The sequence below is a fragment of the Hymenobacter sp. BRD67 genome (assembly GCF_013256425.1).
Classification (GTDB): Bacteria; Bacteroidota; Bacteroidia; order Cytophagales; family Hymenobacteraceae; genus Hymenobacter.
Genome location: NZ_CP053904.1, coordinates 688,988 through 917,526, shown reverse-complemented (window position 1 = coordinate 917,526; position 228,539 = coordinate 688,988). Strand labels below are relative to the sequence as shown.

General features: G+C 59.7%; 217 protein-coding genes, 1 tRNA gene, 5 pseudogenes and 1 riboswitch (2 of these 224 running past the window's edge). Of the genes and pseudogenes, 127 read left to right on the top strand and 96 right to left on the bottom strand.

What is annotated here, in order from left to right; all coding sequences use genetic code 11:
- The 8 genes from GKZ67_RS04155 to GKZ67_RS04130 form a co-directional block, all read left to right on the top strand.
- On the top strand, window positions 1–199 hold the 3' end of the coding sequence (locus GKZ67_RS04155) for a TonB-dependent receptor domain-containing protein (protein WP_410505041.1). The gene continues 2,114 nt to the left of window position 1, outside the view; only the last 199 of its 2,313 coding nucleotides appear in the window; the start codon falls outside the window, past its left edge; the stop codon is at window positions 197–199.
- 47 nt (window positions 200–246) lie between these two features.
- Window positions 247–714, top strand: a complete 468-nt coding sequence (locus tag GKZ67_RS24975; protein WP_410505040.1) for a hypothetical protein — start codon at window positions 247–249, stop codon at window positions 712–714.
- A gap of 27 nt (window positions 715–741) precedes the next feature.
- Window positions 742–1,734: a metallophosphoesterase gene (locus GKZ67_RS04150; protein WP_217278680.1), complete on the top strand. Its 993-nt coding sequence runs from the start codon at window positions 742–744 to the stop codon at window positions 1,732–1,734.
- Between the two features lie 33 nt (window positions 1,735–1,767).
- Window positions 1,768–3,192 (top strand): hypothetical protein, encoded by a 1,425-nt coding sequence (locus GKZ67_RS04145; RefSeq protein ID WP_173241273.1) that lies wholly within the window; start codon window positions 1,768–1,770, stop codon window positions 3,190–3,192.
- A gap of 120 nt (window positions 3,193–3,312) precedes the next feature.
- On the top strand, window positions 3,313–4,404 hold the full coding sequence (locus tag GKZ67_RS04140; RefSeq protein ID WP_173241272.1) for a metallophosphoesterase family protein: 1,092 nt from the start codon (window positions 3,313–3,315) through the stop codon (window positions 4,402–4,404).
- A 402-nt stretch (window positions 4,405–4,806) separates the two neighbouring features.
- Window positions 4,807–5,316, top strand: a complete 510-nt coding sequence (locus tag GKZ67_RS24360; RefSeq protein ID WP_317172234.1) for an aldo/keto reductase — start codon at window positions 4,807–4,809, stop codon at window positions 5,314–5,316.
- Window positions 5,252–5,800, top strand: a complete 549-nt coding sequence (locus GKZ67_RS24355; protein WP_317172233.1) for an aldo/keto reductase — start codon at window positions 5,252–5,254, stop codon at window positions 5,798–5,800. The genes GKZ67_RS24360 and GKZ67_RS24355 overlap by 65 nt, the downstream gene beginning before the upstream one ends.
- A gap of 353 nt (window positions 5,801–6,153) precedes the next feature.
- Entirely contained in the window at window positions 6,154–6,834 is a 681-nt protein-coding gene (locus GKZ67_RS04130; RefSeq protein WP_254245050.1) for a helix-turn-helix domain-containing protein, read from the top strand.
- A 325-nt stretch (window positions 6,835–7,159) separates the two neighbouring features.
- Here the strand turns inward: GKZ67_RS04130 and GKZ67_RS04125 are convergent, their stop codons facing one another.
- Window positions 7,160–8,488 carry a gluconate:H+ symporter gene (locus tag GKZ67_RS04125; protein ID WP_173241271.1) on the bottom strand — a complete coding sequence of 443 codons (1,329 nt, stop codon included), beginning with the start codon at window positions 8,486–8,488 and terminating at the stop codon, window positions 7,160–7,162.
- Window positions 8,489–8,803: 315 nt separating this feature from the next.
- Here GKZ67_RS04125 and GKZ67_RS04120 point away from each other — a divergent pair, with 315 nt between their 5' ends.
- From GKZ67_RS04120 to GKZ67_RS04070, 12 genes and pseudogenes are all read left to right on the top strand, one after another.
- Entirely contained in the window at window positions 8,804–9,688 is an 885-nt protein-coding gene (locus GKZ67_RS04120) for a sugar phosphate isomerase/epimerase family protein (protein ID WP_173241270.1), read from the top strand.
- A 51-nt stretch (window positions 9,689–9,739) separates the two neighbouring features.
- Window positions 9,740–11,416, top strand: a complete 1,677-nt coding sequence (locus GKZ67_RS04115) for a GMC oxidoreductase (protein ID WP_173241269.1) — start codon at window positions 9,740–9,742, stop codon at window positions 11,414–11,416.
- 192 nt (window positions 11,417–11,608) lie between these two features.
- Window positions 11,609–12,055 (top strand): gluconate 2-dehydrogenase subunit 3 family protein, encoded by a 447-nt coding sequence (locus GKZ67_RS04110; protein ID WP_254245049.1) that lies wholly within the window; start codon window positions 11,609–11,611, stop codon window positions 12,053–12,055.
- Window positions 12,056–12,154: 99 nt separating this feature from the next.
- The gene (locus tag GKZ67_RS04105) at window positions 12,155–13,306 is read left to right on the top strand and encodes a Gfo/Idh/MocA family protein (protein ID WP_217278679.1); all 1,152 of its coding nucleotides are present in this window, start codon (window positions 12,155–12,157) and stop codon (window positions 13,304–13,306) included.
- Between the two features lie 6 nt (window positions 13,307–13,312).
- On the top strand, window positions 13,313–14,365 hold the full coding sequence (locus GKZ67_RS04100) for a sugar phosphate isomerase/epimerase family protein (protein ID WP_173241268.1): 1,053 nt from the start codon (window positions 13,313–13,315) through the stop codon (window positions 14,363–14,365).
- A gap of 17 nt (window positions 14,366–14,382) precedes the next feature.
- Entirely contained in the window at window positions 14,383–14,865 is a 483-nt protein-coding gene (locus GKZ67_RS22415; protein WP_217278678.1) for a c-type cytochrome, read from the top strand.
- Between the two features lie 63 nt (window positions 14,866–14,928).
- Window positions 14,929–16,184, top strand: a pseudogene (locus tag GKZ67_RS24970) (nucleoside permease).
- 7 nt (window positions 16,185–16,191) lie between these two features.
- Window positions 16,192–16,701 (top strand): annotated as a pseudogene (locus GKZ67_RS24965) (hydroxypyruvate isomerase); the annotation flags it as partial.
- Window positions 16,702–16,784: 83 nt separating this feature from the next.
- Window positions 16,785–17,090, top strand: coding sequence for a TIM barrel protein (locus tag GKZ67_RS24340; RefSeq protein ID WP_317172230.1), 306 nt, complete (start codon window positions 16,785–16,787; stop codon window positions 17,088–17,090).
- A 60-nt stretch (window positions 17,091–17,150) separates the two neighbouring features.
- Window positions 17,151–17,927 carry a DUF1080 domain-containing protein gene (locus GKZ67_RS04080; RefSeq protein WP_173241267.1) on the top strand — a complete coding sequence of 259 codons (777 nt, stop codon included), beginning with the start codon at window positions 17,151–17,153 and terminating at the stop codon, window positions 17,925–17,927.
- A gap of 273 nt (window positions 17,928–18,200) precedes the next feature.
- Window positions 18,201–18,530: a hypothetical protein gene (locus tag GKZ67_RS04075; RefSeq protein WP_173241266.1), complete on the top strand. Its 330-nt coding sequence runs from the start codon at window positions 18,201–18,203 to the stop codon at window positions 18,528–18,530.
- Complete coding sequence (locus GKZ67_RS04070) at window positions 18,497–18,805, top strand: TIGR04282 family arsenosugar biosynthesis glycosyltransferase (protein ID WP_254245048.1); 309 nt, start codon at window positions 18,497–18,499, stop codon at window positions 18,803–18,805. The genes GKZ67_RS04075 and GKZ67_RS04070 overlap by 34 nt, the downstream gene beginning before the upstream one ends.
- 94 nt (window positions 18,806–18,899) lie before the next feature.
- Here the strand turns inward: GKZ67_RS04070 and GKZ67_RS04065 are convergent, their stop codons facing one another.
- From GKZ67_RS04065 to GKZ67_RS04055, 3 genes are all read right to left on the bottom strand, one after another.
- Window positions 18,900–20,069 (bottom strand): hypothetical protein, encoded by a 1,170-nt coding sequence (locus tag GKZ67_RS04065; RefSeq protein WP_173241264.1) that lies wholly within the window; start codon window positions 20,067–20,069, stop codon window positions 18,900–18,902.
- Window positions 20,027–20,275 (bottom strand): hypothetical protein, encoded by a 249-nt coding sequence (locus tag GKZ67_RS04060; protein ID WP_173241263.1) that lies wholly within the window; start codon window positions 20,273–20,275, stop codon window positions 20,027–20,029. Before GKZ67_RS04060 ends, GKZ67_RS04065 begins: the two co-directional genes overlap by 43 nt.
- A gap of 296 nt (window positions 20,276–20,571) precedes the next feature.
- Window positions 20,572–21,273: a glycosyltransferase family 2 protein gene (locus tag GKZ67_RS04055; RefSeq protein WP_173241262.1), complete on the bottom strand. Its 702-nt coding sequence runs from the start codon at window positions 21,271–21,273 to the stop codon at window positions 20,572–20,574.
- 131 nt (window positions 21,274–21,404) lie between these two features.
- Between GKZ67_RS04055 and GKZ67_RS04050 the strand changes: the two genes are divergently transcribed.
- The 4 genes from GKZ67_RS04050 to GKZ67_RS04035 are packed head-to-tail and all read left to right on the top strand — an operon-like array spanning window position 21,405 to window position 26,169.
- Complete coding sequence (locus GKZ67_RS04050) at window positions 21,405–22,730, top strand: NAD(P)/FAD-dependent oxidoreductase (RefSeq protein WP_173241261.1); 1,326 nt, start codon at window positions 21,405–21,407, stop codon at window positions 22,728–22,730.
- A 45-nt stretch (window positions 22,731–22,775) separates the two neighbouring features.
- On the top strand, window positions 22,776–24,113 hold the full coding sequence (locus tag GKZ67_RS04045) for a 4Fe-4S binding protein (protein ID WP_254245047.1): 1,338 nt from the start codon (window positions 22,776–22,778) through the stop codon (window positions 24,111–24,113).
- A gap of 53 nt (window positions 24,114–24,166) precedes the next feature.
- Entirely contained in the window at window positions 24,167–25,642 is a 1,476-nt protein-coding gene (locus GKZ67_RS04040) for a cellulose synthase family protein (protein WP_173241260.1), read from the top strand.
- Window positions 25,639–26,169 (top strand): rhodanese-like domain-containing protein, encoded by a 531-nt coding sequence (locus GKZ67_RS04035; protein ID WP_173241259.1) that lies wholly within the window; start codon window positions 25,639–25,641, stop codon window positions 26,167–26,169. The genes GKZ67_RS04040 and GKZ67_RS04035 overlap by 4 nt, the downstream gene beginning before the upstream one ends.
- Window positions 26,170–26,741: 572 nt before the next feature.
- Here GKZ67_RS04035 and GKZ67_RS04030 read toward each other — a convergent pair.
- The 3 genes from GKZ67_RS04030 to GKZ67_RS04020 are packed head-to-tail and all read right to left on the bottom strand — an operon-like array spanning window position 26,742 to window position 29,224.
- Entirely contained in the window at window positions 26,742–27,365 is a 624-nt protein-coding gene (locus tag GKZ67_RS04030) for a DUF6134 family protein (protein ID WP_173241258.1), read from the bottom strand.
- Between the two features lie 45 nt (window positions 27,366–27,410).
- The gene (gene arsM, locus GKZ67_RS04025; RefSeq protein WP_173241257.1) at window positions 27,411–28,379 is read right to left on the bottom strand and encodes an arsenosugar biosynthesis arsenite methyltransferase ArsM; all 969 of its coding nucleotides are present in this window, start codon (window positions 28,377–28,379) and stop codon (window positions 27,411–27,413) included.
- Between the two features lie 44 nt (window positions 28,380–28,423).
- Window positions 28,424–29,224 carry a DUF547 domain-containing protein gene (locus tag GKZ67_RS04020; RefSeq protein WP_173241256.1) on the bottom strand — a complete coding sequence of 267 codons (801 nt, stop codon included), beginning with the start codon at window positions 29,222–29,224 and terminating at the stop codon, window positions 28,424–28,426.
- 110 nt (window positions 29,225–29,334) lie between these two features.
- On the opposite strand from GKZ67_RS04020, the gene GKZ67_RS04015 reads away from it, so the two are divergent.
- The 12 genes from GKZ67_RS04015 to GKZ67_RS03970 all read left to right on the top strand — a co-directional run bounded on the left by GKZ67_RS04015 (window position 29,335) and on the right by GKZ67_RS03970 (window position 38,403).
- Window positions 29,335–30,429, top strand: a complete 1,095-nt coding sequence (locus GKZ67_RS04015) for a BamA/TamA family outer membrane protein (protein ID WP_173241255.1) — start codon at window positions 29,335–29,337, stop codon at window positions 30,427–30,429.
- Window positions 30,430–30,493: 64 nt separating this feature from the next.
- Window positions 30,494–30,694: a glycosyltransferase gene (locus GKZ67_RS24335; protein WP_317172229.1), complete on the top strand. Its 201-nt coding sequence runs from the start codon at window positions 30,494–30,496 to the stop codon at window positions 30,692–30,694.
- A complete protein-coding gene (locus GKZ67_RS04010) occupies window positions 30,691–31,182 on the top strand; it encodes a glycosyl transferase (RefSeq protein ID WP_317172292.1) in 492 nt (163 codons plus the stop codon). Before GKZ67_RS24335 ends, GKZ67_RS04010 begins: the two co-directional genes overlap by 4 nt.
- On the top strand, window positions 31,182–32,057 hold the full coding sequence (locus tag GKZ67_RS04005) for an NAD-dependent epimerase/dehydratase family protein (protein WP_317172228.1): 876 nt from the start codon (window positions 31,182–31,184) through the stop codon (window positions 32,055–32,057). The genes GKZ67_RS04010 and GKZ67_RS04005 overlap by 1 nt, the downstream gene beginning before the upstream one ends.
- 8 nt (window positions 32,058–32,065) lie before the next feature.
- The gene (locus GKZ67_RS24330) at window positions 32,066–32,203 is read left to right on the top strand and encodes a hypothetical protein (RefSeq protein WP_317172227.1); all 138 of its coding nucleotides are present in this window, start codon (window positions 32,066–32,068) and stop codon (window positions 32,201–32,203) included.
- Window positions 32,193–33,020 (top strand): SDR family oxidoreductase, encoded by an 828-nt coding sequence (locus GKZ67_RS04000; protein ID WP_173241254.1) that lies wholly within the window; start codon window positions 32,193–32,195, stop codon window positions 33,018–33,020. Before GKZ67_RS24330 ends, GKZ67_RS04000 begins: the two co-directional genes overlap by 11 nt.
- A 52-nt stretch (window positions 33,021–33,072) precedes the next feature.
- Entirely contained in the window at window positions 33,073–33,405 is a 333-nt protein-coding gene (locus GKZ67_RS03995; RefSeq protein ID WP_068229436.1) for an arsenosugar biosynthesis-associated peroxidase-like protein, read from the top strand.
- Window positions 33,406–33,480: 75 nt separating this feature from the next.
- The gene (gene arsS, locus GKZ67_RS03990) at window positions 33,481–34,527 is read left to right on the top strand and encodes an arsenosugar biosynthesis radical SAM (seleno)protein ArsS (protein WP_173246415.1); all 1,047 of its coding nucleotides are present in this window, start codon (window positions 33,481–33,483) and stop codon (window positions 34,525–34,527) included.
- Window positions 34,528–34,627: 100 nt separating this feature from the next.
- Complete coding sequence (locus tag GKZ67_RS03985; RefSeq protein WP_173241253.1) at window positions 34,628–35,308, top strand: MIP/aquaporin family protein; 681 nt, start codon at window positions 34,628–34,630, stop codon at window positions 35,306–35,308.
- A gap of 392 nt (window positions 35,309–35,700) precedes the next feature.
- Window positions 35,701–35,943, top strand: coding sequence for a hypothetical protein (locus GKZ67_RS03980; protein WP_173241252.1), 243 nt, complete (start codon window positions 35,701–35,703; stop codon window positions 35,941–35,943).
- A 57-nt stretch (window positions 35,944–36,000) separates the two neighbouring features.
- Window positions 36,001–37,923, top strand: a complete 1,923-nt coding sequence (locus tag GKZ67_RS03975) for a gliding motility-associated C-terminal domain-containing protein (RefSeq protein ID WP_173241251.1) — start codon at window positions 36,001–36,003, stop codon at window positions 37,921–37,923.
- Between the two features lie 72 nt (window positions 37,924–37,995).
- Entirely contained in the window at window positions 37,996–38,403 is a 408-nt protein-coding gene (locus tag GKZ67_RS03970; RefSeq protein ID WP_173241250.1) for a hypothetical protein, read from the top strand.
- A gap of 139 nt (window positions 38,404–38,542) precedes the next feature.
- On the opposite strand, the gene GKZ67_RS03965 is transcribed toward GKZ67_RS03970, so the two are convergent.
- From GKZ67_RS03965 to GKZ67_RS03935, 7 genes are all read right to left on the bottom strand, one after another.
- The gene (locus GKZ67_RS03965) at window positions 38,543–39,145 is read right to left on the bottom strand and encodes a hypothetical protein (protein ID WP_173241249.1); all 603 of its coding nucleotides are present in this window, start codon (window positions 39,143–39,145) and stop codon (window positions 38,543–38,545) included.
- Between the two features lie 14 nt (window positions 39,146–39,159).
- A complete protein-coding gene (locus tag GKZ67_RS03960; RefSeq protein WP_173241248.1) occupies window positions 39,160–40,095 on the bottom strand; it encodes a hypothetical protein in 936 nt (311 codons plus the stop codon).
- Window positions 40,092–41,237 (bottom strand): FecR family protein, encoded by a 1,146-nt coding sequence (locus GKZ67_RS03955; RefSeq protein WP_173241247.1) that lies wholly within the window; start codon window positions 41,235–41,237, stop codon window positions 40,092–40,094. Before GKZ67_RS03955 ends, GKZ67_RS03960 begins: the two co-directional genes overlap by 4 nt.
- Window positions 41,238–41,298: 61 nt before the next feature.
- Window positions 41,299–41,985 carry an RNA polymerase sigma-70 factor gene (locus GKZ67_RS03950; protein WP_173241246.1) on the bottom strand — a complete coding sequence of 229 codons (687 nt, stop codon included), beginning with the start codon at window positions 41,983–41,985 and terminating at the stop codon, window positions 41,299–41,301.
- A gap of 190 nt (window positions 41,986–42,175) precedes the next feature.
- The gene (locus GKZ67_RS03945; RefSeq protein ID WP_173241245.1) at window positions 42,176–43,342 is read right to left on the bottom strand and encodes a cytochrome-c peroxidase; all 1,167 of its coding nucleotides are present in this window, start codon (window positions 43,340–43,342) and stop codon (window positions 42,176–42,178) included.
- A gap of 294 nt (window positions 43,343–43,636) precedes the next feature.
- A complete protein-coding gene (locus GKZ67_RS03940; protein ID WP_173241244.1) occupies window positions 43,637–44,746 on the bottom strand; it encodes a zinc dependent phospholipase C family protein in 1,110 nt (369 codons plus the stop codon).
- A 494-nt stretch (window positions 44,747–45,240) separates the two neighbouring features.
- Window positions 45,241–45,540 carry an IPT/TIG domain-containing protein gene (locus GKZ67_RS03935; RefSeq protein ID WP_173241243.1) on the bottom strand — a complete coding sequence of 100 codons (300 nt, stop codon included), beginning with the start codon at window positions 45,538–45,540 and terminating at the stop codon, window positions 45,241–45,243.
- Window positions 45,541–45,814: 274 nt separating this feature from the next.
- On the opposite strand from GKZ67_RS03935, the gene GKZ67_RS03930 reads away from it, so the two are divergent.
- Window positions 45,815–46,273 carry a BLUF domain-containing protein gene (locus tag GKZ67_RS03930; RefSeq protein WP_173241242.1) on the top strand — a complete coding sequence of 153 codons (459 nt, stop codon included), beginning with the start codon at window positions 45,815–45,817 and terminating at the stop codon, window positions 46,271–46,273.
- Between the two features lie 81 nt (window positions 46,274–46,354).
- Here GKZ67_RS03930 and GKZ67_RS03925 read toward each other — a convergent pair whose 3' ends face one another.
- Together GKZ67_RS03925 and GKZ67_RS03920 are read right to left on the bottom strand one after the other, a co-directional pair.
- The gene (locus tag GKZ67_RS03925; protein WP_254245046.1) at window positions 46,355–47,104 is read right to left on the bottom strand and encodes a hypothetical protein; all 750 of its coding nucleotides are present in this window, start codon (window positions 47,102–47,104) and stop codon (window positions 46,355–46,357) included.
- Window positions 47,105–47,419: 315 nt separating this feature from the next.
- A complete protein-coding gene (locus tag GKZ67_RS03920) occupies window positions 47,420–48,076 on the bottom strand; it encodes an ABC transporter ATP-binding protein (protein ID WP_151087942.1) in 657 nt (218 codons plus the stop codon).
- Window positions 48,077–48,269: 193 nt separating this feature from the next.
- Here GKZ67_RS03920 and sucC point away from each other — a divergent pair, with 193 nt between their 5' ends.
- The 4 genes from sucC to GKZ67_RS03905 all read left to right on the top strand — a co-directional run bounded on the left by sucC (window position 48,270) and on the right by GKZ67_RS03905 (window position 50,818).
- Window positions 48,270–49,466 (top strand): ADP-forming succinate--CoA ligase subunit beta, encoded by a 1,197-nt coding sequence (gene sucC, locus GKZ67_RS03915; RefSeq protein ID WP_173241241.1) that lies wholly within the window; start codon window positions 48,270–48,272, stop codon window positions 49,464–49,466.
- Window positions 49,467–49,678: 212 nt separating this feature from the next.
- Window positions 49,679–50,161: an aldo/keto reductase gene (locus GKZ67_RS24325; RefSeq protein ID WP_317172226.1), complete on the top strand. Its 483-nt coding sequence runs from the start codon at window positions 49,679–49,681 to the stop codon at window positions 50,159–50,161.
- A complete protein-coding gene (locus GKZ67_RS24320; RefSeq protein ID WP_317172225.1) occupies window positions 50,095–50,598 on the top strand; it encodes an aldo/keto reductase in 504 nt (167 codons plus the stop codon). The genes GKZ67_RS24325 and GKZ67_RS24320 overlap by 67 nt, the downstream gene beginning before the upstream one ends.
- A gap of 145 nt (window positions 50,599–50,743) precedes the next feature.
- Window positions 50,744–50,818: transfer RNA gene (locus GKZ67_RS03905), tRNA-Arg, on the top strand.
- A gap of 166 nt (window positions 50,819–50,984) precedes the next feature.
- On the opposite strand, the gene GKZ67_RS03900 is transcribed toward GKZ67_RS03905, so the two are convergent.
- Both GKZ67_RS03900 and tnpA read right to left on the bottom strand, forming a co-directional pair.
- Window positions 50,985–51,284 (bottom strand): energy transducer TonB, encoded by a 300-nt coding sequence (locus tag GKZ67_RS03900; protein ID WP_173241240.1) that lies wholly within the window; start codon window positions 51,282–51,284, stop codon window positions 50,985–50,987.
- A gap of 266 nt (window positions 51,285–51,550) precedes the next feature.
- Window positions 51,551–51,979, bottom strand: a complete 429-nt coding sequence (gene tnpA, locus GKZ67_RS03895) for an IS200/IS605 family transposase (protein WP_173241239.1) — start codon at window positions 51,977–51,979, stop codon at window positions 51,551–51,553.
- Between the two features lie 466 nt (window positions 51,980–52,445).
- On the opposite strand from tnpA, the gene GKZ67_RS03890 reads away from it, so the two are divergent.
- From GKZ67_RS03890 to GKZ67_RS03880, 3 genes are all read left to right on the top strand, one after another.
- Window positions 52,446–52,676: a hypothetical protein gene (locus tag GKZ67_RS03890; protein WP_173241238.1), complete on the top strand. Its 231-nt coding sequence runs from the start codon at window positions 52,446–52,448 to the stop codon at window positions 52,674–52,676.
- Window positions 52,677–52,826: 150 nt separating this feature from the next.
- Window positions 52,827–53,912 (top strand): class II fructose-bisphosphate aldolase, encoded by a 1,086-nt coding sequence (gene fbaA / locus GKZ67_RS03885; RefSeq protein WP_173241237.1) that lies wholly within the window; start codon window positions 52,827–52,829, stop codon window positions 53,910–53,912.
- Window positions 53,913–53,984: 72 nt separating this feature from the next.
- Window positions 53,985–54,281 carry a hypothetical protein gene (locus GKZ67_RS03880; protein ID WP_173241236.1) on the top strand — a complete coding sequence of 99 codons (297 nt, stop codon included), beginning with the start codon at window positions 53,985–53,987 and terminating at the stop codon, window positions 54,279–54,281.
- Window positions 54,282–54,474: 193 nt separating this feature from the next.
- Here the strand turns inward: GKZ67_RS03880 and GKZ67_RS24960 are convergent, their stop codons facing one another.
- The 7 genes from GKZ67_RS24960 to GKZ67_RS03845 form a co-directional block, all read right to left on the bottom strand.
- Window positions 54,475–54,606, bottom strand: a complete 132-nt coding sequence (locus GKZ67_RS24960) for a hypothetical protein (RefSeq protein ID WP_173241235.1) — start codon at window positions 54,604–54,606, stop codon at window positions 54,475–54,477.
- Window positions 54,555–55,385 carry a hypothetical protein gene (locus GKZ67_RS03870; protein WP_173241234.1) on the bottom strand — a complete coding sequence of 277 codons (831 nt, stop codon included), beginning with the start codon at window positions 55,383–55,385 and terminating at the stop codon, window positions 54,555–54,557. Before GKZ67_RS03870 ends, GKZ67_RS24960 begins: the two co-directional genes overlap by 52 nt.
- The gene (locus GKZ67_RS03865; protein WP_173241233.1) at window positions 55,373–57,292 is read right to left on the bottom strand and encodes a S8 family serine peptidase; all 1,920 of its coding nucleotides are present in this window, start codon (window positions 57,290–57,292) and stop codon (window positions 55,373–55,375) included. The genes GKZ67_RS03870 and GKZ67_RS03865 overlap by 13 nt, the downstream gene beginning before the upstream one ends.
- Window positions 57,293–57,413: 121 nt before the next feature.
- On the bottom strand, window positions 57,414–57,647 hold the full coding sequence (locus GKZ67_RS03860; protein ID WP_173241232.1) for a hypothetical protein: 234 nt from the start codon (window positions 57,645–57,647) through the stop codon (window positions 57,414–57,416).
- Between the two features lie 140 nt (window positions 57,648–57,787).
- Window positions 57,788–58,339, bottom strand: a complete 552-nt coding sequence (locus GKZ67_RS03855) for a hypothetical protein (protein WP_173241231.1) — start codon at window positions 58,337–58,339, stop codon at window positions 57,788–57,790.
- An 82-nt stretch (window positions 58,340–58,421) separates the two neighbouring features.
- Complete coding sequence (locus tag GKZ67_RS03850; protein WP_173241230.1) at window positions 58,422–58,892, bottom strand: hypothetical protein; 471 nt, start codon at window positions 58,890–58,892, stop codon at window positions 58,422–58,424.
- Window positions 58,789–59,235: a hypothetical protein gene (locus GKZ67_RS03845; protein WP_173241229.1), complete on the bottom strand. Its 447-nt coding sequence runs from the start codon at window positions 59,233–59,235 to the stop codon at window positions 58,789–58,791. The genes GKZ67_RS03850 and GKZ67_RS03845 overlap by 104 nt, the downstream gene beginning before the upstream one ends.
- Before the next feature lie 146 nt (window positions 59,236–59,381).
- On the opposite strand from GKZ67_RS03845, the gene GKZ67_RS03840 reads away from it, so the two are divergent.
- Entirely contained in the window at window positions 59,382–59,681 is a 300-nt protein-coding gene (locus GKZ67_RS03840; RefSeq protein ID WP_254245045.1) for a GNAT family N-acetyltransferase, read from the top strand.
- A 120-nt stretch (window positions 59,682–59,801) separates the two neighbouring features.
- Here GKZ67_RS03840 and GKZ67_RS03835 read toward each other — a convergent pair whose 3' ends face one another.
- The 3 genes from GKZ67_RS03835 to GKZ67_RS03825 all read right to left on the bottom strand — a co-directional run bounded on the left by GKZ67_RS03835 (window position 59,802) and on the right by GKZ67_RS03825 (window position 63,428).
- A complete protein-coding gene (locus GKZ67_RS03835) occupies window positions 59,802–60,860 on the bottom strand; it encodes a PmoA family protein (RefSeq protein ID WP_173241228.1) in 1,059 nt (352 codons plus the stop codon).
- A gap of 13 nt (window positions 60,861–60,873) precedes the next feature.
- Window positions 60,874–62,241 carry a Gfo/Idh/MocA family protein gene (locus GKZ67_RS03830; protein WP_173241227.1) on the bottom strand — a complete coding sequence of 456 codons (1,368 nt, stop codon included), beginning with the start codon at window positions 62,239–62,241 and terminating at the stop codon, window positions 60,874–60,876.
- A 152-nt stretch (window positions 62,242–62,393) separates the two neighbouring features.
- Window positions 62,394–63,428, bottom strand: coding sequence for a Gfo/Idh/MocA family oxidoreductase (locus GKZ67_RS03825; RefSeq protein WP_173241226.1), 1,035 nt, complete (start codon window positions 63,426–63,428; stop codon window positions 62,394–62,396).
- Between the two features lie 246 nt (window positions 63,429–63,674).
- On the opposite strand from GKZ67_RS03825, the gene GKZ67_RS03820 reads away from it, so the two are divergent.
- Both GKZ67_RS03820 and GKZ67_RS03815 read left to right on the top strand, forming a co-directional pair.
- On the top strand, window positions 63,675–65,453 hold the full coding sequence (locus GKZ67_RS03820) for a T9SS type A sorting domain-containing protein (protein ID WP_173241225.1): 1,779 nt from the start codon (window positions 63,675–63,677) through the stop codon (window positions 65,451–65,453).
- A gap of 219 nt (window positions 65,454–65,672) precedes the next feature.
- Window positions 65,673–66,787 (top strand): annotated as a pseudogene (locus GKZ67_RS03815) (glycoside hydrolase family 105 protein).
- 102 nt (window positions 66,788–66,889) lie between these two features.
- Here GKZ67_RS03815 and GKZ67_RS03810 read toward each other — a convergent pair.
- Window positions 66,890–68,107, bottom strand: a complete 1,218-nt coding sequence (locus GKZ67_RS03810; protein ID WP_173241224.1) for a homoserine dehydrogenase — start codon at window positions 68,105–68,107, stop codon at window positions 66,890–66,892.
- A gap of 142 nt (window positions 68,108–68,249) precedes the next feature.
- A riboswitch (SAM riboswitch) is annotated at window positions 68,250–68,368 on the bottom strand.
- A gap of 291 nt (window positions 68,369–68,659) precedes the next feature.
- On the opposite strand from GKZ67_RS03810, the gene GKZ67_RS03805 reads away from it, so the two are divergent.
- Genes GKZ67_RS03805 through GKZ67_RS03795 form a run of 3 tightly spaced genes read left to right on the top strand, consistent with a single transcriptional unit; the run spans window position 68,660 to window position 72,550 of the window.
- Window positions 68,660–69,247, top strand: coding sequence for a (2Fe-2S)-binding protein (locus GKZ67_RS03805; protein WP_173241223.1), 588 nt, complete (start codon window positions 68,660–68,662; stop codon window positions 69,245–69,247).
- 13 nt (window positions 69,248–69,260) lie between these two features.
- Window positions 69,261–70,286, top strand: a complete 1,026-nt coding sequence (locus GKZ67_RS03800) for an FAD binding domain-containing protein (protein WP_173241222.1) — start codon at window positions 69,261–69,263, stop codon at window positions 70,284–70,286.
- Entirely contained in the window at window positions 70,283–72,550 is a 2,268-nt protein-coding gene (locus GKZ67_RS03795) for a xanthine dehydrogenase family protein molybdopterin-binding subunit (protein WP_173241221.1), read from the top strand. Before GKZ67_RS03800 ends, GKZ67_RS03795 begins: the two co-directional genes overlap by 4 nt.
- Before the next feature lie 63 nt (window positions 72,551–72,613).
- On the opposite strand, the gene GKZ67_RS03790 is transcribed toward GKZ67_RS03795, so the two are convergent.
- The 5 genes from GKZ67_RS03790 to GKZ67_RS03770 all read right to left on the bottom strand — a co-directional run bounded on the left by GKZ67_RS03790 (window position 72,614) and on the right by GKZ67_RS03770 (window position 77,444).
- Window positions 72,614–73,606 (bottom strand): phospholipase D-like domain-containing protein, encoded by a 993-nt coding sequence (locus tag GKZ67_RS03790; protein WP_173241220.1) that lies wholly within the window; start codon window positions 73,604–73,606, stop codon window positions 72,614–72,616.
- 51 nt (window positions 73,607–73,657) lie between these two features.
- Window positions 73,658–73,897, bottom strand: coding sequence for a DUF433 domain-containing protein (locus GKZ67_RS03785; protein ID WP_173241219.1), 240 nt, complete (start codon window positions 73,895–73,897; stop codon window positions 73,658–73,660).
- Between the two features lie 133 nt (window positions 73,898–74,030).
- Window positions 74,031–75,050, bottom strand: coding sequence for an Atu2307/SP_0267 family LLM class monooxygenase (locus GKZ67_RS03780; protein WP_173241218.1), 1,020 nt, complete (start codon window positions 75,048–75,050; stop codon window positions 74,031–74,033).
- A 461-nt stretch (window positions 75,051–75,511) separates the two neighbouring features.
- Window positions 75,512–76,399: an NAD(P)H-binding protein gene (locus GKZ67_RS03775; RefSeq protein WP_173241217.1), complete on the bottom strand. Its 888-nt coding sequence runs from the start codon at window positions 76,397–76,399 to the stop codon at window positions 75,512–75,514.
- Between the two features lie 142 nt (window positions 76,400–76,541).
- Complete coding sequence (locus GKZ67_RS03770; protein WP_173241216.1) at window positions 76,542–77,444, bottom strand: AraC family transcriptional regulator; 903 nt, start codon at window positions 77,442–77,444, stop codon at window positions 76,542–76,544.
- 126 nt (window positions 77,445–77,570) lie between these two features.
- On the opposite strand from GKZ67_RS03770, the gene GKZ67_RS03765 reads away from it, so the two are divergent.
- The 3 genes from GKZ67_RS03765 to GKZ67_RS03755 all read left to right on the top strand — a co-directional run bounded on the left by GKZ67_RS03765 (window position 77,571) and on the right by GKZ67_RS03755 (window position 83,046).
- Window positions 77,571–78,698, top strand: a complete 1,128-nt coding sequence (locus tag GKZ67_RS03765) for an XdhC family protein (protein ID WP_173241215.1) — start codon at window positions 77,571–77,573, stop codon at window positions 78,696–78,698.
- A 167-nt stretch (window positions 78,699–78,865) separates the two neighbouring features.
- Window positions 78,866–80,755 (top strand): chloride channel protein, encoded by a 1,890-nt coding sequence (locus GKZ67_RS03760; RefSeq protein ID WP_173241214.1) that lies wholly within the window; start codon window positions 78,866–78,868, stop codon window positions 80,753–80,755.
- 170 nt (window positions 80,756–80,925) lie between these two features.
- Window positions 80,926–83,046 (top strand): TonB-dependent receptor family protein, encoded by a 2,121-nt coding sequence (locus tag GKZ67_RS03755; RefSeq protein ID WP_173241213.1) that lies wholly within the window; start codon window positions 80,926–80,928, stop codon window positions 83,044–83,046.
- 3 nt (window positions 83,047–83,049) lie between these two features.
- On the opposite strand, the gene GKZ67_RS03750 is transcribed toward GKZ67_RS03755, so the two are convergent.
- Entirely contained in the window at window positions 83,050–85,206 is a 2,157-nt protein-coding gene (locus GKZ67_RS03750; protein ID WP_173241212.1) for a hypothetical protein, read from the bottom strand.
- A gap of 194 nt (window positions 85,207–85,400) precedes the next feature.
- On the opposite strand from GKZ67_RS03750, the gene GKZ67_RS03745 reads away from it, so the two are divergent.
- The gene (locus tag GKZ67_RS03745) at window positions 85,401–86,234 is read left to right on the top strand and encodes a hypothetical protein (RefSeq protein ID WP_173241211.1); all 834 of its coding nucleotides are present in this window, start codon (window positions 85,401–85,403) and stop codon (window positions 86,232–86,234) included.
- Here GKZ67_RS03745 and GKZ67_RS03740 read toward each other — a convergent pair.
- Window positions 86,220–86,783, bottom strand: coding sequence for a gluconokinase (locus GKZ67_RS03740; RefSeq protein ID WP_173241210.1), 564 nt, complete (start codon window positions 86,781–86,783; stop codon window positions 86,220–86,222). The genes GKZ67_RS03745 and GKZ67_RS03740 overlap by 15 nt on opposite strands.
- A 176-nt stretch (window positions 86,784–86,959) precedes the next feature.
- On the opposite strand from GKZ67_RS03740, the gene GKZ67_RS03735 reads away from it, so the two are divergent.
- The 3 genes from GKZ67_RS03735 to GKZ67_RS03725 all read left to right on the top strand — a co-directional run bounded on the left by GKZ67_RS03735 (window position 86,960) and on the right by GKZ67_RS03725 (window position 89,871).
- Complete coding sequence (locus GKZ67_RS03735) at window positions 86,960–87,874, top strand: alpha/beta fold hydrolase (RefSeq protein WP_173241209.1); 915 nt, start codon at window positions 86,960–86,962, stop codon at window positions 87,872–87,874.
- 175 nt (window positions 87,875–88,049) lie between these two features.
- Window positions 88,050–89,150, top strand: coding sequence for a sensor histidine kinase (locus tag GKZ67_RS03730; RefSeq protein ID WP_173241208.1), 1,101 nt, complete (start codon window positions 88,050–88,052; stop codon window positions 89,148–89,150).
- Entirely contained in the window at window positions 89,131–89,871 is a 741-nt protein-coding gene (locus GKZ67_RS03725; RefSeq protein WP_173241207.1) for a LytR/AlgR family response regulator transcription factor, read from the top strand. The genes GKZ67_RS03730 and GKZ67_RS03725 overlap by 20 nt, the downstream gene beginning before the upstream one ends.
- A 215-nt stretch (window positions 89,872–90,086) precedes the next feature.
- On the opposite strand, the gene GKZ67_RS24955 is transcribed toward GKZ67_RS03725, so the two are convergent.
- The 8 genes from GKZ67_RS24955 to GKZ67_RS03690 all read right to left on the bottom strand — a co-directional run bounded on the left by GKZ67_RS24955 (window position 90,087) and on the right by GKZ67_RS03690 (window position 98,157).
- Window positions 90,087–90,869 (bottom strand): M20/M25/M40 family metallo-hydrolase, encoded by a 783-nt coding sequence (locus GKZ67_RS24955; RefSeq protein ID WP_410505039.1) that lies wholly within the window; start codon window positions 90,867–90,869, stop codon window positions 90,087–90,089.
- Between the two features lie 20 nt (window positions 90,870–90,889).
- Window positions 90,890–91,597 carry a M20/M25/M40 family metallo-hydrolase gene (locus GKZ67_RS24950; RefSeq protein ID WP_410505038.1) on the bottom strand — a complete coding sequence of 236 codons (708 nt, stop codon included), beginning with the start codon at window positions 91,595–91,597 and terminating at the stop codon, window positions 90,890–90,892.
- A 213-nt stretch (window positions 91,598–91,810) separates the two neighbouring features.
- Entirely contained in the window at window positions 91,811–92,524 is a 714-nt protein-coding gene (locus GKZ67_RS03715) for an MgtC/SapB family protein (RefSeq protein WP_173241206.1), read from the bottom strand.
- Between the two features lie 30 nt (window positions 92,525–92,554).
- Window positions 92,555–92,839: a DUF2252 family protein gene (locus GKZ67_RS03710; protein ID WP_173241205.1), complete on the bottom strand. Its 285-nt coding sequence runs from the start codon at window positions 92,837–92,839 to the stop codon at window positions 92,555–92,557.
- On the bottom strand, window positions 92,797–93,792 hold the full coding sequence (locus GKZ67_RS03705; RefSeq protein ID WP_173241204.1) for a DUF2252 family protein: 996 nt from the start codon (window positions 93,790–93,792) through the stop codon (window positions 92,797–92,799). Before GKZ67_RS03705 ends, GKZ67_RS03710 begins: the two co-directional genes overlap by 43 nt.
- 143 nt (window positions 93,793–93,935) lie before the next feature.
- Window positions 93,936–94,562: a cyclase family protein gene (locus tag GKZ67_RS03700; protein ID WP_173241203.1), complete on the bottom strand. Its 627-nt coding sequence runs from the start codon at window positions 94,560–94,562 to the stop codon at window positions 93,936–93,938.
- 3 nt (window positions 94,563–94,565) lie between these two features.
- Window positions 94,566–97,217 (bottom strand): MGH1-like glycoside hydrolase domain-containing protein, encoded by a 2,652-nt coding sequence (locus GKZ67_RS03695; protein WP_173241202.1) that lies wholly within the window; start codon window positions 97,215–97,217, stop codon window positions 94,566–94,568.
- 124 nt (window positions 97,218–97,341) lie between these two features.
- A complete protein-coding gene (locus GKZ67_RS03690) occupies window positions 97,342–98,157 on the bottom strand; it encodes an SDR family oxidoreductase (RefSeq protein ID WP_173241201.1) in 816 nt (271 codons plus the stop codon).
- Window positions 98,158–98,433: 276 nt separating this feature from the next.
- On the opposite strand from GKZ67_RS03690, the gene GKZ67_RS03685 reads away from it, so the two are divergent.
- Entirely contained in the window at window positions 98,434–98,808 is a 375-nt protein-coding gene (locus GKZ67_RS03685; protein WP_173241200.1) for a hypothetical protein, read from the top strand.
- 23 nt (window positions 98,809–98,831) lie between these two features.
- Here GKZ67_RS03685 and GKZ67_RS03680 read toward each other — a convergent pair whose 3' ends face one another.
- Both GKZ67_RS03680 and GKZ67_RS03675 read right to left on the bottom strand, forming a co-directional pair.
- Complete coding sequence (locus tag GKZ67_RS03680) at window positions 98,832–99,572, bottom strand: LytR/AlgR family response regulator transcription factor (RefSeq protein ID WP_173241199.1); 741 nt, start codon at window positions 99,570–99,572, stop codon at window positions 98,832–98,834.
- 167 nt (window positions 99,573–99,739) lie between these two features.
- A complete protein-coding gene (locus tag GKZ67_RS03675; protein WP_173241198.1) occupies window positions 99,740–100,837 on the bottom strand; it encodes a sensor histidine kinase in 1,098 nt (365 codons plus the stop codon).
- A 330-nt stretch (window positions 100,838–101,167) separates the two neighbouring features.
- On the opposite strand from GKZ67_RS03675, the gene GKZ67_RS03670 reads away from it, so the two are divergent.
- The 13 genes from GKZ67_RS03670 (at window position 101,168) to GKZ67_RS03615 (ending at window position 120,194) form a co-directional block, all read left to right on the top strand.
- Entirely contained in the window at window positions 101,168–103,021 is a 1,854-nt protein-coding gene (locus tag GKZ67_RS03670) for a 7TM diverse intracellular signaling domain-containing protein (RefSeq protein WP_173241197.1), read from the top strand.
- A gap of 518 nt (window positions 103,022–103,539) precedes the next feature.
- The gene (locus tag GKZ67_RS03665) at window positions 103,540–103,716 is read left to right on the top strand and encodes a carboxypeptidase-like regulatory domain-containing protein (protein ID WP_173241196.1); all 177 of its coding nucleotides are present in this window, start codon (window positions 103,540–103,542) and stop codon (window positions 103,714–103,716) included.
- Window positions 103,713–106,577, top strand: a complete 2,865-nt coding sequence (locus GKZ67_RS03660) for a SusC/RagA family TonB-linked outer membrane protein (RefSeq protein ID WP_254245042.1) — start codon at window positions 103,713–103,715, stop codon at window positions 106,575–106,577. Before GKZ67_RS03665 ends, GKZ67_RS03660 begins: the two co-directional genes overlap by 4 nt.
- An 89-nt stretch (window positions 106,578–106,666) precedes the next feature.
- Window positions 106,667–108,142 carry a RagB/SusD family nutrient uptake outer membrane protein gene (locus tag GKZ67_RS03655; RefSeq protein WP_173241195.1) on the top strand — a complete coding sequence of 492 codons (1,476 nt, stop codon included), beginning with the start codon at window positions 106,667–106,669 and terminating at the stop codon, window positions 108,140–108,142.
- 44 nt (window positions 108,143–108,186) lie between these two features.
- A complete protein-coding gene (locus GKZ67_RS03650; protein ID WP_173241194.1) occupies window positions 108,187–109,440 on the top strand; it encodes a PKD domain-containing protein in 1,254 nt (417 codons plus the stop codon).
- A gap of 17 nt (window positions 109,441–109,457) precedes the next feature.
- Window positions 109,458–110,366 carry a family 16 glycosylhydrolase gene (locus GKZ67_RS03645; protein WP_173241193.1) on the top strand — a complete coding sequence of 303 codons (909 nt, stop codon included), beginning with the start codon at window positions 109,458–109,460 and terminating at the stop codon, window positions 110,364–110,366.
- A gap of 82 nt (window positions 110,367–110,448) precedes the next feature.
- Window positions 110,449–111,885 carry a T9SS type A sorting domain-containing protein gene (locus GKZ67_RS03640; RefSeq protein WP_173241192.1) on the top strand — a complete coding sequence of 479 codons (1,437 nt, stop codon included), beginning with the start codon at window positions 110,449–110,451 and terminating at the stop codon, window positions 111,883–111,885.
- 333 nt (window positions 111,886–112,218) lie between these two features.
- Window positions 112,219–114,822: a non-ribosomal peptide synthetase gene (locus tag GKZ67_RS03635; protein ID WP_173241191.1), complete on the top strand. Its 2,604-nt coding sequence runs from the start codon at window positions 112,219–112,221 to the stop codon at window positions 114,820–114,822.
- Complete coding sequence (locus tag GKZ67_RS22990; RefSeq protein WP_254245207.1) at window positions 114,720–116,723, top strand: Pls/PosA family non-ribosomal peptide synthetase; 2,004 nt, start codon at window positions 114,720–114,722, stop codon at window positions 116,721–116,723. The genes GKZ67_RS03635 and GKZ67_RS22990 overlap by 103 nt, the downstream gene beginning before the upstream one ends.
- Before the next feature lie 40 nt (window positions 116,724–116,763).
- Window positions 116,764–117,435, top strand: coding sequence for a 4'-phosphopantetheinyl transferase family protein (locus GKZ67_RS03630; protein ID WP_173241190.1), 672 nt, complete (start codon window positions 116,764–116,766; stop codon window positions 117,433–117,435).
- A gap of 212 nt (window positions 117,436–117,647) precedes the next feature.
- Window positions 117,648–118,364 (top strand): pirin family protein, encoded by a 717-nt coding sequence (locus GKZ67_RS03625; RefSeq protein WP_173241189.1) that lies wholly within the window; start codon window positions 117,648–117,650, stop codon window positions 118,362–118,364.
- 89 nt (window positions 118,365–118,453) lie between these two features.
- Window positions 118,454–119,164, top strand: a complete 711-nt coding sequence (locus GKZ67_RS03620; RefSeq protein ID WP_173241188.1) for a pirin family protein — start codon at window positions 118,454–118,456, stop codon at window positions 119,162–119,164.
- A 175-nt stretch (window positions 119,165–119,339) separates the two neighbouring features.
- Complete coding sequence (locus GKZ67_RS03615; protein WP_173241187.1) at window positions 119,340–120,194, top strand: hypothetical protein; 855 nt, start codon at window positions 119,340–119,342, stop codon at window positions 120,192–120,194.
- 5 nt (window positions 120,195–120,199) lie between these two features.
- Here the strand turns inward: GKZ67_RS03615 and GKZ67_RS03610 are convergent, their stop codons facing one another.
- From GKZ67_RS03610 to GKZ67_RS22410, 3 genes are read right to left on the bottom strand one after another with little or no spacing between them, the layout of a single operon-like run.
- Window positions 120,200–121,597 carry a hypothetical protein gene (locus tag GKZ67_RS03610; RefSeq protein ID WP_254245041.1) on the bottom strand — a complete coding sequence of 466 codons (1,398 nt, stop codon included), beginning with the start codon at window positions 121,595–121,597 and terminating at the stop codon, window positions 120,200–120,202.
- A complete protein-coding gene (locus GKZ67_RS22985; RefSeq protein ID WP_254245040.1) occupies window positions 121,597–122,127 on the bottom strand; it encodes a metallophosphoesterase in 531 nt (176 codons plus the stop codon). The genes GKZ67_RS03610 and GKZ67_RS22985 overlap by 1 nt, the downstream gene beginning before the upstream one ends.
- Window positions 122,085–122,984: an AAA family ATPase gene (locus GKZ67_RS22410; RefSeq protein ID WP_254245039.1), complete on the bottom strand. Its 900-nt coding sequence runs from the start codon at window positions 122,982–122,984 to the stop codon at window positions 122,085–122,087. The genes GKZ67_RS22985 and GKZ67_RS22410 overlap by 43 nt, the downstream gene beginning before the upstream one ends.
- A gap of 97 nt (window positions 122,985–123,081) precedes the next feature.
- Here GKZ67_RS22410 and GKZ67_RS03605 point away from each other — a divergent pair, with 97 nt between their 5' ends.
- Window positions 123,082–123,804 (top strand): DKNYY domain-containing protein, encoded by a 723-nt coding sequence (locus tag GKZ67_RS03605; protein ID WP_173241186.1) that lies wholly within the window; start codon window positions 123,082–123,084, stop codon window positions 123,802–123,804.
- On the opposite strand, the gene GKZ67_RS22405 is transcribed toward GKZ67_RS03605, so the two are convergent.
- Window positions 123,801–124,448 (bottom strand): methyltransferase, encoded by a 648-nt coding sequence (locus GKZ67_RS22405; protein WP_217278677.1) that lies wholly within the window; start codon window positions 124,446–124,448, stop codon window positions 123,801–123,803. The genes GKZ67_RS03605 and GKZ67_RS22405 overlap by 4 nt on opposite strands.
- Window positions 124,449–124,585: 137 nt before the next feature.
- Entirely contained in the window at window positions 124,586–125,290 is a 705-nt protein-coding gene (locus GKZ67_RS22400; protein WP_217278676.1) for a hypothetical protein, read from the bottom strand.
- A gap of 84 nt (window positions 125,291–125,374) precedes the next feature.
- Here GKZ67_RS22400 and GKZ67_RS03595 point away from each other — a divergent pair, with 84 nt between their 5' ends.
- The 5 genes from GKZ67_RS03595 to GKZ67_RS03575 all read left to right on the top strand — a co-directional run bounded on the left by GKZ67_RS03595 (window position 125,375) and on the right by GKZ67_RS03575 (window position 133,292).
- Window positions 125,375–126,052, top strand: a complete 678-nt coding sequence (locus GKZ67_RS03595) for a 3'-5' exonuclease (RefSeq protein WP_173241185.1) — start codon at window positions 125,375–125,377, stop codon at window positions 126,050–126,052.
- Between the two features lie 147 nt (window positions 126,053–126,199).
- The gene (locus GKZ67_RS03590) at window positions 126,200–128,107 is read left to right on the top strand and encodes a DUF294 nucleotidyltransferase-like domain-containing protein (protein ID WP_173241184.1); all 1,908 of its coding nucleotides are present in this window, start codon (window positions 126,200–126,202) and stop codon (window positions 128,105–128,107) included.
- A 120-nt stretch (window positions 128,108–128,227) separates the two neighbouring features.
- Window positions 128,228–128,578 (top strand): hypothetical protein, encoded by a 351-nt coding sequence (locus GKZ67_RS03585; protein WP_173241183.1) that lies wholly within the window; start codon window positions 128,228–128,230, stop codon window positions 128,576–128,578.
- On the top strand, window positions 128,572–131,322 hold the full coding sequence (locus GKZ67_RS03580; RefSeq protein WP_173241182.1) for an IPT/TIG domain-containing protein: 2,751 nt from the start codon (window positions 128,572–128,574) through the stop codon (window positions 131,320–131,322). The genes GKZ67_RS03585 and GKZ67_RS03580 overlap by 7 nt, the downstream gene beginning before the upstream one ends.
- A complete protein-coding gene (locus GKZ67_RS03575) occupies window positions 131,319–133,292 on the top strand; it encodes a T9SS type A sorting domain-containing protein (protein WP_173241181.1) in 1,974 nt (657 codons plus the stop codon). Before GKZ67_RS03580 ends, GKZ67_RS03575 begins: the two co-directional genes overlap by 4 nt.
- Window positions 133,293–133,357: 65 nt before the next feature.
- Here GKZ67_RS03575 and GKZ67_RS03570 read toward each other — a convergent pair whose 3' ends face one another.
- Complete coding sequence (locus GKZ67_RS03570) at window positions 133,358–134,392, bottom strand: LacI family DNA-binding transcriptional regulator (protein WP_173241180.1); 1,035 nt, start codon at window positions 134,390–134,392, stop codon at window positions 133,358–133,360.
- 225 nt (window positions 134,393–134,617) lie between these two features.
- Between GKZ67_RS03570 and GKZ67_RS03565 the strand changes: the two genes are divergently transcribed.
- Window positions 134,618–137,941: an AsmA-like C-terminal region-containing protein gene (locus GKZ67_RS03565; RefSeq protein WP_173241179.1), complete on the top strand. Its 3,324-nt coding sequence runs from the start codon at window positions 134,618–134,620 to the stop codon at window positions 137,939–137,941.
- Between the two features lie 81 nt (window positions 137,942–138,022).
- Here GKZ67_RS03565 and mgrA read toward each other — a convergent pair whose 3' ends face one another.
- Entirely contained in the window at window positions 138,023–139,018 is a 996-nt protein-coding gene (gene mgrA, locus GKZ67_RS03560) for an L-glyceraldehyde 3-phosphate reductase (RefSeq protein ID WP_173241178.1), read from the bottom strand.
- A 258-nt stretch (window positions 139,019–139,276) separates the two neighbouring features.
- Here mgrA and GKZ67_RS03555 point away from each other — a divergent pair, with 258 nt between their 5' ends.
- Complete coding sequence (locus GKZ67_RS03555; protein WP_173241177.1) at window positions 139,277–141,160, top strand: CocE/NonD family hydrolase; 1,884 nt, start codon at window positions 139,277–139,279, stop codon at window positions 141,158–141,160.
- A 61-nt stretch (window positions 141,161–141,221) separates the two neighbouring features.
- On the opposite strand, the gene GKZ67_RS03550 is transcribed toward GKZ67_RS03555, so the two are convergent.
- The 9 genes from GKZ67_RS03550 to GKZ67_RS22980 form a co-directional block, all read right to left on the bottom strand.
- Complete coding sequence (locus tag GKZ67_RS03550; protein ID WP_151087879.1) at window positions 141,222–141,608, bottom strand: nuclear transport factor 2 family protein; 387 nt, start codon at window positions 141,606–141,608, stop codon at window positions 141,222–141,224.
- A gap of 157 nt (window positions 141,609–141,765) precedes the next feature.
- Entirely contained in the window at window positions 141,766–142,803 is a 1,038-nt protein-coding gene (gene dinB, locus GKZ67_RS03545; protein ID WP_254245038.1) for a DNA polymerase IV, read from the bottom strand.
- Entirely contained in the window at window positions 142,740–144,584 is a 1,845-nt protein-coding gene (locus GKZ67_RS03540; RefSeq protein WP_173241175.1) for a PAS domain-containing protein, read from the bottom strand. The genes dinB and GKZ67_RS03540 overlap by 64 nt, the downstream gene beginning before the upstream one ends.
- Entirely contained in the window at window positions 144,581–144,904 is a 324-nt protein-coding gene (locus GKZ67_RS03535; RefSeq protein WP_173241174.1) for a circadian clock KaiB family protein, read from the bottom strand. The genes GKZ67_RS03540 and GKZ67_RS03535 overlap by 4 nt, the downstream gene beginning before the upstream one ends.
- Before the next feature lie 9 nt (window positions 144,905–144,913).
- Window positions 144,914–145,243, bottom strand: a complete 330-nt coding sequence (locus GKZ67_RS03530) for a circadian clock KaiB family protein (protein WP_173241173.1) — start codon at window positions 145,241–145,243, stop codon at window positions 144,914–144,916.
- A 20-nt stretch (window positions 145,244–145,263) separates the two neighbouring features.
- The gene (gene kaiC / locus GKZ67_RS03525) at window positions 145,264–147,000 is read right to left on the bottom strand and encodes a circadian clock protein KaiC (RefSeq protein ID WP_173241172.1); all 1,737 of its coding nucleotides are present in this window, start codon (window positions 146,998–147,000) and stop codon (window positions 145,264–145,266) included.
- 91 nt (window positions 147,001–147,091) lie between these two features.
- Window positions 147,092–147,706 (bottom strand): sce7726 family protein, encoded by a 615-nt coding sequence (locus GKZ67_RS03520; RefSeq protein ID WP_173241171.1) that lies wholly within the window; start codon window positions 147,704–147,706, stop codon window positions 147,092–147,094.
- 53 nt (window positions 147,707–147,759) lie between these two features.
- Window positions 147,760–147,978 (bottom strand): dihydrofolate reductase family protein, encoded by a 219-nt coding sequence (locus GKZ67_RS22395; protein WP_254245206.1) that lies wholly within the window; start codon window positions 147,976–147,978, stop codon window positions 147,760–147,762.
- Complete coding sequence (locus GKZ67_RS22980; protein WP_254245037.1) at window positions 147,951–148,334, bottom strand: hypothetical protein; 384 nt, start codon at window positions 148,332–148,334, stop codon at window positions 147,951–147,953. Before GKZ67_RS22980 ends, GKZ67_RS22395 begins: the two co-directional genes overlap by 28 nt.
- Before the next feature lie 111 nt (window positions 148,335–148,445).
- On the opposite strand from GKZ67_RS22980, the gene GKZ67_RS03510 reads away from it, so the two are divergent.
- From GKZ67_RS03510 to GKZ67_RS03495, 4 genes are all read left to right on the top strand, one after another.
- The gene (locus tag GKZ67_RS03510; RefSeq protein WP_317172224.1) at window positions 148,446–148,823 is read left to right on the top strand and encodes a group III truncated hemoglobin; all 378 of its coding nucleotides are present in this window, start codon (window positions 148,446–148,448) and stop codon (window positions 148,821–148,823) included.
- Window positions 148,824–148,883: 60 nt separating this feature from the next.
- The gene (locus GKZ67_RS03505) at window positions 148,884–149,372 is read left to right on the top strand and encodes a DinB family protein (RefSeq protein ID WP_173241170.1); all 489 of its coding nucleotides are present in this window, start codon (window positions 148,884–148,886) and stop codon (window positions 149,370–149,372) included.
- 195 nt (window positions 149,373–149,567) lie between these two features.
- Window positions 149,568–151,193 carry a hypothetical protein gene (locus GKZ67_RS03500; protein ID WP_173241169.1) on the top strand — a complete coding sequence of 542 codons (1,626 nt, stop codon included), beginning with the start codon at window positions 149,568–149,570 and terminating at the stop codon, window positions 151,191–151,193.
- Between the two features lie 55 nt (window positions 151,194–151,248).
- Window positions 151,249–152,253, top strand: coding sequence for a hypothetical protein (locus GKZ67_RS03495; RefSeq protein ID WP_173241168.1), 1,005 nt, complete (start codon window positions 151,249–151,251; stop codon window positions 152,251–152,253).
- An 896-nt stretch (window positions 152,254–153,149) separates the two neighbouring features.
- On the opposite strand, the gene GKZ67_RS03490 is transcribed toward GKZ67_RS03495, so the two are convergent.
- The gene (locus GKZ67_RS03490; protein WP_173241167.1) at window positions 153,150–154,040 is read right to left on the bottom strand and encodes a hypothetical protein; all 891 of its coding nucleotides are present in this window, start codon (window positions 154,038–154,040) and stop codon (window positions 153,150–153,152) included.
- Between the two features lie 1,122 nt (window positions 154,041–155,162).
- A complete protein-coding gene (locus GKZ67_RS03485; protein ID WP_254245205.1) occupies window positions 155,163–155,357 on the bottom strand; it encodes a helix-turn-helix domain-containing protein in 195 nt (64 codons plus the stop codon).
- A gap of 484 nt (window positions 155,358–155,841) precedes the next feature.
- On the opposite strand from GKZ67_RS03485, the gene GKZ67_RS03480 reads away from it, so the two are divergent.
- From GKZ67_RS03480 to GKZ67_RS03470, 3 genes are all read left to right on the top strand, one after another.
- On the top strand, window positions 155,842–156,261 hold the full coding sequence (locus GKZ67_RS03480) for a hypothetical protein (protein WP_173241165.1): 420 nt from the start codon (window positions 155,842–155,844) through the stop codon (window positions 156,259–156,261).
- A gap of 51 nt (window positions 156,262–156,312) precedes the next feature.
- A complete protein-coding gene (locus GKZ67_RS03475) occupies window positions 156,313–156,531 on the top strand; it encodes a hypothetical protein (RefSeq protein WP_173241164.1) in 219 nt (72 codons plus the stop codon).
- 66 nt (window positions 156,532–156,597) lie between these two features.
- A complete protein-coding gene (locus GKZ67_RS03470; protein WP_173241163.1) occupies window positions 156,598–156,843 on the top strand; it encodes a hypothetical protein in 246 nt (81 codons plus the stop codon).
- A 175-nt stretch (window positions 156,844–157,018) separates the two neighbouring features.
- Here GKZ67_RS03470 and GKZ67_RS03465 read toward each other — a convergent pair whose 3' ends face one another.
- The 3 genes from GKZ67_RS03465 to GKZ67_RS03455 are packed head-to-tail and all read right to left on the bottom strand — an operon-like array spanning window position 157,019 to window position 162,088.
- Window positions 157,019–157,702, bottom strand: coding sequence for a M48 family metallopeptidase (locus GKZ67_RS03465; protein WP_173241162.1), 684 nt, complete (start codon window positions 157,700–157,702; stop codon window positions 157,019–157,021).
- A 19-nt stretch (window positions 157,703–157,721) separates the two neighbouring features.
- Window positions 157,722–160,892 (bottom strand): type I restriction endonuclease subunit R, encoded by a 3,171-nt coding sequence (locus GKZ67_RS03460; protein WP_173241161.1) that lies wholly within the window; start codon window positions 160,890–160,892, stop codon window positions 157,722–157,724.
- 20 nt (window positions 160,893–160,912) lie between these two features.
- On the bottom strand, window positions 160,913–162,088 hold the full coding sequence (locus tag GKZ67_RS03455) for a restriction endonuclease subunit S (RefSeq protein ID WP_173241160.1): 1,176 nt from the start codon (window positions 162,086–162,088) through the stop codon (window positions 160,913–160,915).
- A 63-nt stretch (window positions 162,089–162,151) separates the two neighbouring features.
- Here GKZ67_RS03455 and GKZ67_RS03450 point away from each other — a divergent pair, with 63 nt between their 5' ends.
- Window positions 162,152–162,982: an IS5 family transposase gene (locus GKZ67_RS03450; protein WP_410505028.1), complete on the top strand. Its 831-nt coding sequence runs from the start codon at window positions 162,152–162,154 to the stop codon at window positions 162,980–162,982.
- Window positions 162,983–163,159: 177 nt separating this feature from the next.
- Here the strand turns inward: GKZ67_RS03450 and GKZ67_RS03445 are convergent, their stop codons facing one another.
- Complete coding sequence (locus tag GKZ67_RS03445) at window positions 163,160–165,955, bottom strand: class I SAM-dependent DNA methyltransferase (RefSeq protein ID WP_173241159.1); 2,796 nt, start codon at window positions 165,953–165,955, stop codon at window positions 163,160–163,162.
- Between the two features lie 245 nt (window positions 165,956–166,200).
- Here GKZ67_RS03445 and GKZ67_RS03440 point away from each other — a divergent pair, with 245 nt between their 5' ends.
- The 5 genes from GKZ67_RS03440 (at window position 166,201) to GKZ67_RS03420 (ending at window position 172,974) form a co-directional block, all read left to right on the top strand.
- Window positions 166,201–167,259 (top strand): GTPase-associated system all-helical protein GASH, encoded by a 1,059-nt coding sequence (locus tag GKZ67_RS03440; protein WP_173241158.1) that lies wholly within the window; start codon window positions 166,201–166,203, stop codon window positions 167,257–167,259.
- Between the two features lie 465 nt (window positions 167,260–167,724).
- Complete coding sequence (locus tag GKZ67_RS03435) at window positions 167,725–168,465, top strand: TRAFAC clade GTPase domain-containing protein (protein WP_173241157.1); 741 nt, start codon at window positions 167,725–167,727, stop codon at window positions 168,463–168,465.
- Window positions 168,466–168,542: 77 nt separating this feature from the next.
- Window positions 168,543–169,298 carry a hypothetical protein gene (locus GKZ67_RS03430; RefSeq protein ID WP_173241156.1) on the top strand — a complete coding sequence of 252 codons (756 nt, stop codon included), beginning with the start codon at window positions 168,543–168,545 and terminating at the stop codon, window positions 169,296–169,298.
- Window positions 169,299–169,315: 17 nt separating this feature from the next.
- The gene (locus tag GKZ67_RS03425; protein WP_173241155.1) at window positions 169,316–171,871 is read left to right on the top strand and encodes an effector-associated domain EAD1-containing protein; all 2,556 of its coding nucleotides are present in this window, start codon (window positions 169,316–169,318) and stop codon (window positions 171,869–171,871) included.
- On the top strand, window positions 171,871–172,974 hold the full coding sequence (locus tag GKZ67_RS03420; RefSeq protein WP_173241154.1) for a 5'-methylthioadenosine/S-adenosylhomocysteine nucleosidase: 1,104 nt from the start codon (window positions 171,871–171,873) through the stop codon (window positions 172,972–172,974). Before GKZ67_RS03425 ends, GKZ67_RS03420 begins: the two co-directional genes overlap by 1 nt.
- A 344-nt stretch (window positions 172,975–173,318) precedes the next feature.
- Here GKZ67_RS03420 and GKZ67_RS22975 read toward each other — a convergent pair whose 3' ends face one another.
- The 7 genes and pseudogenes from GKZ67_RS22975 to GKZ67_RS03390 form a co-directional block, all read right to left on the bottom strand.
- The gene (locus GKZ67_RS22975) at window positions 173,319–173,714 is read right to left on the bottom strand and encodes a hypothetical protein (RefSeq protein WP_254245036.1); all 396 of its coding nucleotides are present in this window, start codon (window positions 173,712–173,714) and stop codon (window positions 173,319–173,321) included.
- Between the two features lie 105 nt (window positions 173,715–173,819).
- Window positions 173,820–174,155 (bottom strand): annotated as a pseudogene (locus GKZ67_RS24945) (TniQ family protein); the annotation flags it as partial.
- A gap of 41 nt (window positions 174,156–174,196) precedes the next feature.
- Window positions 174,197–175,093, bottom strand: a complete 897-nt coding sequence (locus GKZ67_RS03410) for a TniB family NTP-binding protein (protein WP_173241152.1) — start codon at window positions 175,091–175,093, stop codon at window positions 174,197–174,199.
- 217 nt (window positions 175,094–175,310) lie between these two features.
- The gene (locus GKZ67_RS03405; protein WP_173241151.1) at window positions 175,311–175,949 is read right to left on the bottom strand and encodes a Mu transposase C-terminal domain-containing protein; all 639 of its coding nucleotides are present in this window, start codon (window positions 175,947–175,949) and stop codon (window positions 175,311–175,313) included.
- Window positions 175,946–176,452 (bottom strand): integrase catalytic domain-containing protein, encoded by a 507-nt coding sequence (locus GKZ67_RS03400; protein WP_173241150.1) that lies wholly within the window; start codon window positions 176,450–176,452, stop codon window positions 175,946–175,948. Before GKZ67_RS03400 ends, GKZ67_RS03405 begins: the two co-directional genes overlap by 4 nt.
- Before the next feature lie 140 nt (window positions 176,453–176,592).
- Window positions 176,593–177,009: a helix-turn-helix domain-containing protein gene (locus GKZ67_RS03395; RefSeq protein ID WP_173241149.1), complete on the bottom strand. Its 417-nt coding sequence runs from the start codon at window positions 177,007–177,009 to the stop codon at window positions 176,593–176,595.
- Between the two features lie 13 nt (window positions 177,010–177,022).
- Window positions 177,023–177,577 (bottom strand): TnsA endonuclease N-terminal domain-containing protein, encoded by a 555-nt coding sequence (locus GKZ67_RS03390; protein WP_173241148.1) that lies wholly within the window; start codon window positions 177,575–177,577, stop codon window positions 177,023–177,025.
- 473 nt (window positions 177,578–178,050) lie between these two features.
- Here GKZ67_RS03390 and GKZ67_RS03385 point away from each other — a divergent pair, with 473 nt between their 5' ends.
- From GKZ67_RS03385 to GKZ67_RS03335, 15 genes and pseudogenes are all read left to right on the top strand, one after another.
- A complete protein-coding gene (locus GKZ67_RS03385) occupies window positions 178,051–178,725 on the top strand; it encodes a hypothetical protein (protein WP_173241147.1) in 675 nt (224 codons plus the stop codon).
- A gap of 18 nt (window positions 178,726–178,743) precedes the next feature.
- Window positions 178,744–179,736 (top strand): hypothetical protein, encoded by a 993-nt coding sequence (locus tag GKZ67_RS03380; RefSeq protein WP_173241146.1) that lies wholly within the window; start codon window positions 178,744–178,746, stop codon window positions 179,734–179,736.
- A gap of 151 nt (window positions 179,737–179,887) precedes the next feature.
- A complete protein-coding gene (locus tag GKZ67_RS03375) occupies window positions 179,888–180,115 on the top strand; it encodes a hypothetical protein (RefSeq protein WP_173241145.1) in 228 nt (75 codons plus the stop codon).
- Window positions 180,116–180,126: 11 nt separating this feature from the next.
- Window positions 180,127–181,665 carry an OmpA family protein gene (locus GKZ67_RS03370; protein WP_173241144.1) on the top strand — a complete coding sequence of 513 codons (1,539 nt, stop codon included), beginning with the start codon at window positions 180,127–180,129 and terminating at the stop codon, window positions 181,663–181,665.
- Between the two features lie 191 nt (window positions 181,666–181,856).
- A complete protein-coding gene (locus GKZ67_RS03365) occupies window positions 181,857–182,573 on the top strand; it encodes an ABC transporter permease (protein WP_173241143.1) in 717 nt (238 codons plus the stop codon).
- Window positions 182,515–183,128 (top strand): annotated as a pseudogene (locus GKZ67_RS24940) (ATP-binding cassette domain-containing protein); the annotation flags it as partial. The gene GKZ67_RS03365 and the pseudogene GKZ67_RS24940, both read left to right, overlap by 59 nt.
- Window positions 183,129–183,146: 18 nt before the next feature.
- On the top strand, window positions 183,147–183,476 hold the full coding sequence (locus GKZ67_RS22965) for a hypothetical protein (protein ID WP_254245034.1): 330 nt from the start codon (window positions 183,147–183,149) through the stop codon (window positions 183,474–183,476).
- A gap of 116 nt (window positions 183,477–183,592) precedes the next feature.
- Window positions 183,593–184,141, top strand: a complete 549-nt coding sequence (locus GKZ67_RS03355) for a DUF4304 domain-containing protein (protein ID WP_173241141.1) — start codon at window positions 183,593–183,595, stop codon at window positions 184,139–184,141.
- Between the two features lie 46 nt (window positions 184,142–184,187).
- Entirely contained in the window at window positions 184,188–184,358 is a 171-nt protein-coding gene (locus GKZ67_RS24315) for a hypothetical protein (protein WP_317172223.1), read from the top strand.
- Complete coding sequence (locus tag GKZ67_RS24310) at window positions 184,340–184,465, top strand: hypothetical protein (RefSeq protein WP_317172222.1); 126 nt, start codon at window positions 184,340–184,342, stop codon at window positions 184,463–184,465. The genes GKZ67_RS24315 and GKZ67_RS24310 overlap by 19 nt, the downstream gene beginning before the upstream one ends.
- Window positions 184,466–184,470: 5 nt before the next feature.
- Complete coding sequence (locus GKZ67_RS24305) at window positions 184,471–185,283, top strand: sigma-54 dependent transcriptional regulator (protein WP_317172221.1); 813 nt, start codon at window positions 184,471–184,473, stop codon at window positions 185,281–185,283.
- Window positions 185,235–185,540 (top strand): helix-turn-helix domain-containing protein, encoded by a 306-nt coding sequence (locus GKZ67_RS24300; RefSeq protein ID WP_317172220.1) that lies wholly within the window; start codon window positions 185,235–185,237, stop codon window positions 185,538–185,540. Before GKZ67_RS24305 ends, GKZ67_RS24300 begins: the two co-directional genes overlap by 49 nt.
- 312 nt (window positions 185,541–185,852) lie before the next feature.
- Window positions 185,853–186,557, top strand: coding sequence for a PAS domain-containing protein (locus GKZ67_RS03345; protein ID WP_173241140.1), 705 nt, complete (start codon window positions 185,853–185,855; stop codon window positions 186,555–186,557).
- Window positions 186,515–187,114, top strand: coding sequence for a sensor histidine kinase (locus tag GKZ67_RS03340; protein WP_173241139.1), 600 nt, complete (start codon window positions 186,515–186,517; stop codon window positions 187,112–187,114). Before GKZ67_RS03345 ends, GKZ67_RS03340 begins: the two co-directional genes overlap by 43 nt.
- A complete protein-coding gene (locus GKZ67_RS03335) occupies window positions 187,102–187,332 on the top strand; it encodes a sensor histidine kinase (RefSeq protein ID WP_173241138.1) in 231 nt (76 codons plus the stop codon). The genes GKZ67_RS03340 and GKZ67_RS03335 overlap by 13 nt, the downstream gene beginning before the upstream one ends.
- On the opposite strand, the gene GKZ67_RS03330 is transcribed toward GKZ67_RS03335, so the two are convergent.
- Window positions 187,310–187,768, bottom strand: coding sequence for a hypothetical protein (locus tag GKZ67_RS03330; RefSeq protein WP_173241137.1), 459 nt, complete (start codon window positions 187,766–187,768; stop codon window positions 187,310–187,312). The genes GKZ67_RS03335 and GKZ67_RS03330 overlap by 23 nt on opposite strands.
- A gap of 261 nt (window positions 187,769–188,029) precedes the next feature.
- Here GKZ67_RS03330 and GKZ67_RS03325 point away from each other — a divergent pair, with 261 nt between their 5' ends.
- A complete protein-coding gene (locus GKZ67_RS03325; protein WP_173241136.1) occupies window positions 188,030–189,190 on the top strand; it encodes an alpha-amylase family glycosyl hydrolase in 1,161 nt (386 codons plus the stop codon).
- Window positions 189,191–189,216: 26 nt separating this feature from the next.
- Window positions 189,217–190,011 (top strand): alpha-1,6-glucosidase domain-containing protein, encoded by a 795-nt coding sequence (locus GKZ67_RS03320; RefSeq protein ID WP_173241135.1) that lies wholly within the window; start codon window positions 189,217–189,219, stop codon window positions 190,009–190,011.
- Here GKZ67_RS03320 and GKZ67_RS03315 read toward each other — a convergent pair whose 3' ends face one another.
- The 3 genes from GKZ67_RS03315 to GKZ67_RS03305 form a co-directional block, all read right to left on the bottom strand.
- Window positions 190,012–190,554, bottom strand: a complete 543-nt coding sequence (locus tag GKZ67_RS03315) for a c-type cytochrome (RefSeq protein ID WP_173241134.1) — start codon at window positions 190,552–190,554, stop codon at window positions 190,012–190,014.
- Between the two features lie 115 nt (window positions 190,555–190,669).
- Complete coding sequence (locus tag GKZ67_RS03310) at window positions 190,670–191,692, bottom strand: glycosyltransferase (RefSeq protein ID WP_173241133.1); 1,023 nt, start codon at window positions 191,690–191,692, stop codon at window positions 190,670–190,672.
- 159 nt (window positions 191,693–191,851) lie between these two features.
- Window positions 191,852–192,814, bottom strand: coding sequence for a lysylphosphatidylglycerol synthase transmembrane domain-containing protein (locus GKZ67_RS03305; RefSeq protein ID WP_173241132.1), 963 nt, complete (start codon window positions 192,812–192,814; stop codon window positions 191,852–191,854).
- A gap of 151 nt (window positions 192,815–192,965) precedes the next feature.
- On the opposite strand from GKZ67_RS03305, the gene ruvC reads away from it, so the two are divergent.
- The 3 genes from ruvC (at window position 192,966) to GKZ67_RS03290 (ending at window position 197,432) form a co-directional block, all read left to right on the top strand.
- Window positions 192,966–193,520, top strand: a complete 555-nt coding sequence (ruvC, locus tag GKZ67_RS03300) for a crossover junction endodeoxyribonuclease RuvC (RefSeq protein ID WP_254245204.1) — start codon at window positions 192,966–192,968, stop codon at window positions 193,518–193,520.
- Between the two features lie 330 nt (window positions 193,521–193,850).
- Window positions 193,851–194,204: a carboxypeptidase-like regulatory domain-containing protein gene (locus GKZ67_RS03295; RefSeq protein ID WP_173241131.1), complete on the top strand. Its 354-nt coding sequence runs from the start codon at window positions 193,851–193,853 to the stop codon at window positions 194,202–194,204.
- Between the two features lie 603 nt (window positions 194,205–194,807).
- On the top strand, window positions 194,808–197,432 hold the full coding sequence (locus tag GKZ67_RS03290; protein WP_173241130.1) for a PAS domain-containing hybrid sensor histidine kinase/response regulator: 2,625 nt from the start codon (window positions 194,808–194,810) through the stop codon (window positions 197,430–197,432).
- 167 nt (window positions 197,433–197,599) lie between these two features.
- Here GKZ67_RS03290 and GKZ67_RS03285 read toward each other — a convergent pair whose 3' ends face one another.
- From GKZ67_RS03285 to GKZ67_RS03260, 6 genes are all read right to left on the bottom strand, one after another.
- Window positions 197,600–198,331, bottom strand: coding sequence for a LytR/AlgR family response regulator transcription factor (locus tag GKZ67_RS03285; protein WP_173241129.1), 732 nt, complete (start codon window positions 198,329–198,331; stop codon window positions 197,600–197,602).
- Window positions 198,332–198,682: 351 nt separating this feature from the next.
- A complete protein-coding gene (locus tag GKZ67_RS03280) occupies window positions 198,683–199,495 on the bottom strand; it encodes a PhzF family phenazine biosynthesis protein (protein WP_173241128.1) in 813 nt (270 codons plus the stop codon).
- A gap of 104 nt (window positions 199,496–199,599) precedes the next feature.
- Window positions 199,600–200,220: a hypothetical protein gene (locus tag GKZ67_RS03275; RefSeq protein ID WP_173241127.1), complete on the bottom strand. Its 621-nt coding sequence runs from the start codon at window positions 200,218–200,220 to the stop codon at window positions 199,600–199,602.
- On the bottom strand, window positions 200,217–200,786 hold the full coding sequence (locus GKZ67_RS03270; RefSeq protein WP_173241126.1) for a DUF1624 domain-containing protein: 570 nt from the start codon (window positions 200,784–200,786) through the stop codon (window positions 200,217–200,219). The genes GKZ67_RS03275 and GKZ67_RS03270 overlap by 4 nt, the downstream gene beginning before the upstream one ends.
- Before the next feature lie 503 nt (window positions 200,787–201,289).
- On the bottom strand, window positions 201,290–201,481 hold the full coding sequence (locus tag GKZ67_RS03265) for a cold-shock protein (RefSeq protein WP_151087837.1): 192 nt from the start codon (window positions 201,479–201,481) through the stop codon (window positions 201,290–201,292).
- 684 nt (window positions 201,482–202,165) lie between these two features.
- Window positions 202,166–202,606: a BLUF domain-containing protein gene (locus tag GKZ67_RS03260; protein WP_173241125.1), complete on the bottom strand. Its 441-nt coding sequence runs from the start codon at window positions 202,604–202,606 to the stop codon at window positions 202,166–202,168.
- 125 nt (window positions 202,607–202,731) lie between these two features.
- Between GKZ67_RS03260 and GKZ67_RS03255 the strand changes: the two genes are divergently transcribed.
- The gene (locus GKZ67_RS03255) at window positions 202,732–204,234 is read left to right on the top strand and encodes a malate:quinone oxidoreductase (protein ID WP_173241124.1); all 1,503 of its coding nucleotides are present in this window, start codon (window positions 202,732–202,734) and stop codon (window positions 204,232–204,234) included.
- A gap of 19 nt (window positions 204,235–204,253) precedes the next feature.
- Window positions 204,254–204,865 carry a bifunctional nicotinamidase/pyrazinamidase gene (gene pncA, locus GKZ67_RS03250; protein ID WP_173241123.1) on the top strand — a complete coding sequence of 204 codons (612 nt, stop codon included), beginning with the start codon at window positions 204,254–204,256 and terminating at the stop codon, window positions 204,863–204,865.
- Window positions 204,866–204,933: 68 nt separating this feature from the next.
- On the opposite strand, the gene GKZ67_RS03245 is transcribed toward pncA, so the two are convergent.
- Window positions 204,934–206,049: a glycoside hydrolase family 43 protein gene (locus GKZ67_RS03245; RefSeq protein WP_173241122.1), complete on the bottom strand. Its 1,116-nt coding sequence runs from the start codon at window positions 206,047–206,049 to the stop codon at window positions 204,934–204,936.
- A gap of 136 nt (window positions 206,050–206,185) precedes the next feature.
- Entirely contained in the window at window positions 206,186–206,929 is a 744-nt protein-coding gene (locus GKZ67_RS03240; protein ID WP_173241121.1) for an SDR family oxidoreductase, read from the bottom strand.
- Between the two features lie 128 nt (window positions 206,930–207,057).
- On the opposite strand from GKZ67_RS03240, the gene GKZ67_RS03235 reads away from it, so the two are divergent.
- Window positions 207,058–207,570 (top strand): GNAT family N-acetyltransferase, encoded by a 513-nt coding sequence (locus tag GKZ67_RS03235; RefSeq protein ID WP_173241120.1) that lies wholly within the window; start codon window positions 207,058–207,060, stop codon window positions 207,568–207,570.
- A gap of 23 nt (window positions 207,571–207,593) precedes the next feature.
- Here the strand turns inward: GKZ67_RS03235 and GKZ67_RS03230 are convergent, their stop codons facing one another.
- Window positions 207,594–208,214 (bottom strand): thioredoxin family protein, encoded by a 621-nt coding sequence (locus GKZ67_RS03230; protein WP_173241119.1) that lies wholly within the window; start codon window positions 208,212–208,214, stop codon window positions 207,594–207,596.
- Between the two features lie 91 nt (window positions 208,215–208,305).
- Here GKZ67_RS03230 and GKZ67_RS03225 point away from each other — a divergent pair, with 91 nt between their 5' ends.
- The 3 genes from GKZ67_RS03225 to GKZ67_RS03215 all read left to right on the top strand — a co-directional run bounded on the left by GKZ67_RS03225 (window position 208,306) and on the right by GKZ67_RS03215 (window position 210,145).
- The gene (locus tag GKZ67_RS03225; protein WP_173241118.1) at window positions 208,306–208,587 is read left to right on the top strand and encodes a hypothetical protein; all 282 of its coding nucleotides are present in this window, start codon (window positions 208,306–208,308) and stop codon (window positions 208,585–208,587) included.
- A 110-nt stretch (window positions 208,588–208,697) separates the two neighbouring features.
- Entirely contained in the window at window positions 208,698–209,627 is a 930-nt protein-coding gene (locus tag GKZ67_RS03220) for an MBL fold metallo-hydrolase (RefSeq protein WP_173241117.1), read from the top strand.
- An 86-nt stretch (window positions 209,628–209,713) separates the two neighbouring features.
- On the top strand, window positions 209,714–210,145 hold the full coding sequence (locus tag GKZ67_RS03215; RefSeq protein WP_173241116.1) for a hypothetical protein: 432 nt from the start codon (window positions 209,714–209,716) through the stop codon (window positions 210,143–210,145).
- Window positions 210,146–210,197: 52 nt separating this feature from the next.
- On the opposite strand, the gene GKZ67_RS03210 is transcribed toward GKZ67_RS03215, so the two are convergent.
- From GKZ67_RS03210 to GKZ67_RS03185, 6 genes are all read right to left on the bottom strand, one after another.
- On the bottom strand, window positions 210,198–211,016 hold the full coding sequence (locus GKZ67_RS03210; protein ID WP_173241115.1) for a hypothetical protein: 819 nt from the start codon (window positions 211,014–211,016) through the stop codon (window positions 210,198–210,200).
- A gap of 566 nt (window positions 211,017–211,582) precedes the next feature.
- Window positions 211,583–212,227 carry a hypothetical protein gene (locus tag GKZ67_RS03205; RefSeq protein ID WP_173241114.1) on the bottom strand — a complete coding sequence of 215 codons (645 nt, stop codon included), beginning with the start codon at window positions 212,225–212,227 and terminating at the stop codon, window positions 211,583–211,585.
- A 14-nt stretch (window positions 212,228–212,241) separates the two neighbouring features.
- Window positions 212,242–213,216 carry a hypothetical protein gene (locus GKZ67_RS03200; protein ID WP_173240504.1) on the bottom strand — a complete coding sequence of 325 codons (975 nt, stop codon included), beginning with the start codon at window positions 213,214–213,216 and terminating at the stop codon, window positions 212,242–212,244.
- Window positions 213,217–213,282: 66 nt separating this feature from the next.
- A complete protein-coding gene (locus GKZ67_RS03195; protein ID WP_173241113.1) occupies window positions 213,283–214,026 on the bottom strand; it encodes a hypothetical protein in 744 nt (247 codons plus the stop codon).
- A gap of 81 nt (window positions 214,027–214,107) precedes the next feature.
- On the bottom strand, window positions 214,108–214,713 hold the full coding sequence (locus tag GKZ67_RS03190) for a hypothetical protein (protein ID WP_173241112.1): 606 nt from the start codon (window positions 214,711–214,713) through the stop codon (window positions 214,108–214,110).
- Window positions 214,714–214,993: 280 nt separating this feature from the next.
- Window positions 214,994–215,545, bottom strand: a complete 552-nt coding sequence (locus tag GKZ67_RS03185) for a hypothetical protein (RefSeq protein ID WP_173241111.1) — start codon at window positions 215,543–215,545, stop codon at window positions 214,994–214,996.
- Between the two features lie 273 nt (window positions 215,546–215,818).
- On the opposite strand from GKZ67_RS03185, the gene GKZ67_RS03180 reads away from it, so the two are divergent.
- Window positions 215,819–216,586 carry a LytR/AlgR family response regulator transcription factor gene (locus GKZ67_RS03180; RefSeq protein WP_173241110.1) on the top strand — a complete coding sequence of 256 codons (768 nt, stop codon included), beginning with the start codon at window positions 215,819–215,821 and terminating at the stop codon, window positions 216,584–216,586.
- Here GKZ67_RS03180 and GKZ67_RS03175 read toward each other — a convergent pair.
- On the bottom strand, window positions 216,583–218,814 hold the full coding sequence (locus GKZ67_RS03175; RefSeq protein ID WP_173241109.1) for a tetratricopeptide repeat protein: 2,232 nt from the start codon (window positions 218,812–218,814) through the stop codon (window positions 216,583–216,585). The genes GKZ67_RS03180 and GKZ67_RS03175 overlap by 4 nt on opposite strands.
- A gap of 184 nt (window positions 218,815–218,998) precedes the next feature.
- Here GKZ67_RS03175 and GKZ67_RS03170 point away from each other — a divergent pair, with 184 nt between their 5' ends.
- From GKZ67_RS03170 to GKZ67_RS03145, 6 genes are all read left to right on the top strand, one after another.
- Complete coding sequence (locus GKZ67_RS03170; RefSeq protein ID WP_173241108.1) at window positions 218,999–219,733, top strand: YebC/PmpR family DNA-binding transcriptional regulator; 735 nt, start codon at window positions 218,999–219,001, stop codon at window positions 219,731–219,733.
- Window positions 219,734–219,740: 7 nt separating this feature from the next.
- Window positions 219,741–220,106: a hypothetical protein gene (locus tag GKZ67_RS03165; RefSeq protein ID WP_173241107.1), complete on the top strand. Its 366-nt coding sequence runs from the start codon at window positions 219,741–219,743 to the stop codon at window positions 220,104–220,106.
- A 92-nt stretch (window positions 220,107–220,198) separates the two neighbouring features.
- On the top strand, window positions 220,199–221,581 hold the full coding sequence (locus GKZ67_RS03160; RefSeq protein ID WP_254245033.1) for a M20/M25/M40 family metallo-hydrolase: 1,383 nt from the start codon (window positions 220,199–220,201) through the stop codon (window positions 221,579–221,581).
- Window positions 221,582–221,788: 207 nt separating this feature from the next.
- A complete protein-coding gene (locus GKZ67_RS03155) occupies window positions 221,789–222,397 on the top strand; it encodes a hypothetical protein (protein ID WP_173241106.1) in 609 nt (202 codons plus the stop codon).
- 143 nt (window positions 222,398–222,540) lie between these two features.
- Entirely contained in the window at window positions 222,541–222,966 is a 426-nt protein-coding gene (locus GKZ67_RS03150; protein WP_173241105.1) for a DUF1810 domain-containing protein, read from the top strand.
- A gap of 75 nt (window positions 222,967–223,041) precedes the next feature.
- Window positions 223,042–223,815 (top strand): slipin family protein, encoded by a 774-nt coding sequence (locus GKZ67_RS03145; protein WP_173241104.1) that lies wholly within the window; start codon window positions 223,042–223,044, stop codon window positions 223,813–223,815.
- Between the two features lie 126 nt (window positions 223,816–223,941).
- Here GKZ67_RS03145 and GKZ67_RS03140 read toward each other — a convergent pair whose 3' ends face one another.
- Window positions 223,942–224,814, bottom strand: a complete 873-nt coding sequence (locus GKZ67_RS03140; RefSeq protein ID WP_173241103.1) for a DUF2911 domain-containing protein — start codon at window positions 224,812–224,814, stop codon at window positions 223,942–223,944.
- Window positions 224,815–224,922: 108 nt separating this feature from the next.
- On the opposite strand from GKZ67_RS03140, the gene GKZ67_RS03135 reads away from it, so the two are divergent.
- Window positions 224,923–226,389 (top strand): SDR family oxidoreductase, encoded by a 1,467-nt coding sequence (locus GKZ67_RS03135; RefSeq protein WP_173241102.1) that lies wholly within the window; start codon window positions 224,923–224,925, stop codon window positions 226,387–226,389.
- A 618-nt stretch (window positions 226,390–227,007) separates the two neighbouring features.
- Window positions 227,008–228,539, top strand: partial view of an outer membrane beta-barrel protein gene (locus tag GKZ67_RS03130; protein ID WP_173241101.1) — the 5' portion only. Its footprint extends 1,123 nt past the window's final position; only the first 1,532 of its 2,655 coding nucleotides appear in the window; it begins with the start codon at window positions 227,008–227,010; its stop codon lies off the right edge, out of view.

Genomic DNA, 228,539 nt, shown 5'->3' with positions numbered 1-228,539 from the left:
GCGCTTCGAGCACTACGGCCCGGCCAACTCGCAGCTGCTGGCGGGCGTGTTCTACAAGCAGATTCAGAATGCCATCGAGTTTGGCTTTTTGCAGGTCAGCAACAACACGTTTTACTACGCGCCCATTAACCCGGCAGGCACGGCCACCAACTTCGGTGCCGAGCTGCAATTCAACAAGTACATCCGCAACTGGGGCTGACCGGTAACTACACCTACACGCACTCGTCTATCACCACCACCAAACGCGTGTATTACCGCGCCGCCGATGGCTCGCTGACTACCGCCGACGTGGGCCAGCCCACCGCCGAGTACCCCACCCCGCCCACCCAGACCCGCCCGCTGCAAGGCCAGAGCGACCACATTGCCAACCTGGCGCTGCTCTACCGCAGCGAAACCCACGGCCTCAATGCCCAGGTGGCGGCCGTGTATACGGGCCGGCGCATCGCCGTCGTCTCGCCCTATCAGAACCTCGACCAGTGGCAGCGGGCTACCACGCAGCTCGACTTTTCGGCCGAAAAGCGCCTGTACCCGCACCTGACGGCCTTCGTCAAAGTCACCAACCTGCTCAATACGCCCACCGTGCTGGAGGTGCTGCAAGCGCCCTCGGGCAGCACGCTCAGCCTGCCCGAGCAGAGCGCCGGCCAGAATTTCCTGGTGCAGCGCGACGTGTATTACCGCACCTACCTGCTGGGCCTGCGCTACCGCCTCAACTAGCTTTTGCGCTTCGTAACCTCTGCCATTTTGAAACAAATTTCCGCTATATACTGGCTGCCGCTGGCGCTGCTGGGCAGCCTGGCTACGCCCCTGGCCCACGCCACCCAGGGCCACCCTACCCCACCGGCCGCCCGCACCTTCGACTTCGTGGCGCTAGGCGACATGCCCTATACATTGCCCGCCGACTATGGCCGCTTCGAGAAGCTGATTGGGGCTATTAACCAGCAGCGGCCAACGTTTTCGGTGCACGTGGGCGATATTAAATCGGGTTCGACGCTGTGCACTGAGGAAATGTACCGCAAGGTGCTGACCGAGTTTCAGACCTTCGAGCAGCCGCTGGTGTACACGCCCGGCGACAACGAATGGACCGACTGCGGCCGGCCCAAGGCCGGCAATTACGACCCCGAAGAGCGCCTGGCCGTGGTGCGGAAGATGTTCTTCCCCGACCATAACTCCTTCGGCAAAGCCAAGCTGGCGCTGACCTCGCAGGCTCTGACGCCGGCCTTCGCCGCCTACGTGGAGAACAACCGCTGGACCACCGGCAACGTGGCCTTCGCCACGGTGCACCTGGTGGGCTCGAACAACAACTTCGTGCCCAACGATGCCAAAGGCCAGAACCGTGAGTTTTATGAGCGCCAGAAGGCCAACCTGGCCTGGCTCGACGCTGTATTTGCCGAGGCGGCCGCGCAGCACCGGCTAGGGGTCGTACTCTTCACCCAGGCCGATATGTTCAACCCGGCCAAGGATGCCCGCGATGCCGATGGCTTCACCGAAATCGTGGCGGCGCTGTCCCGGCTCACAGTGGCCTTTGGCCGGCCGGTATTGCTGGTGAACGGCGACTCGCACCGCTTTATCCTCGACAAGCCGCTGCTCAACCCGGCTTCACGCAAGCAGGTGCTCCAAAACTTCACGCGCCTGCAAGTGCCCGGCGAGGCCGACGTGCAGGCCGTGCGCATCACCGTGGACCCCAGCCAGCCCGCCCTTTTCTCGGTGCAGGAGCTGGTGGTGCCCGGCAATTAACCCTGTTTTTTATTTCCCATTTTTTTCATTCCCATGAAATTTCTGACAACCGCGCAACGCGGCTCGGCTCTATTGGCGCTGGCTAGCCTGGGCCTGCTGGCCTCGTGCAACAAGTCGAACGAAAGCGTGCAGCTCTCAACCCCGCCGCTCACGGTAGGCAAGCCCGTGGACAACACCGCGCCCATTGGCGGGGCCATCAAGGGCACGATGAAGCAGGATTTGAGCTTCGACGTGAACGCCGACGTGATTGTGAATGCCGGCGACACGCTGGTAGTGCAGCCCGGCGTGAAGGTCAACTTCCTGGGCAACTACAACTTCGTGATTAAAGGCACGCTGCTCTCGCTGGGCACCGCTGCCAAGCCGATTTGGTTTGCGCCCAAAAACCTTACCCACACCGACCAGGTGGGTGCCGACCCCGCCACCGACCCTGCCTACCAGGGCAAGTGGGGCGGCATTCTGGGCGATGTGACCTGCCCGCTGATGGTGATAAAGTGGACCCACGTGGAAGGCGGCGGCGGCACCGTGGTGACCTCGCCCGTGTCGGCCGGCATTGCCAACAACAAGAATACCTACCCCATCTTCTTCCAGAACCCGCAGGGTGTGTTTGACCTCGAAGACTCGTGGGTATATGGCAGCACCGACGACCCGATTCGCATTCTGGGCGGTCGCATAAACGTGATGCGCAATACCTGGGAGAAGGGAGGCAAAACCGGCGGCGAGTACCTGAACATTAAGTCGGGCACCACCGGCAACATCGCCTACAACCTGTTTATCGGCTCGGCCACCAACGGCTCGAAGGCTTCGAACAACGGCGGCAAAAACCCGCAAACTAACATATACATGTATAATAATACATATATTCACAACGGCTACCGCCGCAACTCGGCCGGCCGGGGCGGCTCCATCAACTACGAGGAGGGCTCGCGCGGGGCGTACTACAACAATATCATGGTCAACTGCAAGTATGGCCCGCGCGTGGTGGGCTCGGGCAACTACTACGGCAACGTGCTCGTGATTGCTGATACGGCCAACCTCAAGTACGGCTACAACCTGAACTATGTAGACTCGCTGGCCCAGGCCAACGAAATCTATCCCACGGCCTTCCTCACCAAGCCCCAGACCACCGATATTCCGCTGCCCAGTTCCTTTCTGCCTACCGGCTACAAGCTGGGCATGGTGTATAACGGCAGCGCCGTGCTAGGCAAAAACAATCCGCAGTTCGTGGGCTTTCCGCTGCCGGCCCCGGTCAAGCGCCTGGCCGACGTAAACACGGTGGGCACCTACAACTTCCACCTCAACAGCACCTCGCCGGCCATCGGCAAGGGCTACACGGGCTTTGCGCCGCTGGCTACCTCGCCGGCCATTCCGGTAAATGCGAATTACGGCGCCACGGCCATCAACCCGCCCAACAAAGACCTGGGCGCATACCCCACGGACGGCAGCGGCAACCAGCACTAAGCCAGCCTTTTCCAGCCTGAACACCCAAAGAACGTCATGCTGGGCAAAGCAAAGCATCTCGCTCGCGCCGCCAGGGTTGCCAAACCTGCGATTCGAGCGAGATTCCTCGCTTTGCTCAGCATGACGTTCTTTTTTCATGCCTTTTCGATGAAAATCCTTACGCCCCTGGCCCTCGGCCTGCTCGCCGCACTGGCCCTCGCCGGCTGCCACACCAGCTCCGACGCCACGCCCCAGCCTGCGCCCGGCCCTATCCCGACGGCTGCCCGCGATACGCTGGCCTATTCCTTCGCCGTGCTGGGCTGCAACCGCGTGGATAATTCGGACCTGAACCTGGCCACCAACCCCAGCACCGCCAACGTTCCCCAGCTTACCCAAACCTACGCCGAGCTGGCAGCCCTGAAGCCGGTGCCCGATTACCTGTTTTTTATGGGCGATATGGTGCTGGGCTACTCGCCCGACTCGGCCGTACTGGGGCGCGAACTGCGGGCCTGGGGAAGGCTTTATCAGAATAATCCCTTGAGCCGCACCGGTATCCGGCTGGTGGCGATGCCCGGCAACCACGAGGTGATGAGCGGCAAAAACCAGCCGTCTTTCCTGGCGGCCGAGCAGGCCTGGCGCAGCGCCATGCGGCCCTACACGGTGGGTAGCAACGGCCCCGCTGCCGGCGGCCCCGACAAGCTGGCCACCGACCAAAGCCAGCTCACGTACTCGTTTGACTACAAAAAATCGCACTTTGTGGTGCTGAATACCGACCCGGTGGGCGCCGAGGCTACCGTACCACTAGCCTGGCTGCAAGCCGACCTGGCTGCCGCCCGCGCCAAGGGTGCCAAGCACCTGTTTGCCTTCGGCCATAAGCCGGCCCTACCCGCGCCCGGCGGCGATGGCCTCAGCAACGGCGGCAGCATGTGGGACGTGCTCGAAGCAAACCACGCCGAGGCTATGCTGGCGGCGCACAACCATTTGTATTTCCGCTCGCAGCAGCCCAGCTATCACCCCTGGCAGGTAATTGCCGGCAACGGCGGCTCGGTACTCGACGCCAGCGCCTCACCCAACCGGCTTTTCTACGGCTATACGCTGGTCAAAGTATTCACCAGCGGCAAGGTGAAAGCCTACAGCTACGGCCGCGACCTACCCACCAACGGCTACCTGGGGGCAATCACGGCCGCTACTCCCACTACTGTGCGAGACTCAGTGGACCTAACCTGGAAGTAGCGAAAGGCTGAAGCAGTTGAGGCAAATAGTCGACTACTGTTAACACAAGATACCTGCTGCTGGCTCGTGGGATGCAAATCAGGGCTTACGCATAGGTGTTTCGTAGCTGGGCCCGCAGACCTCCCAACTCCAGTTATTAGCAGATGTCAGCGCCCCGGAGCCGATGTTTCCCTACCCCATTTTTACGGCGGAGCTGAACCGGGCTGGGTTTTTGGCGGCGCCTCGGGCCAAGGCTGGCGCCAACCGGCACCAATCGGATAACCCACTGCAAGCGCGGCATAGCCAGCGGTTTGTATTTTAAAAGCAGCAGTTTGTATAGCTTAGTCGGCAGGTCCGGCCACGACTTTTGCAGTACAGAGGGGAGCGTTTCTCCACGCAGTTGCCTATTCTACTTACCAAATTATGAGCGCGTTAAAGAAAGTGCCTCTAGGCAGCCAGGGCTTGCAGGTATCGGCCGAAGGCCTGGGGCTGATGGGCATGACGGGAATGGCTTCCGGACAGCTGAGCGTTTATGGCGCGGCCGATGAAACGGAAAGCATTGCTACTATTCACCGCGCCCTGGAGCTGGGCGTAACCCTGCTCGACACGGCAGACATCTACGGGCCCCTGGTGAACGAGCAGCTGGTAGGCAAAGCCATTGCCGGCAAGCGGGAGCAATTTACCGTCGCTACCAAGTTTGGCTTTGAAATCGACGACGCAGGCCACATGACCAATGGCTTCAACGGCCGGCCCGACTACGTACGCAAGTCCATTGAGCGCTCCCTCAAAAACCTGCGTACCGACTACGTAGACCTCTACTACCTGCACCGGCTGGATACTGCTACGCCCTTGAGGAGACCGTGGGGCCATGAGCCGGCTGGTAGAAGAAGGCAAAGTCCGGTACCTGGGCCTGTCGGAAGTGACGGCCGATAGCCTGCGCCGGGGGCACGCCGTGCACCCGCTCACGGCGCTGCAAACTGAGTACTCGCTCTTCGACCGACGAGCGGAGGAAGAGGACATCCTGCAAACGGCCAAGGCATTGGGTATCGGGTTCGTGGCCTACTCACCCTTAGGCCGGGGCTTTTTAGCCGGCGAAATCCAGTCGCCGGACGATTTTGCCGAAGACGACTTCCGGCGCTTTTTTCCGCGCTACCAGGGCGAAAACTTTTACCGAAACCTGGAATTGGTAAAGAAGCTGCAAGCCCTGGCCGCCGCAAAGGGCGTTACGTCGTCGCAGCTGGCCCTGGCCTGGGTGCTGGCGCAGGGCGTAGTTCCCATCCCCGGCACCCGGCAGCGTAAAAATCTGGAAGCCAACGTGGCAGCTGCCGGCCTTACCTTAAGCGCCGCCGAGCTGACGGAGATAGAAGCAATCCTGCCGGTTGGCAGCGTTGCGGGCTCAGCTTACCCGGAAATGTAATCTTGGAGCTTACAACTTAGCCGCCGGCTTGTCGCCGCGCTGCGTCAGTGCTAACGCAGGGGCGCACGGGGTAATCAGCCGGCAGTAACCGTAAAATTTGCCCCTTGGGGCGCTCTGCTCTATGAAACAGTCGCCGAAAGAGTTTGTCGTCCTGCATACCGTGACGGACTACACGCGGCTTACCCGCACCCGCGCACCCGCTGCTCACCGTCATTGACCTGGCCCAAGCCCGGCACCTGCCGCCTCTTCCCCTATCGGTTACCGTCGTCCAGCAGCTTTACACTATCTGGCTCAAAAAAGACTTTAAGGGGCGTCTGTACTACGGGTACCAGTCCTACGACTTCCGCGAGGGGGTGCTGGGCTTCGTAGCTCCCGGCCAAACCTTTGCAGTGGATGCCGCAGTTGACACGTCAGCGCTAAACGGGTGGATGGTAGTTTTTCATCCCGACCTACTGCGGAAGTACCCCCTGGGCCAGAAAATTGGCAGCTACGGCTTTTTTGCCTACGCCGTGCACGAGGCCCTGCACGTTTCGGCCCAAGAGGAGCAGGTACTTGATGTCTTGCTGGCAACAATTCGCGGCGAGTACGAGCGGCCCATCGACGCATTCAGCCAGGATGTGCTGGTTTCGCAGCTCGAACTCCTGCTCAATTATGCTAATCGGTTCTACCACCGGCAGTTTCTGACCCGGCGCACGGCTGAGCACGACCAGCTGAGTCGCTTTGAAGCACTGCTGACCAGCTTCTTTGCCCAGGACGGCTCACAGCCGCTGCCAACGGTGCAATACTTCGCCGACGCGCTGCACGTATCGCCTGCCTACCTAAGCGATATGCTACGCTCCCTCACTGGCCAGAACACCCAACAGCACCTGCACCACGCCCTGATTGAGAAAGCTAAACGCCTGCTCCTGACTACCTCGTTGTCTATCAACGAGACGGCCTTTGCGCTGGGCTTTGAGTACCCGCAGTACTTCAACCGCCTCTTCAAGCGCAAGACGGGGCTCACGCCCGTAGCCTTCCGCTTTTCAGCGCAATAAGTTGTATATCTCTTACTATAAAATCTATGGCAGTTTGCAAGTAAGGGTACAGGTTGAGGGCGGCAGCCCGCCCTGTGTACTCACTTGGGTACCGCTTTAAGGAAAACAAGCAGCAGGAGCCGGTCGAGTAGTAAGCTGCGCGGACTGCTACAGCACGCCGCACAAAAACCACCTGGCAGGTCATGCTCCCGGCCAAACCTCAGGAGCTGTAAGCCTGGGGATAGTTTTAAGCCTCTGTTGCGAAACAACCCAATTTGGCGTTTGGGCCCAATTCCACCCCTGCTGGCCGAGGCTGGCCAGCGCCGGATTCACCATGAGCTCTTTTTCAGTAGCTTGCCAACGGCAGCACCTGGCTGAGCAGTAAAACACCTAGCAGCCCGACGACCGACACGATAGTTTCCATTACCGTCCAGGAGCGGAGCGTATCGCTGACGGAGAGGTTGAAATATTCTTTGAACAGCCAGAAGCCCGCGTCATTCAGGTGCGATAACGCTAAGCTGCCGGCACCGATGGCCAAGACCAGCAGGTTAGGGTTAACGGGCGTTTGCTTCAGCATAGGCAGTAAAACGCCGGCTGCCGTGAGGCCGGCAATGGTAGCTGAGCCCAGGCATACCCGAATAGTTGCGGCCAGCACCCACCCGAGCACAAGCGGCGGCAAACCAGTACTGCGCAGGCTGGCAGCAATTTCCTGACTAGCCCCGCTGGCGACGAGCACTTGCTTGAGTGCCCCTGCGCCACCAATAATAAGCAGAATGGCCGCTACATCCTTAATAGCCACGTTGTAAGCATCCATGAGCTGGCTTATGGAGCGCCCTCGGGCCAGGCCCAGGCTGATAGTTGCCACCAGCACGGCTAGCAGCATAGCCACTACCGGCTCGGCCAGCAGGTCTAGCAGCGGGCCGGCGCCCGTGCCTGCGGGTAAGGCTGCTCGCAGGCTCAATAACGACCCCAGCACCAGCACGGGCAGTAGCGATGAGAGGAAGCTGTTGGCGCGCCCCGGCAGCGCGCTGGCGGGCAGAACCTCACCCACAAAGCCCGGCAATGGCACCGCTACTATATGCCGCAGGGTGCGGGCATACAGCGGGCCCGCCAGAATAATGGCCGGAACAGCCAGCAGCAGGCCGTAGGCAAACGTCAGCCCCAGGCTGGCGTGCAGTTGGGCCACCAGCGCCGTTGGCCCAGGGTGTGGTGGCAGAAAGCCGTGCAGCACCGACAGCGAAGCCAGCACGGGCAGCCCCACATAAACGGCCGGTAAGCGGTACCTGTACGCCACAGAAAACACGATGGGAACCACCAGCACAAAGCCCACATTATAAAATAGCGGAATGCCAATAATGAGGCCCGCGGCCATCAGCGTCCACTGAATATTGCGGGCTCCGAGTGCGGCCGTCATCACGGTCGCAATCTGCTGGGCGGCCCCGCTATCGGCCACGAGTTTGCCCAGCATAGCCCCCAGCACAATGAGTATTGCTACCGAGCCCAGGGCTTCACCAAACCCCTGGGATATGGCCGCTACCAGGCCGGCGGGTGGCAGCCTTAGTGAAAAGCCGAGCCCCAGCGCCACCAGCAGGAAGGCCAAAAAAGGTGCTATTCTGGCCCAGCTGATAAGTCCAATAAGTGCGAGCACGGCCAGCAGTATCAAGAGGGAGGTCATAGGAGCAGCGAGAAACTGGTGCGGCAGGCACCTTGTGCAGATTGTTTTTTAACGGCGCACCACTGGCAAAGCTGTTTTGAATGCACGGCAAGGGCCGTTTTAAGCTTTCCCTGCCGTGTGCAGTAAGTGTATAAACACGCAAATAGGCGGCGTAGCGGCCATTTTTTTAAAGCCCATAGCGTGGGGATTCTTGCAAAATAGACCAATACATTAGCGGCGGCTAGCTACGTTGGCAGTACCTCCTGGCCAACTGCCGGGCTACCTCTGCTACTATTCTGCCAGGTTGCTTCACTCCCTTTTCCCACCCGACTACCTATGTCCTCTCGCCGCGATTTTGTAAAGTCTGCCACCTTGCTTTCAGCCGGCGTGCTGGTGAGCCCCCGCTTACTGGCAGCCCCGAAACAATACATAGGATTGCAGCTATATACTGTACGCGATGCCATGCAGCAGAACCCGGCCGGCACCCTGGCCAAGGTAGCGCAGCTGGGCTACAATTCGGTGGAAGGAGCCACCTATACGGGTAGCCTGAAGTTTTATGGCATGGAGCCGGCCGCGTTTGCCAAGGTACTGCGCGAAAACGGCCTCATCATGCCCAGCAGCCACTACATGCTGGGCGAGGCCCAGCAGAATGGGCAGCCAACGCAGGGTACCATTCTGCACGGCTGGGACAAGGCGGTCGACGACGCGGCCCAGGTTGGCGTAAAGTACATGGTGTGCGCTTACCTGCTTGACACTGAGCGCGGCAACCTTGACCATTACAAACTGATTGCCGAGCATCTCAACAAAGCCGGCGAGCGCTGCAAAAAGGCCGGCATCCAGCTTTGCTATCACAACCACGACTTCGAGTTTGCGGCCCAGGCCGGCAAGCTGCCCTACGATGTGCTGCTGAGCCTGACCGATAAAAGTCTGGTCAAGATGGAGCTGGACCTTTACTGGGCTACCAAGGCCGGGCACGACCCGGTAGCGCTGTTTAAGGCCAACCCCGGCCGCTTTCCGCTCTGGCATATCAAGGATATGGATAAAACGGCCGAGCGCAGCTTCACGGAAGTAGGCAATGGCAGCATCGACTTCAAGCGCATTTTTGCCGAGGCCAAACTCGCCGGGATGCAGTACTTCTTTGTGGAGCAGGACAAAACACCCGGCTCGCCCTTCGACAGCATTCGGCAAAGCATAGCTTACCTCAAGCGAACCCTGGTGTAAGTGGCCGCACACTATCGCTTCTTCGCATTCTCTATTCCCACCCCACGTTTTATGGAAAAATTTACCTATGATGCCATCGTTATCGGCTCTGGGATTTCGGGCGGCATGGCCGCGAAGGAACTGACTGAAAAGGGCCTGAAGACTATCATGCTGGAGCGCGGGCGCAACGTGGAGCACATCAAGGACTACGTGAACGCCAACAAGGCGCCCTGGGAGCTTCCGCACCGCGGGGGCAAAACCCAGCAGATGATTGCCGACCATCCGGTACTCAAGCGCGATTATACGCTCAACGAGGCCAACCTCGATTTTTGGGTGAACGAGAAGGATAGCCCCTACACGGAGGTGAAGCCATTTGACTGGTTTCGGGGCTACCAGGTGGGCGGGCGCTCCCTGATATGGGGGCGGCAGAGCTACCGCTGGAGCGACTACGACTTTGAAGCCAATGCCAAGGACGGCGTGGCCGTGGACTGGCCCATTCGCTACAAAGACCTGGCTCCGTGGTACAGCCATGCTGAGAAGTTTGCCGGCATCAGTGGCAACCGCGACGGGTTGCCCCAGCTGCCCGACGGCGACTTTATGCCCCCGATGGAGCTGAACGTGGTGGAAAAGGACGTGGCCGCCCGCATTAAAAAGCATTACAAGGACCGCCACCTGATTATTGGCCGCACCGCCAATATCACGCGGGCCCACAACAACCGCGTGAGCTGCCAATACCGCAACAAATGCTGGCTGGGCTGCCCGTTTGGAGCTTATTTCAGTACGCAGTCGGCCACGCTGCCGGCGGCGGTGGCCACGGGCAACCTCACTTTGCGGCCTTTCTCCATCGTAACTAAAATTCTCTACGACAAGGATACCAAGCGCGCTAAGGGCGTAGAAGTACTTGATGCCGAAACGAATAAGACGTATGAGTACTACGCCAAAGTAATCTTCCTCAATGCCTCGGCCCTGAACTCGGCCTGGGTGCTGATGAACTCGGCCACCGAGGTGTGGCCCGGCGGCCTGGGCAGTAGCAGCGGCGAGCTGGGCCACAATGTGATGGACCACCACTTCCGGGTAGGCGCCCACGGCGAAATGCCCGGCTACGAGGACAAGTATGTGTATGGCCGCCGGGCCAACGGTATTTACGTGCCTCGCTATCGCAACCTGTTTGGCGACAAGCGCGACTATATCCGGGGCTTTGGCTACCAGGGTGGCGCAGGCCGCGAGGGCTGGAGCCGCGAGATTCCGGAAATGAGTATCGGCGGCGGGTTCAAAGACGCCCTCAGCGAGCCCGGCAACTGGACAATGGGCATGACGGCCTTTGGCGAGACGCTGCCCTACCATGACAACCGCATTTTCCTCGACCAAACGAAGAAGGACAAATGGGGCCTGCCCGTGCTGGCGATGGATGCCACCATCCGCGATAATGAGCAGAAAATGCGGGTCGATATGATGGCCGACGCCCAGGAAATGCTGGAAAACGCGGGCCTGAAAAACGTAAAAACCTATAACAACGGGTACAACATGGGCGGCGGCATCCACGAGATGGGCACTGCCCGCATGGGCCGTGACCCCAGAACGTCGGTGCTCAACCAGCACAACCAGGTATGGGACGCGCCGAATGTTTACGTGACGGATGGCGCGGCTATGACCTCGGCTGCCTGCCAGAACCCCTCGCTTACCTACCTGGCTCTTACGGCCCGCGCCGTGGACCACGCCGTGGGCGAGCTGAAAAAGCAGAACCTGTAATCTCCTCATTTTCTTACCTATGCTTACTAGAAGAGATGCCCTGGCCAGGGTAGCCCTGCTGATGGGGGCGCCGTAATCGGAGCTGATTATTTCCTGACGGGGTGCAGCCCCGCCAGCTCCGACAAAGCCCAGCAGCAAACGCCTGCTACTCATGAGCTACTCGATGCCCGGCAGCAAGCCTACCTCGATGAGGTGGGCGAAACCATCCTGCCCGCTACCAAAACGCCCGGCGCCAAAGCTGCCCGCGTGGGAAGCTTTATGGCCGTGATGGTGCGCGACTGCTATGCGCCCGCCGACCAGGCAATCTTCACCAAGGGCCTGGCCCAGCTTGAAGCAGCCAGCCAGAAGCTGAATGGCAAAGGCTACCTGGAAAGTACGCCTGCTCAGCGCACGGCCCTGCTCACAGCCCTCGACACCGAGCAGAAAGACTATGCCAAAACCAAGACGCCCGAGCAGCCCAACCATTACTTCCGCATGATAAAGGAGCTGACGCTGCTGGGCTTTTTCACTTCCGAAGTGGGGGCTACCCAGGTACTGCGCTACCTGCCTGTACCGGGAGGTACGACGGAAATGTGCCCTATAAAAAAGGTGACCGCGCCTGGGCTACTTCGTAAAAATGTAGTAGATGTGGAAATTTAATAATGTGAAAATTTCGAATTAGTAATGAGCTATGTTCTAAAGCAACATAAAAAGATTTATTTATATTTTTTATAATATTATTATCATATTTTGAATAGTATGAAACTACGATTGGGTATGATAGGTGGCGGGCAGGGTGCCTTTATCGGCGGCGTGCACCGCCTGGCGGCCGCCCTCGATGGGCAGTATGAGCTGGTGGCCGGGGCCTTCAGCAGCAACCCGGCTACCTCACGGGCCAGCGGCCAGCAGCTGGGCCTGGACCCCGCGCGGGTGTATGGGTCTTACCAGGAATTAATAGCCCAGGAAAAAGCGCGGCCGGCGGCCGAGCGGGTACAGGTAATCAGTATTGTGACGCCCAATCACCTGCACTTTGCGCCGGCCAGGCTGGCCCTGGAAAGCGGCTTCGACGTGGTGCTGGACAAACCGATGACTTTTTCGCTGGCCGAGGCCAAGGAGCTGGCGACCGTGGTGGCTGCCACCGGCCGCCACCTGTGCCTCACGCACACCTACACCGGCTACCCGATGGTAAAAGAGGCGCGGCAGCTCGTGGGCTCTGGTGCGCTCGGCCGCATCCGCAAAGTGTACGTGGAGTACCCGCAGGGCTGGCTCAGCAGGTTTGAGGAAGGCGGCGCGAACAAGCAAGCCGCCTGGCGCACCGACCCGGCCCGCAGCGGCGTGGCCGGCGCAATGGGCGACATTGGTACGCACGCCTTCAACCTGCTCGAATACGTGAGCGGCCTGCAGGTTGAGAAGCTGTGCGCCGCCCTGCACACCGTAGTGGAGGGCCGCCGCCTCGACGACGATGGCGCGGTATTGCTACGCCTTAGCGGCGGGGCCAGCGGCGTGCTGATAGCCACGCAAGTAGCTGCCGGCGAAGAGAATAACGTCCGTATCCGAGTTTATGGCGAGCAGGGGGGCGTAGACTGGATGCAGGCCGAAGCCAACACGCTACTGGTAAAATGGCTCGACCGCCCCACCGAAATAATGCGCACGGGCGCGGCATACGTAGGCGCGTATGCCCGCCACAACACCCGCACCCCGGCCGGCCACCCCGAGGGCTACCTCGAAGCCTTTGCCAACCTCTACCGCAACTTTGCCCTGACCCTGCAAGCCGCGCAGGCTGGCCAGCAGGCTCCGCCCGAGGCGCTTGACTACCCAGGCATTGCCGATGGCGTGCGGGGCATGGCCTTTATCGAAAATGTCATTGCTTCGAGCCAATCCGAGCAGAAATGGACCGATTTCACCGTGTAGCTGCCCATGAAAACCATTAAAGGTCCGGCCATTTTCCTGGCTCAGTTTATCGGCGACCAGCCGCCTTTTACTACGCTGGCGGGCATTTGCCACTGGGCGGCAGGCCTGGGCTTTAAAGGCGTGCAGCTGCCCACCACCGACAGCCGGTTTATCGACCTGAAGCTAGCCGCCGAAAGTCAGACCTATGCCGACGAGCTGCGCGGCACTGTGCAGGCAGCTGGCTTGGAAATTACGGAGCTGTCGACGCACCTACAGGGCCAGCTCGTAGCCGTAAACCCAGCCTACGACCAGCTCTTTGATGGCTTTGCGCCCGAAGCCGTGCGCGGCAACCCACGCGCCCGGCAAGCCTGGGCCGTACAGCAGCTCATCTACGCCGCCAAGGCCTCGCGCCGGCTGGGGCTGGCCGCGCACGCCACCTTTAGCGGGGCGCTGCTGTGGCCCTACGTGTACCCCTGGCCCCAGCGCCCGGCCGGCCTCGTGGAGGAGGGCTTTGCGGAGCTGGGCCGTCGCTGGCTGCCCATCCTGGACGAATTTGACGCCCAGGGCATTGACCTGTGCTATGAGATTCACCCCGGCGAAGACCTGCACGATGGCATCAGCTACGAGCGGTTTCTGACGGAAGTGAACGACCACCCGCGCGCCTGCCTGCTCTACGACCCTTCGCACTTCATTCTGCAATGCCTTAATTATTTAGAATATATAAATATATATCACGAACGCATCCGCATGTTTCACGTCAAGGATGCCGAATTTAATCCTACCGGCCGGCAAGGAGTGTACGGAGGCTACCAGCCGTGGCTGGAGCGGGCCGGGCGCTTCCGCTCGCTGGGCGACGGGCAGGTTGACTTCAACGCTATTTTCAGTAAGCTGGCGCAGTACGACTTCGCTGGCTGGGCGGTGCTGGAGTGGGAGTGCGCGCTCAAGCACCCCGAAGACGGCGCGCGTGAAGGCGCTCAGTTCATCAAGGACCATATTATTCGTGTTACGGACCGCTCCTTCGACGATTTTGCTTCCTCGGGCATCAACCAGGGCCTCAACAAAACGCTGCTAGGACTCTGAATTTTTCCTTATCCTGCATGAAAAAAGTATTTCTTCTCTTGAGCGCCTGCGGTCTGCTCGCGGCCTGCTCCAGCGGCTATCAGCAAGATGGCCCCGACCAGGCTAATGCCGCCAAAGCTGGCACCAAGCCAGTGAACTCTCTGAAGCCCGACAGCACCGCTGCTACCAACGTGACGGCGGCAGCCAACCAGATGCAGGTCGACACCGCCAGCACCAAAATAGGCACCACGCCCACCGGCACCCCCGCAGCAAAAGGCGCCAAGCTGCTGGCTGCCGCCGACTGCGCCAGCTGCCACCGCGAGCGCGATAAGCTCCTGGGCCCCGCCTACACTGCCGTGGCACAGAAATATCCCGCAACGCCCGCCAACGTGAGTATGCTGGCCACCAAAATTATGAAGGGCGGCATGGGCCACTGGGGCGATGTTCCCATGACGCCCCACCCCGGCCTCTCGAAGAGCGATGCCCAGGAAATGGTGCGCTACATCCTGGCCCTCAAGTAGCTTGCCCCCGTAAGCCGTTGCGCCCACCCTGCCTTTCCGTTTCGTATTCCACCCGTATTGCCTATGTCTGCCCTCATTCGGATTAAGCTGTCCATCATGATGTTCCTAGAGTTTTTTATCTGGGGCGCGTGGTTTGTGACGCTGGGCACCTACCTGCTGCATAACCTGCACGCCACGGGCACGCAGGTGGGCGTGGCGTTTCTTACGCAGTCTATCGGGGCTATTGTGGCGCCGTTTATTATTGGGCTGATTGCCGACCGGTTTTTCTCGGCCCAGAAAATCCTGGGGGTGCTGCACCTGGCCGGGGCGCTGCTGCTGTGGCGCGCCGCCCGGGCGCCCGATTTCAACAGCTTTTACCCCAATATCCTCAGCTACATGGTGTTGTACATGCCTACACTGGCCCTGGTCAACTCCATCGCCTTCCGGCAGATGAAAGACCCGCAGAAGGAGTTTGCGCCTATCCGGGTGCTGGGCACCCTGGGGTGGATTGTGGCCGGCCTCACCATCGGCTGGCTGAGCTGGGAGCAGCATAATGCGCTGCAAACTACTTTTTTGATGGCGGCCGGGGCGGCCGCGCTGCTGGGGGTCTTCAGCTTCACGCTGCCGGCCACGCCGCCCGTGAAAAGTGGCCAGGCCAGCTCGCTGGGCGACCTGCTGGGCCTCGAAGCCATCGGCCTGCTTAAAAACCGCTCGTACCTGATTTTCTTTTTGGCCTCTATCGCCATTTGCATTCCACTGGCCTTCTACTATGGCTTCACCAACCCGTTTCTCAACGAAGTAGGCATGAAGGCTGCGGCCGGCGTGCAAAGCCTGGGGCAGGTATCGGAGCTATTGTTTATGCTGGCTATCCCGCTGTTTTTCAGCAAGCTGGGGTAAAGAAAATGCTGGCAATCGGTATGGCCGCTTGGGTACTGCGCTATCTGTTTTTCGCCTATGGCAACGGGACCAGCAACTACTGGATGCTTCTTGCCGGCATTGTGCTGCACGGTGTGTGCTACGACTTCTTTTTTGTAACCGGGCAGATTTACACCGACAACCTGGCCGGTGAGCGGTTCAAAAGCTCGGCGCAGGGCTTTATCACGCTCGCTACCTATGGCGTGGGCATGCTCATCGGTACGCTGCTCTCGGGCAACATCTTCGACAGGTACGCCCTGGCTGGCGGCACCCACGACTGGCGCATGATTTGGCTGATTCCGGCGGGTATTGCGGCGGTAGTGCTGGGGTTGTTCCTGCTGCTGTTTCAGGAGCGTGTGGGCGCGCCAACCCCTGCCGAAGCTACCGTGCCCTACAGCGAGGCCTCGGCAGTGGCTCCCGGATAGCTTATTAATGCTGAGCAGTATGCCTATCCTCAATCGCCGAGCTGCGCTCAAAGGGCTGCTCACGGCCACCGCTACCGTGGGTGCGGTGGGCGTAGGCAATGCCCGCCCGCTGGAAGTAAAGCAAGCCTATCCCCACGCTCCGATGCTCCACAACCTCCAGCAGTCGGTTTGCCGCTGGTGCTTCCAGGATATGCCGCTGGAACAGCTCTGCGTAGCAGCCAAAGACATCGGTATCAAAGGCATCGACCTGGTGGGGCCGGCCGACTGGCCTACGCTCAAAAAGCACGGCCTCCACTCACCCATGTGCAACGGGGCCGAAATCAACCTCACCGATGGCTTTAACGACCCGCGCTTTCACGCGCAATTGCAGCGGCAATACGCTGAGATGATTCCGCGCGTGGCCCAGGCCGGCTACACCAACCTGATTTGCTTTAGCGGCAGCCGCCGGGGCCTGACCGACGAGGTGGGCCTAGCCAACTCGGTGCGCGGCTTGCAGCCGTTGCTGGCGCTCGCTGAAAAGCACAACGTAGTGCTGGTGATGGAGCTGCTCAACAGTAAGGTCAACCACCCGACTACCAGTGCAACCACACCAGCTGGGGCGTGGCGCTGGCCCGGCAGCTGGGCTCTGAGCACTTCAAGCTGCTTTACGACATTTACCATATGCAGATTGAGGAGGGGAATGTCATTCAGACCATCACCGACAACCATGCCTACATTGCCCATTACCACACGGCGGGCGTGCCCGGCCGCCACGAGCTCGACGATAGCCAGGAGCTAAACTACCCGGCTATTATGCGCGCCATCAAGGCCACTGGTTTTCAGGGCTACGTGGCCCAGGAATTTATTCCAAAGCAGCCCGATAAGCTGGCCTCGCTGCGCCAGGCGGTGCGCCTGTGCGACGTATAGCCGGCCCCTGAGTACCTTACCACCAGCTCTTTCTTTTCCTTACTTCTGCTCCCTTGCCCTATGAAGGCCCTCCTGCTTTCCACTGCCTTGGTCTTAGGTGCTATATCCAGAACGTATGCGCAGCAAGCCGGCAAGCCAGAAGATACCGAAGTGTACGAACCGGTACCTAAAGCCGTGGTAGGCAGCCTTAACCAGGCCGCCCCGCCTTCTGATGCGCTCGTGCTTTTTGGTGGCAAAGACCTCAATCAGTGGGTGATGGCCGACGACCGCAACCTGCCCGCCAGGTGGAAAGTAGCCGATGGCATTTGCACCGTGGACAAAGCAACCGGCAACATCGAAACCAAAAAAGCTTTCACCAACTTCCAGCTGCACCTGGAGTGGCGCATTCCGGCTAACATCAGCGGTACGGGGCAAGCGCGCGGCAACAGCGGCGTGTTTCTGGCGTCGCTGGGTAAGGGCGACCTGGGCTATGAGCTGCAAATCGTAGATTCTTACAACAATAAAACTTACGTCAACGGCATGGCGGGCAGCATCTATAAGCAGCGCGTACCACTGGCTAACCCCGCCCGCAAGCCCGGCGAGTGGCAGTCGTACGATGTGGTGTGGACAGCTCCCACCTTCAGGGCCGACGGCACCGTGCAGAGCCCGGCCCGCGTCACCGTTTTCTTCAACGGCGTGCTGGTGCAAAACAATGTAGAGCTGGCGGGCCCCACCCGCTACATCGGGGCCGCCAGCTACGAAGGGCAAAAAGGTGGCCCCGCGCCTATCAAGCTCCAGGCCCACGGCGATAAAAGCGAGCCCGATAGCTTCCGGAACATCTGGGTCCGTGAGCTGTAACTGAGCTGTTTTTGAGTAGCATAGCTACCAGTTGCAAACGCCTGCTTGCCCTTGGCCTGCCTTTCACATAAAATATAGTAAATTTCCAATAGTTTGAATTGAACACCTTGCTGCTGACACTTTTTAAGCAGCGAAGTATAGCTAAGCACCACTTGTACAGAGCTACCGCGTATGCTGTGGCTTGGCAGGATGGCGGAGGCTAGCCGTAGCTTGCCCTATTTCCAAGCAAATAATACCGGCATGACCCCTCTTACCCTTTCCGCTCCTCACCTATTGATTTTTGCCCGCGAGCCCGTGCTGGGGCGTGTCAAAACCCGCCTGGCGGCGGGCATTGGGGCCGAGGCAGCGCTGGCCGTGTACCGCGAGCTGCTAGCCCTGACAGCGGCGGCCGTCGCGGCGGCGCAAGTGCCCGCCACGGTCTGGCTGGCAGAAGCCCCCGCCGGGGCCGACCCGGCCCGGCCCCGGCCCGAGTGGGCCGGCCTACCCTGGCGCGTGCAGCCGGCCGCCGACTCGCTCGGGAGCGTATGGCCCAGGCATTTGGCGAGGCCTTTGCGGCGGGCGCGGGCCGGGTGGTTATCATCGGCACCGATTGCCCCGGCCTGAGCGCCGGGCTGCTGCGGCAGGCTTTCGACCAGCTGCTGCACGCCGAGGTAGTGGTAGGGCCAGCCGACGACGGCGGGTATTACCTACTGGGTATGAATGCGCTACAGCCTGAGCTGTTTACCAATAAAGACTGGAGCACTGCTACCGTGCTGCCCGACACCCTGGCCGATGCCGCCCGCCTGGGCCTGCGCGTAGCTCAGCTCCCTACCCTGCACGACGTAGATTCGGCCCAGGACCTGGCTACCTGGCGCGGGGCGGCCAAGGCCTCAACCTAAGCCTGGGCAATGCCCTATCTCGGCGGGTAAGCGGTAGAGAATGACCGAAGTCGCGACTGGCCGAAGCACCGCTTGGCAAAGCTTTGATTTCCAGCTAAACGCCATGCACCAAACCTGCTGAAGCACGCCCTCGCTGCGCGTAACCCAGATAGTACTCACCAAGCGCCCAAGCCAGCACCAGGCCGTATTCGAGGGTCAGCAGCAGGCCGCTTTCGGTGTAGGCGGGGGTGCGGTAAGCTGAGTAGGAAAGCACGACCAGGCCCGCCCATACCCGCGCGTAGCGGAGCGGCGAAAAGCAACTCAGCGCCACCAGCGGCACCAGGTACCACGGATGCACCGTAGTAGCCAGTGCAAAGTAACCGCTTAGCGTGAGCAGCAGCCAGTGCGGCAGCGCCGCCAGGGCGGGCCGCCCCGGTTGCTGCGCCAGCCAAAAGGCCAGGCAGGCCGTCCCCAGTCCCAGCAGCGGCCCCAGCCCACCCACTAAGTCGTGGCCCGTAAGCCATTTACCCACGGCCAGCAGCACGTAGAATACGCTGGCATTAAATTCAAAACGCTGAAAATACAGGTCGAGGCTTAAGCCAATGTGCAGAAACAGACGCCCCGAAAACAAGGGCAGAAAAAGCACTAGCAGGCTACCCGCAAGCACGCCCACGAACTGCCCCAACCGGCGCGGGCAGAGGCAGCGAGCCAGCAAAGGCAGCGCCAGCAGCGGCAGCAGCTTGGTAGCCACGGCCAGCGCGAACGCCCCGGCGGCCAGGCGCAGTCGGCGGCGGGCCAGCAGCGCTCCCGCCAGGAGTAAAAAGCACACAACTACGCCCTCCATGTGCACGTTGCCCGCTATTTCTACCACTACCAGCGGATGCAGCAGGTAAACCAGGGCGCGGCGGGCGGGCCAGCCAGCCAGGGGGAGCAGCCACAGCAGCAGCGCCGCGGTGCCCGCATCGGCCACTAGCAGGGCCAGGCGTACTACCACCAGAAAACCGGTTTGGGAAGTGGGAAAAGCCTTCGCCGCCGCGCCGTACAGCGCCTGGCACACGGGCGGATACACCGAATAATATGCCGGCGAATTGAGCTGTGGCAGCAAGCGGCGCAGCTCAGGCAGCGGCAGGGCTGCCACCTCAGCAGGCGGGGAGCTCAGGAGCTGCCGGGGCGTTTCGGCAAACGGGCTGTGGGCGTGGCTTACGAGCAGCCCATCCCAGCGAAAACGGTAAAAATCGTCGCTCAGCGCGGGGGTTGCCGGCAGCCACAGCAGCCGAAACAGCAACGCAGCCCCCAGCCCCAGCGGAGCGGAAGCCGGGTGTGCAGCAGCCAGGCGTAGGCCGCGCCCGCCACCGCAAACAGCCCCAGCAACTGCCCAAAATGCGGGCGAGGCGTAGCGTAAGCCAGCCCCCAGTAGGCTGCCCCCGTTAGCAAAAGCGCCGCTAGCTGGCTGGCACACCGCCAGGTAGTGGGAGAAGTGGAAGTAGGCACCAGAAGAGCACTGCCGTAATCAATAGACGGCTAATTAACATAGTGAAAAAAATATATTTTAACTGCCTTAGCAACGGGAACATCCCTACGTAATCCCACTGAAGCTGAGTCTGGTAATTGAAATTCCTTCGTTGACTTTTGCTATCTCTTCGCTGAGTGAATAACTACAGGAATCCTAGTGACCAATAGTTTTTGGCTAGCAGCGTATTCCAGTTAAGAAGCGGTTCAGGAAGTCTCCAATAAAATTTCTACGGGATAATCACCTGTTGGACTTCCTAACCAGCTGCAGCCCCAAATCACCAGTATTTAAAGATGGTCCACAGGATTTTGTAGCCGGCGCCCAGCGTGCCCCGCACTGTGCCCGACACCTTGCTTACGCCAATGCGGCGGCGATAGCGCACGGGCACTTCGACTACGGGCAGGCCCAGGCGGGCGGCTTTTACCTGCATCTCCACCGTCCAGCCATAGTTGGTGTCGGCCATGCCGAGGCGGGCCAGCGCATCGGCCCGAATGGCCCGAAAGGGACCCAGGTCGGTGTGGGTGCCGCCGTAGCGCAGGCGCAACAAGCGCGATGCCAGCCAGTTGCCGAAGCGCTGCTGCGGCAGCAATGCCCCGGGCTCGCACTGACCCAGCGCCCGCGAGCCAATCACCAGCGCCGCCGCACCGCTTAAAATCGGGGCCAGCAGGTCCGGTATTTCGGCCGGAAAATCGGAGTGGTCGCCGTCGAGAAACACAATTATCTCGGGGATGCGCCCTGCCGGCTGGGCGGCATAATAAGCCAGCCCGGCCAGGCAGGCCTGGCCGTAGCCGGGGCGGGGAGCGGCAACCACCGTGGCCCCGGCGGCGCGGGCGGCACCGGCCGTATTATCGGTCGAGGCGTTATCGACTACCACGACTTCGTGCACAAGGCCAGCCGGGATTTCGCCCAGCACCAGCCCGATGGAGCGTTCCTCATTATGGGCCGGAATGAGCACGCCGATGCGTGGAAGAGAGGTCAAAGCAGAGGGCAAAGCAGGTAGAGGATGTAAAAGAACAACTGGAGCTCCGCAATCGCTTGGCCGGGGTAGCTACGTACGTGCTGAACCCACCAGGCGGACTCTTACCGTGTTTTGGCGTTCATTTGCGACTTATGCACCTCGTTATCATTGGCAACGGCATTACGGGCGTCACGGCCGCCATCACGGCGCGGCGCCTCTCGCCCGAGGCCCGCATCACGCTCTTGGGGGCTGAGAGTGCCCACCACTACTCGCGCCCGGCCCTGATGTACCTCTACCTAGGCCACTTACGCTATCCAGACGTTAAGCCCTACGAAGACTGGTTCTGGCCCGAAAACCGCCTGGAGCTGGTGCACGCCGAAGCCACCAGCGTAGATACGGCCGCCCGCAGCGTGCAGCTGGCCACCGGCCAGCTGCTGGCCTACGACTGCTTGCTGCTGGCCACGGGCTCAGTAGTGCGCACCGCTGGGTGGCCCGGCCAGCAGCTGCACGGCGTACAGGGCTTCTACGGTTTGCCCGACCTGGAAAGCATGAGCCGCGCCACCCACGGCATCCGCCACGCCGTGGTGGTTGGCGGGGGCCTGATTGGCGTAGAATTGGCCGAAATGCTGCACTCACGCGGCATTCGGGTAACGTGGCTGGTGCGCGAGCAGCGCTACTGGCAGTCGGTGCTGCCGCCCGAAGAATCGGCATTGCTGGCGGCCCACATTCTGCGCAACGGCATTGATTTTCGTCTAGCTACCGAGCTGAGTGAGGTGCTTGGCGATGCTCAGGGCCGCGTGCGGGCCGTGGTCACCAGCACTGGCCAGGAGCTGCCCGCCGAGTGGGTAGGCCTGGCCATAGGCGTGCAGCCCAACCTGGCGCTGGCCCGCGCCGCCGGCCTCGAAACCGACCGGGGCATTCTGGTGAATGAGGTGCTGGCCACCAGCGCGCCCGGCGTGTACGCGGCCGGCGACTGTGCCCAGCATCGCCAGCCGGCCCCCGGCGAGGCAGCCGTGGAGCAGCTCTGGTACACCGGCCGGATGCAGGGTGAAACCGTGGCCCACACGCTCTGCGGGCAGCCTACCCCCTACCGGCGCGGCCACTGGTTTAACTCGGCCAAGTTCTTTCAGCTCGAATACCAGACCTACGGCCGCGTGCCCGCCCAGCCCGAGGCCGATATTGCCAGCTTTTGCTGGCAGCATCCGTCGGGCAAGCTGCTGCGCATTAATTTCCGCCAGTCCGATAACGTCGTGACGGGCATGAACGTCCTGGGCCTGCGGCAGCGGCAGGATACGTGGGAGCGCTGGCTGCGCGAAAAAGCACCTGTCGGCACCGTGCTGGCCCAGCTCGCGGCAGCCAACTTCGACGCTGAGTTTTCGCGCCAGCATGAGCCGGCCATCCGGCGCGAGTTTAGCCGGCAGTTTCCGGCTATTATCCTGGCCAGCCCGCGCCGCAAGGGATTATTTGGCGCGCAGTAGACCGGCCTGTGCGAGTGCGGGCTACCCATTTTTTATAACCGATTTATGTCTGCCTTTTCAGTAATCCAACCGCCCGCCGCTACCATGCCCGCCGGTGAAAAGCTACCGTTAGCGGCGGTGGCCCTGGGCCTGCTGGCGCTGCTGGTTGCCGCCGCTGATGCCGACGTGGCCAGCGCCCGGCTCAGCCTGTATCTGGCGCTGGCGCTGCTGAGCGGCGGCGCGCTGGGCTGGGCGTGGCTGGCCTTTGGACGCACGGCCGCCGGCTGGCACCCGCACGACCTCTGGCGGCGGTCCAGCACCAGCCGGGGGGCCGTGGCCTGGGCTACGGGGGTGGCGCTCACGGGCTTCTATGTGGTGCTGTACTGGTTTCCGGGCCTGCTCGAAAACCTTATCCGGGCGCTCGACCCATTCAGTCAATGGCTGCGGCACCGGCCGGCCGACCAGTGGCTGCTCTACGGCACGTTTTACACGCTGGCGGTGCTGGTGCTGGGTGGCCGGGCCCTATGGAAATACCGGTTTTCGCGCTACCACCTGGCGCGCACCGTGTCGGTGATGTTCTTCCAGCTGGGCTTTGCCTTCCTGCTGCCGGGGCTGCTGCTGGCCTTGCAGCAGCCCGAGTATTACTTCTCCTATTTCTGGCCCCTGAAGTACGACTATCTTTTTCCGGGCACCGTCGGGCAGCTGTTGCACGGCGGCGGGCTGGGCGTGTTCATGGTTTTCTGGGGAGTAGCCATGTCGTTTTTGGCTACGCCGGTGCTCACTTATTTCTTTGGCAAGCGCTGGTACTGCGCCTGGGTATGCGGCTGCGGCGGCCTGGCCGAAACTGCCGGCGATGCTTACCGCCACCTTTCCGACAAAAGCCGCCAGGCCTGGCACTGGGAAGTGCGACTCATCTACCCTATTCTGGGGCTGATAACGCTGCTCACGGCGCTGCTTTGGCTGGGCGCATCGGGGGCAGTACCGGCGCTGGGTGTAGTTACGGGGCCGCTGGGGCAGTTCTATGGCTTCGCGATTGGCAGCGTGTTTTCGGGTATTATCGGGGTCGGGTTCTACCCCTTGCTGGGCTCGCGGGTATGGTGCCGCTTCGGCTGCCCGATGGCCGCCTACCTAGGTTTGCTGCAAAAGCATTTCTCGCGCTTCCGCATCAGTACCAACGGCGGGCAGTGCATTTCGTGCGGCAACTGCTCGAATGCCTGCGAGATGGGCATCGATGTAAAGCAGTACGCCCAGCGCGGCGAACCCATCATACGGGCCGCCTGCGTCGGCTGCGGCCTCTGCGCTACCGCCTGCCCGCGCGGCGTGCTCAACCTCGAAAACGGCCCGCGCGAAGGACGGCTCACGGGTTCGGCCTTCATTCATGCCGATTCCTTGCGAATTTTGTAGCGAGCAGGCCTATTGGCGCGTGGGGCATTCCTCTGTCCACTTTTTAACCTCAAATGCTTTTTGTTGAAACCGGGCTACTGGTCCTCTACGGGCTGTGCCTGGTATTTATGCTGGGCTTTAGTCTCACGCAGTGGCAACTCACGCGGCTGGCGCGTGGTGCCACTACTCCCGCCCAGCCGCCCGCGCCGCTCGCGTGGCCGCGGGTGACGGTGCAGCTGCCGGTGTACAATGAGCTGAACGTGGTGGAGCGGATTATAGACGCGGCGGCGGCCCTCAGCTACCCTGCTGGCCGCCTGCATATTCAGGTGCTCGACGACTCGACCGACGAAAGTGTGGGGCTGGCCGCCGCCCGCGTGGCGCACTACCAGGCCCAGGGGGTGCGTATCAGCCACGTGCGCCGGCCTGGCCGCCAGGGCTACAAGGCCGGGGCGCTCGCCCACGGCCTGCTCGAAACCGACGGCGAGCTTATCGCCATTTTTGACGCTGACTTTATTCCCGAGCCCGATTTTCTGCGGCGCGTGGTGCCGTATTTCACCAGCCCCGAAATCGGCATGGTACAAACCCGCTGGGGACATCTGAACGAAGCCAGCTCCCTGCTCACGCGCCTGCAAGCTTTTGGGCTGAACGCGCACTTTCTGATAGAGCAGGTAGGACGGCAGGCGGGCGGGCATTTCATTAATTTTAATGGAACGGCCGGCGTATGGCGGCGCGCCTGCATCGAAGACGCCGGCGGCTGGCACGCCGATACCCTCACCGAAGACCTCGACCTGAGCTACCGCGCCCAGCTGCGCGGCTGGCGCTTTTGTTACCTACCGCAGGTGGTAGCCCCTGCCGAGCTGCCCGCCGGCCTCGCCGGCCTGCGCTCGCAGCAGCACCGCTGGAACAAAGGTGCCGCCGAAACTGCCCGCAAGCACCTAGGCCGGGTGTGGCGGGCCTCCAGCCTCTCGCTGGCTACCAGGCTGCACGCTAGCTTTCACCTGCTCAACAGCTCGGTGTTTGCCGTCATTCTGCTCATGGCGCTGCTGAGCGTGCCGCTGGTGTTGGTGCGTGCGCGGCACCCCGTCTTTGAGCCGGCGTTTCGACTGGCCTCGGGCTTTGTGCTTACGCTGCTGCCGCTTACTTACTATTATTACGCTGCCTGGCGACGCAGCCCACACCCGGCGGGGCACTGGTTTGGGCCCACCTTCGTGCTGTTTATAGCGCTGTCGATGGGCCTGGCGCTGCACAATGCCCGCGCGGTGGTGCAGGGCTGGCTACGGCGGGCCTCGCCCTTCGTGCGCACTCCCAAAACAGGCACGGCGGGCCTCCTCCCTGTCCTTTCCGAGCAAAGTCCCCGGCCCCTGGCTGAGGGGCTGCTAACGCTGTACTTTGGGGCCGGACTGGCAGCCGGACTGCACTACGGCAACTATGGATTACTGCCGTTTCATGTGCTGCTGGTAGCGGGTTTTGGCACCCTCACGGGCTACGCCTGGCGGCAACGGTGGGGCAGGCATCCGGCCGGGCCCGCACCTGCGTATCTGCGGCCATGACAACCTCCGCTTTTGGGTTGCGGCTCGGCCGCACGCTGTTGCTGACGGGCCTGTTGGCCGCCTGCCAAAGCCGTCCTGCCGATGCCCCGCTTACCACCAACGGCCTCTACTCGACCATGCTTCATGGCTTGCTCAAAGAGTCGGTACCGTTTGTAAGCGTAGCGCAGCTTCGGCAGCAGCCTGCCTCAGTGCTGCTCGATACCCGTACCCCACAAGAGTTCAGCGTCAGTCACTTGCGCGGGGCTCGGTGGGTGGGCTACGATAGCTTCACCTTAGCTGAGGTGCGGGATTTACCCAAAAATACCTCCATCGTGGTCTACTGCTCGGTGGGAGCGCGCAGCGAAAAAATCGGTACCCGGCTACTGCAAGCCGGCTATACCAGCGTGCACAACCTCTACGGCGGCATTTTTGAATGGGTAAATGAGGGCAACCCGGTTTTCACCGCCAGCGGCCAGCCCACCGACCGTGTACACGCCTACTCGCCTACCTGGGGCATCTGGCTGCGGCGCGGCCGAAAGGTGTATTAACGCTATTTTCTGGTCGATTTGCCGCTTGAGGGTGGCACTGACTCGCTAAGTCCACGCTACGTGTACCTGACCTTTAAGCCTGCGTTAGCTTTACCGAGCCTGCGCCGCGCCAAGCGTGCCATTGGCCCCAATGCCTACTCACTTTTCGTCAGGCAAGGCAAACCAGCGCCGAAAGGAGCTTTGTAGGCTTTACGGCTGTCCGCAGCAGCTACGTTTGCGGGCTTCATCGGCTCGTATTTCTTCGCAAACGAGCTGATAAAGGCTTTTTCAGATAAAGGCCTGCTGACATAACTCATTCCGCAGCCTTTATACTGGCCGTGGAGCTAGCTGCGGGCCTCACCGTGCTGCTGGCCACCAAGCTGGGCTTACTGATGCCTGCTGGTCAGCGTGGCCAGTATTCTTTACAGTGGCATACATGGCTTGGGAAAATAACAATTAATATTATATTTTTACTATATAATAATTTCCTAAAAAAATAACCCGTGGAAGAGAGGCTTCGACAATGCGGATGCCTGCGGAGCCGGGCGTTCTGCAAGAGCTTTCGGTGACTTCCTAAGCGGCCTCAGTAGATACTATGGCAATAGGCGGATAATAAAATTTTTGAGCGGATTCTTTTTAATAATGGTAACCAGCTGCCCGTTGGTGTACTGATACTCGTCCTCGCGGCCATCGCGTACAGCCCGCCAATCACCTGGCTTTGAACGGCTTATAGTAAAATAGTCTCCAAAATATTCGGCAAAGGCCCGTGTCTGCCCGGCCGACGGCTCGCCAAAAAACATGTTGGTGACGGCGTAGCGAATGGGCTGCGTTTCGGTAGCCTTGTAGTGGTGCTTATACTGGTCGGCTAGGATATCGTAGTGGTCGCCTTTCCACTCGGCCCGCGAGGCAAAGTCGCCTTGGTTGGTATGCGCCTCCACAGTCGAGAGCAGCAGCTGACCATTGCGAAAGTGGTTGACTACCTGGTAGTAAATCTTGAGGTGGTAGAACAGGAAGCTCACCCGCACATCGCTCACCAGCGAGTACGTCACGTCGGCCCCAACCGGGGCCTGGCGCGTGGCCGTCATGGTGCCCACCCGCAGGCCCGCCACCTCAATGCCGTAGCGCCGCACCTCGGCCGCTACGGGCTTGGCGGCTTGCGCCCATACAGCAAGAGGCAGAGCGCTGATTACGGCGCTCAAAAAGCCGGGCTTTGTCATTGAGAGCACATTGAAGCAACGACAAAGCCCTTCTGGCATAAAAAATCAGCAGCAGCCACCGCCATCGTAGTGGTAGGTCGAGGGCGAGATGAAGATGTCTTCGCGGCTCAGCCCAGCCAGGTTGCCGGCGGTTTTATCACACACGGCCAGGGGCTGGTTCTGCATCAATACGTGGCCCTTGTGGTCGTCGAAGTACTCATCACCACCATAATAGATTGCGGTGCGACCAGTAAAAATGCAGGGGCCATCGGCCGGCATGGGGTCTTTAATGGCGCACACTTCCACGCTTTCGATAAAGATTACCTCGTCGGTGGCGTAGTGCTGGGGCGAGAGCACGCGGTAAGCGCGCTTGGCCCGCACCTCGATGGTGCCGAAGCCGACTTCGGCAATCATGTCGAGGTACTGCTGCAAGGGCAGCGAGCCGGTGAGGCAGAGGGCGCGCAGGCGCTCGTCGGCGCGCAGCTCGTCGCTCATGGGCTGCTCGCAGGTAGGGTCCGACATCACTAGGCGGCCGTGGGGCTTTAGCACGCGGTAGGTTTCCTGCAGGGCGCGCTTGAGGTCGTCGAGCTTAAAGATGTTGAACAGGCAGTTCTGGGCTGCTACGTCCACGCTTTCGTCGGCCACGGGCAGGTGCAGGGCATCGCCGGCGCGCAGGTCCACAAACTCGCTCCGAAACCAGTCGTTCTGCTCTTCTGCCGTTTTCATGTTGTCGCGCGAGGCGTCGAGCATCTCGCTCACCACATCTACGCCAATCACGGCGCCGGGCCGGCGGCTAAAGTAGGCAAACTGCAGCAACTCCATGCCGCCGCCTACGCCCACGTAAAGCACAGTGGGCGAGTTGGTAAGGTCGCGGGGATTGACGGTGCTGCCGCACCCGTAATTCATACTCAGCATACGCTGCGGAATGCTCAGGCCGGGCAGCTGCCACACGGGGTTGGTGGTGCAGCAGAGGCCCACCTGGGGCTCCTGGGCCGCCTGGCGGTACACGTCGGCGGTAGTTTCGAGATAACTCATGAAGGGGATAAAAAAGTATTCTGGTAGGCGAAGCTAAGGCCGGCTTACTGCTTGTTCAGGTTCCAATTATAGTCGAGGTAAGTAATCTTGGTATTATCGTCAATCTTGGTGGTGGAGTAGCGGTTGACCCACTTCACCACAGACTGGCCATTCTTTTGCCAGTCGCCTTTGTACCAGTCAAAATACTTGGATAGCTGGGCTTCCGATTTGCCGATTTTATTTTTGGCCGGGTTGTTCAGGAAGTCGCGCCCCTGGTCGTCGAGCTGCTTTTCGAGCTGGGCGGCGGTGTAGGCCTCGTTGCGCAGGCGCGGGCAGGAAAGCGACGCGCACACCAGCGTAAAGTGGATGCGCGGGTCGTCGAACTTCTTGCGCAAAATGCCGTGCTCGATGTTATCAAGGCTCATCTGCTGGCCCCCGATGCTGAAGAATTTGGCCGCCCAGGGCGTGGTCACAAACGGAATCTTGATTTTTGAGCCAATGTCCTTGATACTCTGCACCGGGTAGTGGTCGAGGATGAGGCGAATGGTGTAGGCGTTATACGCATTAATCCAGTACGCCATCTGGTCGGCTTTGCTCCAGTTGGCAGCCGGCGGGTTTTTGCTCAGCATGGCCAGGTACTGATTAAATACCGCCTCATCGGCTTTAAAGCCCTGGTAATCAACAAGCCCCTGGGCAGTAACGTGCTTTTTGAGCAGCTTGTCGTAGGCACTATGGTCGACCAGCGCACTGGTAGCGGCGACAGTATAAGTGGGTGTCGGCACGGGGTTGAGACCGGGCACGGCTACGGCCACTGCAGTAAGCGTACCAGCTGCCAGCACCAGGGTGGCCAGGGTCGAGGTTTTCATGAGCTTATTCATCGGAGCCTACATACGGGAAAGGGATGCTGTAAAGATTGCTTGTCGGCAATCTCCCGCCCGCCCTAGTTTCGTATACACTGCAAATTATATTCTGTACCGTGCTCCTTACTACCGTACTGCTGGCCCTGTCCGGGCTGGCTCCCGCCGATACGGTACACCCCAAACGCCTGGCGCTGATTCCGGTGCCGCTGGTTTACTACACACCCGAAACCCGGCTGGCGTATGGCGCGGCTGCCACGGCTACCGTTCATTTTCGGCGCGACGATAACTTTGCCGCTGCCCGGCCCTCGCAGCTCACGCTGGCCCTGGCTTATACCCAAAACCGGCAACTGCTGCTATATCTGCCCTTCCAGATTTTTTACGACCATAACCGCTACTATGCCTACGGCGAGGTCGGCTATTACCGCTACAACTACTACTTCTACGGCGTGGGCCAACAGGAAGTGCCACGCGAGCTGTACGGGGTAAATTTCCCCCGCGTGCGGGTCAATGTCTTTCGGCGTATTGGGGCCGGCCTGGGCGCGGGCAAGCTCTACGCGGGCCTGCGCTATCAGTATGAGGACTACCGCGTGAGCAGTGTCGCAGTGGGTGGACTACTAGCCAGCGGCACGGTACCCGGCGGGCTGGGCAGCCGCCTCACGGGCGGCGGGCTAGGCCTGTTTTACGACTCGCGCGATAACGTTTTCTTCCCCAAAAAAGGGGTAGTTGCCGACTTCAGCGCCTTTCTCCGCAACCGGGCAGTAGGCACAGGCTTGACTAGCGAAACGACGCGCTTTGACCGCTACGCGGCCGATGTGTCGGAGTACCATGCGCTGGGACAGCACACCATACTGGCCGTCAATTATTTCGGCAGCTTTACCGTGGGTACTGCCCCGTTCAATGCCCTGTCGCTGCTGGGCGGCTCACGGCGGCTGCGCGGCTACTATGAGGGCCGCTACCGGGACCAAAACGTTGCCCTGGTGCAGACGGAACTGCGCTTCGACGTGTATAAACGCCTGGGGGCCGTGGCATTTGGCGGCGTAGGAACTCTTGGCGATGAGCAGACGCTGCTGCGCCTCCGCGAGCCGAAAGGGGCTTACGGGGGCGGCTTGCGCTTCACGGCCAACCGCCGCGACCATCTCAATGTGCGGCTCGATTACGGCCTGGGGCAGCAATCGAGCGGCTTTTACCTTACCGTGGGAGAAGCTTTTTAACCCGATTAAACCTCGTCTTCACCAATTAATGCGGAAGTTGCGGCTCCGTAGAAGTTTTGCCAATATGCTCAGCGTAATTATTCCCACCTATAACGAAGCGGCCAACATCGGCCGGCTGGTGGCCGACCTGCGCCGCTATGCCCCGCCGGGCACCGTCGAAATCCTGGTGGTAGATGCCCACAGCCCCGATGGCACCGCTGAAGCGGCCCGCGCGGCCGGGGCCACCGTGCTGGACGCCCCAAGCCCGGCCGCGCGGCCCAGCTGAACTACGGGGCGCGGCAAGCCCGCGGCGACGTCTTTTACTTCGTGCACGCCGACGTAGGCATTCACCCCGGCTACGTGGCTACCATCGCGGCCGCCGTGGCCCAGGGCCACGCGGCGGGCTGCTACCGCTTCCGGTTCGACTCGCTACACCCGCTGCTGCGCATCAATAGCTATGGCACTCGCTTTAAAGGCATTATGAGCCGGGGCGGCGACCAAACGCTGTTTGTGACGCGGACGCTGTTTGAGCAGCTTGGGGGCTTCGATGAGCAGTTTGTCATCATGGAAGACTTCGAGATTATCCAGCGCATCCGGCGAGTGGCCAGCTTCTACATTGTGCCATTAGATGTGGTAGTGTCGGCCCGCAAGTATGAAACCAACAGCTGGCTGCGCGTGCAGCTGGCCAACCTGACGGCCTTTGCGATGTATTTTCTTAAGCTGCCGCCGCTCCGCATTGCCCGCACCTACAAATCCTTGCTCAACTACCGCTAATGCTTCCTCGCGTGCTCGTAACCGGGGCCAACGGTTTTTTGGGTCGTCACCTTGTAGCCGAACTGCTACGCCGCGGCTACCCCGTACGGGCCGTGGTGAGGCCGGGCGCGGGGCTATCGGCGGGCGCTTCGGCCCTGCCGCCCTTGCACTCTCTACCCATCGAAGTGTGCGAGCTAGACCTATCCCAAGCAGTGCGCAAAGGGGTCCTGGCCGATACCATCAACGGCTGCGGGGCCATCATTCACGCGGCCGCCGTGGCCCAGGTCAACCCGGCCCGCAGCCGGGCCGTTCGGGATACCAACATTCATGGCACGGAACAGGTCCTACGTCTGGCGCGCAAGGGCGGAGTTGAGCGCTTAGTGTACGTGGGCACGGCCAACGTTTTCGGTTTTGGCCCCAAAAACTGCCCCGGCGACGAAACCCAGCCCTACGCCGGCCGCCGCTACGGCCTCGACTATATGGACAGCAAGCGCGCCGCCACCGACTTAGTATTGCAGGCTGTGGCCCGCGAGCAGCTGCCCGCCGTGCTGGTGCACCCCACCTTTATGCTGGGCCCCGGCGATACCAGGCCCACCTCGGGCGCGCTGCTGTTGGAGCTGCATCGGGGCCGGCTGCCGGGCTACCCGCTAGGTGGCAAAAACTACGTGCATGTGCGCGATGTGGCCGGGGCCACCGTCAATGCCTTGACGCAGGGGCGCGTAGGCGAGTCGTATATTTTAGGCAACGAAAACTTGAGCTACAAAGAAGCCTTCTCTCTGATGGCCGGCGTGCTGGGCGTAGCCGCCCCCGTTGGCCCGTGCTGCCCCCGCTGGCCACTTTCTACGGGGCGCTCTGCGCGTGGCAGGCCTGGCTCACCGGCCGGCCGGCCCAGGTAAACCCGGCCATGGTGGCCGTGGCCAACGACGGCCACTACTTTACCTCACAGAAGGCGCGCACGGAGTTGTTATTACCCCAGACTCCCATTATCCAGGCCGTGGCCGAGGCCTTCGACTGGTTTAAATCCAACGGCTATGTCCAGTAAAACTGCCGGCCCGCTGGCGGGTCAGGTTGCTTTAATTACGGGGTCCGAATCGGGCATTGGCCGCGAAACAGCCCGCGCCTTTTGCCAGCAGGGCGCCGCCGTGGTGCTCAACGGGCGTCAGGCCGAGCGCCTGGAGCACACCCGCCACGCCCTGGCCGCCGAAGGCTACCAGGTAGCCGCCTGCGTGGCCGATGTCACCGACTATGCCGCCAGTGAGCGGCTGGTAGCAACGGCGATAACTATATTCGGCCGGCTCGATATTCTCATTACCAACGCCAGCATCTCTCAGCGGGCTTACTTTGCTGACATGCAGCCCGAGGTATTTCGGCAGGTGCTCGACAGCAACGTGTACGGCTCCGTTTATCCGCTCAAGGCGGCGCTGCCTCACCTCATCCAGGCCAAGGGCAGCGTGACGTTTATTTCCTCCATATCGGCTCTCAACGGCATGCCCAGCGGCTCGGCCTACTGCGCCGGCAAGGCGGCGCTGGCCAACCTGGCTCACACCCTGCGCCTGGAGCTGGCCGACACCGGCGTGCATTTTGGAGTGGTGCACATCGGCTTTACCCAGAACGACCCCGACAAGCGCGTGCTCGACGCGGCGGGCCAGCCCGTGCCTATCGCGCACCGCCCACCGCGCTGGCAAAAGTCGCAGGCCCAGGTAGCGGCCATTATTCTGGGCCACGTGCGGCGGCGGCAGCGGCGCACGGTTATCTCCGCCCTGGGCCGCCTTATTCTGGTGGTGCATTCGCTGCTGCCCCGGCTCGGCGACTGGGTAGTGCTAACTTCCCAGCGCCGAATGCGCAATTTCTACGAGTAGCCCGCCGCAATCTGCCTTCTGTCTTTTGTCGTAATTTAGTAAACCCCTGCACATGGAAACGTATTATAACCCTGCCGACCTCAAAAAATTCGGCAACATCGGTGAGTTTCAGAAAGAGTTTGCCGATAAGTTTTTCGCCTACTACGGCGCGGTTTTTGCCGAAGGAGCGCTCACTGCCCGCGAAAAATCGCTTATCGCCCTGGCCGTGGCCCACGCCGTGCAGTGCCCCTACTGCATCGACGCCTACTCGGCCGACACGCTCGAAAAAGGCTGCACTGAGCCCGAAATGATGGAAGCTGTGCACGTAGCCGCTGCCATTCGCGGCGGGGCTACTTTGGTCCACGGCGTGCAGATGATGAACAAGGTCAAGGAGTTATCGATGTAAGCAAATAGCGCGGACTTTGTAGTCCGCGTTTGAACATTCCTAACGCGGATTACAAAGTCTGCGCTACTTTCCATGATAAAATCTCTCAAAGCCACCGGCAACCAGTTTGCTGATTCGGCTTTCCAATTAACTGTGTTGCGCCAGGAAGTGGTTGATGTACTGCATCTGCCGCCCTTCCACGCCAAGATGAAAGAGACGGGCCTCTTTCCGCTGCGACCGGTAGCCCCAGCGGTGCTGCAAATCAACGTGGGCAAGATGTGCAACCAGGTGTGCAAGCACTGCCACGTTGATGCCGGACCCGACCGCAAGGAAATTATGACCCGCGAAACGATGCAGCTCTGCCTCGACGCGCTGGCTCAGACCAACATCCCAACGGTGGACCTCACCGGTGGCGCGCCCGAGATGAACCCCGATTTCCGCTGGTTTGTGGAGCAGATTTCGGCGCTGGGCCGCAAAGTGCTGGTGCGCTGTAACCTGACTATCATCGTGGCCAATAAAAAGTACCACGACCTGCCCGAGTTCTTCAAAAAGCACGGGGTAGAAGTGGTCAGCTCCCTACCTTTCTACTCGGCCGATAAAACCGACCGCCAGCGGGGCGACGGCGTTTTCGACGACTCCATCCGAGCCTTGAAAATGCTCAACGCCGTAGGCTACGGCCAGCCCGGCAGCGGCCTGGTGCTGAACCTGGTGTATAATCCGGCCGGTGCCTTTATGCCGGGTCCGCAAGCCGCCCTGGAGCGGCAGTTCAAGCAGGCACTGCTGAAAGACCACGGCATTGTGTTCAACAGTCTGTTTGCTATCACCAACCTGCCGGTGAGCCGCTTTCTCGATTACCTGGTAGAATCGGGCAATTACGCGGGCTACATGGAAAAGCTGGTGAACGCCTTTAACCCCACGGCGGCAGCCGGCGTGATGTGCCGCGACACCATCTCGGTAGGCTGGGACGGCGGGCTCTACGACTGCGACTTCAACCAGATGCTCGACCTGCATGTGGCCAGCACCAGCCAGCACATCCGCGATTTCGACGCGGCGGCCCTGGCCCAGCGGCCCATCGTGCTCAATCAGCACTGCTACGGCTGCACGGCCGGCGCAGGCTCCAGCTGCGGCGGCACGGTGGCATAAACAGGCGCTGCGGACGCGCCCCATAGCCTCTATCAACTTCTAAACCAGTGGCCTGCGCCGCACGCGGGCGCTTATACTGCGGCCCAAAGCTGGCCATTACATGACGCCTACCCTCCGACAATGCCTGCTGGCCGAAGCACTCGGCACAGCCTTTCTGCTGATTTTTGGTACTGGCGCAGTGGTAGTTGATGAGCAAACCCATGCCATCGGGCACGGGGGGGTATCTGCCGCCTTTGGCCTAATCGTGCTGATTATTATTCAGGGCTTGGGCCACATAAGCGGCGCGCACGTTAACCCAGCCGTGACCATTGGGTTTTGGGCGGCGGGTCGGTTCCCGGGCCGCCGGGTAGTTCCTTATGTGCTGGCGCAGCTAGCAGGAGGCCTGCTGGGCAGTGGAGCAGTGTGGCTATTCGCCGCGCCCGGCTCGTCGCTGGGCGCGACGCTGCCCGCCCACAGCGCCCTGCAGGCTTTTAGTGTAGAGGTGGGCCTCACTTTCTGGCTGATGCTTGTTATTCTGCGCGTTACGTCCAGCTACTACGAGCAGGGGCTGCTTGTGGGCCTTACTATCGGGGCAACCGTAGGCCTGGAAGCTTTGGTAGGCGGCCCCCTCAGCGGAGCTTCCATGAACCCGGTTCGCTCACTGGCCCCTGCGCTGCTGAGCGGCAACCTAACTGCGGCCTGGGTCTATGTAGCTGCTCCGCTAGCCGGCGTGCTACTGGCCGTGCTAGCCAACCGGCTGCTCGAACTTACGCTGCCCGTAGAGAATCGACCGCCGCTTTAGGTTGTAAGAAAGCAGAAGGCACGATATGATTGGGAAATAAAGTAAGCAACAGCACCTGCGCAAGCCATAAAGCAGCCCGGTAAATATTCAATAAATTGAATATTTACCGGGCTGCTTTGCATGACGTTCAAAATAACAGGAATTGCACAAAAGCCGGTTGGCCTTGCGAGTGCAGCAAAGACAACCGGCTTTCGCGCAAGTCTTCAATAAAACAGATGGATTTACGCAACATATTCATTATCAACACCTGGAAGTAAACCGGTAGTAAAGAGGTTAAAATAAGTTTCCAGAAGCGTGGGGGTTGGCGGCGGCTTGCGCCTCTACTTATTGAGCCTGGGGTTTACGTCTGGGCGCTTTTGCTACTTCCGCTTACGTCAAGCAATTCCCCAGCTATGCTTCCTTCCCTTCCTCCCGACTCTTTGCTGCTGAGCTACCCAGGCTACGGGTTCTTCGCTTGGCCTACTACCGACCAGACGCCAGCCAAGGGAGCACTGGCTGTGTCACAATTGGGCAGGTCTCCGCGGCCGCGGCTGGAAGCCCGGGCAGAAGAGCTCACCCGCGACCTGGCCGGTTGGAGCGTGCCGCCGGCAACAATGGCCGATGCGAATAAGCTGGGCGCGCACTGGCTTTGGTAAACCGCTCCTTATCAACCCCTGAGCATTTTTAGCGGCTCTTTTTTCTGCAAAAAGTTGATGACACCGCGCTATTTTACCTGGTGGAGCTGGCTACGGTGTAGCCTGGGCAGCATCCTGCTGCTGATTGCCGGGCCGGCCTGGGCAACGCACATTGTGGGCGGCGAAATGGATTTGCTGCACCAGTCGGGCAGTACCTACACCCTCACCCTGACGCTCTATTTCGATGCGGTTAACGGTAACGCGGCGGCGCTCGACCAGGCGCTCACGGCCGGCATTTTCGACAAAGCAACCAACCGGCAGCTCACCAGCGTGGTGCTGCCGCTCACCAGCAACACGTTTGTGAGCTATACCAACCCGGCCTGCGCGGTGGGCTCGCTCAGCACCCGCAAGCTGGTATATAGTAAAGATATTATTCTTGACGCGGCTACGTACACCAGCGCCAGCGGCTACTATGCCGCGGTAGAGCGCTGCTGCCGCAACCTGGCTATCAGCAACATTGTTAACCCCGGCGGGGCAGCGCAGACCTTCTACCTGGAGTTTCCGGCCGTGGTCCACAACGGGGCAGCGTTTATTGACTCTACCCCACACATTTTTCCGGCCTTAGGCGATTATGCCTGCCTGAACAACCTGTTCTACTACGACTTTGGTGGGCAGGACCCCGATGGCGACTCGCTGGCCTACGACATGGTGACGCCGCTTAACGGCCACTCCACCGCGCTCAACCCCTCCCCGCCGCCGGCCGCCGCGCCTTACACCACCGTGAACTGGACCACCGGTCTAGGTACCGCCAACCAGATTCCGGGCGCGCCGGCGTTGGGCATCGATGCGCACACCGGGCGCCTGACGGTACGGCCGAGCCGCCTGGGCTTGTTTGTGTTTGGGGTACGTTGTGCAGAGTACCGCAAGGGGGTGAAAATTGGCGAAACCCGTCGTGACTTTCAGCTCTACGTGCTCAACTGCCCCAGCAACAACCCGCCCGTGGTGACCGTGCAGGCCGCGGGCCGCCGCTACCAGGCGGGCCGCGATACGGTGCACCTCGTGCCCGGTGGCTCGCACTGCCTCACCATTCGCTACACCGACCCCGACCCTAACTCGACGCTTACCCTTACGGCGCAGCCCCTCAACTTCACCGACCCGGCTACGGCCCCCAGCTTTACTACCAGCACTGGCGGCACGGTGCGCGCCAGCGGCCAGCCCGATACGCTCACGGCAACGCTATGCTTTCCCACCTGTGCCGATACCAAAGGGAAAGTTTATCTGCTCAATGTCATAGTGGCCGACAATGGCTGCTCGCTGCCCAAGCACGACACGATTCGGGTGGCATTTACGGCTGCCCCGCCGGTGAGTACCACGCCGGTTCTTACGACCAGCTTTCCGCCCGAGCCGGTGCCCGAAGCTACGCCCGCCGTTGTGCGCGTGGCCCTGGGCCAGCCCTATACGGCTACCCTGCTCGGTACCGATGAGGCACCGAATGCGCTGACACTAACCGCCGCCGGTGAGGGCTTCGACCTGGCTGCCGTGGGCATGAGCTTTAGCGCCCAGAATGGCACCGGCCGCGCTTCTGCCACCTTTAGCTGGCAGCCGGCCTGCGGCCCGGCCACGGCCAGCCAAGCTGGCTTGCTGGTGCAGTTTACGCTGGCACAGGCCGGAAACATCTGTACGCCGCATACACGCACGCGCCTTATCCGCTTTGAGGTGGCGCGGCCCGGCGACTCGCTGGCTTTTCGTCCGCCCAACATCATCACGCCCAATGGCGACGGCCTCAACGATGTCTTCACCCTTGACCGGGCGCTGCCCCCCGATTTCTGCGATGCGCAGTTTGCGGGCGTCAGCATCTTCTCGCGCTGGGGCCGGCTGGTGTACCAATCGCCCACGCGCAGCTTTAGCTGGGCCGGCGCCGGGGCCGGCGGCATTTACTACTACCTCGTCACTTTCACCGATGGCCGCCGCTACAAGGGCTGGGTGGAAGTACTACCCTAACGCTACGCCACTCGTCCTGCCTTGCTTAGTTACCCTTTTTCTTTTTCAACCCCTTTTTTCAACTCCCTTTTTATGAACATGTTTTCTGCCCGCCGCGCGGCTTTCGCCACGCTCACCCTCTTTACCGTAGGTGCCAGCACCTTGCTCACCGGCTGCTTTGAGAAAGACGGCCAAAAAGGCAGCTGCAGCCCCAAGGGCGGCACCTGCGACACCGCCGCCGTGGTGGTAGACCTGAGCAAGACCACCGGCTGCGGCCTGGTGCTGCACCTTTCCGACAGCACCTACGTGATACCCACGGGCCCGAACTGGACCAACTTCCACGCCAAGGCCGGCGAGAAAGTACTGGTGGGCTACACCATCAAGCGCAATGATGGCGATGCCGACGATGTGAACACCTGCAGCGCCGGGCCGCTGGTCGAGCTGGGCTGCATCAGCGTGAACACCACCACAACTACAACTAGCACTACCGGCTCCAATTAAGGAGCTGGCACCGCCATCCGCTACTAGTCAGCGCATCCGGCAGCTTACCGGATGCGCTGACTTTATTTATAGTTAAAATAATATATTACCCCGAAAGCACTGAGCAACCGGTAGCAAACCCTTGCTCAAAACCGCAGCCCTACTTGCAGGCCGGGCCAAAGGCGCAGCAGGTCCGGCCGCGGTCGGAGTTGAGCCAGAGCCACTGGTCCTGGCCCAGCGGCCAGTGGAGGCGCGGGCCCTCCTGATGAGCCGTGGCCAGGTTCAGGGTTGGGCCTGCCAGCAGCTGCCAGCGGCTGCCCTGCCTGAGCTGCCAGGCCAGCTGCGGCCGCAGCTGCGTAAGCAGGCTCGGCGGCGCCTCCCGGTCGCCGCCCACAAACCACTGCATCAGGTCGAGGCTGAGGGTGAAGCGCCCCCGGCTGCGGCCAGCCGTGCCGATACCTACTCCCCAGCTTGGGCCCGATTGATGGTCAAATGGCCCGAGTGCCGCGCCCAGCACCAGGTAAATGCGCGGCACGCCCAGCTTAAGGGCCCCATTCAGCGGCAAGGTTTCACTGGTCCAGGCTTCCCCATGCAGGTAGCCGCGACGCAGCAGCCCAGCCTGCGCCGCCTCATGCGTGCTTTCAGCTACCGCGGCCAGACCAGCCAGTGCATTTTGCTTTGGGCTGAGCTTCAGGGCTAAGGGTAGCGGCGCCGCCTGGGGCAATTCAGCAGGCCCTGAGACGAGCACAGTCGAGGCAGCCAATGGCGCAAGCAAGGCTATGGCCCCCGAGGTGGGCCCGGCGGAGGTGAAGCAGCTGAAAGGGCTGGTTTTTGCGACGCCGGGCTGCGGCTCTGGCTTAGCATACGCACCGGTCTTCGGCGGCTGCCAGGCCGGGCAGCTGTCGCCGCCTGGCTTAACGCTTTTTCGTCTACTGACTTAGCGCGAGCTACAGAGTAAGCAGCAGGGCTGCCTAACTTTTGAGGCATACGCAGGGCCGTGCGGGGCCCTGCAAAAGGGGTAATGACCGGACGGCCGGGTAGCGCCTGCTTGTCTAAGGCTTGACGCGGGCTGGTCGCTGCCTTTTTATTTCTTGTCGTAACAGTAGGAAATGGCTTCCTCACGCGCTTTACCTGAGGGTGCTGGTCGGCCGCAGGGGCATTGCCCGGCACTGGCTTACCGGTTGTGAATGAACGCTCCGGGCGGTCACTTGCTGATGAGCCTCTGGGTGAGACAGCCGACTGTGCTGCTTCGCCGGCCCGGCCAGCCGCCACAGCGCTTGAGGAAGGCGAGGCGGCAGGTACGCTGGCGGAGGCAGCCTGGCCATTCACCGCCGCCACGCCTGGGGGTGCGGCCACGCGGTCGGGCCATAGCACCAGCTGCCCATTCAGCAGCCCGTAGGATAAGTGCTCGGCGGCCAGCACCTCCCGCAATACCACCTTCAGCGGCCGGGCGGGGCCAGGCCGCAAGGTACAAGAGTGCGCCACGGGCACCAGCGAGCTGCTGTAGCTGAGCGGCAGATGCCCCTGGCGCGACAGCTCGGCCAGTACCGTGCCCAGTGGGCGGGTGCCCGGCGCCGGCTGCACCAGCCGGGCTAGCGCTGGGGTAGCGGTCTGTGCGCACGCCGGGCGCAGGGCCAGCAAGGCCAACAGCGCCAGCGCCAGCATCTGCCAGGCCAGTCGGCTGCGGCAGTGGTGTGCCCGCTGGCAGGTCACGGCCGGGGCGTGCGGGTAGCCGACGCCGCCGGAGTTTGAAGCCCCGAAGCCGGGGTAGCGCAGCCCGGCCCCTGCAATTGGTAGCTGCCGCGCTCGTCGAGGGCGAGGCGGCTGGCCGTAGCCGCTGCCACTACCGCCAGCACGGCCGCCGGCTGCGGGTGCGGAAACGTGCCAGTAAAGCGGCACTGCCCCAGGCCGGCATCAAGCAGCTCGATGGTCGTGCCGAAGGTGGCCCGTAGCGTCTGGGTCACCTGCGTCAGCGGCGCATCTACAAATCGCAGCGTATCCGTCTGCCAGGCCCGGAAATTGGGGTCGGCGGCCGGACTGCTGCGCAGGCGGGCGGCTATCCGGCCGGGCGCATCGGAAGCGTGCAGGGCAGCCCGGGTGCCCGCCAGCAGCCGTACGCTGTCGGTGGCTGCTAGGTGCGAAAGCCATACCTGCCCCTGGGTTACGCTAACTTCTACAGAGTCTTCGGCGGCATAGGCGCGCACATTGAAAGCTGTACCTGTTACGCGTACGCGGGCCGTGGTCGTACTCACCACAAACGGCCGGGCCGGGTTGGGCACTACCTCAAAATACGCTTCACCGGTGAGCTGGACGGCCCGCACCCCACGGGCCGGCTCCGGCCCTACTCCTACATACCGCAGCCGCGAATGCGCATGAAGCCAGACGGTGCTGCCATCGGGCAGCCGCACCGCGCGGCGAGCAGCGGCACTAGCGTAGGTCAGCACCTGCTCCCGGGGTTTAAAAAGCCCCGTTTTTGCTAACGCATAGCCCGCACCCAACAGCAATGCCAGGCCAGCTGCCAGCTGCCAGCGGCGGGCAGCGGTCAGTTGTTGCCCGGGCCAAAGCGGGCGCACAACCGGCGCGGCGCTGGTGGCCGGTACGGTAGCGGTCATCAGCGGCCGGAAGCGCTGCCAGGCAGCTTCAACGTCGGCCGGTGAGAACAGTACCGGGCCGGGCGTAGCCTCGCTGGCCCGCTCCCAGGCTCGGGTAACGGTGGTCAGGATTTGCAGATGGGTAGGGTCGGCCTGTACCCAGGCGCGCAGCTCCGCCCGCTCGCTCGCCGAGGCTTCGGCGGCCAGGTGGCGGGCCAGCAGCACCCAAGGGGCATCGGCCGGGTCGGAGTAGCGCTGCGTCATAGGTAGAATAAGTTGGCCTGGAAAAATAGCCCGGATGAATAGTAGATACGCCCGTACTGCGCTACCCCCACGCGACCCCGCAAAAATAGCGCAGATGCCCGTGCGGCACCGCGTACTCAGCCTGGTGACGGGCAGGTAGCTGGCGCGCGCTCAGGCTGGCGGCGCTCACATAAAACAGTAGCCAGTACAGATTTTTCAACACGCCGGCCAGCTCGCGGCGCATAATGCGCAAGGCCTTGCCCATCTGGTTTTCCACGGTTTTGGGCGATATCTCCAGCGCATCGGCTATCTGCTGGTAGCTCATTTCCTCGTAGCGACTCAGCTCAAACACAATGCGGCACTGGGGCGGCAGCTGCGAAAGGGCGGCCGCAACGGCCTCGGCAGTTTCGGAGGCATGCAGCTCGGCCAGGGCGCTGGGGGCCACCGGCGCAGTGTCGGGCGGGGCATCTTCCCAGGCTACCTGACGCTGCGCCCGCTGCTGGTAGCGAATGGCGGCATTCAGACTCATACGGGTGAGGTAGGCCCGGTACGACGCTATCTCAGGCAAGGTATCTACGCCCTGCCATATCCTCATAAACATATCTTGTAATATGTCCTCCACCACATCCCGGTCGGGCACGACGCGGTACACTACAGTCCCGAGGGGGGCGTAAAAGGTTTTGAAAAGCAGTTCGATAAACGCTGAGGGGTCAGCATTGCGCAGCAGCGACAGGCGGGCATTCAGCGCATCATCATCTAGAACGGCCATTAAATGAAGAAGGAGTAGCAGCCCGCAGCTTGCTCAACCAGTAATTTTTAGTCAATTTTATACAATATAGATAAGAGGAGGTTGCCGCTACGTCTGGGGGCTGCTACGCTGGCTCAGCAGGCAGGCGAGCAGCGTGTCCCTTGCAACGCATTGCCGAAGCTAACAGGGAAAAAAAGCTTAAGCATGCACTTTACTGAATATTTCCACCCACTACTAGGCCGCTGGGTACCGTGGCAGGCACTGTCCGGTCGTAGTTAGTGTCAGTAAGCGAATTGAGAAAAGCAATGATAGCCTGCTTGTTTTGCACGCGGTTAGGGAATTGCAGGTCACGCTGACGGGCGCTCACGTGGGGGTTGGCCGTTGCGCCGTCCCGGCCGTTATCATAAAAATCTAGTACGGCGGCCAGGTTGGCTACGGCCCCGCTGTGCATGTAGGGCGCGGTCAGGGCCACGTTGCGCAGGCTGGGCGTGCGAAAGGCGTAGGTACCGTTCGCGCCCGTATCAGAAGTCACGTTCTTGGCGTTATCGGGCACGCCCATCACGTGCAGCTGGTAGTCACTGAGCATAGGGCCGCTGTGACAGTTGCCGCAGCCACTCTGCAAGAAGGATTGCATGCCTTGAACCTGCTGGGCAGTCAGCGCAGCCGTATTGCCACGCAGGTACTGGTCATACGGCGAGTTGGTGGCTACCAGCGTACGCTCGAAGCAAGCCAGCGCCTGGCCGATGGTCGTGGCCGTGATGGGCACCGGCTGGGGAAAAGCGGCCTGAAACAGCGCCTCATAAGCCGGAATACGGCGCAGGCGTGCCACTACCGAGTCGGGGGCAGCTCCTTCGGCGTATTGATGGCCGCGCATTTCTTCCAGCTTGGCCACGGGCAGCAGGGCCTGGGTTTCCAGGGAGTTGGCCCGGCTGTCCCAGAACATAGGGGCGAGCGCTGGGTCTACCGAGCCGTTAAGGGTCAGGCCATTGAAGGCGCTATTGAGTACCGTGGAGGTATTGCGCTGGCCGAAGGGAATGGTATTAGGGAGGCGAAAATGCCGCGCCGCGCCGAGTCCCTGCCCGTTTTCGCCAATGGCCAGGTCGAGCCCGTCGGCATAGCCAGTGGCCGGGTGGTGGCAGCTGGCGCAGCTCACGTCCCGCCCACCCGAGAGCACCGGGTCCCAGTACAGGGCGCGGCCCAGGTCAACCTTCGCCGGACTGGTGGGGTTGTCGGCCGGGCTTAAGGCAGTGAGGGGGAGAGCCGCCAGAGTGCCCGCTGGGATGAGGGGAGTAGTTTGCTTTTGACAAGCAGCTACTGCCACAAGCAAGGCCGCCGCAGCCAGCAGCGCAGTAAGCTGAGTAGTAGTAGAGGCAGGCATAGGCAGGGTGATAGCGAGTGATGGCTTAACGTACTTGATTCAGGCAGCTTTATCAGTCCGGCGGGCTTCGGTGCTGCGGAGGCAACCGAGCCGCTTGGCAGTAAGATGCGTGAGGCCGGCCCTACCCCTACGCCGGCCTGATACATGGCTGCTCAACGCACTTTTTTTCGACTAAACACCTGTCAGTAAGCCGATAAAATATCTTTTTGCTGTTCCGCCTACCCGCTTTACTGGCCGCAGAATCAGCCAGGTCAGCACCAAGCGGGTTCTCCCGGCCTAAAAAAGCCAGTTGTTTTACTGCCCGGCCGGTGCCAGATTCCCACGTCGGGCGTTCGCCAGCCGCCGAATCCACAGGGTGTTGGTGCGGTCGGCCAAGGAATAGTCGCCGAGCTGAGTCAGCCGTCCGGTATCCAGGTTCAGGTTAGGTAAAGGGGCGCTTAGGTCGGCCAGCAGCGCCTGGTAGCGCACAATCGCTTGGCCGAAGCTGGCCTGCATGGTAGCTTCGGCCGCGGGCGGTAGCGGGCGAAACGCCAGCTGGGGCGCTACTCCCAGCCGGGGCAGGGTGGGCCGCAGCCAGACGAGCAGGTGCATCCCCAGGCTCAAATGGTCGGGTCGCGGGCCCCTGCGCCGCCGAAAATGCCCGGTATTAATCCGTTCGTAATAGCGCAGCCGGTCGGTCGTCGGCAGGCGGCTCAGCTGACCAGGCGGCACATATTCGCTTGCACGCACGGCGGCGGGCAGCAGCTCGGCCGCCACGAAGTGAAACGCAGCTAGGCCCCGCTTTTCGTGCGGCAGCACCTGCGCCAGCTGCAAGCCATAGGTGCGCCAGAAAGCCCGCGCCAGCACCGGTTCGCTTATCCGAAGCCCGAGGGCCTCGTGAAATTCCTCCGACCGGTAGTACCCCGCCTGCACCTGGGTCACATCGAAGGCAAACTCAACCTGGGCGTGCTGGCGCGGTGCCTGGGCATACGTGATGGGACAGCCCAGCCGGGCAGTGAGCTCGGGGAATACGAGGTTCGTGACGGCATTGGTTCCGGCGGGGTGCCCAACGCCATCCGCTACGTAGTGCGCCAACGCGCCAAGGGCAAAAGCCAGTTCGTTGCGGGTGCGGGCCTCGTCGCGGAGCGCCCCCACAAAGTCGCCCGTATGCACGTAGTGCGTCAGGTTGGAGAAGAAAGCCACATTGCCGGGGAAGTAACCCAGGTCCTGGAGTAAAGACCCGCCGTAGGCGTAGCTGCGGGCTTCGCGCAGCTCGGCGGGCGTAGCGCCGGGGTAACGACTTTCCAGCACCGGCACCAGGTTATGTGCCCAGCAGGAATCCACCACCGCCTGGTGGGTAAGGGCCGAAAAAGCAGCGACCGAAGAGGCGCAGCATAGCAAAGCCAGCAGCAGAACCGCACGCATACGAAAGAACGCCGGTTTAGTGGGCAATACGCAAGATATGCCGCGCGCTAGTTTGGGGAAGCAGTTTGCCAGGGGGCCGGTCAATTAAGCTGCGACTGGCCTTCCTAGAAGCCACCTCCCAGGGCAGGCCACCAGAAATGAGCGGCTGTAGATTCCCTGTTTTCAGTAGTGGCCGGAAAGGCGCATCCTGTAAGCGCCGGCTAAAAAATTTATCGTGCATCAATTAAGAAGGCCAGTAAAAACCGGGTGCCGCACTCAAAGCAGCGGTTCTGACCAGCAACAGATGCACAGCGCTTCGCCTACCCCCACGCGGGCTTCTACTTTTTTGCGTTTTAAAATGCGCTTATGACTTTCGGCTACCAAGACATTCTTACTTATCGTTGCCGGCTTAGACTGATTTCCAGCTTTTTTGGTATTCTGTGAAAAGCTATATAAACAACACCCCGGACAGGCCATGCGCAGGCTCTCGGCAGACTTACTCAACTACTCCACCGTCAACACAGAGCCTCGCCGCTAGCCCGCGCTACACAAGTGCTCGTGCTGGCTGGTACTACGAGGCTCAGGCTGGCTCTGGTCACGCGGGTCGGCACTACGGCTTCATTATCCAGGCTCACGTAGGTGGTACCGTCGAGGTTGGCGCCGGTGAGCATAATGCTGCTGCCGCTTGCCGCACTTACGGGGCTAAAGTTGCTGATAGCAGGCAGGGCTTCGGCCAGACTGCCGCTGGTGAGGTACAACCGAAAGCTGGCACTCGTAGGTGCGATGACACCCAGCAGCACGCGAATGCCCGGCAATATGTAGGCACGCTCTTCCCAAACACTTCGGCTATGCTGCCATTAATTTGCAAAAAGGCCACGGCCGTGCCATCGGGCGCGTTGGTATTGCCTAAGGCGCTGCCGTTGGGGCAAAGTCGCTCTGGCTGACGAAGGTCCAGCCGGCTCCGGGTTTTGTTCAGTCCACAACCCTGTAAACGCGAATTTAACTAAGAATAACGCTGTACCGGGCCTGCTTTAGCTGAATCCAGCCTTTGCATTTATACCTTAGCAGGCCGATACTCTTTTTAGCGCTATGCCCCTGTTTTATCTCGTTTACGAAAGCCTGGCTACCCAGTCCTTCACCGAAGCCGACCTGCAAGACCTGCTGCTTCACGCCCGAAACTATAATACTAAGCAGGATGTAACCGGCCTGTTGCTCTATGTGCCTTCCGGAAAGTTTATTCAGGTGCTGGAAGGCGAACGTTCTCAGGTGATGGGGCTATACCAGCATATTGCTCGCGACCGACGCCACCAAAATTGCACTATTCTGGCCAGTGGCCCCCTGGCGGCGCGACGCTTTGGCGAGTGGCGCATGGGCTTCCACGTAGCCGCCCCCGACACTTGTCTGGCTTCCTTGCTGGGCTTTGTAGATACCTCTTCCGCCTCCTTTCTACTGCCTCTGATACCTGCTTTATCCAGTACGCTGCTCAACCGGCTGCTCGACTACGTGCGGCCCACACCGCCGCAAGCGTATACCAGTCAGCTGGCTTAACCGCCCCGGCATTTCTGGCGCACCTAACAAAAAAGCCCGGCACCTTACGGTACCGGGCTGATAATCAGGTTTTTTAAACTACTAGGCAGCTACGGCCGTCGTACCCTCACGGTCTTCGATGGCTTTGCGCAGCTTGGCGATAGCCTGCGTGGCACGCTCCTCATCGAGGCGGTTAATGTTGAGCAACATCTTCGTCTTCTCCTGACGCGTGATGAGCGGGTGGTTCAGCAGGCGGATAATTTCCTCTTTCTGCGAAGCCGTAGCATACTGCACCGGCAAAGCAGCGGGCGCTTCGGCGGCAGGGGTTTCTACTGGCACGGCCGGGGCAGTGGTTACGGCGCGCATCACGGGCGTGGGCTCCGCTACGGCCGTGGCCACGGCGGGGGCGGGCACATTGCCGGTGTACTCCATTTCCTCAGCCGGCGTAGGCTCGTAGCCGGCAGCCCGGATAATCCAGGCCAGGATGTTGCGGTAGGCTTTGCCGATGGCGCGGGTCTGGGCCATGCTGGCAATGGCAAACTCCTGGTAAAACTTCTTGCCGCTCTCCTTATTCGAGCAGATGGCGAAGCCGGCACCCACAGTATGCTGCGAGCGCATATCGAACAGCGTTACTTTGGCCTGATACTTAATTTCTTGCTCGGAGCTTACGTTGATGACGTGCTCCACGATGGGCACGATGCCCAGGCGCGAGCCAGCATACTGCCAGCCCTCCACGTTCACAAACTCCTTGCCCTGCACCTGGGTGCTGAGCTTATTTTCCTTGATAAACTTGGCCAGGTCCTTCGCCAGGTCGAGCGTCTCGTCCGACTTGGCGATGTCATAGCTCTCCACGCGGGAGCAGCCTTTTTGGCGGTAGCTTCTTTCGGGGCTTTGGTGACTTCGGTCATGGTTGGGGTGGCCAGCGGCCGGTTATCGTTCTGTAGTACGAATATCAAACCCGACCCGGCTAAGGAAGGTGCCCCAAAAGCCAATTTATTTAGTAAATCTTATCGCTGATTATCAGATGGTTTAACGGGCAATTAAAAATTATTTCGAGCAAGGCTATTTTCCAACCGGCTTAGCGCGGGCCGTCTTGCTAAAAAAGCCAAAAAAGAACGTCATGCTGAGCTTGTCGAAGCATGACGTTCTTTTTTGGCTTTCTACCCGCTACTCCTCCAGAATATGGCCGTCGCGCATCACAATGGTGCGGTCGGCCATCTGGGCCAGTGTATCGTTGTGGGTTACAATGACAAACGTTTGGCCAAACTCCTTGCGGAGCCAGAAAAACAGCTCGTGCAGCTCCTGGGCGTTTTTCGAGTCGAGGTTGCCGCTGGGCTCGTCGGCGAAAATAATTTCGGGCGAGTTGATAAGGGCGCGGGCCACCGACACGCGCTGCTGCTCGCCACCGCTCATCTCGCTGGGCTTGTGGTCGACCCGGTGGTCGAGGTTGAGCAGGCCGAGCAGCTCGCGGGCCCGCACGCGCACCTCTTTTTCGGAGCGGTCGGCCAGGTAAGCGGGCAGGCACACGTTTTCAATGGCCGTAAACTCAGGCAGCAGGTTGTGAAACTGAAACACGAAGCCGATATGGCGGTTGCGAAACCTGGCCAGCGAGGTGCGGCCCAGGCTGGTAACCGACTCGCCATCGAAGAGCACCTCACCCGAGTCGGGGTTGTCCAGGGTGCCCAGAATATGCAGCAACGTGCTTTTTCCGGCGCCCGACGACCCCACGATACTCACAATCTCGGCCCGCTGAATAGTAAGGTCGATGCCTTTGAGCACTTCCAGCGAGTTGTAGCTTTTACGGAGGTTAATAGCTTGCAGCAAAGCGAACGAAAGAAAATAATATAGTATCAGGGCAAAGCTACGCGGAAAGGGGGCCGGGCGTTGGCATAATGAGTAAGGAGGGTAATGTCATGGCTATTATTTGCACGGCTTTACTCCCCTTACTCAAATTACTCCCATTACTCCTTCCGGCCCTACCTTCGCGCCAGTAATTAGCATCACCCCTACCCCTCCGATGAACATTCACGAGTATCAAGGCAAGGAAATTCTGAAAAAGTACGGCGTGCGCGTGCAGGAAGGCATTACGGCCGACACCGCCGAAGAAGCCGTAGAAGCCGCCAAAAAGCTCACCGAGCAAACCGGCACCAGCTGGTACGTTATCAAGGCCCAGATTCATGCCGGCGGCCGGGGCAAGGGCGGCGGAGTGAAGCTCGCTAAAAATCTGGAGCAGGTAAAAGACATCGCCGGCCAGATTCTCGGCATGCAGCTCGTGACCAAGCAGACCGGCGCCGAAGGCCGCAAGGTGCACAAGGTGCTCATCGCCCAGGATGTATACTACCCCGGCGAAAGCCCTACCAAGGAGTACTACATGAGCGTACTGCTCGACCGCACCAGCGGCAAAAATGTCATTATCTACACCACCGAGGGCGGCATGGATATCGAGGAGGTTGCCGAGTCGCACCCCGAAAAAATCCATAAGGAGTTTGTAGACCCCGCCGTGGGCCTGCAAGGCTTTCAGGCGCGCAAAATTGCCTTTGGCCTTGGCCTCTCGGGCGATGCCTTCAAGGAAATGGTGAAGTTCGTGACGGCCTTGTACAAGGCCTACGATGAAACCGACTCGGCCATGTTCGAGATTAACCCGGTGCTGAAGACGTCGGACAATAAGATTCTGGCCGTTGACGCCAAGGTGACCCTGGACGACAACGCCCTCTACCGCCACAAGGACTTCGTAGCCCTGCGCGACCTCAACGAGGAAGACCCGCTGGAAGTGGAGGCCTCAGCTTCGAACCTGAACTACGTGAAACTCGACGGCAACGTGGGCTGCATGGTAAACGGCGCGGGCCTGGCCATGGCCACGATGGACATCATCAAGCTGAGCGGCGGCGAGCCCGCTAACTTCCTCGACGTCGGGGGTGGAGCCAACGCCCAGACGGTAGAGGCGGGCTTCCGCATCATCCTGAAAGACCCGAACGTGAAGGCCATCCTCATCAACATCTTCGGCGGCATTGTGCGCTGCGACCGCGTGGCCAACGGCGTAGTGGAAGCCTACAAGAAAATCGGTGACATCCGCGTGCCCATCATCGTGCGCCTGCAAGGCACCAACGCGGAGGAAGGCGCCCGCATCATCGATGAGAGCGGCCTGCAGGTGAAGTCGGCCGTGCTGCTGAAAGATGCCGCCGCCCGCGTGAAGGAAGTACTGGCCGCTGCGTAATATAGCGAAAAATAAATATTATAAAAAGCTCGTCCGGTAACCTGGGCGGGCTTTTTTATGTTATAACCCCCTAAAAAGCACGTCATGCTTCCCTGCATTTAGCATGACGTGCTTCAGCAATCGGCTAATCTACCTACCTATTTCCTTGTCCAATGGAATTTACCCGCTTAGGAAACACTGGCTTACAGGTTTCTAAAATCTGCCTGGGCACCATGACCTACGGCACGCCCACCGAGCGCTGGCCCTGGGCCCTGAATGAAGAAGCCAGCCGGCCTTTCATTCAAAAAGCGCTGGAATTAGGCATCAACTTCTTCGACACGGCCGATGTGTACTCCAACGGCGCAAGTGAGGAAGTAGTAGGGCGTGCCCTGCGCGACTTCGCCAAGCGCGACGAGCTGGTACTGGCTACCAAGGTCTTCAACCCGATGGGGCCAGGGCCGAACGATAAAGGCCTCTCGCGTAAGCACATTATGAGTGCCATCGACGCTAGCCTCCGGCGACTGGGCACCGACTACGTAGACCTTTACCAGATACATCGCTGGGATTATACTACGCCCATTGAGGAGACACTGGAGGCACTGCACGACGTGGTGAAGGCCGGCAAGGCCCGCTACATCGGGCATCATCGATGTTCAGCTGGCAGTTTGCCCAGGCGCTGTACCTGGCCGACCTGCACAACTGGACGCGCTTCGTGAGTATGCAGCCGCACTACAACCTCGTGTACCGCGAGGAGGAGCGCGAAATGCTGCCGCTGTGCCAGGACCAGAAAATTGGCGTTATTCCGTGGTCGCCGCTGGCGCGCGGGCTGCTCACGGGCGGGCGCTCGAAGGAGCGCAACGAAACCGAGCGAGCCAAGACGGACAACTTTGGCAAAAGCCTCTACGGCCGCGACGATGATTTTGCAGTGGCCGACCGCGTGACGGAAATTGCCCAGGAGCGTGGCCTGCCCAACGCCCAGATTGCTCTGGCCTGGATGCTGAGTAAGCCCGTTATCACTTCCCCTATCGTGGGTGCCAGCAAGCCCGGCCACCTCGAAGACGCCGTGGCCGCAGTAGATGTAAAGCTCTCAGCAGAGGAGATAAAACGCCTTGAAGAGCCCTATCAGCCGCATCCGGTATTAGGCTTTAGCTAGGTAGTGACGCACTGCGGCATCGCCAGTTAAGTAATTTAGCCCCCGAATTGCCGCCTGAATGCTTCGCTTGGGCCGCAAGCGGGATAAAAACCGTCCTACGTTTGGCTACCCCGGCTTTTGTGGCTACTTTTGCAGCCCCGCAACAGGTCGCGTAGTACAACGGATAGTATAGGAGCCTCCGAAGCTCTAGATTTAGGTTCGATTCCTAACGCGACCACCAAAAGGACCTCACATGCATGTGAGGTCCTTTTTTATAATATAATTAAATATGAATATTCTACCCCGAGGCTGGCGGTGCGCTACTCGCTTACTGCTCTGGTCGGCCCGCCTGGCAGTGTAGTGCCAGGCGGCCAGTTGCACTACTAAGGCGCAGGTAGAACATCCAGTCAGTTTCCCCGCTTAAAGGAAAAGAGAATAGGCAGGGTACAGCGCACCCGCACGGCTTTCCCTTCCTGCTGGCCGGGAGTCCACCAAGGCATGAGTCGCACTAAGCGAATAGCCTCTTCGGCAAAGTCTGCGTTGCTTGTCTTAAGCACGACTGGGTCGAGTATGCGCCCCTGCTCATCCACAATAAACTGCACAACTACCGAGCCGGACTGCCCGCGCCGGAAGGACTCGACAGGATAAACGAGTTTCGTGGCCAGGTAATGATGCAGGGCCTGCTCGCCTCCCACGAAAGTGGGCATTTGGTCGGCATATATCAGAACGGGAGCTGCTTCCTGGCCAGCTACTGAACCAGCACTGCTGACTGCATTGGAAACCAGACCAGACGCGGCCGGTATGGCTTGGGCGCAACTGACAAACGTTATCAATACGCTGAATAAAGCTGACAGTAAATAAGATACCATACCCGATACTAAACGACTATGGACTGTAAGTCCATAGGTTTGGTTTGCGAATGAAATTCGCTGGTTTCGGCTAAAGCCGACTGAAAGCCCCCACTACAAGTGGGCTATTCCAGAATAAAATTCTCGTCCCCATTGGGCTGGTCTTTGTGATGGTTCAAGTACGCTTCCAATAGCTCGTCCGTGATGTTCCCCACGCTCCAGGCACCATAGCCAATGCCCCAGAAATGACCGCCCCAGTACCGGCGCTTCAACTCGGGAAACTCTTGCAGCAACAACTTAGCACTGCGCCCTTTCAGCCGGCGCATCAACTCGCTCAGCGCTAGCGAAGGCGGATACGAGACATGCAAATGAATATGGTCCTTGCTTACTACCCCTTTCAAAATGCGTACATCCAACGCATTACACGTTTGACGCAACAGGTCTCGGCAGCGCAGTTGTACATCACCCGTCAGCACCTGATAGCGGTATTTGGTGCTCCACACCAGATGCACTTCCAGCTTGTGAACCGAATGGCTGCCTGTTCGCTGCTTCATCTTACAAAGCTACCAAGCGCCTAGAAGTGAGTAGCAACTAAAGTCTTGCCCTAAAGGGCATAGCTTTAACTAGCGTGCTTGAAAAGTAAATTAATTAATTTATTGCATATGGCGAACCTCAATTACCATGTAAAGGTACCAGCCCTAAAAACCGGGGTAATTACCAGTGAATTACTCTTGCGTTAAGGTTGACAGTTGAGCTATCGTTGCCTCGGGACTGGTGCTATGTCAGGCAGGCTGCCGGCACACTGCGCCGGTAACGGGTATGCCCTGGCACCTACCCGCCAGGTTCTGGTTTTTTCGCGCTTGACATGGCAAGTCGCAGTCTCATTTGGGGCCATGGCCTGAGGCAAAGCGCCTATCGGCGATGTACTTACCGGCTGAAGCGAAACCATGGCCGATAAAATTTAAAATAATTGCACAAAACCAGCACAGAAAACTCCAACGCGGGTGCTAACTTTAACTTATGAACTTTCCCACCCGCTCTATTCAACCCTTGCAAGTTTCTTCTTCTGCTACTGAGCAGAGCCGCCAACGACTTGTAGCAGCCATTATTTCTTATACCAACGGTATTCCATTTCTGGTAAAACCCTCTCAGCAACAGGCGCTGGATTTATACTCCAGGGGCCGGCTTACCATTGATGAGGTTGTATATTACCTGGAATCAGCTGCTAAGCATGAAGCTAATGCTGCTTGATTTTATTCGTACCCTACGCCTTAGCTGCAAGTACTGGCTTGCAGCCACGGCGCAGCAGACTTCGGCACCGGATTACAGGGCTTGATGCCAAAACAGCGGCTGGCTGTTTTCTTTGCAGCGCGGTACCCTTAGCGCCGCGCCTTTCCAAACATGGCAACATCCACCCTGACCGGCCTGCGGGCCGGCGTGCTGCACGGCGACGAAGTGCAGGCCCTTTTCCAACACGCGAAGGCCAACGGCTATGCCCTGCCCGCCGTGAACGTAACCGGCACCGATACCGTGAATGCCGTGCTTGAAACGGCCCGCGACCTCAACTCGCCGGTAATCATTCAGTTCTCCAACGGTGGCGCTCAGTTTTTCGCCGGTAAGGGCCTGGCCAACGACAAGCAGCAGGCCAGCATCGCGGGCGGCATCTCGGGCGCGCAGCACGTGCATCTGATGGCGCAAGCCTATGGCGTGCCCGTAATTCTGCATACCGACCACGCCGCTAAAAAGCTCCTTCCCTGGATTGATGGCTTGCTGGAGGCCGGCGAGAAGTTTTTTGCCGAGCATGGCCAGCCCTTGTACAGCTCGCACATGCTCGACCTGTCGGAAGAGCCGATTGAGGAGAACATCGAAATTTGCCAGAAATACCTGGCGCGCATGGCCAAAATCGGCATGACGCTGGAAATTGAGCTGGGCGTAACCGGCGGGGAGGAAGATGGCGTCGACAACTCGGATGTGGATAGCGCCAAGCTCTACACGCAGCCCGAGGAAGTAGCGTATGCCTATGAGAAGCTCAGCGAAATAAGCCCGCGCTTTACCATCGCGGCGGCTTTTGGCAACGTGCACGGCGTGTACAAGCCGGGCAACGTGAAGCTGCAACCCAGGATTCTGCACAATTCGCAAGAACATTTGCGTCAGAAGCACAATATAGTCGAGGCCTTGCCCATTGATTTTGTGTTTCACGGGGGCTCAGGCTCGAGCCAGGAGGAAATCCGGGAAGCTATCAGCTACGGTGCTATCAAGATGAATATTGATACTGATTTGCAGTGGGCTTTCTGGGAAGGTATTCAGAAGTACTACGTGAAAAACGAAGGCTTCCTACAAGGCCAGATTGGCAACCCCAATGGCCCGGACGCGCCCAACAAGAAGTACTACGACCCCCGCGTGTGGTTGCGCGAAGGCGAAAAAACGTTCGTAACGCGCCTCAAGCAAGCCTTTGAGGACCTGAACGCCGTGAACCGCCGGCCCTAGGCAGCGAGGGGCAGCCTAAACTTAGCTCGACGGATATGCGTATAGCCGCCACATCATTTTTTACCTCTGATTATGAAAAAGACTCTTTTTTCTGCACTGGCACTCTGCTTGTTTTTAGCTGCTTCGACCCAGGCGCAAACCACGCCCACTACGGTTACCAAAGACGGTGGCGATAAAACCATCTCCAAAGCTGATGGTATGACTGTTAAAACCAAAGTGGGTGACGACGGCAAAATGAAAATGAAAGGCAAAGACGCCGCCGGCAATACAATGAAGGCCACAACCCGCCCCCGCAAAGGCGACATGAAAATGCACCACAAAGGCATGAAGAAAGACAGCGCAGCCACGAAGTCGGGTGCCAGCTACTAGTAATTAAGTACAAGTACTTGGTCAAAAGCACGGGTGTTATTCGTTAGCAGGAACCTGCACCTGGCTAGGCTCATCCACCACCAGCCAACTGTTTTTCGCCCCTTCGTTTTGCGCTGATTTTCAGCAAAAAAGCCGAACTCTCCCGAGTTCGGCTTTTTATATTTAGACGAGTCGCTGCCGGCCCGAGCAGAAGCTACTCGCGTTCTACCCGCTGCCCCAGGCTGGTGCCGGCTATTCGCACTACGTACAGGCCGGGAGCCAGGCCTGCCAGCCTCAGCTCGCCGCCACCGGCCCGCAACGGGGCAGCCAGCACCTGCTGTCCCATATTGTCGAACACCTGAGCCGTAACAGCCCCAGCGTCATGGGCAGTTCGATATGCAGCCGGTCATTAGTTGGGTTAGGATAGAGCTTCCAGAAAGCGGTCGGGCCGGCCGCCGGCCTAGCTGCCAATACCTGCTGGTAGGTGGCAGTGGCGGCCTGGGCCGCCGCTTGTAGCTCGGCGAGCGTGGGGGCAGCCAGCACGGCAAACGCTACGGTGGCGGAGTCGCCGGGAGCCAGCCGGGTCAGCAGTGTGCTTACCACCTGCGACACGTCGGTGCCGGCAGCCAGCGTGCCGGCCTCGCGGTGAGCCCGCCCGAAGCCCCCGCTGAGCGCCAGGTATTTTTCGGCAGGGCTAAAACCATCGCCAAAATAGATGGGGCTGGATTTGGGCGCCTGGTTGTCAATAGAGTATACGCCGGCCGGGCCAGTACCCAGAACCTGAATGCCGGTGTACACGACTGAGGCTATAGGGTCGAAGCAATAGCCTACGCGGTTGACCGAATCCCAGCGAGCTACGTTGCGGGCAGGGGCGCCAGGCAGGTCCCAGTCGGTAAATAAGCCGGCATACAGGGGCTTAAGGGTGTCGGCAGTAAGGTTTTGTATAGAATAGCTGAGCAAAATAACGTTGCGACGGGCAGCAGGCGCACCCCAGCTTTGGCCATGCTGCCGGATACGTACCCCCACCGAGCGTGGCTGCTGCGCAGCGGGCAGCGAGTCGCGAAATACGCTGTAGGCCTCCTGGTCGGCGCGGGGGCCGGGGGCCAGGCGCCTCACCTGAGCCAACGTATAGAACGACTGGCGCGCCCCGCCGTTGGTGCTGCGCAGGCGGTCTGAGACGCGCGTAGGTGAAGTAGCGAGTAGCAGTCCCCCTCACTTAGCAACGGCATGCTGTTGCGGTAGCTGACGCCCTGGCCCACTGTACCGGCAAGGTCATCGTAGGCCAGGCTACCGCGGCTGGTCAGGGTCAGCGAGAGGTCACCAGCATTAAGCTGCACATAGTCCGGGTTCAGGGTAACATCTACATATTGGTCTGACTGGTAGCCGTTATCGGCCGTAAGATGGTAGTGTAAAGTGGCCGTTGTATTCACTGGTATGCCGGTAGCGGCTACCGTCAGCCAGTAGGGCAGCGCCTTGTTGTCGGCTTCGGCCAGCGTAGCCAGGCTGCCCGCCTCAAACAGGCCCTGGTGCACAGCCACGTAAGGTGAGAGCGAGGTTAAGGTTACTTTGAGGCCGCTGATGGGCAATAGCAGGTTGCGCACCGTGGCTACCAGCTGAAAGGTATCACCGGGCGCATACCCCGCGGCGCTGGGCGGCAGCATGCTACTGCGCACTACCCGGGCTTCCCGTTGGTTGAGGGCGGCAACTGCCCGCCCTACGTTCAGGCGGCCCGTACCCAGGTAGCCCTGGTAAGCTGCGTTGGCCGGCAATCTGTAGATACTGGCATCGGCAGTTTGACGCAGCTGCGCCATTACCTGCTCGGACGTGAGCTGCGGAAACCTGACCCGGACCAGCGCGGCTGCTCCTGACACCTGCGGGGCAGAAAAAGAAGTGCCCGACGAGCGCCAGTAATCGGTATCTACCGAATCGGCTGCCAGCTGCACATTCCAGCCATAGGTCGAGAAAATGTTGATACCCGGCGCCACCAGGTCTACGCGGTGGCTATAGGTAGAAAAGCTGGCTTTCGCGTCGGCACCATCGGTGGCCGACACCGACAGTACGTGGTCGTAGGAGGCAGGGTAAAATAAGAGGTCATTGGGCGTGTTACCGGCCGCCGCTACCAGCACTGCATCGCGGTTTACGGCTGCATACGTGCACACATCCTGCTCGAAGCTTGAATAGCCACCCGCCCCGCCCCACGACATATTAATAACCTTGCAGCCGTGGTCGGCTGCATACACGACGGCCTCATACCCTCCAAAAGCCGCCACCCCGACGTCAGAAAATATTTGCAGCGGCAAAAACTTGCACCGGAATCCTACGCCGGCAATCCCCTTGCCATTGTCGGCCTGCCCGGCCACTACCCCGGAGGTTAGCGAGCCGTGGGCCACCACGCCTTCGTAGAGCGGGTCGTTATTATTATTGGCAAAATCCCACCCCCGAAAATTGTCGATGTAGCCATCGCCATCGTCATCTTTCCCATTGATAGGGTCGGCATAATTATATTTCACCTGGTGGCGCAGGTCTTCGTGGCTGTAACGAATGCCGGTATCCGTCATGCCAATGACCATGCTGGTATCGCCCTTGGTAAAGTCCCAGGCCCGGTAGGCATTAATCAGCTTCAGGTAATACTGGGCCCCGGTAGTAGAGTCGGCAAGCGGGTCATTGGGTAGATATAGCGGCTGCCTAATATAAAGCGGCTCAACGTATTCCACTACGCCACTGGCCAGCAGAACGGCGCGCGCCTTAGCCAGGCTCAACGTAGGCGGCACGGTTATTTCAAATATGCGGCGCAGGTCAACGCCGTCCGGCTGCTCGGGGTTGGGAGGCAGGGTAAGAGGAAACTTTTGCGTAAGGCCGGTAGCCTGCAGCGACTGCAAAGCCGCCCGCACGGCATCAAGCTCGGCAGTCGGGGTAGCGCCGCCCGCCCGCAGCTTAAATACCAGCCGGCCCGGCAACGTGGGCGGAGCTGCCATTACTGCCCCGGCACCAGCCAGTAGAGCCAGCCATAACAAGGTAATAAGTAATCTCATATAATCAGATAATATTCACAAAAACAAATACTCGTAAAAGTACCACCCAGACCGGTTATTTATCTACGTAAAAAAAAGGCAGCCAGCCTCCGGGGCTGGCTGCCTTTTTTACAATCACTGCTTATTCAAACTTATAATTCTTATTCGCGCGTACCGTTCTGAATTTCCCGGCATTGTGCGCTTTTAAATCTATCATAGGCAGTGGATGAGGATTGTGCCTAAACCGCATGTGGGCACTGTGGTTTTTGGCGTCGTTGGTGTGGGCAAAGTCGCGGGCCTTGGGCCGGCGGCCAGCCGTAGCGGCTTGCGCTGAAAGCAGGCAAGCACCAAGCAGAACTAAAACGATGGTTTTCATGGGAGCAGTAGCAAAAGGGGCACCGGACAGTCGATAGCCAACGGGTTGTTTACGCGGGCAAGGGTCGGCTTGTTTCCCAGGCGTGCTGGTAGGGATTGGGGCTGACTTACGGGCTACACTTAGCTTGCCCGCCACCTGAGCTACCCCCACCGAGACGGCAGCCCAGCCTCGCGGGCCAGCGGCGCCGCACCCGAGCCAAACAAGCCGGCCAACACGGTATTGGTAGTAGCGGCCAGCTCCAGATGATAATCGGGATGCAGCTTTTCAGCCTGCTTCAGCGTTTCCTGCGCCCGGCGCACCAGGTGCTGAAGCAGTGGCTGGGTGGGGCCGTGCAGCTGCGCCACCAGCGCGGGCTGGTGCTCAAATACGTTGGCCAGCAGGCGCAGGCTCAGCTCTACTTCCCCAAAGGCATCTTGCGTAATCCGGGCGTGATAGGCCAGCCGCGCTTGCAGCTGCCGCAGTATAACGAGCAGGTCGTTAGGCGTTTGGTGGTAGCCGCGCACGGGGTCATCTACTTGCTTGCGCAGGGCAGCGCGACGGTCGGCCAGGGCATCAGGCCCTTCGAGCAGGCGGTAAGTCAGCTGCTCGGTCAGCAAGGCATCCTGGGCTACCAGGCGGGCCAGCAGCTGGTCTTTCTCTTTTTGCGGCAGCTCAAGCAGGGCGCGGCGAAGTACGGGTGGTAGTACGGGCATAGCTGAAGCAGGTTAGATGCAAAAGAGCCTGCGTCCCTAAGGTCACAGGCTCTTTCGAAGGCGCACTTGTTACGAAGCTGGTTTAGTCGGCGTCGCCTTCAGCGGTCAGGTTTTTACCCTGATGCTGCATTTCGGGCAGTGTAAAGTTGGCCTCGCTGGGGCGCGACAGCTCGCTGGGCACATTCTCGTCGGAGGCCGGCGCGGCACCCACCGGAGCCTGTATTTCCGAGCGCATCGAGTCATCCATCTGGTCGGCCATCTGCTGGCCGCTGTCGTTTTCGTCGAATACCTGACCGGCAGTTTCGCGGTCAAGGAAGCTATCCGATTCCTTCTCAGTGGCAGTAAGGGCGTTATTGGAAAGGTCGGCTTGCGCGTCGGTGGTGGCCGTAGCGGCAGCTTTACGGTTTTCGTTGTTGCCGGCGGCGGGTTGGGGGCAGTTGCCATAAAAGCTAGTTTTTATCGTGTTCCTTGTCGTCGTTGTCCTGGTAGGTAGCCTCGGGCTTGCCGCCAGCATAGCGCGGGTCATCGTCAGCCCAGGCGGCGCGTTGCACATCGGTATCGGCGTGGCGGGCGGCGTGTACGGCGGCGGGGTTTTGATTTTGAGTGGTGTGGCCGCGCTGGTCACCGGGGCTTGCTGGCGCTTTAGCAGCATCCTCGGGCTTACGCACCTCGCTGAACTCGTCGGGGTTGTCGTTGGAGCCGTTGCGCCCGGTGCCGGGCGCATTGCCCGCCGCGGTGTACTCGGGCTTGCCAAAGTCTCCATATTGCGGCGTGCCAGCCTGGGCCTGAGTAGCGGCCTCATCGGGGTTGAGCTGCGCCTGTGCGGCGCTCGCGCGTTGCCCCTCGGGCAATTGGTTGTCGTCGTCTGCCGAAGTCGAAGCTGAATTGGTAGTCATGGGAGGGAAAGAAAGATGTTCGCTAAACAGCCGGGCCGGGCCCGGAGTAGTGTTTACTCATCTTTTCGGGTTCGCGTTGCTGAATCGTAGTATTGCCCCCGCATTTTTTGGCCCGGCTACGTACACCAGGCTTCCTACTACCCGCTTTGTACCGCTCCCCTATTCACATGGCTATTCACCACGACCTTGTTAGTCAATCATTTACTACTGGCCAGGCCGATGACCCGGCCGAGCTGGCTTACACGCTGCCCGCTGCGGGCGTTATCGACTTCACCCACACCTTTGTGCCTGAAAGGCAGCGCGGCCAGGGTGTAGCCGACGAGCTGGCCCGCGCCGGCCTGGCCTACGCCCGGCAGCAGCACCTGCGCGTGCGCACCAGCTGCCCGTTTGTGGCCGGCTTTGTGCAGCGCAACCAAGCCGAATACGCGGCTATTTTAGACTCCTAGCCGTGTGAAGAGCTACAGAGTGAAGAGTTGAGAGTGAAGAGTTCATAATTTGTGTAAGCTTCAGGTTTTTAACTCCTTACTCTTACCAACCATTCCTTACTCTTCACTCTTAACTTCTATCTACTTACTGGCCGTATTTTTCTTGGCAAATGTCGCTGCTTCCTCGTCCAGCTGGTGGCTCGATAGCGTTTTGCTACCGTCGTCAATCAGAATGCGGTAGCGAAACGTGGCGGATTCGCCTTTTTCCAGCCGCAGGTTTTTGGCTGATTTTCCTTCGGTAAAAACCTTCTCGCCCAGTGGGTTGGCTGCAAACAGCCCGTAGCCGCGGGCGTGCCAGAAGGTTGGGTAGTTCGGGTTGCCGGGATGGTCGATAATGGCGATGCTGACCGAGTCGGCCCCCATCTTGCCAAACACCTTGCACCACACGCCGCGCGTGCTCCAGGCATCGTTGCCGCGCTTGCCGGCGCTGGTGAGGTAGCTGCCGTTGGGTACGTGGTCGGTGCCGGCCTTCACCACCGTTACAATGCCTTTGCTATCGGTAAATTTCTGGTCCTGGGTGCTGGGCATTTGCAGCTCGTGAGCCAGGCGCAGGCCCAGCAAGCCATCCTTGGCGTCGTTGAAAGTGACGGGTACTACGGCTTTCAGTGTCGTCACGCGGTCGATAGTGCGGGCCCGGCCGGTGCCGCTAAACTCGAAGCGGGTAGTTTCCTCGAGCAGCACCTCATTGGCCTGGTTGGTCCAGTTGGCATGGTAGGCCAGCACGCCGGTCTGGCCGCTGCTGGTAGTGAGAATACGGTCGGTTTTGATCCAGCCGTAAGCGCTTTTCTTTTCCTTCGGAATAGCGTATGAATTATTCCAGAAGTCGAGGCCGTTCACGTTCTCATAGTTGAACCACAGCCCAATGTGGTGCGGGTGGTCGGTCGGGTCACCTGCCTTGGGCTGAAGCGGAAAGCCCCGCGTTACCACCTTGCCATCGGCCGGCCGCAGCGGGTAAAGCACCGGCTTTTCGAGCGAATCGGGGTATAGAAAGCTGGTAAACAGCTGCTTGCCAACGTACACATCTATCTTTTTACCCGTACCGGCCTTCACCACGCGCACGGGCTCGGCCTTTTGAGCCTGGGCCGGCAAGCAAGCTACTACAGCAGCCAGTAAAGCACCGAATAATATTATTTTTTTCATATATATTATATAATTAATACATAAACACTTTACCGCCCACCATTACTTCCTGGGTTTTCTCGTCGAAGGTGGCTTTCTGGCCGGTATGCACGGCCGCGTTGGTCATGATGGTGGCAATGGAGTGGCTGTAGCCAGCCTCGACCGGCGCGTGGGGCGTCTGGCGGCTGCGCACGCACTCCATCCAGTTCCGCACGTGGTTGGAAGTCAGCTTATCGCCGCCGGTATTGGCCGAGGCAATGACGGCCTCGGCATTGCCCAGGTTGGTTTCGGGCAGCAAAAACGGCTGCATGTGCATAGCCTCGGCAAACTTTTGGGTGAGGCCGCCGCGGGGCGATATCGTATTGGTATTCAGGTTCAGCTCGCCGCCATTAGAGTAGTAGATTTCGGCCGGATGCTCGTCGCCATTGTCCATGCGCGAGCCAAACGTGACCTGGAAGCCGTGGGCCATATCCTGGGCCGGGCCGTAGTCGAACACCGCCGTGAGGGTATCCCAGTTGCGGCGACCATCCTGCCACATATAAATGCCGCCGTTGGCCACCACGCTGCGCGGGTGCTGCAAGCCCGTAAACCAGTGCACAGTATCAATCTGGTGGCTCATCCACTGGCCGGCCAGGCCGGAAGAATAGGGCCAGAAAAGTCGGAATTCCAGATATTTACGCGCATCAAACGCTTCGGCGGGCCGGTTCATCAGGTAGCGCTTCCAGTCGGTGTCGGCTTCCTTGAGCTGGGGCACCAGCTCGGGCCGGCGCCAGCGGCCGGGCTGGTTTACGTTCCAGGTCAGCTCCACCATCTTAATGTCGCCAAACTTACCCGACTTGATAAAGGCTTCGGCCGCGCGGTAGTTGTCGCCGCTGCGGCGCTGGGAGCCAATCTGCACAATCTGCTTCGACCCTTTGATGGCCTTGAGCGCCGCCCGGTTGTCGGCCATAGTCTCGGCAAAGGGCTTCTCGACGTAGGCATCGCAGCCGGCCTGCACGGCCTCGATGGCGTGCAGCGCATGCTGGAAATCGGCGGTGCTGATAAATACGGCGTCCACCGCCTTTTTGCCGTACATCTCCTCGTTATTGCGGTAGGCCACCACGTCGCGCTGCATCTTCTCCTTCCAGATGGCGGCCCCTTCCTCCCGGCGCTTTTTCCAGATATCCGACACGCCCACCACCTCAAAGTTCAGCTCCTTGCAGTGGTTCATAAAGCTGGGAATGTGCGAGCTGCGATGCCGGTCGGAGAAGCCGACCACGCCCACGCGCACCCGGTCGTTGGCCCCGATAATACGCTTATAGCTGCTGGCCGACCAGGCCGTGTGCGGCGCTACCAGCACCCCGGCACCGGCCAGGGCAGCTTGTTTGAGAAAAAGACGCCGCGGCGTATCGTTGGTAAGCATGGGTGGGAGAAGGTTAAAAGTTGTAATATTTCTATGAATACGAATTATTTACGAAAAGTATCTTACTGACTGAGTAGTGAACGAAGCGGGCTGCCCGCTACATTCCCGACTTTAGGACCGGCGCTTGCTGACTGGCACCAGCAAATGACTTCCTAAGCTTCGAGTATTTCGAGCTGCCAGGTCAGCTGCTCATCCGTAATTGGGTAGGGCTGCCCGTGGCGAATGGTCTGATACACTGCCTCAAAGAGCCCCAGGTAGGTACTGGGCGCGGCGGGGTCGGCCACGGGCGGCAGCACGTGGTTGTGACCGGCGGGGTCGGCCAGCACCATGCGGCCTTCCTGGCCGGGCTGCTCGCGCCCATACGCCTCGTCGCCGGGCTTGATGCCGGCCAGCAGCTGCGGCTCCTGGGGGTCGGTGCGCTCCTTGCGGTAGCTGCCCAGCGTACCATTGAGCACGAAGGCCGGGCCGGCGTCGGCTACGAGCAGGCTGGCCGTTACCCACACGTTCAGGCCCTGGGGATAGCGCAGCTGAATAGAAAAAAAGTCGGGCACCTGCGAGCCGCGCCGGTAGCTCCCGATGGTTTTCTCAAACGACAAAGGCTTGCCAAACAAGCTAATAACCTGGTCGAGCAGGTGCGGCCCCAGGTCAAACACGAGGCCCGAGCCGGGGCGACCATCTTCCTTGAAAACCTTGGTGTGCAGCACCGGCCGAAAGCGGTCGTAGCGAAAATGCACCTCGATAAGCTGGCCCAGCTGGCCGCTCTCCACCACGCGGCGCACGGCCCCAAAGTCGGTGTCCCAGCGGCGATTCTGGTAGGCCATCAGCTGTCGGCCCTGCTGCCGTGCCAGCGCCACCAGCTCGTGCCACTGCGCCACGGAAGTAGCCACCGGCTTTTCGACGAGCACATGCTTGCCGGCGAGCAGGGCCTGACGCGTCAGGTCGTGGTGAGAGTCGCTGGGCGTATTTACCACTACCAGCTCCAGGCTGGGGTCGGCGAGCAGGGCTTGCGTGCTCGGGTAGCTTTTGATGGCCGGGTAATCGGCAGCCATGCGCTGCTCGGTACGCTCCACTACCGAGCGCAGCTCGAAGCCGGGATGCAGACGTAGAAAAGGAGCGTGAAAAAGCTTGCCGGACATGCCATAGGCGAGCAGTCCGGCCGGAATGGGCGAAGAAACAGAAGGCGTCATGCCCAAATATACCCGGCCACCCGGCGCTTGCGATATCTCCGCCGGGTTACTATTTCGTCCTTACCACGCTCAGGGCTCGCCGGCCGGGGTGAACTACATGAAACTGGCCGGCTGACAACGTTACCGGCATCGTTTGCGCAAAAAAAGCTGCGATGCTTCATTTTTTCAGGAGATGGCCTGATTAATATTATACACGCTTAGTCCAATTTTCAGCGGACTACCGCCGGTTTTTATTTGTTTTTGCCCATGAATCACTTTTTCTCTTTCCGTCTTCTTTCTTCACTTCCCCGGCCCGCCGGGTTGGGCCTGCTCTGCCTGATGGCGGGGCCGGTAGCGGCTCAGCTGCCGGCATTTCCGGGAGCTGAGGGAGCTGGCAAGTATACCACCGGCGGGCGAGGCACCACCTCGACACCGACCACGGTAATGGAAGTCACCAACCTCAACGACTCGGGCGCGGGCAGCCTGCGCCAGGCCCTGACGGGCACCTATGCCAGCCGTACGGTGGTGTTCCGGGTGTGTGGCACCATTCACCTGGTTTCGCAGCTGAGCATCCCGGCCAATACGACGCTGGCGGGCCAAACGGCCCCTGGCGATGGCATTTGTGTGGCCGACAAGCAAAGCAACGTAAAGGGCAACAACGTAATTGTGCGCTTTATGCGCTTCCGCCTCGGCGACCAGTACCAAAACCTGGGCATGGTGAATGGCAGCGGTAACGAGGATGCGTTTGATGCCATTTCGGGTACTACCGGCCTTATAGTAGACCATTGCACCTTTAGCTGGGGCGATGATGAGTCGTTTACCTGCTACAAGGGCGACAATACTACCCTGCAATGGAACCTCATCAGCGAGGGCCTGAACTACTCGTATCACTTCGAAACCGGCGACACCGATTTTGAGCACCACGGCTATGGCGGCATCTGGGGCGGCCGGCACGCCTCCTTTCACCACAACCTGCTGGCGCACATGCAGGGCCGCAACCCCCGCTTCGACGGCTCGCGCAACCTCGCGCCTTACACGGCTGGCCAGGAAAACGCCGAGTTAGTGAATAACGTGATTTACGACTGGGGCAGCTACACCACCAACGGCGGTGAAGGTGGCAATTACAATATAATAAATAACTATTATAAGTACGGCCCCAATACCAACCCCGGCAGCAGCTCGGGCGTGGCGGTGCGCTCGATGATTATCAATCCTTATAAACAAACCAGCAGCCCGATACTGCCTTATGGCAAGTATTATCTGAGCGGCAACTACGTCGATAACTCGGCTTTCATTACCAGCCACAACTGGTATGGCGCAGCCATGAGCGGCGGCACCATGGCCGATACTGTGCAGTCGAAGGTGCTGGTGCCGTTTGTTATTGAGAGCTATGCACTGCCAACTCAAACGGCCGCGGCGGCCTACGCATCGGTGCTGGCGGGTGTGGGCTGCACACTGCCCACCCGTGACCCGGTAGATACGCGCATTATTCAGGAAGTGCAGGACCGCACCGGCAAGATTATCGATGTGCAGGGCGGCTTTCCAGCGCACGTTACGCCTTACAGCACTTCGCAGGTTGCCTGGAATATTCTTAACTGCAACACCCCGCCGCCGGTTGACACCGACCACGACGGAATGCCCGACACTTACGAAACCGCTAACGGCCTGAATCCCAACGACCCGGCCGACCGCGCATTCATCGCAGCCAACGGCTATACCAACCTCGAAAACTACCTCAATGGCCTGGTGGCCGCCACGGTGCTAAGCACGCACAAAGCCAGCACCAGCGACCTGCTCCAGGTGTATCCCAACCCTGCGCAGGCCGGGCAGTCTATTACGGTAACGCACCCGGCCCAGGCCGGCGCGGCGGGCAGCTTCACTATCTACAGCTTTGAAGGCCGGCTGGTTGGAACGGTGGTAGCCCAGCCCGGCACCAGCCAGACGCAACTCGACGTGCGCCAGCTGGCGACTGGCAACTACCTGCTCGTGTACCAGTCCGCACCGGGTGCCCAGCGCATGTCGGTGAAGTTTGTGAAGACCGAATAGCCCCAAGGCTCAACGCTTGCCAGAGGGTTCGCCGCTGCTTAGCCAGCCGGCGAACCCTCTTTTTTAGCCCTCTAGCAAGCCGGGCCGCTGCTTCCTAATGCGCAGCCGACACGCCATTTGGCAGCGGCTTTTCCTGCGTGCCGGCTCACTTAAGCTGGTTAGCGAGGCCGTAAGCCCGGTTTTCTGGATAGCTTTATTGCCCGATTTCTTTCTGCTTTCATGCTCAGCTCTTTTCAAACTATGTGGCTGCTTGGCACTTTGCTGCTCACGGCGGGTTTCAGTGCCCGCGCGCAGCCCGGCCCGGCCGGCCCGGCCTTGCTCAGGCCAACATATATTAAAAGTCAATTGCTTAAAGCCGCGCAGTGGCAGCTGGCCCACCCCCGGCACCCGGCCACCGACTGGACTAATGGCGCCTTTTACGCGGGCGTATTTGCGGCTTACCAGGCTACTCACTCGCGGGGACTGCTCGATTCGCTGCTGGCGATGGGTGAGCGCACGCACTGGCAGCCCGGCGGCCGCTACGACCACGCCGACGATATTGCCATCTGCCAGACCTACCTCAACCTGTACCGGCTCAAAAAAGACCGCCGGATGCTGGAGCCCACCTTGGCCGTGGTGGAGAAGCTTCGCACCACGCCCGGCCCCGAAGCGCAAGCCCACGGCATCAGCTGGTGGTGGTGCGATGCGCTGTTTATGGGGCCGCCCGTACTGGTAAAGCTGGCCCGGCTCACAAGTCAGCCGCAGTATTTTACCCTCAGCGATACCCTGTACCAGCAGACGTACCGGCGGCTGTTCAATCATCAGCAGCACTTATTTGCGCGCGATGCCGCTTACCTGTGGAATGCGGCCGGCGAGGGCAAAAAGGAAAGCAACGGCCAGCCGGTTTTCTGGAGCCGCGGCAATGGCTGGGTAATGGGCGGCCTCGTGCAGCTGCTGCAAGAACTGCCGGCCAACCACCCGACGCGGCCCTTCTACCTGAGTCTGTTTCGGGAAATGAGCGCCCGCCTGTGCCAGTTGCAACAGCCCGACGGCCTGTGGCGCACCAGCCTGCTCGACCCGGCTGCCTATCCTGGCGGCGAAACATCAGGCTCGGGCTTCGACTGCTACGCCCTGGCCTGGGGCTCAACCAGGGCTTGCTGGACCAGGCCACTTACCGGCCGGTGGCGCAAAAAGCCTGGGCAGCCCTCACACGGGTAGTTTCGCCCGAGGGCCGCGTGGGCTGGGTGCAGCCCATCGGGGCCGACCCGCGCCGCGACTTTTCGGCCGAGAGCTGGGAGGTGTACGGCACCGGCGCTTTCCTACTCGCCGGCTCAGAAATGGCTAAAATGAAATAGCCTTTCAAGAGCGATTTCCAAGTCAGGGTGCGGGGCGGGCTGCCCTCAACCTATATACTTATACTGACCTGAAAACCGCTCTAAACTGCTCTGAACCGGCTACTATGGGGCCATAGTAGCCCGCAGCGGCGCGGCCAGCCGCACCACGCACACGCCCGGCGCCCGCAGCCACGCGGCCCGCGCCAGCTGCGCCAGGCCGATAGTGCCAGTGAGGTAATTGCCGCGCTGCGCCGACCGAAACTGCTCGTGCACGGCCGAAAAGTCGGCCTCGGCGGGCACATTGGCCTCGTCGAAGGTTACCAGCACCTCTACTTCGGCCGCATCGGGCGTGAGGGCCAGGTGGGCATTCTGCTGAATTTTCTTGTAGCCGTAGCGGTAGCCATAGGTAAGGGCCGACAAGTCGCTGAGCACGGCCGAAGCGGTAGGAAAAGCCCCCGCTCCGCGCCCCAGAAAAAACTGCCGGTCGGCAAATGTGCTTTGGGTTATCAGGCCGTTGAACTCGTCGTGCACCTGCGCCAGCTCGTGGCCGGGGCGCACCAGCGTGGGCAGCACGCCCGCCGCCAGCCCACCGCCTGGCAGGCGCCGCGCCTCCGCTACCAGCTTGATTACCAGGCCTTGCTCGCGGGCATAAGCCGTGGCCAGCGCGCTAATACTGGTAATGCCCACGGCCAATAAATCGGCAGGGGCCACCACCAGCCCAAAGGCATGGGCCAGCAGCAGCACCAGCTTGTTGCGGGCATCGAGTCCTTCTACATCGAGGGCCGGGTTGCTTTCGGCAAAGCCCAGCGCCTGGGCCTGCGCCAAGGCCTCGGCGTAGGGCTGCCGGTCGCGGTGCATAGCCGTGAGAATGTAGTTGGTCGAGCCATTGATAATACCTTCCACCGACTCAAGCAGGTCGGTATCATAATATTCCTCCAGGTTGCGGATAACGGGCAGGCTGGCGCAGGCCGCCGCCTCGTAGAGCAAGGGCGTGCCGGTTTGCTGCTGAATGGCAATGAGCTCGGGCAGGTGCTCGGCCAGCATCTTCTTATTGGCCGTGACCACCGCTTTGCCCCGCAGCAGCGCCTCTTTTACAATCAGATAGGCTTCATCGGCATCGTCAATCAGCTCCACAATTACTGTAAGGGCCGGGTCGCCCAGCAGGTCGTTTTTGTCGAAGGTGAACAGCTCGGCGGGCAGCGGGCGCGGCTTGGTGCGGCTCTTGACGGCAATGCGGCCGATGCGGGCGCGCAGGCCGGGCGTGCGGGCCAGCACGGCGTGCAGGCCCTGGCCCACTACGCCAAAGCCGAAAAGACCAATGTGGAGGTCGGTACGGGTCATGTTTTATATAGTATTTTGTGAATATTATTCACGCCTACTCACCCGTCCCTACTCCAAGATATTCCTCACCGGAAGAGCCAAAAAAAGCCCTTCCGACAAGTCAGAAGAGCATACACCGCCACGGCGGCAAACGGCATCTTATAACTTATCTGCTTCCGAAACCGGCCGGGGCCGGGTTTCGGAACAGGAATTAGCACCTTCGTATCGCTACTGGTTGCTAAGGCATCGTCGGGCCTGTCCCTCCGCCTTTCTTGATAAGGGCTCCGGTGAAGGAGCGTGCCGCAAAGGTAAAGGCGAAGCGCTGACATGGGCAAGTAGGCGGCCCAGCTAAGTGGCCGTAAGCCTCAGTCTGCTAAACCAGCTTAAAAAACAGGTTTTTATAAAAAGCACCAGCTTCTTTTTTTCGGCTTTTCACCTGTAATAAGGCTACCTGCCAGGGCAGTAGCCTCGTAGCAGCCAGCCTATTTAGACTTTTTAAAAACATCGCAAACCCCTGCTAAGCCGTATTATTTAACTGCTTAAATCGCTAGTTTCATTTAGTCTCAGTAGTACATGAGTTTACCTTTCACCCAAAAGCCGCTGGACCGCACACCGCCGGCGGTGGTGCCCGCCGAGGACGTGACGCTGCACGTTAATGGCCAGGACCACACGATTAAAATTGCCCCCTGGACTACCCTGCTCGATGCCCTGCGCGAGTACTTGGACCTGACGGGCACCAAGAAAGGCTGCGACCACGGCCAGTGCGGCGCCTGCACCATTCTTGCTGATGGCAAGCGCATCAACTCGTGCCTGGCTTTGGCCACAGTGTATCAGGGCGCGGAAATTCAAACTATTGAAGGGCTGGGCACCGAGGAAAACCTGTCGCCCTTGCAGCAGGCGTTTATCGACCACGACGCTTTTCAGTGCGGCTACTGCACGCCGGGCCAGATTTGCTCGGCCCAGGGGCTTATCAACGAGGGCCGCGCCAAGACTGAAGACGAGGTGCGCGAGCTAATGAGTGGCAACCTCTGCCGCTGCGGTGCCTACCCCAACATTCTGTCGGCGGTGATGGAAGTACTGCACGACGGCCAGGTAACGGTAGACAACGGCCGCCTCGTCACGATTCCGACTCAGCCGACCACCTCCAGCTCAGTCAGCTAATACTCAACGTGCTATGAACAGTTTCACCCTTACCCAAGCCGCGGGCGTTGCTGAAGCCGTGCGCGACAAGGCCAGCCACGAAAGCTCGGCCTACCTGGGCGGCGGCACCAACCTCATCGACCTGATGAAGGAAAACGTGAGCCGCCCTACGCACCTCACCAGCCTGCACAAGCTGCCGCTGGGCAAAATAGAACAAACCCCCGAAGGCGGCCTGCGCCTGGGCGCCCTCGCCACCAACGCCGAAACGGCCTGGCACCCCGAGGTAGAAGCCCGCTACCCGCTGCTGAGCCAGGCTATTCTGGCCGGGGCCACGCCGCAGCTGCGCAACATGGCCACCGATGGCGGCAACCTGTTGCAGCGCACGCGGTGCTACTATTTCTACGACCTCGCCACGCCCTGCAACAAGCGTGAGCCCGGCACCGGCTGCTCGGCCATCGGCGGCTACAACCGGGTGTGCGGCATTCTGGGCACCAGCGAAAGCTGCATTGCTACCCATCCCAGCGACATGTGCGTGGCCCTGGCCGCCCTCGAAGCTGTGGTGCGGGTAGCCGGCCCAGACGGTGAGCGCACCATTCGGTTTGAGGACTTTCACCGGCTGCCGGGCGACACGCCCGAGCTGGATAACAACCTGAAGCCCGGCGAATTGATTACCGGCATCGACCTGCCGGCCAAGGGCTTTGCCAATAATTTCACCTACCTCAAGCTGCGCGACCGGGCCAGCTACGCCTTCGCGCTGGTGAGCGTGGCGGCGGCGCTGGAGCTGGATGGCAACACCATCAAGGACGCCCGGCTAGCTCTGGGTGGCGTGGCTCACAAGCCCTGGCGCGACAAAGAGGCCGAGGCGCTGCTGAAAGGCCAGCCCGCCACGGCCGACACCTTCCGCAAGGTGGCCGTCAAAGTGCTGGAAGGTGCCAGGGGCTACGGCGCCAACACCTTCAAAATCGAGCTGGCTAAGCGCGCCATCGTACGCGCCCTCAAGCAGGCCACCGAAATGAGTTATCCGCAGAATGACAACGCTTTCCAGAATTCAAACCCATGAGCCAGACTATTGCCACCCCGCCCACTGTGCGCCTGGGTACCGACTATATTGGCAAGCCCACCAGCCGCTTCGAGGGCAAGGCTAAAGTGACTGGCGCGGCCAAGTACGCCGCCGAGTACAATGTGCCCGACCAGTGGTATGGCTACGTGGTGAGCAGCCCCATTACGAAGGGTAAAATCACCAGAATTAACAGCGCGCCCGTGCTGGCCATCCCCGGCGTGAAGCATATTTTTTCGCACGAAAATGTGCCGTCGCTGGCGTTGTTCGACCGCAGCTATAAGGACGATGTGGCGCCCGGCGGCTCGCCCTTTCGGCCGCTGCACGAGCCCGAAATCCGGTTCAATATGCAGCCCGTGGCGCTGGTAGTCGCCGAAACGTTTGAGCTGGCCCGCTACGCGGCCTCTATTCTACACATCGAATACGAGCAAGAAGCGCACAACACCGACCTCGAAACCAAGCGCAGCGAGGGCTTTCCGGCACCCAAGGGCAAAGATGGGTTTGTGCCGCCGCCCAAGCCGAAAGGTGATGCCGAAGGTGCATTCAGCAAAGCACCGCATAAGCACGAGGGCGAGTACATTCACCTGACCCAGCACCACAACCCGATGGAGATGTACGCCACCACCGTGGAGTGGCTGGGCGAGGGTAAGCACCTGAAAATCTACGATAAGACGCAGGGCGCGATGAACGTGCAGCAGTACATCTGCAAGATTTTTGGGCTGAGCAAGGACGAGGCACGGGTGATTTCGAAGTACACGGGCGGTGCTTTCGGCTCGGGGCTGCGGCCGCAGTACCAGGCGTTTTTGGCGGTGCTGGCGGCGCTGGAGCTGAAGCACTCGGTGCGCGTGTCGCTCACGCGCCAGCAGATGTTCAGCTTCGGCCACCGGCCCCATACGCTGCAAACCGTGAAGCTGGCCACCGACGACCACGGCCACCTGCAATCGTTGCAGCACAAGGCGCTGGCCGAAACCTCGCAGTTTGAGAACTTTACCGAAACGGTGGTCAACTGGTCGGGCATTCTGTACGAGAGTCCCAACTGGAAATTCGACTACGAGCTGGCCCGGCTCGACGTGTTCTCGCCGCTCGACATGCGGGCGCCCGGTGCGGCCACCGGCTCGTTTGCCATTGAGTGCGCGATGGACGAAATGGCATATAAGGCCGGCGTTGACCCGCTGGAATTCCGCCTGCTCAACTACACCGAAACCGACCCTACTGAGAAAAAGCCCTTTAGCAGCAAGCGCCTGCGCGACTGCTACCACGAGGGTGCCGCCCGCTTCGGCTGGGACCAGCGCCGCCCCGAGCCCCGTTCGATGCGCGACGGCGACCTGCTCGTGGGCTACGGCATGGCCACCGGCTGCTGGGATGCCTCCATGCAGAAAACGGCGGCCAAGGCCAGCCTCACCACCGACGGCCACCTCACGGTGAGCAGCGCCTCCAACGACATCGGCACCGGCACCTACACCGTGATGACGCAGGTAGCCGCCCAAACCCTGGGCCTGCCCCTCGAAAACGTCACGTCGGTGCTCGGCGATACCACCCTGCCCCTCTCCCCCGTGCAGGGCGGCTCCTGGACGGCCGCCTCGGTGGGCTCGGCCATTCAGGCCACTTGCCAGGCGCTGGGCGAAAAGCTGCTCAAGCTGGCCCAACAACTGGACAACTCGCCGCTCAAAGGCCTGGCTTTTGAGGATGTGCAGTTTGCCGACGACCACATTCGCGCCAACGAAGACATCACGAAGTCGGTGCCTATCAAGGACGTGCTAGCCGCCAGCGGCGAAGCCAAGGTGGAGGCCGAGTCGGGCGCGCAGCCCAATCCCATCAACCAGCTGAAATACTCCATGCACTCGCACAACGCGGTGTTTGTGGAAGTAAAAGTGGACGAAGACCTCGGCACCGTGCACGTTACCCGCGTGGTAAACGCCGTGGCCGCCGGCCGCATCCTCAATCCCAAAACCGCCCGTAGCCAGGTGCTAGGCGGCACGGTATGGGGCATCAGCATGGCCCTAATGGAGGAAACCCACATCGACAACACCTACGGCCGCTACATGAACCACAACCTGGCCGAGTACCACATCCCGGTCAACGCCGATATCCACACCATCGACGTGGTTTTTGTCGAAGAGGAAGATGATATCATCAACCCGCTCGGCGTAAAAGGCGTGGGCGAAGTCGGCATGCTCGGCGTAGCCGCCGCCGTGGCGAATGCCGTGTATCACGCGACCGGTAAGCGCGTGCGCGATTTGCCGCTGACGATTGATAAGCTGCTGTAAGTAGCGGATAGTAACAAAAACTGCCCCGTAGCCAATTGGATGCGGGGCAGTTTTTTGTTGCACCTATTCTAGTACTTCTTCAAGCAGGCACGTTATTTTTTTAGTGACTGGCGCACACCTTCCATTATCTAATGACATTTTTTCTATTCGCAAAACCCCGTAAATATCAACAGTAACTGTATACTTAATCTTAGCTTCGCCAGCCGGCTTAGGGGGCAAGCCCGTCAAGTCTATCTCAGCAAACTGCTTGTTAAGGCTTGCTTTAGTATTTTCACCATAATGTATAGTAGCTGCTGAACTTCTCTGGTTATCAGAAACAGTTTGCACTATTTTCACATTAGAGAATGGCAGCATTTTTCCCTTTGGCACAATAATCAAATACCCATTATGCATCAAACTCGTGCCTATCGAATGCTTCAAGCGCCATTTTTTAGTCAAAGAAAGGTCAACAGCTCTTTGTTGAACTTCAATATTACCAGGAGCTAGTTGAAAAGCCTCATCTACAATATCATTTCTTCCTGTTTCCTTTGCTCTGTAGATAATATCATTAGCAAGATAATCTCTTGCTTTTAATTGATTAAACTCGTCAACTTCAAATTTTGTCAAAACACGAATATCGTCCACTAGATTTGTCAAAGACTTCAGCCTTTCAAATTCAAGGCCAAAGCTTTCTAATACATGCTGTTCATCTTTAATTATTAAAATATTTTCCCTATTCTTATCCTCGGCATAATAAGTCCAATTATAAGAGCCGTTTATAACTGCTTTATTATCAATAATGCAAAACTTATTATACATTGGGTGTGCAGAACTAGAAAAGTAAAATTTACCGCCTTTATCAATAAATTCTTGGAAGGGAAGTCCGCTTTCTCTATTGTTTATATAGTCATTGTGTATAATCACCTCAACACTTAATCCCAAATCAAGTTTATTCATTAACTTACCAAACAAAGCTTCATTAGTAAACCAATACACTGCAACACTTATTTTTTGAGTCGCAGCATCTAGCTCCTCTAAAATTTGCTTACGAATTCCATCAAAATAGACCTTAATCATGATGCGTCAAATGGTTTGAGATTTAATTTTAGTCGCTTGGGCAGATTCTCATCAAGCAGCAGCCGCATACAGTTGGCGTATATTCTTATCAGTTAACAGCCTGCTAGCGACTTCCAGTAACGCTACGGCTTGCTCTCTGCTCACTGTAGGGAAATCATCCAAAAACTCATCCAGCGGTATGCCTTCTTCTAAGTGGTCAAATAGCGTTTCTACTGGCACCCTGGTACCCGCAAATACAGTTTGACCGCTCAGGATATCGGGGTCGCTGGTTATTAGCTCGTTAACTTGCATTGTTTAGCACGGTAAGTTGGTACTCGCTCAGTAGTGGCAAGGTACCAACTAGCAGCCAAATGGCTAGGAAGGGCAGCGCAACCACTTGGCTACGCTGCCCTCCCTAGCTATTATTAACTTGCTATGCTTTGACCTAGCGTAGCAACGGCGCTATGCGGGTACCAATCAGCTCGGTGGCGCGGAGGATTTTTTGGTGCGGCAGCACAGCCACATCCATTTGAAACGTCACCCGGGAGATGCCGCCCAGCGCCTCGCTGTGCCGCTGAATCTTGGCCGCTACTTCTTCGGGGTTGCCGACCAGCAGGGCACCCAGGGGGCCGGCCTGCATATCGAAGTGCGCCCGCGTGAGGCCGCTGCCGCCCCGCTCGCGGGCGCGCTTGCTGAACGTTTCGAGGTAGCCGGGCACGAAATCGGCCACGGCTTCTTCGGTGGTGGGGGCCACGTAGCCCAGCGAGTGCAGCCCCACCTGGAGCTGCTCGGGGGCGTGCCCGGCCCGGCGGCCGGCTTCGCGGTAGAGGTCTACCAGCGGCCGGAAACGATGGGTGTCGCCGCCGATGATGGCCACCATCAGGGGCAGGCCCAGCGTGCCAGCCCGCACAAACGACTCGGGCGTGCCGCCCACCCCCAGCCAGATGGGCAGCCTGGCCTGCGCCGGCCGCGGATACACGCCCTGGCCGGTGAGCGCGGGCCGGTACTGGCCCTGCCAGCGCACTTTTTCCTGGTCGCGGATGGTGAGCAGCAGCTCCAGCTTTTCGCTGAATAGCTCGTCGTAGTCGTTGAGGCTGAAGCCGAAGAGCGGAAACGCCTCGGTAGACGAGCCGCGCCCGACTACCATTTCGGCGCGGCCCTGCGAAATCAAATCCAGCGTGGCAAATTCCTGGAACACGCGCACCGGGTCGGCCGCCGAGAGCACCGTCACGGCGCTGGTGAGGCGAATGCGCTTGGTGCGCGCGGCGGCAGCGGCCAGGATAACGGCCGTGGCTGAATCAAGGTATTCGGCCCGGTGGTGCTCCCCGATGCCGAATACGTCGAGCCCCACCTGGTCGGCCCGCTCAATGCGCTCGAGCAGCAGGCGCATGGCCTCGGTGCCGCTCAGGTGGTCGCCCCCGTTTTGGAGCAGGTGCGAGGCAAAACTATCGATTCCAACTTCCATCAGATTGGGCTAAAGTAGGTTTAGGGGAGCATGGCCAAAGTAATGGACCTGCCTTCGACAACAAATGTACATACATTTAATGTAAATACATCGTTCGCATTTAGCCATAAAAGAGAGTGTTAAGATTTTGCCTAAATGCTCTAAAAAGAACCTCAGTATCAACGCATAAATTCGCGTATACTTTCATTTAGCGCGGTTTCGGAGTCGCTGTACGGTAGCGTGGACTTTTAGTCCGCCCGTTGCTATGCTGAGCACTGGCGGACTAAAAGTCCGCGCTACTTGACCAGCCTTACCCTGATTCCGAAACCGCTTTAGCATGGTAGCCAAACGATGCGAGTGCGATGCTTCGGCAAGCTCAGCATGACGGTCTTTTAAAGTTCTCAACCCGTTCTGAAGCCGCCCTGGCCATCTAGCCTACGCGCCTCGGCTGATTGAGCTCACGCCCGGAGTCCACATTACCCCTACTGCTTAAAAGCAGCGGCGAACTCCTTCGCAAAATCCTCCAGCTTCACCTGGCCCAGAGTGGGTTTGTGCTGCTCGTAGTCTTCGCCGAGGGCGCCGCTGCTCATGCTGGCGTAGATGCCCACGATGTCGGCGGCGGTGCTGGCGGGCAGGCCGTTTTTGAGGAGGTTTTCACGCATTTGCTCGTCGGTGAAGGCTACCCAGCGCAGGTCGGGCCGGCCGATGGCGGTGCCCAGGGCCTGGGCCACTTCGGCTTGCGTGCGCTCGTCGCTGGCTACGTAGCGGATAGTGCGGCCGGCAGCGGTGGCGGGTTTGGTCAGCTCCTCGGCAGCGGCGGCGGCGATATCCCTGGGATGCACCAGCGCCACCGGGCGGTCACCGGCGCAGTTAGCACCCATGAAGCCCGCCCCTTTTATCATACCCACGAAGCCGTAGTAGTTGGTGTAGAAGGAGGTAGGCCGCAGGTGCGTGAGCGCCAGGCCCGGCACCGCCGCCAGAATTTCCTCCACGTCGTGCGAGCCGAGGATGCCGCCGGTGCCGTGGTCGCGGTGCGCGCCCCAGGAGCTGAGCTGCACCACCCGCGGCACCCGCGCCTGCTGAATAGCCTGCGCATAGTGGCGGCCGATGCGCTGGAAATAGGCCCGCGAATCGGGCTCGCGGTAGACGGGCGGCACCATGGCGTACACGGCCTCCGCCCCAGCGAAGGTGGCAGCCAGGAAGTCGGCATCATCTACCGAGCCGATGGCGGCGGTGGCGCCCAGCGCTTCGATGGCGGCCCGCCGGTCGGGCTGACTGCTGATGACCGTGACGTTGTGGCCTTGCTGCACCAGCGCGGTGGCCAGCGGCAGGCTGATATTCCCGAGGGAACCAGTGACAATGATTTTCATGGGGCAAAGCTCCGGCGGGGGGGCGGGTGGTTGAAAGGGCGAAAGGGCGGGAAGATTGGGCCGAAGTACGGGGTAGCGCGGACTTTTAGTCCGCGAGGGAGGGCGTTAGGTATACTGGCGTACTGAAAGTCTGCGCTACTGCTCACAACCCCTGCCGGTAGCTCGCCGGCGATACGCCGGTATTATTCCGAAAAAACCGCCCGAATGTGGACTGGTCGAAAAAGTGCAGGGTATCGGCAATCTGACTAATGGATAAGGCCGGGTTTTGCAGCAGCACGGTGGCTTCGAGCAGTACGGCCTCGGTCAGCCACTCCATGGCGCGCTTGCCGGTAACTTCCTTCACGGTTTCGGCGAGGTGCTTGGGCGTGATGCAAAGCTTGTTGGCATAAAACGCCAGGCTGCGCTCGGTGGCGTAGTGGCGGTTGACGAGCTTCTTAAACCCAGCGGCAATCAGCTGGCTGCGGGTTTGGATAGCACCCGACGACACGTGCTGCGCACTGTAGATGGGCGCAGTTTCGTGCAGCAAAATATGAAGCAGGCTGCGTAAAATCTCCTCGCGGTAGGCGTGCGGCGCGTCGTACTTCTGCTCGATGACCTGCAGCAGGGCCGCGATGGCCTCGGCCTGCGCGGGCAGCAGGGCCGCGATGGCCTCGGCCTGCGCGGGCAGCAGCGCCACGACGTGTCGGGCATCGCGCTCAAAAAAAGCGAACGTGTCCAGGTTCAGACTACTGTTGGCCGTAATGAATTCCCTGGCAAAAAAGATGCTCAGGGCCTCCAAATTGGTCGACATAAACGGCCACTGCTTAATAACATACGGCGAGAGCAGCATCAGGGAATGGGGGCCGATATCGTAGGTTTCCAGGTTGACCTGCAGGCGGGCGCTGCCGCGTAGGCAGAGGCCGATTTTGTAGTAATCGCTGCGGTACGGCAGGTTGATAGGCAAGTGTGCCGGCGCGGAGTTCGGCCCCAGAAAGAATACCGCCGCCGGAGTTGCGGCGGGCTCGGTGAGGGCAGCTAGCTGAAAAACGGGGATGGTGGCAGTCATGCAAGGACAATTTACGCGCCGCTGGCCGGTTGGGTGCGTCCGGCCGGAAACCCCGCTTTCGGCTGGGCGGTTTACATAACCCCGCCCTCCTACCGGGCGTACTGCCTCCCCTAACCCGCCTGCCCCATGACCGAGCTCCAACGCCTGTTCCTCGCCTACGACCAGCACCGCACAGCCAGCCGGCCCTGCGCCCTTGCTACGGTAGTGGAGGTAGTAGGCTCGGCCTACCGCCGGCCCGGCGCGCGCATGCTCGTGACCGAAGACGGCGAGCTGACCGGGGCCATCAGCGGCGGCTGCCTCGAGGGCGATGCCCGCCAGCGGGCGCGGCGGGCGATGGCCAAGGGTGAGCCGGCGCTGGTAACCTACGATACCCGCGATGAGGACGACCCGCGCCACGGCCTTGGCCCCGGCTGCCAGGGGGTGGTGCGCATACTGCTCGAACCATTAGACTTTCACGATATTCAGAATCCGCTGGAAATCCTGCGCGATTTTGCCCGTCATCCCGCGCCGGCCGTGCTGGCCACCGTATTTGAAACCGACGCCAGCGGCCTGAAAGCCGCCGTGGGCCAGCGCGTGCTGCTCACCGACACGGGCGTGGTGCGGGGTACGCCGCTGCTGGCCGCCCCGCTGGCCGAAGCGGCCCGCGCCACGCTGGCCCAGGGCCAGTCCCGGGTACTCGACCTGGCCACCGAGGCCGGACCGGTGCGGGTACTGCTCGAAGTGCTGACGCCGCCGCTGCGCCTGGTGGTGTACGGTGCCGGCAACGATGCCCAGCCGCTGGTGCATCTGGCGGCTTCGCTCGGCTGGCACATTGTGGTGGTCGATGGCCGGCCCAATCTGGCTACTCCGGCCCGCTTCCCCGAGGCGGCGGCGGTGCGCCTTGTGCCCGTGCGTGAGCTGGAAGCCGCCACGCCCGACCCGCTGGCTTACCACGTGCTGCTGAGCCACAACTACGCCTACGACCTGGCTGCCCTGCAAACCCTACTGGCTTCGCCAGCGCCCTATATCGGCTTGCTGGGCCCACGGCTGAAAGCCCAGCGGCTGCTCGCCGAGTTGGCCGACGCCCCCGCTACGCAGCTTGCGCAGCTACAGCAGCGCCTACACAGTCCCATTGGCCTCGATTTGGGCAGCGAAACGCCCGAGGAGATTGCGCTGGCCATCGTGGCCGAAATACAGGCGCGGCACAGCAATCGGCAGGGCCGGCCATTGCGCGAGCGGGCCGGCACGGTACACAGGCCGGCCGTAAGCGCCTGAGCATGTCTGCTCCGGGCATCGGCTTAAGCTCCACAGTAAAGTGAGCCACTAGCCGATTGGCACGCTGCTTATTGTCCTTTTTTACCTACTTACCGTTTATGTAGCAGGCGTACTGGTGCAGCTCAGGCTTCATCTTTACCTGCGGTACCGGCGCTGACATTTGCCTTATGAGACACCCTGAGTTAGCCCATGTGGGCATTCCTATTGCGCCTTCTCTCGATTCTACCCTGGCCGACGACGGCGTGCGGCCGCGCGTTGCGCCCGACAAGCAGCGACTGGTACGAATTTCGGCGCTGGCCGTATTAGTTGCTATCACTATCAGCGTGCTGGCGCGGGGCCTGGTTTACCTGATAAATCTCGTAACGAACCTGGTTTTTCACGGCGAAGCTTCCCTTGCTTATCACAGCCCGGCCGATAACCATCTCGGCCTGTGGGTGATAGTCATGCCGGCCCTGGGCGGACTGGTAGTCGGCCTCATGGCCATCTATGGCTCCAAAGCCATTCGGGGCCACGGCATTCCGGAGGCCATGGAGCAGATTCTGACCAACCAGAGCCGGATAAAGCCTTCTATCATGTACCTCAAGCCGCTATCGGCAGCGGTGTCGATTGGTACGGGTGGTCCGTTTGGGGCTGAGGGGCCGATTATCGCTACGGGCGGCGCGCTGGGCTCCACGCTGGGCCAGCTCATCAACATAACGCACCACGAGCGCAAGGTGCTGCTGGCAGCGGGCGCTACGGCGGGCATGTCGGCTATTTTCGGCACCCCCATCGCGGCCGTTTTTCTGGCTATCGAGCTGCTGCTGTTTGAGTTTTCGCCCCGTTCGCTGCTGCCGGTAGCGCTGGCCTGCATTACCGGCGCGGCTGGTCACCACTTGCTCTTCGAGCAAGGGCCCGTATTTGCGATGCCCGCCCTGGCGGCTCCCAGCAACGGCGCGCTGGCTACCTACAGTATCATCGGTCTGCTGGTCGGCCTGGCCTCAGTTATCATTACCAAAATAGTATATTTTGTCGAGGATTTATTTGAAGAGCTGCCCATTCACTGGGCCTGGTGGCCGGCGCTGGGCGGCCTGGCAGTGGGCATCATCGGCTATTTTGCCCCGCACACCCTGGGCGTAGGCTACGAGAATATCTCGACAGTCTTGTCGGGTAATGCGCCGCTGAGCCTGCTGCTGGCCTTGTGCTTTCTGAAGTTTGCCTCGTGGGCCATCTCGCTGGGCAGCGGCACCTCGGGCGGCACGCTGGCTCCGCTCTTAACCATTGGCGGGGCTACGGGGGCGTTGCTGGGCGTGGCTATCCGCCACTTTTTCCCGGCCTCCGATATTGTGCTGCCGCTGGCGGCGCTGGTGGGCATGGCCGCTATGTTTGCGGGGGCATCGCGGGCGCTGCTTACCTCCATCGTGTTTGCCGTGGAGTCGACGGGGCAGGCGCAGGCCCTGCTGCCGTTGCTGGGCGCGTGCACGGGCGCTTACCTGGTGTCTTTTCTGCTGATGGGCAATACCATCATGACCGAGAAAATAGCACGCCGGGGCGTTAAAACGCCCGTAGACTACGAGCCCGACCTGCTCGACAAAGTCAATGTGGAGCGGGTGTTACAAGGCAATATGCTCGCTATCAGCACCGACAACACTATTGGTGAGGTGCGCGAATGGAGCGAGCGCGAGCCCGAGCGCACCACGCCGCACCTGGTTACGGTGAACCCCGACGGCACTTTTGCCGGTATTGTGAGCCTCGTAACGCTGGCCGGCTGGCATTCCGACGACAATGCGCCTATCAGCACGCTGCTGCAGCCACGCACGGCCGCGGTGCTGGCCACCGACTCGCTGCGCACGGCCGTAGAGCGCATGGCCCGCGAAAACGTGGATGTGCTGCCGGTGGTATCGAGCGGCACCCTGCCGCAGGTGAGCGGCATTATCTCGTACCGCGACATTCTGGCGGCCTATAAAAATCGCCTCGAAGACGATAATAAAAGAGCGCCGCACATCCTGCTCAAGCGCAAGAGCCTGCGCGTGCTGCTGCGCGGCCAGGCCCTGTTCCAAAAGCAGCGCACGGAAGCGTAGGAGCTCCTTATCCGGCGGCCAACCTGCCTTATCGGGAGGGCGTCAGTTGCCGGACACAGAAAAAGGATTTCGGTAGTTGCCGAAATCCTTTTTCCACGTTATAGCCTTTAGCATTCGGGCTTAAACTTCTGCCTGACGCACCGATTGCGACAACCATACTCCACGAGCTTATGCTGCTTCGCTACTTACTGGCGGCTGCGCTGGGTTTGCCGGCTTTACGCCTGGCCGCCCAGACTCCGGCCCCTGCCGATACTACTACCCGTCTTTTGCCTGGCGCCACGGTGGTAGGCTACGGCCAGCGGCTGCCGCTACGCCGCACGGCCGCCGGCGTGGGGGTTATCGACAATACCACTATTGAGCGCTTTAATGAAAGCTCGCTGACTTCGGCCGTGAATACGCTGCCGGGCGTGCGCCTCGAAGAGCGGGCCACTGCCAGCTACCGCATCAGCGTGCGAGGCAGCACGCTGCGCTCGCCTTTTGGGGTACGCAATGTCAAAATGTATTACTTCGATATTCCCTTTACGGAAGCCAACGGCACCACCCAGCTCAACCTACTCGACCCATCGCAGCTAGGGCGCATTGAGGTGCTGAAGGGGCCGGCGGGCAGCGTATACGGGGCGGGCACGGGCGGCGTAATACGCCTCGAGAACCGCCGGCCGCAGCCGGGCACCAGCCAGGCCCAGGCGGGCTACTCGGCGGGCTCGTTTGGTTTTCAGCGCTTTACGGCCACTGCCGAAGCCAGCGGCAAAGGCAGCGACTACTGGCGCGCCCAGTATGCGCACCAAAGCCTCGACGGCTACCGCCAGCACAGTGCCCTGCGCCGCGAGGTCTTTGCCCTGGATGGCGAAGTAAGCCCTTCGGCCAGGCAGACCTTATCCTTGCACGCGCTTTATACCGATATCAATTACCAGCTGCCCGGTGGCCTCACCCGCGCCGAGCTGGAGCACGACCCGCGCCAGGCGCGACCCAGCACGCCGGCCGGGCCGGGCACGGTGGCGCAGCAGGCTTATTATGCTTCGCAGACCGGCTTGCTTGGGGCTACCCACGAATATAGATTTTCGGATGGCTGGAGTACAACGACCACCCTCTACGGCCGGGCCAGCAGCATTCAAACGCCCTACCTGGTTGATTGGGAGCGGGATGCCAAGCTGGAGGGCGGCGGCCGCATGGCCCTTAGCTACCGGGGCACGCTGGCCAGGCACACGCTGCGGGTGCAGGGCGGCGGCGAGTTTCAGGCTTCCTTTACCGACTCGCGCAGCTACCTCAACGTGGGCGGCGCCCCTACTACCCTGCGCTACGACGACGAGATAACAACGCGTACGGGCTTCGCTTTTGCGCAGGCCGACTACGAGCTGCCGGCCGGACTGCTCCTCACGGCCGGGGCCAGCTACAACCGCCTGCGCTACCAGATTGCCCGCGTGTCATCGGCCGCAACGAACCCGACCGGCTACGTGGTAACCCAGGATTTTCGGCCGCAGGTGTCGCCGCGCGTGGCGCTGCTGAAAGAGCTAACTTCCGAAATTTCGGTCTATGCCAGCGTGAGCACGGGCTTTTCGCCGCCTACCGAGGCTGAGCTGCGGCCTTCCGATGGCACCATCAGCCAGGGCTTGCAGGCCGAGCGCGGCACCAGCTACGAGGTAGGCGGCCGGGGGGCGCTGCTGCACCAGCGCCTGACGTTTGACGTGGCTCTGTTCGACCTCGAATTAGCCAACACTATCGTCTCGCGCTCCGATGCCCAGGGCGTGCAACTGTTTGCCAACTCGGGCACCACGCACCAGCGCGGGGCCGAAGTGGCCCTGAGTGGCTACCTCTGGCGGCCGGAGCCGGCAGCGCTGAATTCCGGCAACGTGACAACGGCTGGCAACAGCCTGCGCGCCTGGACCAGCTACGCCTACAATCACTTCCGCTTCGGCACTTATGAGTCGGCCACGGGGCAGAACTACGGCGGCAACCAGCTTACGGGCACCGCGCCGCACACGCTCAGCGCGGGGCTCGACTTTACGCAGCAGCTGGGCTTTTACCTGAGCCCGACGGTCAGCCACCAGTCGACGCTACCCCTCAACGATGCCAACACCGACTACGCGGCCGGCTACTGGGTTTTTGGCAGCCGCGCCGGGTGGCGGCATACGCTATTTGCAAAGCTGAACGTAGATATATACGGCGGACTCGATAATATAGCAAATATACGATATAGCCTGGGCAACGACCTCAATGCCTTTGGCGGGCGCTACTTTCAGCCGGCGCCGGGGCGCAACTACTACACCGGGGCACTGGTGGCGTGGCGCTGGTAGCCGCTAGAGCGTTACGCCAATGCCCGGCCCGAACAGCAGAAATGGCTTGCCCTGCGACAGCAAATAGCCGCCGCCCAGGTAGAGCGGAAACGTGAGCCGGGCCCCCGTTCGAATGGGCGTTACGGAGCCCAGAATCACGATGCCCAGGTCGCGCTGCACCGGATTGTTCGGGTCGTTATTCGACGACAGGTTGAAGGCGTTGAGGGCCACAAAGCCCGCCCCGATGCGGTAGGGCCGCAGCTTGTTGATGCGGTCGGGGGCATAAAAGCTGAGCTGGGCCAGCGTAGCCAGGCTGATGCCGCTGAAGCTGCCATAGCCATCGACGTTCTTAATCTTGGTGAGCAGGCCCGCCGGGAAGCTCACGTTGATATCAAAATTGACATGGCGGCGCAGCACCAGCTCAACCTGCTGCGAATAGCCTTTGGTGGTGTATTGCAGCGGGTTGTGCTTAATCACAATCACGATGCGGTACCAGGCATCGAGGTCGTAGGTTTTGCGGGTCAGGATGGTGTTCAGGTTCAGGTTGCCCACCTGGCAGTCGTTGCCCTGGTAGTAGGCCGAGCGCGGCGACGACTCGCCGGGGCAGATAGTGAGGTTATCGACCCGCTGCTGGTCGATGAGGTTGCCCTTGTCGTCGAGAATCCGCACGTCCAGCGCCAGGTACTGGCGGCCGTAGAGGTCGGATGACTGGTCGATGGCATTGGTATTGAAGCTAACAACCACATCGGAAATGGTGCGGTCGTAGAGCACAGGGCCGTTGAGCTGGGTAATGGGGTGCGGGCCGTTGCCGTAGTTCACCTGCACAAAGTTGAGCGGGTGCGGGCGCTGGGCTTCCTTCACGCTGAGCGAAAAATCGGTGGGTGTACCGCCATCAAACACCGCCACCCGCTTGCGCACAATGGCCAGCGGCACCTGCAAGCGATAAATCACGGCCTTTTCGGAGCGCGTCGAGGAGTCGGAGGGTACTACCGATACGCCATCGAAATGGTAGCGGCCTTTCAGCAGCGACTCGCCTTCGAGGCGTACATCCACGGTTTCGCTGGGGCTGATGGTAGTGCTTGAGGTCCAGTCGCCGCCCCGGTGCAGCACGCTGATGGCGGCAATGCGCGGCCGGGGCGTAATGTCAAAATTCGTAATGTACTTCGCCACGTCGCCGTCCTTGATGTAGAGATAGCCCTCGCTTTGGCGGTGCGGGTTGTACACCCGCAGCTGGCACAGCACCCGGTCGTTTGATATATAGTTTCGGGTGTATATTTCGGCTATAAGGGCGCCGCCTGGCTCCTGCTGCGCCTCCACGCGATAGGTGCGGTGCAAGTCAAAATTGTGGCCATCATCAAGCACAAACTCTATGCCCTGGCTGCGGCCGGCCTCATCGTAAGTTACGTCCTTGCGCTCGGCAGTAAGAAAGCGCAGGCGGCTGGCTTTCACCACAAAATCGAGGCGCAGCGGCGGCAGCTGGTAGGTGAGGCGACCCGCGCCGTCGAGGTGCGGGCGCTCGGCCAGGGCGCGCACTACCACCGAGTGCGGCCCCAGCGCATTGGGTACCAGGTGCAGAAACAGGCCGTTTTTTTCGCGCGCCAGCTTGTAGTCGATATCCTGGTTTTTGGTCCAGTCGTTGCTGATGCGCACGTTGGCCAGGTTGTTGGTGCTCACTTCCAGCACTTTCTCTTCGCCAATAAACAGCTCGGAGTTGCTCACGCGGGCGTCGAGCGTAGTGCGGGTCAGCGGCAGCAGGCTGATAAGCTGCTGGGCGCGGGCCAGCCGGCCGGCCGAGTCGGTAGCCGGCGCAAAAGCCAGCCGCACAAAAGGCACGCCGGTAAGGTTGCGAAAGTGCAGCATTCCGCGATACTCGCCACTGGCGCTGGCCACGAGCGAGTCTTGCAGTACATAGTCGGGCGAGGGCAGCAGGCGCGGGGCCCGGCGACCGGGCCGCAGCGGCACCAGGCGCAGTTCGGCCACCTGGTCATCGTTGTGGTAATAAAAATACAGGCGTGGCTCGCCCGCCACGGTCAGCATCTGCTCGCCGAGGCTATAGCGCACGGTGTCGAACGTGAGGGAAAGACTGCGCAGCAGCGGAGTGCCCGGCGCGGCCCCCTGGGCGTGGGCCACGCCGGCGGCCAGCAGCAATAAAAGGCTCAGCAGCCACCTTTTCTTCATCATAACAAATACAGCTAGTGGCGCAAAGGTCCGCCCTGGCATGGCCTTTGGCCAATACCGGCGCATATTTTTAAGCTCCTAACCCTGATTAAACCTTACACCTTGCCCGGCATCTGAACCTACCGGCTCGCAGGGGCCCACTCCCACCTGCTGCTGAGCCGAATCTTTTGCCGACCTTTGCCTCTCTCACCCTTTTTATGCGCCGCACTTTTTGCTGCTGCCTACTGCTCAGTAGTCCGATTTTTTCGGCAGTAGCTGGTAGCTTTTCTCCCGACGCCGACTCGTCGGCTACGCCACCGCCCCGCCTCACGGTGGGCCTTGCGTCGGCCAACCGCACTACTTATCTGCAACGGGCACCCCAGGCCGCCGACGATAAGGGCTACCTCGGCACTACCCTCACCTACCAGGCCCCGACAGGGTTTATCAGCTCATTATACCTCAACCATTCGTATAATTACCAAACGCTGCACGAGCCTTTTATCAACTTTGGCGAAGCAATGGCGGGGTGGCAATCGGTGAGCGAGTCCGACACATACTGGACCGTGCAGTACACCCACCTGTTTTCCTACGGAGAAAGTGCGCTGGTGCAAGCTTCGCTGCGCAATGACCTCAGCGCCAGCGTTACGCAGTTTTTTGGCTTTGCCACGGCCAGCCTCAGCGCCGACGTGTTTGTGGGCAATACCCACGACGTGGTGCTGAGCCTCGACCTGAGCCACCGCTTTCAGCTGCCCGCGCTGGGCCACGATACCCTGTTGATAGAGCCAACCGTGGAGCTGGGCGCGGGCAGCCAGCATTTCTACGCCGCCTCGCTGGGCCAAACCAGCCGCGTTAAGAACGCCCGGCGCGGCACTACCACCGTATTTAAGGAGCCCGACTCGCCGGCGTTCAGTACGCTGGGCTACACTCTCTCAGTGCCGATTGCGCTGGCGGCGGGGCGCTTTAGCTTATCGGCTACGCCCAGCTACCTGGTGCCCCTGCACGTACCCACCGGGGCGAGAGCGGCGCTTTTTTTTACCTCACCCTGGGAGTGAGCCGGACGTTTTGGTAAGTGGCGGCATGGGCGTGGCGGCCGGTAGTGGCTTTTCGGGTAGCTGCAGCTGGGTTATCACCTGCGCCACCAGCTGCTCGGGCGTGTCCTCGATGCTGAGGCGCAGGCCGTAGGCAGGTCGCTCCAGCGTAGCCAGCTGCGAATCAAGCATATCGGCTTTCATATAATGGCCCTGCCGGTCGGTAAGGCGGGCACGCAGCACGGCGGGGTCACCATCGAGAAACACCCACTGCAAGGGCAACTGTGCGCCGGCCTGCAGGGTTTGGCGGTAGCTTTCCCGCAGGGCCGAGCAGGCCAGCACGGCCCCGCCGGCCTGCTCCCACTGCCCGAGGTCGGCGGCCAGGGTGGCGAGCCAGCCGGCGCGGTCTTCGTCGGTGAGCGGAATGCCCTGGGCCATCTTGGCCACGTTGGCGGCCGGGTGAAAGTCGTCGCCATCGTAAAAGGGCCGGCCAATGCGCTGGGCCAGCAGCTTGCCCACGGTGGTCTTGCCACAGCCCGAGACGCCCATGACAATGATGTTTGGTTGGTTCATAAGCACAAATAACGCTCGCAGTGGTGGCTAGGCCAACGGCACCAGGGGCTGGCAGTTCGACCAGGGGTTTTTACCACTCGGCCGGGTGCTCTTACCGCTCGCCGCTGGTTGGCTTGAAGGGCGTGGTGCCAGCGGGTAGGTTTGACCTATTCTTTCACCATCCACCCCTTTCAGCTATGTTTACTTCCCTGCTTTCGCGCTGGATTTTTGTACTCGCCCTCGTGCTGGCGCTACCAGCAAGCCGCCTGGCGGCCCAGCCGGCCCCGGCCGCTCATCCCACGTTCGAGGTTAGGGTAGTGGGCAAGGGCCAGCCGGTTATCCTCATTCCAGGCCTCACCTGCCCCGGCGCGGTATGGAACGAAACCGTGGCCCGCTACCAAGGCCAGTATCAGTGCCACGTTATCTCGCTGGCGGGCTTTGGCGGCGTGGCACCGCAGCAGCCGGTATCCGGGCACCTGCTGCAAGACACCCGCGACCAGCTGCTGGCCTATATCAAAGCCCAGCAGCTGCGGCGGCCAGTCGTCATTGGCCACAGCCTGGGCGGCTTTCTGGCCTTGTGGATGGCAGCTACTGACCCCACGGCCCTCGGTCCGCTCGAAATAGTAGATTCGCTGCCCTTCCTTTCGGCCATTCAAAACCCCGCCACTACGGCCGAAAGCGCCCGCCCCCAGGCCGAGCAGCTGCGCCAGCAAATGAGCAAAGGCCGCCTGCCCCTGGCCGCCGAGCGCCAGCTGGTGGCCGGCATGGTCACCGACACCGCCCGCATCACGCAGGTGGCCCGCTGGGGCCTGGCCTCCGACCCCGCCACTGTGGCCCAGGCCATGTACGATATGTACGTCACCGACCTGCGGGCCGACCTGGCGCGCATTCAGCAGCCGGTGCTGGTGCTGGGCACCTGGGCGGCCTACAAGGCCTACGGCGCTACAAAAGAAAGTACGCGCGCCATCTTCACCCAGCAGTATGCCAAGCTGCCTACGGCCCGCATCGAGCTGTCGGAAGCCGGCCGCCACTTCGTGATGTATGACGATACTGCCTGGTTTTTTGCCCAAACCGATGGCTTTCTCAAGCAGCGCCGGGTGGCCACCCGGTAAGCGCTGCGAGCAGCCTGGCAGCCAGGCTGCTCGCAGCTTAGCATACATATATTTTTTTTATTATATAATAAATACGCTATTAACCAGCCAAAAGTCACCTCGCTTTGCCTGGTGCTATTGCCGGGCTGCGGCCTGGCAGTAGCTTTCGGTTCTCCTCTCAGCAATTGGCTAATTTATGCCTGGTATTCTTCGTCCTCGTCTTTACTGGACACTTCAGGGTATAGGATGGGCGCTATATGGCCTGTTCGGTGGTCTTCTGGCGAGCATTTTCGGGCGTTTCTCGCTGGAAATTATCGCGGTAGAAATCATCGTAGCGGCAACGCTACTGCTGTTCAGCCATTTGCTGCGGCGCTACCTCAAGCGGCACGGCTGGGTGCGGCTGCCACTTTTGGCGCTGCTGCCCCGGCTGCTGCTGGCGCACCTGCTGGTAACTGTAGTCAGCATCACCACCATCGGGCTGCTTACAAGCCTGTTTTTTAGCCTGTTGCGGCCCACTACCAGCAGCCAGGGGTTTCCGTGGGTGCAGTACATTGGCTACACACTCAATGTGTTTTTTGTGCTCTGGGGCTGGTCGGCCATCTACTTTGGCCTGCATTATTTCGACAACTACCGCTCGGCAGAGGTCGATAAATGGAAGCTCGCCGCCACGGCCCGCGAGGCCGAGATGCGCACGCTGCAAGCCCAGCTCAACCCCCATTTTCTCTTCAATGGCCTCAACAATATCCGGGCCCTGGTGATGGAAGACCCCGCCCGCGCCCGCGCCATGATGACGCACCTGGCCGAGCTGCTGCGCTACTCCATGCAGCGCAACGGGGCCGAGCAGGTACCGCTGGCCACGGAGCTCGAAATCGTGGAGAATTACCTGCAGCTGGAAGCCATGCAGCTCGAAGAGCGCCTGCATTACTCGCTTGATGTGATGCCGGCCGCGCTACCGGCCCTGCTGCCGCCCATGACCCTGCAGCTGCTGGTCGAGAATGCTATCAAGCACGGGCTGGCTCCGCGCCCGGCCGGGGGGCAGCTCAGCGTAAGCGCCCAGCTTAATGAGGCCGGTACGGGCTTGCTTATAGCGGTGCGCAATACCGGCACCTATGCGCCACAGCCGGGCCATCCCGGCCTGGGCGTGCGCAACGTGCAGGAGCGCCTGGGGCTGCTGTTCGGAGCTGCCGCCCGCTTTGCCATCGGCCCCGACCCGCTGCTGCCCGATACCGTGCTGGCCGAACTTCAGCTGCCAGTTCATCACCCTCAACTCTTGCTGCATGAACGCCCTGCTCATTGACGACTCCCGCCTGGCCCGTACCGAGCTGCGCCACCTGCTGCGCGCCTTTCCGGAGGTAGAAGTGGTGGGCGAGGCGCGCCACGCCGACGAGGCCCGGCAACAGATTCGGACGCTGCGGCCCGATGTGCTGTTTCTGGATATTCACATGCCCGGCCAGACGGGCTTCGACCTGCTGGCTTCGCTCGATGGGCCGGCTCCGCACGTCATTTTCACTACTGCCTACGACCAGTATGCCCTCAAAGCATTTGAGGTGAATGCCCTGGATTATCTGCTAAAGCCCGTGAGCGAGACACGCCTGGCAGCGGCCCTCGAAAAAATCAGGCTATTGGCGCCGCCGCTGGCTCCGGCCCATCTGCCGCGCCCGGCCGGCCCTACTCTGCCCTACCTCACGGCCCAGGACCAGGTGTTTGTGAAAGACGGCGAGCGCTGCTGGTTTGTACATCTGGCTGATATCCGGCTCTTCGAAATCAGCGGTAGCGCCACGCGGGTGTATTTCGAGCAGCACCAGCCGCTGATTCCGCGCAGCCTGCAACAGCTCGAAGCCCGCCTCGACCCCAAAGTATTCTTTCGCGCCAACCGCCAGCAGATACTCAACCTGCAGTGGATTGCCGGTATCGAGCCCTGGTTCAGCAACACACTCAAAATCCGCCTGCGCAACGGGCCGGAAGTAGAGGTGTCGCGCAGCCAGTCGGGGCTATTCCGGGAGCTGATGAGCTTATAAGCTGTTTATTTTTCGTTGTTTGGTGGATTATGCCAACGCTTTGCCTCACAGAAGCTGGCTAGTAAAGTCGGAAAATCTATTTAAACGTCCTGCTTCGACAGGCTCAGCAGGCCGGCCTTTCAATTTGGCAATCAGCTTTCTACTTTCTTACTAACAGAACGCTAGCTGAGCACGGCGTTCTGTTATTTTTTTAACGCGGCTCCCTGATTTTCATTTCAGAGATGCACTATGAAGCGGTTTAGGAAGCCGGGGCCGCAGCGGGCTGCCGGCTTTTTCGCCGGCAGCCCGCTCGTTAGCCGAACGATTTTGGGCGCACGATAAGCAGCCCGCCCGCGATACTGCCCAACCAGACTTTCTAACCCGCTTCTATGCCCCTGACCTCTGCGGTCTGCGCAAACTCTACTTGTCCTTGTCGATAGCCAGTATCGTTTGCAAAAGCACATTAGCACCATTAGCCATGTCTGCCGCTGTGGTAAATTCTTTGTACGCATGACTGATGCCCCGACACTCGGGACGAAAATCATGGCCACAGGGGCGATTGCGGCGATTTCCTGTGAGTCATGGCCCGCCCCGCTTTGCATAAGCTTTGTACTTAAACCCAGGGCTTTAGCAGCTGTATTGATGGCTTGCTGTAATTTCTTATCCGTGAGGGCTGGCTTAGAGGCGTTTGCCTGCCGCTCAAACCTGATAGTCGTTTTGCTTTCGGTGGCTATTGCGGCGGCCCGCTTTTCTATCTCACGAAAGAGCGTCTCAATTTTATCGGCTACCAAATCCCGTATCTCCAGCCCCATTACCACTTTACCCGGAATTACATTGTAGGCATTGGGCGTTGCGGCGATTTTCCCAATAGTACCTACCTGATTCCCTGGTACAGAGTTAATGACTTCATTTACGGCAATGATGAGTCTGGCCGAAGCCAGCAGGGCATCCTGCCGCATATTCATGGGGGTGGTACCCGCATGGTTGGCAAAACCTTCTACTGTGACTTCCCAGTGCACAATTCCTACAATTCCCTCTACTACGCCAATCTGTACGTGCTCCCGCTCCAGAATGCCCCTTGCTCGATATGCAATTCCAGCCAGGCGTGAATGTCTCCCTTTTTTCGGATGCAGGATTGAATAGTATCGGGGTTACCGCCAATTGCCTTAATTCCTTCCGCCATAGTTAAGCCATTTTGGCTTTTTTGCTGCAACCCCTCTTTGGTTAATGCGCCCGCCATCGCCATACTACCGATAGTGCCTCCCTCCTCATTGGAAAAAATAATTACTTCCAGCGGATGCTCGGTCACTAGCTTATTTTCGTTCAGCACGTCAATTACTTCTAACGCCCCGATTGAACCCACCGGCCCATCGTAGTTTCCCCCATCCGGAACCATGTCAATGTGCGAACCGAAAGCAATGGGTTTGAGCGCCTGATTTTTTCCTTTTCGTTTACCGATAATATTTCCGGCTGCATCAATAACCGGGTCGAGCCCGGCCTTTTTCAGCTGCTCGATAAACCAGGCTCTTCCGTCAATATCTCCTTTAGTGAACGCAACCCGGTAGCCATGACCTTTATCGTCCATGCCGAATTTAGCAAATTCAGTAATGCGGCTTACCATGCGCTGCTCGTTTACTTTCAGCTTGTTGTCACCTATAGAATTTTTGCTATAGGATTCCAGTAGCCCAACTGCGCTTACGCCTAAAGTAGTTAGAGAGGCATTTTTAACAAAAATTCTTCTTTTCATGGTTTTTACTTAACGTGTGAATAAGAGGCGGTTTAGAAAGTCGGGGCCGCAGCGGGCTGTCGGCTCATTAATCGCACGGCTTTGGACGCACGATGAGCGGACAGCCGGCGATACCGCCCAATTCGACTTTCTAAACAGCCTCTAAGTAACTGGTAGCTAGCTGTGTCTACTTCTACAGCTGGCAGGGTTTTAAAACTGGCACGCAAAACAACCTTATGTCTGCGTCGCTAGCGCCATCAGCGGCTCGCCGCTCACCTGCGCTACGCCCGGCACAGCGGCCAGCGCCGCCAGCAGCTGGCCAAACGGGGCCGTATCGGTAGGCAGGCGCAGGGTAGCCTGTACCACCGGCGGGGTGGTTTCCGTTACGCGCAGCGTGAGCAGATGCCAGCTGTTGAGCAGCGCGAGCACCGCCGGCAAGGGCGGCCCGGCTCCCGCGGGCAGAGCCGGCAGCAGCTCGATGCGCACGCGATAATCCTGGGTTGCCGGCGCCAGGGCGGCCGGGGCCGTAAAGCGGTTGATGAGGCTGTCGAGGGGCCGCAGCAACACATTGGCCGTCAGGATAAAAAGCGTACCCACGCAGGCCTCGTACCAGCTTCCCAGCCCGGCCAGCGTGCCAATACCCGCCGCGCACCATACCGTGGCCGCCGTGGTAAGGCCCACAATGGTAGTGCCCTCGCGCAGAATAGCACCGGCTCCCAAAAACCCGATACCCGTGATAACCTGCCCAGCCACGCGGCCGGGAGCCGAGGCATCGTTGGTAATACTCTGCGCCATGAGCACAAACAGCGCCGCGCCCAGCGCCACCAGGGCATTGGTGCGCGTGCCGGCCGTGCGATGATGAAGCTGACGCTCGAGGCCCAGTACCGCGCCCAACACCAACGCCAGCGCCAGCCGAAACTCAAATTGCACTAAAACAGCTGACTGCATACACGAATATCCTGTTAAGAAGGCCGAAAGCTATAAGCTGGCTGCCGTCGGCAGCGCGCCGTCGTGGCAGGCCGCGTGAAAAGCCAGGTAATCGGCTTCGACCGCCAGCTGCGCCTCTCGGCTGAAAGCTACTACTTCCTCCTGCCAGCTGGCTCGGCTTGCCCCAAATGCGCGCAGCTCATCGGGGCCGGCTGCGCCCAGGTGGCCGGCCGCCCGCAGGTGCGCCCAGGCTACCAGCTGCCCAAAAACGGGCAGCGCAGCCTGAAAACCAGCTACATTCTGGGTGAAATTACTAAAATCGAGCTTGTCTGCCACCGGCTGCAAGTCCCGGAGCACAAAAGGCTGGCCCCCAGTGTAAGGGGTTGAAGCAGCGCCGGGCAAACCGCCTGCATGTAGCCCTGAGCAGCTACTACCCGCGCCGCCTCGGTGGGCCAGACCGGCTGCGGCACTGCGCAAAAAGCTAGCGGCGCAGCCGGCAGCGCCAGCTTTAAATCGAGGAGAAGCGGCAATTTGCCCACCTGCCGGCTCTGCGCCAGGATGGCGTAGCGTGGTACGCCCAGGCTGCCCACTCCGGCAATGCGACCGGCTACATCGAGCAGCGGGCCACAGGGCGGCGAGGGCTGCTGCTGCCGCCAAGCTTCGACCGCGTGCCGCACGGCCAGGTATTCGGCCAGTGGCAAGGGGCGCAGGGTGGGCGACTTGCAGGCGCGCAAGTGCCAGCCACCGCGCCGGCTGGCCCGGCCCGCCAGCAGGTCGCGCTGCCGGCGCTGCTGCACAGCTTTGAGTAGCTGCCGCACCAGCCCGTGCGCGGTGGCCCGCTCCAGCAGGTAGGCTTTACCGGCTGCCAGCGCGGATGTGTAGGCCAGCAGGAGTTGTTTGACGCAGGTCTGCTGCTCGGCTAGCGCTAAGCCAAAATGCGCGGCGGCCAGGCGCGCACTCACTACCAAACGGCCTATATCCCAGAGCAGAGGACCCAGCACGGCTTCATCAAAGTCGTTTAAGTCGAAATAAACCAGCTTATTACCTCCCCGGTAAGAGCCAAAGTTTTCGACGTGGGCATCGCCGCACAGCCAGCCGACAGGGCCGCCGGCAACGGCCTCAGCGGCCCCAAAGCGAGCGTAGTACAGGGGCGCGCTGCCCCGGAAAAAAGCCAGCGCATCGGCTTGCATGCGGTGGTAGCGCAACGGCAGCAGTACCGGCACCCGACCAGCATCATGCAGCTGAAAAAATGCGGACAGGGAGGCGGGCGTCGCAGAAATCTGGGTCACAGGCAGCGGGAATGAGCGCGTAAAGACACCGTAATGTATAGCTTCTACATCACTATTGGCTGAAGAGCACGGGTAAGCTGCTCCCTACTCTCCGTGAGTGCTTGGTCTTGCGCTCAAGCGCTTACAAGTGGGCGGCTGCCAGGCTATAGCGGCCGCAACAGCACCCGCGCCGGGGCCCCGTCACTGCCCACAATCCTGAGGGGCAGGCATAGGAGCTCATATTCACCGGGCGCTATATGCTGCAAGGCCAGCCCTTCAATCACGCAGATGCCGGCGTCGAGCAGCGCGTGATGCGCATCAGCCTTGCCCACTGACAGATAATCGACGCCCACGCACACTACGCCGGCATCGCGCAAGTAGCGGGCCGCATCGCCGTCGAGGGCTACAAAGTCGGGCTTAAATGGCTCGGTACTCCATTCACTGGCCGAGATGCGCGTTTTGAATAGCAGCCGGGCCCCGACCTTAATAGGGAGCAGCTGTACTTCGGCCAGACTAATACTTTTGTGGTCACTGATGGCTACTACCGTAGCCGGACCCATCAGCTGGTCCAGGTCGAGGGTGGTAGTGTCGCCGGCGCCACTGGTAAAGTGTAGGGGCGCATCGACGTGCGTGCCGGTGTGGGCGCTCAGGTGCAGCTCGGTTACGTTGGCGGCATCGCCCCGGTCCTGGCTGAGGGTGCGCGCTACGGTTACGCCCAGGTTGTCGGGCCAATGCACCATCTGGTCGCGGATTGGAGTTGTGGCGTCGAGCCACGGACTAGGTACAGGCATAAGTCAGGAATCTTCGTCTTGGGATTGGCCACTCATCATTTTGGGCTGCAACAGCTTTGCAATCAGGCCCGTCCAGCCGGTTTGGTGGCTGGCACCAAGACCCTGGCCGGTATCGCCGTTGAAATATTCATTAAATACTATGTAATCCTTGAAATTCGGGTCTTGCTGGAGCTGCTCGCTGGAGCCGAAGCACGCGCGCCGGCCGGTTTGCGGGTCTCGCAGGAAAAGCCGCGTCAGGCGCTCGGTGAGGGCGCTTGCCACCTGTTGAATAGTAGCATACTGCCCCGAGTGCGTCGGGTACTCCACCTTAAAGTCTTCGCCATAATAGTGGTAGAAGCGCTGCAGCGACTCAACGAGCAGAAAATTAACCGGCATCCAGATAGGACCGCGCCAGTTGGAGTTGCCGCCAAACAAGTCGGTTTCCGACTCGGCGGGCTGGTAATTAACCGTTATCTCGGTGTTGCGAAACACATACGGATGGTCTTTGTACACCCGCGAGAGGCTGCGCACGCCATAGTCAGACAAAAACTCCTGTTCGTCCAGCATTCTGAACAGCAGGCGCTTCATGCGATGGCCCCGCAGCAGGCTGAGCAGGCGACGGGCCCCTCTGCCGGGCTCCTGCCAGTGCGAAACCAGCGACGCCAGGCCCGGCCGGTTATCGAGCAGCCAGTTCATGCGCTCCAGAAAAAGCGGCGCCCCGGCCAGCAGGTCTTCGTCGAGCACTTCTACCGCAAACAGCGGTATCAGGCCCACCATGGTACGCACTTTCAGCAGCTCGTGGCCGCCGTCGGGGGTATTCAGGGCGTCGTAATAAAACTCATCTACATCATCCCACAGGTTCAGGGCGGAGTTGCCCAGGTTGGTCATGGCCTCGGCGATATAGAGAAAATGCTCAAAGAATTTACTCGCCAGGTCCTGATACACCGGGTTCGACTGGCTCAATTCCAGCGCGATACGCATCATATTGAGCGCAAACATGGCCACCCAGGCCGTGCCGTCGGCCTGTTCGAGATAGCCGCCCACCGGCAGCGGGGCCGAGCGGTCAAACACCCCGATATTATCGAGCCCCAGAAAGCCGCCCTCAAAAATATTGCGGCCGTCGCGGTCCTTGCGGTTTACCCACCACGTAAAGTTGAGCAGCAGCCGGTGAAAGATGGTTTGCAAAAACTCCGTATCGCCGGCGTCGCCCCGCCGCTTCTGGTCCATCTTAAACACCCGGAAGGCCGCCCAGGCGTGCACCGGCGGGTTGACATCGCCGAAGCGCCACTCGTAGGCGGGCAGCTGGCCGTTGGGGTGCATGTACCAGTCGCGGCACAGCAGCCGCAGCTGGTTTTTGGCAAACTCGGGGTCGAGCTGCGCCAACGGAATGCAGTGAAAGGCTAGGTCCCAGGCTGCGTACCATGGGTATTCCCAGGTATCGGGCATCGAGATGATATCACTGTTATCGAGGCTTTTCCAGTCGGCGTTGCGGCCTTGCTGGCGCTCGGCCGGCGGGGGCGCAAATGCCGGGTCGCCGGCCAGCCAGCGAGGCACGCTGTAGTGATAAAACTGCTTGCTCCAGAGCATGCCCGCAAACGCCTGCCGCTGCACCAGGCGGGCATCAGCATCGGGAATAGCCTGCTGCATTTCGGCGTAAAACTGGTCGGCCTCGGCCTGGCGCTGGGTCAGTACCTGCTCAAAATCCTGAAACGGGGCCTTCAGGCCCGCCGGGCCCAGCCGCAGGCGCACTTTTTGGGTGGCTCCGCTGGCCAGTGTGAGGGTATAGTGCGCGGCGGCCTTGGTGCCGGTATGCGCGGGGTTCAGCACATTCGCCTGCTGGTGAAGCAGATGATTTGAAATCCCATCCTTGAAGAACTGATTTTCCGAGGGTGCGTTATACAGCCGCTCGCAGTTGGTGTCGTTGTCGCAAAATAACCACTCAGCTGCGCCCTCGGCGTAGCAGGTCAGCTCGCCCAGGTCGCGGTGCGACACCTGCACCGCCCCCTCGCCCCTTGCCGTGAGGGCCGGCCGGTAGTTGTCGTAGCCCCAGGCCCAGGTGTTGCGAAACCACAGCTGCGGCAGCACATGCAGGGTAGCCTCGTCGGGCCCCCGGTTGATGAGGGTGTACTGAATGAGCAGGTCCTCGGCATCGGCCTTGGCGTACTCTACAAACACGTCGAAATAGCGGTTTTCGGCAAAGATGCCCGTATCGAGCAGCTCAAACTCCGGGTTTTTACGCGTACGCCGGGCATTTTCGGCCAGCAGCTGCTCGTACGGAAAAGCCCGATGGGGATACTTATACAGCAGCTTCTGGTACGAGTGGGTGGGCGTATTATCCAGAAAATAATAGACTTCCTTCACGTCCTCGCCGTGGTTGCCCTGCGGCCCGCTCAGGCCAAAAAGCTGCTCTTTGAGTATGGTATCCTGGCCGTTCCAGAGCGCCAGGCTGGCGCACAGCTGCTGCTGGTCGTCGCAAAAGCCGGCCAGGCCTTCCTCGCCCCAGCGATAAGCCCGGCTGCGGGCCTGGTCGAAAGTAGAGTAGTTCCAGGCGTCGCCATTGGCCGAGTAGTCTTCACGCACCGTGCCCCACTGGCGCTCAGACAAATAGGGGCCGAAGCGCCGCCAGTTCTTATGCTTGTTATCGGCTTCGAGCAGGCGTTGGGCTTCGGGATTCAATTTTCAGGGAAGGGCTTATTTGTCAAGCTGAGCGAAGCGCGGCAATCGCATCCGCACAATAATACTGCTACGACACTTATCAGCGTCGTTTCGATGCGATTGCCGCGCTCACCCTGCCGGTTCTTTACCCGCCCGTGGCGAAGCCAGGGTACAAGGTCATGCCGCCATCCATAAAGATGGTTTGGCCGGTGATGTAGTCGGCCTCGTCCGACACCAGCCAGGCGGCCAGCTGGCCGATATCTTCGGGCTCGCCTACGCGGTTGTACGGAATGAGGGTCAGCAGCTTCGCCTCGGCTTCGGGCGTAGCCCAGGCGTCGTGGTTGATGGGCGTTTTGATGGCGCCCGGCCCGATGCTGTTAACCCTGATTTTGTGCGGGGCCAATTCCTGGGCCACACTTTTCATCAGCTCCATAATGCCGCCCTTGCTGGTGGCGTAGTTGACGTGGCCGCCCCACGGAATAACTTCGTGGACGCTGCTCATGCAGATAATTTTGCCGGCTGCTTTGCTTACATCGGGCTGCACCCCTCGCCGCATAAACTCGCGGGCGGCTTCGCGCAGGCACAAAAACTGGCCGGTGAGGTTCACATCAAGCACCTTTTGCCACTGCGCCAGTGTCATATCGATAAAAGGCGCATCGACCTGAATACCAGCATTGGCTACCACAATATGCAGCGTACCAAACTGCGCAATCGCCTGCCTGAACATTGCCTGCACCTGGTCTTCCTGGCTTACATCGGCCTGAATGGCCAGGGCTACGCCCCCGGCGTCGGTGATTTCCTTTACCACGGCATCCGCCGCTTCGGGATGGCCAACGTAGTTAACGACAACTGAGGCCCCATTGGCGGCCAGAGATTTGGCCACGGCTGCGCCGATACCCGAATTGGCCCCCGTGACGAGCGCGTGCTGCCCGGCAAGGCGAAGTGAAGAAGAAGCAGGCATATAAAACAATAAGTGTGTAGAGATGTAGCCGCCGCGCCGGCCGGGTATCGGAGGCAAGGCTGCGTGGGTAGACGGGTTTATAGCAGCCGGGGTTTTTACCAAGTGCTTCGGGTTGCGAAATAACAATGTATTTGGTCGTCCCCGCTCCGCAGCTCCCTGGCCGGCACTAGCGGAGCCGTCTTTACGTTAGTATTCCGCCGCCGTTAGTGCTGATACCTTTACTGCTGCGCTTCCGGCACCTGCCTTTCGAATCGAACGCGTTCGTATTCTTTTTTTATGCTACGTACTCATCTGCTTTGGCTGGCTTTGCTGCCGGCTGAGCTCACCAGCTTTGCTGTTTGTGCCCAGACTTTGCCCGAAGTAGTAGTGCTGGCGCACCGGGGTAAGCGCACGGGTATTTTGCGGCAGCTCGACCTGAGCCCTGCCCAGGTAGTCCGCATCAATACGCTGCTCGATGAAGAGCAAGCCCAGCGCAAGCAGCGCCTCACTCACCGGCCCGACGAAACCGAACATGCCTCCCGCCAGGCCCGCCAGGCCGACTTCGAAACCAAGATAGAGGCCGTGCTCACGCCCGCGCAGGTCGAGAAATATGAGCAGCTGCGGGGCCTGCGGCCCGCCCCCCGCCCGCCCGAGATGCAGGTACCGAAGTAGCAAGCGCTAGCTGGCTAACCAGCTCAAGTCCAGCGGCTCAGGAACTGCGCAAAGGCCTCCTTGTATTGCTCGCCCACCGGAATGGTTTCGGTGCCAATCTGGACGGTGAGGCGGCGCACGGCTTCTATCTTATCGAGGGCCACGATAAACGAGCGGTGAATGCGCAGAAAGCGCCGGGCGGGCAGCTTTTCTTCCATTGCCCGCAGGCTCATGAGCGAGAGCAGGGCGCGCGGCGTGCTCTTGAGGTGCACCTTCACATAGTCTTTCAGGCCCTCCACGTAGAGAATATCGCTGAGCGAGACGCGTACAAGCTGGTACTCTACTTTCAGAAAAATGTGCTCTTCTTCGGCCGCCGTAGCGGGCGCAGCCGCTTCGTGGCTGGCGTGCGAGAGCTCGGCGTAGGCCCGGGCCTTGTTGGCGGCCCGCAAAAACTCCTCGTAGTTAAACGGCTTTACCAGGTAGTCGAGCGCATCTACCTTGTAGCCCTCCAGGGCATACTGTGGAAAGGCCGTGGTGAAGATAACGCGCGGCGGCACGGCCTGCTGGCCCAGCACCCGCGCCAGCTCCAGGCCGGTCAGCTCCTGCATCTGAATATCGAGAAAAGCCAAATCGACCGGCTCCGTGAGCTCATGCAGGCCTTTTAAGGCTTCCACGCCGCTGCCGTAGCGGCCTACTAGCTTTAAAAAAGGCGTTTGCTCAATAAAAGTGCAGAGGAGCGCCAGCGCCAGCGGCTCATCATCAACGGCAATGCAGGTAACGGACATTTTTTAACGGGTAATCGGTAGTGGATAATTGGCAGTAAGCGGGTGATGCGCCATGAACCGGTTTAAGACGTAGTGAAACTACTAAAGCGCGTGATGCTCATCTGGCGTTCAACTTAGCAGAGCGGAGTTCCTAAACGGCTTCATTCCCTATTACTTATTGCCATTACTCATTGCTCACTGGTAATTAATTTCAGCTTTACCTCAAATTCGTTGTCGGGCGTGTGCTCGCTTACCTGCAATGAGTAGCGGCCGGGATACAGTAAATCGAGGCGGCGGCGGGTATTAGTAAGCCCGATTCCGTTGGAGCCGGCCAGGTCGGTGCCGGCAGTCGGCAGCAGCGTATTACGCACATCTACTTCCAGCTGTTCGGGCGAGGGCTGGCGCAGACCGATGTAGATATGGCTGGGAGCCGTGGCTGCCACGCCGTGCTTGAAGGCATTTTCGACGAAAGGCAGCAACAGCATGGGCGCAATAAGTACCTCGCGCACCGGCTCGGGGTGCTCGAAGGTCACCTGCACGCGGTCGGTCAAGCGCAGCTTCATCAGGGTGATATAATCCTGAATAAACCCTACCTCCTGGCTTAGCTGCGCGTGGCCCGAGGCCGTGTCGTAGAGCACATAGCGCATCATGCGCGAGAGGCGGTGCAGCGCCGCCCGGGCCCGCTCCCCATCTATTAATGTTAATGAATATATATTATTTAGCGTATTAAAAAAGAAATGTGGGTTTATCTGGGCCTTCAGCATGGCTAGCTCGGCCTCCACGCGCTGCTGGTCGAGGCGCTCGCGCAAACGGGCCTCCTGCTGCCAGTGCTGCACCACGGTAATAGCCGTGGCAATGCCCAGCACGAGCAGCGTAATAAGCAGTCCTACAAGGTCGAAGCGGCTGCCGTGCGGCGTACGGGGCGGCGCAGCTTTTCCCATCCCCTCACCGGCCGCCTGAAAGGCGTGGTGCATGAGGTCGGGCAGGTTCAGCACACTTTCGAGCCCCCGGCTTACCAGCAGCAGCAGCACCGCGGTGGCCACCAGGGCCAGCCCAAACCAGCCGGTGTGCCCCCGCAGCAGCAGGCGCGGCACACTGATGCGCGTGGTGGCATAAAATACGCTTATCCATAACACTAGCAGCGCGCCCTGCTTTACCCAATACTGAACAGGCAGCACTACCCGGCCCTGCATGGGCTGAAACAGCAGCAGCGTGAGCGCCAGCAGCCCCCAGGCGAGTACGTGAATCAGGGGGGTGAGCAGGCGCCTAACGGAAAAAGCAGACATGATTACTCCATGAAGTATAGTACCCAAATGTAACGGCTCTGGCGAGCTAACCCGGCCTGCGCCCGACCATCGGGCGAATTGTGCCGACTGCTGGCCGGCTTTCCTCGCTCGGCCGACCAGCATTTTTTGTTACTTTTACTATCTCCTCCGTGCGCATCCTATCCCACCCCAACGCACTTCGCTCTTGCAACCTTTCTACCTGACCTGCGGCCGGCTGGCCGCGCTGGCGGACTACCGCCTGCCTGCCCGGCATCGCGCAGGCGTTGTGCTGTTTCTGAGCCTGCTGCTGGGCCTAGTCCGCCCCGGCGCGGCCGCCCCGAAGATACCCTGGTGGCTACTACTGCTCACCAGGCCCAGTACCTCGAAGACCGCTACTACAGCGTACTCGAAGACCCCAGCGGCCACCTGCCGATTGCCGCCGTTAGCAGCCCAGCCTGGGCCAGCCACTTCGCTACCCTGGCCGGCACTTCGCTCCCGCCCAACATTCGGCATCCGCGCAGCACCTACTGGCTACGCTTTACAGTGCTGGCCGATGCCCGCCTGGCTGCCGACTGGTACCTAGAGCTCTACGACCCCCATATTGGCTCGGCTACGCTGTTTCGCCCCGCTGCGGCGGGGCTGGCGCTGGCCTACGACAGCGTCACGACCGGCGCCAACTACCCGTTTGCCACCCGCCCACTACCCTACAAAAATTTTCTATTCAACCTGGGGCTGCGGCACGGCCAGCCCACAACCTACTACCTGCGCCTGCGCTCCGACACGCCTACCAGCTTCCGGGCCATGCTGCACAGCGGCCCGGCCCTGATTCCGGAGATGAGCCTGCAGTACTGGCTGCTCGGCGGCTTCTACGGGGTGCTCTTCATCATGCTGGTGTACAACCTGTTTCTATTTTTCTTCTTAAAGGAAAAATCGTACATTCACTACGTATTTTATGTGCTGAGCGGGGCACTGCTTTTTCTTTCCGAGGATGGCCTAGGCTTTCAGTACATGTGGCCATTCAGCGCGCCGCTCAACCATTTTATCGGGGCCGTCGCGCCGGTGCTGCTGCTGCTGACTTTTGCGCAGTATGCGCGCTCATTTCTTGATACGGCCGCCCGGCTGCCGGTGCTCGACCAGCACATTCGCTGGGTGGTATCGCTAAGCGGCGCGCTGCTGGTGCTCGATGTGGCGCTCATTCATTCCGGGTTTAGCTTCTGGCTTTACCTGCTGCCGTATGGCCTGCTTTATTACGCTGCCTGGCGGGCTTACCGGGGTGGCCTGCGCCCGGCTCGCTACCTGTTGCTGGCCCAGGCACTGGTGGCGGGCAGCCTCACTTTTCTCATCTGTCGCAAGCTGGGCATTGATTTTTATAATAACGCCTACACGGTATATAGCCTGAACGTAGCGTTTGTAATTGAGGTAGCCGTACTCAGCTACGCGCTGGCCGATAAGATAAAGGGCCTGATGGATACCACTCTGGTAACGCAGCGGCGGCTGCTGAAGCAGCTGCGCAAGCGCCACCAGGCCCAGGACCAGCTGCTGGAGCAGCTACGCGAGAACCAGGCGCTCAAAGACCAGCTCAACAGTGAGCTGGAGGCGCTGGTGGCCCGCCGTACCGACGAGCTGCGCCAGCAAAACGATACCATTGCGGCCCAAAACCGTGAACTGCTCGAAACCAACGGCCTGCTGGCGCTCCAGTCGGCCGCTATTGAGCAACTCAACAGCGACCTGAGCCGCGACTTGCAGGACCAGAAGCATGCCCGCTTGCAAGCCCGGGAGTTTGACTTTGGCGAGTTCAGCCAGCTTTATCCCGACAAAGATGCCTGCCTGCGCTACCTCGCCGACCTGAAGTGGCAAGGTGGCTATCGCTGCCGCAAGTGCGGCCACGAAAAAAGCTGCGAGGCCCGCGAGCCCTTTGCCCGGCGCTGCACCCGCTGCCGCTACGTAGAGTCGGCCACCACTGGTACGCTGCTTCAGAAATGCAAGTTTCCTATTGTCAAGGCGCTATATGCGGTATTCCTGCTACACGCCCACCGGGGGCGCTATGCGCCGGCCGAGCTGGCCAGGGTACTGGAGCTGCGCCCGGCCACGAGCTGGTCGTTTGCCCAGAAAGTGCTGGCAGCTTTGCAGCGGCGCAGCCATGCCCCGACTTCTTCGACGGCGAGCCCTGGACCCATGTGCTGCTGGACGGCTCGGCTGATGTAGAGCAGGAGGAGCTGACCGATATAAGCGACCACCAGTAGGCAGGCAGCTAGTTTCCGGTAACGATTGCGGAAGATTTTGGCGGGGATTACTATAGCATAGGCCGGCGAGCAATTTTTTTCGAAAAAAATGGCCGCCGGCTCATTGTTTTTTAGGATACAGGTAGCGGGTAGCAATAGTGCTTTTAGCCCTTGCCAGCCCTATAATACGCAATGCCTACTTGTGCAGTAAACGTAATCACCTAAGCGGTGCTTACCACAAAATGGCCGTTTTAAAGCCCTGAAGGCAGTTTTTAAGCTTGCATTTGCTGAACACAAGACCCTAGCTTTGAAGCACTCTAGCTGCTTTAAGTTCTTTTTCCCACCCTCTTCATGAAAAAAAGCCTATACCCTATAGGTTGGCTGCTCCGCGGCTCGGCTGTACTGCTGGCATGCGGACTTCCCACTAGCTTCGTTCTGGCTGCTCCCACGGGCGGACATATACCTGCCCGGCTACAGAAGCGCCCAGCCCCTACTATACCGGTGAGCGGCCGGGTGGTCGGAGCCGATGGCACCGGCCTGCCGGGTGTTACGGTACTTGTGCGGGCCAGCAGTATTGGCACCACTACCGGCGCAGATGGCAGCTTCAGCCTGAATGCCCCGAGGGCAGCACCATTTCTTTCAGCTACGTTGGCTTTGTTACCCAGTCGGTTACCGTGACCAGCGCTACTGCCAGCAACCTGAGCGTGACGCTGCGTGAGACAGCGCAAGGCCTGAACGAGGTAGTGGTAGTAGGCTACGGAACCCAGGAAAAATCGGATGTAACAGGGGCAATATCCTCGGTTTCGGGCCGCGAAATTGCCAGCCAGCCGGTAGCCGACCCTACCCAGGCGCTGCAAGGCCGGGCGGCCGGGGTAACGGTAACGCAAAACTCGGGGGCGCCGGGCGGGGCGGGCGGCACAACGGTGCGCATCCGGGGTATTTCCTCGGCCGGCAACAACTCCCCTCTTTACGTGGTCGATGGCTTTCCGCTGCCCAGCTCAGACTCGAATGGCAATGCGGTAGAAAACCAGCTCAACTCCATTAATCCTAATGACATCGAGAGCATTGACGTGCTCAAGGATGCCTCGGCTACGGCCATTTACGGGTTGCGGGCCGCCAACGGCGTGGTAATTATCACCACCAAACGCGGCAAAGCTGGCAACGCAACCATCTCGCTTGATGGCTACCGGGGTATACAGCAGCCCTGGCGCAAGCTCGACCTGCTCAATGCGCAGCAGTACGCCGTTATCAATAATGAGAGCCTGATTGCGGCCGGCCAGCCTATCAACCCCAAATACGCTGACCCCAGCTCCCTGACCACGAGCACCGATTGGCAGAAAGCAGTGTTCCGGCCCACGGCCGTTATTCAGAGCTACAATGTCTCGGCCAACGGAGGCAGCGATAAAGCCCGCTTTGCCCTGTCGGCCGGCTACTTTCAGCAGGATGGTACGCTGAATGGCTCTAACTTTGAGCGCTTTACGCTGCGAGCCAATGGCGATATTCAGCTTAACAAATACGTTAAGGTGGGCAACAGCTTAGCCGTCAGCCACCAGGAAGACCGGCAGCTGAATACCGGCAACGACGAGTTTGGGGTGATTAACAACGTCATTCAGCTCCCGCCTACCATCCCGGTGTACAACCCCGACGGCACCTATTACGAGCCAACTGCTACCGCCGACAACTTCATCGAGCCCAACCCGGTACTGCAGTCGCTGATTACCAATTCCAAGTTCAGCCGCAACCGCATTATTGGCTCCTTTTTCGGCGAGGTAGAGCCGCTCAAGGGCCTGCGCTTTCGTACCAACGTGGGGGTCGACCTCATTTTTGATAACAGCAACGGCTTTACCCCTTCGCTCGGGCCCAATTCGCCCCGCAACTCAGTAGCGGGCGCCTACTCTTCGAGCAACTACAACCCAACGTATCTGATTGAAAACACGGCTACTTACGACCGTATTTTTGCCGAAAAGCACCATTTGACCGTGCTGGCCGGGCAGTCGGCCCAGCAGTTTCAGTATACCTATCTGAGCGCCAACCGCTCGGGCTACCTGAGCAACAGCCTGCAGAACATTAACGCTGGCCCGGCCGCCAACCCTGCCTTTCCGGTTACCAACGGCGGCATCGGCGTTGCGCCGATTACTGACCGGCTGGCCAGCTACTTTGGGCGTATCAACTACGAGTATGCGGGCAAGTACCTGCTCACGGTCACCGCCCGTGAAGACGGTTCCTCCCAGTTTGCGCCCGGCTATCAGTTCGGCTTCTTTCCCGGGGTTTCGCTCGGCTGGCGCCTCTCGGAAGAAAGCTTTATCAAAGATATTCCGGTTATCAGCAACCTGAAGCTGCGCGGAGGGTATGGCCAGGTAGGCAACCCCCTGAATGCCGGGCGCTTTGCCTATCTGGCAACTATCAATACCGGCATCAGCTATCCGTTTGGGTCTCCTGCAACGGTGCTGCAGGGCGCGGCGCCTACCCGGGGTGCCAACAATCAGCTGCGCTGGGAGATTAACAAGCAGTCGAACCTGGGCCTGGACCTGGGCCTGTTTCAAAACCGCGTTGAGCTGACGGTAGACATCTACCGCCGCCACTCGGATAACCTCATCAGCAATGTGCCGCCTACCTTGGTGTCGGGCACTTATGAGGCAGTTCCTACCAACGCAGTAACGGTACAAAACAAGGGTATCGACATCTCGCTGAACACCCGTAACTTGACGGGCGGCAGCGGCCTGAGCTGGACCACCGGCATTACCTTCTCGGCCTACCGCAACCTGATTCAGAGCCTGAATGTGGCTACTCCCTTCAACGGGACGACTACCCGCACGGGCACGGCCATCTCGCGCTTCGACCAGGGCCAGCCAATCGGCGCGTTTTATGGCTACGTAGCCGATGGGCTGTTTCAATCGCCCGAAGAAATAGCAAAATTGAACGCTGCTTCGCCAACGGGTGTCTACCAATTTTCCGGCACCGCTCCCGGCGATATCAAGTTTAAGGATATTAACGGGGATGGTGTAGTGAATGACCTTGACCGCACATTTATCGGCAATCCTAATCCAAAGTTCACCTTTGGCATTAACAACACCTTGAGCTACAAAGGATTCGACCTGACAGCTTTTGTGCAGGGCTCGGAGGGTAATCAGATTTATGACCTGAACCGCGTGTATACGGAAGGTGGCTTATATAGCAATGGCAATAGCAGCACCCGCGTACTGGGCCGCTGGACCGGCCCTGGCACCAGCACCGACGTGCCCCGCGCCGTGGCCGGCGACCCCAACCAGAACCTGCGCGTGAGCAGCTACTTCGTAGAAGACGGCTCTTATGTGCGCCTCAAGGTGCTAACCCTGGGCTACAACTTCGCCAAGCCGCTTATCAACCGTTTTGGTAGCCAGTCGCTGCGCGTGTACCTGACCGCTCAAAACCTGGTAACCCTCACCAAGTACACCGGCTTTGACCCCGAGATTGGCAGCCAGGCCGGCGCCTATGGCATCGACCGGGGTATCTACCCCCAGTCGCGCGTGTTTATTGCTGGCTTGAACATTGGCTTTTAACTTAATAGCGGAAGCCGTCGTGAAAAAAGGCAAGGATTATCAGTAGGGCACTTCTTTCTTTTTCACACAAGGCTTCTCCCATCCCACCCATGCGTTCTTTATCTACTAAACTCACTGCCAGTGCTTTGCTAAGCCTGGCACTGCTCGGCGGCTGCGGCAAAAAGTTTCTGGATTTACAGCCTGTAGACCAGATTACAACTGTAAACTTTTATCAGTCCGAGTCGGATGCCATTCAGGCCGTAACGGCCTGCTACTCACAGCTCGGCGTAGGCGGGCAGTACAACTACGCCCTGTGGGGAATCGGCGAGATTATGTCTGACAACTCCTTTACCGGCGGTGGCGGCGGCGGCGACGGAGCTGAGGAGATTCAGCTCGATTTTTTTAATATACCGTCTACCAACCCGATGGTTGGTCGCCTGTGGGGTGGCTGCTACGTAGGCATTGGAGCCTGCAACCTGGTGCTGCAAAAGGTACCCGGCATCACGAACATGAGCGATGCCATCCGGAAGCGCAGCCTGGGCGAGGCGCAGTTTCTGCGGGCAAAATACTATTTTGACCTGGTGCGGGCCTACGGCGACGTACCGCTCATCTTGGTGCCGCCGGCCAGCCCGGCCGACGCGCAGCTGCCCCGCACCCCGGCCGCTCAGATTTACACCCAGATTGTAACCGACCTGAAGGCCGCCATCGGCAACCTTCCTCCCGTGTACGGCGGCGCCGACCTGGGCCGGGCTACTACGTGGGCTGCTACCGGCCTGCTGGCTAAGGTGTACCTGACCATGGGCGACCTTCCCAATGCGGCTATTCAGGCCCGGGCCGTTATCGCGAACTCGGGCAAAAGCCTGTGGCCCAACTACGGCGACAATTTTAAAGTGGCCAACGAGAACGGGCAGGAATCTTTATTTGAGGTGCAATACGTGAACGGACTGAATCAGTACACGTTCGATGGCCTGGGCTTTGTGGGCAACGAGTTTTTTGGCCCCCGCGGCCAGGGCCTGGTTCCGCAGGGCGGCTACGGCTTCAATATCCCGGAGCTGGAGTTTGTGCAGGGCTACGAGCCCGGCGACAAGCGCAAGGCCGTTACCATTTGGTCGCCCGGCGACCCCTACCCCGCCGGCAGTGCCACTAATGCCCAGCCAGCTTCGCTGCCCGGCTCCCCTTATGGCTACAACTGCAAAAAGTGGTTTGTGGGCAAGGTGAACACCAACGTCTGGGACTCCCCGCTGAACTTTCCGGTGCTGCGCCTGTCCGAGATGTACCTGATTCTGGCCGAAGCCGTGGGGCCTACTCCCGAAGGCTACACAGCTATTAATACAGTACGTACCAGGGCAGGCCTGCCCAACCTGACCAGCGCCAACACGCCCAATTTTACGGATGCCGTTGTGAAGGAGCGCCGCTACGAGCTGGCGTTTGAAGACGACCGCTGGTTTGACCTTAAGCGCACGGGTAAGCTGCTCACTAATCCGGCGCTGCTGGCGAAAGGCATCAAGCCCTTCAATATTGTGCTGCCTATTCCGCAAAGCGAGCGCGACGCCAACCCCTCGCTGGCTCAGAACCCTGGCTATTAATACATTTGGCCCTCATACGCCCTAAACATCCCACCCGAAAATATATGTTTACTTCACTTCGCAAAGCTGCTCTGCTACTGGCTGGTGTGGCGGCGCTGGCTGCCTGCCGCAAGGATACCGGCGTGACGAGCCTGGAAGGTCCGGTGCCCACGCCCGGCTTTACCGTCACGGTCAATACCAGCCAGTACCCGGCAGTAGCAACGTTCACCAACACCACCACTGATGCCTTTCTCTATCAGTGGGACTTTGGCGATGGCTCGCCCCTGGTGTCAGGTCAGAACGTGACCCACGTCTACAAGCTGCCCGGCACCTACCGCGTGAAGCTGACAGCTGCCGGGCGCGGCGGTACGGGTATCTCGCCCCAGCAGCCGGTAGTTATCCCTACCGTTTGCGACAATGCCGCTTACGCGGTGCTTACGGCCTGCGGTGGCTCGGGAGCTACCTCCTGGACGCTCTCCGACCAGCCGGGGGCCGTGGTAAAGCTTTCGGCCAGCGGGGCCACCTTATCCAGCTCGACTACGCTTAACCCCTGCCAGCTCGACGACCAGTTTTCGTTTACCAACACCTTTGCTTACTCCTACGACGCCGGAACCGGCACGTACAGCAATGGCACCTGCGGCAGCCCGCAGACGGGCAACTCGGACTTTATCTATAAGCCCAACGGCTCGCTGGGGCAGATTATTTTGCAGCGCAACAAGGCATTTATCGGCCTGCCCGACTCGGTAGTAAACAAGACCTACGACATTCTTGAGGCCACGCCCACCCGCCTGCGCCTGCAAGGCACCAACCCCGACGGCACCAAGACGGTAACTACCTACATGCCGCAGCTTTCGGCCCTCGACCGGGCTAAAAAGTACCTCACGGGCGGCTCCTCGCGCACCTGGACGCTGGACAACACGGTAGCTAATACCATTATAGTCGGCAACGAAGCTTCGCCCGGCGGCTATAACAAGAGCGGCTCGGCGGGCAGCGTACCCAGTTGCCAGGCCGACGATGAGTACACGTTTACAAGCACCGGCAACTTCACGTATGATGCCAAGGGCCAAACGTTTGTGGCTATCGACTATACCTGCCAGGCAGCCCGCACCGACAACAATACTACCTTCACTTTCGGGCCGGCTTCGGGCGCGGGCCTGGCTCAGTTTGTACTCACCAAGCCCGGCAGCTTTATCGGCGTAACTAATGCACCTACATCGCGGATTTACCGGATTCTTTCCATTGACGACAAGCACATGACCCTGCGGGCCGGCGGCCCCAGCGACGACCCGCAGTTCACTTTTATGATGGTAGCCAAATAAGCGCCCTTTTCTCACCCTTGTTACTTAGTAAATATGATATATTCATTGACCGCGTGGCCACTCCGCCGTTTGGCGCTGGGCTTTACGCTGACGCTGGCGGCCGGTGGCTGCACCCAAAATCCCCCGGGCCGGTTATCACGGCTACTACGGGCACGGGTGGCACCAGCACATCGGCCGTTAACGCCACCCCTCATCCGTATGCCGATTACAGCGTGCAGGTATGGAGCGACGAGTTTAACGACAGCAGCCTCGACGCAACCAAGTGGAGCTACGAGGTAAAGGATGTGTGGTTCAACAACGAGCTGGAAGCCACTACCAACTCGCGCAACAACGTGAACCTGAGTGGCGGTATGCTTAATATCACGGCTATTCAGCAGAACTACAACGGCCGGCAGTACACCTCGGGCCGCATCAACACCAAAGGCAAGCAACAGTTTACCTTCGGCCGCATCGATGTGCGGGCCAAGCTGCCCAAGGGCAAGGGCATGTGGCCGGCCATCTGGATGCTGGGCGCCAATGATAGCCAGGCGAGCTGGCCGGCCTGCGGCGAAATCGATATCATGGAGCTGAAAGGCAGCTCGCCCACTACTGACTACAGCACGGTACACTATGGCAGTTCGGTAGCTACCCACCAGTACAAGGGCACGGTCTATGCACTGCCGAGCACGGCTAACGGCGACTTCTCGAGCGACTTCCATGTCTTTAGCTGCGTGCGGAGCATGAACCAGATGGACTTCTACGTGGATGGCAATAAGTACTACACGCTGACCTCGAGCGACGTGTCGCCGTATCCATTCAATAACCCCTTCTACGCCATCCTAAACCTGGCGGTGGGCGGCGACTTTGATGGCAACCCCGATGGCAGCACGACCTTCCCGCAAACCATGCAGGTAGATTACGTGCGGTTTTTTCAATACAAAGAGTAGTTTTTTACCAACCCGGCCATCCTACGTGCAGGCTGGCCGGGTTGAGTTGTGACTTTCCTATTTCCCCACCAACTTTTTTTTCATGAAAACTTTTACTACGCTTTTACTGACTGCCGGCCTGTTCACGCTAGGCAGCCGCGCTGCTTCGGCCCAAACGCTCTATGACAACTTCGAGAACACCCGGCTGGTGACGTACAGCAACATTAGCGGTGCGCTCAACCAGGCCGCTGCTAACCCCGGCAGCAACACCGTCAACAGCAGCAGCACCTGCGGCAAGTATGACCGCGATGCGTCGCAGTATGCCGTTATCGTTATTAACCCTACGGCCTCTCCCAGCCGGATGGCCGACGTAAGCGCCTATTCGGCGGGGACCAAGAAGATATCGATGAAATTCCGCAGCCCCGGTGTGAGCACGCCCGTGCAGCTGGTACTGCAAAACAAAGCCAAAACGGCCCAGAACTACCCCAATGGCAACTATGGCGGCACGTTTAATGCCACGACCTCGGCTACGGCCGGCAACTGGGAAACATTGACGTTTACCTATACTGCTGGCGGCCCCGGCAGCTTCGACCCGACTGTGAAGTCTACCGATGTTGACCAAATGGTTATGCTGGTAACTCCGGGCACAGCAACCGCTGCCACCTATTACATCGACGACCTGATGGGCCCAGAGCTGGCTACCAACAGCACCACTGCTGCTCCCATGCTGCTTGATGACTTTGAGAGCACCCGGCTGGTTAATTATCCTACTGTACAGGGCACACTCAACCAGGCCGCTCCCAACCCGGCTAGTGGGGCGGGCAACAGCAGCAGCACCTGCGCCAGCTTTGCGCGCGACGGCTCGCAGCAGTATGCCACCATCGTTATTCAGCCCAAAAACGGTAAGTTTTCCGATGCCTCAAGCTATGCCAGCGGAGCGCAGAAATTAACAATGAAATTCCGCAGCCCCGGTGCGAGCACGCCGGTGCAGCTGGTACTGCAAAACAAAGCCAAAACGGCCCAGAACTACCCCAATGGCAACTATGGCGGCACGTTTAATGCCACGACCTCGGCCACCGCTAATACGTGGGAAACATTAACTTTTACCTATACTGCTGGCAGTGGTGGCAGCTTCGACCCAACTGTGATGGCCACCGACATCGACCAGATAGCCCTGCTTATTGCGGGAGGCACGTCCAGCAGCAGCACCTATTACTTTGATGACCTGTTTGGCCCGGCCCTGACCACGGTTACCGCTACCCGCGCCAGCCAGACGAGTGCAGCGGCCCTGGCCCCGGCTTACCCCAACCCGGCTGCCGGCCTCACGCACCTGGGCTACAGCCTGCAAAAATCAGCCGTGGTAAGCCTGGCCATCTATGATGCGATGGGCCGCCGCGTGGCTTCGGTAGTTGAGAACCAGACCCGGCCGGCCGGCGACTATACCGCCGACCTGCGTACGAACAGCCTGGCGCCCGGTTTCTACACCTGCCGCCTGGTGGTAGATGGCGTAGCCCTCACCCGGTCGTTGAGCGTAGAATAACGTAAGAGGGCTGCTACGTTTCGCCCTTCCTACTCCAGCCCGGTTAAAATTCAGGCCGGCGGGTGCTTCTCAAAAAGCACTCGCCGGCTTTTTTGTATCCGGGCGGGGCGGTTTGGCGTAGGCTTTGCAGAAGGCTGCTTGCGTTGCCGGCGGCCTGCTATTTAGCCGTATTTTTATTGACCGGGTCTTGGTACCCGGCTCAGCACTACCCCTGCTTATTAAGTATTGACCACTACCGGGTGGCATCTTTGCACGCATGCCGCCCGCAACTTGTTTGCTGCTCTCCCTTCTGTTCTCCTTTGCCGCTGGCTTGCCAGCAGCGGCCCCGTCCCGATGAGTACGACCACCGACCTGCCTTTTGCTCCACCCACGGAGCCCGAGTCATTAGCCAAGCCCGCCGACTTTGAGCTGGCTTTTCAGCAAAAGGAAACCCTGATTGCCGGTTATCTGGCCGCCTTTGCGGTGGTGTATTACCGGCAGCCCGCCGAGCGCAGCGCCGTGCAGCTGCAAGCCGTTTTGCGGGTTGAGAATGCTACTACGGCCTTTCCGCCGGCAGCCGTGCTGCTTAACCTCAGCGATGCGCTTACCCTGGCCGAGCTGGAGGCGGAAGCTGCCAGCCGGCTGGCGATGGCCCTGGCCGGCGTGGCCGAGCAGCTGGGCGCGGCCATCACGCGCTGCCGCATCTCCTTTCCGGCGCCCGAAGCACAACACCCTGACCACGAGTGGTGCGTAACCCTGGATTTTGCCCCCGACCATACGGTGGCTGTCAGCTTTGCCTGCACCGGCGGGCTGCCTGGCCCCTGGGGAGCTGCCTACCTGCCCACGCACGTGCAGCGGGTATTTGAGCAGCTTGGCCGCAACCGGCAAACGACAGTAGGCTACGTATTCTTCCTGGCCGACGAAGAAACCACGCTGCTGCGCCAGTTTATGACGGTGCCGCAGCACGTACCCGAAGGCGGACCCCAGCAGCTACACCAGCTGTTTGAGGAAACCGCGCATCTCTACCCCAACCAGGTAGCGCTGAGCTGGCTCGGCGACACCCGCACTTATCAGCAGCTCAACCACGAGGCCGACCAGCTGGCCGCGCGCCTGCAGCGCCAGGGCGTGCGGGCCGGCGACTTTGTGGGCGTGCTCATGGCCAAATCCATTGAGCTGTACGTGGGCATGCTGGCCGTGCTGAAAGCCGGCGCAGCCTACGTGCCGCTCGACCTTTCTTTCCCGGCCGACCGCATTACGTTTATTCTGGCCGATTGCGGGGCCCGCGTGCTGCTTACCAACCGGCCGCTGCCCGAGGGCTTCGAAACCTGGCCCGGCCGGGCTATCGACCTCTGCTTACCGGCCCCCGCCGAGGCTGGCGGCCTGGAGCCAGTGCCCCTGGGCCCCGAATCTATCGCCTATGTTATCTATACCTCGGGCACTACCGGCTTGCCCAAGGGCGTGCTCATTCCGCACCACAGCATCTGCCACCTGGTGCGGGCCGAGCAGCTGCTGTTTCACCCCACGCCGCAAGACCGCGTGGTGCAGGGGTTTTCGGTAGCCTTCGATGCCTCGCTCGAAGAGCTATGGCTGGCCTGGGGCGCGGGCGGCACGCTGGTGCCCGTGCCCGAGGAAACCATGAAAGCCCCCGACGCGCTGCCCGATTTTCTGGTAGAGCAGCAGGTGACGGTCTTTTCTACCGTGCCCACGCTGCTGTCGCTGCTACCGGCCAGCATCCCGACGCTGCGGCTGCTTATTCTGGGTGGCGAGGTGTGCCCGCCCGAGCTGCTGACCAAGTGGGCCAGCCGCCAATGCCGGGTAGTGAATACCTACGGCCCCACCGAGGCCACGGTAGTTGCCACGGCGGCCGACTTCGTGCCCGGCCAGCGCCTCACCATCGGGCGGCCGCTGGCGGGCTACGAAACGCTGCTGCTCGACCAGCTGGGCCAGCTCGTGCCGCTGGGCGCGGCCGGCGAGCTGTGCGTGGGCGGGCCAGCCCTGGCGGCAGGCTACCTCAACCGCCCGGAGCTGAGCGCCGCTAAGTTTAATACCGTCAGCGAGCTGCAAAATGGCTTTGTGGGCCGGCTGTACCGCACCGGCGACCTCGCCCGCTTCGAAGCCGACGGCAACATCGACTTCCTGGGCCGCATCGACACCCAGGTAAAAATCCGGGGCTTCCGGGTCGAGCTAGCCGAAATCGAGAGCCTGCTTTTGCAATGGCCGGGTATTCGCAACGCCGCCGTGGCCCTTAAGGAGGGTACTGATGGCGTGAAGAAGCTCATCGCCTACCTCATTCTCGAACCCAACCAGCTGCTCGATGAGAAGGCTGTGCGCGCCTACCTGCGCGAGCGCCTGGCCCCGTACATGCTGCCCGCCGCGCTGGTGCCGCTGGTTTCGTTTCCGCTGCTCACCAGCGGCAAGGTCGACCGCAAGGCCCTGCCCTACCCCGTAAGTGGCGACCAGGCGCCCACCCGCGAGCTGACGCTGCCCCGCGACCCCCGCGAAGCCGCCATCTACGCCGCCTGGCAAAAGCGCTTCGACACCGCCGACCTGTCGGTGACCGACGACTTCTTCGATATCGGGGGCAACTCACTGCTGGCCTCGCTCATTATTTCGGAGCTGCGCCAGCAGCCCGATTTTCAGGGCCTGTCGGTGAAGGAGATGTATACCCGCCGCACCATTGAGGCGCTGGCGGCCTCAGTTGCGGCTGCCGAAGCCGCTTCGGCGGGGCTATTCCGGAGCCGGCAGCGGCCCAGCTGCTTCGCACCAGCACCCCGGTGCGCCTGCTCACGGCCATCCTGCAGCTACTCTCGATTGCTGCCTTCTATGCTGTGCCAGTGCTTACGCTCAACTTATCGCTGCACTTCCGGCCCTGGCTCACGCAGTGGTCGTGGACGGCGATTACCCTGCTTGGCATGGCAATGGTACTGCTGTACGTACCCATGGCCTGCCTGCTGGTAGTGGCTTTTAAATGGCTGATTATCGGCCGGTTTCGGGCCGGCGAGTATCCATTGTGGGGCTTTTACTACTACCGTTTCTGGGCGGTAAAAAAACTGGTCGAAGCCGCCCCCACCCAGCTGCTGTCGGCCACGCCGTTTCTGGCATTATTCTACCGCCTGCTGGGTGCAAATATCGGAAAAGGGGTATATCTAGGCTCCAATCGCCTCATGTGCTTCGACCTGCTCACGCTCGGCGACGGGGCCAGCATTGCCCGTGAAGCCTGCCTGCTGGGCTACCGCGTGGAGCGCGACCGCCTTATCATCGGCCCGACGCACGTCGGCCGCGACGGCTACGTGGGCCTGCGGGCCATTATGGAAGGCAATACCAGCCTCGGCGACGGCTCCGAGCTTGATGACCTGTCGGTGCTGCCGGCCGGGCGGCAGGTACCGGGTGGCGAGGGCTGGCTGGGCTCACCGGCCCAGCGCGTGCGGGCCGTTGGCCCGGCTCCCATCCGCCCGGCTGCGCCCGGCCCCGGCTACCTGCTGGCCCAGCTGGCGGCTATTGCGCTGATGCTGCTGGTACCCACCGTAGCTTCGCTGCCCATTCTGGGCCTGCTGTATGAGAGTATCGAACGATTCACGCCCGAGTCGTCGCTACTTACCCTGATTCCCCTTTCGGCCCTCTACGTGCTACTGCTGATGGGTACGCTGGCCGGCACCAAGCGCCTCGTGGCCGGCCGGCAGGCCAACGGCACCATTCCGCTCTACAGCTTGGCCTACGTGCGCCACTGGGTGGCCGATGCCGTGCTCGCTCAAAGCCTGACGCTGCTGCGCTCGCTCTACGCAACTATTTACACCCCTTACTGGCTGCGAATGCTCGGGGCCAACATCGGCCACCGCGCCGAAGTATCGACGCTTAACCATATTTCGGCCGAGCACCTGACCGTTGGCCCCGGCTCTTTTCTGGCCGACTCGGTGAGTGTGGGGGCCCCGCGCGTGCAGCACGGGCTGGTATCAATTCTGCCCACCCTGGTGGGGCCGCGCACCTTCGTTGGCAACGGCGCAGTGCTGGCCGGCGGTACCGTGCTGGGCACCAACAACCTGATTGGGGCGCTATCTTCAGCGCCCACTACTACGCCGCCCGATAATACGTCATGGGTAGGCTCCCCGGCCTTTCTGCTGCCCAACCGGCCGGTATCCCAGTCTTTTGCCCCTGAGCTGACGTTTGCTCCCCCGGCCCGGCTGGTGTGGGCGCGCAGCCTCATTGAGCTGCTTAAAATCGTGCTGCCCATCACGTTTACGTTCGTGACTTTTGCCGTGCTCTACCACTATTGCCACTGGCACTTACAGCACTACCCCTTCTGGAGCAGCGTAGGCGTAGGCACGGCCGCCTTCGTGGGGCTGATTTTCGGCTTCTCCATCCTCACTGCCTTGCTTAAGTGGATACTTATTGGCCGCTACCGCCCCTCGGAAAAACCGCTGTGGTCGTCGTTTGTGTGGCGCAACGAGCTGGTTAACTCTCTGTGCGAAAGCTACGTGTATCCTTTCTGGGAAGCGCCGCTGCTGGGTACGCCCTTTGCCACCTGGTTTTTCCAGCTCATGGGCAGTCACTTCGGCCGCTCGGTTTACATGGATACCACCGAAATCACGGAGTTTGACCTGGCCTGGGTGGCCGACCACGCCGTGCTCAACAACGGCTCAACTATTCAGACGCACCTCTTTGAAGACCGCGTGATGAAGATGTCGAACCTGCGCATTGGCCGCTATGCCACGGTAGGCACCTCCTCAGTGGTGCTCTACGACTCGGTTATCGGCCCCGGCGCTACGCTCAAAAGCCTGTCGCTGCTGATGAAGGGCGAGCAGCTGCCGGCCGGCACCCGCTGGCAGGGTATTCCCAGCGCCTTTATCTCGGGCGGCCACTAACCCCGGCCGGGCCTTCGCCCGGCGTTGCCTTTCGCAGCTTATGCCGCCTTTCTTGCACGTCTGGCAGGCCGACCTTGCGGCCGGCTATCCCGCCTGGCCCGGCGCGGAGGCTGCTCTCTCGGCCGCCGAGCGCCAGCGGCAGGCACGCCTGCGCACGCCCGCGCTGCGCCAGACCTACGGCCGGGCGCATGGCTTCCTGCGGGCTGTGCTGGGTCAGTATGCCGGCCGGCCGGGCCGGGCCCTAGTGCTCGCCGCAGATGCCAACGGGAAGCCCGTGCTGCCTGGTTCCAGCCTGTGTTTCAATCTCTCGTACCGACCGGGCCGGGCCGTGCTAGCGGTTGCCAGCAGCGGCCCCGTCGGGGTAGATGTGGAGTTGCAGCACCCCCTGCCCGATGCCGCACCGCTGATTCGGGAGCTATTTGCGCCCACCGAGCAAGCCGCCCTGCGCGCCACGCCGCCTTCCGGCTACTGGCCGCTGTTCCACACCATCTGGACGCGCAAGGAGGCCTACGCCAAGGCCCTCGGCATGGGCCTCGGAATGCCATTTGCCGCCTTCTCCGTGCTGCACTTCCGGCCGGGCGAGCCCGTCGGGCTGACCGCGCCGGCCGGCGCCAGCCTCTACAGCTTCCGCGCCGGCCCACAACACCAGGGAGCATTGGCCACGCTAACTATCGACGGGCCGTCGCCTGTTTATTACGATTTTTTACATTGAAGCTGTTTGGGAAGTTGAAAGAGCGTCATGCTTCACCGCGTTCAGCATGACGTTCTAATTTGAGGCAGGTGATTTTGAAAAAATTATTTTACTATTTATATAAATAGTAAATAACAAGGGAAAACTGCTGCCCATTAACTTTTTCCACGTCTCAGAAAACAATGTATCTACATTAATTGTCTTACTCCTGACACTTGCTAAACCTGCATCTGATGGCCCAATCTGCTTTACACCCGGCCGGCAGCCGGGGCCACGCCAACCACGGCTGGCTCGACTCTTACCACACTTTTAGCTTCGCCAGCTACCAGAACCCCAACCGAATGCACTTCGGCGCGCTGCGCGTGCTGAACGACGATACCGTGGCCGGCGGCATGGGCTTCGGCCGCCATCCGCACGACAATATGGAAATCATCAGCATCCCGCTCTCCGGCGACCTGGAGCACCAGGATTCGCTGGGCAACAAGGCCGTGATTCGCCAGAACGACGTGCAGGTGATGAGCGCCGGCACCGGCGTGGCCCACAGCGAGAAGAATCACAGCTCCTCGGAGGCAGTTAAGTTTCTGCAAATCTGGGTGTTCCCCAATAAGCGCGGGGTGACCCCGCGCTACGCCCAGCAGAGCTTCCCGCCCGCCGAGCGCCACAACAAGCTGTTGCAGGTGGTTTCGCCCAACCCCGGCGAGGGCAACGTGTGGATTCATCAGGATGCTTGGTTCCACCTCGGCAACCTCGACCAGGGCTTTGCTACTGACTATCAGCTCAAAAAGCCGGACAACGGGGTATATGCCTTCGTGCTGGCCGGCGACGTGACCATCAACGGCCAGGCCCTACACCGCCGCGACGGCTTCGGCCTCTGGGAAGTGGAGAAGCTTGACATCAAAGCCGATAGCAACGCCGAATTGCTGCTGATGGAAGTGCCAATGGAATTTTAAACGACGTATGGCCGCTGCGAATCTGCGCGCGGAGCGCTTCAATTCACACCGCGCGGACTCGCAGAGTCCACGCTACTTACCTTTCCCGCATGAAAACCCGCCTTACCCGCGCCGCCGAGCGCGGCCTGAAAGACATCGGTTGGCTGCAAAGCAATTTTTCGCTCAGCTTTGGCCCCTATGCCGACCCCGAGCGCAGCGGCTTCGGGCTGCTGCGCGTGTTCAACGATGATTTTGTGCAGCCGGGCGGCGGCTTCGGCATCCACGGCCACGCCAACATGGAGATTATCTCGGTGATGCTGGCCGGCAGCATGAACCACAAGGATACGCTGGGCTACACCGAAATCGTGCACCAGGACTGGGTGCAAATCATGAGCGCGGGCAGCGGCCTGCGCCACGAGGAGCACAACGTGGGCGAGTCGCCGGTCAATTTTCTGCAAATCTGGATTGAGCCCAAGCTCCAGAATGTTGGCCCGCGCTACCAGCGCCGCCAGTTTCCGGAGGACAAGCGCGCAAACCAGCTCACCACCATCGTCAGCAACGAGGAAGGCCAGGCCCACTGCTGGATAAACCAGAACGCCAAGCTCTCACTCGGCTATTACCCCGACGCCCAAACGGTGGAGTATAGCTTCAAACCCCTGAATAAGCTGCTGTTTCTGTTCGTTATCACCGGCGCCGTAACGGTGGCCGGGCAGCCCGTAGCCGAGCGCGAAAGCCTGGGCATCTGGGATACCGATAGCGTCAGCATCGACTGTACGGCGGGTACGCGGTTTATTCTAATTGAGGCGCCGATAAACCACTAGACTTGCTGGGGTAATAGCGACGCGCGTAAAGAAAGCGAAGCTTTCCAAACTGGAAAATAGCCTGACCGATGTGCGTTTTGAAACGGTGATGAAGATATTTAAGGCTCTGAATGCGAAGGTTAACTTTAGTGTTGATTCGCTGAATTAGAAATAAATTATTTATTTTAAATTGAATATGAATAATATCACATTACAAATAAGAAGCCAAGTAGTATTTCTACTGACTTTCTTACTTATTTCATTTTCATCATGTGAAAACCAGCAAAAAGAGTCAACAAAAAAACCTCTAGCTAAGTCAGAAGCAAGTCATAAAAATGTAGCAAACGTCGCTCCCAAAACAAAAAGTGACTCACTATACACATTTACTTGGCAGGACGAATCGTGCACAAATATTGGCTACTTTAAGGCTGGCGCTTATACAAAAAAGCAACTTCAGGACACATACAATCTTGTGAATTTTCCTGATGTATTGACAAGTACGACAGCACTCAACTTTGAAGATTATAATGATTCATATTTTGATAAAGCTGGTAGAGACTTAAGGCATGAATACGATTCTTTAACTAATACACTAAAAAAAGCTCAAATAGTACCCACAGCATTTTGGCTGAAAGTACGCGAATTGCGCACGCTTGAACTTACAGAAAATTATCAGCTTTACAAATTCACTTTAGAAGGATATTATAGCCCTAGCTCATTGTATCGCAATAAATATTACTCTCACTGCAAGAAATACGCAGATGCTTTAGCTTCAGCAGATACTATTTCAGTTATGCGAGCATGGAAAAACCTGATAGAAGTCCAAAAGCTAAACAATGGTGCTCCAGAACTGCTAGAAGAGAGGTTTGCACAAGAATCTGTATCTCCAGCGCGCATGAAATATGCGAAGCTTTATCTAATGACTTTTGGCTGGTATAATTGCGCAAATCATCATACAAAATACAATGACTTATACGACCAATATCGTTTGCGTCAGAACTATCATAAATTATTTAAAAAGGTTAAATCGGACTGTGCTGATGTAGATTGATTAACCTACAGCCGCGGGTCTACCGCCTCGCTTTCCAGCGCGAGCACGCCGAATACGCACTGATGCACGCGGCGTAGGGGCTGGCCGGCCACGAAGCGTTCGAGGCCCTCGACGCCGAGGGCGAACTCGCGCAGGGCGAGGTTGCGCTTGGCTTTTACATTGCGCTGGCGCAGGCGCTCCAGGTTGCCGGGCAGCAGGTAGTCGGGGCCGTAGATGATGCGCAGGTACTCGCGGCCGCGGCACTTGAGGGCGGGCTGGAGCAGGCCGCTTTTACCCTGCGGGATGAAGTCGTAGGGCTTCACCACCATGCCCTCGCCGCCGGCCGCCGTCAGGTCGGTCCACCACTGGATGGCGTTTTCGACCTCGGCGGGGTCGGCCAGGGACACTACGCGGTAGGGCGTGGCGCGGAGCAGGCCGGGGTCGGCCAGGGCGAGGGTGCGCAGGGTTTCCATGTGCCAGGCGTGGTCGCGGTCGAAGTAGGTGCGGCTCTCGGTGGCGAGCAGGTGGAAGGGTGCCAGCTTGAGGTCGTCGAGGGAGTGCACCGGCCAGCAGTAGCGGCGGTAGGCCTCGGCGTAGTGAGCGGCGGCCTGGCGGCGGGCGGTGGTGCGGGCCAGTAGTGCGTCGGCGCCGTCGAGCTGGCGAGCGGCGGCTTTGGCCAGCACCGCTTCGACCTGCGGCAGGGCGGCCGTGGCAGCAGCGGCCACAGCGGCGTACTGGGTTTTCACCAGCTCCTGGGCTTTGGCCGACCAGGGCAGCAGCTCGGCATCGAGGCACACCCAGTCGGTGTCGAATTTCTCCCAGAAGCCGGCCGTGTTCAGGGCGTCGCGCAGGCGGGCAAGGAAGGCAGTTTCCAGCGCGGCGTCGCTGAAGAAGTTGCGGCCGGTGCGGGTGTAGCACTTGCCGATGCCCTCGCCCACCAGGCCCAGGCGGCGCTGGATAGCCTCTTCATCTTTGCCCAGCACTACCACCACGCGGCTGCCCATGTGCTTTTCTTCGCACACCACGCGCTCTACGCCGAGGCGCCGGTAGTAATCGAACGCCTCGGCGGGGTGTTCGAGCAGGTCGGGCAGCGCCGAGGTTTCGGTGGGCGACATGGTGGGCGGCAGGTACAGCAGCCACTTCGGGTGCAGGGCGAAGCGCGACATCACTTCCAGGGCAGCTACGGCGTTTTCCTCCCGGATAGTGACGCCGCGCATGAGCCGCGTTTCGATAAACTGCTTGCCAGTGACGTCGCGGATGTCGAGCAGGTAGTCGTTTTCGTGCTGGGCAGCTTGTAGCGCGGACTTTCCAGTCCGCAAGTCGGGGGATTCTGCTGATTCGCGGACTGGAAAGTCCGCGCTACTGCGGCGGTAGTCGAGCGGCCGGGCCGGCTCGCAGTACACCCGCGCGGCGGGCACGGCCACTAGCTCGCGCTCGGGTAGCGCAGGGCAGTGAGGCGGCCGCCGAACACGCAGCCGGTATCAATGTCGATGGTGTTGTTGAGCCACTCGGCGTCGGGCACCGGCGTGTGGCCGAATACTACCATCGCCCGCCCCCGGTATTCGCGGGCCCACTCGTAGCGCACGGGCAGGCCGAACTCGTCAATCTCGCCGGTGCTCTCGCCAAACAGGGCAAAGGCCCGCACCGCGCCCGAGCCGCGGCCCTGCATTTCCTCGGTGAGGCCGGCGTGGGCGACGACCAGCTTGCCGCCGTCGAGCACGTAGTGGCTCACCAGGCCGTCGAGAAACCGCCGCACCTCGCTTTTGAAGGCCTCCGGCTCGGCTTCGAGCTGGGCCAGGGTTTCGGCCAGGCCGTGGTTTACGGTCACTTTTTTGCCGTTGAGGTGGCGCAGCAGCTTGATGTCGTGGTTGCCGGGCACGCACAGGGCGCTGCCGTCGCGCACCATACTCATCACCAGGCGCAGGACTTGCGGCGAGGCGGGGCCACGGTCCACGAGGTCGCCGAGGAAGATGGCACGGCGGGTCGTTCTGACGGGCGCCTCACCCCCGGCCCCTCTCCGAAAAAGGAGAGGGGAGCCTGACGATTCCGTAAGGGGCATTTCCGGTGCCCCTCTCCTTCTTTGGAGAGGTGCTCAGGGGGTGAGGCGCCCGCCTGAACGACCAGCGGCGCGACCACCCGCACGCCCAAATCCCGCACGTCCGTAATAGGCTCTTCCGTAATCTGATACCCCAGCTTTTCCAGCAGCGCGCACAGCTCATCGTAGCAGCCGTGCACGTCGCCGATGAGGTCGAAGGGGCCGGTTTCCTCTTTCCGGTTGTTGTAGAGCTGCTCGCGGGTGATAGCCTGGATAGCGTCGATGTCGGCCACGCTGCGCAGGTGGTGGATGTGGCGGAAGCCTTCTTCCTTCAGACTGCGCAGGCTGCGGCGCAGCTGCTGGCGGTGGCTGGCAATGACGTGCCGGCCCAGGTGGCGGCGGTCGGGGCGCTGGGCGTTGCGCTGCTGGGCCACAGCCTCGGGCACGTCGAGCACGATGGCCACGGGCAATACGTGGTACTGCCGGGCCAGGGCCACCAGCGGCCTGCGGCTTTCCTCCTGCACGTTAGTAGCATCGACCACCGTGAGCAGCCCGCGCTTGAGGCGCTTGGCCACCAGGTAGTGCAGCAGCTCAAAGGCGTCTTTGCTGGCCGACTGGTCGTTTTCATCGTCGGCCACTAGGCCCCGGCAGGCATCCGACGACACGATTTCCGTGGGCTTGAACAAGCGCCGCGCAAACGTGGACTTGCCCGCGCCCGTGCTGCCAATGAGGAGGATAAGGGAGAGTTCGGGGACCTTGAGGGTATCTTGGGGCATTGGTATAACAGTAGAAATGATGCTAGGCAAGAAGGGTTTACTTTTGACGCAATTAAGATTTTTACATAAGCCGCTGGCGTCTCACCAATAAGCCCGTATGAATAAAATTGCCAGCTTAATACTGACACTTGCAGTTTGCTTTTTTCTATGCAGTTGCAAGCACTATGAAGTCAAAGACAACAGGGTGTACTATGATTCTTGGAATGAAGGGTCAGGCAATAACAGCCGGCTAATAGAATCTGCACAGGCAAGTTCTTTTATTGAACTCAAATACAGCGCCTATGGAAAAGACGATAGACATGTGTATTACGAAGGGAAAATAATTAGCAAAGCAGACCCTAAGTCGTTTGAAGCTATTGGCGAGTTTTTTGGCAAAGACAAAAAATCAGGGTTTTACGGTGATAAAAGAGTTGGCACATCAAGAGGCAAGAGCTTCAAAGTACTTAAAGGCAACTATTCGGTAGACAACCACGACGTTTTTTACATGGATGAGCCGCTAAATGTCTGCTCAGTCTCTAGTTTCAAAATCCGAGAAGAAAACAATGGCTGGTGGTCTCAGGATGACTGCAATTATTTTTTCGAAGAAAAAAAGTTGCCAGCCACTGACCCGAAAACGTTTCAAATATTAGGAGACACTCCTTTTGCAAAAGACAGCCACCATGTATTTTTCCAATCAAGGCGACTAGACTATGATTTGAATGGCCGTAAGTACGTTGATACAATAGACGCTGCAAGTTTCAAAGTCGTAAATTATTTCGTTGGCCACGACAAGTTTGGGTGCATCGATAGTCACGAAGGCCGGATTTCCTGTCTTGACTAATCAGGCGTTAACTGACTAAACACCGCCATCTGCGAGGGCGCCCCCACGCCTTCCACCTCCTCCCCCATCCCCACCAGCCGCACCTGATACCCGTGCCGCTCCGCCACGGCGGTGGCCCAGGCGGCAAACTCGGCGCGGGACCATTCGAAGCGGTGGTCGTCGTGGCGGAATTCGCCGGCGTTGAGCTTTTCGAAAAGCTGGTTGTAATCGGCGTTGGGGGTGGTGACGAAGATGTGCGCCGGGCGAGCATGGCCGAACACTACGGCTTCGAGGGCGGCGAGGCGGTTGGGGTCAAGGTGCTCGATGACTTCAACCAGCGCCGCCGCGTCGAAGCCGGTGAGGCGGTCATCGCGGTACAGCAGCGAGCCCTGAATGAGGTCGAGGCGGGCGCGCTGGCGCGGGGGCATCTCAGCAAGGTGCAGACGCTGGGCGGCACGGGCCAGCGCCTGGTGCGACACGTCCATGCCGAGGATGTACTCGATTTTGGGCTGGCGCAGGAGCAGGCGTAACAGCTTGCCTTCGCCGCAGCCCAGGTCGAGCACGCGCTTGGGCGCCAGCTGGTAGGTTTCGTGGGCCACTTGCTGGAGGCGCTGGTCGTGGAGGGAGATTTTGGGATGTAGCGTGTACTCTGCGAGTCCGCGCATCGTATCGGCTGATTCTGCAGCCTGCGGCCGCGCAATTTCTAAGGAATCGCTTCCTACCTCATCCATGCGCGGACTCGCAGAGTCCACGCTACTGACCTCTGGCACCTCTCCTTCCATCAGCCGCTCCAGCGTCGGGTTCACATACGCCGCCAAATAGCGCAAGTACCGCCGGGTGATAAACCCACGCTCGGGTGCTGGGGCAGCCAGCGGGCGCCGCGGTGCAGCAGCTTTTCGGCCTCGTTTTCGCCGATGTAGTAGTGCTTGTCGTTGTCGAGCACCGGCAGCAGCACGTAGAGGTGCGTCAACACGTCTTGCAGGCGCAGGCCGGCGTGGCGCAGGTGCAGGGTGTAGTAGCGGCTGTCGCCCCACTCGGGCACCGTCGGGTCGAGCGGGGTGGTTTCGATTTCCACGGCGTAGCCCAGCGGCTCGAAGAGGCGGCGCGGCCAGTCGGGGCCGGGCGCCGACACAACGGCCACTTTCACGGCCAGTGGCAGCGCTTCGTGGGGCAGGTTCGGGCGGTCTTTGCAGGTGCCGTTCATAGCCGTACCGAAGGCTTTGCTCAGCGCCGCGCTCAGGAAAGACGAGGCCACGTAGGGCCGGTCGTTCACGTACTGCTCCAACGCGAAGCCCTCGGCGGCGGCCCCGCCGCGCCCGCGCACCAGGCCCACAGGGTCGAGGTCGAGCAGCAGCGCGGCGGTGCAGCGCGCGGCCGTGGCTTCGGGGTAGAATACGTGGGCTTGCCCGCCGGCCACTTCCATGGTTTGCAGGCGGACGGGGTTTTTGTGCAGCAGGTAGCCCAAGTCGGTGGCGGGCTGATGGGTGGTCGTAATCGTGAGCAGCATCCGGCAAAGATGGCGGCTGTCGGCGAATCGGCCCCACCAGGCGCCCCCAACCCCGGAATAGTGATTGCTCACTACTTTTATACTGTGGCCGACTACCTACTTTTCGTTGACACTGAGACGTCGGGCCTGCCCGCCGACTGGCGGCGGCCCTACGCCGAGCCGGGCGCGTGGCCGCACGTGGCCCAGATAGCCTGGCTGGTGTACACAGCAGCGGGCGAGCTTATTAAAACTGAAAATCACTATATAAAGCCCAGCGACTACGACCTGACGCCCGCTTCGATGCAGGTGCACGGCCTCACGCTGGCTTACTTGCACGAGCATGGCGAGGCGCGCCAGCAGGTGATGCTGCACCTGCAAGCCGACCTGCTGCGCTATAAGCCGCTGGTAGTGGGACACTTCATCGAGCTGGACTACCACATGATGGGCGTCAGCTTTCACCGCTCGGGGCTGACCAACCCGCTGCCCGGCCTACCCACCTTCTGCACCATGCGCCTGACCGAGCGCTTCTGGCAGCCTATGCGCCAGCAGTACCTACGGCTGGCCGACCTCTACCAGCGCCAGTTTGGCCGGCCGATGCTGAAACAGCACGATGCCCTGGCCGACGCTGAGGCCACGGCCCAGTGCTTTTTTGAGCTGCGCCGCACCGGCGACATCGACGCCGAAACGCTGACCAGCCAGCGCCAGCTGCAACCCCCACCTACCCACGCCGTGCTGGCCGCCGCCCGCCGCCCGTTCTGGAAATACTGGCTGGGAATCATTTAACAGGTAGCAATTATCATTTAACATCGTCCTACATTCGCTTCACTACCTATCATGGAAGCTGTATAGGCACTAAGGAAGCCGTCCTGTTCACCTAGCTACCAGGCAGCCAGCCTTGCTACCCGCAACCTGTTAAATGATACCTGTTAAATGTTAAATGTTACCGCCTTTCTTCGCACCGTTGAGCCCTTCAACCTGCTGCCGCCCGAGGTGCTGGAGGAAGTGGCCGCGCTGCTCCAGGAAGTGACGCACCCGCGCGAGGCCGTGATTTACCGGCAGGGCGAAACCAAGCTGCGCGGCGTCGATTTGATAATTGAGGGCGGCTACGACACGTTCTTTTTCGATGGGCAGTCGGCGCGCCGACTGCCCGAGGTGTACGGCCCCGGCACCTGCTACGGCGGCGTGTCGGTGCTGCTCAACAAGAAGCGCTCGCTGCGCACGGTGCAGGCCAGGGCCGGCACGCGAGTGTACTTTTTGCATCGCAACGAATTTAAGGGCTTGTGCTTGGGTTATGAAGCTTTCTTTCAGCATTTTACCAACCGTTATGGCCGGCTGATGCTCGACGATGAGTATGCGCAGCTGGTACACCCCGGCCCGCAGAAGCCCCAAAACTTCATCGCCGCCGACGAGCTGTACTCGCGCCGCATGGCCGCCGTGGAGCTGCGCGAGGTGCTGGCCTGCCCCGGCCACACGCCCACCCACGAGGTAGCCCGCCGCATGGCCAGGGCCCGCAGCAGCTGCTACTTCGTGCGCGACGAAGCGGATAAAATTGTGGGCTACGTCACCGATATAACGCTGCGCGACAAGGTAGTAGCCGGCCTGGGCGATGCGCGGCTGCCCATCAGCACGTTTATCGATGCGCCCACGCGCTCCGTGAGCAGTGAGGCGTTTGTGTATGAGGCGCTGCTGCTCATGTTCCGGACCAAGACGCGCTACCTGTTGGTCGAAAGTCCCGAGGGCGAGTACCTGGGCTTTATCAGCCGCAACAAGCTGCTGGCCGAGCAGGCGCAGTCGCCGTTCCTGTTCATTCAGGGCGTGAAGCAGGCCGTGAGCGGCCGCGAGCTGCGCCGCAACTGGCAGAAAGTGCCCGACATCGTGTTTCAGCTCCTCGACCGGGGCGTGAAGCCCGAAATCGTGAACCAGGTCATCACGACCGTGGCCGATACTATCGCGCTGAAAGTTATCGAGGACGTGATACGGGAGTTGGGGACGCCGCCGGCCCGGTTTGTGTTTATCGTGCTCGGCTCGGAAGGCCGCCAGGAGCAAACCCTGCTCACCGACCAGGACAACGCCATCATCTACGAAGACAAGGCCAACGAGCAGCGCGAGCTGGTGCGCGACTACTTTCTGCGCTTCGCCACCGAAGTGTCGGACCGGCTCAACAACATCGGGTTCAGCTTCTGCGAGGGCGGCTTCATGGCCAAAAACCCGAAGTGGACGCACTCGCTTTCGCACTGGAAGCGCAACTACACGGAGTGGCTGCACGAGTCGAACCCCGAGAACGTGATGCGCTTCGCGGCGTTTTTCGACATTCGCTTTTTATATGGAGAAAATACTATATTAGACGAGCTGCGCGATTTCCTGGATACTGAGCTCCAGCAGCCGCTCGACCGCTTTCTGCACTACATGGCCACCAATGCCTTGCAGTACGAGCCGCCGCTGACGTTTTTCAACAACATCCGCACCTTCGCGGTGGGCGACCAGCAGGTGGTGAATCTCAAGAAAATCATGTCGCCCATTGTGGACGCGGTGCGCGTGTTTGCCCTGCGCAACCGGGTGTTTGCTACCAACACCGGCCAGCGGCTCGCCGCGTTGCGCCAGCTCGGTGTCTTTACCGAAAAGGAATATCAGGAGCTGCTGCAATCGTACTACTACCTGATGGGGATGCGCCTCAAGAAACAGGCTGCCCAGATGATGTATGATAAGCTCCCGCCCGATAACTATCTCGACCCCAATCAGCTAACCAAAGTAGAGCGTGTCACGCTGAAGGAGATTTTCAAGGTGATTGCGGATTTTCAGCTCAAAATCAAGGTCAATTTCGCCAAGCTGCTGAACTGATTCGAAGACAGCACCCTATCTTCGGGGTAGCATAGTAGTATTGCGGATAAGCCGGCTGGGTTTAGCAGGATTCGTTCGGTCAGACTCGAATTGCTGCTCTCTGGTCTTGCTTATCTTGGCATGAAAATACAATTACTACGTTGGGTATTGTTGGCGCTTTACCTGCTTGGCTTAAGCACGGCCTATGGCCAAGGAATAAAGTGGGGTAGCGGCCCGGCTAACTACCAATTTTCCGGGACCAGCGTCGGCTACCAGGTGGTAATCGATGCCAGTGGCAACACCTACGTAGCCGGCACGGGCGGCTACAGCATAGCTTTCGACGACCTGCTGCCCCGGCCCAGCGCGGGGCCGGCAGCCTCTTCATTCTCAAGCGCGACCCCAGCGGTAAGCCGCTGTGGGTACTGCGCGGCGGTGGCGGCTCGGGTACGCCGCTGGCCCTGGCCCTGGACGGGGCCGGCCAGCCGGTGGTAGCAGGGTATTTTTCGGGGACAGCGGCATTTGGCAGCACTACTTTCAGCAGCGCAGGCGGCACCGATGGCTTCGTGGCGCGGCTCTCGGCCGATGGCAGCTGGTTGGGCGCGGCGCGGGCCGGTGGGCCCCGGGCCGACCAGTTTGCCGGCCTGGCCGTGCAGGCCGACGGCACGGCCTTCGTGACGGGCAATTTTATCCAGTCGGCCACCTTCGGTAGCTTGCCGGCGCTGGCTACGGCCAGTGGTAGGTCCACCTACGACACCGACATTCTAATAGCCAGCCTTAGCTCCACCAATACCTGGCAGTGGGCCATGCGCGCGGGGTCTACCAACCCCGACGCGGGCCGGGGTATCGTCGTTGACGCCGCCGGGCGGGTGAGCGTCACGGGCTCTTTCCGGGATAGTGTCGATTTTGCCCCCCAGTCCCGGCTGTACGCCCGCTCCGGCACCCCAGGGGTACTCAGCGGCCAGGATATATTCGTGGCGCAGCTTGACGCGGCCACCGGCACCTGGCAGTGGGCTACCAGGGCGGGAGGCGTCAACTTCGATGCAAGCCAGGCACTCGCGGGTGATGCCAGCGGCAATCTTTATCTGGGCGGCTATTTCAGGAACGTAATTGATTTCGGCGACAGCCTGGCCCTGCCCACGCTCACGGCCCGGGGCGGCATCGACGCCCTGCTAGCCAGCCTGAGCGCCGATGGCACCTGGCGCTGGGCCACCCAGGCGGGCGTCACGGCCAGCGGCGGCGGTACCAACCCACCTGATGGCATCAGCGACCAGGCCTTAACGGTGACAGTAGACCCGGCCGGCACCCGGGTAAGCGTGGGCGGAATTCTAGGGCTGGGCCCGAAAGCCTTTGGCCCCGCTGCTACGCTGCTGCTGCCTGGCCCCAGCGCACACGGATTTGTGGCACAGGCCGCCGGCGCTACGGGCACCTGGCTCAATGCCGTTACCCTGCCGGCGAGCGGTTACCCGCAGGATGTGCGCGGCCTTTCCGTGGGACTCGATGGCAGCCTCTATCCCACGGGGCAATTTACTAATACCCTGCTTTTTGGTACCGAGCAACGGGCGTCGGCCTACGACCGGGTACCGGTTTCTAATGGAGAATTTGCGAACTCGCAATCCAGCGTATATGCCGCCCGGCTCGACCCCGACGCAGGAGCCTGGACGCAGGCATTGCGCACCGATAATGGCGGCAACCTGACTATCAGCGCCACCACGCACGACGCGGCCGGCAACACCTACGTGACCGGAGCTTTCGATGGCAACATGGTACTCGCCACGCCCGTGCCTACCCGCCTCGTTAACGCGGGCAGCTTCAATGTCTTTGTCGGAAAGCTCGACCCGGTCGGTAACTGGCTATGGGCAGTGGCCGGAGTCGAGGCCGGCTACAGCAATGGTTACGGCTTGCCCTCCGAATGCGGCACTGGTATTGCCGTGGACGCGGCGGGCCGCGTGACGGTGACGGGTTTTTTCAAGGGCCATAACATTACCTTCGGCAGCCTGTCGGCGCCGGGCACGCCGGGCACTGCCAGTACCCACCTGACTATCGTGGACAACGTGGCCAGCAACGACACGTTCGTGGCGCAGCTCGACGCGGCCACCGGCACCCCGCGCTGGGTAACCAGCCTGGCGGGCACTGGCGACAACCAACCCTTCAGCCTGTGCCGCGACCCGGCCACCGACGACCTGGTGCTGGCTGGTACGTTCTCGGGCTCGCTGGCGGCCAGCAGCGGCGGCTCACTTACGGCTACGGCCACCGGGCAGTACGATGGCTTTCTGGCACGCATCAGCGCGGCCGGGCAGTGGCAGTGGCTGCGCCAGGCCGGCGGCGCGGGCATCGGCAACAACGTGGCCTATAACAACCTGCTCTTCAACTCGGTGCAGCAGGATGGCACCGGGGCCTACGTGGTGGGCGGCATGGTGCAAGGCACCGCGCAGCTAGGCAGCCTGAACCTGACCGGCTGCCCCGTGGTCAATTATTATTACCCCTTCGTGGCCCGGCTCGATGCCTCGGCTACCACCTGGCAGTGGCAGTACGTGGAGGGCAACGCCAATGCGTACGTCAGCTTCGATGCGGGCTACCTGCACGCCGCGGCAGTCGATGCGGCCGGCAATGTGTACGCCCCGGCCCTGGGCGGCACGTACCTGTTGCGGCGGTTGAGCGCATCGGGTACGCTGCTGCAATCCATCGCCGTACCCAATGCCCAGATTCAACCTAATTATACTTATATACCGGCGGCCGACGCGGCGGGCGGGATGGTGGTGGCCGGCACGTATACCGCGCCCGCTACCTTCGGCAGCACCACGCTACCGGGCAGCGGGCGCTTCGTAGCGCGCCTCGATGGCAGCGGCAACTGGAGCTGGGCCGGGCCGGTAAACACCGCGCCGCTGGGCCACCTCGAAGTAGTGGATGCGGGCGGTACCATGACGGCCGTGGGGCTGTACGAGCCCACGTCGCGCCCCAGCAGCCAGCCCTTTGTGGTGGCGCGCTTGCTGCCGCCGCCCAGTATTACCAGCTTCACGCCGGGCAGCGGCAACTCGGGCGACCAGGTGACGCTCACGGGCCTGGGCTTTACCGATGCCGCTACCGTGGCGTTCAACGGCACTAATGCGCCGGGCTTCGTGGTGAGCAACGGCGGCACTACGATTACCGTGACCGTACCCATCGGGGCCACCACCGGGCCCATCACCGTAACGTCGGTGGGGGCACGGGCACCTCGGCTACGCCATTCGTTATTTTGATTGGCGACCTGATTGTGAGCACACCTCAAAATGTGCAGGGCACTTATAACCACGTGCTCGTAACTGGCCCCACCACCGGCGGCGCAGGAGTGGCCACCCTCACCGGTCCCCTCACGGTGATGGCCGGGCTAACCGTGCAGGACGGCGGCACCCTAGTCACTAGCTGCCAGCCGCTGAGCGGGCCGGGCACTTTCACGCTTGCCAGCGGCGCTACGCTCGGCATTTGTGATGCAGCAGGCATCAGCATTACCGGCCCCACCGGCGCGGTGCAACTAGCAGGCACCCGCTCGTTTTCACCTGATGCCAGCTACGTCTATAATGGCCTTGGCCCCCAGCTTACCGGCTCGGGCCTGCCCAGCCAAGCACGCAACCTTACGACCACCAACGCCAACGACGTGACCCTGACCAGCCCCCTCACCGTGGCCCAGGTAGTAACTGTGGGCGGCACCGGTGACCTCGTACTCAACGGCTTGCCCTTCACCCTACCCTCGGGCCCGGGCGGCACGGCGCTGGTAGTCAATGTCGGCAGCGGCGTGGTGCGGGGCACCACTGGCACTATGCAGCGCTACCTCGACCCTAGCACGAACCCCGGCCGGGGCTATCGCCATTATTCCTCGCCGGTGGCGGGCAGCACCGTGGCTAGCCTCGCCACGCCTGGCTTCGCACCCGAAATCAGCCAGGCTAATGCCTACAATGTGTCGGCCACACCGGGCACCATCACGCCCTTTCCGACGGTATTTGGCTACGACCAAAGCCGGCTGGCCACCATCAGCAGTGCGTATTCGGCCTTTGATAAAGGATTCTTCGTGCCGACGGCACTAGCCACGCCGCTGGCCGTGGGCCGGGGCTACGCCGTGAATATCAGCGCCGCCGAGGTAGTAAGCTTCACAGGACAGTTCACTACCGGCGACCAAGTGCTAGCCCTCGACCGCAATACCACCACGACGGCCGAAGCCGACGAAGCCGGCTGGCATCTGGTGGGCAACCCTTACCCCGCCCCACTCGATTTTGCGCTGTTTGACTCTGCCGACCGGCTCAACCTGGATGCCAGCTGCTACGTGGTTGAGAGCGCTGGCCCCTATGCCGGTGCTTACCGGGCTTATATTAATGGCGTGGGCGGCAGCTCGCTCATTGGCAGCAGCCAGGGCTTTTTTGTGCGGGTGAGTGAGGGCCAGACCAGCGGCATGCTCACCTTCCACAATCGTCAGCGGCTCACCAGCTTTGGCCCGCAAGTAGCCGTGCGCCGCACTACCGCCGATACCCGCCCCCTTGTACAGCTAGAGCTGCAGGCCCCTACCGGCACTACCGATAATTTCTACGCCTACGCTGAGGCCGGTGCCACCGTCGGCTTCGATGCCCAGTACGATGCCCGCAAGCTATCCAATTCGACGGGACTCAACCTGGCTAGCACAACTGGCGCCGGAGCAAGGCTAGCCATTGACGGACGCCCGGCCTTCGCCGCGACCACGGTACTGCCCCTCACGATAGATGTACCTGCGGCCGGCAACTATACGCTTACTGCCAGCACCTTGCGCAACCTGCCCCTTGGCCTCAGCGCCTATCTCACCGACGCGGCCACTGGCCAAACCATAAACCTGAGCCGTAAGCCCACCTACTCCTTCACGGTTACCGCTAGCCAGGCCAGCGCGTTGCTCGTAGAGCGGTTTAGCTTACGGTTTGGGTTGGTGGGGACCCTAGCTAACAGCACAGCCACGCCGGCCGCTGAAATTGAGCTATACCCCAATCCGGCCCACGGCAGCTTTACGGTAGGTCTGCCGCCGGGCCTTGGCACCACCGTTGCCCAAGTAGAGCTTCTCAATAATATGGGGCAGGTAGTACACCGACAGGCGGTGCACCTATCGGCCGGCGGCACCCGCTTCGTGATGACAACCACCGGCCTAGCCACCGGCATCTACAGCTTGCGGCTGCAATCGGGTACCACGCTGGTGCGGCGCGTAGTGCTAGAGTAACAAGTAGTATGCAAACGCCTGCTAGCCCAGCTGGGGCTGGCAGGCGTTCTCCTATTGCCCAGGAATTAGCGCTGCGACGAATCCCTTATTATCAGCTTAGGCTTCAGCACAATACCGCGGGGCGTAGTGTTTTTATGGTCGGGGCCGGGCAGCATCTTTTGCAGCAGCTGCACGGCGGTGCGGCCCATTTGCTCGCAGCGCTGGTCTACGGTGGTGAGGGCAGGCTCGGTAAGCTGGGTAAATACCTCGTTGCTGAAGCCGGCAATGGCCACGTCTTCCGGCACCCGGAAACCCAGCTTTTTGGCTACCTGCATGCCTCCTACGGCCGCTAAGTCGTTGGAGGAGAAAACCCCATCGGGCCGGCGCGTGGGTGAGAGGCGCAGTAGGCCGCGCATGGCGGCGGCTCCGCCCTGCTGGCTCAGCTCGCAGAAAGCAATGAGGCGCGGGTCGGGTACGAGGCTGTGGGCAGCCAGCGCATCGAGGTAGCCCTGGTGGCGGTTTTTGTGAATATTAACGTGCAGCGGGCCGGTGAAGTGCGCAATGCGGCGGCAGCCCTGGGCAATCAGGTGCTCGACCACCTGGTAAGCCCCGAGGTAGTCGTTGAGCGTCACCGACGTGACGTTGGGTCCTTTAAAGCCTTGTACTACGCGGTCGAAAAACACCAGCGGCACATTTTGCTGGCGCACGGCTTCAAAATGCTCGAAGTCCTGGGTGGTATCGGACAGCGAGAGCAGGATACCGGCCACCTGCGCGCCCATCAGCAGCTCGATAATCTGCTTCTCCTGCTGCGCATCTTCGTTCGACTGGCATATCATCACGTTGAAGCCGGCTTCGCTGGCCTCGCTGGCAATGCCGTGAATAACCTCAGGAAAAAAATACCCCGTAATATGCGGCACCACTACCCCGAGCGTGTTGCTGCGGCCCCGGCGCAGGCCCGCCGCCAGCGGATTGGGCTGGTAGTGCAGCTCTTTGGCCAGCTGCCGCACCCGCACTTTGGTGGCTTCGCTCACATCGTGGTGGTCGGCCAGCGCCCGCGAGATGGTAGAAGGCGACAGGCCCAGGGCCTTAGCCAGGTCGGTGATGGAAGCACGACGATTCATGGGCGGAGAAAAGGCAGAAACGCAACTACTTTATACTAGCCTGACCACAAAGATGGGGCCGGCAGCGGGCGGTAGCTGGTAAGTTGGGCAAACATAAGCCTGCCGCCCCAAGTAAGCATCCCGGCCGTGCTGGTCGAAACCAGTGGCCTTACGTATGTAGCCGAACGCCCGGCCGGCAGCAGGTGTTGCCGGCTGTATTAGCCCCCGGTCATTGTAGCTTGCCGTATGAAGTCGTTTCCCCTCTGGCGCGTGCTGGGTGTTGGTTTTTTACTTCTGCTGCTGGCGCTTGGGCTGGCTGGCTGGCTGGTGGGCAGCCACTACGGCCAGCGCTACGTCAAACAGCTCGTGCGCGAGCAGCTGACCCACAACTCGGAACTGGTGCTGGCGCCGTTTGAGGTAGAGTTTTCTATCTGGCACGATTTCCCGCACCTCACGGCCTCACTCAGCCACCTTACGCTCAGCGACAGCTCGCACCAGCGCACGCTGCCCGTAATGCGCCTGGGCCGCGCCGACCTGCGCATGAACCTGCGCGAGCTGCTGCACCGCCGCGTGCAGGTAACGCGCCTTACCCTGCACGACGTGGCCATTGGCCAGCGTGTCGATTCGCTGGGCCACAGCTGGGGCCTGCGCGGCAAAAAGCGCGTTGCCGTTTCGGCTCCGCCCAAAATTGACCTGGCCATCGACTCCATCATTATTCACAACTTCGGCATCTTTACGCATAACGACTACACCCATAGTGCATTAAAAGGGCGTATCTACCTGGCGCGGGCCACGGCCGGGCTGCACCACGGCGTGCTGACCGTGCGAGGTAATTTCATTGGCCGGCTGGGCCAGCTGAGCAACCGGAGCGGCGACCTGCTGGCCAATGAGCCGGTGCAGGCCTGGCTGAACTACCGCTACAGCTTTGCCACGCGGCAGGGAGAGTTTACCAACACCCGCGCCACGCTCAACGGCGACACCATTCACATCAGCGGTACGCACACGGCCGACATGGCTCCCGGCCCCGGCCCTCCCAGGGGCACTGTACTCAACCTGCGCTTTGCCGGCAACCAGCCCCTGCTCGATGTGCTGCACGCTGCCCTACCGCCCGCGCTGCGCCCCCTGCTGCAAGGAGCCAGCAGCCCCAGCAAGGCCCGGATTGAGTACCTGATGTCGGGGCTGAGCGGGCCGCTGGTGCGGCCGCGCATCGTGCTGCACTTCGGCCTGCGCGGGGCCAGTATTCAGTGGCCCGACTCGGCGCGGCGCATCGACCGCTGGGACTTGCAGGGAACCTACGACAATGGTCCCTCGCACCTGCCCCAGACGATGTCGCTGAACCTGAGCCAGTGCCGCGTGTACTCGCCGGTGGGGCAGCTCGATATGGCATTTTTGCTGCGCGATTTTCGCCGGCCCTACGTGCAGGGCCGGCTGCATGGCCGCACCGAGCTGCCCGCCCTGGCGGCCCTGCTGCCCCACGGCCGCTGGCACGCCCGCCAGGGCACGGCCGACCTCGACGTGCAGCTGCACGGCCTGCTGCCGGCGGTGGACTTGCGCCGGCGCGGGGCATTTCGCAATAGTATGTCGGTGCGGGGCGTGGCGACCCTGCGCAAGGCTGTTTTTCAGCTCGATGGGCACCGCGACGACCTGCACGACCTGGACGTACGCATTGGCCTCAACGACAGCCTATGGCAGCTCTCCAACGCCTCGGGGGTGCTGGCCGGCATGAGCTTTCGGGCGTCGGCCACTACTACCTACCTTTTAGACTATATTACCGGCCAGCACCCGACGACTGACATCACGGGTAATTTTATGGTCGATGAGCTGGACCTGGGCAGTCTGCGGCAGCTGCTGCGGCCGCAGGCCGGTGTTCCTACGCCTTTCCCGACGGGCCGCCGGCCGCCGCGCAGCCTGGCCGCCAAGCGGCGCATTGCCACTACGCTGGGCAGCCACCTCATTCCGCCGGGTATGCACCTCGATGTGGCCCTCCACTGCGGCCGGCTGGCCCTGGCCACCGACACCCTGCGCGAGCTGGCCGTGCGCATCCGTCACGACGGTGAGCGGGTGCAGCTAACCGGTATTCATGGCAAGCTCTGGGACGGCGAGGTGCGTGGCGAAGCACAGTGGCCCACCGACTCGGCCAACCGGGTAGTGCCGGTGTCCTATAACGTTGATTTTAAATTTGATACGCTGAATTATAAATCCTTGCTTGACCGGCTTTCGCGCCCGCCCAGGCGCTCGAAGAAATCGCCCGGCAGTCCGGCCATCCGCGAGTTGCTGCTGGCGGCCAATGGGAAAATAAACTATGAAATCAACTCCCTACTGCTGCCCGATGGCGAAAAGCTAAGCAGCCTGCGCCTACGCTTCGATAAAGATGGCCCGGCGCTGCGCCTGCCCTATGTGTACTTTATAACTCCGCAGGGGGGCGTGGGCAGCGGCTCGGCTACGGCCCAGGTAGAGGGATTGCGCATTGTGAAGGCCGATGCCAGCCTCTACCTGCGCTACCCTACCCTCGATGTGCCCCAAATGCTGCGCATGCTAGCCAGCGTGGCCCCGCCCCGTACCGACTCGGCGGCCGCTGCCGCCCGGCGGGCGCTGCGTGCGGCGAGGCGGGCGGCCCGCCTCGCGCCCGGCAGCACGCAGCAGCCCCAGGGCTCGCTCATGACCAGCGGGCGCTTTACGGCGCTGCTGCGCGTGGAGGCCGACCGGGTGCGCTACGCCGCTATTCAGGGCACTGATTTTCAGCTCTTGACGCACTTGCAGGCTGGCGAAGCGCTGCTCGACGACTGCACCGTGAACACACTTGGGGGCCGCATCACGCTGCGGGGCCGCCTCATCACCAATGCCGGCCGCCAGCATCATCCCTTGCAGGTGCAGGCCCTGCTGGAAGACATTCAGCTTTCTGACTTATTCGGCACGGCTACAGCTATGCGGCTCAATGTGCCGGGGGGCGATAATATTCGCGGCAGCCTGCGCTGCGCGGCGGCCTTGCGCACCGACCTCGACGAGAAGTTTATTCCCAGCCTCGACAATACTAATGCGTACCTCAAGGCCAACATCCATGACCTGGAGCTGGTGAACGTGGAAGCCCTGCAAGATGCTTTTAAGCTCTTAAAAAAGCGCACCGGCCACCTCTACTTCGAGCCCGTCAGCAGCGAGTTTCTGCTGAGCCGGGACGAGCTGCTCATCCCCGACCTGCACCTGAACAGCAACCTCACCGAGCTGCAGGTGCACGGCCGTTACGACCTCGATGGCCGCGCCAACCTCTACGTGGGGCTGAACCCGCTGCACGCGCTGCTCGGCAACAACGATAAGCGGGTTACCCGCATCCAGGCCGGCGAGGCCATGACGCGCCACGACGCCAAGCTCAGCTACGTGAACCTGAGCCGGGAAGTGCCCCACACCAAGTACCGGGTAAAAATGTTCCAAAAGAAAGAGCAGGCCCAGGCTCAGGCCGAGCTGCGCCGCCAGTTCCGACAGCTCGTCATCACCCAGCGCCTCGATACGACGCTGCGGCTGCTGCCAGTGCCGCCCGTCACCGGCCCCTTGCCCAAGTCGACGGCTCTTCCATAGGTTTTTACTATATAAAAAGCCCTGCTGCAGCGGGCAGAGGCGCCTCTGCACGCACGGCAGCATGCGGCTCTACTAGCATTGCTACTTCAGCACTGCTTCAATGCTGGCCAGCTCCTCTGGGCTGAAATGGTAGTTTTTCAGGCTGCCAATGGCGTCGGTGACCTGCTCGGGCTTGCTGGCCCCGATAATGACCGAAGTCAGGCGCGGGTCTTTGAGCACCCAGGCCAGGGCCATCTGGGCCAGCGACTGGCCCCTGCGCTGAGCCAGCTCGTTGAGCTGGCGGGCTTTTTCAATATTAGCCGGAATAAGCTGGTCTTCGCCAATGGCCCCGTTGCCTAGGCTACGGGCTGCGCGCGAATCGGGCGGCACCCCCTGCAAGTACTTGTCGGTGAGGATGCCCTGGGCCAGCGACGAAAACGCGATACACCCCACTCCTTCCTCGGCCAGTACATCGAGCAAGCCGTTTTCAACGTCGCGCACCAGCAGCGAGTACTTGGGCTGGTGAATGAGGCAGGGCGTGCCCAGCTCACGGAGCACGGCGCAGGCGCGGCGGGTTTCGTCGGGCGAGTAGCTCGAAATACCCACGTACAGCGCCTTGCCCTGGCGCACCAGCGCGTCGAGAGCACCCATGCTTTCTTCGAGCGGCGTGCTGGGGTCGGGCCGGTGGTGGTAGTAAATGTCAACGTAGTCGAGGCCCATGCGGCGCAGGCTTTGGTCGAGGCTGGCCACCAGATACTTGCGCGAGCCACCATCGCCGTAGGGGCCGGGCCACATGCCGTAGCCAGCTTTGGTCGAGAGTATCAGCTCGTCGCGATAAGGCCGAAAGTCGGCTTTATACAGCCGGCCAAATGTTTCTTCGGCTGCGCCGGGCGGCGGCCCATAGTTGTTGGCCAGGTCGAAGTGCGTAACCCCCGCGTCGAAGGCCGTGCGCAAAATAGCGCGGCAGGTGCCCAGGGCGTTCAGCTCGCCAAAATTTTGCCACAAACCCACCGATATGGCTGGCAGCTGCAAGCCGCTGCGGCCACAGCGGCGGTATTCCATTGCCTCATAACGGGCGGGACTGGGTTGGTAAGACATAGCTAATTTTCTGATTAATACTATTTTGTCAGCATGAGCTTGCGCGGCAATTGCCCCTGCACGATGGACCTGCCTGGCTCTGGGAGGCGGGCGGGGGCAATTACTACGCAAGCTCGCACTGATAAGCGAATTACTACCATTGTCCGGTTGCTATATGCACCGGGCTGCCGGCTTCTATCAGCTGTTTTAAACCAAAGTAGCTGGTAGCAGGGCATACTACTACCTGTTATTGCCGGGCATCTGCTATTTTGCGCCAGTATGCTGCTCCGTTTTCTACCTCTTCTCGGCCTGGCCGGGCTATCTCTCACGGCCCGGCCCGCCGCCGCGCAAACCCCCGCAGCCACGCGCGCACAGGATTCGCTGTTCGTACGGCAAAACTACCGCAAGCTGGAGCAGCTCATCCCGATGCGCGACGGGGTGCAGCTGTCTACTATTGTCTACGTGCCGCTCGATGCGTCGGCGGGACGCCCCTACCCTTTTCTGATGGAGCGCACCCCGTACTCGGCCGGGCCGCGCGGAGCCGATAACTACCCCACGCGCGGCCCCGGCCCCAGCCGCGAGCTAAGTCAGGAAAAGTACATTTTTGTGTATCAGGACGTACGGGGCCGCTACCTCAGCGAAGGGCAGTTTGAGGAGATGACGCCCGCCCTGCCCACTGCCGCCAGCGACCAGGCCCGCCGCGCCCCAAAGGGCAAGCCGCAGGCGCACGACGAAAGTACCGACACCTACGATACCATCGAGTGGCTGCTGAAGAACGTGGCCGGCAACAACGGCCGCGTAGGCATCATGGGTATCTCATACCCTGGCTTTTATGCCACCGCCAGCTTGCCCACGGCCCATCCGGCGCTCAAGGCAGTTTCGCCGCAGGCCCCGGTAACGGATGAGTTTATCGGCGACGATGCCCGGCACAACGGGGCGTTTTTCCTGCTCGACAATTTCGATTTTACTAACTCCTTCGATGTGCCGCGCCCGCAGCCACTCGCGAAGTACACCGACCTGTTTCCGCTAAAAATTGATGATGCGTACCAGTATTTTACCCAGCTCGGGCCATTGAAAAATGCTAACGCGCCGCAGTACTTCAACCAGCGGGCGCGCATCTGGAACGAGTACCTGACGCACGATACCTACGACGCCTACTGGCAGGCGCGCAATATCCGGCCGCACCTGACGGGCATCAAGCCGGCCGTGCTCGTGGTAGGCGGCTGGTTTGACGCGGAAGACCTTTTTGGGGCGCTACACACCTACCAGGCCATCGAAAAGCAGAACCCCGGCGCCACCAACCGCCTCGTAATGGGCCCCTGGACCCACGGTGCCTGGAGCCGGCCCGACTGGAGCAGCTTTGGCCCGCTCAACTTTGGGCAGAATACCGCCGAATACTACCGTCGCACCCTGGAAACACCGTTTTTCAACTATTATTTGAAAGACAAAGGCTCGTTTAACGCGGCCGAAGCCACGGTGTTTGATACCGGCACTAATGAGTGGAAAAGCTATGCGGCCTGGCCGCCCAGGGCGGCGCTACCCCGCACGTTTTACCTGGACGGCGCAGGCCAGCTCAGCACCGCACCCACTTCCGCACCGGCCGACCAGTATGTGAGCGACACGGCCAACCCAGTGCCGTATGCCGAAGGCACGCTGGCCAGTCGCCGCAACGAGTACATGATTGACGACCAACGCTTTGCTGCCAAGCGGCCCGATGTGCTCAGCTTTCAGACTACGGCCCTGGCCCAGGACCTTACCGTGGCTGGCCCTATCACGGCCGACCTCTGGGTAAGCACGTCGGGGACCGATGCCGACTTTATAGTGAAGCTGATTGACGTGCTGCCCGATGCCGCTGGTACTCAGCGCTTGGTGCGCGCTGATGTGTTCCGGGGCCGCTTCCGCAATAGCTTCGAGAAGCCCGAGCCTTTTCAGCCCAACGTGCCCACTGAGGTAAAGTATGAGCTAAACGATATATTACACACGTTCCAGAAAGGCCACCGCCTCATGGTGCAGGTTCAAAGCACCTGGTTTCCGCTGGTGGACAGAAACCCGCAGCAGCTCGTCAATATCTCCACGGCTGAGGCCCAGGACTTTAAGAAGGCTACCATTCGGCTATACCACGAGCCGGGCCATGCCTCAGCACTAACGCTGCGCGTGCAGTAGCCTCCATGCCCCAGCGGGGCACCCGGACAATAGTCAACCGGGTGCCCGCTGGGGTACAGGGCTAAGCTGCCTGCTTTTGCGCGTGCCAGAGCACAAGCTGCCAGCCTTTTACATCCGTTTTAATGTAGACTACTACGTACTTGATACGCGTAAAGCTTGGCTGGCCATCGGCGCCGGGGCCGAGGTCAATCTGAATGAGCCCGTTGACTACGGCGGTGTGGTCGGCGTTGTAGGTGCGCACGGTCAGGCTTTCGATATCGACCTTGTCGTAGCGGCTCTGCCCGCTCTCAATAGACGCCAGGTAGCTGGTTTTGTCGTCCTGGTGGCCATTGGAATGGGTGTAGATGAGGTCGTCGGCAAAAATCTCTTCCAGCGTGGGCAGGTCTTTAACTATTTGCGCGTCGAAGCGGCGGCGCTCCAGCTGTTCTATTTCTTGGATGGCAGACATGAGTAGTGAGCAATAGGTAATGAGCGGTGCAAAAGAACAGCCGGCCACCGAAGAAAACAGTGCGCCAGCAAAGCAGCCGGTAGGCAGCCTACAAGTAACAACGTGAGTGCTAGCCCGCTATTCGCTGGCCTACCCACGCTCTTTTATTTGCTGTATACTAAAAAAGCGTAAGCTGCCCGCCGGGGCCGGCGGTTTCAGCGTCGAGGCCCGAGAGCGACAGCCCCAGTAGGCGCACACCCTGGGGCAGCGGAAACTGTGCCGTCAGCAGCTCCTGGCCCAGGCGCAACAGGGCTGCCTCATCGGGCATCGCCGTGAGCTGGGTGCGGCTGCGGGTAATTTGCTGAAAGTTGGCGTATTTTACTTTCAGCGTGAGCGTGCGGCCCGACTGGCCGCTGCGCTGGCAGTAGGCCCACACCTTGGCGGCTACCGGCAGCAAAGCCGCGAGCAGGTCGGGGAGCTCGTGCAAATCGTGGGCAAAGGTAGTTTCGGCCCCCACCGACTTGCGCAGGCGGTCGGGCTGCACGGGGCGGTGGTCTTCGGCGTGGGCGATAGCGTGGTAGTGGCCGCCAGCCTTACCAAAGTGCTGGCGCAGCAGCGCTTCGGGCTGGGCGCGCAGGTCGGCCCCGGTGAAGATGCCCAGCGCGTGGAGCCGCGCCGCCGTTACCGGCCCAATGCCGTGAAACTGCCCTACTGCCAGCTTTTCCACGAAAGCCAGGCCCTGGCCGGGCGGAATCACAAACTGCCCATTGGGCTTGCGCTGGTCGGAAGCCAGCTTGGCCAGAAACTTATTGTAGGAAATTCCGGCCGAGGCCGTAAGCTGAGTACGCGCCAGGACTTTGGCCCTGATTTCGCGGGCAATGCGGGTGGCGTGGGGGATGCCGGGCAGGTTGTGGGTTACGTCCAGATATGCTTCATCCAGCGCCACGGGCTCGATAAGCGGCGTGTACTCGGCCATAATAGCGCGAATCTGGCCCGATACTTCCTTATAAATGTCGAAGCGTGGCGACACAAATATCAGCTCGGGACACAGCCGCCGCGCCGTGGCGGCGGGCATGGCCGAGCGCACGCCGTAGTGCCGGGCCTCGTAGCTGGCAGCGGCTACCACCCCGCGCTCGCGGCTGCTGCCCACGGCTACCGGCCGGCCCCGCAGCGCCGGGTCGTCGCGCTGCTCCACCGACGCATAAAAGGCGTCCATGTCGAGGTGAATAATCTTGCGTGGCTCAGCGGGTAGCATAGCCGTAAAATTACCACCGGCCCGAGTGCCCTTGCGAGCAGCTTACTGCGGCAGCAGCACGTTGAATGCCGAGCCCACGCCCAGCTCGCTTTCAACCCAGATGCGCCCCCCGCATTCTCCACCATCTTCTTGACCATAAACAGGCCGATACCACTGCCCTCTACATGGCTGTGCAGGCGCTCAAACAGGCCAAAAAGCTTGCGCTGGCCCACCGGGTCGATACCCAGGCCATTATCCTGCACGGTCAGGCGTACGTAGCGCCCATCCGGCTGCGCCAGTATCGTCACCTGCGGCACCCGGTCGGGCGCCCGGTACTTGAGGGCATTACTAAGCAGGTTGTACACCAAGCTGCGCAGGTTTTTTTCCAGAAAGCGCACCGTAAGCTGGTCGGCCAGGTCAACGGTAAGCTGCGCGCCGGTGGTGCGCAGCATCGAAGCCAGGTCGAGGCTGACGTCGCGCACTACCGGCGCCAGCAGCACCGGCGTGCTGGCCAGGCCATGCTCGCGCTGAAGCTTGGCCACATCGCTAAGCTGCTCGATAGTACGCTGAAAGCGCTCGACCGATTTATCGAGCATCATCAGGATAGACGAAACCGGGCCGGGTAACAGGTTTTTGACGGGCAGCTCATCGGTGAGGGCTTCAAGCAGCCCTTCGATATTGGTAATCGGCCCCTTCAGGTCGTGCGAGGCAGTATAAATAAAGCTATCCAGGTCTATATTAACGCGAGTAAGCTCTTCATTATTATCGCGTAGCAGCTGCTGGGCCTGGGCCACACGCTCCTGGGCCAGCCGGTGCTCATGAATATCGGTGTAGGTGCCAATCCATTGAATAATCTCGCCTTCCTCGTTGCGCGAGGGCAAGGCCCGGCCCAGCATCCAGCGGTATTCGCCGCGGCTGTTCAGGATGCGGCATTCGAGTTCCAGCGGCTCCTGAGTTGCCAGGCTTTTTTCCCAGCTCTGCATCGCGGGCCGGAAGTCGTCGGGGTGAATGCGGCTGGCAATCTGGGCCGGCGTAATAGCTGGCTCGCCCACGTAGTCGAACCAGCGGTGATTGAGGTACGTGGTTTCGCCCCTGACATCGGCAGTCCAGGCTATCTGCGGAATACCTTCCAGCACGCGGCTCACTTCGGCGGCCGTGCGCTCGGCCGCCCGGTGGGCCGCCTGCTGGCGCACCAGCTCTTCGTTTTTGCGGTCGAGCAGCTTATTCTGCTTGGCAACTACCGAGCGGATGGAGGATATCTCCTTGCGCGCCGACACATCGGCCAGCAGCACCGCCAGGGTAGAGGTTCCGCTAAAAGTCAGTACGTTCATCGACACTGAAAACGGACGCAGGACCTTATCGCGGCAGTTTTGCAGGGGCAGCTCGCCGCGGGCCTGGGTGGCCCAGCCCTGCTGCCACAGCTCGGCCCAGTAGCGCTGGTACTCGGCCGGAATAAACTCGGTGAAGGAATGCCCCAGGACATCGCCGAGCGGGCAGCCCAGCACCTGGGCCAGGGCGGCGTTGCAATACAGTACAAAGCCATCGGCCGCGAGTAGCACTGCCCCTTCGCTCATCTGCTCTACCAGGTGGCGGTAGCCGTGGTCGGCACTTTCGAGGGTGAAGATGCGCGGCCCGTCGGCCCCCTGAATGGCCAGCGCATCAACCGCCCCGGTACGCACGGCCGCAATCAGCTCTTCAGCCTCCCGCAGTTGGTGGCGTAGCTCTTCGTTTTCCCGGGCCAGGTCAGCGGCGGTGGGGGTCATGATATAGAAGTCGGGGGCAGCTGGTGGTCGATTCCTAATACAGCTAATACGGTTGCCCGGTTAGAAAGGTCGCCCACCAGACGCCGCTGGGGCAGCGGGCGGTGGCGTATCAGCGTAGGACTGGCTACAATCTGCTCCTGCTGGGCCATTTGAGGCTCTCGGTATATATCTATTATTTTCAATATATACTGACCCGGTAAGTACAGCTCACAAATCTCTTTAATATTGCGGAGGGCCCGGGTCGAATTAGGAGTAGCTCCCGTTACGTAGAGGTAAAATTCGTAGGCAGGTTCTTCGGGAGGAATAGCAGCGGGGCTCATGGGCATGGCCTATGGGCGCTTCGGGCGCAAGTCGAGCCCGACAAATACGCGCTCCTCATTCGAGAGGTCGCCGATAACCTTGCGGATGGGCTCAGGCATTTTGCGCACCAGCGTAGGAATAGCCAGAATCTGGTCGCCTTCGGCCAGCTGGGGCTTTTCAAGCAAGTCAATCACTTCCAGGTGGTAGCGGCCCGGCATATGCTGCTCGCAGTAGCGGCGCAGGTTAGCCAGGGCCGCGATTGATTTAGCAGTTTGGCCAGCTACATACAGACGTAGCTCCCAGGTTTCATCTTCGTCCGGCGAGCTGTCTGCACCTAGGTCTTCCCTCGATTCTATCATAACGTACTAGCATACGGCCCCTAGGGCCGGGTGTTGGGCTTAGCGGCTAAATAATCGGCCGAAAGGCCTTTGGCCAGGGCCGAGCGGCTCTCGTGCAGGCTGGTTTCACGGGTCTGCTCTTCGTGGCTGATGCGCCGCAGCTCTTCCTCAACGGTTTCAAACTCGGTGCGCAGGTTGGCGATGGTCGCTTCAAGCACGCGGCGCTTGCGCTCGAGGTCGCGGTCGCGCCGGGCAGCTTCGTGCTGCTGCACGGCCCGCTGCGCCTCTTCCTGAATACGCTGGGTGAGGCGGCCCGCCCCGGTAATGATGCCGGCGGGACCGATTATTACATCGAGCAGCTGAATGCCGTTTTCCGTTACTAAAAACTCGCGGACCTGGTTGGAGTGCGACATCCCCCGGGCCTTGAGAATACTCAGGCCCCGGTTGCGCTCGCCAATACCTTCGAGGTCGCGCACCGACACCCAGGTATCGACCAACGACGAGACCCCTTCCTCGGTCCTGTCCATGCGGTCATCGTGGGTGCTGATGAGGGCCGTAAACAACGCGGTAATGTTACTAACTTTCAGAAAATCAATCATGCGAGTAAGCATACTGCGCACCTCATTAAGGCTGCCCACCGATACCAGGTTGCTGATGGGGTCGATAACAACGGCATGGGGCTTGAACTGCGCAACGGTGCGGTGCAGCGTAACCAGGTGGCGCTCGAGGCCATTGAGCGTGGGCCGCGCAGCTTCGATACGCAGCAGGCCTTGGTCGAGATAGGGCTGCAAATCCATCCCCACTGAGCGCATGTTGCGAATAAGCTGGGCCGGCGACTCCTCAAAGGCAAAGTACAGGCAGCGCTCGCCGCGGCGGCAGGTTTCGAGCGCGAAGGCGGCGGCCAGGGTAGTCTTGGCTGTGCCGGCCGTGCCGGTTATCAGCACGCTGCTGCCCCGGTACCAGCCCCGGCGCGTAAACATCTCGTCGAGCCCCGGCACGCCCGATGAGATAATATCATCAGATACTGTGTGTTCGAGCTTGAGCGAAGTAACGGGCAGCACCGAGATACCGTCCTCGCTGATAAGATACGGGTACTCGTTGGTGCCGTGGGTGCTGCCGCGGTACTTCACAATGCGCAGCCGACGGGTGGTAATCTGGTCGATAACCCGGTTGTCGAGCAGAATTACGCAGTCCGATACATATTCTTCCAATCCTTGCCGCGTGAGGGTGCCCTCGCCGCGCTCGGCAGTAATAATGGTGGTGACGCCCTTGTCCTTGAGCCAGCGAAACAGCCGGCGTATTTCGGAGCGCAGCACCGCTTCGTTGGAGAAGCCCGAAAACAGTGCCTCAATGGTATCGAGCACCACGCGCTTGGCGCCGATGGTGTCGATGGCGTAGCCCAGGCGAATAAACAAGCCGTCGAGGTCGTACTCACCGGTTTCCTCAATCTCCGAGCGGTCGATGTGCACATGGTCTAGGCGCAGCTGCTTGTCGGCCTGCATCTGCCTGAGGTCAAAGCCCAGCGAGGCCACGTTGGCCGCCAGCTCATCGGCGGTTTCCTCGAAGGTCATGAGCACGCCCGGCTCGTTGTAGTCGCGGATGCCGCGCACCAGAAACTCGATAGCAAGCAGCGTTTTGCCGCAGCCGGCGCTGCCGCACACCAGCGTGGGCCGGCCCAGCGGCAGGCCGCCTTCGGTTATTTCATCGAGGCCATCGATGCCGGTAGGAGCCTTCGGCAGCTGGTGCAGGGTGGCTGGCGAAAGCGGAGCATCTTGCATAGAGAAGTGGAATGTAGTACAGATACAGAAAGACCTTATAGCGCAGAACCGACCGGAAAGTTAAGCCAATAAAGCAGGAAACCTGCAATGGCTAGTTGCGCCGCCGGGCTTGCCGCCGCTGCTGGGCAGCTGCCCGTCGCCCGCGCTCGGCTTTGCGCTCCTCGCGCAGCAGCAGGCGCTCGGGCAGCCGGGCAATGAGGCGCTCGCGCACGTAGTGGGCCAGGTCGGAAAGCGGTACGGTGTGGGCCGTGCGCAGGTAGTGCGCCACCTCGCGCTGGCGCAGCGTGCTGGCGCCGGCCAAGCCCCGCGCCAGCAGGTACTGCTTTACTTCGTCGAGCAGCAGCAGCCCGGCCAGCGGCGCCCGCTGCACGGTGGCGTTGTAGCAGGCAGCCCGGTGCGGGCGAAGCGCACCTGCTTCGGGCGAGGCTACCGCAATGCCCACCCAATCGGGCAGCAGCGGCAGCAGCCTGGCCAGGTGCTTTTCGGTGACGATGAACGTGACGAAATCGTATACTTCGGCGTAGCAGCGCAGCTGGTTGGCCACGCGCTGCAGGGTATCGCCGTCGCCCTTTACCTCGTAGCCGTGCATAAACTGGGGCGTAATGTGCACCACGTCGGCGCGGGTGGTGCCGGTGGGCAGCTCGTCTATGTACACGCCGCCCTGCAGCAGTGGATAAAGCCGGGCGCGGATTTCGGGGTCATTCATCGCAATCTCAAAGCTACTTTAGGCTTTAGCAAAGTCAAAAGAGCCAGCCGGAGTTAAGGGCGCAGCGCACCCACGTGCCGGTATGTATTGAGGAGTACGCCCGTAGACGTCACCTGCGAGCTGACAAACGCGAGCTCGCGCGGGTCAGCAGTGTCCGCAAACAAGCGCTTGCCCCGGCCCAGCAACACCGGGTAAACCAGCAGTACCACCTCATCCACTAAGCCGTGGCCAAGCAGCACCGTCGTCAGCGTGGAGCTTCCGCAGACAAGCAGGTCGGGGCCGTCCGTGGCCTTGATGCGCCGAATCTCCGCCAGGATGTCGGACCCAAGGTCCTGGGCCGGCCCCAGCCGAGGCCGGTGGGGCGGTGGGTGGCAACATATTTCATGGCTGCATTCAGGCCGTTTGCCATTGGGCTATCGCCGGCCTGCGGCCAGAAGGCGGCCCAGGCATCGTAGGTGCGGCGGCCCAGCAGCAAATCGAAGCGGCTGCCGTAAACCTCCACGAGGGCCGCTAACCCAGCGGGCGTTCGGTAGGGAGTCGTCCAGTTGCCGTATGCAAAACCGTCGCTATCGTCGTGCTGAATTACACCGTCCAGCGAGATGTGCTCCATTATTCGGATTTTTCTCATGTTATTGGTAGTAGTTTATTACGTGCACGAAGTTGCCGCACCTCAAATTTCGCGCTTGTGCGGAAGTCTGTTGTTTTTCATTCTATACATTAAATAATTACTATATTAATCGTGCCCGACATCATCTCCGAAGCCGATATAAAGCTACTTGTTGACCGCTTCTACGAGCGCGTAAACGCCGACCCGCTGCTGTCGCCCGTTTTCAACGAGGTAGCCCAGGTAGACTGGAGCCACCACCTGCCGCAGCTCTACGATTTCTGGAGCGGCATCTTGCTGGGCACGGCGCGCTACCGCGGGCGGCCATTTCCGAAGCATATTCCGCTGCCCATCAGCGCAGCGCACTTTCAGCAGTGGCTGGCGTTGTTTTTTGCCACGGTAGATGCGCACTTTGCCGGCCCGGTGGCCGACCAAGCCAAGCTGCGGGCGCGCAGTATCGGGCAGGTTTTTGCGAGCCGGCTCGGTCAGCTGGGTCGGCCGTCGGTGCTGTAAGCCAACCTGGCTTATATATCATTAATATACAGTGTATTAACTCAAAAAAACTGACCCTTCATGGAAAATCAAGTAAGAGCCAGCCTCGTGGCCGAGCTAACCCAGCTGCTAGCCGGCGGCAATGCCCACGCCACCTTCGAAGCCGCCGTGGCCGACCTGCCCGCACCGCTGCGCAACCAGGCCGTGCCCGATGTGCCTTACACCATCTGGCAGCTTGTCGAGCACATTCGCATTGCGCAATGGGACATCGTGGAATTTTGCCTGAACCCACAACACGTTTCGCCCGAGTGGCCCGCCGGATACTGGCCTGACAAAAAGCTGGCGGTGGATGAAGCCGGCTGGCAGAATACGCTCTTGCAGATTGCGCATGACCGCCAGCGGTTGATGGCGTTGCTCGAAAATCCCGCCACTGATTTTTTCGCGCCCCTACCCCACGGCGACGGCCAGACCATCTTCCGCGAAGCCGTGCTCATTGCCGACCACGCGGCCTACCACACGGGCGAGATTATTCTGGTGCGGCGCCTGCTGCACTGTCAATTGCCAAAGTAAATGAGAATGAGTAGAAGTAGTTGGGAAAAAAGTAGCAGTAGTTGGGAATACAATTAAGTTACCACACTCCTCCATGCGATTGCTATGCCAACGCCATTAACATTAAACTTGCCAGCTTTGCCTCCCTACTGTCTGTACCAATTGGTCTCACATGGCAAGATTAACCGGAAGCGCAACTCCACTTATCAGTACGAGATGCTTCTGCACTTCGTAAGGAAAAGTGCACGGGATGGCTTTCATCAGCCAGTAGGGGAAGTACTGAGCCGCAAGGTCAACTTGTTCGACACCTACGACTTCGTGCGTGGCTCCCTATGGGACGCAACAGGTCAGCGCGTTTCGGCCGGGATGCACATCACAGACGAGGCCACGACCAAGACGCATCCCGTTTTCCCCCATCGCTGCCATTTCTTATTCGGGGGTAAGCAGGCTGTCGCACGCCCCCTCACGACAGTCATTCCCGCCTCTTCGTTGCCGGAGAATCCGCTGCACCGGCTTTTTTTGACCACGGCAGCCGACAACTGGGTACTACTCCGCCGCTTCGAGGGTCTCACCATCCTGATTCCCTGCTTCGAGCTATTACGGGTCTTATACTACGAGGCTGGCCCTGAACTAATAGAGCATTACTTCCACAACCAGGACTTAGCAGTAGTATGCTCCGCGCTGGAAGCTCCCACCGCCGCCAACCAGAAAACCGGCCGCATCCGCCTTCGGAAGTACGGCTTCACGAAGAGACAGCAGGATATTCTAGCCGAGTTGTGCTTCAACCCGCACTCCCTGCGTAACGTTACTGCCGCTCACAGCAACCTGAAGCGGGCGTTGCTGCGTGAGCCGCAGGGAGCCACCCCGCAGTTGGACTTCTTCGTGGGCCGCCCGCTACGCCTGGAAGCCAATGGATTTCATTTTACGGCCGGGAACGCTAGCTACTTCTTCGTGTGTGGCCTATGGGCCCAGACTAACCCGTTCAGCTTTCAAAAGCTATTCGTTACCCCGCCGCCAGGTAAGCAGCCGGTTGGTGATAAGGAAGCTGATGGGGAAGAGGCCACGCGCAAGTCGGCCCTATACCAGGCCAAGCAGAAGCCCGATACACGCCTCAATTCCCAGGAACCTGGCAGCAGTCGCTACCGGGATGCGACGGTCAGGACGCATGACAAGCAGGGAGTTGCCTGGCCACCGGCAGAAAACGTGCCCTCGGAAAAAGAGCGGAAAGCTGGTACCGGCACTACCCTCGCCCGCATACCCCGGGCCCCAGATAGCCTTTCCTACACGCTCGGCGGCAATGATGAGACGCGGGCGTTGGCAACGCCCCTGGAAGGTGACCCGCACCAGTTATCTTCTTACTTCCACGACTTTGTCGACTGGTTCCGGCAGCACGCGGAGTATGAGGTCAAGTTGCTTACCCTGCACAATGAATCCGGTGAGTACGGAGTCGGCATCTGCACCCTGAGTCAGGATGACCACCGAGGCATCGCGGTCGCCGAGTTGCGGCACACCAAGGGCTACTTTTACTTCCTGGAGCTTCTGGCCGGCGGGCGCGCAGCCTTTGTGCATAACCCTCACCTTACCCAGCTGGTGCTGTCCGATTTCACGAGCCTATTTAGCAGCTTCAAACGGTTCGGACTTAACTGGCTTACTTACAAACAACACTTGACAGATGAAAGGAAGCCCAAAGACACGCCCAATGGCCGAAAAGTGTTAGGGGATTTCGTCATTCAGCCCCGCAACCGTCACAACGGGGCATTGCCACGGCAATGCTTTGCGAGAAGTCGATTCGCCAATTGCCTCTTTTTTAGAAAACGTCATGCTTCGACAAGCTCAGCATGACGTTCTTTTTCGATTTTTCTTGTTTAGAAACAAGTCTACTATCTAATTCTGCATTATGACTCACACAATTTTTTATTCTTGGCAAAGCGATTCCCCAAAAGAAACTAACCAACAGGCCATACGCCTCGCTCTTCGTGACGCGGCGGACCAGTTGGAGCAGGCAGCTACTGAACCGAAGACGTTAACCATTGATGAGGCGACCAGAGGTACGTCTGGCAGTCCTAACATTCCTCAAACCATATTTAGCAAGATTGATACCTGCGACGCGTTCGTATGCGACTTAACGACCATTGCTATATCGGCCGGAGGTAAGGCTATTGCTAATCCCAACGTGCTGATTGAGTTAGGTTACGCCGTCGCTACCCTCGGTTGGGAGCGCATCGTACTACTCTTCAACAAGCAGCACGGCAATTTTCCAATTGACTTGCCTTTCGACGTAGACCGCCACCGGGCTTCGCCATTTACCATTCAGGACCGAAAAGACAAAGCTGGTAAGGCAGACTTGGTGAGCGTATTGCAGACCGCTCTAAACGAAATTATCACGCAAGTACCTTTGAGGCCAGCGGAACGCAAAATTATGTCTCCAGCCCAACAGGAAAGGGCAGCTGACGTTCGCGTGCTCACCTCTACGCTAGAGACAATTAACATTGCGGATTTTGACCATTTCTTAGACGAGTTTCCAGAACGGCTCCCGAAAAGCGTTTTCTACTATAGAGAGGCTTTCTTACGCGTCGTGGAGCGTAGCACGTTTTTTCTCTATAACCGAATTCTACTTTCTAAACTTGAAGTCTTCAAAAAAAACTGGGGTAAATCACTCAATTACGCACAGCATTATTACCCTGACGCTCATACTGATTTTTACAAATATCATATTCCTGGAGACGCGTTTCCAAGTGAAAAGTCTAGGAAAGACTTTACTCACCTGACTAGGCACAGAACCATTTTGCAAAAGAGCTTCCGAGAATTGCTCGATTACGTCCGCCTGAACTACTTGGAAGTAAACGTAAACGAATTGAGCGACCAAGCGCTAGCGAACTACAGAGACTACCTTGCCAGCTAGCAAATTGCCCCTGCATCCAGCAGCCAGTGCAGTTCCTGCTGTCTCCTATTCGATAGTAGCTAGCACAGATGTACCCGCCGCTCCCATAGCCATGCTATCAGCAGTGCAGCAGGCAATATAGACGGAGTGGTAACTTTCTCCCCACCTGGCGCCAACGGTGCTATACCTAGCGGGTGGTAGTCGAGCCTTAAGGCACTCGGCAAGGTATTGAATATGGGTTTCGTAGCGAGGCTTGCTACGAGGCCGCCCGCTGAACCCAACCAGTGCTAGCGGGCAACAGCGGAGAGTTTAAGTTCGACCCTATTGAGCCAGGAGGCAATTTTTGGGCGTGTAATGCACCTCGAAACACGCTGCTAAGGCGCGGGCCTGCGCAGCAAGCAGGCGCTGATAGAAGACGGCCTGCTTTGACCGGCTGGTTGCACTCGCACGAGCGGCGGGGGCTCAACCGGCTGGCCATGAAGCATGTAGGATCATTTATCAAAATAGACGACGGGACAATGAGAGTTATCGGGCTGCTCGTATACGGCCAGCATGTCTTCCAAGCGAGCCAGAAACGCGGCGCTCACTACCCTAGCACCAGTACTACTGGCGCTGCACCTCATTTTTTGCGCACTTGCGCTATTGTTTCATTGGAGATTGTTTCCACCAAGTTCAGCTTCACAACTTTATCTACCAGCAGGCGCAGGGTCCAGCGGCTATGCCCGGTGCGCCCAGTGTGTCGGCCTTTACGGGTGAGCGGTACAATAGTCGTTCGGTCATTAGCGGAGAGCTGCAAGGCGATAATTTTTCTTCTTATCTCTCAGCAACGACCATTGCCTGCTTTTATTTATAAAATTCCCCTGACGCAGTACTATAATTAGTTAGGATGGCCTTGTTTCTAGTCTTACTAATCTGACTTACTTTTTGACATCACATGGTGAATGTTTCTTTCTCAAGCTGAGTCCTTTTATATAATTCCCAAACTTGTTCCATGGCATTTTAAACAGAAATAATAAAATAGCCAAAGTCAATAAAATTATACATACCAATTGAAGAAATGAGAAACTACTAAAATAATCCGACAAGCCAAGGTCTGCGCCATAATCCTCATGATGCGCGAGGAGTAGCACCGGAACAGTACCTTTATCTACTGCAAGATAATAAGAAGTATTATAATCAATAAAAAAATACTTATCATTTACGGCACCAAGGTAGATAAGTATATTATCAGGACATATTCCTTCTTTTTCAAGAAAAGAATTATCTTTAATATAATCATACGAAATATGCTTCTCTATTTTTCTAGAATCTATTGCGCCATAACTAAAAGCGGCAAGAAGAAAATAAGAAGATACAGCCAGTACAAAATAATCTATTGATTTATAAAATAAGTTTTTTGTCTCAAACACTTTTTTATCTCCTTTCTCAAAGTCATTCAGCATAATCTTATTATCAATAACGGAATATGCCAGCACAACCGCCACTGACGCAGTAGGCAAAGCTATTGAACCCCAAAAAACCGCATAATGCATATGGTCACTTTCTATCGAAGTGCAGTACATTATCATGAGAAACGCCGAAACGATAAGCGCAATGAACCACATTACAGTAAGTGTATTTATTTTAGCTATCTGGTATTTTATCGGGTCTATTATTTCTGAGTCTTTTCTTCCCACGTCATTTGCTTTACGTGCCGCAAAAAATAGATAGGTGGCAGCGGCAAATAATTCACCAATGAGCCATAATAATGTAACTGCGGCATTGCGAAGTGGGTATATCAATCCTTTAACTATTCCTGATACATCCATGTATTGAAAAACATCAATGTAAAAATGCCCCAGAATAACAAATAGTAGGTGGAAGATATTACGACTAATAGTCCTAATATAGAAGCGGTTGACTTTATCATTGAATTAAGCTTATTGGCTTAGCCCTTTTTCTTGACAAACACTGTAATATTAGCTACTTATAGCTTCTAGTCACAGAATAGGTATAACAGGTAAAGACTCTCATTAAAAAGTAAAATTTAGGGTGTGGCCTACTCAAATTTCACTCTTCAATGAGAGTACTTTGCAAAGATATTACTTATACCTGGATACTTTTTTACTTGCGTATTACTACACAAAGTTCAGCCTAGCAAACTGACTCTCATCAGCTGGTGGAAACTAGTCTATGCAAGCTCAAAACTAATCAGAAATGAAATTCAGAAAAACTTACCCTTATTCACATTCTTCCCTCTCAGCACCACTATCGTCTAAATTTATTTTTCTTTCATCACCCGAATTACCAATAGGAAATCTAATGATTCCGCTTGCATACAGCATTAGGACAGAGAGACCAAATATGTATGCTACGTAGAACATACCCGCAATTACTTTACCTAAAAACATGGCTTTCGAGAATTAGTACACCATGTACTTTGCAAGTGAAATGCCATTAGTCACGCATATCTGTTCAAAAATAATTATTATTTAGATTAAATTACTATTAGCATTATCTTTATTCCCCACCGCCTTTCAATGAAACATTTCGGCCATATATAAAGCATGTTAAGGACTCTGGGCTATGGAGTTACTTAAGTTTTCAAGTTAGTGTACACTGACCTAAAATCCGCCCTAAGAAATTACCAATTCGGGTTTGGTCTTTCACAGCCCTTTGTATATGGTAGACGATGCATTTTGTCTCAGAGCCATATTGTAAGTGCCAGCCAACTGGTTTTCTACCGCCCGGTATTTACACATGGCAGTTAGAGCCGGGTATATAGGTACTGGCTAGCTATGAAAGTAGCAGTCCAAGGTTTACCCCAGAGCGGGGTTAGCGGTCGGATGACATGTCATCCCGCCCTGTACTAAACTCGCGCACTCGCGCAATAGGTGGGTTAGCTTTATTATCATAGCTAAAAATCGTGCTATTGGCCAATATAAGCCATTTCAGTTCTCCGCGCCGAGCTTACTCTCCACCTGCCTGAGTAACTCGGAGGCAGTTGCTTGGAGAGCAGTGGCCAACTGAAAAATGGTCAGTAGAGAGGGCTGCTTCCTACCGGTTTCCAATTGAGACAAAAACGTACGGTCCAGGCCAGCCTCGTCAGAGAGTACCTCCTGGGATACTCCCCGCGCCTTACGCATCTCTTTGATGACCAGTCCAAACGCCTTGATTGGTTCGCCGCTCATATAAGCGGCAAGCTACCGGGTGAAAATACCCGCCTGTTGTTGTCAGTAGTCTACAAAATTGCGTAGATTGCAGCCCCAAACCAGGTACAAGATGGCGCGCCCCTTCCCCTCGTTCTTAACTTTTTACCCACAATGCGAACCGACGACCAGTCCATCGCTCACTTCGTCATCGGCGTAGCCGGAGTAAACGGCCATCCAGAATTTATCAGGGTGCCTATCATTATCACTCGGGCTATAGAGATAGAGTTAGTCATTATGTAGGAGAAGTCTATTGACTCGAATTATGAGGCTAAGTCAACTCATTACTAATGCCCTGAATGGACCAACTACCTTTTCCTAACCTACCACTGGTTCCTTATACCCAGGCTTCCCCGACTCAACTGGCTAAGGCTGTGTACACAGCTAGGGAGGCGCTGAGGCCTCATTACTCGGACCTCCCGTGGCCGCAGTGCCGCAGTGGTACGAGGCATTCGCTTATTTCCAGCCAATCCTGAGACTGGAAGCTGGTCAGGTGTACGTCACGGCCGAGGGCTTAATGTGCCTGGCCCAGTATTTCGAGGTCCGGCACTCGACATCAGCACCCGCCTCCCAGCACCCAGCAGCAGCAGCTTCGCCACTTGGCCCGGAAGAAGTATCCAGCTCCCTACTGCTCCCAGCCCAGCTTCTCGAAGTCAAAAAGACTTATTCACTACACCCAGACGTGGTAGAAAGCCTGGAGAGGGTGAGCTTCTGGCGGCGAGTCGGCAAATCTACCCTGGTAAACCTGGCCATCCAAAAACTGCTTGCCACTTATCCTGAATCCCAGATACCCTACCTCCGGCTCAACTCTGATTCCGGCATTTTCTCCTACTCCCTATGACCAATCGTTTCTCCCTGTCTGTCTGGGTCCTGCTGACCGGGGTGCTGCTCAGTGGCTGCTCCCACTCCCCCACCACCGACACCGCGGCTAGTTCTATTTCTCCGGCGGCGGTGGCCGAGCGGACCACTTGACTCGCTCAACGGCATTCCCAGCTATCACTTCGGCGAGCCCCTGAGCGCCTTTCCCGGCCTGAAAGAAGGCGAGAGCAATATAGAGGGCATGAGGCGCTATTATTACCCCTCCGACCAGGCCAATCACGGCAGTGGCTAGTTCAGTAAGCACGCCCAGCAGTTGCGGACCAGCTATTACTTCTTTGACAACAAGTTTGCATACTTCATGGCAATTGCCTACAACGACGATCGGCAAGTACTCAAGCAAGATGCCACTTATCTATTTAGCACGGGCGACCGGTTCCAGTTAACGGGCACCATATGGGAGGGTAAGCAGGCGCGGGCCATCTACACGGACCATCCCACTGTCGAGGGGCCAATGCAACAACTGGAGGTAGCCAGTGAGTCTCTGGAAGCCCAGCAGAAACAACGGTCAGCTGCTCGGCTTAAGGCAGAGAACGAAGTGCAGTAGCCGACATGAGGTGTCCACTCATTCTACGGCTGCTAACTAAGTGACGGGCGCGAATGCTACTGAGGAAACACGACATTATTTGAGGTGGTTTAGTCGAAACGAACAGGAAAATTAAGGATGCTATTTGTCTGTTTCGACTAAAGGAATTAATATAATATTTAAATATTTATTATTTCTAATCTAACTCTTCCAGAATGGCTCCATAATCACGCAGCCATTTTTTAGCGTGCTCGTAGAGAGGAAGTTGTACAGCCACAACATTCCAGAAAGTAGTAGAATGGTCGGGTACCAGCAGGTGGGCTAGCTCGTGGACGATGATGTAATTGATAACGGTGCTGGGGGCTTGAATAAGCCGCCAGTTGAAAAGGAGGGCCGCATTGGCCGTGCAGGAACCCCACCGATATTTCAGGTCGAGGAGTTGGATGCGCTGATACGTGACGCCGAGGGACCGGGCAAAACGCTCGACGCGGGGGGTAATAACGGCTTGCGCTTGCTGACGCAGCCAAATCTGCACCAACGCGCTGGCTTTGGGGAGGAGAGCCGCGCCGAGGGTGAAGGTGTGCCCGTCGAAGTGGAGCGGAGCGGTAGGCTCGGAGTCGCTTAGTAATAGATGGGTGCGCCCCAGAAAGTAGATGCTGGAGCCAGGAAGCAGCCTCTGGGCAGGGGAAGCAGCGGGGTACTTCTGAGGATGAGCGAGCTTTTCCTGAATCCAATGCCGCTTTTGGTGCAGGATGGCCTGGATGGTGTCGTCGCTGGTACCAGTGGGGGCATATACCACCAACTGGCGGTCCCGCTCAACCGTGAGGCCGATGGTGCGGCGGCGGTTGGAAAACTTGATTTCGGGGGTGAGAGGCGACATAAGGCAATTTACGACCGAACTACTCAGCGAAGCGAATGAGGTCAGAATATTTGCGGGCGTGCTCCATCAGGCGGGAAACGATGTGCTCCCGCTTGGCAAAGGTGCCGGGCAAAACAGTTCGTAGTTTCAACACTAAGTCTATCAATTCCGCTGCAAGACGATTTTGGGCGTTGATATTGCGCCAGAAGTCGGGGCGATTTAGCTCCACCTTCATGCTGTCCACGATTTCGCTGGTGGTGGGCACAAGGACGCTAATTTGGTCGTCGGTAGGCTTAGTATCAAGGGGTAGTAGCTCGACTACGAGGATGCGGAAGGTGGGCATCTCGCGGCGGCGGCTGAGGCCGTATGTCGGCTCCTGGTATTGGCGACGAATGCGCTGACGTAGCTCTTCGAGGTGGCGCAAAATTTCATTCCAGTTATCGCGAAACTGCGTGATAATGGCGTTGAGCTGGGCGACGAAAGAGGCGTATAGCTCGGGGTCTTCGTTGGCCATGTTGACGGCGAGGTGGTGACGGATGGCGTGCTCGACGCCGGCCGCACGGGCCTTGGGGCTGCTAATGGTGGCAAACTGCTGCTCGAATTCGTCGCTGGTAATGTCGAGCGGAGCTACTTTCTGCTCGACGCCGTGGGCGGTGAGGTAGTCGTCGAGGATGGCGCGGAGCTTGGCCGGCACACCCTTGAGGCTGAGGCGCTGGTCGTGGTAGTGGCGGCCCGCCATGACGTTGATTTGCGCAAACTCTTTGAGGTCGGCGTCATAAAACAGCCCTTCCTTGTGGGGAAACAAGGCATCGAGGGCGCGGGCAAACTTTTGGAACTTGGTACTGAACTCGTAGCGAAAATCATCGTCGTAGAAAAGCTCGTACCAAGAATCGAGGTCGGTGAGGTCGGGCAGGTCGTGGGTGGTGGCTAAGGCCAGCAGTTGCTTGTGCGCTTCCTGCACAGCTTGCAGCTCTTGGTCGAAGGAGTCAAGTTCGCCGGTTATTTCCCGGCGTTCTTCCTCGTCGTAGGCTTCGAGGGCCGCGTTGAGGTGCTTACCCACGCCCACGTAGTCAACGACGAAGCCACGGGTTTTATCCTCGTTATACACGCGGTTGACGCGGGCAATGGATTGCAATAGGTTGTGGGCGACGATAACGCGGTCGAGATAGAGCACCTGCTCGATGGGCGCATCGAAGCCAGTTAGCAGCATATTGTTGACAATCAAGATGCCTAGGCTACCAGGGGCCAGCGGCTCGCCGGGGCCGGGCACGACGGTCGGAAACCGCTGCTTGAACTGCGCAATGTGCTCGGTATGGTCAGCTTCTTTGGTATGGTCGGTGAGGCGCTTCGAGTCGTTGTGGGCGTGAGAAATGATGACGGCCGCCCGCAGCGCACGGAGCTGGTCAAGGGGAATGAGGGTAGGGTTGGCTTGCTCCAGCTCGGCCAGCAGTTCGGGCAGAGCAGTTTGTAGCTCTTCGTAGTAGCGCACGGCGGCCTCGCGGGAGTTGGCTACAATCTGGGCTTTGAAACCGTTGGGTAGAATGTGCTCGGCGAAGTGGCGGAGCATGTCGCGGACCTTGGCCCGAATGACGGGCCGCGACTCTAGGTAGGCGTCGCGGGTGGCGCGGGGCAGCACTTCGAGCTGCTCGTCCACGCTAAAGTCGGCAAACACGTCGGCGAAGCGCCCTTCGGCGGCGGCTTCGTCGCTCAGTTCGGCCTCGTGGGTACGGCCCTCGTACACGATGCGCAGAGTAACGCCGTCGGCGTTGGCTTCGCGCATGGTGTACTTATCGATGTAGTCGCCAAATTTCTTGCTGGCTTTTTCGGTGGGCGTGCCAGTGAAGCCGATGCTGGTGGCGTTAGGTAGCGCCTGGTCGAGGTTGGCGGCGAGGCGCGAAAACTGCGAGCGGTGGGCCTCGTCGGTAAGGACGAGGATGCGGGCGCTGTCGTTTAGCTCCGGGAAGATGGCTTGCAGCTCGGTTTCCTGAAACTTGTGAATCATGGCCAGCGTCACGTCGGCGGTGGTGCTGCGCAGGCGGGCCTGGAGCTGGGTGACGCTGCCGGCCACGCGGACCGGATAGCCGAGCACCTGGCTGGTTTCGTGCAGTTGGCCTTCGAGCTGGGTGCGGTCGGTGACGAAGACGATTTTGTAGTCTTGTAGGTCATGGTGGCGGAACATCTCGCGCACCAGAAACATCATGGTCAGCGACTTGCCCGAACCTTGGGTATGCCAGACAAGGCCGCCGCGCTGGCGGGGGGTAGCGCCCTGGCGCAGACGGGCCACGGCCTTGTGCACGGCCCGGAACTGCTGATGCCGGCCCACTACCTTGACGAGGTGGCCCTCGTCGGTGGTTTGGAAAACGGTGAAGCTAGCCAGCAGGCTGAGCAGGTGGGCAGGCGTGAGTAGGCCGTGGGTGAGGCGCTCCTGGTCGTTGGGGGTGCTGGACGAAGCGGGGTCGGCGCGCCATACCTGCGCCAGTGCGGCCGGGTGGGGGTCCGACCACTTGTAAAAGTGCTTGCGGGTGGTAGTGGTAATGGTGCCAAAAACGGCCCCGGTGCGCCAGGTGGCTACCGTGACCTGGTTGAAGTAGAACAGCGCGGGGTTGCCGAGGCCCTGGTACTCGCCCTGGTTGGTGTAGCGCGTGAGCTGGGTGATGGCCTCGGTAAGCGGGTCGTTGATTTTGGGCGACTTGGCCTCGATGACGACCAGGGGTAGGCCATTGACAAAGAGCACTACGTCGGGCCGCATAAGCTTGCCGGTAGGGTCGCCGGGCACGCGCACCTTGAACTGACATACGGCGTGGTAGTCATTGCCGGGGGGCGTGCGAAACTCGTGGATGCCAGTGAAATCGAGCAGCCGCACCACGGGGGTACGCTCGCCGGTCTGGCGGTTCTCGGCCACGGTCAGGCCTTTGAGCAGGCGCTCGTGGGCCAGCTGATTGGTGCGCACGAGGCTGCTGGCCGGGAAGCTGAGTAGTTCGGCTATTACCCCGGCTAACTGGTCGGGCTGGAGCCAGGGATTAAGGCGCTGGATGCTGGCGCGCAGCACGGCCGGCAGATAGGTCTGGCCGAAGTCGGCGCGGCCGGTGGCGGTTAAGTCGTCGCCGCCCGAAACGCTGGTATCAATGACAGTGTAACCGAGGCTTTCGAGCTGGGCCAGGAGCGGCAGCTCGACGTGGTTGCGTTCGTCGAGCTTGTAATTGACGGGCATGAGCGGGGGTAGCGGAGAGGTTAGGCGAACAGCGCTTCGGCTTCTTGCAGTACAGCGGGGGCGTCCGGCGCTTGGGCCGTGGGCGGGGTCAATAGGTCATGCATCAGGCCGGCTTTGAGGCGGTTGAGCTTTTCTAATGACCGTTGCCGATATTCTATGTCTTGTATTGAAGCATGAGCGATGCGCGCAATTTCACGCTGCTCTTCCGAACTCCTGGGCAGCTTAATCTGAAAATTCTCAACATCACTTTTCGTAATGTTGGGGTCTTTTCTAGTGCTAATAGCGACTTTCTTCCAGTTGCGACGTCCTAGTTGCAATGCGAGAAGAATGTACTCCATTTGTATGTTCTCCCTCGGAATTAGGGCTGAAATAGCTTGATTGGTAGCTGCCTCTTTTTTCAAGATAGCAGTTCTGCCAATTTGCTCCCAGCCTCCATACATAGCAACCAAAACGGTATCAACGGGAAATATTTGACACGATGACTCAGCTAAAGCAGTTTCTGTAATGCTTTCTTGAGTTTCATAAATCGGGCCTTCATCTAAATCAAGGGTCTTAACCCAAGGTATAGTACCATGGAGGTAGTACCGCTCATGTCGGTTGCGCAAGGGCGTGCTACCAGATTTGATAGAAAATTTTTCTCCAAGCGAGGTTATATCCCACTCCACCGGAATGCGCCCGATAGCCGAATCTTTAAACTCGTGAGTCTCTTCGGAGCGGCGGCGACCCTGCTCGTCCACGCCGTAGGTCAGTAGGTCGTGGAGCAGGCCGGCACGCAGGCGCTCGTGCTTGGCAATGAGGGCTTCGGTTTGGGCGATGAGTTGTTCAAGCGTAGAAATACGTTCGGCAATGCGTTGCTGCTCCGCTTTTTCGACGGGGATAATTACTGCCTCCTCTTTATAATCATTCAGCTTAAAATTGATGATGCCAGTGGTTTGCTGCTGGTATTTCATCACCCTGCCGCTCTGGTACAGAGTATATAGAAGGTAGAAAACGTACCGATTATCAAACTGCTCCCGGACTTTGCAAACTTCAATGAAGTTAGACGCTGTGCCCCCTGTATCGATAGGGCAATACACTACCCGCCCAGCTGGTTGGGTAGGGCTGCCACCACTTTTTTCAATCAGAATATCGCCGGCTTGAATTTGCCGGCGCTTTAGTTTGGCTTTGAAGCTGTTTAGGAAGTAGGCTGGAAACAAAAAAGACTCCCACGGCAGAGAGAAATTTGGGGTGCGACCCAACCAAGTTTCTTACGCCTGCCCGTGGAAGTCCTCTCCAAAGATATCATCGTGACCTGGCTACTGCCCTATTTACCCTTTCCCAGCCAGGGCCGGCGGCGGCGCGTGGCTCCGGCCGAGGTGGTGGGCGCCATTCTCTACAAACTCAAAACCGGCTGTCAGTGGCGCTGGCTACCGGTGGCCGCCCTATTCAGCGGCGAGCCCCTGAGTTGGCAGGGGGTGTACTATCATTTCCACACCTGGAGCAAACAAGGGGCCTGGAAAAAGCTGTGGCTGACGCTCTTGCGCCTACACCGCCGCTTGCTCGACCTCTCCAGCGTGCAACTCGACGGCAGCCACACACCGGCCAAGAACGGCGGGGTGGCCGTGGGCTACCAGGGCCGCAAAGCGGCGCGCACCACCAACGCCCTGTTCCTGGCCGACAACCAGGGCCAGCCGCTGGCCCTGGCCACGCCCCAGGCCGGGCAGCACCACGATACGTTTGAGCTGGAAGCCGTCTTTGGCGAGCTTTGCCAAACGTTGGAGCAGGCGGACCTGTGCCTGCAAGGCTTGTTTCTGAACGCCGACAAAGCCTTTGATGTCAACAGCTTACGCCAGGCCTGTGCCCACCGCGATATTGAGGTCAACATCCCGCGCAACCGGCGTTCGGCCGACTGGCAAATCGACGATGATACCCTGTTTGACCCCGAACTCTACCGCCGCCGACAGGTTATTGAGCAACTCAACGCCTGGCTCGACGGCTTCAAAACGCTACTCGTGCGCTTTGAAACCTGCCTGCATACCTGGCTGGCGTTTCACTGGCTGGCCTTTACCGTGCTACTGCTGCGCAGAATTGGTCGCTCGCCTACTTCCTAAACAGCTTCTTTAGATACATTGCGGTACGCAATGTCGGATAAGTCTAAGGTACCGTCGTTGCAAAAGTTAGTGGACCGTAGCACCGAAACACCCGATTCACCATCACCATCATTTCCCCATTCGCCTGGAATGGTGTACTTGAACAATTGCCCAATCTTGATTTCGCGTACTGACATGCTACACGTAAGCTAATTGGCTGTAAACTTCACTCATATCAGCACGAAGCTGCTGCTCAACTTCTTCAAGTATTCCCAAGGAGTTGATATACTTCTCGGCCAGGTTCTCTAACCCAGCTAGCAGCTGCCGCTTCTCGGCCAGCAGGTAGCGGGTGAGGGCGGTGCTCACCAAGTTATGGTGTTTTTGGAGAATCAGCTCACGAGCCTCCTCTTCGGTGATGATGCCGCCCGCCTCGGCGAGCCGCCGCTCATTGGCCTGGATGGTCTGCTCGATGTGGGCAACTGCTTTTTGGGCCGTAGCGCGGGTTTTGGCAAGGGCCTTGGCCGCAGCGGCCACGGGCGAGCCGCGCCGCTGGGCGGCAGTGAGGGCGGCCTCCAGGGGCGTGGTGGCCGCCAGCAGCGAGCTAGCCGCCAGGAGGGTCTGAATCTCGGTTTCGGTGGTGGCTAGGGCTTGCTGCGCGCGGGTGAGGGCGGTGCGATTGTCGGTGTCGTCGATGCCGTAGAGCTTGAACTCCACGAACTGGTTGAGGCGGGCGCGCTGGGTTTTGTAGACTTTGCGCAGGCGCTTCACTTCCTGCTCGGCATCGGTGAGGTGCTGGGCGTGCAGGTTGAGCGGGCGTTGGTGAACCGCATCGAGGGCGTTGAACAACTCGGTGGTTAGCCAGGCGCGCACCAGCTTGAGGGTCGGCTCCTGGCCGTCTTCCAGCTCGGCGTTCACGTCGGCCAGGCATTCGTCTAGGGTAGCTTCGGCAGCTTCCAGCTCGTCGGCGGTCCGGGCCAGCTCGGTCAGCTCAGGCCCGAAGAACCGGGCTTCGACCAGCGGGGCGCGCCAGGGGCGCTCTTTTTCATCGTCGGCGGCCGGGGCCTTGCCACGGGTAGGCTCATCCTCGACCAGCAACGATGGCGACCAACCCACCGAAGTGATGGTGCGCAAGTCGTCGCGCACGAGGCGCCACCAGTTGGCAAACACACCGGCTAGCTGAAACTCGCTCAGGATGCCGGCGGGCAGCAGGTGCTGCACCAGCGAGTGGCGTAGCTCGGTGCGGCTTTTGGCGAGCAGGCGGCGGTCGGAGTGGTAGCTATGGGCTAGCCGGGCGTAGGAGTCGCGGGCCTCGTGCCACCACTGCTCAATCTCGATTTGCTGGTGGTGCAGCGTGGCGTGCAGGCCGGCATCGGCTTCGAGTAGGGCGCGGAGCTGGCTGCGGTCGGCAGCAATGGGTGGGGCAAAATCGAAGTAGGCCGGCTCAGTTGGGCGTGGCTGCACGAAGGTGGGCAGCTGCACGCCGAGCGCTGCGGCGCGGGGGCGCAACGCCTCGACCTCCGGGGCCGGCAGGCCGCCGAGCAGGTGGGCGCGCACGTCCTGGGGCTCGGGCGACGGGGTGTTGTCGACGTAGCGGCGAATGTTGAAGTTGGCCCCATCGGCTTCCAGCTCGGTGAAGTCTACGAGGCGGGAGTAGGCGGTTTCGGTGCGGGCCTCGTGGAAGACAGTTACAATCTTTTCGGCGTCTTCGGGACGAAGGAAGTTCATGGCCTTGCCGGGACCGTACTCGGCATCGGCGTTGATGAACAGCGCTTTGCGAGCGAGCTTAGCCGGTTTCTTCTTGTTGAGTACGATGATACAGGCCGGGATGCTGGTGCCGTAGAAGAGGCCGGGGGGTAACGAGATGATGGCGTGCAGCACATCTTGCGCCAGTAGCCGCTGCCGGATTTTCTGCTCGGCCCCGCCCCGGAACAATACGCCGTGGGGCATGACGGTGGCCGCCATGCCATCGGATTTGAGCGACTCCAGCATGTGGAGCAGAAACATGAGGTCGGCCTTGTTCTTTTCGGGCGTAAACAACCCGTCGAAGCGCTCTTGGTGCTTCATATCGGCCTTCTTGTAGTTCTGCGAGAAGGGCGGGTTGGCCAAGATGCGGTCGAACTGCTGGAGCAAACCAGTAGCAAGGTCTACGTGGCCCGGTTCAAGGAGCGTATCGCCGTTTTCGATGAGGGCATCGGGCACGTCGTGCAGAATCATATTCATGCGGCAGATTGCCCACACCGTCCCGCTTTTCTCCTGGCCGTAGAGGCGCAAGTCGCGCGGGTCGTGGCCGTGCTCCTCCACGAATTGGCGCGACTGGATGAGCATCCCGCCCGCGCCCGCCGTAGGGTCATATACCGACATGCCCGGTTGGGGGGCCAGCAGGCGCACCATGAGATTAACGACGCCAGCGGGGGTGTAGAACTCGCCGGCCTTCTTGCCAGCGTCGTCGGCAAACTGCTCAATCAGGTATTCATAGGCCGCGCCGAGTAGGTCGGGAAACTCGAAATTGTCGTTGGTGAGGCGGTACTTATCAAACTTCTCGATGATAGCCACCCAATTGGTATCGGATACGCGAGCCTGGGCTTTGCCGCGAGAAGCGTTGAAATTGATGTTGTTTTTAAGCATCCCCTCAAACTGCCCGGCGTTTTGGTCTTCAAGCTGGCTAATAGCTTGGTTGAGCACCGTGCCGACCTGGACTTTCTTGTGGCGGATACTTTCCCACCGCGCCTCGACGGGTACAAAGAAGGTTTCGCCATAGGAAGTAGGACTGTTTACCAGCTCCTCTACCTCGTCGGCGGTGAAGTCTTGCTGCTCATACTTGCGGCGCAGGTCGGCCTGCTTCTGGTCGAACTGGTCAGATAGGCGTTTTAGGAATAAGATACCGAATATATAATCCTTGAACTCAGCGGCATCCATCGAACCACGCAGCTCGTCAGCGGCGGAGAAAAGGAGGCGTTTGAGTTGGTCTAGTGATACTTTAGTGTGGCGACGCATATAAAATCTTTAGAAAGCTTATTCGGCTTGGCCAAATTGCTTAGCAAACTTACTGTAAAGTAAAGTATGTTTGCCGATGAAATTACCGTTGGGCTAGCTTTCCAGCAGCCGGACAGACATAGGTTTGTAGCCAACCCAAAGCAGCCCAACCTTTTCTCTTTTATCAGCCTTGTCAGGCATTAGTCAGATGCGCTTGGCAGGCAGCAGAACGCACTACAAGTTTTAGCAAAGGCCAATTTTTACCTATGGAACGCAACGAGGTTTTCTACGACTGGCTACGCGCAAAACTCTTCGAGGTAGAAGATGACAAAGCACGGGAAGAATGGTTAACTACCTCAGTCAATGAGTTGGCCGAAGTCTTGGCTAAAAAGCCACACGAAGTGCGGTGTTACACCTTAGTTGCGCTTGATGCCAATATTCCAGTTGACAATTCGCGCATTGTAGCCACTTACGAGATAGTTAAGAAGCATTGGACCAGCGTAGAGGGCAAGTACCCGCAGGCCCCGACAGGCATTTTACGTGGGGTAATTTTAAGTGCCCTTTATCAGCTTGGGACTAAAGACCCTGAACTTTGTCGGATTGTCTACTACACAGCCAGCGGGTACGCTCAATTTGTGCAGTTCGGAAGTGAACAGCCGGTTATTGACCGTATCCTGCGCGAATTTGGACGGGACGTGGAAGATGAAGCGACAAGTGAGTGGGAACTAGAAAAGGCCCCTGCTGCACCATCTTTTGCTCAATTTAAGCTAAAAGACTTCAAGTTAGGCAGTGCTAAGGTTGATGACGCAACGCTAAAAACCTCGCTACAAGCGGCGGCAGGTATTACTGAAAGTGGCTATGCCAGCTACAGTCAAAACCAAAGTCAAAACCAAGTCTGGGCCACCAATTTTGCTGGTCTTGCTAGTGCAGGCATCACTGGAGCAATTGAGGCAGCAATTAAAGGGTTTGGCGAGTCGCTTTCAACGACCGCGCTTCAGAATGAAATTAACAAGTTTTTCACAGGTGTAAGTGAATCACTTGCTACGGCATTTGAAGGGTCTTTTCATTCATTGCAAGCAGTCGAGCAACGAAGTAAGCTGCTTTGGTGGAAGGAAACACTTTACTCTGTGGCTTTGGGAAAAGGCTATCGGGAGATTGATACGGCTGTACTACCAGTGGTTATGGCAATCGACCTAGCTAAGATGTTACCGGACGTAACGCCTGTGAGCGTGGACTACCTGCTAACTGATACATACCGAGCCGTGGTGGGGGCACGGTGGAAGAGAAGACGCTATCTGAACTATTGTCCCCATTCGACGAAGTAGCATATCAGAAACTGTTGGCCCCTCACCTACCTATCATGACTGACTGCGGAGAGCGAGCTACTCTGACGTCATTTCTAGCTCAGATTGTTCATGACCAACGGCAGCCAAAGAAGCTATCAGCTTACACAGGGCTACGCACTACAGATGTGGCTACAGCCGCAGAACTGGCGGTGCTAGTGTTGCATGACCTACTTACAGAACGCCTCATTCAAGAAGCTCATGTCGCTTAGCTGCCCTATTAAGCACTGCCACCCAGAGGATGGGGAGTGCCAACAAGGTTGTCGACCATTTGAGAAGTGTCCTAACTTACTGCGCGGTGAGGGCGCGTTAGAGGCAGGCACAGCAGAGCCATCAGCGGCGGAACTAGATGGACGTCGAGTAAGCTGGACCGGTAGCGTCTTAGGCCTGACAGACTTGGAGCCTCTTATGGCTCGCTCACGAGTACTTCTCTTTGGGCTAGCTGGCATGGAAAACGCAGGGAAAACCACCTTCCTGGCACTACTTTATTCGTTGTTACGCCGAGGTCAACCTATTCCAGGCTATCAGTTTGCCGGCTCCTACACATTAGCAGGCTGGGAGCTTATCGCGGGGTTTCTCACTTTTGAGGACGGATTCAATCAAGTGAGCTTTCCACCTCATACCAGCCGCAATGCCGGTCGGATACCAGGCCTACTGCACCTAGCATTGAAAGATGAGGCCGGGCACCTACTAGATGTGGTTTTTACTGATGCGCCTGGAGAGTGGTTTAACGAGTGGCGAAGCAACGAGCAAGCAACCGGGGCAGAGGGGGCAGAATGGATATACAAGCACGGGGACGGCTTCCTACTATTTGCCGACTGTGAGGAACTGGCTGGCCCGAATAGGGGTACGGCCCGCACGAACATTCAGATGATGGCAGACCGGTTGGTAGCAAAGCTGGGCAAAAGGCCGCTGAGTTTAGTTTGGGCGAAGTCTGATATTGAGAACACGCGGCCCACTGTGCGAGAGAAACTACACAGCTACATTCAGGCAAAGAACCCATTACGCTATCAGGAGTTTGCGGTAAGCGTGAAGCAAGATGAGGAAGCAAAGTGGCACCGGCAAGTATTAGAAACGGTGGCGTGGCTGTTAGACACCATTCGCACTGAACCAGGTAAACGGCAGCCGGCTATTCCATCGGCTACAACAGATGACTTATTTCTGCTGCGTCGCAGCGTATCAGCATGAGCAAGGCGCACCGGCTATTGATTATTGGGGGCCCAAACGTGGGCAAAACGCACTTTGTGGGGCAGTTATACCACCGATTGGCAACTGGACTCAGTAGATATCGGACAGTAACAGCGCCAGCCGACCTGACCGTTATACAGGCTGTAATTGACCGGTTGGCAGGTGGATTAGCCGGGGCGCACACCGAAAGTGGGCTGAATGAAGAAATTAGCTTTGTGGTGGCCGACGGCCAAACAACAATTGAGCTTATTTTCCCTGACTACGCAGGCGAGCAAGTGCGAAGCTTGGTGAGTGACCGACTGATTTCGAGTCGTTGGCAAGAGCTAATAACACAGTCAGATGAATGGCTGCTATTGATTCGGCCTGACATGATTCCGACCTTGGAGGATATTACAACCCGTGGATTGGCCTATGTAGAGGACTTACAAGTACGCCTGGGTAAAGTTCAGCAAGAGGCAGAACTAACGGCCCCTGGCTTCTTTATTGAGCTGTTGCAAATGATGCTGTATGTAAAAGGTAAGTCAGCACTAGCACCTATCAGTGAACCCCGGTTAACGGTGGCACTTTCGTGTTGGGATACATTAGGGTTAGCTACTTCAGGGGTTGTGCCAGCAGTGGAGCTGAAGCAACGGCTACCGTTTCTAGCTGCTTTTTTAGAAACCATCTGGGCACCTGATAACTGGCGAGTGTGCGGCCTTTCCTCACTGGGCCGTTCGCTGGACGCGACTAATCCAGATGAAGATTTTGTAGATGATGGGCCAGAAGCTGCGGGGTATGTGGTGCTACCTTCTGGAGAGCATGACCCCGACTTGACGCAACTTATAGCATTTTAATCCTTGCTGTCAATCTTGTGCTACAAATTCATCAGGCATATTTCGGGGCAGTAAATGGCACCTCGCATGGGCAGCTGGCAAGTAGCTTGGGGGACAAGAATCTACGTTCCTTCCTAGCAGGGTTTACTGACCGGCCAGGCGTGCCGCCGGCAGGCTATACACTTCAACCTTACTTAGCCGCAACTAGCTTTGAAAATTACTATTTGATTTGCCGGACTTGGCCTGACGTGGCAGTCGAGAGGCAGGGCATGGTATTTACGCATGTGCTGATGCTACCAATTCAGCAATTGGCCGAAGCTCCTGCACTTGGGCCTGTGCTAGACCTCTTACTGAATGCGCCGCCAAGTTTAGCGGAACGCCCGACCACTTTGAACCCGTTTACTTTGTCTGCGTCTGACAGTAAACTGCCTGAATCAGCCAGCGAAGTACCGGCGAGTTGGTTAGTTATTACCAAGCACTTGGTAGACTCCAGTGAACTAACCCCGGTTTACGCGTTCAGTGATGCTGTTCATTTCCAAGCGCTACTAGAAGCATTGTGGCATGGCCTACCCGTTTCACTTCGCGCAAGGCTTAGTTGGGGAATTAGGTTTACACCACCGGGGAGCAGGGACGTTACTCCATTGTTAGTGTATGTTCCTGCGGAACTAGAAGTAAAATGGCGCGGGAAGGGCGTAATTCAGTTAGATACTGACGAAATGAAGACACCTGAGCTTCCAATTGACCAGTTACTTTTTGGCAATGAGCAAGGGAGTAACTTTCGGGACTTTGTGGCAGCTATAGAAGTTGGTCCACAATCATTCGAGGCACTAAAACGTTGTCAGCGAGCTTTTCAGCAATACAAAAATCTATTGACAGCTACGGCAGACGTTGGAGAGTTATTAGCACTAGTGCGAACTCTACGACAGCTACAACCTGACCCTGGCAAGGCAATTGATATCAAACGTCAATCGATTAAAGCCTTAACAGAAGCGTTACTGACTGACGGGGCAACAGAAGCAATGGCATTACGCGCTGTGCCAATGGAGTCATTTCAGACCGGAGCGGAACAGTTAGGGAAAGCGGTTGGTGTTGTTATAGAGCGCGCAGTCACAGCTGCAAACTCGGACCCCACGTTACAAGGCAACCTATTGCAATACTTAGCTGAAGCTAATCCAGCGATAATCGAAAGTTGGTGGCATGAAGCAGCTGCCACCGCATTTACACAAACTTTATCGGCAGGCTCTGAGGCAGCTGCAAAAGTTATTTGGCTTGGCTTAGCAGGCAATCCAAATGTGCGTGCCTATGTGTTAGAAACTGTTCCTGATACTGCGGCATGGGAGCAAGTGCTAAGTCAAACCGTACCGGCATCATTATCCACGGTAACAGCTGATGTTGTAACAACTTTTAGCGTCAGGCGGAACTGGTGGGACTTATTCGCGGCAGCAGTTGGAGCAGCTTATGCTCCAGCAGAAGCAGTGCGGAAACAGGTGAAGGCTGAAAATGGCCTTCACCTTTCTACCTCTACCCGCGTGAGTAAATTAGCGAAGAAAGTCGCAGATAGTGATTTGGTAGAACTAGCTGTAGAACTGCGAAGCAAACAGCTACAAGAGTTAGCAGGTGACGCTTGCGGCCGCAATCCGAAGCTACTGGCGTTAATAGATGCGAGCCAGCAATCCTGGCGAGCAATCTGGTCAGTATCACTATCGTATACTAAATCACTCACAGCTGGATTAAGTAAGCCTAAAGAAACCATCGATGTCTTTCTCACCGAGGTATCTACCGGCCGAGCCAATGACACCCAAATATTAGAACTGATTGCTGCTTCAACATTTGCCAATGTATTGCATTTGCCAGAACGGAGTAATCTTTGGGATAAACTACCGACTAGGCTTCAGTCGAAGTTCATCGTAGCTACCCTTGATGAACTGGTTGAGGAAATATTAGCCAACAGTTGGGAAGGTGATATTGAGCCTGTTTTGGTCAAGAGGGCCCAGAGCATCGAGTTTATAGGAAAGTTTTTAAGGGAGAAACGTAACGACCCAGCGGCCGTGCTGAGCGTTAATACTCTACTTCAGAATCTAACTGATGCTTATCTGAAGGACTACATTAATAATCTCATCTCAATAAATGGAATTGTTGCAGTACAATTAGGACAGCTTGTAGCTGTTCAAGGCTGGAATTTATCTGCTCGGTCAATCCTAGAAAAAGCCAGATACAATACTGATTTTCTACCAGCATTGAATGAATGTGCTGGAATGTTTGGCTTTATTGATAAACTCATCCATAGCAAGTTATTTGGTCACCAAGTAACCAAAGCCGATGCGTGGAGTGCTTTCGAAGAGACAATGGCTCACCTGTATGAAGAAGGCCCAGATAAAGACAATATTTGGAAAAGGGCTGGCGGTGATGTAACTAAGCTCACCAATGCTCAGAGCCGTAGAGCACAATGGACAGCGGCTATCGGACTACTACGATATGGCGGTGGCGGGAAAAAAATATCAGCTGAATCATTGATTCGCGCTGCACTTGATGACTACAAAAACAATTCTAACTTACAAGCTTTGGCAGGCTTGCAACACCTATTCAAATCATAATGAAATCCGATATACTTGTTATCACCGCTCTGGCATTAGAATTCAAGGCAGTAGAGCGGCTACTTATTAATCCCGAACCTATTAGGCATCCCACTGGGGCACGCTACAGTCGGGGCACATTCACTGCGGGTCAGCATGCTTTTTCGGTAGCTATAGTCGAGACTGGTGCTGGAAATGTGAACGCTGCCCAAGAAACAGAGCGTGCACTTCCTTTCTTTCAGCCGGAGTACGTTTTTTTTGTGGGCATAGGAGGAGGCATGAAAGATGTTGCTATTGGAGATATTGTTATATCATCAGAAGTAATCCATTATGAAGGTGGCAAAGCCGGTGATGTTTATAAACCTCGGCTAAGTATCTATCCCGCAAACTACGAATTGATGGCGTTAGCAAAGCTGATAGCACGAGACGCTTCTTGGCAACATAGAATTGACGATGGCCTTGGCACCTTTAAGGCTGAGGTCAAACCGATTGCAGCTGGGGAAAAAGTAGTGGCCTCCGAGCGCTCTCTAACTTACGAGCTATTAAATCAATCGGTGAGTCAAGCGTTAGCCGTTGAAATGGAAGGCTATGGCTTTTTAGCTCCTATACACGCTCACCACAAAAAGGGAATTGTTATCCGAGGTATTTCTGACTTGCTCAAAAATAAAGAAGCAGCCGATGCTAGCGGAAGCCAGCCATTGGCGGCGCGCAATGCAGCAGCATTCTTAGCAGAGATGCTTGCTGAGTTAGCGGAGGAATCCATTCAGGCCAGAAATACTGTTCATACTGTCGATATCCCTGCTATTTCCCAGGTAGCTACTATGCCGCTTTCCACAAAATTGCTTGATAACGCAGAATGGCGGCATCAGCTAGCAAAAACATTAGCTGGATTATACGAGGTAGGCCCAACTGAAAGTGCTGGAGCTTGGAAGCGTGCTGGTGGCAAAGTTGGATTTTTGAGTAGTAGCAGTTCTATAGAAGCGCAATGGTTTACAGCAATAGAACGCTTAGCACAAGGTGGGGCTGGTGATATTACATTGAGTTCACTATTACAAATGGCACGAGAAGATTTTAGAGGTAATTCAAAAGTTCAAATTTTATGCAAAGACATTGGCTTAGATTAAATTACTTCGTTGAGGCTGCGAATTGATTTAGATTTACTTCCGTGGTAGTCGGCTGTTCAAACGCTCCCTCGCCTATAAGACACCCCACTAACTAACCTATACTCTGCTTATTTCAGATGTTTAGTAGTTATTATAATTAATTTTTATTAAATTAACATATATTATACATCTAAAGTGGCACTATTTCCTTCTCGGCAAGAAGGTTTGAAAGTATCTGCCTACGTATAAATTCTCGACAATTACTTTCTGAAACCAGAATGGGATATCAGGCAGTGCATATAGAAATGGGGTACTAGTAATAGGATAACGTCCCACCATTTCCAGAAATCGTCCGGGCCAGTCTGTTAATAGCCACTGGGCCTGCCGCAGCACGCCCCCCTTACCTGCAAGGGGAGTTGTTCAATCGATACTTTCCCTGTTCGTACTGTAGGGTCCACTGCTACCGGGCTCCAACCGGTTTCGATATCCATCGCTTTCTGAAACGCCTGGCTAGCCGGACGGGCATTAATGAGTTGCTTCATCAACTGGCGCAGCACGACAAAGTATAGGTGCGGGTAAAAGACCTGCTCGTTCCAACCCTCACCCAAGATACGCTCCAGTTCCAACTGGTCGGCCAGCACCAGGGATGGGGCACGCTTTGTAGCTACCGTGGCCAGGTTGAGGCCACACTGAAAGCAGTGCGAGATAGGCTTGTCAGCTAAGGCAGATTTACGGCCCAGTTCTACCCGAAAGAACGTCACTGGCCGCTCACAATATGGACAGCGGTCCAATAAGTACACTCCACACTGCGTACAAACATGCGATATTGCCAGACGCCAGTGTGTACGGAAGTAAGGTGTCGGCCCATCTTTCTGAAGGCATTGCGGGCAATACAACAACCCGTAGTAGCGCCGGGTGCGGTGGTAGATACCCAGTGGCAATACCCATGGCGCAACAGTGCCATGCCTTGCATGTGGGTGCAGTCGGCCCTCGTAGCGCTGTAGAACTGTTTTCTCTACCTTGGCTAGGGGCGTGCCTGTACGTAGAGCCAGGGTACGCAACATGCTTTCGGGAGCGCTACGGTCCAAATCCGTGTTCCACACATTAGCTCCGGGAAACAGCATCCGGCCAAACGTGTGCGTCTTCGTTAGATGGTCATGAGCCAGGCGCGTCAGCCAGCTGGAGAGCAACTCGTCGGGCATCGGATAGGTCGCACAGGGCAACCGGTTGGCTTGGTCCATCACTAGTCCGCCATTAGCTTCTCATAGCTGGATAAGTCGGACCGTGTGGAGTAGTCCAACTTCCCGAGTAGTTTCAGGCTTATGCACTCCTCTTTCGTATCAACAGCCTGGATGGCAGCCCGCTGTAAAATAGTGGTCAGCTCCCCTAAGCTTCCCTCACTCATGCTCAGTAGCTTATAAGCCATTTTTTCCTCGCTTAAGAGCGAAGGCTTCTGCAAGGGAAGCAGGCGTTCAAAGGTCATCAGCAGGCGAATGTATTCCTCGCCCATTCGCCACCGGGGCAGGCCGATAGGCTCAAACCGACTGGCCAGTTGTTCATCGTGCTGAATGGCATTGAACGCAGTACCAATGCCCGCGCCAACTAAGGGCAGCATCAGTTCGTTGGATAAGTACTTGAGCACGTTCAAAAATTGCCGCTGCCTGGTCTGGTTGCCTGCCAGCACGTGCTGGATTTCATCAATGATGAGCAACCGGGTTTCCAAACGCCGGAGCGTATTAATCACCTGGCGCTGCTTGCGGTCACCCCGGTCGGCAGCCCGGTAGGGCGTCCCCGTTATATCCAGCAGGGCGTGGTAAAAGCTCTTCTCATCTGCGTCAGGTGGTGCCTGGAGGTAGAGTACTGGGGCAATGAGGTGCCCATCCTTTTCCCGGGTATAGGAGGGGTGAGCAGCCTCGAAGCGGCGGATGATATGGGTTTTGCCGTTACCGGTATCGCCTACTACGAGTAGGTTAGGCATCCGGTACGAGGGTGGGTGGTGCAACAGGTCGTGCATCTTCTGCCCGATGCGGCGGGCACGGGCATAGGGAATCCATTTCATCTCACTGATTTTCCCTTTTCGTTCGGCTACGGGCAGGTCCAGCAGGACGGCGGCCTCTGGAGATAGGTGCGGTAGGCTCATAGGGCGTAAAATCCGGCGTCGTCGAAGGGTTGAAGAGTAGCTGTCGACCAGGAAGGAGTGGCAGCCTCCGGTTGACCCAGTGGCTCAGCTAGCTCAGTTGCTGAGGTTACCGAGTCTGTCAGCTCCGTTCTGGTTTGCCTAAACAGTTCCTCCACGGGGACTCCCTTCAGCATTCGTAGGGCGCTGGGAGTCATAGACTGGGTTTTCGTGACGGCCGCTAGTACTTGCGCTCGCATTCGGTCGAGAGCAGCAAAAATGCTATCTTCATCCACCTGCTCTGCCCCTGCTGTTTAAGTTGTCGAATAGCGGCCCGTTGCTCCCAGATAGAGATGCTGGGACGGCTAGTGTTGCGATAAGGAATTCGATGATACAGGTTGGTACCCGGCTCCAGCATATGCAACACACTGAGGTCGCGGGGGTCGCGCTTGAAGGTGAGCCGTTGCTTGCCCCCTTGCTTACCACTGCCCGATGCCCGGCGATTCACGTAGGAGCGCAGCACATCAGCAAAGTAGTGTATGTGGTCCACTTGTACCCCTTCTCGCTGCACCGAGCGCTCAATGGCGGGCATAAAATCCAATCGGACCTGCCGCTCATCGTAGTAACGCTCCGGCAGTCCTATACCCGGCTGGTCAGGTGTACCCAGGATGCCAGCGCGGAAGCGCGCATAAGGCGTCTGGTGGGTCATACTGTGTACGCGCTTGTGATACACCTCGGTGAGGTACGTCGTTAGCCACTGCTCAAACTCCTGGAGCGTGAGCGCGGCCATTTTCTCCGAATCGTATGCTCCTCGCTGCTGGGGATTAGAAAACGTGGTGCCGGGCAGCGTATGCACCTTACGCATCGTGTGGCCCATCATCCGCTCGATGTGGCCCCGTAGTGGGGCGTCCGCACAGGGCGGTACTCCAGCCGAATGTTGTATTTCTCGCAGGCTCGTAGCATCATGTTTCCCCGAAACTCGCGGGCATTATCCAAGTGGAGTACGGCGGGCACCCCCCAGCAGGGCCAATCCCCTTCCACTCCCACCTTGGCCAGCCACGTTTCCTTCGGTAGCAGCATATGAGCGATGCACAAGCCCGTACCGATGGCTCCCGGCGGGTCGTAGGAGAGGTGGATGCCCACTACCATCCGCGAGTACGTGTCTATGGCCATCGTCAGGTAGGGCTTGCCCAACGGCTTGCGATATATCTCGTCTACGAGGATAATATCTACGTCGGTGTGGTCTAGTTCCACTAATTGGAGCGGGTACTCCCCATCAGGCAACTCACCTTTATGGAGCTGGTAGCGGTCCTGGGCAGCCTTATTACCTAATCGCCGGCGCGTCGTTTCCTCCTCATCCAGCTGCTGGATGCGCCGCCGCACTGTTTTCTCCGTGGGTACCTTCAGATTTTTTTCCCGACAGAGCCGCCGTACCTCCTCTACTACTTCGCTGGCCTGCTTTTTCTGCCGGGTCAGGTAGTGACTCGTGATGGACTCCTCAATAATTGCATTCTGGGCCTCCCCTAAGCGGGATTTATTTCTGCCCCCGGGCGGGGCAAATCGACCAACGAACGCACGGAGCCCGTTTCGTCATAGAGCTTCAGCCAGCGGTAAATGGTAGACCTACCAACTTCTTTATCCTTGCTGACCTTGTCTACAACTGCCAGATTCCCGCGGTCCGCCAGGATGTCCTCTAGAACGGAAAACCGGTATTCAGCCTTGGCCCAGGCCTTTTCCGGGATGCTGAATATATCGTCCCGCAACTCGGGCGGCCCAGCTGACTCGTCGAGTGGCCGTAGGTCAGCTATGGGAATGCGCACGGATTCTCCCGTGGACTCATATTCACCTAACACGAGATGCAAGTCGAGCGTGTAGCGGATGCAAACGGGTTGCTCGCGGTAGAGGTAACGCTGACCGGGTTTTGCTTGTATCTTAACCATGACGCGGTACTGATTAATTGTGCAGGGTCCAGAGCGGACTGCTCATCGTAAGTGGCTCCGATAAATTACAGCCCAGTTGGTTGGTACTTACCAAGTGCCACAACACCGGCAACAGCTCCGCCTGCCTGTCAGGACTCTCGAAAGCTACCAATAAGATTTCGGCTGGAGTTGTACGTCCCAGCTGGCCTACCACATCCAGCAGTAGTTGCCGGTACTCGGGCCGTACGACGAGGGTTGAGGCACGGAAGCGCAACAGGAATTTGGCATTTTTCAAGTACTGCGTTTTTATTTCTACCTCCGTCCAGATGCTGAACTCCCACCCTTGTGCTTGCGCGTACTGTCGAGCGGCTTGAAAGCGTGCTGCGAACTCTTCCTGCCTAGCCAATAGGTCGGCTGCATACTTAACCTCCACCAACTGCGGAAGCTTACCCGTCGCATAGCGGGCTAGGAAATCGGGCGTGTAGCGCCGGGCCTTACCCTGGTCAACATAGTGAATAGTGACGGGCTGCTCCACGAACTCTACGACATTTAGGTCGAATTCCAGCAGGCAGCACACGTCACGCTCCAAGGCAGACTCGGCATGGACAGCCCGCCCGTTTTTTTCCGAGGGCTGGATGGCTCGCAAAGAGCGAGTGGTAACTTTAAACTTTCGGGCCGGTAGCATAACTGTTCCCACCTACTTATACTAAAACACAAACTATTCCCAGCTTCTTGAACCAGTTTTCTCAGCTACTTGCGGTAGACTTCGGCCAAAAACCCTAGTATTTTCCAATCTACTAAGAAAATTGACATGCACGCCTGGAAGTAAGCGTACCTAGGCGTGATGACAGCCGGCGGCTGGCCTATCTGGCTTTTCGCTTTTAGTAAAAAAGGCTTTTCATTTTGAAAATACTATCCTCCCGCCCGGCTTGCTGCCGGGCGGGCTTTTTTATTTATTATTTTGATTACTAATATTTTATAAATTAATTGACAGTGTTTCTGACGGCTCGGCACTGGTATTGGCAATAGGTACGCATCCCTCACCTACCTGCTTTTACCGACATGGCCATTCTGGATAACCTGGCGAAAGCCGCCAAAGACTTTTTCGTCGAGCCCGGCGACGAAGCCCCGGCCGTAGCTGCGCCGGCCCACGCCGTGCCGCCCGTGGCGCTGCCGGGCACGGCCCTGCCGCTGGCCGACCTGCCGCCCGGCGTGACGCAGCCCGAGCAGCGCCACCTCGACCACATTGCCCAGCTGCTGGCCGGCGACGGGCGTGACTTTGCGGCCTTTACCAAGATGGTGAAAAGCCTCACGGCCAGCGGCATCAGCGGGCCGCTGCTCTACCAAACGGCCTTCAACGCCTTCACGGCTATGACGGGCCAGGACCTGCCCACGCTGCTCACCTCGGCCGACGAGCTAACCCAGAAGCTGGCCGACGACCGCGCCAAAGTACTCGCCCGCCACCGCGAAAAGCTCGGCGAAGCAGCGCCCCGGCAAGGCCCGCCCAGCGCCCTGGCCCAGCTGCGTGAGCAGGAAGCCAAGCTGCAAGCCGCCGTGGCCGACCTCACCCAGCAGCTGGCGGCCAAAAGCCAGCAGCTCCGCGACACCCAGCAGCAGCTGCACCAGGAGCACACCAAGGTGCAGGCCGCGCTAGCCAGCTACGAGCTGGCCAGTGCGGCGGCCACGGCCGAGCTGCAGGCTCACCAGCAAGCTACCAAGTCCTTTTTAATCAGCTAACTAAAACCCTTCCTACGCATGAAAACCTTGCTTTCACCGGACCTCAACCCGACCCTGCCCAAGTGGCAGCAGCCCGAAAAGGTTGCCGGCTGGGTGGTGCTGGGCGGCGCGGCCGCCGCCGGCGTGTACTACTGGGGCCAGATTGTGCCCTACCTCGTTGACATTGTGTTCAATAGCGTGAAGCTGGGCATTGGACTGGGGGCGCTGTTCGTGCTGTTTTTGCTGGGCTCGAATAAGCGCATTCAAACCGGGCTCTGGTACGCCGGGCAGCGGATTCTGCGCACGGCGGCGGGCATCTTCGTCAACACCGACCCCATCGGCATTATGGAGGACTACATCTCGAACACCGAGAAGGAGGCCCGGCAGATGGAGACGGAAGTTGGCCGCATCGAAGGAGCGCACGAGCTGGTAAAGCGCAAGCTGGCCGCCAACGACCAGCAGATGAAGGAGTACCTGGCCCTGGCCGACTCGGCCACCCGCCAGGGCGAGAAGGACGCCGCCGAAGCCTATGCCAGCCGCGCCGCCCAAATCCTGGACTACAACCAGCGCCTCCAGCCGATGGCCACCACCACGGCCAACGTGAGCGTGGTAATGCGCCAGATTCTGAAAGCCGCCCTGCGCCAGATTGACGGCAGCAAGTTCAAGGTGGGCCTGCTGAAAGATGAGTATGAGCTCGTGAAGCGCACCAGCTCGGGCATGCGCGCCGCCATGAACATTCTGCGCGGCGACCCCGACAAGAAATACTTCTTCGACCTGGCCACCGACCGCGTGGCGCAGGATATGGCCCAGCAGCTCGGCCAGATAAAGCAGGCCATGCGCTACTCGCAGGAGTTCGTGAAGGAGATGGACATCCAGAACGGCGTGATGAGCGAGAAGGGCCAGCGCCTGCTCGACCGCTACCAGAAAGGCGACTTCAACGCCCTGATGGACAACGATAAAAAGCCCGCCTCTACCTCCGTAGCCGCCACTAAACAACGCTCCGATGATGCCTATTCTAGCCTGCTTGATTAGTGGCTGCCTGGTGCTGCTGCTAGTCGCCGCCCTGCTGTAGCGCGGACTTTCAGTCCGCGACCTGAGCGGCCCAGAGGTGCGGCCAACCGCGCCTACCCCCAACATCTTTTTCAAACAACTTACTTGCGGACTGAAAGTCCGCGCTACTTCCATGACAACCCGCGGTAAAATCGTGCTCTTCGCACTCTTTCTGGCTCTTGCTTACTTTGGCTTCAATAAGCTGATAGCCAGCGGCAAGCTCTTCAAAAAAGCCGATACCCAGTCGGTAATGCTCAGCTCTATTGACCTGCCGGCGGCCCCCAGCGGCAGCCGCGCCACGCTGGTGGTGCCGCTGGCCCCGCTGCCCGGCACTGCCCCGCCGAAAACGGCGCGCCCGTAGTGTGGGAAGTGATGGCATGGAACTCGCAGATGGCCGGCATGCTCGCCAACGGCGGCCCCCGCACCACCATGGGCTCGGCCCTGGCGGCTAACAAGGTAGATATGCAGATTGTGCGCCAGGACGACGTATCGAAAATGCAGGCCGACCTGGTGAAAAACGCCCTGGACTTGCAGAGCAGCCCCCAGACGCCGGGTCTGATTGTGAGCATCATGGGCGACGGCCTGCCGGCGTTTTCGGCGGTGCAAAGCCAGCTGCAAAAGGCGGGCACCCAGCTCCAGATTATTCCGTACTCGGTGGGTAAATCCTTTGGCGAAGACAAGCTGATGGGACCCAAGGAATGGCTCGACAACCCCAAAGCCGCGCTGGGCAAAACCATTGCCTGCTACCTGCGCGACGGCGACCACAACATTGCCCTGAAATGGTGCGCCGACAACGGCCTGAAGGTGAACCCCGACGAAACGACCTACGACCCCGAAGCCGTAAACTTCATGGCTGCCAGCGACTTCCTGGTAGCTGCCGAGAAGTACATAGTAGGCAAGCCCGAGAGCCGCACGAAAGTGGTGAGCGGCCACAGCACCGGCGTAAAAGTGGACGTGGTGGCCGACGGCGTAGCCACCTGGACGCCCGGCGACGTGAACATCGCCAAGCAAAAAGGCGGCCTGGTGAACATCGTGAGCACCAAGGACTACTCCAACCAGATGCCCAACATCATGGTGACGACCAAGCGCTGGTACGACGCCCACCAGCCCGCCGTGCAAGGTATTATGACGGCCTTTGCCGTGGCCGGCGACCAGGTGAAATCGCACCCCGAAGCTCTGACCCGCGCCGCCGATATCTCGGCCCAGGTGTACGGCGACCAGGACAAGCCCGGCGCCTACTGGCTGAAGTACTACAAGGGCACCACCGAGGCCGACCGCACCGGCCAGGTGGTGGAGCTGGGGGGCAGTAAGGCCTTCAACTTCAACGATAACCTGACACTGTTTGGCCTCGACAACGGCGGCACCAATATATACGCTGCCGTATATAAGACCTTCGGCGACGTGCAAAGCAAGCTTTACCCCAAGGAAATGCCCAGCTACGTGCCCCTGACCCAGATGCTCGACCTGACGTTGCTGCGCAAGCTGCAAGCTCAGTACAAAGGCAAAAATCTCGCGCCGGCCGAAACCCAGTCTTTTGCCGCCGATGATGAAATTCGCCGCAGCGTGAGCAAGCGCGCCTGGAACATCGAGTTCAACACCGGCCAGAGCACCTTCACCCCCGCCGCCCAGCGCGAATTGAGCCAGCTCTTTGATGACCTCGTGGTGGCCGGCCGCCTTAAAGTGGCCGTGCACGGCTACACCGACAACACCGGCAACCCCGACAAAAACCAGCAGCTCTCCGAGGCCCGCGCCGAGGCCGTAGCCCACTGGCTCGAAGCCAAAAGCGCCAGCGCTTTCCCGCAGGGCCGCGTGCAGGTGTACGCCCACGGCGCCGCTGAGCCGGTAGCCCCCAACACCACCGAAGCCGGCAAAGCCCAGAACCGCCGCGTGGAAGTGGTGCTAGGCATGTAGCGCGGACTTTTAGTCCGCGAGTGAGCCAGCGGAAAATATAGCCTTTCCAACAACATTTTTCAAAGCCTGCGTGCCGGCACCCCTCGGCCGGCGCGCCCGGGCTTACTCGCGGACTGAAAGTACGCGCTACACCTCATGCAACCTCTCTTCACTCCAATGCCCACCCGCGCCGCGCCACGCTAGCCGCGCTCGTGGCCGGCCAGGTGCTGGCCCTGCTGGCGCTGTGGCTCTTCTACCCGCTCCAGCTATTCCCGAGCCTGGGTGATGTTTTTCGGGCGCTCGGTGACCTCATCACCAGCCAGGGCTTGTTGCAGGAGCTGTGGGCGAGTCTGCTCACGGCGTTCCAGGCGCTGGGCATTGCGACGGTTTTGGCGCTGTTCCTTTCGTACCTCACGGCGCTGCCGTTTTTTCGGCCGCTGGCTTTTGCAGCCAGCAAACTGCGCTACCTCACCCTCACCGGACTCACGTTTTTTATGGCACTGCTCCTTAGCTCGGGGCACCAGGTGAAGCTCTCGGTGCTGGTGTTTGGGGCCACGGTGTACCTGGTGACGGGCATGACGCGCGTCATCCTCAGCACTACGCAGGAGGAGCTGGACCACGCCCGCACCCTGGGTCTGGGCGAGTGGGGCAGCTTCTGGCAGGTAGTAGTGCGCGGCAAGCTGGCCGACATGCTCGAAGTAGTGCGCCAGAATTTCGCCATCATCTGGACCCTGATAACGCTGGTCGAAACGCTCTACCAGTCAGAAGGAGGTATCGGACTTTTACTATATAAACAAAACCGCTACCTGCACCTCGATGGCGTGGTAGCTATTCAGCTGGTCATTCTGGCCGTGGGCGTGGCGCAGGATTATGGCTTCGAGGCGCTACGGAAGGCATTTTTTCCTTACGCCGAGCTGGGCAAGATGTAGCGTGGACTCTGTGAGTCCGCGCGTGGGAACGACTATATCAGCTCACCTTTATCCACCTACGCGCGGACTCGCAGAGTCCACGCTACAATCTTCCATGACCGCTCTTCCCCACTCCTACAAAGACCCGCTGCTTACGCTGCAAGATGTGTCGATGAGCTTTGGCTCCGAAGTCATTCTGCGCGACCTCAACGTGCAAGTGCTCGACGTGATTCGGCCCGGCGTGTGCCAGGGGCAGGTAGTGGGCATCTACGGGCGCTCGGGCATTGGCAAGTCGGTGCTGTGCCGCCTGCTGGCGGGGCTGGCCGCGCCCAGCACCGGCACCGTGCGCGTGGGCGAAGCCCAGCAGCCCGTGCAGGCCGGCGCCGTGGGCTACGTGCAGCAGCGCTACCCGCTGTTCAACCACCTCACGCTGCTCGACAACCTGCTGCTGGCCGCCCGCCGCAAGCACGCCCCGCCGAGGCCCAGGCCCGCACCGACGCCTACCTGAGCCGCTTCGGGCTGGCCGCCCATGCCCGCAAGTACCCGGCCCACCTCTCGGGCGGGCAGCGCCAGCGGGCGGCCATCGCGCAGCAATTGCTATGCTCCGACCACCTCATCCTGCTCGACGAGCCGTTTTCGGGCCTCGACGTGGCCATGATTGACGAGGTAAAGAAAATCATCGTGGAAGTCACGAACATGGACGAGCTGAACACCGTGCTCATTGTCTCGCACGACATTGCCACCACCACGGCCCTCGCCGACCGCCTCTGGTTGCTCGCCCCGAGCGCGACCCAGCCACCGGCCAACTGCTGCCCGGCGCCACCATTAGCCCCGCCACCAGTACAACCTGGCCCAGCTTGGCCTAGCCTGGCACCCCGACGTGGAGGCCGAACCCGAGTTTGCCCAGTTTGTGGAGGGGATTAAGGCAGAGATTCGGGGAGTTAGGGCTTCTTGGGTTTACTATTGCCTGCGCAATTAGTGTTTATCCAATGCTTAAAACAACTACTCAAACTCGGTTTGATACTTTAGTTTCGAAGGTCTTGTGGCCTGAATTCAAAGCCAGAGGCTACCGCAAAACGGGTAATAATTTTCGGCTATACAATTCCGATGGATGGGGCAAGATTGTGAACATTCAAAAAAGTTCTTTTAGTGATAAAGATGCTATCAGCTTCACTATAAATACTGGCCTGTATTTGGTCAAGGCAGATACTATGTTTGAGGTAGCTAGAGAAGAAAGATTTCTAGAGCCTGATTGCCTTGTCAGAAAACGAATCGGAAATTTGAATGGCCTGCAAAAAGACCTTTGGTATGAATTAACTCAAGCCACGCCTTTGGAAGAAGTAGGACAAGAAGTCAAAAAGGACTTTTTGTCTTTTATCCTGCCCTATCTCGACAGCATCGAGTCAGAAGAGGACATCTGTCACCAAATCATCAGGGAGCGAAGACCAAAATCAGTGGAAGCTATTCGTGCGCTGTTTGACTGTGGTTATCAAGATGAATCCCGACAGTGGGTAGAAGAAGAATTAAGCACAACTATTTACCGTGCGTGGCGACAGCAACTAACAGTTTTTAAAAACTCGCTAGCATAATTCCTCTCATTCCAACTCAGCAATCACTCACTGTCTGACCAAAACAATGCCTACCGGAACCCTGCTCCTCATCGACGACGAAGCGCGCTTGCGCCAGCTGCTGGCCCAGGTGCTGGAGCTGGAAGGCTACGTAGTGCTGCAAGCCCCGACGCCTACCGGGGCCTGGCGCTGCTGGCCGAGCACGCGGCTGAGGTGCTGGTGGTGCTCTCCGACGTAAAGCTGCCCGACGGCCACGGCGTGGAGCTGCTGCCGCGCTTCCGGGCGCTGGCCCCGCTGGCCGAAGTGGTACTGCTCACGGCCTTCGGTACTATCCCGATGGGGTGAAGGCCATGAAGCTTGGGGCTTTTGACTACCTCACCAAGGGCGATTTTGAGCAGCAGCTGGTGGTGGTGGTGGAGCGCGCCGCCGAAAAGGCCCGCCTCCAGCGCCGCGTGCACGAGCTGGAAAAGCGGGTGGGCCAGCGCCACAGCTTCGAGAGTATGATTGGCGAGGCGCCGGCCCTGCGCCGCGCCCAGCACCTGGCCCGGCAGGTGGCGCCCACCGACAGCACCGTGCTGCTCGAAGGCCCCACCGGCGCGGGCAAGGAGCTGTTTGCCCAGGCGCTGCACGAGGCCAGCGGGCGCCGGAGCAAGCCGTTTGTGGCCGTCAATTGCAGCGCCTTCCCAAAGGATTTGCTCGAATCGGAGCTGTTTGGCTACAAGAAAGGCGCCTTCACCGGGGCGCTTACCGATAAGAAAGGGCTGCTGGAAGAAGCCAACGGTGGCACGCTGTTTCTGGACGAAATCGGCGAGCTGGAGCTGAACGTGCAGGCCAAATTTCTGCGCGTCTTAGAGATGCAGCAGTTTACCAAGCTCGGCGATACCAAGCCCACGAGCGTGAATGTGCGCCTGGTGGCCGCCACCAACCGCAACCTCAAGCAGGAGGCTGCCGAAGGGCGCTTCCGGCCCGACTTATACTACCGGCTTTCGGTGTTCACTATCCTGGTGCCTTCGCTGAAGGAGCGTGCCTCCGACGTGCCGGTGCTGGCCGGTTTTTTTCTGCAACACTTCGCGGCCCGGCTGGCCAAGCGCCTGCCCGGCCTGGCCCCGATACCGTGGCCGCGCTGCAAGCCTACGCCTGGCCGGGCAATGTGCGCGAGCTGAAAAACGTGCTGGAGCGCGCCGCCATCCTGGCCCCGGCCGGCGAGCTGCTGGCGCTGGAGTATTTGCCCGAAGAATTCCAGACTGGTGCCCGCCCGGTTTTCTCCACTGACGACGAAAGCCTGCGCGCGCTGGAGGCCAGGCATATCAGGCGGCTCATGGGCGACTTGCAGGGCAGCAAGCCGGAGGTGGCCAGGAAGCTGGGCATTGGCCTGACGACATTATATAGAAAATTACAGGAATACGGATTGGAAGAGTAATTCACTTTCCGTATTCAAATAATAAGTTACGAAAGTGTAAACGAACAGCCGGCTCCGCTGCTGGCGCGAGTTTAGCGCAGCGTAACTCGTGCCTGGTTTTCGGGGGAGGCTGTGCCTCCCATAGAACGAGCTAACCAAACGACCCGAGCGGCGCGGTCCCGCCTTGCCGCTGACGCGGCAATGGAGGTGCAACCTCCACAGTATAATCGGCACGAGTTACGGCTGCGCCTAAGCTCGCGCCAGTAACGGGCCTAAACTACTCGCGCCAGAAGCGGCCAGCCCTGCTGCACCCTTGTTTTAGTATCTGAACCCATGTCTCTAAAAACTCAAATCCGTCTGGGGGTGTGCCTGATGCTGGCGCTGCTGCTGGGGCTGGGCTCCTACGTGCTGCTTACCATCGCGCGGCTTGAAACCGAGACGCCCAGCGTGCAGCTAACCAACGCCCTGGCCGCACAGCACGCGGTATGGCTGTTCCTGTTCATCAGCAGCGCCCTGGGTATTGTGCTGATGGTGAGGCTGCCGCGGCTGGTGGTGCGCCCGCTGCACCGCCTCACCGCCGACGTGGAGCGCGTGGCGGCGCCCGGCCCCGTTACGCGCGTGGCCGTGACCCGCAACAATGAAATCGGCAGCGTAGCGGCGGCCGTCAACCGGGTGCTGCGCCAGGCCGAAGATGAGCGCCGCGCCACCCTGGCCGAATTAATAACCCAGCGCAACCGCACCGACAGCCTCGTGCGTGGCCTCGATGAAGGCTTGCTGCTCATTGACCAGCACGGCCTTATCGTATTAGCCAACCCCGTGGCGTGCCTGCTGCTGGGCCAGCCAGCCAAAGAATTGCTCGGCCAGCCCGCCGCCAGCGTAGCCCGCCACAACGAGATGCTGCGCGAGTGGCTGCACGCCCTCGATACGCCGGCCGCGCCCCCGCCGACTCTACCAGCAACCCGGAAGCTAACCGGCCGACCGGCCCGCTGTTTACGGTGCGGCCCCACGGCGAAAACCTGCATTACCAGCTCACAGTAAGCCCCGTAACGGAATTTAACGAGCAGCTGCAACAGGCGGTGCCGGCCGGGCATGTATTCTGCTTGCGCGATGTTTCGGCATTTAAAAACCTCGACCAGGTGAAGTCGGAGTTTCTGGCAACCATCTCGCACGAGCTGAAAACGCCGCTGGCCAGCATCAACCTCAGCCTGATGCTGCTGCAAGACGAGCGCCTCGACGCGGCCCGGCGGCAGGAAATAGCGGGCGGCATTCGCAGCGAAACCCAGCGGCTGCTGGGCATGGTGGGCCAGCTCATCGAAGTGGCACGGCTCGATGCGGGCCGGGGCATCAAGCTGACCCTGGGGCCGGTACGGCTACCCGAAGTGGTGCGCTACGCCACCGACATCGTGCGTGCCCAGCTTACCGACAAGGCCCTGCGCCTTTCGCTGAAGCTGGCCGAGCCGCTACCCGCCGCCCTGGCCGACGTAGAAAAAACTACCTGGGTGCTTATCAACCTCTTATCTAATGCCATTCGCTACTCGCCGCACGGCGCGGGGCTTACCATCCGGGCCGTGCCCTGGGCGAGATGGTGCAGCTGAGCGTAGAAGACGAAGGACCCGGTATCTCGAAGGAATACCACCAGCGTATTTTTCAGCGCTTCGGCGGGGTGCCGGGGGCAGCGCAGGTGCGCGGCGGCTCGGGCCTGGGGCTGAGTATTTCGCGCGAGTTTATTACGGCGCAGGGCGGGCAGCTGTGGGTCGAGAGCCAGCCGGGCGCCGGCAGCTGCTTCACCTTTACGCTACCCGCTGCGAGTTAAAATCGGGCTGCGCCTGGCCCAGCCGGCTGTGCTGGCACTGCGTGAGCCAGGCCGTCAGGGCCCCTTCCTCCGCGAAAAACCCTATCTGGCTACTACCCGCGCCGGGGCCGCTAAGCTCCGCCAGCAGCGTGGGCGTGAGCAGGTAGCCCAGGCACACGGGCCCATTCAGCTGCTGAGTAGCCCGCTCCAGAAACTCGGTGGTGAGCCAGCGCTGAGTGGCCTCGTCGGGGGCGTTGCGGCTTCGAATGTCGATTTGCCAGAACGGGCAGCCCACCTCCTGCGCCAGCTGCAGCGTAGCGCGGTAGCCCTGTTGCAGCTCGGCCGCCGACACGGGCCGCCGCCAGCGCGCCACCAGCAGCTGCACATCGGGGCGGTAGCGCAGCTCCAGAAAATCGACCTCCGACTGGGGGCGGGCAAGCTTAGGCTCGGCGTTCATGGGCAAGACGTGAAGGGTGAGTACCAACGGGCGGTGCGCGGGTTTCGACTGCAAAGCTGGCCGGTAGTTTAGCCTAAACCGGCCTTTGTTCGCCCGGTAGCGCCCCTTTCTAGACCAACCGGGCGTTTTCTTCGGGCAGCTCACGGTACATATATTTTTTACTATGTAATGCAGAGTGAGCGATGGGTTAAGAAACCCTGCTCCTACCCTCTTATCGCTTACTTTGCCTTCATGATTTGCCGCCTGCTACGCCTGCTTCTTGTGCTTTCCCTTCCCGCTGCCGCCCTGGCCCAGCCTGCTGTCGAGGCCACTGGCTACCCACTCAGCCAGTACCCTTTTTACCAGGGCCCCGACCTGGGGCTGACCTTCGACCACTTGGGCCAGGGGACGCTCCGCGTGTGGGCGCCTACCGCCGACGCGCTGCGCCTGCGCCTCTATGCAAGCGGCGCGGGCGGCGGGCCCATCGCCACCTACCCGCTGCAACGCAGCACCAGCGGCACCTGGACCCTGAGCCTGCCGCCCGGCACCACCGGCTTTTATACTGTGCAGGCCACCATCGCGGGCCAGCCGCGGGCCGAAGTGCCTGACCCCTACGCCCGCGCAGTGGGGGTAAACGGCCATCGCGGGGCCTGGCTCGACCCAGCCACCGCCGCCCCCGCGGGCTGGGACGACGACCGTCGCCCACGCCTGCCCACTACTACCGACATACTGGTGGGCGAGGTAAGCGTACGCGACCTGTCGGCCGACCCGCAGTCGGGCATCGTGCACAAAGGCCAGTACCTGGGCCTCACCGAAACCGGCACCGCCGGGCCGCAGGGCGTGAGCACCGGCTTGCAGCACTTGCAGGAGCTGGGTATCACGCACGTGCATTTGTTGCCAGTCAACGATTTTGCGGCCATCGACGAAAGCCGGCCGCCCTCGCCCGAGGGCTACAGCTGGGGCTACGACCCGCTCAATTACTTCGTGCCTGAAGGCTCGTACGCCACCAACGCGCTCGACCCGGCCGTGCGCATCCGCGAGTTCCGGCAGGTGGTCCAAACGCTGCACCAACACAATTTGCACGTGGTGGTTGATGTGGTGTTCAACCACGTGGCCGACGCGGGCAGCAGCGCGTTTGAGCAGCTGGTGCCGGGTTATTATTTCCGCCACACGCCCGATGGCAAGCTCTCCAACGCCACGGCCTGCGGCAACGAAATTGCCTCCGAGCGGCCCATGGTGCGCAAGCTCATCGTGGATGCCGTGAGCCACTGGGCCCGCGCCTACCACGTCGATGGCTTCCGCTTCGACCTCATGGGTGTGCTCGACCTCGAAACCATGCGGGCCGTGCGCGTAGCCCTCGACCAGCAGGACCACCGCATTTTCGTATATGGCGAAGGCTGGGCGGCTGGGGCCAGCCCCTGCCCGAAGCCCAGCGCGCCGTAAAGGCCAATATTGGCCGGCTCGACCGCGTGGCAGCCTTCGGCGACGAGCTGCGCGACGGCGTAAAGGGCCACTACGCCCACCAGGCCGAAGCGGGCTTCGTGGGCGGGCAGCCGGGCCTGGAAGAGAGCGTAAAGTTTGGCATTGTGGCGGCGACCCGGCACCCTCAAATCGACTATAGCAAAGTTAATTACAGCAAAGCGCCCTGGGCCAACCAGCCCGGCCAGGCAATTAACTACGTGGCCTGCCACGACGACCGCGTGCTGTGGGATAAATTAAAAATCGCCAACCCAACCGCCAGTGAAAACGAGCTCATTCAAATGGATGCCTTGTGCAATACCATCGTGTTCACTTCGCAGGGCGTGCCGTTTCTGCCCGTCGGCGACGACTTTCTGCGTACCAAAAAGGGTTCTTCCAACTCGTATAACCTGCCCGACAGCGTCAATCAGCTCGACTGGGGCCGCAAAGCAAAGTATATAGAAGTGGCAGCATTCTACCGCCAGCTGCTGGCGCTGCGCAAGGCGCACCCGGCCTTCCGCCTGCCTACGCAGGAGCAGATTGCCCAGCACCTGGTGTTTTTGCCCGGCCTGCCGCCCGGCACCATCGGCTACCAGCTGAAAGACCACGCGGGCGGCGATGCCTGGCAGACCATTACGGTACTGTTCAATGGCCAGCGCCAGCCAGCTACCGTGCCCGTGCCGGCCGGCAGCTACAAGGTGGTGCTGCGCGGGCTGGAAATCAGGCAAAGCGGGCTAGAAACGCTGCGCGTAGGCGCCAGCGGGGTGGCGGTGCCCGGCAGCACCGCTTTGCTACTGGTGCAGTAGTCAGCGGGTGGCGGCTACGGTAGCTGAGGCAGCAGCGCCTTCCTGCGCGCTTACCCAGACCATAATCGCCTCAATATCTGTCTTCGACAGCTGCGGGAAAGCCGGCATCTGCTGCCGGGCATTGTCCTCGAAAAGCTTAACGGCATATTCGTCGCCGCTGGCAATCACCTTGCTGGAATTATGCACCCACCCGACCACCCACCCCACGCTGCGGCGCCTGCTGATGCCGCCCAGGGCGGGGCCCACTACTTTGTCGTTCACGGCGTGGCACTGGGCGCAGTTGTTTTTGAAGAGCGCATCGCCGGCCGCAACAGCCGCTGCGTCGGCGGGCGACGCGGGCTGGTAGGCTACTGTCGGCATTGCGCGGCCGCCTGGCCGGGTAGCCGCCGGGGCTTCATCGGCGGGCATCATTCGCTCGGCAATGGCGTCCTCAACAGGTGCCAGGCTCACCAATCCCGCCGCGCTCAGCGTTAAAAAACCAATTAGCAACACGATAAGGCCCATTCCAAGGGAAAGGGCAAAGGCAGCCGGGTTGGTACGCATGGCAGCAGTTGGTTAGGTGCGTCATAACAGTCTGTTACAATAACTCGGCAGCCGGCCATTTGCTTACTAAAAATTCATTTTTTAGCAGTTATTTCCACGCCGTGCCCAACTGCTGCTAGCGCACCTGTCGTCCTTTCCAGCGGTAGCCCTGGCCGCGCTGCCCGGCCAGGCCCACGGCCAGCCCGTAGGGCGCATACAGCAGCTGCAGGGGCAACAGCCAGGCCAGCCAGCGCCGCCGCTTCAGCAAGCCCAGCACCGGCCAGAGCAACCAGGTATCTGCTCCCAGCTTTAGTAGCCAGCCAGCTGCTACCCAGGGTCGAAGCATAGGAAAGAACCAGCCGAGGGCCAGCCCCAGCGCCAGGCTCAGGTTGGCAGCCAGCACGAGCAGCGCCAGCTGGCGCGGGGCGGCCGGGCGGTAGTGCGGCCACTTGCTGGCCCAGCGTACGCGCTGCCGCAGCAGAGCCCGCAGCGTGGCCGGCGCGGGCGTATCAACCAAAGCTGCCGCATCGGCCAGGAAGCGCACCCCGGCCGGGTAGTGCTGGTGAATTTTATGCAGCAAAAACTCGTCGTCGCCACTGGCCAGGACCTGGTTATCGGTATAGCCGCCTACTTCGTGAAAGGTAGCGCGTCGAAAAGCTAGATTAGCCCCGTTGCACATGGTAGGCCGGCCCCGCCCGATGCAGCCCGCCCCCACCCCAATGAGCCCGGCAAACTCCAGCCCCAGCAAGCCATCAAACCACGCACCGCCCGGCGTGAGCCGCACCGGCCCGCTGATAAAATGAAGCGGCCGCAGCGCTAGCTCCTGGCTTTCGATAACAGCAGCATAGGCAGCCAGCCAGCCGGGCGCGGGGCGGCAGTCGGCATCGGTGCACACCACCCAGGCGGTGCGGGCCTGCGCCTCAGCGGCGGCCAGCGCCGCTTTTTTACCCATGAGGCCGGGTGGCAGCCCAAGGAGACGTAAGGCAAACGCAGCCTGCCCCGCCGCGGCCACCACCAGCGCCGCCGTGCCGTCAGTGGAGTGGTCGTCGGCAATAAGGACTTCGAACAAGTGCGGCGGCAGCGTCTGGCGCTGCAAGGCGTGCAGCAGCCGCGGCAGCGCGGCTGCTTCGTTGCGAGCCGCAATGAGTACTGTAAGCAAGGGCGCGGCAGTTGGCTCGCGCTCCCGGATGATGGGCCAAGAAGCAGCCGGCCAGCCGGGTGCAGCCGCGCTACTGAGAATGCCCCCCTGCAGCCAGCTTAGTACAGCTGCATATAGGAGCGGCCCCAGCAGTAAGATTATGCTTGGCACTACCATTTATCAACGGCTTTTTCTCTCGCGCAGCACCCGCAGGCCGGGCAGCAGCAGCAGCCCTAGCGCACTGGGCAGCGCGATGTTGATGACCCACAGGCTGAGGCTGGCGCTCAGTACCGGCAGCACCGGCTGGCCCAGCAGCCCAAATAAGTGCGTGGCCGAGAGTTCGCGCACCCCCACATCGGCCAACGCATTGAGGGAGGGCACCAGCGACTTGAACAAAAACGTGCCCGCCACCGCCGCCACTGCCGGCCCCAGGGGCGTACGCACGCCGTAGGCATAAAGCAGCAGTAAAAATTGCCCGCAGAACATAATATAGCGAAAAAAAGATATTGCCAGTACAGCGTGAAGCTCGCCCGCTGTATAGGTAGGCATCACGGCCAGGTAGCGGCGGAAGCGGCGCAGAGGCTTGAGCAGCGCCAGTGCTGCCAGCAGCAGCCGGGAGCGGTAGAGCGGCAGCAGCGCCGCGGCGCCAACCAGTGCGGCGGCCACCGCTACGCCTACCTGCGCGGCGGGGTAGCCGCCAAGGTAAAACGCAAACAGAAAGTACAGCAGCCCCGCCCCGCCCGCCAGCACCGTGGCCACGAGCTGCGCGTAGCGGCCCAAAAACACGGCCCCCACGGCTTCGAGCCGCCGCCTGGCGTGCAGCTCCAGGATGCGGGCGGCGTAGTCGCCCACCCGGTTGGGTGTGGCGAAGCCCAGGGTAAGGCCCAGCAGCACTGCCCGAAAGCTGCGCCCAAACGAGTGCCCGGGCTCCAGGTGCTGCGCCAGGCGCTGCCACTTCCAGGCTTCCAGGCCCCAGTTGAGGGGCACCAGGGCCAGGGCGGCCAGCACCGGGCCGCGCCCCTCGCCGCTAAGCGTAGAGGCCAGCAGCTGCCGCCAGGCTGCCGCCGTATCGGGCGCGGCAAATACCGAATGGTACAGCAGCCCCAGGGTAAGCAAAGTGAGGCCGATTTTGCCCAGCCGCACCCACCCTGCGGCGCGGCACGGCGGTTTCGGGGCATTGGAGCGTAACTTTGGGCTAGATGGCCGTTTCCCGCACCTTGCCCCCCCTACTCCCGCCCAGCGGCTCCCGCCGGCCGAGAAGGTCATCATGGGCATCGACCCCGGCACCCAGATTATGGGCTACGCCGTTATTGAGGTGCGCGGGCAGCGCGTCGACGTGCTGCAATACGACGTTATCAACCTGAAGGCCCTGGGTTCGAATCACGCCGTAAAGCTAAAGCGGATTTTCACCCGCATGCTCGAGCTCATTGATGAGTTTTTGCCCGATGAGCTGGCCATCGAGGCACCCTTCTACGGGGTTAATGTGCAGAGTATGCTCAAGCTGGGGCGGGCACAGGGCGTGGCCATCGCCGCCTGCCTCTCGCGCGATATACCCTTTGTTGAATATGCCCCGACGAAAGTAAAGCAGGCCGTAACCGGCTCAGGATCAGCCGATAAGGAGCAGGTGGCCCGCATGCTGCGCCAGACGCTGACCCTGCCGCCCATCGAAGAAGCGCCGAAGTTTCTGGACGCCACCGATGCGCTGGCCGTAGCCCTGTGCCACCACTACCAGCAGGGCAACAACGCAAAGGCCGGCAGCAAGAGCTGGGGTAAATTTCTGGAAGACAACCCCGGCCGCACCCTGGCCGCTACCACGGCCCGCAAGACCGCTGGCAGCCGCGCAAAATAAATTGTGTTCAGCCCCAGAATTTTTTTCGTCTGGCAGCAGGCTACGTTCACACACAGAATCAACTAGTCCGGATAGTTAATAGTCCTGGCTTTCGGGGAACCAGTACATTTGTACAAGTCAACTTTTTCTGCCTTTGGTGCAACCTGTTGCCCCAAGCTTCGTTAGCCGCTCTATTATGAATAATCACTATACTATCCGCCTTTACGTAGCAGCTCTGCTCGCTCTTCCGATGCTGGTAGCCGTGCCGGGCACGGCCGCTGCTAACACTCCGGCCACCAACGGGCCAGCCACCAAGCAGCCTCACGCGGCAGCAGCGCCGGCCGCCGCCCCGTGCTGCGCGCCTGCCGCGCCGGCGGCCAAAAAGCCGGCACCCCCAAGAGCGCCGCCAGCCTGGCCACCCCAGCCGCCGCGCCGCCCGTTGCGGAGGCCCTGGCCCCACAAACCGTGCAGCTTAAAGGCATCGTGCTGAAGGCCGATGGCCAGCCCTGCGCCGGGGCCAGCGTGTACCCGGCTGGTGCACCACGCCAGCTCGTGGTAACCGATGCGAAAGGCACCTTTACCCTGCCCGTACCTGCCAGCATGCCGGTCTCGCTGCGGGTCGAATATTTTGGCGAAGGCAGCAGCCGGGTAGAAGTTCCCGCTAAGGCCGCTACCGAGCCGCTGCACATTACGCTCGGCCAATAGGCTGCGCTGTCTGTATCGTACCGAGTGGCTTAGCTTAAAGAAGGCCAAAACCTCCTTTCAGTATCCGAGAGGAGGTTTTTTATTATCCGCTAGCGGTAAATGGAGGCTGCATTGCCTGGGCGCGCGTCGGCGGCTATCCGGCTAGCAGAGCCTGCTGTTCGCATAGTAACGGCTGGGCGGCCCAGGCCACCCGCTACTTTTACAAAACTACGCTATCCTCAGCCGCCTTCCGGAGCGCTATCCTTTCTGCTGCTATAACAAACTTTCCTGCTGCTAACCGGGCCGGCCTAACCGGTGCGTAAGCCACGTAGCGCGCTTCCTTTGCCAACCGGCCCGCGGCCCCAATCACCCAATTCGGGCGATTGGGGCCGCTAAGCTAAGTACAGCTCCGCACCTGCACAGCAAGCCCTGCCTGACAGCCTGGTACGACTTTTCAGCTACCACTTTCCGAATGAGGATAGCGCGGACCTGAGAATTGGCGCTTGCATAGCTAACGGAATTGCTTTTGCTATTTGCAAGGTAATCCGATGCCGCCAGTTTGTTGTTTAGAGTCAGGTAGCTTACCGGCCGCCATACGCAGCTTATTTTCGTCTTTTCATTACTATGTCTTTGCCCGCTGCCCCGGCCCCTCTAACGGATGACTCCTCAGCCGACCTGCACACGCTGGCCAGCTTATCGGAGCATAACCCCAACCCCATCGTGCGCCTTGATGCCACGGGCCGGCAGCTTTATGCAAATGCCGCGGCCCGGACCATGGGCCACGGCTTAAGCCGGGAAGAGCAGGTGCGGATACGCCGCCAGCTGCGAGCGGTAGCCCGTAATGGCGCCCCGAGCCAGGAAATTCAGGTGGGTGAGCGTTTTTTTATGCTGCAGGTGGCGGCTAGCGAGCCCCCTACCGGCTGCATAACCCTGTACCTGGCCGAAACCACGGACCGCGTTCGCGCCGAGCGGCAGCTTGCCGAGCAGCAGGCTTTTATGAGTGCCATTCTGGATGCTACTCCCAGCTTAATCTTTGTGCGCGATGAGACGAAGCAAATGGTGTTCGAAAACCGGGCAACCACCGAGCTGCGCCGCCAGCTGGGCTACCTGCATCCAACGCATGTCCAGCCTCCTACTCCCCGGCAGGCTGAAGAATGGAAAGAGTATATAGCTACCGATGCATATGTTTTAGCTACCGGCGAGCAGCTAACGGTGGAGGTGCCTACCACGCTGGCTTCGGGCGAGGTGCGCTATTTCTGCACTATCAAGCGGCTGCTGGAGCGGCCCGATGGCACCCGCCAGGTACTGGTGCTCAGCAACGACATCACCGAGGAGAAGCTGGCCACCGATACCCTGGCCCAGCAGGAAAAGCAGTACCGCGACCTGATGATGCACTCGCACGCGCTCATCTGCACCCACGACCTGCAAGGCGAGCTGCTCTCGGTAAACCCGGCAGCGGCCGAGTTGCTGGGCCGGCCGCTGTCGGCCCTGCCGGGCTGCCTGCTGCACGAATTGGTAGCCCCTGAGCACCGGCCCGCAGTAACGAGCTACCTACAGGGCTTCGCTACCACCGATAGCCAGCGCGGCACGCTGGCTATCAACGACAACAAGGGCCGGACCCGGTACCTGCTCTACGACAACTACCTGGTGCGCGAGGCCGGCCAGTCGCTTTACGTGATTGGCTATGGCCAGGAAATTACCGAGCGCGTACTGGCCGAGCAGGAGCTGCTGCGGGCCAAAACCGCGGCCGAAGCAGCCGTGCGGGCCCGCGAAAACTTTCTGGCCAATGTCAGCCACGAAATCCGGACGCCCCTCAATGGGGTGCTGGGTATGGCCAGCCAGCTTGGCAAAACCTTGCTCGACGGCCGTCAGCAGGAGTTTGTGCGCACTATCCGCCACGCGGGGCATCACCTGCTGCACGTTATCAACGACGTGCTCGACATGGCCAAGATTACCTCCGGCAAGCTGGAGATGGAATCGGTGGCGTTTAACCTCTGCGACTCGATGGGTGAGGCCCTGCGCCCTCTTATTGCGCAGGCCAATGAAAAGGGTATTCACTTTGCGGGCACGCCCCTGCGCACTACCTGTAGCTACCCCTGGGTGCTCGGCGACCCGCACCGCCTCAACCAGATTCTTATCAATCTGGTAGCCAATGCCTTAAAATTTACCGACCCAGGCGGGCGCGTGATGGTTATTGGCGAGCAGCTGGCCGCCACTGATAAAACCATCACGGTGCGATTCAGCGTGGAAGATACCGGCATTGGTATCGCGCCTGAGAAGCAACAGCTTATTTTCGAAGGGTTTACCCAGGCTTATTCCGATACCACGCGGCGCTTTGGCGGCACCGGGCTGGGGCTCAGCATTTCGCGGGCGCTGGTTGAGCAGCTGGGAGGCCAGCTAATGCTCAGCAGCGTGCTCGGGCAGGGCAGCATCTTTGCCTTTATGCTTACGCTGCCCAAAGCCCCCGCTCCCGTTATAGCGTCGCCGCTCGTCGACGCCTACGACACCGGGGCCCTGCAGGGCCGCCGGCTGCTGGTAGTCGAAGACAATGAGATAAACCGTACCGTGGCCCGGCTGCTCTTTGAGGGCTGGGGAGCCATAGTGGAAGAAGCCAAAGATGGCCTGGCCGGGGTGCACCGCGTGCGCGACGAAGTACTCTATGATGTGGTGCTCATGGATATTCAGCTGCCCGGCCTCAATGGCCTCGACGCTACGGCCGCTATCCGGGCGCTGCCCGACCCTCAGCGGGCCAACATACCTATCGTGGCCCTTACGGCCAATGCCTTTCGGGCCGACCGCGACCGCTACCTGGCCGCCGGTATGAATGCGTGCCTGGCCAAGCCATTTGAGGATGAGGAAGTGTACCGCACCCTGGCGCAGCTGCTGCCTGCCCCGGCCGATGCTCCGGCCTACGACCTGGCCAAGCTGCGGGTGCTGGCTCGGGGCCGTGAGGAATTCGTGCTGAAAATTATTCGTTCTTTTTTACGCAACATGCCCGAGAGCCTCGCTCAGTTGCGCCAGGCGGCCACCGAAAACCGTTGGAGCGAAGTTGCCAAAATCACCCACCACATCAAGCCCAGCCTCGAATCGGTAGGCATGCACCAGGTAGCCGCCGCCGTTGAGCAGCTCGAAGCGGCTACCCCTGCCGACTACCCGCATCTGCCGGCCGCCGCTTCTCACCTGGCTACCCATATTGAGCGCGTATTAGCACAGCTGGCCCACGAGCTGCCGCAGGAACAAGGTGGGTAATAAGCAGCGGACCGCAGGTAGCAACTATTTTTAATTACTAATCAGGAACTTAGGAAAATACTCTGAAAGAAAAACTAGTCATCTCTAAGCAAACGCCAGTTGAAAACCACGCCCTTTAGTTACAACGCATTGCGAACCAAGCGATAACGCCCCTGTTACCCATTGCTTCAAAGGCTGCGCAAATGGCGGGCAAATTCTTCCTGATAAGACTTACCAACCGGCACTTCGCAGGAGCCGATTTTTAAGACATTGTCTTCGACGGCCTCAATGCGTTGCATATTAACGATATAAGAACGGTGCACGCGCACAAAATGGGCAAATGGCAGCCGCTCGCTCAATACCTTGAGTGTGAGGTACACAATGTGCTTCTGAGTAGGCGTAACCAAAACCGAATAGGTAGACAGAGCCTCTATATAGAGAACGTCATCAAAATTTACCTTTATTGAGCGGGTGCCTACTTTCACAAATAGCTCGGGGGCCACTGCCGGGGCCGGCGCAACCGGCGGGGGCCGACGGGCCACGGGGCGGCGGGCGGCCACTACCCTGCCTATCGCCTGGCTAAAGCGGGCGGGCTCCACGGGCTTCACGAGGTAATCAATGGCCTGCATATCGAAGGCGGCCACCGCAAAGGTGCGGTGGGTTGTTACCAGCACAATAGCGGGCGTGGGCTTGGGCAGCAGTCGGGCCAGCTCCAGGCCCGTAAGTGTGGGCATCTCCACATCGAGCAGCAGCAGGTCACAGCGCCCGCCCTTGCGAAAAAAATCGAGCGTTTCGAGCCCGCCCGGCAGCGAGGCTACCAGCTTCAGCTCGGGCGTCAGGTCAACCAGGTGCTCCAGGGTGAGCCGGTTGATTTCATTGTCATCGACGATGATGCAGGTGAGAGGAGCAGCAGGCGTCATAATACCAAGGGATGCCAATACGGACCACTAAACGCAGACTATGCATTACGAAGGTACTGGCCGAAAGGCTGCTTTGCCTTTTAGACAAGAAGCCGTTTTTACTTACGCAGCGCAAAGCCAGGCAATAGCTTGTACGTTATGCGGTGCTTGCTGAGTAGGTAGCGCAGACCTATAACCCAGATACGAACCTGAGACCCGCACTGGTTCGTATTGTGGGGCGGTGGATAACCTCCGGTAGAAGGGAGCCGCAAGCTGCTCGTGGCTGTTGGGTTAGCTGATGAGCTTGTTTCACCAACTTAAAAACGCCCGGTGTGTTACACCAGGCGTTTTTTCTGGGCTTCCTGACCGGTGCTACAGCTGCACGTCGCCGCGTAAAAAAGTAACAGCATAGCCACCAATGTCGACACGGTCGCCGCGCAGGCGGCACCAGAGCTCGCCGCCGCGCGCCGACTCCTGACGGGCAAACATATCGGTTTTGCTTAATTTTTCGGCCCAGAACGGAATGAGCGTGCTGTGCGCCGAGCCGGTTACCGGGTCTTCGGGTACGCCAACCTCGGGGGCGAAGAAACGCGACACAAAATCGACGCCATTGCTGCCGGGCGCGGTGGCAATCAGGCCGATGTAGCCCAGGTCGATGAGGGCAGTGAAGTCGGGCTTGAGCGCCAGCACCTCATCGGCGTGGGCAAACTCGACCACCAGGTCGCGCGAGGCCAGCACGGCCTGCGGCGTGGCCGCGCCAGGCCCGAGCGACTGCATCAGCACTTCAGGGTGCTCGGCCAGGGCCAGTGGGCGCGGCGGGCGGCTCGGAAAGTCGAGCACCAGCTTACCATCGGCTTCGCGGCGCACTTTCAGCAGGCCGCTTTTGCTTTGAAACACTATTTCGGGCTTGGCAAAGCCCCGCTCATTCCAGAGCACGTGGGCGCTGGCCAGCGTAGCGTGCCCGCAGAGGTCAATCTCAAACGTCGGCGTAAACCAGCGCAGGTGAAAATCGGCCTCCTGGCCGCTGAGCGGGATGAAAAAAGCTGTTTCGGCCAGGTTGTTTTCGGCCGCAATCAGCTGCATGGTTTCGGCCGGCAGCCATTCGTCGAGCGGACATACCGCGGCGGGGTTACCCGTAAAGGGCCGCCGCGCAAAGGCATCGACCTGGTAGATGGGAATAGTCATGGGGCGCTTGCTTGGGTGGGTGACATTTCTGGCGCACTACATTTGGGGCAGCTTGCCAGGGAAAATAAGTACAAAGATGCAGCCGGCCGCCAACCGCCCGGCACCTACAAATAAGAAAGCCACCAATACGAGTGTCGCTGCTTGTAGCCCTGGTACCAGCGACAGGGCCAGTACATCAGCCCCACCACGCACACCCACACCACGTAGGCCCGCAGCAGGCTGGGGTGGTAGCCGGCCGGCCAGTCTTTAACCGGGGCAAACGAAAGGTTAATGGCTTTGCCAAAGGCCAGGGTAGTCCAGATAAATGCGCCCCCGCTCACCAGGCAAAAATGCAGCACGAAGTAAAACAGCGGCACCCGTCCGTATATGCTCAGCCAGCGACTAAGCCGGCCGGGCAGGCCCTCGGTTGCCGACAGCAGCAGCAAGGCTACGCCCAGCGTAAGGCTCAGAAACAGCAGCGACGGCGGGTACTTGGTGACGTCGAGAAACGATAGCAGGCTATACCCCGGCCCCCGCGGCTGCGTGCTCCACGGCGCGGGGTCGCCGTACCAGTTGGTAGCACGCAGGCACCCGAAAAGCAGCAGGGCAGCCACGCCCGCCAGCCGCAACCAGCGCGTGCGCTGGGCCGATGCAGCCCTGAACCACGGCCCGACAGCGTAGCCAGCGGCCATCACGGCCGTCCAGGGCAGAATAGTATAGGCAGCCAGCAAAGGCACCGGGCTCATCTGGAAAAAGGCCGGCCCCCGTAGAGCAGCGCCCAGAGCAGGTTGCTGGCCGTTACGGGCTGGGCCGTGGGAAGCAGGTGCTGGCCGGCAATCATACCCAGCGCCAATGTAACCAGCAGCCAGCGCGGCAGCCAGATAAGGCCGGCCAGCAGCACCATGCTCCAACCCAGCACCCAGATTACCTCCAGCAGCACCAGGTTGTAGCCCCATTGCAGCAAAAAATTGATAAGCACCAGCTCCAGCACGACCAGCCAGAGTCCCCTCGTCAGCAAAAACCGGCTCACTTTGCCCCGGCCTGCTTGCTTTTGCTGATATAAAAAGACGCTCACGCCGGCCAGAAACACAAATGTGGGAGCGCAGAAGTGCGTAATCCAGCGCGTCAGAAATAATAGCGCCGAGGCGTGGGCCACGTCTTCGGGCCGCACCCTGGTAGCGCACCAAAACTCCCGAATGTGGTCGAGCGCCATGATTACCATCGCCAGGCCGCGCACTACGTCAATGGCCGGCACGCGTGAGGTAGCTGCTGGCCCGGCCGGCAGCGGCAGTGAAGTAGTGGGTTGCAGCATACGCAGGAGAGTGACAGTTGAGGCCGAAAATATACTACTCCAACTCCCTAAGCCAGCTCTTCTACTCTTGTCATTAAGTATTTACTATATCTTATAATAATACAATTTCGCTTACGCGAAAGAAAGGCAGCGTAGCTTCCAAGCCGGTATTCGGGGCGGGCTGCCGGCTTTTTGGCCGGCTGTCCGTTCTTCGTGCACGCCAGACGTTTATTACGACAAGCAGACAGCCGGCGAAAAGCCGTAGTATCTATTCGAGTTGAATGCTGAGGTCGGCTGGCGGTTGTAGAGGCGCATCCTTGCGCCTCAGCGTTGAACGCCTGAACGGTATTTTTTGGGCGGCGCGGACACCAAGACGCAAAAATGCGTCTCTACACGTGGGTCCTGCCTATTCTGGCTAACTCAACCTGCTTCTTAATCAGCTGTCCCGTCACTGCCAGCTTACCCACAAAAAAAGAGCAGCCTACCTAGTGGTAGACTGCTCTTTTTATCGAAAGAAAGTCGAACTAAACGAGCGACACCTTTACTGCGTTCGGGCCTTTTTTGCCCTGGGCAATTTCAAACTGCACTTTGTCGTTCTCGCGAATTTCGTTTACGAGGTCAGTTACGTGGACAAATACGTCCTCGCCGGTGCTGTCTACTTTGATGAAGCCGAAGCCTTTGGTTTCGTTGAAGAATTTTACGGTTCCTGTCTGCATGATGCTAGGAAAAATGGTGAGAAAGCAAGCAGCAGCGAACCTGTTTTATGAATGCAGCAAGCTGCATAAATGGTACTGACACGTGGCGATTTGCCTTTTAATGCTGTAAAGATACGGTCTATTTGGTAGATGGCCCCCGCTTCGTACGCCTAATGAGCCAGGCACCGCACAATATTTTTCCATAAGCACCACATATTCAAGCGCTTTTAGGCAACCGGCACGCTCATCCGGAAAGCCCGGAAACCGCTGCCACCGGTAGCCAGGGGCTATAAGAAGCACCTTTCGATGAAAAAAACCCATGCAAAGGGGCTTCCGGACGCGACGTGGATAAAACACCACTCCTGGCCGCTGCCGCTGAGCCAGGTGGCGGCACCCGCGCCTGTGCGCCGCGGCTTACATAGCTGCTTTTTTCGAGCAGCGGCGGCCGGGTACGGTGGCTTTAGCTTTGCGTTCTGCCTTACGACCTCCGGTTATAAGCCCCTTGGCTGCGATTTTTACGACAATGCTGGAGGCGGCCGCTGCGTGCTGAAAGCAGGTATATCCGCAACTTCTAGCCCGGTTTGCAAGTCCGGGTTCAGGGTGAGCGCCACGTACCCTAACCTGGAAATCGCGCTATCGCTGCTCTTCAGGCCAGCGGCTTTACGGTGAGCGCACCTGTTGCCTGGCACATATAGCCCTTCGCAGCTAGAGCACGAGCTGCCGCGAGCTGGCGGTCATAAACTCGCTTAGTACTTGCTGCATGGTTGAGCCGGCTCCGGTCTGCACCAGCTGCGGCGGGGTGAGGTAGCCAGGCAGGCCCAGAAAGTAGTCGCTGGGCAGCGGCGCAAAGCTCATGTGCCAGCCCGTGAACTCGCGCCGGGGCATAAAACCATCGGCCAGCCTTTCGAGCCGGCCGTGGCGCGGGTCGGCAGCAATGCGGGTATACAGGTGGCGCACCGCGACGGCGCTGCCCTCCAGCACCTGCATAAAGCGCCCGTCACCGTACATGAGTACGCCCGTAATATTTGCCTTTTGATTGAAACACCGCGACCGCCGCAGCAGTTGCACTAATTCTGCCTCCCGGAAGTCGCCAATGGCCGTACTAACATAGACAATGCTATAACAGCCTTCTGGTTCACTATTCATGCTCAATGCCTCGGCTTAGTTTTGGATATTTCTGAGGCCTTGCTGCTCTATGACTTACCAAGAAAAAAACAATTTATTCTGACTGCAAGTACAAATTTACACTACACTGCGCCAATCTCTTTTACATGAACTTAAAAACTACTCCTGCCAAACCCCTTACTGCCGATATCGTGCTCATTGGGGCTGGCATTATGAGCGCCACGCTGGGTATATTGCTCAAGGAGTTGGACCCTGACCTGACGATTGCCGTGTATGAGCGCCTCGACGCGGTGGCGGCCGAAAGCTCGGATGCCTGGAACAACGCCGGTACCGGTCACTCGGCTTTTTGTGAGCTCAACTACACGCCCCAGCGCCCCGACGGCAGCATCGACATTTCAAAAGCTGATAAGATTGCCGAGCAGTTTGAGCTCAGCAAGCAGCTCTGGGCCAGCCTTGTGCAGGGTGGTCAGCTGCCCGACCCCGAAGCTTTCATCCACAGTATTCCGCACATGAGCTTTGTGTGGGGAGCTGAGAACGTGGAGTACCTGCGCAAGCGCCACGCCGCGCTGCTGAGCTCGCCCCTGTTTGCCGGTATGGAGTTCAGCGACGACCCCGCGCAGATTGAAAAATGGATTCCGCTGGTGATGGACGGCCGCGACCGCAGCCAGCCGATAGCGGCGACCCGCATGGCCATCGGAACCGACGTTAACTTTGGCGCCCTCACGCGGGCGCTGTTCACCCAGCTGAGCCAGCAGCCCGGCGTCACGTTTGAGCTAGGGCAGGCAATAGAAGATTTCCGACATAAGTCCGATGGGCTGTGGCGCGTAAAAGTGCGCAGCCGGGCCACCGGCAAGAGCCGCAAGGTGCGCACGCGGTTTGTGTTTATCGGGGCGGGCGGCGGCTCGCTCACGCTGCTCGAAAAGTCGGGCATACCCGAGGCCAGCGGCTTTGGCGGCTTTCCGGTGAGCGGGCAGTGGCTGAAATGCACACGCCCCGATGTTATCGCGCGGCACGACGCCAAGGTTTACGGCAAGGCCGCCGTCGGCTCGCCGCCCATGTCGGTGCCTCACCTCGATACCCGCCAGATAAACGGCCGCCGCGAGCTGCTGTTTGGTCCTTACGCCGGCTTCAGCACCAAGTTTTTGAAGAAAGGCTCGTACGCCGACTTATTCCGCTCGATTGAGCTGGGCAATATCAGGCCTTTGCTATATGCCGGTGCCCGCAATATTCCGCTTACCAAGTACCTTATCGGCCAGGTATTACAAACGCCCGAGCAGCGCATTGCGGCCCTGCGCGAGTATTATCCTGAGGCCCGCCCCGAAGACTGGCAGCTTGAAGTAGCGGGCCAGCGCGTACAGGTCATCAAAAAAGACAAGAAGGCCGGCGGCGTATTAGAATTTGGCACTGAAGTAGTTACCGCTGCCGATGGCTCGATTGCCGCGCTGCTGGGGGCTTCGCCGGGGGCCAGCACGGCCGTCAGCATCATGCTCGACCTGGTGCAGCGCTGCTTTCCCGAGCAAGCGGCCTCTCCCGAGTGGCAGGCTACTTTTCACCGGCTGGTGCCCTCGTTTGGCCAGCCCCTGGCTGCTAATGCGGCCCTTACGGCGGCCGTGCGGGCGCACTCGGCCGAGGTGCTGAAGCTTACCTGACAGACTGACTTTAAAGATTATGACTTGCCTGCTGCTCATCGACATTCAGCTTGATTTTTTACCAGGCGGCTCGCTGGCAGTGCCCGACGGCGATGCTATTTTGCCGCTGCTCAACGACTTGCAGCCGCATTTCGACCTGGTAGTAGCTACCCAGGACTGGCACCCGGCCGGGCACCGCAGCTTTGCCAGTGCTCACCCCGGGCAGGCGCTTTTTGCCGAGATTGAGTGGCAGGGACTGCCGCAGCGCCTCTGGCCCGACCACTGCGTGCAGGGCTCGCCGGGGGCCGCCCTGCATCCCGCGCTGAGTCTTGACCGCGTGGAAGCTATTTTTCGCAAGGGTACCGACCCCGAGCTGGATAGCTACAGTGCTTTTTTTGACAACGGGCACCGCCGTGCCACCGGCCTGAGCGGCTACCTCCGCGCCCGTGGCATTACGCAGGTAGCGGTGGCCGGGCTGGCCACCGACTACTGCGTGTACTTTTCGGCCAAGGATGCGCGTAGCGAAGGGTTTGAAGTGCTGGTTATTGAGGATGCCACCCGCGGCATCGCCGCCGAGTCTGTAGCCGCCGCCAAGGCCGACTTACTAGCTCAGGGGGTGCGCTTTGTGCCGGCCAGCCAGGTGCTGGCGTAAAGCAGCAGAAAAGAGCGTCAGGCTTCACTATCCACTGCCTGGCGCTCTTTTTGCTGTTTTTTAAGCACTTACGGGTTAATCGTCACGATGCTGCCGTCGGCATTATGCGTTAGCTCAGTCACTTTCACGTTGCGCAGCCAGGTTTTATTGCTCAGCTCCGTGTCGTGGTAGAAGATGTACCATTTGCCTTTCACTTCCACGATGGAGTGGTGGGTAGTCCAGCCTTGCACCGGGTTCATGAGCACGCCTTTGTAAGTGAAGGTGCCGGTGGGCGAGTCGCTCACGGCATAAACCAGCAGGTGCGTATCGCCGGTCGAGTACGAGAAATAGTACTTGCCCTGGTACTTATGCAGCCAGCCGCCTTCAAAAAAGCGCCGCTTCGTATCGCTCGCCAGTAGCGGCTTACCAGCCTCGTCCACTATTTTCAGCTCCTGCACCGGGCCGGCAAAATGCTGCATATCGGCGCTGAGCCGGGCCACGCGCGGGCCAATCGCCGGCTCGTTACCATCGGGCTTTTTATCGGGTGCCTTGGGGTTATAGGTACCGGTAGCCCAGCGCTGGAGCTGCCCGCCCCAGAGGCCGCCAAAGTACATATAGGCCTTGCCATCCGCATCGCTAAACACGGCGGGGTCGATGCTGTAGCTGCCTGCGATGGACGTAGCCGCCGCCTTAAAAGGCCCGGTGGGCGACGGGCTGGTGGCGACCCCGATACGGAACACGTCCTGCTTGTCCTTCACCGGAAAGTAGAGAAAGTACGTGCCATTCTTAACGGCCGCGTCGGGGGCCCACAGCTGGCGGCCGGCCCAGGGAATGTCCTTGATAGCAAGCGCCATGCCGTGGTCCGTCACCTTACCACCCACGCTGTCCATCGACAGCACGTGGTAGTCGCGCATGGCAAAATGGTCGCCGCTGTCATTTTCCGGGATGCCCGACTCGATGTCGTGCGAGGGGTAGATGTAAATCCTGCCGTTGAAAACGTGGGCCGACGGGTCGGCGGTATAGATACTGCTAATCAGTGGCTCAGCCAGGTATTTGGCAGTAGCTGAGCCAGTTGTGGCGGCCGAGGCCGCTGTGGCAGCCGTCGGCTGGGCGGCTTGCCGGACAGGCTGGCTTTGGCAGGCGGCCAGGGCCAGCGGGGCGGCCAGCACCAGCGCCGAACGGCGAAAAACGAGCTTATGAAGCATGAGTAGAAGCAGCTGATTTGGTGGGACCGCAAGCTACACGTCAGTTTTTTGCCCTACCTATCGGTTTCGTTTAGATAGGGTTACCCGCTTTGCCAGCCCCAAAAAAGAACTCCTGAAGGTGCTATTCCGCCGGCAGTTACCCGTTCATTTGCTTGAAGCGGGCATCCAGCTCGGCGCGCGACGCCTGCCGGATGGCCTCGGAAGTGCCAAAGCCGACTTCCTCCTCCCCGGCTGCCAGGCGCGCCACAATGCTGTCGGCAAACTCATCGACCGGGGCCGCCCAGGTGTGCAGGCCTACTCCGCCCAGGTCGGTGTTGACGGCGGGCGGCACTATTTCGAGCACCCGAATGGCAGTATCGGCCAGCTGCCGGCGCAGCGAGAGCGTAAACGAGTGCAGCGCGGCCTTCGTGGCGCTGTAGATGGGCGCGGCGGCCATCGGAGCAAACGCCAGGCCCGACGATACGTTGATAACCACCGGCTCGCGCTGCTGGCGCAGGTGCGGCAAAAGCAGGGCGGTGAGGTGAATGGGTGCTTCCAGATTAATGGCAATTTCCTGGCGCTGCGCCTCCCAGGCCGCCAGGTCGGCGGATAGCTCAGCCAGCTGGAAGCGATTTTGGATGCCCGCGTTGTTGACGAGCACATTCAACCCCGGAAAATCGGCCACTACGCGCTGCACCAGCTGCACGCGGTCGGCGGCCACGGCCACATCGCAGGCGTAAAAATGCAGGCCGGGTACCTGCTGCTGGGCCTCGCGCAGTTTGTCGGGCCGGCGCCCGCAGATGATAACCTGGCTGCCCGCCTGCACAAAGCGCTGGGCCAGGGCCAGCCCAATGCCGGTAGCGCCGCCCGTAAGGAGGATGGTATTAGTGGCGAGATTCATACTTTGCGGTTGTTTGGTGCGGGTTGGCTGATTAAGCAAGAATTTTGGCAAAAGTTTACCTAATCGTTGCTAAAACTGTTACGCGTACTCATTCTTTTTGGCCGCCACTCACCACCAGCCGCCTCTTTATGGAAACGATAAATGCTGCCACCCCAGCCGATGCCCCGGCCCTGACCGCCCTCATTAATCATGCTTACCGTAGTGAGCAGGGCGGCTGGACCGCTGAAGGCCACCTGCTCGAAGGCCCGCGCATCGACGAAGCCGGCTTGCTGGCAATGCTGGCCCTGCCGCACGCCCAGTTCTTAAAAGCCGAAACCGACGGCATCCCCACGGGCTGCGTGTACCTGGAGGCGCAGGGCGAGGTACTCTACCTGAGCCTGCTGGCGGTAGCGCCCGAGGCGCAGGCGCACGGCCTGGGCCGGCAGCTGCTGGCCGCCGCCGATGCCTACGCCCGGCAGCTGCGGCGCACCAAGGTGCGCATGAGCGTGCTGGCCGCCCGCCCCGAGCTGCTGGCCTGGTACGAGCGCCACGGCTACCAGCCCACCGGAGCCAGCGAGCCTTTTCCGGCTACCACGCGCTTTGGCCGCCCCCGCCAACCCCTTACCCTGCTGATACTGGAGAAGAATATAGATAATTCTTAATACTTATGACGCGGCTCAGTGGGCTACGTTAGCTGTTGCACCAGGGCCAGCAGCTCGCGCTGAATGGCCTGGGTATGGTCGTGGGCATACCAGGCGTGCAGTTCCCGAATGAAGTCATCGTGGCTCATGCCTTCGGCTTTGAGCTTGGTTATCAGCGCTTGAGCGGCAGCCGGGCGCGGTCCCCAGTGCGTGGCTTCGGTGAGCGTATCGGCGTGCAGCACCACCAGCTTGGGAATAGAGCGGCTGGTGCCCGTGAGGTAGCGGTCGATGAGGTCGAGGTTGTGGTCGCGCAGCACATAAGCGGTGCGCACGTGGCCGGCGCTGGCGTGGGCCACGGCTTCGAGCACGGGCACAATCTGGGCCGCGTCGCCGCACCAGCCTTCGGTAATAATCAGCCAACTATAGTTTTGGCGCAGGGCGGCTACGGCAGTGGCCAGCTCGGGTAGCACCTTCACGGTTTTATCGAGGCGGCTCATACGCTGCACGTTGAGCTGGGCATAGGCCAGCAGCTCGGCCGACTGCTCGGGGCCGGTGGTTTTGCCTTCGGCCAACAGCTCATCGAGCAGCTGGCGATAAGCTGGGTAAGAGTAGGCGGCGGCCAGGCGCTCGGGGCTCACAACCGGCGCAGAAAGTATAGGAAGCATAAGCGAAAGCAAGGGAATGCGGCTATAACAAGCCAACCCCTCTTTTGGCTGACTGCTGCGCTAACCGCCGGGCAATTTCTAGCTTTACGACATGAAAAACACCTGTTTCCTGGCGGCGCTGGCCCTCGGAGCTGCTGCCTGCCAGTCGTCGGGTGCTCCTACTGCCGAAGCGGCCCGCGCCGCGGTGCGCCACTACCTACAAAGCCAGCCCAATGCCGCGCTCTACGTGCCCGACTCGGCCAGCGTGGTAGAGGTGGCTACTCACTGGCAGGTATTGGTACCCCGCACCGATTGGGCCCGCCGCATGCCCAGCCGCGCAGCCTTTGCGGTTGATAAGCAAAGTGGCGTCGTAAGCACGCGGGCCGTTAAATAGCGCATTACCAGGTTAGTACTGGAGTTTTGGCCGGCAAGCGCACCCCTACTGCGGCCAGAGCCGTATGGCAGGGCAGTACGGTATATTTCCTTGCTTTTACCAGCTTTTTTATGGACCAGGTAGCCGCTGGCGTGCACCAGCTTCGCATCAAACGTTTTGTAAACGTATATTTTATCGAAACCGGCACGCCCGGCGAGTGGGTACTGCTCGATACCGGCCTGCCCGGCTCGGAGAAAGAGATTATCGCGGCGGCCGACCAGCTGTTTTACCCCGGCTCGCGGCCCGAAGCGATTATACTTACCCACGGTCACCTCGACCACCTGGGCTCGGCCAAGGAGCTGGCGCAGCACTGGCAGGTGCCGGTTATCGCGCATCCGCTGGAGCTGCCTTACCTCACGGGCCGGGCGCTGTATCCGCCGCGCGACCCTACCGTAGGCGGCTCGCTGGCCTTTATGAGTCGGTTTTTTCCGACGCAGCTGCCCAATCTGGAAGACGTAGTTGAGGCCCTGCCCCTCGACGATGAGCACCCGCCGCACCTGGCGCAGTGGCGCTGGCTGCACGTGCCGGGCCACGCGCCGGGTCAGATTGCCTTATTTCGCCTGGCCGACCGTACCCTGCTCGGGGCCGATGCCTTTGCCACGACCGACCACGAGTCTATCCCGGCGGTGCTGCTGGGTATTCCCAAAATCAGCGTGGCCGGCGCCCCTTTCAACTACAACTGGCAGCAGTGCCGGCAGTCGGCAGCTACGCTGGCCGACCTGGAGCCGGCGGCCATTGGCTGCGGCCACGGCCCGGTTATCACCGGCCCCGAAGCCGCGGCGGGCCTGCGCCACTTGGCCAATAACTACCAGCTGCCCGCGCAGGGCCGCTACCTGCACGAGCCCGCCCGCACCGACGCCAGCGGCGTCGAGCACCTGCCACCGCCTGTTGAAGACAAGCTGCCCCGGCAAGCGGCTGCCCTGGGCGCCGGCCTGCTGCTGGCCGGCGCTACCTGGCTACTGGTAGGCGGCCGCCGCAAGCGTAAAAAGCCCAGGGTCTAAGTGCCAACAATTAATTTAGGGAGAAACCCCTGCTGCTGCCCGACTTTTGCTCGCCGGATAGCGGCAGGGGTTTCCTTTTTTAGTATATGAAAAATCTAATATTACTGACTGCACTCTTTACATTGCCCGCTCCGGGCTTGCCGGTGGCCTTTTATACTACCTATAGCTACACGGCCTACACCGTGGTCGACCTCACTACCGGCGAGCCGCCGACGAGCGTGCCGGGCGTGGGCGGCACGCTGGCCCTGCGCGCCGATGGCACTTACGATAAGCGCCTGAGCTTGCTTATGGGCGACAGTGGCCCCCGGTTTTTCACGCAGCACGGCAGGTTTACGACCAAAGGCGACAGCATTATCTTCCGCTTTACCGACCTCAAAGGGCCCGACGTGCAGCGGGGCACTTTTCGCTACGTGGCCGCTACGCGGCGGCTCACCATCACCATCGACGGCTATCCCAAAGGCAATAAAGGGGTGTATGAGCTACTGGCGACGAGCAGCTCGCCCAGCCAGAAAAAGTAAGCTTTGCGGGGCCAGTGGCTGGTAAGTCATTCTTACGCAAGCTGCCGGCAGCTCAGTCGTTATCATTCCAGTTGTCGCGGTCGGCCTGGATGCCGGTGAGGAATTTGGTTTGCACTTTAATGCCCTTGAGCGACCCCCGGGCGCGGAAATAATAGCCCATGTAGAGGCTCGGCACCACAAAGACCCAGGCGGCCGGCCCCGGCTGCGAGGGGTCGAGCAGCACCAGCAGGGCCAGCAGCATCCACACAATAGCCAGACCCGCCAGTACTTTGCCGAAGGTGGTGCGCGCAAAAATGCGGGGCCGCTCGGCCGCCAGCCCGCTCGCCAGTGCGGCGGTGCCGGGCACGCTGGCCGCCGCGCCCGGGGCTACTGCGGGCCGGGCCAGCTCCAGGCGGCTAACCAAGGCTTCGGTCCAGTCGTCGAGGCTCAGGAGGCCGGCAGTGGGCTCGCGCAGGCGCTTGCCGAAGCGAAGCTGGGTGCCGCCATGCAGCTGAAGCTCCAGTATCTGATAATACGCTTCCTGGGGCCGCAGGTAGTTGGCAATGCGCGCCAGCGGCAGCTCCTGGGCCGGCTGGCCGGCGGCGGCAGGCTGAATGTGCAGGCTTTCGGGTCGCAGCTCCAGCCGCACCGCGCGGTAGCCGCGGCGCCAGGCCAGGTAGCCTATTGCCAGCAGGGCCAGGGCCAGGGCCAATACACCCGCATTCGGAGCCGCGGTGAGGCTCACCAAGCCGATGACGAAGCCAGCGACCGGCGCCAGCACCATCAGCCAGATATAGCCAATTTTCACTGCGAAAGCTTCGCAGGTGGGGGTGGCCGCGGGGTTGGCAGGCCCTTGGTCAGAAGCGGAGAGAGAAGGCGAAGAAGTGTCCATAGGAGAAGGGATAAGTTTGTAGGAGGCAGTCAATCAGTGATTTCTGGCAGATGAGGGCAGCTGCCTAGCGTAGCTGGCGGCCGAATGATTGGGAGCTGCTCCTTCCGCGATGATACCATTGAAAGAGTACAACCCCAGCGGAATAGCCTTGATACACAGCTTAGTACCAATGGGCACCTGCTGGGTAATGGCTTGCCCCCTGGCCCCGGCGGGCAGCGGGGCCAGGGCATAAGCGTGACGCGCACCGTGGCGCCCGGATAGCGCATCTGCAGCGCTTCTCCGCCGGGGCCATTCCAGCGGCATTCCACTGCCAGGTCGGCTTTGGGACAGTCCGACCACTTCCTGACCAGAGCTGCCCCGCTGGGCGCAAGCCAGCAGCATGGTTATCAGCTGGGTACCCGGCTGGCAGTGAGCTACCTACCCCACCGCTGAGCTGCGCGCCGGCAAAGCAGCTGATACTGATAACGGCATAGTGAAATTTCATACTCAAGTCGTTTGGCAGTGAGCAGATTATAGCGTAGAGGCTTACTTGCAGCGGCTTGGCGCCCCAACCGGTACGGGCCGGCCTAATCGCTGCTATTAGAGCCGATAGTTCTATTTTTCAACCAGATAGTGTAGCCTTTGCCTTCCCGCTCTACGATGAGCTTCTGGGTACCATCCCAGTCTTTGCTGGCAAAAGGGCCGGTTTGCCACTTGACGGTAGCAGTGGCCCGGTCGAAAGCGTAGGTGCCGCCGCCCGCACTTTTTCCACCAGGCAGGAAAAGCTGGTAGTTGCCGCCTGGTTGCAGCAGAAAGTATCCGTTGTAGGCGCCAAAGCTGGTGGCATACACATAAATGAGATACTTGCCCAGGCGAGGGCCATTGGCGGCCAGCGCATCAGCCTTGGCTTGAGTATTGCGGGGCCGAATCCAGTAGCCTTCTACCCAGTCGTCGGGATGCGCATTGTCCTCATAGTGCAGGCGGAACGAAACTTTTGCCGGGCTCACGGCCAGCACCGTAGCCGGGTGGTAGCCATTGGGCCCGGCCTCTACCCGGTCGCCTACGTTCCACACGCGTATCTGGGCCGTGGCGGTCAGCGGGCCTAGCAGCAATGCCAGCACCGCTACAACGTTGAACCAGAGCCAGAGCAGCTGGCTGCTAGCTGCCGACGACAGCAATAATGAGCGCCTGGGAAGTTGGTCGCAACCCGGCTGGGCAGGTTTATAATGCATAAAATGAGAGTCGGCTATAGCCGCTTATAAGCCACGTTATCGAAATAAAACCGCACTACGCGGCCGGTTTTATCGTCCATCTCGAAGGGAAAAGCCACGCCGCGCCGGGTCTGGCCTTGGGCATTGGTGAGGGTGAGCACCCAGCCGCTGAGGCTCCAGCGGCCCGCCCCGGCTCCCGAGGCCCCGGCGTCGTAGGTGGTGTTGCCACCCGTGTCTTTGCCGCTAAAGCTGGAGGCGCTGCCTCCGCTGTAAGTACCATCGGCCCGAAAGGTGAGGTCGCTCGACACTGCCGCGCTGCCGCTGCTGGTGCTTATCGAGTTGCCTCCTTCAAAGGAGCCGGTTAGCTGCTGGGTATTGGCAAATGGCTGCACTCCCAGAAAAATACCCGTGTCCCAGTTGAAGGCATTGCTGTGCACGTCTTCCAGGGCGCTGGTACTCGTGTGGCCATCGGCCCACTTGATAGTGAGCGTGTTGCCAGTTACGGCGTAGCTGCCTCGGCTCACGGCGGGCAGCGCCGCCAGGTCGGCCGCCCCAAAACCGGTGGGGTTCTGGTAGGCCTGCCCGGCCGGCGTGAAGTAGTAAGCCGCCTTTTCCAGCGAGTGGCTGCCAATCCAGTAGCGCGTCATAAAAAACAGGCCCAGCGGCTTGCCTCCCGCTACCCGGCCGGCCAGCGGCGCCGCAATGGCCGCGCCAGCAGGCGCGGCGGCCCGCATCGCCACGCCCACCGGCCGGGCCGCCGGGGCAGGCGCCGCTGCGGCGGCCGGTGGCAGCCCCTCGCCGGTAAGGGCTTTCTTTTTAGCTAATGCCTTTATCATGCCATCTGAGTCATCGACGCTCATGTAGGCAGCATAGGCCTGCTGGTAAGTGGTAGCCGCCGCGGCCCGGTTACCGGCCGCTTCGAGCTGCTGGCCGCGCTGGAAGAGCGCCGCGCCGCTGGCCGCTTGCTGGGCGCGGCTCACCCACGGCAAGCTCAGCAGCGCCGTACACATAAGGGCAAATCGAAAATTGACCATAGCTGTAGCGTTTACAGGTAGAAGCGGGCAGCTGGGCAAGCATTAGCGCAGGCCGGTATTTTTATAGGAGGTGCCGTTGAAGCGAAAAATCTTGGTCTGGTCGGTTTTCTCATCCCAGTCGGTACGGAAGGCTACCCCGCGCGCGGTGCCCCTGGCATCGGTCAGGGTCAGGTACCAGCCGTCGAGCTTCCAGTGGCCCGCCTGCTGAGCCCCCGTCGAGGCAGCATCGGTATTGAAGCTGCTGTTATCGGCGTGGTGCGACTCCGAATGCGAGGCCACGTAGCTGTCGCGGATGAAAGTGCCGTCGGGTTTGAGCGTGAGCGTACGGAACGCCGCCAGCGAGTTGGCATCGACGGTCACGGCCGCGTTGTGGCCCTCGAAGGTGCCGGCCAGCTGCCGGGCGCTGGACAGGGGCGCCACGCACATAAACGAGCCCTCACAGCTAAAGCCCGACGCGTCGGCGTGGTAGTTGCCGGTAGTGGTGGTGCCGTTGGCCCACTTGATGGTCATCTGCTTGCCAGCTACCGCGTAGGTGCCGTGCTGGCCGGGGCCCACGGCCGCCAGCGCCGCGGCCGAAAAATCGGTGGGGTCAACGTACACCTGCCCGGCCGGCGTGAAGTAGTACGTGCGCTGGTTGTTGAAATCGGACGAGCTGACGAAGAAAAAAAGCCCGACGGGCTTGCCGCCGGCCGTGCTGCCCGGCAGCAGGCCGGCGGCACTGGTATCGGTATCCTTACCGCTGCTCGATGAGCAGGCGCCCACGGCCAGAGCGGTACTCAGCAACATCCCCCAGGTCAGTAAAAGGGCAGTGAGGAAAGGCGCGTTATTTTTCATGATGCTCACAGGAAATATATAAAATTTCATATATTACAGGCGCTTGTAGGCCACGTTCTGAAAGTAGAATCGCGTTACCTGCTGGGTTTTATCGTCGGTTTCGACCGGAAAGGCTACGCCGGTGGCTACCTGGCCCTTGGTGTCGGTGAGGGCCAGTACCCAACCATTGAGCTGCCACTTGCCACCGCTACTGCTGGCGCTGCCCACATCAGTAGTGCTCTCCGACGAGCTGGCGCTGGCCGTTACGACCCCACCCTGCGCGTAAGTACCATCGGCACTGAAAGTCAGGTCGTTGGATGCCGACACCCCGCCGCCGCCGAAGCTTACCGAGTTGCCACCCTCGAAGGAGCCGGCCAGTTGCTGGCTACTGTCGAAGGGCTTTACCCCCAGAAAAATACCGGTATCCCAGTTGAAGGCATTGTCGTGGACGTCTTCCAGCTTATTGACACTAGACTGGCCACTGGCCCACTTGATAGTCAGGGTATTGTCATCCACGGCATAGCTACCCCGCTGGCTCGCTGGCGTAGCGGCCAGCGCAGCAGCTGTAAAGCCCGTAGGATTTTGGTAGACCTGGCCATCAGCAGCAAAATAGTAGGCCGACTTTTCGAGCGAACCCGTACCAATCCATAGGCGCGTCATAAAAAACAGTCCGCGTGGTTTGCCCCCGCTACCTCACCGGCCAGCGGACTACCATCGGGGGCGCTTCCGGCGCTGGTGCCGGCACAGCCGGCCACCAGCCCGATTAGCACCCAGGCCAGCACGACCCCTGTCAGGCGCCTCAGAAGCCATCTAATTACAGTTTTTTTCATATTTTTTAGAAGGATTAAGATTGCGGACTTGTGACTTTGCCTGCCCGGTAGCTGGCTGCTTGAGCGGGCCTTGCCAGTGAAATTGACCAGCATAGCCCTATCGCTACTGCTTACCGTACTACCAGCGCCCCTTTGCCGCTGGTGACCACGCGGCGTTGCCCAGCCGACAGGGTACCGTAGTTGCTTCCGAAGCCGAAACCCGGCGTGTTGGCATTGAGGCCAGTGAGGTTGCCGCCACCCGCCGCCACAATATTGCCGCCGCCCGCCGCCACAATGTTGCCACCGCCCGCCGCCACAATATTGCCACCGCCGGCGGCCACAATATTGCCGCCCGCATCGAGTAGCGATGCGGCAAAAACCTGGCTGCCCTGGGCCACGACCATCACTGTATTATTGCCCAGCGAGGCCACGCCAATGCGTAAGCCGCTCTGCTGCACTTGCTTGATGTAGCCCATCAGCTCATCACGGCTGCCCCAGGTGCCATTATTATACAGATGAATGTTGCACTCTCCCGTCTCGCCCTGTCCTACGGGCTTGCGATTATAGACCTGCTGGTAAATCTGCCCAATCCAGGGGTCGCGGCATTGAGCAGCGGCGGTCAGGGCACTGGTCAGGCACAGCAGCAAGGTGAGCCGCAGCGTGTTCAGCGTAAGCGTATACATAAAGCGGAGGGCTAAAAGGGTGAAAGTGAGGTAGGCGCCAGCCCGACAGGGTGCCGGGTGGCTTGCGGATAAAAGTAGTTTTTGGTGCGCCCCGCCGGAAAGAAAGTAGGGCAACCGGCGCTAAAAGTCGATGAAGCGGCGCTGGCGTCGGCCAATACCAGACCGGGGGTTTGAAGAGCGGCGGGCGCAGTGTACCTTGCCGGGGCGCTGGCTACCTTGTTTGCTTTTGGTCAAGGAGTTGGGCGACCCTGAAAACCTGCTTTCTGCTCTCCCATGCTACCTGCCAGCCCGCCATCAGCCCCACCTCTCCGCTGCGCAGTGCTCGACGACGACCCGCTGAGCTGCGACCTGGTAGCCAGCTACGTGGGGCGGGTACCGGCCCTGGCTCTGCACGGCACCTTCGCCCAACCGATGGCAGCCTTCGAGTTTCTCAACCGCACGCCCACCGACTTATTAATCAGCGATATCGAGCTACCCGGCCTAAGCGGCCTGGAGCTGGTGCGCAGCCTGCGCCAGCCGCCGCCGGTACTATTTCTCACTTCGCACCCCGAATACGCGCTGCCCACCTACGAGCTGGACGCAGTCGATTTTTTGGTAAAGCCGCTGACGTTTCCGCGCTTTCTGCGCGCCATCGACAAGGCCTTGCGGCTGCACGCCGGGCAGTCCACGGCCGAGGCCGCGCCCCCGGCCGACGACACCTTTTTTATCCGCACCGAGCAGCAGTTTCTGCGGCTGCGCTGCGCGGAGGTGGCCTATGTCGAGGCTATGGGCGACTTTGTAAAGGTGCACCTGCTCAGCGGAGCCGTGCACGTTACGCTGGTCAGCCTCAAGCATTTCGAAGAGCAGCTTCCAGCTCACTGCTTTCTGCGCACGCACCGCTCGTTTTTGGTAAACGCGACCCACATCAACGCCATTACGGCCGATGAGGTCCGCCTTGGCCTCACCCTCACAGTGCCCCTGGGCCAAAGCTTCCGTGAAGGCGTGCTGGCCAGGGTGGTGCAGCAGCGCCTGGTAAGCCGCCACCCCGGCAGTGGGCGCTAGCGGCCGGCATCTACTACGGCATTTTGCGCGAGCACCGGCCCATTAGCCGATACGGCTGCTTCCGGGGCAGCCGGCAGCAGCAGGTAAAAGTTGGTACCCTTACCTGGCCCGGCACTCTCCACTTCCAGCTCGCCCCCGCTACGCTGCACGTAGTCGCGGCTCAGCACCAGCCCCAGCCCGGCACTTGGGCCCCGGCCCGGCCCGGCGGCCACGCGGCGCGGCAGGCCAGCGGGAGCCAGCGGCTGGCGCGGCGTAGGCTCGGCTAGGCCCTGGCCGGTGTCGGCCACGGCGAGCTGCCAGCTGCCGCCGTGGCGCTCAGCGGCTATCGTTACCCGGCCGCCGGGCGCAAACTTGAGGGCGTTGCTGAGCAGGTTGCGCAGCACGATGCGCACGGCGGCGGGGTCGGCCTGCACCCACTCGTTGCCGTGCAGGGTGTTGCGCAGCGTTAGGCCGGCCGCCTCGGCCGTGGGGCCGAGCAGGCTCATGGCATCTTCTGCGGCGGCAGCCAGCGACAGCGGCTCGGTGCGCACGGGGCCGGCTACGCGCATTTGCAGCGCGGCCCAGCTCAGCAGGTTTTCGAGCAAAACCAGCGTTTGGTCGAGGGTTTGGGTAAGGTGCTGGGTGTACTGGCGCAGGCGCTCGGGCGGCAGCGGCGGGCCGCTCAGCAGCTCGACAAATGTGTGTAGCGAGTGGAGCGGCGCCCGCAAGTCGTGGCCGATAATGGAGAACAGCCGGTCTTTGGTTGCGTTGAGCTCCGTTAGCTCGGCGCGCTGCTTCTCTACCAGGCGATTGCGCCGCCGCAGCTGCCAGGTCAGCCACGTAAGGGCAAGCCCGCCCAGCGCCAGGGCCACCAAGCCGGCTATCAGGCCCCGCACCTGGCGCTGCCGCAGGCGCAGAGTTTCGGTCTGGGCGGCGCTGGTGCGCGCGAGCGCCTGCCGGCGCTCGCGCTCCTGGCTGAGCTGAAAATCGCCCTGCAAGCGGCCAATCTGCTCGGCCTTGGCCTGGCTGAAGAGCGAATCGTTGGCGGCCTGGGCTTGCTCGGTGTAGGCCAGGGCTTGGCGGTAGTCGCCGCTGGCTTTGGCCAGGGTAGCCAGCAGCGCGGCGGCGCTCTGGGCATCGGGCAGGTCGTGAATGCGCCGGGCCAGAGCCAGCGCCTCGCGGGCGTGGGTGGCCGCCAGGGCCGGCTGGCCAGCCTGCTGGTAAGCCCTGGCCAGGCCCGCCAGCGTGGCGGCAATGCTGCTGTTGTCGTCGGCGGCCCGCAGCAGCGCCAGGGCGCGGGTATAGGTAGCAATCGCCTCAGTCCGGCGGCCGGCATCCAGCAGGTAGTTTGCGTAGCTGCCCAGCACCTGGCCCACATCGGCCGGTTCCTTCAGCTGCTCGAAGCCCGCTATCGATTTCTTAAAATAGCTCTCAGCCTCCGGCCGGTGCAGGTGGCTTAGCACAATGGCCAGGTCGTGATACGCCTCGGGCTTGCCCCGAAAATCGGGCACCGCGTCGAGGCGCGGCAGTAACTGCTGGTAGGCCCGCAGCGCCTGGTCATACTCTTTTTGCTTGAGATAAACGTTGCCGATATTGCCCAGCGCATTCACTTCGGTTTGGGCATCGTGGTGCTGGCGGGCCAGCTGCACGGCCTCAAACAGCACCGCCACCGCCCGCGGATAATCGCCCCGATTACTATAGATAGAACCCAGCCCGTTCAGGGCCTGCGCGGTGCGTGGCCAGTCGCCGCGCGCCTCAAAAAAATGCCGGGCCGCCTGCACCGATTCCAGCGCGCAGGCGTAGTCGTCCTGGGCATTGCAAAGGCGGGCGCGGTTGAGCAGCGCCGAGCCCAGCTTGCGGCCCTCGTGCAGCCGCTGCCCCAGCGCAATGGCCGAGTCGAGCAGCACCCGCGCCCGCGGAAAATTCCCCTCGTTCTGGTAGCTCACGCCCAGCGCGCTGAGCGCCCGCACCTGCCCGGTGGCAAAATGCAGCTGCTCGCTCAGGCGCTGCGCGCGCCGCAGGGTGGCGCGCGCCTCGGCATAGCGCCCCAGCTGAGCCAGGTCGAAACCCAGCTCGTTGAGCGTTTGGGCGTGGCTGGTGTCGGCGGGCTCAACGGCCGCGCGGCGGCGCAGACTATCGACTGCGACCTGCGGATTGGGCCGGCCGCCAGCGTGGGCTTTTCCGGCCCATATTCCCCCGCAAAAGGCCAGCGCCAGCGCCAGCTGCTTCCAAGTAATGAGTTGACCCATAATGCCTAGCGTTAGGCGTACAAGGTAGCAGAAAATCTGAGGTTTTGAGCTGTTATTTTGAGGAACGGGCCGGAGCCTTGCCGCCCCCCGGCTGCCCTTGCTAACTTGCGCCCGCATTCGGGCCGCTCCTCCCACCCCGCCGCCTTAATTGCTCATTGCTCACTGTTAATTGATAATTGAAAAGATGGGACGCGCATTTGAATTCCGGAAAGGCCGCAAAATGAAGCGCTGGGACCGGATGTCGAAAGACTTCACCCGCATCGGCAAGGAAATCGTGATGGCCGTGAAAGAAGGCGGCCCCAACCCCGATACCAACGCCCGCCTGCGCACGGCCATGCAAAACGGCAAGGGTGTAAACATGCCCAAAGACCGCGTGGAAGCCGCCATCAAGCGCGCCACCGGTAAGGATGAGAAAGATTACCAGGAAGTGGTGTATGAAGGCTACGGCCCGCACGGCGTGGCCATCGTGGTCGAAACGGCCACCGATAACCCCACCCGCACCGTAAGTAACGTGCGCCTGTACTTCAACCGCAACAACGGGGCACTCGGCACGGCGGGCAGCTCCGACTACACCTTTACCCGAAAGGGCGTATTCAAGCTGGCCGCCGAAGGGCTCGACCGCGACGAGCTGGAGCTGGAGCTGATTGACGCCGGGGCGGAAGACGTGTACGAAACCACCGAGGAAGACGAGCACGGAGCCGAGCATAAGTATATGGTGGTCGAAACGGCTTTCACCGATTTTGGCCAGATGCAGAAAGCTCTGGATACCAAAGGCGTGAACATCGTAAGCGCTACCTTGCAGCGCGTGCCCAACACCACCGTTTCGCTCAACGACGAGCAGGCCGAGGAGGTCGAGAAGCTTATCGACAAGCTGGAGGAAGACGAAGACGTGCAGGCCGTGTACCACACGATGGGATAGAACAACCATGGCCCTGCTCAAACTCATTCCCAACGTCTTCTATGCCGACCTGGCAATTGGCAAGCACCTGTTTATGCAAGGGCTTGGCTTCGAGCTGCGCTACGAGGACCTGGCCAGCGCGCAGCCGCTTTGCATTTTAGCTAAAGACGCGGTGCAGGTGCACCTGCTGCAAAACGCTGCTCTGGCTGCCCTCGACCGCCCCGAGCTGCGCCTCGAAACAGACGACATTCACGGGCTTTTTGCCCAGGTGAAGCAGCGAACTCCGGAGCTCTTGCACCCCAATGGCAACCAGGTAGTACGCAAGCCCTGGGGCTTATGGGAATTTGCCTTGCTTGACGCCTCTACCGTGTGCGTCGTTGTGCAACAACCGTAGCCCGGGCAGGCCAGGTTCACACACTCCTACGCAACTTCCGTTGCCTGACCGGTGCCTATAAAGCGCCGCTAGTCTTGCCCGACTAGCGGCGTTTGTCGTTTCTTGCGATTCCTTATGAAAATTCTACCACTTCTCCCCTGCCTGCTGCCCTTGGCGGCCCTGGCCCAACCCTCCGCCCCCAGCCTGCCCCCGACCCCAACATCCAGCGCTGGGTGAACGAGGTTTCGAGTAAAAACCTCGAAGCCGACGTGCGCAAGCTCGTCAGCTTCGGCACCCGCCATACCCTGAGCGATACCAAGGATAAAAAGCGTGGCATCGGCGCGGCCCGCCAGTACGTGTTCGATGAGTTTAAGAAGTACAGCAAGGCCGGCGGTGGGCGCATGGCTGTCGAGATGGACACCTTCACGCTGAAGGCCGACGGCAAGCGCGTCGATAAAACCACGCTCATGGCCAATGTGCTGGCCACCATTCCCGGCACCGACCCCACAGATACCCGCGTGCTCATCATGAGCGGCCACATCGACTCGCGCGTGACCGACGTGATGAACCGCACCGCCGACGCGCCCGGCGCCAACGACGACGCCAGCGGCGTGGCCGCCGTGATGGAAGTAGCCCGCGTGCTGGCCGGCCAGAAATTCCCCTGCACCATCCGCCTTGTGGCCGTGCAGGGCGAAGAGCAGGGCCTGCTCGGCTCCGACCACCTCGCCAAGCGCGCTAAAAAAGAGGGCTGGAATGTGATAGCGATGCTCAACAACGACATCGTGGGCAACTCGCACGGCTACGACCCCGAAATCACGGATACGCTGCACCTGCGCGTATTCAGCGAGGGCGTGCCGGCCACCGAAACGCCCGAGCAGGCGCGCATCCGCCGTCAGCTCAGCTCCGAAAACGACGCGCCCAGCCGCCAGCTTGCCCGCTACGCCCAAACCGCCGCCCGCCAGTACGTGAGCGCCGGCGGCTACTCGGTGCTGCTGGAGTATCGCCCCGACCGCTTCCTGCGCGGCGGCGACCACACGCCCTTCAATCAGCAGGGCTACGCGGCCGTGCGCTTCACCGAAACGAACGAAAACTTCAATCACCAGCACCAGGACCTGCGCACCGAAAACGGCCTCGTGTACGGCGACAAGACGGAGTTTATGGATTTCCGCTACCTGCGCCGCACCACCCAGGTAAACCTGGCCACCCTGGCCAGCCTGGCGCTGGCCCCCGCCGCCCCGCAAAAAGTGGAAGTGCTCACCGCCAAGCTCACCAACCGCACTGAGCTGCGCTGGCAGGCACCGCAAGGCGGCCCCGCCCCCGCCGGCTACGTGGTGCTGGCCCGCGAAACCAGCGCCCCGCAGTGGCAGCAGCGCTTCCCGGTGAGCGGCACTACCGCCGACCTGGCCATCAGCAAGGATAATTACATTTTTGGCGTAGTAAGTATTGATGCGGCCGGGCACGAGAGTGCGCCCGTGCTGCCAGTGGTGGGGCGGTAGCTATTCGCTGGATTTACTACTTACTCAATCTAGTTATCATTGATTGAAGATGAACGCTTATGGCAAAAAAGAGCGTCATGAATTGACAAGTTCAGCATGACGTTCTTTTTGCAATCGCCTGAAAGACAATTAGTAATAACCTTATACTACAGGTATACACATAAACACTTCAGTGCTCGCTTATAATAGATATTAAATCTATCTTCAATGGATAAGACATTCAAAATCCTACCGAACAAAATACAGTCATTGGTAATACGCGACCTCAAGAAAAGTGGAATCACTGTTTTTATAAGCACAGCCACACCTTTTTTATTTCTTGCTTTTAAAGGCATTCCTCCTATCAAAAATGCATTTATTTTCTTCTTAAGTTTAATAGCACTCATCTCAACTATACTATTTTTCATTTTTTGGCAAACATATAACTTCAAAAAGTTATTTTACGCTAATTACAAGATAATTATTACTAATAATCAAATAAGAAAAATTATTGACTTCAGTAAAAAAGAGTCGTTATTTGGAATAAATAGGATGCTCCTAGAAAATACAAAGCAAATTTATCCACAAAATAATATTGCGATAAATATTAAAGACATAGATAAGATTATCGAAACGGCACATGGGCTACTCATTAAAAGTAAATATGCAAATAATTTTTTTGGCTCAGGGCAGATTCTTATTCCTAAAGAAATAGAGAGCTATGGGGAAATAAACAATATATTGAGCATTCAGATTACCCCAGCTGGCGCGAGTTTAGCCCAGCGTAACTCCAACCTTCCGGGGGAGGCTGTACCTCCCATAGAACGATCCGTTTAAACAGCCTGGCGGCGTGGTGCTGCCTTGCCGCTGGCGCGGCAGTGGAGGTGCAACTTCCACGCGCTAATCGGCACGAGTTACGCTGCGCTAAACTCGCGCCAGGGTTGGACGGTATAATCTGGGAAATAATCTGGCACTGCATTATGGCTACTGAACACAACCTCCAACGCTTTCTCGACGCGCAGGCTACTGACTACGCGGCGGCCCTGGCCGAAATTAAAAATGGCCGCAAGCGCAGCCATTGGATGTGGTATATTTTCCCTCAAATTCAGGGCTTGGGATTTAGCGAGATTTCGAAGCATTACGCAATCAAAGACATAGCCGAGGCGGAAGCTTACTTTCAGCACCCGGTTCTGGGCAGCCGGCTGGTGGAGATTTGCCACGCCTTGCTAGGTCTGGAAGGCACTGATGCGAACCGAATATTCGGCAGCCCCGATGATTTAAAATTGAAATCATCGATGACTTTATTCGCCGCTCTGCCCGATGCGAATCCGGTTTTTCAGGTGGTTTTAGCGAAATTTTTTAAGGGAATAGCCGACGATAAAACCCTGCGTATCCTTGGCAGATAGGCCTAAGCCAGGGCCAGTGTAATAACTTGAAGCTGCGAGCGATACATTCGCCAAACTCTTTAATACAATCTGGTTATGCCGCTGCTCCCGTTGCTTATCGTCGCCGTTGTGCTGCTGGCCATGAGCCTGCGCATTGCTCAGGAATACCAGCGCGCCATTGTGTTTCGGCTGGGGCGCTACACGGGCACGCGCGGGCCGGGCCTCTACTGGCTGATTCCAATTTTAGAGCGCCAGCAAACCATCGACATGCGCACCAAAACCGTGGAGCTGGAGCAACAGGAAACCATTACCAAGGACAGCGTGACCATCAAGGTGAATGCGGTGCTGTGGTTTAAGGTTATTAACCCGGCCGACGCGGTGATTAAGGTGGCCGACTACAACAAGGCGGTGTACCAGCTGTCGGTGACGGCGCTCCGCAACATCATCGGCCAAAATCAGCTCGATGAAGTGCTACGCGAGCGCGCCCACATCAACGGCGCGCTGCTGCAAATAGTAGACGCTGCCACCGAGACCTGGGGCGTGAAGATTGAGCTGGTCGAAATTAAAGATGTCGAGATTCCCGAATCTATGCAGCGGGCAATGGCGCGCGAGGCCGAGGCCATTCGGGAAAAGCGGGCGCGCATCATCAAGGCCGAAGCCGAGCTGGAAGCCAGTATCAAGCTCACGCAGGGCGCGCAGGAGATGGAAAAAAGCCCCTACTCGCTGGAATTGCGCCGCATGCAGATGCTCTCCGAAATCGGCATCGACAACAATACCACGACGGTCATTATGCTGCCTTCTGATTTTTCGGCCGCTGCCAAAAGCTTCTCGCAAATGGTCACCAGCCAGACCGCTACGCCGAAGGAGTAGCGGTCTGGCTGGTGACCATATAAATAGAACGTCATGCTGACCAAGGAAGCATCTCTACCACGCCGTTCAACGATACGGTAGAGATGCTTCCTTCGTCAGCATGACGTTCTTGTCTGAATTGGTAAGCTATTTCTTCCCGCTCACCTCAGCCAGCAATTGCTGATTGAGCCGCGTATATTCAGCTTTTGAGATATCGTTCTTATCTACTTTCACCAGCTCCAGCGACTTGTTGGCGGCTGCCGCGGCTTCTTTATTTTTGCCCTGCTTTTGCAGCAGCTTAGCTTTCCAGTAGTAGCCGTAATATTCGGTGGGGTTGGCCTTAATAAACTCATCGAGCCAGCCCACGGCGGGGTTCAGGTCGGGCTGGTTGGTGTTGTAGTAGTACTGCGCCGCCATTACGTACGGCTTCTTCTCCCCTTTCATGGCCTCCCGAATCTGGGCCAGCACAATAGGGTCGGGGTTGGCGGTAAGCGGCAGGCTCACTTGCGTGCGCTCCCAGGTCAGGGTAAGGTCGGCGGCGGCGGGGCGTAGGTTTTCGAGGCTGAGCGACATACTCTCCTGGGGCGCGGCCAGCTTGCTGGCTTTGGCCGGAATGCGGGCTACATCGAGGCTTTGCTTGTACTCGTAGGCGCCCCACTGCGCGGTATCGCGGTTGAGGATAATCGTCCAGTCAGCTTTGCCCGGAATGGTGAGCAGGGCGTAGGTACCGGCCGGCACGGTCTGGCCCGCCAGCTTCACCTCTTCGCCAAACCGGATTTTGGTGACTGTATTGGCGCCCGTGCGCCACACCTGGCCATACGGCACGAGGCCGCCAAAGGCGCTGCGGCCTCTCAGTGAGGGGCGCGAATAGCTCAGCTCGATAAACGAGGTCGAGAAAGCTTCCCGAGTATGCACACCGGGGCTGGGCTGCGGAATAGTAAGCTTTGTTTGGGCCTGGGCGGCGGGGGCCAGCAGCGCGCTCAAGGCAGCGGTGGCGGCAAAGAAGTAGGCGTATTTCATGGTGGCAAAGATAAGCGGAGCCCCGGCTGGAACCACCGAACAACTACGTCATTGCTAAGTTCTTAGTACAGTACAACGTGTAGCGCCTGTCCCTTTTCCACTCTGCCCATGAAGATACTGCTTACCGGAGCCACCGGCTATATCGGCCAGCGCCTGCTACCCGTGCTGGCCGCGGCGGGCCACGAGGTAGTGTGCCTGGTGCGCGATGCGCGCCGCTTCGCCCTGCCCGATACTATGTCGGAAAGCCTGCGCCCGCAGGTGCAGGTAGTGCAGGCCGACCTGCTCCGGCCTGACTCGCTGGCCGGCCTGCCGCTCGATATAGATGCGGCCTACTACCTGGTGCATTCCATGAGCGGCCACGGCGAAGACTTTTTTCAGCTGGAGCAGACTTCGGCCCGGCACTTTGCCCACTACCTCGACCGCACCGCGGCGCGGCAGGTTATCTACCTCTCCGGCATCACCAACGACCACGACCTGAGCGTACACCTGCGCTCGCGCCAGGCCGTGGAAGACGTACTGGGCGAGGCCCGTGCGGCGCGACTCACGGTACTGCGGGCCAGTATCATCATTGGGTCGGGCTCGGCATCGTTCGAGATTATCCGCGATATTGTGGAGAAGCTGCCGGTGATGATAACGCCGCGCTGGCTCAACTCGCGCTGCCAGCCGCTGGGCATTCGCGACGTGATGTTTTACCTCACGGCCGTGCTCAACAACCCCGACTGTTTTGGCCAACGCTTCGACCTGGGCGGGCCCGACATTCTGACCTACAAGGAGATGCTGCTCGGCCTGGCTGCCCAGCGCGGCTACCGGCGCTGGATACTTACGGTGCCCGTGCTCACACCGCGGCTGTCATCGTGGTGGCTGTACCTGGTTACGAGCACCTCGTTTTCACTGGCCCAAAGCCTGGTCGAAAGCCTGAAGAATGATACCGTGGTCGACCCGGCGCGTAGCATTGCCCGCGTGGTGCCGCACGCCTGCATGAGCTACCGCGAGGCGCTGGCGCTGGCATTTCAGCGCATTGAGCAAAACGAGGTAGTGAGTAGCTGGAGCGATGCCATGAGCAGCGGCACCCTGCGCCAGAACTACATGGATGCCATTCAGATACCTAAAAACGGGATGTTCTTCGACCGGCAGCGGCGCACGTTTACGCGGCCGGTGGCCGAAGTACTGGATAATATCTGGCGCATCGGGGGTGAGCGCGGCTGGTACAAAACCGACTGGCTCTGGCGCATCCGGGGGCTGATGGATAAGCTGGTAGGTGGCGTGGGGCTGCGCCGGGGCCGCCGCTCGCCCAACCACCTGCGGGCCGGCGACCCGCTCGATTTCTGGCGGGTGCTGGTGGCCGACCGTACTGCCCGCCGCCTGCTGCTATATGCTGAGATGAAGCTACCTGGCGAGGCCTGGCTCCAGTTTCGCATCGTCGACAACCCCGACGGCACCCACGCGCTGGAACAGCTGGCCGCCTACCGCCCCCAGGGCCTGGCCGGCCGGCTGTACTGGTATTCCGTGCTGCCGTTTCACGGCATTATCTTCAAAGGCATGATAAAGAACCTGCTGGACTATGAAAAGGAATAGCTGCTTTATATAGTAAATTTACTATATAAAGCAGCTATTAGTCGCCCTATCCTGACTGCCCTGCCGCAACTGCTTTAGCAAGCGTTGCGGCAGGGCAGTTGCGCAAGCGGCCTTTCCCCAGCGCCTTGCCTGCGGGGCCGAGCAACCGCTCAGCCCTGCGCTGCATCTGTCAGGTTTCGGGAAGCAACCTGCAAAAATTACCCTTCACGCCGCGTAACGTTTAGCACTCTGCCCGGTAGTAGGGCTTGCAAGAAGGGTAAAACGGGCAAGCCCCGAGGCACCATAAAAAATATTTTACTTAAAAACCGGCGCCAGGACGCTGTAAACGCAGTGTTGTGAAAATATTTTGAAACAGTACTATGCGAAACAAAGTACCTGTTGTAAGTTTGTTCTATCAAAAGCCAAGTACCACCTTACTACCTACAACCTTGCCGCACCTAGCTGCGGCTGAAAGTAGCTTCCAGCCGCCAACCGGGCCGCTGACTTGGGCCGGAAATAGTACCGGTCACTCTTCCCGACTAGTTCGCTAGTCAGCCTACTTACCCGCTCCGGGGCTTCTGCACCGGGCACCGATTCTTTCACTCACCAGAACTGCAGCTGGTTGGGAACGGACTCGCCATGCCCAAAAAAACCTACTTCTTCGCGCCATTTGCCATGTATTACTCTCTGAAAATCAACGCACTATTCCCGGTCACCAGCTTCGCCTTGCTGCTGATGCTGCCGGCCGGGCTGCACGCTCAGGTCGGGCCGGCCGCCACTCGGGCCACTATCACCGGCACGGCTGTGGATGGCGGGGCCAAAGCGGAGCCGCTGCCTTTTGCCACGGTGCTGCTCCGCCACGCCGGGGCCGCCGATACCAGCTTGGTTGCCAGCGGCCAAACCACCCTGGAAGGCACGTTTGAGCTGCCCAAGATTCCGGCCGGCGCCTACCGCCTTCGGGTATTGGCGCTGGGCTACCAAAGTCTGGCCCAGGCCGTGCGGGTGGCTCCCAGCCAAACCAGCGTAGCCCTGGGCCTGCTCAAGCTGAGCGCTGCCACGCACCAGCTGGCGGAGGTGAAGGTGACGGGTGAGAAAGCCATTGTGCAGCAGGAGCTCGGCAAAACGGTCATCAACGTGGAGAAAGACCTGAGCAGCGTGGGCGGCACCGCCGTGAACGTACTCGAAAACGTGCCCGCCGTGGCCGTGGATGCTACCGGCACAGTGAGCCTGCGCGGCTCAAGCAACCTCACTATTCTGATTGATGGCAAGCCGGCCGGTACCAGCAACAGCGGTCCCGGCCCGCGCCTCGACCAGATTCCGGCTTCGCAGATTGCGCAGGTGGAGGTAATGACCAACCCCTCAGCCAAGTACGATGCCAGCGGGGCGGGCGTTATCAACATCATTACCAAAAAGAACAAGAAAGAAGGCTGGAACGGCCAGGCCGCCCTGGTGGTGGGCAATGGCGACAAATACTCGCCCAGCCTGAGCTTGAGCCGGCACCACGGCAAAGCCACCTGGAACCTGGGCTACGACGGCCGCGACCAGCTTTACCGTACCCGCTCGAACAGCCAGCAAACCGCCCTGCTCACCGATGGCACCACTACCAGCAGCCTCTACACCACCCAGGACGGCACCGGCACCCAGCACAACCGTAACCACAGTCTGAACCTGGGCCTGGACTACGACCTGACCAAGGAGCAAACCCTGAGCGTGAGCGTGCAGCCCCACTGGGAGCATCAGAGCGAGTTCGACAACCAGACCCTGACCCAGCAAACGGTAGGCTCACCCACCGTGACGACGCAGTACGGCCAGCAAATCGCCGACGTAAAGGTGACCGTTCTGGAATCGTCGGCCGACTACCGCCACACCTGGGAAGCCCACAAAGGCCGCGAGCTGACCGCCAACGCGGGCATGGTAAAAATCGATGCCACTATTCCGGTGAGCCAGCTGATAACCGGCAGCGCCCAGCCCGCCGGCTTCCGGCAGGCGCAGCAGGTAAATGCCCAGATTTACTTTGGCCAGGTAGACTACACGCTGCCCAGCGCCGATGGCAAGGGCAAGCTGGAAGTAGGCCTGAAAAACCAGGTGCTGCACAACACCGGCAGCACGGCCATGCTGAAGCCGACTTCGGTTGACCCTGGCGCCGAGTTTCAGCTCGACCCCACCAACTC

Coding starts and splice junctions, on each gene's coding strand:
- GKZ67_RS03850 (WP_173241230.1), bottom strand. CDS start 58,892: ATGTGCAACGCGCCGCCTGGGCTGACGATGACCCGCGCTATGCTGGCG.
- GKZ67_RS03135 (WP_173241102.1), top strand. CDS start 224,923: ATGAAGATACTGCTTACCGGAGCCACCGGCTATATCGGCCAGCGCCTG.
- GKZ67_RS03615 (WP_173241187.1), top strand. CDS start 119,340: ATGAATAATATCACATTACAAATAAGAAGCCAAGTAGTATTTCTACTG.
- GKZ67_RS24360 (WP_317172234.1), top strand. CDS start 4,807: ATGAGCGCGTTAAAGAAAGTGCCTCTAGGCAGCCAGGGCTTGCAGGTA.
- GKZ67_RS04140 (WP_173241272.1), top strand. CDS start 3,313: ATGACGTTCTTTTTTCATGCCTTTTCGATGAAAATCCTTACGCCCCTG.
- fbaA (WP_173241237.1), top strand. CDS start 52,827: ATGGCAACATCCACCCTGACCGGCCTGCGGGCCGGCGTGCTGCACGGC.
- GKZ67_RS03785 (WP_173241219.1), bottom strand. CDS start 73,897: ATGCAAGTTAACGAGCTAATAACCAGCGACCCCGATATCCTGAGCGGT.
- GKZ67_RS03985 (WP_173241253.1), top strand. CDS start 34,628: ATGACGCCTACCCTCCGACAATGCCTGCTGGCCGAAGCACTCGGCACA.
- GKZ67_RS03375 (WP_173241145.1), top strand. CDS start 179,888: ATGACAACCCGCGGTAAAATCGTGCTCTTCGCACTCTTTCTGGCTCTT.
- GKZ67_RS03540 (WP_173241175.1), bottom strand. CDS start 144,584: ATGACCCCCACCGCCGCTGACCTGGCCCGGGAAAACGAAGAGCTACGC.
- GKZ67_RS04040 (WP_173241260.1), top strand. CDS start 24,167: ATGCTTTTTGTTGAAACCGGGCTACTGGTCCTCTACGGGCTGTGCCTG.
- GKZ67_RS03370 (WP_173241144.1), top strand. CDS start 180,127: ATGGCATGGAACTCGCAGATGGCCGGCATGCTCGCCAACGGCGGCCCC.
- GKZ67_RS24325 (WP_317172226.1), top strand. CDS start 49,679: ATGACCTACGGCACGCCCACCGAGCGCTGGCCCTGGGCCCTGAATGAA.
- GKZ67_RS03765 (WP_173241215.1), top strand. CDS start 77,571: ATGACCGAGCTCCAACGCCTGTTCCTCGCCTACGACCAGCACCGCACA.
- GKZ67_RS03405 (WP_173241151.1), bottom strand. CDS start 175,949: ATGATGGGCCACACGATGCGTAAGGTGCATACGCTGCCCGGCACCACG.
- GKZ67_RS03945 (WP_173241245.1), bottom strand. CDS start 43,342: ATGCCTGCCTCTACTACTACTCAGCTTACTGCGCTGCTGGCTGCGGCG.
- GKZ67_RS24315 (WP_317172223.1), top strand. CDS start 184,188: ATGCCTACCGGAACCCTGCTCCTCATCGACGACGAAGCGCGCTTGCGC.
- GKZ67_RS03700 (WP_173241203.1), bottom strand. CDS start 94,562: ATGCCTGTACCTAGTCCGTGGCTCGACGCCACAACTCCAATCCGCGAC.
- GKZ67_RS03620 (WP_173241188.1), top strand. CDS start 118,454: ATGAAAACCCGCCTTACCCGCGCCGCCGAGCGCGGCCTGAAAGACATC.
- arsM (WP_173241257.1), bottom strand. CDS start 28,379: ATGAGTTATCTCGAAACTACCGCCGACGTGTACCGCCAGGCGGCCCAG.
- GKZ67_RS03445 (WP_173241159.1), bottom strand. CDS start 165,955: ATGCGTCGCCACACTAAAGTATCACTAGACCAACTCAAACGCCTCCTT.
- GKZ67_RS03330 (WP_173241137.1), bottom strand. CDS start 187,768: ATGAACGCCGAGCCTAAGCTTGCCCGCCCCCAGTCGGAGGTCGATTTT.
- GKZ67_RS03735 (WP_173241209.1), top strand. CDS start 86,960: ATGTTTACTTCCCTGCTTTCGCGCTGGATTTTTGTACTCGCCCTCGTG.
- GKZ67_RS03680 (WP_173241199.1), bottom strand. CDS start 99,572: ATGTCCGTTACCTGCATTGCCGTTGATGATGAGCCGCTGGCGCTGGCG.
- GKZ67_RS03685 (WP_173241200.1), top strand. CDS start 98,434: ATGCTACGTACTCATCTGCTTTGGCTGGCTTTGCTGCCGGCTGAGCTC.
- GKZ67_RS03890 (WP_173241238.1), top strand. CDS start 52,446: ATGAACTTTCCCACCCGCTCTATTCAACCCTTGCAAGTTTCTTCTTCT.
- GKZ67_RS03230 (WP_173241119.1), bottom strand. CDS start 208,214: ATGCTTCCTATACTTTCTGCGCCGGTTGTGAGCCCCGAGCGCCTGGCC.
- GKZ67_RS04045 (WP_254245047.1), top strand. CDS start 22,776: ATGTCTGCCTTTTCAGTAATCCAACCGCCCGCCGCTACCATGCCCGCC.
- GKZ67_RS03245 (WP_173241122.1), bottom strand. CDS start 206,049: ATGCTTCATAAGCTCGTTTTTCGCCGTTCGGCGCTGGTGCTGGCCGCC.
- GKZ67_RS03845 (WP_173241229.1), bottom strand. CDS start 59,235: ATGACTACCAATTCAGCTTCGACTTCGGCAGACGACGACAACCAATTG.
- GKZ67_RS03760 (WP_173241214.1), top strand. CDS start 78,866: ATGAGACACCCTGAGTTAGCCCATGTGGGCATTCCTATTGCGCCTTCT.
- GKZ67_RS03605 (WP_173241186.1), top strand. CDS start 123,082: ATGAATAAAATTGCCAGCTTAATACTGACACTTGCAGTTTGCTTTTTT.
- GKZ67_RS03690 (WP_173241201.1), bottom strand. CDS start 98,157: ATGCCTGCTTCTTCTTCACTTCGCCTTGCCGGGCAGCACGCGCTCGTC.
- GKZ67_RS03650 (WP_173241194.1), top strand. CDS start 108,187: ATGTTTACTTCACTTCGCAAAGCTGCTCTGCTACTGGCTGGTGTGGCG.
- GKZ67_RS04105 (WP_217278679.1), top strand. CDS start 12,155: ATGAAACTACGATTGGGTATGATAGGTGGCGGGCAGGGTGCCTTTATC.
- GKZ67_RS03460 (WP_173241161.1), bottom strand. CDS start 160,892: ATGCCCGTCAATTACAAGCTCGACGAACGCAACCACGTCGAGCTGCCG.
- GKZ67_RS03185 (WP_173241111.1), bottom strand. CDS start 215,545: ATGTATACGCTTACGCTGAACACGCTGCGGCTCACCTTGCTGCTGTGC.
- GKZ67_RS04050 (WP_173241261.1), top strand. CDS start 21,405: ATGCACCTCGTTATCATTGGCAACGGCATTACGGGCGTCACGGCCGCC.
- GKZ67_RS03880 (WP_173241236.1), top strand. CDS start 53,985: ATGAAAAAGACTCTTTTTTCTGCACTGGCACTCTGCTTGTTTTTAGCT.
- GKZ67_RS03220 (WP_173241117.1), top strand. CDS start 208,698: ATGGACCAGGTAGCCGCTGGCGTGCACCAGCTTCGCATCAAACGTTTT.
- GKZ67_RS03485 (WP_254245205.1), bottom strand. CDS start 155,357: ATGCGTAAGGCGCGGGGAGTATCCCAGGAGGTACTCTCTGACGAGGCT.
- GKZ67_RS03655 (WP_173241195.1), top strand. CDS start 106,667: ATGCGTTCTTTATCTACTAAACTCACTGCCAGTGCTTTGCTAAGCCTG.
- GKZ67_RS03570 (WP_173241180.1), bottom strand. CDS start 134,392: ATGAATCGTCGTGCTTCCATCACCGACCTGGCTAAGGCCCTGGGCCTG.
- GKZ67_RS04000 (WP_173241254.1), top strand. CDS start 32,193: ATGTCCAGTAAAACTGCCGGCCCGCTGGCGGGTCAGGTTGCTTTAATT.
- GKZ67_RS03435 (WP_173241157.1), top strand. CDS start 167,725: ATGGAAAACGCAGGGAAAACCACCTTCCTGGCACTACTTTATTCGTTG.
- pncA (WP_173241123.1), top strand. CDS start 204,254: ATGACTTGCCTGCTGCTCATCGACATTCAGCTTGATTTTTTACCAGGC.
- GKZ67_RS03975 (WP_173241251.1), top strand. CDS start 36,001: ATGACACCGCGCTATTTTACCTGGTGGAGCTGGCTACGGTGTAGCCTG.
- GKZ67_RS03285 (WP_173241129.1), bottom strand. CDS start 198,331: ATGACGCCTGCTGCTCCTCTCACCTGCATCATCGTCGATGACAATGAA.
- GKZ67_RS03640 (WP_173241192.1), top strand. CDS start 110,449: ATGAAAACTTTTACTACGCTTTTACTGACTGCCGGCCTGTTCACGCTA.
- GKZ67_RS24320 (WP_317172225.1), top strand. CDS start 50,095: ATGTTCAGCTGGCAGTTTGCCCAGGCGCTGTACCTGGCCGACCTGCAC.
- GKZ67_RS22405 (WP_217278677.1), bottom strand. CDS start 124,448: ATGCGCGGACTCGCAGAGTACACGCTACATCCCAAAATCTCCCTCCAC.
- GKZ67_RS03260 (WP_173241125.1), bottom strand. CDS start 202,606: ATGAATAGTGAACCAGAAGGCTGTTATAGCATTGTCTATGTTAGTACG.
- GKZ67_RS24305 (WP_317172221.1), top strand. CDS start 184,471: ATGAAGCTTGGGGCTTTTGACTACCTCACCAAGGGCGATTTTGAGCAG.
- GKZ67_RS04035 (WP_173241259.1), top strand. CDS start 25,639: ATGACAACCTCCGCTTTTGGGTTGCGGCTCGGCCGCACGCTGTTGCTG.
- GKZ67_RS22400 (WP_217278676.1), bottom strand. CDS start 125,290: ATGCTGCTCACGATTACGACCACCCATCAGCCCGCCACCGACTTGGGC.
- GKZ67_RS03725 (WP_173241207.1), top strand. CDS start 89,131: ATGAACGCCCTGCTCATTGACGACTCCCGCCTGGCCCGTACCGAGCTG.
- GKZ67_RS24950 (WP_410505038.1), bottom strand. CDS start 91,597: ATGAAAAGAAGAATTTTTGTTAAAAATGCCTCTCTAACTACTTTAGGC.
- tnpA (WP_173241239.1), bottom strand. CDS start 51,979: ATGAAGCAGCGAACAGGCAGCCATTCGGTTCACAAGCTGGAAGTGCAT.
- GKZ67_RS03770 (WP_173241216.1), bottom strand. CDS start 77,444: ATGACTGCCACCATCCCCGTTTTTCAGCTAGCTGCCCTCACCGAGCCC.
- GKZ67_RS03280 (WP_173241128.1), bottom strand. CDS start 199,495: ATGACTATTCCCATCTACCAGGTCGATGCCTTTGCGCGGCGGCCCTTT.
- GKZ67_RS03590 (WP_173241184.1), top strand. CDS start 126,200: ATGTTAAATGTTACCGCCTTTCTTCGCACCGTTGAGCCCTTCAACCTG.
- sucC (WP_173241241.1), top strand. CDS start 48,270: ATGAACATTCACGAGTATCAAGGCAAGGAAATTCTGAAAAAGTACGGC.
- GKZ67_RS03565 (WP_173241179.1), top strand. CDS start 134,618: ATGAAGTCGTTTCCCCTCTGGCGCGTGCTGGGTGTTGGTTTTTTACTT.
- mgrA (WP_173241178.1), bottom strand. CDS start 139,018: ATGTCTTACCAACCCAGTCCCGCCCGTTATGAGGCAATGGAATACCGC.
- GKZ67_RS03145 (WP_173241104.1), top strand. CDS start 223,042: ATGCCGCTGCTCCCGTTGCTTATCGTCGCCGTTGTGCTGCTGGCCATG.
- GKZ67_RS03970 (WP_173241250.1), top strand. CDS start 37,996: ATGAACATGTTTTCTGCCCGCCGCGCGGCTTTCGCCACGCTCACCCTC.
- GKZ67_RS03530 (WP_173241173.1), bottom strand. CDS start 145,243: ATGATAGAATCGAGGGAAGACCTAGGTGCAGACAGCTCGCCGGACGAA.
- GKZ67_RS03520 (WP_173241171.1), bottom strand. CDS start 147,706: ATGAATGACCCCGAAATCCGCGCCCGGCTTTATCCACTGCTGCAGGGC.
- GKZ67_RS03275 (WP_173241127.1), bottom strand. CDS start 200,220: ATGAGCCCGGTGCCTTTGCTGGCTGCCTATACTATTCTGCCCTGGACG.
- GKZ67_RS22980 (WP_254245037.1), bottom strand. CDS start 148,334: ATGAGAAAAATCCGAATAATGGAGCACATCTCGCTGGACGGTGTAATT.
- GKZ67_RS04115 (WP_173241269.1), top strand. CDS start 9,740: ATGGAAAAATTTACCTATGATGCCATCGTTATCGGCTCTGGGATTTCG.
- GKZ67_RS03950 (WP_173241246.1), bottom strand. CDS start 41,985: ATGGCCGTTCTAGATGATGATGCGCTGAATGCCCGCCTGTCGCTGCTG.
- GKZ67_RS03805 (WP_173241223.1), top strand. CDS start 68,660: ATGAGTTTACCTTTCACCCAAAAGCCGCTGGACCGCACACCGCCGGCG.
- GKZ67_RS04120 (WP_173241270.1), top strand. CDS start 8,804: ATGTCCTCTCGCCGCGATTTTGTAAAGTCTGCCACCTTGCTTTCAGCC.
- GKZ67_RS22410 (WP_254245039.1), bottom strand. CDS start 122,984: ATGCCCCAAGATACCCTCAAGGTCCCCGAACTCTCCCTTATCCTCCTC.
- GKZ67_RS22415 (WP_217278678.1), top strand. CDS start 14,383: ATGAAAAAAGTATTTCTTCTCTTGAGCGCCTGCGGTCTGCTCGCGGCC.
- GKZ67_RS03900 (WP_173241240.1), bottom strand. CDS start 51,284: ATGCCCACTTTCGTGGGAGGCGAGCAGGCCCTGCATCATTACCTGGCC.
- GKZ67_RS03165 (WP_173241107.1), top strand. CDS start 219,741: ATGGCCCTGCTCAAACTCATTCCCAACGTCTTCTATGCCGACCTGGCA.
- GKZ67_RS03955 (WP_173241247.1), bottom strand. CDS start 41,237: ATGACGCAGCGCTACTCCGACCCGGCCGATGCCCCTTGGGTGCTGCTG.
- GKZ67_RS03500 (WP_173241169.1), top strand. CDS start 149,568: ATGCTTCTGCACTTCGTAAGGAAAAGTGCACGGGATGGCTTTCATCAG.
- GKZ67_RS03775 (WP_173241217.1), bottom strand. CDS start 76,399: ATGAAAATCATTGTCACTGGTTCCCTCGGGAATATCAGCCTGCCGCTG.
- GKZ67_RS03740 (WP_173241210.1), bottom strand. CDS start 86,783: ATGAACCAACCAAACATCATTGTCATGGGCGTCTCGGGCTGTGGCAAG.
- GKZ67_RS03625 (WP_173241189.1), top strand. CDS start 117,648: ATGGCCCAATCTGCTTTACACCCGGCCGGCAGCCGGGGCCACGCCAAC.
- GKZ67_RS03190 (WP_173241112.1), bottom strand. CDS start 214,713: ATGACGCGCCTATGGATTGGTACGGGTTCGCTCGAAAAGTCGGCCTAC.
- GKZ67_RS03150 (WP_173241105.1), top strand. CDS start 222,541: ATGGCTACTGAACACAACCTCCAACGCTTTCTCGACGCGCAGGCTACT.
- GKZ67_RS03235 (WP_173241120.1), top strand. CDS start 207,058: ATGGAAACGATAAATGCTGCCACCCCAGCCGATGCCCCGGCCCTGACC.
- GKZ67_RS03780 (WP_173241218.1), bottom strand. CDS start 75,050: ATGGAAGTTGGAATCGATAGTTTTGCCTCGCACCTGCTCCAAAACGGG.
- GKZ67_RS03830 (WP_173241227.1), bottom strand. CDS start 62,241: ATGCTTACCAACGATACGCCGCGGCGTCTTTTTCTCAAACAAGCTGCC.
- GKZ67_RS03255 (WP_173241124.1), top strand. CDS start 202,732: ATGAACTTAAAAACTACTCCTGCCAAACCCCTTACTGCCGATATCGTG.
- GKZ67_RS03675 (WP_173241198.1), bottom strand. CDS start 100,837: ATGTCTGCTTTTTCCGTTAGGCGCCTGCTCACCCCCCTGATTCACGTA.
- GKZ67_RS03810 (WP_173241224.1), bottom strand. CDS start 68,107: ATGACCCGTACCGACCTCCACATTGGTCTTTTCGGCTTTGGCGTAGTG.
- GKZ67_RS03585 (WP_173241183.1), top strand. CDS start 128,228: ATGAAAATACAATTACTACGTTGGGTATTGTTGGCGCTTTACCTGCTT.
- GKZ67_RS03995 (WP_068229436.1), top strand. CDS start 33,073: ATGGAAACGTATTATAACCCTGCCGACCTCAAAAAATTCGGCAACATC.
- GKZ67_RS03240 (WP_173241121.1), bottom strand. CDS start 206,929: ATGAATCTCGCCACTAATACCATCCTCCTTACGGGCGGCGCTACCGGC.
- GKZ67_RS03755 (WP_173241213.1), top strand. CDS start 80,926: ATGCTGCTTCGCTACTTACTGGCGGCTGCGCTGGGTTTGCCGGCTTTA.
- dinB (WP_254245038.1), bottom strand. CDS start 142,803: ATGGACGCCTTTTATGCGTCGGTGGAGCAGCGCGACGACCCGGCGCTG.
- GKZ67_RS04030 (WP_173241258.1), bottom strand. CDS start 27,365: ATGACAAAGCCCGGCTTTTTGAGCGCCGTAATCAGCGCTCTGCCTCTT.
- GKZ67_RS03825 (WP_173241226.1), bottom strand. CDS start 63,428: ATGACGCCTTCTGTTTCTTCGCCCATTCCGGCCGGACTGCTCGCCTAT.
- GKZ67_RS03730 (WP_173241208.1), top strand. CDS start 88,050: ATGCCTGGTATTCTTCGTCCTCGTCTTTACTGGACACTTCAGGGTATA.
- GKZ67_RS03470 (WP_173241163.1), top strand. CDS start 156,598: ATGGCAATTGCCTACAACGACGATCGGCAAGTACTCAAGCAAGATGCC.
- ruvC (WP_254245204.1), top strand. CDS start 192,966: ATGGGCTACGCCGTTATTGAGGTGCGCGGGCAGCGCGTCGACGTGCTG.
- GKZ67_RS03180 (WP_173241110.1), top strand. CDS start 215,819: ATGCTACCTGCCAGCCCGCCATCAGCCCCACCTCTCCGCTGCGCAGTG.
- GKZ67_RS03980 (WP_173241252.1), top strand. CDS start 35,701: ATGCTTCCTTCCCTTCCTCCCGACTCTTTGCTGCTGAGCTACCCAGGC.
- GKZ67_RS03410 (WP_173241152.1), bottom strand. CDS start 175,093: ATGAGCCTACCGCACCTATCTCCAGAGGCCGCCGTCCTGCTGGACCTG.
- GKZ67_RS03265 (WP_151087837.1), bottom strand. CDS start 201,481: ATGCAGACAGGAACCGTAAAATTCTTCAACGAAACCAAAGGCTTCGGC.
- GKZ67_RS03750 (WP_173241212.1), bottom strand. CDS start 85,206: ATGATGAAGAAAAGGTGGCTGCTGAGCCTTTTATTGCTGCTGGCCGCC.
- GKZ67_RS03380 (WP_173241146.1), top strand. CDS start 178,744: ATGAAAACCTTGCTTTCACCGGACCTCAACCCGACCCTGCCCAAGTGG.
- GKZ67_RS03200 (WP_173240504.1), bottom strand. CDS start 213,216: ATGTGTACGGCGCTGCTGAGCTTGCCGTGGGTGAGCCGCGCCCAGCAA.
- GKZ67_RS04100 (WP_173241268.1), top strand. CDS start 13,313: ATGAAAACCATTAAAGGTCCGGCCATTTTCCTGGCTCAGTTTATCGGC.
- GKZ67_RS03535 (WP_173241174.1), bottom strand. CDS start 144,904: ATGAGCCCCGCTGCTATTCCTCCCGAAGAACCTGCCTACGAATTTTAC.
- GKZ67_RS24335 (WP_317172229.1), top strand. CDS start 30,494: ATGCTCAGCGTAATTATTCCCACCTATAACGAAGCGGCCAACATCGGC.
- GKZ67_RS03215 (WP_173241116.1), top strand. CDS start 209,714: ATGAAAAATCTAATATTACTGACTGCACTCTTTACATTGCCCGCTCCG.
- GKZ67_RS03225 (WP_173241118.1), top strand. CDS start 208,306: ATGAAAAACACCTGTTTCCTGGCGGCGCTGGCCCTCGGAGCTGCTGCC.
- GKZ67_RS03490 (WP_173241167.1), bottom strand. CDS start 154,040: ATGGATGTATCAGGAATAGTTAAAGGATTGATATACCCACTTCGCAAT.
- GKZ67_RS03800 (WP_173241222.1), top strand. CDS start 69,261: ATGAACAGTTTCACCCTTACCCAAGCCGCGGGCGTTGCTGAAGCCGTG.
- GKZ67_RS03715 (WP_173241206.1), bottom strand. CDS start 92,524: ATGCAGTCAGCTGTTTTAGTGCAATTTGAGTTTCGGCTGGCGCTGGCG.
- GKZ67_RS03855 (WP_173241231.1), bottom strand. CDS start 58,339: ATGCCCGTACTACCACCCGTACTTCGCCGCGCCCTGCTTGAGCTGCCG.
- GKZ67_RS03345 (WP_173241140.1), top strand. CDS start 185,853: ATGTCTCTAAAAACTCAAATCCGTCTGGGGGTGTGCCTGATGCTGGCG.
- GKZ67_RS03290 (WP_173241130.1), top strand. CDS start 194,808: ATGTCTTTGCCCGCTGCCCCGGCCCCTCTAACGGATGACTCCTCAGCC.
- GKZ67_RS03395 (WP_173241149.1), bottom strand. CDS start 177,009: ATGGTTAAGATACAAGCAAAACCCGGTCAGCGTTACCTCTACCGCGAG.
- GKZ67_RS03205 (WP_173241114.1), bottom strand. CDS start 212,227: ATGCATTATAAACCTGCCCAGCCGGGTTGCGACCAACTTCCCAGGCGC.
- GKZ67_RS24330 (WP_317172227.1), top strand. CDS start 32,066: ATGGTGGCCGTGGCCAACGACGGCCACTACTTTACCTCACAGAAGGCG.
- GKZ67_RS03495 (WP_173241168.1), top strand. CDS start 151,249: ATGACTCACACAATTTTTTATTCTTGGCAAAGCGATTCCCCAAAAGAA.
- GKZ67_RS03440 (WP_173241158.1), top strand. CDS start 166,201: ATGGAACGCAACGAGGTTTTCTACGACTGGCTACGCGCAAAACTCTTC.
- GKZ67_RS03465 (WP_173241162.1), bottom strand. CDS start 157,702: ATGTCGCCTCTCACCCCCGAAATCAAGTTTTCCAACCGCCGCCGCACC.
- GKZ67_RS03745 (WP_173241211.1), top strand. CDS start 85,401: ATGCGCCGCACTTTTTGCTGCTGCCTACTGCTCAGTAGTCCGATTTTT.
- GKZ67_RS03835 (WP_173241228.1), bottom strand. CDS start 60,860: ATGAAAAAAATAATATTATTCGGTGCTTTACTGGCTGCTGTAGTAGCT.
- GKZ67_RS24960 (WP_173241235.1), bottom strand. CDS start 54,606: ATGGGACAGCAGGTGCTGGCTGCCCCGTTGCGGGCCGGTGGCGGCGAG.
- GKZ67_RS03170 (WP_173241108.1), top strand. CDS start 218,999: ATGGGACGCGCATTTGAATTCCGGAAAGGCCGCAAAATGAAGCGCTGG.
- GKZ67_RS04005 (WP_317172228.1), top strand. CDS start 31,182: ATGCTTCCTCGCGTGCTCGTAACCGGGGCCAACGGTTTTTTGGGTCGT.
- GKZ67_RS04145 (WP_173241273.1), top strand. CDS start 1,768: ATGAAATTTCTGACAACCGCGCAACGCGGCTCGGCTCTATTGGCGCTG.
- GKZ67_RS03795 (WP_173241221.1), top strand. CDS start 70,283: ATGAGCCAGACTATTGCCACCCCGCCCACTGTGCGCCTGGGTACCGAC.
- GKZ67_RS03790 (WP_173241220.1), bottom strand. CDS start 73,606: ATGATTAAGGTCTATTTTGATGGAATTCGTAAGCAAATTTTAGAGGAG.
- GKZ67_RS03420 (WP_173241154.1), top strand. CDS start 171,871: ATGAAATCCGATATACTTGTTATCACCGCTCTGGCATTAGAATTCAAG.
- GKZ67_RS03860 (WP_173241232.1), bottom strand. CDS start 57,647: ATGAAAACCATCGTTTTAGTTCTGCTTGGTGCTTGCCTGCTTTCAGCG.
- GKZ67_RS03335 (WP_173241138.1), top strand. CDS start 187,102: ATGGTGCAGCTGAGCGTAGAAGACGAAGGACCCGGTATCTCGAAGGAA.
- GKZ67_RS03140 (WP_173241103.1), bottom strand. CDS start 224,814: ATGAAATACGCCTACTTCTTTGCCGCCACCGCTGCCTTGAGCGCGCTG.
- GKZ67_RS03630 (WP_173241190.1), top strand. CDS start 116,764: ATGCCGCCTTTCTTGCACGTCTGGCAGGCCGACCTTGCGGCCGGCTAT.
- GKZ67_RS03555 (WP_173241177.1), top strand. CDS start 139,277: ATGCTGCTCCGTTTTCTACCTCTTCTCGGCCTGGCCGGGCTATCTCTC.
- GKZ67_RS03155 (WP_173241106.1), top strand. CDS start 221,789: ATGGATAAGACATTCAAAATCCTACCGAACAAAATACAGTCATTGGTA.
- GKZ67_RS03940 (WP_173241244.1), bottom strand. CDS start 44,746: ATGCGTGCGGTTCTGCTGCTGGCTTTGCTATGCTGCGCCTCTTCGGTC.
- GKZ67_RS04080 (WP_173241267.1), top strand. CDS start 17,151: ATGAAGGCCCTCCTGCTTTCCACTGCCTTGGTCTTAGGTGCTATATCC.
- GKZ67_RS03175 (WP_173241109.1), bottom strand. CDS start 218,814: ATGGGTCAACTCATTACTTGGAAGCAGCTGGCGCTGGCGCTGGCCTTT.
- GKZ67_RS03865 (WP_173241233.1), bottom strand. CDS start 57,292: ATGAGATTACTTATTACCTTGTTATGGCTGGCTCTACTGGCTGGTGCC.
- GKZ67_RS03635 (WP_173241191.1), top strand. CDS start 112,219: ATGAGTACGACCACCGACCTGCCTTTTGCTCCACCCACGGAGCCCGAG.
- GKZ67_RS03820 (WP_173241225.1), top strand. CDS start 63,675: ATGAATCACTTTTTCTCTTTCCGTCTTCTTTCTTCACTTCCCCGGCCC.
- GKZ67_RS03315 (WP_173241134.1), bottom strand. CDS start 190,554: ATGCGTACCAACCCGGCTGCCTTTGCCCTTTCCCTTGGAATGGGCCTT.
- kaiC (WP_173241172.1), bottom strand. CDS start 147,000: ATGCAAGATGCTCCGCTTTCGCCAGCCACCCTGCACCAGCTGCCGAAG.
- GKZ67_RS03930 (WP_173241242.1), top strand. CDS start 45,815: ATGCCCCTGTTTTATCTCGTTTACGAAAGCCTGGCTACCCAGTCCTTC.
- GKZ67_RS24355 (WP_317172233.1), top strand. CDS start 5,252: ATGAGCCGGCTGGTAGAAGAAGGCAAAGTCCGGTACCTGGGCCTGTCG.
- GKZ67_RS04125 (WP_173241271.1), bottom strand. CDS start 8,488: ATGACCTCCCTCTTGATACTGCTGGCCGTGCTCGCACTTATTGGACTT.
- GKZ67_RS03385 (WP_173241147.1), top strand. CDS start 178,051: ATGGCCATTCTGGATAACCTGGCGAAAGCCGCCAAAGACTTTTTCGTC.
- GKZ67_RS03195 (WP_173241113.1), bottom strand. CDS start 214,026: ATGTTGCTGAGTACCGCTCTGGCCGTGGGCGCCTGCTCATCGAGCAGC.
- GKZ67_RS03505 (WP_173241170.1), top strand. CDS start 148,884: ATGGAAAATCAAGTAAGAGCCAGCCTCGTGGCCGAGCTAACCCAGCTG.
- GKZ67_RS03270 (WP_173241126.1), bottom strand. CDS start 200,786: ATGCTGCAACCCACTACTTCACTGCCGCTGCCGGCCGGGCCAGCAGCT.
- GKZ67_RS04020 (WP_173241256.1), bottom strand. CDS start 29,224: ATGAAAACCTCGACCCTGGCCACCCTGGTGCTGGCAGCTGGTACGCTT.
- GKZ67_RS03210 (WP_173241115.1), bottom strand. CDS start 211,016: ATGGACACTTCTTCGCCTTCTCTCTCCGCTTCTGACCAAGGGCCTGCC.
- GKZ67_RS03550 (WP_151087879.1), bottom strand. CDS start 141,608: ATGTCTGCCATCCAAGAAATAGAACAGCTGGAGCGCCGCCGCTTCGAC.